The 228,155-nt window shown below is 51.8% G+C and carries 225 protein-coding genes, 2 tRNA genes, 1 other RNA gene, 12 pseudogenes and 1 other annotated feature (2 of these 241 cut by a window edge); of the genes and pseudogenes, 117 read left to right on the top strand and 123 right to left on the bottom strand.

Translation table 11 applies throughout. The annotated features are described in order from the left end of the window. On the bottom strand, nt 1-304 hold the beginning of the coding sequence (locus tag BM427_RS06180; protein WP_090120112.1) for a MarC family NAAT transporter. The gene continues 371 nt to the left of window position 1, outside the view; only the first 304 of its 675 coding nucleotides appear in the window; its start codon is at nt 302-304; its stop codon lies beyond the left edge, outside the window. Nucleotides 305-547: 243 nt separating this feature from the next. Here BM427_RS06180 and marR point away from each other — a divergent pair, with 243 nt between their 5' ends. From marR to marB, 3 genes are read left to right on the top strand one after another with little or no spacing between them, the layout of a single operon-like run. Then, nucleotides 548-982, top strand: a complete 435-nt coding sequence (gene marR / locus BM427_RS06175; protein ID WP_090120705.1) for a multiple antibiotic resistance transcriptional regulator MarR — start codon at nt 548-550, stop codon at nt 980-982. A 19-nt stretch (nt 983-1,001) separates the two neighbouring features. Continuing rightward, nucleotides 1,002-1,382, top strand: coding sequence for an MDR efflux pump AcrAB transcriptional activator MarA (gene marA, locus BM427_RS06170; RefSeq protein ID WP_139234382.1), 381 nt, complete (start codon nt 1,002-1,004; stop codon nt 1,380-1,382). A 34-nt stretch (nt 1,383-1,416) separates the two neighbouring features. Further along, nucleotides 1,417-1,632: a multiple antibiotic resistance protein MarB gene (gene marB / locus BM427_RS06165; RefSeq protein WP_090120108.1), complete on the top strand. Its 216-nt coding sequence runs from the start codon at nt 1,417-1,419 to the stop codon at nt 1,630-1,632. Nucleotides 1,633-1,705: 73 nt separating this feature from the next. Here the strand turns inward: marB and eamA are convergent, their stop codons facing one another. Then, the gene (gene eamA, locus BM427_RS06160) at nt 1,706-2,602 is read right to left on the bottom strand and encodes an O-acetylserine/cysteine exporter (protein WP_090120107.1); all 897 of its coding nucleotides are present in this window, start codon (nt 2,600-2,602) and stop codon (nt 1,706-1,708) included. A 193-nt stretch (nt 2,603-2,795) separates the two neighbouring features. On the opposite strand from eamA, the gene ydeE reads away from it, so the two are divergent. Next, nucleotides 2,796-3,983: an efflux MFS transporter YdeE gene (ydeE, locus tag BM427_RS06155; protein WP_090120703.1), complete on the top strand. Its 1,188-nt coding sequence runs from the start codon at nt 2,796-2,798 to the stop codon at nt 3,981-3,983. A 65-nt stretch (nt 3,984-4,048) separates the two neighbouring features. On the opposite strand, the gene BM427_RS06150 is transcribed toward ydeE, so the two are convergent. Then, nucleotides 4,049-5,152, bottom strand: a complete 1,104-nt coding sequence (locus tag BM427_RS06150; protein WP_090120105.1) for a cobalamin-independent methionine synthase II family protein — start codon at nt 5,150-5,152, stop codon at nt 4,049-4,051. Here BM427_RS06150 and BM427_RS06145 point away from each other — a divergent pair. Then, nucleotides 5,141-5,335: a hypothetical protein gene (locus tag BM427_RS06145; RefSeq protein ID WP_090120103.1), complete on the top strand. Its 195-nt coding sequence runs from the start codon at nt 5,141-5,143 to the stop codon at nt 5,333-5,335. The genes BM427_RS06150 and BM427_RS06145 overlap by 12 nt on opposite strands. 3 nt (nt 5,336-5,338) lie before the next feature. On the opposite strand, the gene BM427_RS06140 is transcribed toward BM427_RS06145, so the two are convergent. Continuing rightward, nucleotides 5,339-5,752, bottom strand: a complete 414-nt coding sequence (locus tag BM427_RS06140; RefSeq protein WP_090120102.1) for a rhodanese-like domain-containing protein — start codon at nt 5,750-5,752, stop codon at nt 5,339-5,341. Nucleotides 5,753-5,819: 67 nt separating this feature from the next. Between BM427_RS06140 and ftrA the strand changes: the two genes are divergently transcribed. Further along, complete coding sequence (gene ftrA, locus BM427_RS06135; protein WP_090120100.1) at nt 5,820-6,824, top strand: transcriptional regulator FtrA; 1,005 nt, start codon at nt 5,820-5,822, stop codon at nt 6,822-6,824. Nucleotides 6,825-6,929: 105 nt separating this feature from the next. Continuing rightward, nucleotides 6,930-7,025 carry a protein MgtS gene (mgtS, locus tag BM427_RS06130; RefSeq protein WP_090120099.1) on the top strand — a complete coding sequence of 32 codons (96 nt, stop codon included), beginning with the start codon at nt 6,930-6,932 and terminating at the stop codon, nt 7,023-7,025. Between the two features lie 679 nt (nt 7,026-7,704). Here the strand turns inward: mgtS and BM427_RS06125 are convergent. Beyond that, on the bottom strand, nt 7,705-7,923 hold the full coding sequence (locus BM427_RS06125) for a hypothetical protein (protein WP_090120097.1): 219 nt from the start codon (nt 7,921-7,923) through the stop codon (nt 7,705-7,707). Nucleotides 7,924-8,369: 446 nt separating this feature from the next. Further along, nucleotides 8,370-10,415, bottom strand: coding sequence for a peptidyl-dipeptidase Dcp (dcp, locus tag BM427_RS06120; protein ID WP_090120095.1), 2,046 nt, complete (start codon nt 10,413-10,415; stop codon nt 8,370-8,372). 186 nt (nt 10,416-10,601) lie between these two features. Between dcp and ydfG the strand changes: the two genes are divergently transcribed. Next, nucleotides 10,602-11,351: a bifunctional NADP-dependent 3-hydroxy acid dehydrogenase/3-hydroxypropionate dehydrogenase YdfG gene (ydfG, locus tag BM427_RS06115; RefSeq protein ID WP_090120093.1), complete on the top strand. Its 750-nt coding sequence runs from the start codon at nt 10,602-10,604 to the stop codon at nt 11,349-11,351. Nucleotides 11,352-11,440: 89 nt separating this feature from the next. Beyond that, nucleotides 11,441-12,127 (top strand): GntR family transcriptional regulator, encoded by a 687-nt coding sequence (locus tag BM427_RS06110; RefSeq protein ID WP_090120092.1) that lies wholly within the window; start codon nt 11,441-11,443, stop codon nt 12,125-12,127. Between the two features lie 78 nt (nt 12,128-12,205). Here the strand turns inward: BM427_RS06110 and BM427_RS06105 are convergent, their stop codons facing one another. After that, a complete protein-coding gene (locus BM427_RS06105) occupies nt 12,206-13,042 on the bottom strand; it encodes a DUF1796 family putative cysteine peptidase (RefSeq protein WP_090120090.1) in 837 nt (278 codons plus the stop codon). Nucleotides 13,043-13,736: 694 nt separating this feature from the next. Here BM427_RS06105 and ydfZ point away from each other — a divergent pair. Further along, the gene (gene ydfZ / locus BM427_RS06100; RefSeq protein ID WP_090120089.1) at nt 13,737-13,940 is read left to right on the top strand and encodes a putative selenium delivery protein YdfZ; all 204 of its coding nucleotides are present in this window, start codon (nt 13,737-13,739) and stop codon (nt 13,938-13,940) included. Between the two features lie 66 nt (nt 13,941-14,006). Here the strand turns inward: ydfZ and BM427_RS06095 are convergent, their stop codons facing one another. From BM427_RS06095 to BM427_RS06075, 5 genes are all read right to left on the bottom strand, one after another. Then, entirely contained in the window at nt 14,007-15,470 is a 1,464-nt protein-coding gene (locus tag BM427_RS06095) for a mannitol dehydrogenase family protein (RefSeq protein ID WP_090120088.1), read from the bottom strand. A 179-nt stretch (nt 15,471-15,649) separates the two neighbouring features. Further along, nucleotides 15,650-17,023, bottom strand: coding sequence for an MFS transporter (locus tag BM427_RS06090; protein WP_090120087.1), 1,374 nt, complete (start codon nt 17,021-17,023; stop codon nt 15,650-15,652). Nucleotides 17,024-17,080: 57 nt separating this feature from the next. After that, nucleotides 17,081-18,097 (bottom strand): Zn-dependent oxidoreductase, encoded by a 1,017-nt coding sequence (locus BM427_RS06085; RefSeq protein ID WP_090120085.1) that lies wholly within the window; start codon nt 18,095-18,097, stop codon nt 17,081-17,083. A 14-nt stretch (nt 18,098-18,111) separates the two neighbouring features. Beyond that, entirely contained in the window at nt 18,112-19,326 is a 1,215-nt protein-coding gene (gene manD / locus BM427_RS06080) for a D-mannonate dehydratase ManD (RefSeq protein ID WP_090120083.1), read from the bottom strand. Nucleotides 19,327-19,441: 115 nt separating this feature from the next. Continuing rightward, nucleotides 19,442-19,768: a YnfA family protein gene (locus BM427_RS06075; protein ID WP_090120081.1), complete on the bottom strand. Its 327-nt coding sequence runs from the start codon at nt 19,766-19,768 to the stop codon at nt 19,442-19,444. Between the two features lie 149 nt (nt 19,769-19,917). Here BM427_RS06075 and BM427_RS06070 point away from each other — a divergent pair, with 149 nt between their 5' ends. Together BM427_RS06070 and speG are read left to right on the top strand one after the other, a co-directional pair. Beyond that, nucleotides 19,918-20,256: a DUF1283 family protein gene (locus BM427_RS06070; RefSeq protein WP_090120079.1), complete on the top strand. Its 339-nt coding sequence runs from the start codon at nt 19,918-19,920 to the stop codon at nt 20,254-20,256. 51 nt (nt 20,257-20,307) lie between these two features. Continuing rightward, nucleotides 20,308-20,868 (top strand): spermidine N1-acetyltransferase, encoded by a 561-nt coding sequence (speG, locus tag BM427_RS06065; RefSeq protein ID WP_090120077.1) that lies wholly within the window; start codon nt 20,308-20,310, stop codon nt 20,866-20,868. An 18-nt stretch (nt 20,869-20,886) separates the two neighbouring features. Here speG and BM427_RS06060 read toward each other — a convergent pair whose 3' ends face one another. Beyond that, nucleotides 20,887-21,597: a YnfC family lipoprotein gene (locus BM427_RS06060; RefSeq protein WP_175539130.1), complete on the bottom strand. Its 711-nt coding sequence runs from the start codon at nt 21,595-21,597 to the stop codon at nt 20,887-20,889. Nucleotides 21,598-21,999: 402 nt separating this feature from the next. Between BM427_RS06060 and BM427_RS06055 the strand changes: the two genes are divergently transcribed. The 5 genes and pseudogenes from BM427_RS06055 to dmsD all read left to right on the top strand — a co-directional run bounded on the left by BM427_RS06055 (nt 22,000) and on the right by dmsD (nt 27,076). Beyond that, nucleotides 22,000-22,281, top strand: coding sequence for a DUF1161 domain-containing protein (locus BM427_RS06055; protein WP_090120075.1), 282 nt, complete (start codon nt 22,000-22,002; stop codon nt 22,279-22,281). Between the two features lie 154 nt (nt 22,282-22,435). Next, nucleotides 22,436-24,874, top strand: a pseudogene (gene ynfE, locus BM427_RS06050) (selenate/tellurate reductase subunit YnfE). A 10-nt stretch (nt 24,875-24,884) separates the two neighbouring features. Next, nucleotides 24,885-25,502 carry a DMSO/selenate family reductase complex B subunit gene (locus tag BM427_RS06045; protein ID WP_090120073.1) on the top strand — a complete coding sequence of 206 codons (618 nt, stop codon included), beginning with the start codon at nt 24,885-24,887 and terminating at the stop codon, nt 25,500-25,502. A 1-nt stretch (nt 25,503) separates the two neighbouring features. After that, complete coding sequence (locus BM427_RS06040; protein WP_090120071.1) at nt 25,504-26,361, top strand: dimethyl sulfoxide reductase anchor subunit family protein; 858 nt, start codon at nt 25,504-25,506, stop codon at nt 26,359-26,361. A 103-nt stretch (nt 26,362-26,464) separates the two neighbouring features. After that, nucleotides 26,465-27,076: a Tat proofreading chaperone DmsD gene (gene dmsD, locus BM427_RS06035; RefSeq protein WP_090120070.1), complete on the top strand. Its 612-nt coding sequence runs from the start codon at nt 26,465-26,467 to the stop codon at nt 27,074-27,076. Between the two features lie 142 nt (nt 27,077-27,218). Here dmsD and bioD read toward each other — a convergent pair whose 3' ends face one another. The 3 genes from bioD to ynfL all read right to left on the bottom strand — a co-directional run bounded on the left by bioD (nt 27,219) and on the right by ynfL (nt 30,286). Beyond that, nucleotides 27,219-27,914, bottom strand: a complete 696-nt coding sequence (gene bioD / locus BM427_RS06030; RefSeq protein WP_090120068.1) for a dethiobiotin synthase — start codon at nt 27,912-27,914, stop codon at nt 27,219-27,221. A gap of 125 nt (nt 27,915-28,039) precedes the next feature. Beyond that, a complete protein-coding gene (gene mlc, locus BM427_RS06025) occupies nt 28,040-29,260 on the bottom strand; it encodes a sugar metabolism global transcriptional regulator Mlc (RefSeq protein ID WP_090120067.1) in 1,221 nt (406 codons plus the stop codon). A gap of 129 nt (nt 29,261-29,389) precedes the next feature. Beyond that, entirely contained in the window at nt 29,390-30,286 is an 897-nt protein-coding gene (gene ynfL / locus BM427_RS06020) for a multidrug efflux transcriptional activator YnfL/SxtR(Kp) (protein ID WP_090120065.1), read from the bottom strand. 119 nt (nt 30,287-30,405) lie between these two features. Here ynfL and ynfM point away from each other — a divergent pair, with 119 nt between their 5' ends. Further along, nucleotides 30,406-31,656 (top strand): multidrug efflux MFS transporter YnfM/SxtP(Kp), encoded by a 1,251-nt coding sequence (ynfM, locus tag BM427_RS06015; RefSeq protein ID WP_090120064.1) that lies wholly within the window; start codon nt 30,406-30,408, stop codon nt 31,654-31,656. A 114-nt stretch (nt 31,657-31,770) separates the two neighbouring features. Here ynfM and BM427_RS26300 read toward each other — a convergent pair whose 3' ends face one another. Continuing rightward, nucleotides 31,771-31,863, bottom strand: coding sequence for a KPN_01571 family protein (locus tag BM427_RS26300; RefSeq protein ID WP_208809146.1), 93 nt, complete (start codon nt 31,861-31,863; stop codon nt 31,771-31,773). Between the two features lie 131 nt (nt 31,864-31,994). Here BM427_RS26300 and BM427_RS06010 point away from each other — a divergent pair, with 131 nt between their 5' ends. From BM427_RS06010 to BM427_RS05995, 4 genes are all read left to right on the top strand, one after another. After that, entirely contained in the window at nt 31,995-33,479 is a 1,485-nt protein-coding gene (locus tag BM427_RS06010) for a carboxypeptidase M32 (RefSeq protein WP_090120062.1), read from the top strand. A gap of 164 nt (nt 33,480-33,643) precedes the next feature. Beyond that, nucleotides 33,644-33,991, top strand: coding sequence for an acid resistance repetitive basic protein Asr (asr, locus tag BM427_RS25210; RefSeq protein WP_139234381.1), 348 nt, complete (start codon nt 33,644-33,646; stop codon nt 33,989-33,991). Nucleotides 33,992-34,085: 94 nt separating this feature from the next. Then, entirely contained in the window at nt 34,086-34,169 is an 84-nt protein-coding gene (gene ydgU, locus BM427_RS26560; RefSeq protein WP_090120058.1) for a small membrane protein YdgU, read from the top strand. Nucleotides 34,170-34,263: 94 nt separating this feature from the next. Beyond that, nucleotides 34,264-35,091, top strand: coding sequence for a trypsin-like serine peptidase (locus BM427_RS05995; RefSeq protein ID WP_090120056.1), 828 nt, complete (start codon nt 34,264-34,266; stop codon nt 35,089-35,091). Nucleotide 35,092: 1 nt separating this feature from the next. Here the strand turns inward: BM427_RS05995 and BM427_RS05990 are convergent, their stop codons facing one another. The 4 genes from BM427_RS05990 to BM427_RS05970 all read right to left on the bottom strand — a co-directional run bounded on the left by BM427_RS05990 (nt 35,093) and on the right by BM427_RS05970 (nt 39,747). Next, complete coding sequence (locus BM427_RS05990; RefSeq protein WP_090120053.1) at nt 35,093-37,255, bottom strand: bifunctional diguanylate cyclase/phosphodiesterase; 2,163 nt, start codon at nt 37,253-37,255, stop codon at nt 35,093-35,095. Between the two features lie 107 nt (nt 37,256-37,362). Beyond that, on the bottom strand, nt 37,363-37,692 hold the full coding sequence (gene mdtI / locus BM427_RS05985) for a multidrug/spermidine efflux SMR transporter subunit MdtI (protein ID WP_090120051.1): 330 nt from the start codon (nt 37,690-37,692) through the stop codon (nt 37,363-37,365). After that, on the bottom strand, nt 37,679-38,032 hold the full coding sequence (gene mdtJ / locus BM427_RS05980; RefSeq protein ID WP_090120701.1) for a multidrug/spermidine efflux SMR transporter subunit MdtJ: 354 nt from the start codon (nt 38,030-38,032) through the stop codon (nt 37,679-37,681). The genes mdtI and mdtJ overlap by 14 nt, the downstream gene beginning before the upstream one ends. 626 nt (nt 38,033-38,658) lie before the next feature. Continuing rightward, nucleotides 38,659-39,747: an AI-2E family transporter gene (locus BM427_RS05970; protein ID WP_090120048.1), complete on the bottom strand. Its 1,089-nt coding sequence runs from the start codon at nt 39,745-39,747 to the stop codon at nt 38,659-38,661. A 397-nt stretch (nt 39,748-40,144) separates the two neighbouring features. Between BM427_RS05970 and BM427_RS05965 the strand changes: the two genes are divergently transcribed. After that, on the top strand, nt 40,145-40,579 hold the full coding sequence (locus BM427_RS05965; protein WP_090120022.1) for a hypothetical protein: 435 nt from the start codon (nt 40,145-40,147) through the stop codon (nt 40,577-40,579). Here the strand turns inward: BM427_RS05965 and BM427_RS26450 are convergent. The 3 genes and pseudogenes from BM427_RS26450 to BM427_RS05955 form a co-directional block, all read right to left on the bottom strand. Then, nucleotides 40,576-40,925, bottom strand: a pseudogene (locus BM427_RS26450) (hypothetical protein); the annotation flags it as partial. The gene BM427_RS05965 and the pseudogene BM427_RS26450 overlap by 4 nt on opposite strands. Nucleotides 40,926-41,044: 119 nt before the next feature. Continuing rightward, a complete protein-coding gene (locus BM427_RS05960) occupies nt 41,045-41,542 on the bottom strand; it encodes a FidL-like protein (protein ID WP_090120020.1) in 498 nt (165 codons plus the stop codon). Continuing rightward, nucleotides 41,539-42,372: a transcriptional regulator gene (locus tag BM427_RS05955; protein WP_139234380.1), complete on the bottom strand. Its 834-nt coding sequence runs from the start codon at nt 42,370-42,372 to the stop codon at nt 41,539-41,541. The genes BM427_RS05960 and BM427_RS05955 overlap by 4 nt, the downstream gene beginning before the upstream one ends. Before the next feature lie 725 nt (nt 42,373-43,097). Between BM427_RS05955 and BM427_RS05950 the strand changes: the two genes are divergently transcribed. Beyond that, nucleotides 43,098-43,646, top strand: a complete 549-nt coding sequence (locus tag BM427_RS05950; RefSeq protein WP_090120018.1) for a hypothetical protein — start codon at nt 43,098-43,100, stop codon at nt 43,644-43,646. 60 nt (nt 43,647-43,706) lie between these two features. On the opposite strand, the gene smrA is transcribed toward BM427_RS05950, so the two are convergent. Next, entirely contained in the window at nt 43,707-44,267 is a 561-nt protein-coding gene (gene smrA, locus BM427_RS05945) for a DNA endonuclease SmrA (RefSeq protein ID WP_090120017.1), read from the bottom strand. Between the two features lie 528 nt (nt 44,268-44,795). Between smrA and ogt the strand changes: the two genes are divergently transcribed. The 3 genes from ogt to uspE all read left to right on the top strand — a co-directional run bounded on the left by ogt (nt 44,796) and on the right by uspE (nt 47,365). Beyond that, nucleotides 44,796-45,311 (top strand): methylated-DNA--[protein]-cysteine S-methyltransferase, encoded by a 516-nt coding sequence (gene ogt / locus BM427_RS05940; RefSeq protein WP_090120015.1) that lies wholly within the window; start codon nt 44,796-44,798, stop codon nt 45,309-45,311. Nucleotides 45,312-45,519: 208 nt separating this feature from the next. Then, entirely contained in the window at nt 45,520-46,272 is a 753-nt protein-coding gene (gene fnr, locus BM427_RS05935) for a fumarate/nitrate reduction transcriptional regulator Fnr (RefSeq protein WP_007374819.1), read from the top strand. 145 nt (nt 46,273-46,417) lie between these two features. Continuing rightward, nucleotides 46,418-47,365, top strand: a complete 948-nt coding sequence (gene uspE, locus BM427_RS05930; protein WP_090120014.1) for a universal stress protein UspE — start codon at nt 46,418-46,420, stop codon at nt 47,363-47,365. Between the two features lie 77 nt (nt 47,366-47,442). Here uspE and BM427_RS05925 read toward each other — a convergent pair whose 3' ends face one another. From BM427_RS05925 to pntA, 3 genes are all read right to left on the bottom strand, one after another. After that, on the bottom strand, nt 47,443-48,552 hold the full coding sequence (locus BM427_RS05925; protein ID WP_090120012.1) for a mechanosensitive ion channel family protein: 1,110 nt from the start codon (nt 48,550-48,552) through the stop codon (nt 47,443-47,445). A gap of 107 nt (nt 48,553-48,659) precedes the next feature. Then, on the bottom strand, nt 48,660-50,048 hold the full coding sequence (gene pntB, locus BM427_RS05920; RefSeq protein ID WP_090120010.1) for a Re/Si-specific NAD(P)(+) transhydrogenase subunit beta: 1,389 nt from the start codon (nt 50,046-50,048) through the stop codon (nt 48,660-48,662). A 10-nt stretch (nt 50,049-50,058) separates the two neighbouring features. Next, nucleotides 50,059-51,588, bottom strand: coding sequence for a Re/Si-specific NAD(P)(+) transhydrogenase subunit alpha (gene pntA, locus BM427_RS05915; protein ID WP_090120008.1), 1,530 nt, complete (start codon nt 51,586-51,588; stop codon nt 50,059-50,061). Nucleotides 51,589-52,097: 509 nt separating this feature from the next. Between pntA and ydgH the strand changes: the two genes are divergently transcribed. Further along, entirely contained in the window at nt 52,098-53,042 is a 945-nt protein-coding gene (gene ydgH, locus BM427_RS05905; protein WP_090120006.1) for a DUF1471 family protein YdgH, read from the top strand. Between the two features lie 194 nt (nt 53,043-53,236). Further along, nucleotides 53,237-54,619, top strand: coding sequence for an amino acid permease (locus tag BM427_RS05900; RefSeq protein WP_090120005.1), 1,383 nt, complete (start codon nt 53,237-53,239; stop codon nt 54,617-54,619). Here BM427_RS05900 and BM427_RS05895 read toward each other — a convergent pair. Further along, nucleotides 54,616-54,951 (bottom strand): GlpM family protein, encoded by a 336-nt coding sequence (locus BM427_RS05895; protein ID WP_090120003.1) that lies wholly within the window; start codon nt 54,949-54,951, stop codon nt 54,616-54,618. The genes BM427_RS05900 and BM427_RS05895 overlap by 4 nt on opposite strands. Before the next feature lie 127 nt (nt 54,952-55,078). On the opposite strand from BM427_RS05895, the gene rstA reads away from it, so the two are divergent. The 3 genes from rstA (at nt 55,079) to tus (ending at nt 58,121) form a co-directional block, all read left to right on the top strand. After that, a complete protein-coding gene (gene rstA / locus BM427_RS05890; protein WP_090120001.1) occupies nt 55,079-55,795 on the top strand; it encodes a two-component system response regulator RstA in 717 nt (238 codons plus the stop codon). Between the two features lie 21 nt (nt 55,796-55,816). Next, the gene (gene rstB, locus BM427_RS05885; RefSeq protein WP_090119999.1) at nt 55,817-57,112 is read left to right on the top strand and encodes a two-component system sensor histidine kinase RstB; all 1,296 of its coding nucleotides are present in this window, start codon (nt 55,817-55,819) and stop codon (nt 57,110-57,112) included. Nucleotides 57,113-57,191: 79 nt separating this feature from the next. Then, entirely contained in the window at nt 57,192-58,121 is a 930-nt protein-coding gene (gene tus / locus BM427_RS05880; protein WP_090119997.1) for a DNA replication terminus site-binding protein, read from the top strand. On the opposite strand, the gene fumC is transcribed toward tus, so the two are convergent. Beyond that, a complete protein-coding gene (fumC, locus tag BM427_RS05875; RefSeq protein WP_090119996.1) occupies nt 58,118-59,518 on the bottom strand; it encodes a class II fumarate hydratase in 1,401 nt (466 codons plus the stop codon). The genes tus and fumC overlap by 4 nt on opposite strands. Nucleotides 59,519-59,680: 162 nt before the next feature. Beyond that, nucleotides 59,681-61,327 carry a class I fumarate hydratase FumA gene (gene fumA, locus BM427_RS05870; protein WP_090119994.1) on the bottom strand — a complete coding sequence of 549 codons (1,647 nt, stop codon included), beginning with the start codon at nt 61,325-61,327 and terminating at the stop codon, nt 59,681-59,683. A gap of 198 nt (nt 61,328-61,525) precedes the next feature. Here fumA and manA point away from each other — a divergent pair, with 198 nt between their 5' ends. From manA to BM427_RS05855, 3 genes are all read left to right on the top strand, one after another. Next, nucleotides 61,526-62,704 (top strand): mannose-6-phosphate isomerase, encoded by a 1,179-nt coding sequence (gene manA, locus BM427_RS05865; RefSeq protein ID WP_090119992.1) that lies wholly within the window; start codon nt 61,526-61,528, stop codon nt 62,702-62,704. A gap of 101 nt (nt 62,705-62,805) precedes the next feature. After that, nucleotides 62,806-64,344: a YdgA family protein gene (locus BM427_RS05860; protein WP_090119990.1), complete on the top strand. Its 1,539-nt coding sequence runs from the start codon at nt 62,806-62,808 to the stop codon at nt 64,342-64,344. Between the two features lie 144 nt (nt 64,345-64,488). Beyond that, on the top strand, nt 64,489-64,755 hold the full coding sequence (locus BM427_RS05855) for a hypothetical protein (RefSeq protein ID WP_090119989.1): 267 nt from the start codon (nt 64,489-64,491) through the stop codon (nt 64,753-64,755). A gap of 63 nt (nt 64,756-64,818) precedes the next feature. Here the strand turns inward: BM427_RS05855 and BM427_RS05850 are convergent, their stop codons facing one another. Further along, a complete protein-coding gene (locus BM427_RS05850) occupies nt 64,819-65,067 on the bottom strand; it encodes a biofilm development regulator YmgB/AriR family protein (RefSeq protein WP_090119987.1) in 249 nt (82 codons plus the stop codon). A gap of 410 nt (nt 65,068-65,477) precedes the next feature. Between BM427_RS05850 and add the strand changes: the two genes are divergently transcribed. Next, nucleotides 65,478-66,479 (top strand): adenosine deaminase, encoded by a 1,002-nt coding sequence (add, locus tag BM427_RS05845; protein ID WP_090120699.1) that lies wholly within the window; start codon nt 65,478-65,480, stop codon nt 66,477-66,479. A gap of 36 nt (nt 66,480-66,515) precedes the next feature. Here add and BM427_RS05840 read toward each other — a convergent pair whose 3' ends face one another. Next, nucleotides 66,516-67,556 (bottom strand): oxidoreductase, encoded by a 1,041-nt coding sequence (locus BM427_RS05840; protein ID WP_090119986.1) that lies wholly within the window; start codon nt 67,554-67,556, stop codon nt 66,516-66,518. A gap of 205 nt (nt 67,557-67,761) precedes the next feature. Here BM427_RS05840 and blr point away from each other — a divergent pair, with 205 nt between their 5' ends. From blr to nth, 10 genes are all read left to right on the top strand, one after another. After that, nucleotides 67,762-67,899, top strand: a complete 138-nt coding sequence (gene blr / locus BM427_RS05835; protein WP_090119984.1) for a division septum protein Blr — start codon at nt 67,762-67,764, stop codon at nt 67,897-67,899. 265 nt (nt 67,900-68,164) lie between these two features. Continuing rightward, nucleotides 68,165-68,344 (top strand): HHA domain-containing protein, encoded by a 180-nt coding sequence (locus BM427_RS05830; RefSeq protein ID WP_244316616.1) that lies wholly within the window; start codon nt 68,165-68,167, stop codon nt 68,342-68,344. Nucleotides 68,345-68,431: 87 nt separating this feature from the next. Further along, on the top strand, nt 68,432-68,872 hold the full coding sequence (locus BM427_RS05825) for a DUF2569 domain-containing protein (RefSeq protein ID WP_090119983.1): 441 nt from the start codon (nt 68,432-68,434) through the stop codon (nt 68,870-68,872). Between the two features lie 77 nt (nt 68,873-68,949). Further along, nucleotides 68,950-69,531, top strand: coding sequence for an electron transport complex subunit RsxA (gene rsxA / locus BM427_RS05820; protein ID WP_090119981.1), 582 nt, complete (start codon nt 68,950-68,952; stop codon nt 69,529-69,531). After that, complete coding sequence (rsxB, locus tag BM427_RS05815; protein WP_090119979.1) at nt 69,531-70,109, top strand: electron transport complex subunit RsxB; 579 nt, start codon at nt 69,531-69,533, stop codon at nt 70,107-70,109. Before rsxA ends, rsxB begins: the two co-directional genes overlap by 1 nt. Continuing rightward, the gene (rsxC, locus tag BM427_RS05810) at nt 70,102-72,084 is read left to right on the top strand and encodes an electron transport complex subunit RsxC (protein ID WP_090119977.1); all 1,983 of its coding nucleotides are present in this window, start codon (nt 70,102-70,104) and stop codon (nt 72,082-72,084) included. Before rsxB ends, rsxC begins: the two co-directional genes overlap by 8 nt. Further along, the gene (rsxD, locus tag BM427_RS05805) at nt 72,085-73,137 is read left to right on the top strand and encodes an electron transport complex subunit RsxD (protein ID WP_090119975.1); all 1,053 of its coding nucleotides are present in this window, start codon (nt 72,085-72,087) and stop codon (nt 73,135-73,137) included. Between the two features lie 9 nt (nt 73,138-73,146). Then, nucleotides 73,147-73,767, top strand: a complete 621-nt coding sequence (gene rsxG, locus BM427_RS05800) for an electron transport complex subunit RsxG (protein ID WP_090119973.1) — start codon at nt 73,147-73,149, stop codon at nt 73,765-73,767. A 3-nt stretch (nt 73,768-73,770) separates the two neighbouring features. Beyond that, nucleotides 73,771-74,466: an electron transport complex subunit E gene (locus tag BM427_RS05795; RefSeq protein ID WP_090119971.1), complete on the top strand. Its 696-nt coding sequence runs from the start codon at nt 73,771-73,773 to the stop codon at nt 74,464-74,466. After that, a complete protein-coding gene (gene nth / locus BM427_RS05790; RefSeq protein ID WP_090119970.1) occupies nt 74,466-75,101 on the top strand; it encodes an endonuclease III in 636 nt (211 codons plus the stop codon). Before BM427_RS05795 ends, nth begins: the two co-directional genes overlap by 1 nt. 6 nt (nt 75,102-75,107) lie before the next feature. On the opposite strand, the gene BM427_RS05785 is transcribed toward nth, so the two are convergent. After that, nucleotides 75,108-75,533 (bottom strand): CopD family protein, encoded by a 426-nt coding sequence (locus BM427_RS05785; RefSeq protein ID WP_090119968.1) that lies wholly within the window; start codon nt 75,531-75,533, stop codon nt 75,108-75,110. A 743-nt stretch (nt 75,534-76,276) separates the two neighbouring features. Here BM427_RS05785 and dtpA point away from each other — a divergent pair. Together dtpA and gstA are read left to right on the top strand one after the other, a co-directional pair. Further along, on the top strand, nt 76,277-77,779 hold the full coding sequence (dtpA, locus tag BM427_RS05780) for a dipeptide/tripeptide permease DtpA (RefSeq protein ID WP_090119966.1): 1,503 nt from the start codon (nt 76,277-76,279) through the stop codon (nt 77,777-77,779). Between the two features lie 108 nt (nt 77,780-77,887). After that, nucleotides 77,888-78,493 carry a glutathione transferase GstA gene (gene gstA, locus BM427_RS05775; RefSeq protein ID WP_090119964.1) on the top strand — a complete coding sequence of 202 codons (606 nt, stop codon included), beginning with the start codon at nt 77,888-77,890 and terminating at the stop codon, nt 78,491-78,493. A gap of 96 nt (nt 78,494-78,589) precedes the next feature. Here gstA and pdxY read toward each other — a convergent pair whose 3' ends face one another. The 5 genes from pdxY to anmK form a co-directional block, all read right to left on the bottom strand. Next, on the bottom strand, nt 78,590-79,450 hold the full coding sequence (pdxY, locus tag BM427_RS05770) for a pyridoxal kinase PdxY (protein ID WP_090119963.1): 861 nt from the start codon (nt 79,448-79,450) through the stop codon (nt 78,590-78,592). Nucleotides 79,451-79,519: 69 nt separating this feature from the next. Further along, a complete protein-coding gene (gene tyrS / locus BM427_RS05765) occupies nt 79,520-80,794 on the bottom strand; it encodes a tyrosine--tRNA ligase (protein WP_090119961.1) in 1,275 nt (424 codons plus the stop codon). Between the two features lie 142 nt (nt 80,795-80,936). Then, nucleotides 80,937-81,593, bottom strand: a complete 657-nt coding sequence (pdxH, locus tag BM427_RS05760; RefSeq protein WP_090119959.1) for a pyridoxamine 5'-phosphate oxidase — start codon at nt 81,591-81,593, stop codon at nt 80,937-80,939. 57 nt (nt 81,594-81,650) lie between these two features. Continuing rightward, nucleotides 81,651-81,971, bottom strand: coding sequence for a C-type lysozyme inhibitor (mliC, locus tag BM427_RS05755; RefSeq protein WP_090119957.1), 321 nt, complete (start codon nt 81,969-81,971; stop codon nt 81,651-81,653). Between the two features lie 91 nt (nt 81,972-82,062). Further along, complete coding sequence (gene anmK, locus BM427_RS05750; protein ID WP_090119955.1) at nt 82,063-83,187, bottom strand: anhydro-N-acetylmuramic acid kinase; 1,125 nt, start codon at nt 83,185-83,187, stop codon at nt 82,063-82,065. A 284-nt stretch (nt 83,188-83,471) separates the two neighbouring features. Between anmK and slyB the strand changes: the two genes are divergently transcribed. Further along, on the top strand, nt 83,472-83,939 hold the full coding sequence (gene slyB / locus BM427_RS05745) for an outer membrane lipoprotein SlyB (RefSeq protein ID WP_090119954.1): 468 nt from the start codon (nt 83,472-83,474) through the stop codon (nt 83,937-83,939). A 73-nt stretch (nt 83,940-84,012) separates the two neighbouring features. Here the strand turns inward: slyB and slyA are convergent, their stop codons facing one another. The 4 genes from slyA to BM427_RS05720 all read right to left on the bottom strand — a co-directional run bounded on the left by slyA (nt 84,013) and on the right by BM427_RS05720 (nt 86,789). Then, nucleotides 84,013-84,453 carry a transcriptional regulator SlyA gene (slyA, locus tag BM427_RS05740; protein WP_090119952.1) on the bottom strand — a complete coding sequence of 147 codons (441 nt, stop codon included), beginning with the start codon at nt 84,451-84,453 and terminating at the stop codon, nt 84,013-84,015. Nucleotides 84,454-85,009: 556 nt separating this feature from the next. Beyond that, nucleotides 85,010-85,531 (bottom strand): superoxide dismutase [Cu-Zn] SodC, encoded by a 522-nt coding sequence (gene sodC / locus BM427_RS05730; RefSeq protein WP_090119950.1) that lies wholly within the window; start codon nt 85,529-85,531, stop codon nt 85,010-85,012. A 72-nt stretch (nt 85,532-85,603) separates the two neighbouring features. Beyond that, the gene (locus BM427_RS05725) at nt 85,604-86,500 is read right to left on the bottom strand and encodes an aldo/keto reductase (RefSeq protein WP_090120698.1); all 897 of its coding nucleotides are present in this window, start codon (nt 86,498-86,500) and stop codon (nt 85,604-85,606) included. Between the two features lie 49 nt (nt 86,501-86,549). Further along, nucleotides 86,550-86,789: a DUF1289 domain-containing protein gene (locus tag BM427_RS05720; protein ID WP_090119948.1), complete on the bottom strand. Its 240-nt coding sequence runs from the start codon at nt 86,787-86,789 to the stop codon at nt 86,550-86,552. A gap of 119 nt (nt 86,790-86,908) precedes the next feature. Here BM427_RS05720 and BM427_RS05715 point away from each other — a divergent pair, with 119 nt between their 5' ends. The 4 genes from BM427_RS05715 (at nt 86,909) to rnt (ending at nt 89,904) form a co-directional block, all read left to right on the top strand. Continuing rightward, a complete protein-coding gene (locus tag BM427_RS05715) occupies nt 86,909-87,505 on the top strand; it encodes a TetR/AcrR family transcriptional regulator (RefSeq protein ID WP_090119946.1) in 597 nt (198 codons plus the stop codon). Nucleotides 87,506-87,561: 56 nt separating this feature from the next. Then, a complete protein-coding gene (locus BM427_RS05710; protein WP_090119944.1) occupies nt 87,562-88,656 on the top strand; it encodes an alkene reductase in 1,095 nt (364 codons plus the stop codon). Nucleotides 88,657-88,751: 95 nt separating this feature from the next. Then, nucleotides 88,752-89,159, top strand: a complete 408-nt coding sequence (gene gloA / locus BM427_RS05705) for a lactoylglutathione lyase (protein WP_090119942.1) — start codon at nt 88,752-88,754, stop codon at nt 89,157-89,159. Between the two features lie 91 nt (nt 89,160-89,250). Beyond that, a complete protein-coding gene (gene rnt / locus BM427_RS05700; RefSeq protein ID WP_090119941.1) occupies nt 89,251-89,904 on the top strand; it encodes a ribonuclease T in 654 nt (217 codons plus the stop codon). Nucleotides 89,905-89,942: 38 nt separating this feature from the next. On the opposite strand, the gene BM427_RS05695 is transcribed toward rnt, so the two are convergent. After that, nucleotides 89,943-90,287: a Grx4 family monothiol glutaredoxin gene (locus BM427_RS05695; protein WP_090119939.1), complete on the bottom strand. Its 345-nt coding sequence runs from the start codon at nt 90,285-90,287 to the stop codon at nt 89,943-89,945. A 330-nt stretch (nt 90,288-90,617) separates the two neighbouring features. On the opposite strand from BM427_RS05695, the gene BM427_RS05690 reads away from it, so the two are divergent. Next, nucleotides 90,618-91,451 carry a C40 family peptidase gene (locus tag BM427_RS05690; protein ID WP_090120697.1) on the top strand — a complete coding sequence of 278 codons (834 nt, stop codon included), beginning with the start codon at nt 90,618-90,620 and terminating at the stop codon, nt 91,449-91,451. 123 nt (nt 91,452-91,574) lie between these two features. Then, nucleotides 91,575-92,156, top strand: a complete 582-nt coding sequence (gene sodB, locus BM427_RS05685; protein ID WP_090119938.1) for a superoxide dismutase [Fe] — start codon at nt 91,575-91,577, stop codon at nt 92,154-92,156. 48 nt (nt 92,157-92,204) lie between these two features. Here sodB and BM427_RS05680 read toward each other — a convergent pair whose 3' ends face one another. Beyond that, nucleotides 92,205-93,374 carry an MFS transporter gene (locus tag BM427_RS05680; protein WP_090119936.1) on the bottom strand — a complete coding sequence of 390 codons (1,170 nt, stop codon included), beginning with the start codon at nt 93,372-93,374 and terminating at the stop codon, nt 92,205-92,207. Nucleotides 93,375-93,538: 164 nt separating this feature from the next. After that, nucleotides 93,539-93,628, bottom strand: a complete 90-nt coding sequence (gene cydH / locus BM427_RS05675; protein WP_090119935.1) for a cytochrome bd-I oxidase subunit CydH — start codon at nt 93,626-93,628, stop codon at nt 93,539-93,541. Nucleotides 93,629-93,927: 299 nt separating this feature from the next. Here cydH and purR point away from each other — a divergent pair, with 299 nt between their 5' ends. Next, nucleotides 93,928-94,953: an HTH-type transcriptional repressor PurR gene (gene purR, locus BM427_RS05670; protein WP_090119933.1), complete on the top strand. Its 1,026-nt coding sequence runs from the start codon at nt 93,928-93,930 to the stop codon at nt 94,951-94,953. Between the two features lie 19 nt (nt 94,954-94,972). Here the strand turns inward: purR and punR are convergent, their stop codons facing one another. Beyond that, nucleotides 94,973-95,884 (bottom strand): DNA-binding transcriptional activator PunR, encoded by a 912-nt coding sequence (gene punR / locus BM427_RS05665; protein WP_090119931.1) that lies wholly within the window; start codon nt 95,882-95,884, stop codon nt 94,973-94,975. Between the two features lie 110 nt (nt 95,885-95,994). Between punR and punC the strand changes: the two genes are divergently transcribed. Together punC and cfa are read left to right on the top strand one after the other, a co-directional pair. Next, complete coding sequence (punC, locus tag BM427_RS05660) at nt 95,995-97,194, top strand: purine nucleoside transporter PunC (protein ID WP_090119929.1); 1,200 nt, start codon at nt 95,995-95,997, stop codon at nt 97,192-97,194. A 298-nt stretch (nt 97,195-97,492) separates the two neighbouring features. After that, nucleotides 97,493-98,641 (top strand): cyclopropane fatty acyl phospholipid synthase, encoded by a 1,149-nt coding sequence (cfa, locus tag BM427_RS05655; RefSeq protein WP_090119928.1) that lies wholly within the window; start codon nt 97,493-97,495, stop codon nt 98,639-98,641. Nucleotides 98,642-98,669: 28 nt separating this feature from the next. Here the strand turns inward: cfa and BM427_RS05650 are convergent, their stop codons facing one another. Continuing rightward, complete coding sequence (locus tag BM427_RS05650; RefSeq protein WP_090119926.1) at nt 98,670-99,305, bottom strand: riboflavin synthase subunit alpha; 636 nt, start codon at nt 99,303-99,305, stop codon at nt 98,670-98,672. Between the two features lie 312 nt (nt 99,306-99,617). Here BM427_RS05650 and mdtK point away from each other — a divergent pair, with 312 nt between their 5' ends. The 3 genes from mdtK to BM427_RS05635 all read left to right on the top strand — a co-directional run bounded on the left by mdtK (nt 99,618) and on the right by BM427_RS05635 (nt 101,306). Beyond that, complete coding sequence (gene mdtK / locus BM427_RS05645) at nt 99,618-100,991, top strand: MdtK family multidrug efflux MATE transporter (RefSeq protein WP_090119925.1); 1,374 nt, start codon at nt 99,618-99,620, stop codon at nt 100,989-100,991. Between the two features lie 151 nt (nt 100,992-101,142). Beyond that, nucleotides 101,143-101,219, top strand: a tRNA-Val gene (locus BM427_RS05640). 10 nt (nt 101,220-101,229) lie between these two features. Beyond that, a tRNA-Val gene (locus BM427_RS05635) sits at nt 101,230-101,306 on the top strand. 81 nt (nt 101,307-101,387) lie between these two features. On the opposite strand, the gene BM427_RS05630 is transcribed toward BM427_RS05635, so the two are convergent. The 4 genes from BM427_RS05630 to BM427_RS05615 all read right to left on the bottom strand — a co-directional run bounded on the left by BM427_RS05630 (nt 101,388) and on the right by BM427_RS05615 (nt 104,932). After that, nucleotides 101,388-102,443, bottom strand: coding sequence for an NAD(P)-dependent alcohol dehydrogenase (locus BM427_RS05630; protein ID WP_090119923.1), 1,056 nt, complete (start codon nt 102,441-102,443; stop codon nt 101,388-101,390). A 180-nt stretch (nt 102,444-102,623) separates the two neighbouring features. Continuing rightward, complete coding sequence (locus BM427_RS05625; RefSeq protein ID WP_090120695.1) at nt 102,624-103,346, bottom strand: amino acid ABC transporter ATP-binding protein; 723 nt, start codon at nt 103,344-103,346, stop codon at nt 102,624-102,626. Beyond that, a complete protein-coding gene (locus tag BM427_RS05620) occupies nt 103,333-104,097 on the bottom strand; it encodes an amino acid ABC transporter permease (RefSeq protein ID WP_090119921.1) in 765 nt (254 codons plus the stop codon). The genes BM427_RS05625 and BM427_RS05620 overlap by 14 nt, the downstream gene beginning before the upstream one ends. A gap of 67 nt (nt 104,098-104,164) precedes the next feature. Continuing rightward, the gene (locus BM427_RS05615; RefSeq protein WP_090119920.1) at nt 104,165-104,932 is read right to left on the bottom strand and encodes a basic amino acid ABC transporter substrate-binding protein; all 768 of its coding nucleotides are present in this window, start codon (nt 104,930-104,932) and stop codon (nt 104,165-104,167) included. Nucleotides 104,933-105,134: 202 nt separating this feature from the next. On the opposite strand from BM427_RS05615, the gene BM427_RS25205 reads away from it, so the two are divergent. The 4 genes and pseudogenes from BM427_RS25205 (at nt 105,135) to BM427_RS05600 (ending at nt 107,842) form a co-directional block, all read left to right on the top strand. Further along, complete coding sequence (locus tag BM427_RS25205; protein WP_217647353.1) at nt 105,135-105,377, top strand: hypothetical protein; 243 nt, start codon at nt 105,135-105,137, stop codon at nt 105,375-105,377. 295 nt (nt 105,378-105,672) lie between these two features. Beyond that, nucleotides 105,673-105,801: pseudogene (gene ynhH, locus BM427_RS26445) on the top strand (protein YnhH); the annotation flags it as partial. 83 nt (nt 105,802-105,884) lie between these two features. Beyond that, the gene (gene pykF, locus BM427_RS05605) at nt 105,885-107,297 is read left to right on the top strand and encodes a pyruvate kinase PykF (protein WP_090119916.1); all 1,413 of its coding nucleotides are present in this window, start codon (nt 105,885-105,887) and stop codon (nt 107,295-107,297) included. Nucleotides 107,298-107,605: 308 nt separating this feature from the next. Beyond that, nucleotides 107,606-107,842 (top strand): major outer membrane lipoprotein, encoded by a 237-nt coding sequence (locus BM427_RS05600; RefSeq protein WP_007374746.1) that lies wholly within the window; start codon nt 107,606-107,608, stop codon nt 107,840-107,842. Nucleotides 107,843-107,895: 53 nt separating this feature from the next. On the opposite strand, the gene ldtE is transcribed toward BM427_RS05600, so the two are convergent. The 7 genes from ldtE to sufA all read right to left on the bottom strand — a co-directional run bounded on the left by ldtE (nt 107,896) and on the right by sufA (nt 114,527). Continuing rightward, nucleotides 107,896-108,924 carry a L,D-transpeptidase LdtE gene (ldtE, locus tag BM427_RS05595; protein ID WP_090119913.1) on the bottom strand — a complete coding sequence of 343 codons (1,029 nt, stop codon included), beginning with the start codon at nt 108,922-108,924 and terminating at the stop codon, nt 107,896-107,898. A gap of 95 nt (nt 108,925-109,019) precedes the next feature. After that, nucleotides 109,020-109,436 (bottom strand): cysteine desulfuration protein SufE, encoded by a 417-nt coding sequence (gene sufE / locus BM427_RS05590; RefSeq protein ID WP_090119911.1) that lies wholly within the window; start codon nt 109,434-109,436, stop codon nt 109,020-109,022. A gap of 14 nt (nt 109,437-109,450) precedes the next feature. Then, nucleotides 109,451-110,671, bottom strand: coding sequence for a cysteine desulfurase SufS (gene sufS / locus BM427_RS05585; RefSeq protein WP_090119909.1), 1,221 nt, complete (start codon nt 110,669-110,671; stop codon nt 109,451-109,453). Beyond that, nucleotides 110,668-111,939 (bottom strand): Fe-S cluster assembly protein SufD, encoded by a 1,272-nt coding sequence (gene sufD / locus BM427_RS05580; RefSeq protein ID WP_090119907.1) that lies wholly within the window; start codon nt 111,937-111,939, stop codon nt 110,668-110,670. The genes sufS and sufD overlap by 4 nt, the downstream gene beginning before the upstream one ends. Then, the gene (sufC, locus tag BM427_RS05575) at nt 111,914-112,660 is read right to left on the bottom strand and encodes a Fe-S cluster assembly ATPase SufC (protein ID WP_090119905.1); all 747 of its coding nucleotides are present in this window, start codon (nt 112,658-112,660) and stop codon (nt 111,914-111,916) included. The genes sufD and sufC overlap by 26 nt, the downstream gene beginning before the upstream one ends. Before the next feature lie 17 nt (nt 112,661-112,677). Then, nucleotides 112,678-114,162 (bottom strand): Fe-S cluster assembly protein SufB, encoded by a 1,485-nt coding sequence (gene sufB / locus BM427_RS05570; RefSeq protein WP_090119903.1) that lies wholly within the window; start codon nt 114,160-114,162, stop codon nt 112,678-112,680. Nucleotides 114,163-114,170: 8 nt separating this feature from the next. Next, on the bottom strand, nt 114,171-114,527 hold the full coding sequence (gene sufA, locus BM427_RS05565) for a Fe-S cluster assembly scaffold SufA (RefSeq protein WP_090119901.1): 357 nt from the start codon (nt 114,525-114,527) through the stop codon (nt 114,171-114,173). A 543-nt stretch (nt 114,528-115,070) separates the two neighbouring features. Between sufA and BM427_RS05560 the strand changes: the two genes are divergently transcribed. Further along, the gene (locus tag BM427_RS05560) at nt 115,071-115,856 is read left to right on the top strand and encodes an alpha/beta fold hydrolase (protein WP_090119899.1); all 786 of its coding nucleotides are present in this window, start codon (nt 115,071-115,073) and stop codon (nt 115,854-115,856) included. A gap of 82 nt (nt 115,857-115,938) precedes the next feature. On the opposite strand, the pseudogene BM427_RS05555 reads toward BM427_RS05560, so the two are convergent. The 6 genes and pseudogenes from BM427_RS05555 to BM427_RS05535 all read right to left on the bottom strand — a co-directional run. Beyond that, nucleotides 115,939-116,386, bottom strand: a pseudogene (locus tag BM427_RS05555) (transposase); the annotation flags it as partial. A 112-nt stretch (nt 116,387-116,498) separates the two neighbouring features. Further along, nucleotides 116,499-117,200 (bottom strand): MFS transporter, encoded by a 702-nt coding sequence (locus BM427_RS05550; RefSeq protein WP_254779575.1) that lies wholly within the window; start codon nt 117,198-117,200, stop codon nt 116,499-116,501. Continuing rightward, on the bottom strand, nt 117,191-117,715 hold the full coding sequence (locus tag BM427_RS25665) for an MFS transporter (RefSeq protein WP_367888884.1): 525 nt from the start codon (nt 117,713-117,715) through the stop codon (nt 117,191-117,193). The genes BM427_RS05550 and BM427_RS25665 overlap by 10 nt, the downstream gene beginning before the upstream one ends. A gap of 77 nt (nt 117,716-117,792) precedes the next feature. Beyond that, entirely contained in the window at nt 117,793-118,356 is a 564-nt protein-coding gene (locus BM427_RS05545; protein WP_244316586.1) for a GNAT family N-acetyltransferase, read from the bottom strand. Then, nucleotides 118,353-118,772 (bottom strand): L-threonylcarbamoyladenylate synthase, encoded by a 420-nt coding sequence (locus tag BM427_RS05540; protein ID WP_090119896.1) that lies wholly within the window; start codon nt 118,770-118,772, stop codon nt 118,353-118,355. Before BM427_RS05540 ends, BM427_RS05545 begins: the two co-directional genes overlap by 4 nt. Then, a pseudogene (locus BM427_RS05535) lies at nt 118,757-119,865 on the bottom strand (IS3 family transposase). Before BM427_RS05535 ends, BM427_RS05540 begins: the two are co-directional and overlap by 16 nt. 975 nt (nt 119,866-120,840) lie before the next feature. On the opposite strand from BM427_RS05535, the gene BM427_RS05530 reads away from it, so the two are divergent. Beyond that, nucleotides 120,841-121,569: an EAL domain-containing protein gene (locus BM427_RS05530; protein ID WP_090119894.1), complete on the top strand. Its 729-nt coding sequence runs from the start codon at nt 120,841-120,843 to the stop codon at nt 121,567-121,569. Between the two features lie 2 nt (nt 121,570-121,571). On the opposite strand, the gene BM427_RS05525 is transcribed toward BM427_RS05530, so the two are convergent. From BM427_RS05525 to ydiJ, 4 genes are all read right to left on the bottom strand, one after another. After that, on the bottom strand, nt 121,572-121,922 hold the full coding sequence (locus BM427_RS05525; RefSeq protein WP_244316587.1) for a hypothetical protein: 351 nt from the start codon (nt 121,920-121,922) through the stop codon (nt 121,572-121,574). A gap of 67 nt (nt 121,923-121,989) precedes the next feature. Next, nucleotides 121,990-122,907, bottom strand: coding sequence for a kdo(2)-lipid IV(A) palmitoleoyltransferase (gene lpxP, locus BM427_RS05520; protein ID WP_090119890.1), 918 nt, complete (start codon nt 122,905-122,907; stop codon nt 121,990-121,992). A gap of 209 nt (nt 122,908-123,116) precedes the next feature. Beyond that, nucleotides 123,117-123,527, bottom strand: a complete 411-nt coding sequence (gene menI / locus BM427_RS05515) for a 1,4-dihydroxy-2-naphthoyl-CoA hydrolase (RefSeq protein ID WP_090119888.1) — start codon at nt 123,525-123,527, stop codon at nt 123,117-123,119. Continuing rightward, a complete protein-coding gene (gene ydiJ, locus BM427_RS05510; RefSeq protein WP_090119887.1) occupies nt 123,524-126,580 on the bottom strand; it encodes a D-2-hydroxyglutarate dehydrogenase YdiJ in 3,057 nt (1,018 codons plus the stop codon). The genes menI and ydiJ overlap by 4 nt, the downstream gene beginning before the upstream one ends. A gap of 208 nt (nt 126,581-126,788) precedes the next feature. Here ydiJ and ydiK point away from each other — a divergent pair, with 208 nt between their 5' ends. Next, the gene (gene ydiK, locus BM427_RS05505; protein ID WP_090119885.1) at nt 126,789-127,898 is read left to right on the top strand and encodes an AI-2E family transporter YdiK; all 1,110 of its coding nucleotides are present in this window, start codon (nt 126,789-126,791) and stop codon (nt 127,896-127,898) included. 192 nt (nt 127,899-128,090) lie between these two features. Next, an RNA gene (gene rprA, locus BM427_RS05500) (antisense sRNA RprA) lies at nt 128,091-128,198 on the top strand. A gap of 74 nt (nt 128,199-128,272) precedes the next feature. On the opposite strand, the gene BM427_RS05495 is transcribed toward rprA, so the two are convergent. From BM427_RS05495 to BM427_RS05480, 4 genes and pseudogenes are all read right to left on the bottom strand, one after another. Then, nucleotides 128,273-130,669: a glycoside hydrolase family 3 N-terminal domain-containing protein gene (locus BM427_RS05495; RefSeq protein WP_090119883.1), complete on the bottom strand. Its 2,397-nt coding sequence runs from the start codon at nt 130,667-130,669 to the stop codon at nt 128,273-128,275. Then, nucleotides 130,666-132,075, bottom strand: coding sequence for an MFS transporter (locus tag BM427_RS05490; protein WP_090119881.1), 1,410 nt, complete (start codon nt 132,073-132,075; stop codon nt 130,666-130,668). The genes BM427_RS05495 and BM427_RS05490 overlap by 4 nt, the downstream gene beginning before the upstream one ends. A gap of 308 nt (nt 132,076-132,383) precedes the next feature. Continuing rightward, nucleotides 132,384-132,527 (bottom strand): annotated as a pseudogene (locus BM427_RS05485) (DUF1367 family protein); the annotation flags it as partial. Between the two features lie 49 nt (nt 132,528-132,576). Further along, a pseudogene (locus BM427_RS05480) lies at nt 132,577-132,741 on the bottom strand (integrase core domain-containing protein); the annotation flags it as partial. 61 nt (nt 132,742-132,802) lie between these two features. Here BM427_RS05480 and BM427_RS05475 point away from each other — a divergent pair. Further along, a pseudogene (locus BM427_RS05475) lies at nt 132,803-132,934 on the top strand (DUF4060 family protein); the annotation flags it as partial. Nucleotides 132,935-133,052: 118 nt separating this feature from the next. Further along, nucleotides 133,053-133,232 carry a pyocin activator PrtN family protein gene (locus BM427_RS05470; protein WP_090119879.1) on the top strand — a complete coding sequence of 60 codons (180 nt, stop codon included), beginning with the start codon at nt 133,053-133,055 and terminating at the stop codon, nt 133,230-133,232. A 209-nt stretch (nt 133,233-133,441) separates the two neighbouring features. Here BM427_RS05470 and ppsA read toward each other — a convergent pair whose 3' ends face one another. Further along, a complete protein-coding gene (ppsA, locus tag BM427_RS05465; protein ID WP_090119878.1) occupies nt 133,442-135,820 on the bottom strand; it encodes a phosphoenolpyruvate synthase in 2,379 nt (792 codons plus the stop codon). A 329-nt stretch (nt 135,821-136,149) separates the two neighbouring features. Between ppsA and ppsR the strand changes: the two genes are divergently transcribed. Continuing rightward, on the top strand, nt 136,150-136,983 hold the full coding sequence (gene ppsR / locus BM427_RS05460) for a posphoenolpyruvate synthetase regulatory kinase/phosphorylase PpsR (RefSeq protein WP_090119876.1): 834 nt from the start codon (nt 136,150-136,152) through the stop codon (nt 136,981-136,983). A gap of 490 nt (nt 136,984-137,473) precedes the next feature. Continuing rightward, nucleotides 137,474-138,520, top strand: a complete 1,047-nt coding sequence (gene aroH / locus BM427_RS05455; RefSeq protein ID WP_090120692.1) for a 3-deoxy-7-phosphoheptulonate synthase AroH — start codon at nt 137,474-137,476, stop codon at nt 138,518-138,520. A gap of 177 nt (nt 138,521-138,697) precedes the next feature. Here the strand turns inward: aroH and selO are convergent, their stop codons facing one another. The 14 genes from selO to thrS all read right to left on the bottom strand — a co-directional run bounded on the left by selO (nt 138,698) and on the right by thrS (nt 151,316). Then, nucleotides 138,698-140,140: a protein adenylyltransferase SelO gene (selO, locus tag BM427_RS05450; RefSeq protein WP_090119874.1), complete on the bottom strand. Its 1,443-nt coding sequence runs from the start codon at nt 140,138-140,140 to the stop codon at nt 138,698-138,700. 61 nt (nt 140,141-140,201) lie between these two features. After that, nucleotides 140,202-140,915 carry an EAL domain-containing protein gene (locus tag BM427_RS05445; RefSeq protein ID WP_090119873.1) on the bottom strand — a complete coding sequence of 238 codons (714 nt, stop codon included), beginning with the start codon at nt 140,913-140,915 and terminating at the stop codon, nt 140,202-140,204. Between the two features lie 247 nt (nt 140,916-141,162). Beyond that, nucleotides 141,163-141,627, bottom strand: coding sequence for an NlpC/P60 family protein (locus BM427_RS05440; RefSeq protein WP_090119871.1), 465 nt, complete (start codon nt 141,625-141,627; stop codon nt 141,163-141,165). A 78-nt stretch (nt 141,628-141,705) separates the two neighbouring features. Then, on the bottom strand, nt 141,706-142,455 hold the full coding sequence (gene btuD / locus BM427_RS05435; RefSeq protein WP_090119869.1) for a vitamin B12 ABC transporter ATP-binding protein BtuD: 750 nt from the start codon (nt 142,453-142,455) through the stop codon (nt 141,706-141,708). Further along, the gene (locus BM427_RS05430; protein WP_090119867.1) at nt 142,455-143,006 is read right to left on the bottom strand and encodes a glutathione peroxidase; all 552 of its coding nucleotides are present in this window, start codon (nt 143,004-143,006) and stop codon (nt 142,455-142,457) included. Before BM427_RS05430 ends, btuD begins: the two co-directional genes overlap by 1 nt. A gap of 28 nt (nt 143,007-143,034) precedes the next feature. Continuing rightward, nucleotides 143,035-144,021: a vitamin B12 ABC transporter permease BtuC gene (gene btuC / locus BM427_RS05425; protein ID WP_090120691.1), complete on the bottom strand. Its 987-nt coding sequence runs from the start codon at nt 144,019-144,021 to the stop codon at nt 143,035-143,037. Nucleotides 144,022-144,120: 99 nt separating this feature from the next. Next, nucleotides 144,121-144,420, bottom strand: a complete 300-nt coding sequence (gene ihfA, locus BM427_RS05420; RefSeq protein ID WP_006820203.1) for an integration host factor subunit alpha — start codon at nt 144,418-144,420, stop codon at nt 144,121-144,123. A gap of 4 nt (nt 144,421-144,424) precedes the next feature. Beyond that, the gene (gene pheT / locus BM427_RS05415) at nt 144,425-146,812 is read right to left on the bottom strand and encodes a phenylalanine--tRNA ligase subunit beta (protein ID WP_090119865.1); all 2,388 of its coding nucleotides are present in this window, start codon (nt 146,810-146,812) and stop codon (nt 144,425-144,427) included. Nucleotides 146,813-146,826: 14 nt separating this feature from the next. After that, a complete protein-coding gene (gene pheS / locus BM427_RS05410; RefSeq protein WP_090119864.1) occupies nt 146,827-147,810 on the bottom strand; it encodes a phenylalanine--tRNA ligase subunit alpha in 984 nt (327 codons plus the stop codon). 92 nt (nt 147,811-147,902) lie between these two features. Beyond that, nucleotides 147,903-148,027 (bottom strand) — a sequence feature (Phe leader region). Next, nucleotides 147,978-148,022: a pheST operon leader peptide PheM gene (gene pheM, locus BM427_RS25660; protein ID WP_001386830.1), complete on the bottom strand. Its 45-nt coding sequence runs from the start codon at nt 148,020-148,022 to the stop codon at nt 147,978-147,980. It overlaps the preceding feature by 45 nt. 119 nt (nt 148,028-148,146) lie before the next feature. Beyond that, a complete protein-coding gene (rplT, locus tag BM427_RS05400; RefSeq protein WP_007760430.1) occupies nt 148,147-148,503 on the bottom strand; it encodes a 50S ribosomal protein L20 in 357 nt (118 codons plus the stop codon). Nucleotides 148,504-148,551: 48 nt separating this feature from the next. Then, nucleotides 148,552-148,749 (bottom strand): 50S ribosomal protein L35, encoded by a 198-nt coding sequence (rpmI, locus tag BM427_RS05395; protein WP_001124225.1) that lies wholly within the window; start codon nt 148,747-148,749, stop codon nt 148,552-148,554. 92 nt (nt 148,750-148,841) lie between these two features. Next, nucleotides 148,842-149,384: a translation initiation factor IF-3 gene (infC, locus tag BM427_RS05390; RefSeq protein WP_090119862.1), complete on the bottom strand. Its 543-nt coding sequence runs from the start codon at nt 149,382-149,384 to the stop codon at nt 148,842-148,844. A 3-nt stretch (nt 149,385-149,387) separates the two neighbouring features. Next, entirely contained in the window at nt 149,388-151,316 is a 1,929-nt protein-coding gene (gene thrS, locus BM427_RS05385) for a threonine--tRNA ligase (protein ID WP_090119861.1), read from the bottom strand. Between the two features lie 530 nt (nt 151,317-151,846). Between thrS and BM427_RS05380 the strand changes: the two genes are divergently transcribed. After that, entirely contained in the window at nt 151,847-152,989 is a 1,143-nt protein-coding gene (locus BM427_RS05380; RefSeq protein WP_090120690.1) for a glycosyltransferase family 9 protein, read from the top strand. A 560-nt stretch (nt 152,990-153,549) separates the two neighbouring features. On the opposite strand, the gene fumD is transcribed toward BM427_RS05380, so the two are convergent. Further along, a complete protein-coding gene (gene fumD / locus BM427_RS05375; RefSeq protein ID WP_090119859.1) occupies nt 153,550-153,762 on the bottom strand; it encodes a fumarate hydratase FumD in 213 nt (70 codons plus the stop codon). Nucleotides 153,763-153,965: 203 nt separating this feature from the next. Between fumD and BM427_RS05370 the strand changes: the two genes are divergently transcribed. Further along, on the top strand, nt 153,966-155,411 hold the full coding sequence (locus tag BM427_RS05370) for a flagellin N-terminal helical domain-containing protein (protein WP_090119857.1): 1,446 nt from the start codon (nt 153,966-153,968) through the stop codon (nt 155,409-155,411). A 176-nt stretch (nt 155,412-155,587) separates the two neighbouring features. Here the strand turns inward: BM427_RS05370 and BM427_RS05365 are convergent, their stop codons facing one another. Continuing rightward, nucleotides 155,588-155,803 carry a YdgH/BhsA/McbA family protein gene (locus tag BM427_RS05365; RefSeq protein ID WP_090120688.1) on the bottom strand — a complete coding sequence of 72 codons (216 nt, stop codon included), beginning with the start codon at nt 155,801-155,803 and terminating at the stop codon, nt 155,588-155,590. A gap of 254 nt (nt 155,804-156,057) precedes the next feature. Further along, nucleotides 156,058-156,813, bottom strand: a complete 756-nt coding sequence (locus BM427_RS05360) for a DUF481 domain-containing protein (protein ID WP_090120687.1) — start codon at nt 156,811-156,813, stop codon at nt 156,058-156,060. A 291-nt stretch (nt 156,814-157,104) separates the two neighbouring features. Between BM427_RS05360 and pfkB the strand changes: the two genes are divergently transcribed. The 3 genes from pfkB (at nt 157,105) to BM427_RS05345 (ending at nt 159,358) form a co-directional block, all read left to right on the top strand. Continuing rightward, the gene (gene pfkB / locus BM427_RS05355; protein ID WP_090119856.1) at nt 157,105-158,037 is read left to right on the top strand and encodes a 6-phosphofructokinase II; all 933 of its coding nucleotides are present in this window, start codon (nt 157,105-157,107) and stop codon (nt 158,035-158,037) included. Nucleotides 158,038-158,101: 64 nt separating this feature from the next. Next, the gene (gene ghoS / locus BM427_RS05350; protein ID WP_090119854.1) at nt 158,102-158,392 is read left to right on the top strand and encodes a type V toxin-antitoxin system endoribonuclease antitoxin GhoS; all 291 of its coding nucleotides are present in this window, start codon (nt 158,102-158,104) and stop codon (nt 158,390-158,392) included. A 105-nt stretch (nt 158,393-158,497) separates the two neighbouring features. Further along, on the top strand, nt 158,498-159,358 hold the full coding sequence (locus BM427_RS05345) for a fructosamine kinase family protein (RefSeq protein WP_090119852.1): 861 nt from the start codon (nt 158,498-158,500) through the stop codon (nt 159,356-159,358). 45 nt (nt 159,359-159,403) lie between these two features. On the opposite strand, the gene BM427_RS05340 is transcribed toward BM427_RS05345, so the two are convergent. Then, entirely contained in the window at nt 159,404-159,940 is a 537-nt protein-coding gene (locus BM427_RS05340; protein WP_090119851.1) for a YniB family protein, read from the bottom strand. Between the two features lie 146 nt (nt 159,941-160,086). On the opposite strand from BM427_RS05340, the gene hxpB reads away from it, so the two are divergent. The 4 genes from hxpB to BM427_RS05320 all read left to right on the top strand — a co-directional run bounded on the left by hxpB (nt 160,087) and on the right by BM427_RS05320 (nt 163,870). After that, a complete protein-coding gene (gene hxpB, locus BM427_RS05335; RefSeq protein ID WP_090119849.1) occupies nt 160,087-160,755 on the top strand; it encodes a hexitol phosphatase HxpB in 669 nt (222 codons plus the stop codon). 143 nt (nt 160,756-160,898) lie between these two features. After that, nucleotides 160,899-161,660, top strand: a complete 762-nt coding sequence (gene kduD, locus BM427_RS05330; RefSeq protein ID WP_090119847.1) for a 2-dehydro-3-deoxy-D-gluconate 5-dehydrogenase KduD — start codon at nt 160,899-160,901, stop codon at nt 161,658-161,660. A gap of 97 nt (nt 161,661-161,757) precedes the next feature. Then, nucleotides 161,758-162,348, top strand: a complete 591-nt coding sequence (locus BM427_RS05325) for a metal-dependent hydrolase (RefSeq protein ID WP_090119845.1) — start codon at nt 161,758-161,760, stop codon at nt 162,346-162,348. Between the two features lie 130 nt (nt 162,349-162,478). Continuing rightward, complete coding sequence (locus tag BM427_RS05320; protein ID WP_090119843.1) at nt 162,479-163,870, top strand: L-cystine transporter; 1,392 nt, start codon at nt 162,479-162,481, stop codon at nt 163,868-163,870. A gap of 277 nt (nt 163,871-164,147) precedes the next feature. Here the strand turns inward: BM427_RS05320 and cedA are convergent, their stop codons facing one another. Further along, nucleotides 164,148-164,405 carry a cell division activator CedA gene (gene cedA, locus BM427_RS05315; RefSeq protein ID WP_090119842.1) on the bottom strand — a complete coding sequence of 86 codons (258 nt, stop codon included), beginning with the start codon at nt 164,403-164,405 and terminating at the stop codon, nt 164,148-164,150. A gap of 260 nt (nt 164,406-164,665) precedes the next feature. On the opposite strand from cedA, the pseudogene BM427_RS05310 reads away from it, so the two are divergent. Then, nucleotides 164,666-165,085: pseudogene (locus BM427_RS05310) on the top strand (catalase); the annotation flags it as partial. Between the two features lie 155 nt (nt 165,086-165,240). Here BM427_RS05310 and osmE read toward each other — a convergent pair. Beyond that, the gene (gene osmE, locus BM427_RS05305) at nt 165,241-165,579 is read right to left on the bottom strand and encodes an osmotically-inducible lipoprotein OsmE (RefSeq protein ID WP_090119840.1); all 339 of its coding nucleotides are present in this window, start codon (nt 165,577-165,579) and stop codon (nt 165,241-165,243) included. A gap of 255 nt (nt 165,580-165,834) precedes the next feature. Here osmE and nadE point away from each other — a divergent pair, with 255 nt between their 5' ends. Both nadE and cho read left to right on the top strand, forming a co-directional pair. Beyond that, nucleotides 165,835-166,662, top strand: a complete 828-nt coding sequence (nadE, locus tag BM427_RS05300; RefSeq protein ID WP_090119838.1) for an NAD(+) synthase — start codon at nt 165,835-165,837, stop codon at nt 166,660-166,662. Between the two features lie 194 nt (nt 166,663-166,856). Continuing rightward, nucleotides 166,857-167,720: an excinuclease Cho gene (gene cho, locus BM427_RS05295; protein ID WP_090119837.1), complete on the top strand. Its 864-nt coding sequence runs from the start codon at nt 166,857-166,859 to the stop codon at nt 167,718-167,720. On the opposite strand, the gene ves is transcribed toward cho, so the two are convergent. The 7 genes from ves to BM427_RS05260 form a co-directional block, all read right to left on the bottom strand. Further along, nucleotides 167,717-168,274: an environmental stress-induced protein Ves gene (gene ves, locus BM427_RS05290; RefSeq protein WP_090119835.1), complete on the bottom strand. Its 558-nt coding sequence runs from the start codon at nt 168,272-168,274 to the stop codon at nt 167,717-167,719. The genes cho and ves overlap by 4 nt on opposite strands. Nucleotides 168,275-168,582: 308 nt before the next feature. Then, nucleotides 168,583-169,062, bottom strand: a complete 480-nt coding sequence (spy, locus tag BM427_RS05285; protein ID WP_090119833.1) for an ATP-independent periplasmic protein-refolding chaperone Spy — start codon at nt 169,060-169,062, stop codon at nt 168,583-168,585. A 313-nt stretch (nt 169,063-169,375) separates the two neighbouring features. Beyond that, entirely contained in the window at nt 169,376-170,341 is a 966-nt protein-coding gene (astE, locus tag BM427_RS05280) for a succinylglutamate desuccinylase (RefSeq protein WP_090119831.1), read from the bottom strand. A gap of 11 nt (nt 170,342-170,352) precedes the next feature. Beyond that, nucleotides 170,353-171,678 carry an N-succinylarginine dihydrolase gene (astB, locus tag BM427_RS05275; RefSeq protein ID WP_090119829.1) on the bottom strand — a complete coding sequence of 442 codons (1,326 nt, stop codon included), beginning with the start codon at nt 171,676-171,678 and terminating at the stop codon, nt 170,353-170,355. Further along, on the bottom strand, nt 171,675-173,153 hold the full coding sequence (gene astD, locus BM427_RS05270; RefSeq protein ID WP_090119828.1) for a succinylglutamate-semialdehyde dehydrogenase: 1,479 nt from the start codon (nt 173,151-173,153) through the stop codon (nt 171,675-171,677). Before astD ends, astB begins: the two co-directional genes overlap by 4 nt. Next, on the bottom strand, nt 173,150-174,184 hold the full coding sequence (gene astA, locus BM427_RS05265; RefSeq protein ID WP_090119825.1) for an arginine N-succinyltransferase: 1,035 nt from the start codon (nt 174,182-174,184) through the stop codon (nt 173,150-173,152). Before astA ends, astD begins: the two co-directional genes overlap by 4 nt. Continuing rightward, nucleotides 174,181-175,401: an aspartate aminotransferase family protein gene (locus BM427_RS05260; protein WP_090120686.1), complete on the bottom strand. Its 1,221-nt coding sequence runs from the start codon at nt 175,399-175,401 to the stop codon at nt 174,181-174,183. The genes astA and BM427_RS05260 overlap by 4 nt, the downstream gene beginning before the upstream one ends. A gap of 434 nt (nt 175,402-175,835) precedes the next feature. Between BM427_RS05260 and xthA the strand changes: the two genes are divergently transcribed. The 3 genes from xthA to BM427_RS05245 are packed head-to-tail and all read left to right on the top strand — an operon-like array spanning nt 175,836 to nt 177,910. Beyond that, nucleotides 175,836-176,642 carry an exodeoxyribonuclease III gene (xthA, locus tag BM427_RS05255; protein ID WP_090119824.1) on the top strand — a complete coding sequence of 269 codons (807 nt, stop codon included), beginning with the start codon at nt 175,836-175,838 and terminating at the stop codon, nt 176,640-176,642. Nucleotides 176,643-176,646: 4 nt separating this feature from the next. After that, nucleotides 176,647-177,516: a sulfurtransferase gene (locus tag BM427_RS05250; RefSeq protein WP_090119822.1), complete on the top strand. Its 870-nt coding sequence runs from the start codon at nt 176,647-176,649 to the stop codon at nt 177,514-177,516. Then, complete coding sequence (locus BM427_RS05245; RefSeq protein ID WP_090119820.1) at nt 177,494-177,910, top strand: pyrimidine (deoxy)nucleoside triphosphate diphosphatase; 417 nt, start codon at nt 177,494-177,496, stop codon at nt 177,908-177,910. Before BM427_RS05250 ends, BM427_RS05245 begins: the two co-directional genes overlap by 23 nt. On the opposite strand, the gene BM427_RS05240 is transcribed toward BM427_RS05245, so the two are convergent. Continuing rightward, nucleotides 177,876-178,169: a DUF1496 domain-containing protein gene (locus tag BM427_RS05240; RefSeq protein ID WP_090119818.1), complete on the bottom strand. Its 294-nt coding sequence runs from the start codon at nt 178,167-178,169 to the stop codon at nt 177,876-177,878. The two genes, BM427_RS05245 and BM427_RS05240, sit on opposite strands and share 35 nt — an antisense overlap. Nucleotides 178,170-178,403: 234 nt before the next feature. Here BM427_RS05240 and gdhA point away from each other — a divergent pair, with 234 nt between their 5' ends. Beyond that, nucleotides 178,404-179,747 carry an NADP-specific glutamate dehydrogenase gene (gdhA, locus tag BM427_RS05235; protein ID WP_090119817.1) on the top strand — a complete coding sequence of 448 codons (1,344 nt, stop codon included), beginning with the start codon at nt 178,404-178,406 and terminating at the stop codon, nt 179,745-179,747. A 75-nt stretch (nt 179,748-179,822) separates the two neighbouring features. On the opposite strand, the gene BM427_RS05230 is transcribed toward gdhA, so the two are convergent. After that, entirely contained in the window at nt 179,823-181,772 is a 1,950-nt protein-coding gene (locus BM427_RS05230; RefSeq protein ID WP_090119815.1) for a DNA topoisomerase III, read from the bottom strand. Nucleotides 181,773-181,775: 3 nt separating this feature from the next. After that, on the bottom strand, nt 181,776-182,819 hold the full coding sequence (gene selD / locus BM427_RS05225; RefSeq protein WP_090119813.1) for a selenide, water dikinase SelD: 1,044 nt from the start codon (nt 182,817-182,819) through the stop codon (nt 181,776-181,778). Nucleotides 182,820-183,098: 279 nt separating this feature from the next. Between selD and phoC the strand changes: the two genes are divergently transcribed. After that, on the top strand, nt 183,099-183,845 hold the full coding sequence (gene phoC, locus BM427_RS05215; RefSeq protein ID WP_090119811.1) for an acid phosphatase PhoC: 747 nt from the start codon (nt 183,099-183,101) through the stop codon (nt 183,843-183,845). A gap of 64 nt (nt 183,846-183,909) precedes the next feature. Here phoC and BM427_RS05210 read toward each other — a convergent pair whose 3' ends face one another. After that, nucleotides 183,910-184,461 carry an NAD(P)H nitroreductase gene (locus BM427_RS05210; RefSeq protein WP_090119810.1) on the bottom strand — a complete coding sequence of 184 codons (552 nt, stop codon included), beginning with the start codon at nt 184,459-184,461 and terminating at the stop codon, nt 183,910-183,912. A gap of 162 nt (nt 184,462-184,623) precedes the next feature. Between BM427_RS05210 and sppA the strand changes: the two genes are divergently transcribed. The 3 genes from sppA to pncA all read left to right on the top strand — a co-directional run bounded on the left by sppA (nt 184,624) and on the right by pncA (nt 188,207). Beyond that, nucleotides 184,624-186,477: a signal peptide peptidase SppA gene (gene sppA / locus BM427_RS05205; protein ID WP_090119808.1), complete on the top strand. Its 1,854-nt coding sequence runs from the start codon at nt 184,624-184,626 to the stop codon at nt 186,475-186,477. A gap of 61 nt (nt 186,478-186,538) precedes the next feature. Then, nucleotides 186,539-187,555, top strand: coding sequence for an asparaginase (gene ansA / locus BM427_RS05200; RefSeq protein WP_090119806.1), 1,017 nt, complete (start codon nt 186,539-186,541; stop codon nt 187,553-187,555). 10 nt (nt 187,556-187,565) lie between these two features. Beyond that, entirely contained in the window at nt 187,566-188,207 is a 642-nt protein-coding gene (gene pncA / locus BM427_RS05195; protein ID WP_090119804.1) for a bifunctional nicotinamidase/pyrazinamidase, read from the top strand. 88 nt (nt 188,208-188,295) lie between these two features. On the opposite strand, the gene BM427_RS05190 is transcribed toward pncA, so the two are convergent. Together BM427_RS05190 and msrB are read right to left on the bottom strand one after the other, a co-directional pair. Then, nucleotides 188,296-188,571, bottom strand: coding sequence for a YeaC family protein (locus tag BM427_RS05190; RefSeq protein ID WP_090119803.1), 276 nt, complete (start codon nt 188,569-188,571; stop codon nt 188,296-188,298). 38 nt (nt 188,572-188,609) lie between these two features. Beyond that, nucleotides 188,610-189,023 carry a peptide-methionine (R)-S-oxide reductase MsrB gene (gene msrB / locus BM427_RS05185; protein ID WP_090119801.1) on the bottom strand — a complete coding sequence of 138 codons (414 nt, stop codon included), beginning with the start codon at nt 189,021-189,023 and terminating at the stop codon, nt 188,610-188,612. 343 nt (nt 189,024-189,366) lie between these two features. Between msrB and gapA the strand changes: the two genes are divergently transcribed. Together gapA and BM427_RS05175 are read left to right on the top strand one after the other, a co-directional pair. Then, entirely contained in the window at nt 189,367-190,362 is a 996-nt protein-coding gene (gene gapA / locus BM427_RS05180) for a glyceraldehyde-3-phosphate dehydrogenase (protein WP_017456513.1), read from the top strand. A gap of 76 nt (nt 190,363-190,438) precedes the next feature. After that, entirely contained in the window at nt 190,439-191,323 is an 885-nt protein-coding gene (locus BM427_RS05175) for a D-hexose-6-phosphate mutarotase (RefSeq protein WP_090119799.1), read from the top strand. Nucleotides 191,324-191,367: 44 nt separating this feature from the next. Here BM427_RS05175 and BM427_RS05170 read toward each other — a convergent pair whose 3' ends face one another. Together BM427_RS05170 and BM427_RS05165 are read right to left on the bottom strand one after the other, a co-directional pair. After that, nucleotides 191,368-192,225, bottom strand: coding sequence for an aldo/keto reductase (locus BM427_RS05170; RefSeq protein WP_090119797.1), 858 nt, complete (start codon nt 192,223-192,225; stop codon nt 191,368-191,370). Nucleotides 192,226-192,316: 91 nt separating this feature from the next. After that, complete coding sequence (locus tag BM427_RS05165; protein ID WP_090119795.1) at nt 192,317-193,063, bottom strand: MipA/OmpV family protein; 747 nt, start codon at nt 193,061-193,063, stop codon at nt 192,317-192,319. 354 nt (nt 193,064-193,417) lie between these two features. Between BM427_RS05165 and BM427_RS05160 the strand changes: the two genes are divergently transcribed. From BM427_RS05160 to BM427_RS05120, 9 genes and pseudogenes are all read left to right on the top strand, one after another. Beyond that, nucleotides 193,418-194,554, top strand: coding sequence for a D-alanyl-lipoteichoic acid biosynthesis protein DltD (locus tag BM427_RS05160; RefSeq protein WP_090119794.1), 1,137 nt, complete (start codon nt 193,418-193,420; stop codon nt 194,552-194,554). Nucleotides 194,555-194,683: 129 nt separating this feature from the next. Next, nucleotides 194,684-195,802 carry an MBOAT family O-acyltransferase gene (locus tag BM427_RS05155; protein WP_090119792.1) on the top strand — a complete coding sequence of 373 codons (1,119 nt, stop codon included), beginning with the start codon at nt 194,684-194,686 and terminating at the stop codon, nt 195,800-195,802. Further along, complete coding sequence (locus BM427_RS05150; protein WP_090119791.1) at nt 195,799-197,232, top strand: AMP-binding protein; 1,434 nt, start codon at nt 195,799-195,801, stop codon at nt 197,230-197,232. Before BM427_RS05155 ends, BM427_RS05150 begins: the two co-directional genes overlap by 4 nt. A 17-nt stretch (nt 197,233-197,249) precedes the next feature. Further along, nucleotides 197,250-197,471, top strand: coding sequence for an acyl carrier protein (locus tag BM427_RS05145; protein ID WP_090119789.1), 222 nt, complete (start codon nt 197,250-197,252; stop codon nt 197,469-197,471). Between the two features lie 493 nt (nt 197,472-197,964). Then, complete coding sequence (gene yeaG, locus BM427_RS05140; RefSeq protein ID WP_090119787.1) at nt 197,965-199,899, top strand: protein kinase YeaG; 1,935 nt, start codon at nt 197,965-197,967, stop codon at nt 199,897-199,899. Between the two features lie 65 nt (nt 199,900-199,964). Continuing rightward, on the top strand, nt 199,965-201,248 hold the full coding sequence (locus BM427_RS05135) for a YeaH/YhbH family protein (protein WP_090119785.1): 1,284 nt from the start codon (nt 199,965-199,967) through the stop codon (nt 201,246-201,248). A 536-nt stretch (nt 201,249-201,784) separates the two neighbouring features. Next, nucleotides 201,785-202,459: a class I SAM-dependent methyltransferase gene (locus BM427_RS05130; protein ID WP_090119783.1), complete on the top strand. Its 675-nt coding sequence runs from the start codon at nt 201,785-201,787 to the stop codon at nt 202,457-202,459. A 128-nt stretch (nt 202,460-202,587) separates the two neighbouring features. After that, nucleotides 202,588-203,091, top strand: a complete 504-nt coding sequence (locus BM427_RS05125; protein WP_090119781.1) for a YbaK/prolyl-tRNA synthetase associated domain-containing protein — start codon at nt 202,588-202,590, stop codon at nt 203,089-203,091. A 114-nt stretch (nt 203,092-203,205) separates the two neighbouring features. Next, nucleotides 203,206-203,427 (top strand): annotated as a pseudogene (locus BM427_RS05120) (DUF441 family protein); the annotation flags it as partial. Here BM427_RS05120 and BM427_RS05115 read toward each other — a convergent pair. Together BM427_RS05115 and BM427_RS05110 are read right to left on the bottom strand one after the other, a co-directional pair. Further along, nucleotides 203,410-203,937 (bottom strand): annotated as a pseudogene (locus BM427_RS05115) (ABC transporter permease subunit); the annotation flags it as partial. The pseudogenes BM427_RS05120 and BM427_RS05115 sit on opposite strands and share 18 nt — an antisense overlap. A gap of 18 nt (nt 203,938-203,955) precedes the next feature. After that, nucleotides 203,956-204,741, bottom strand: a complete 786-nt coding sequence (locus BM427_RS05110) for an AraC family transcriptional regulator (RefSeq protein ID WP_090119779.1) — start codon at nt 204,739-204,741, stop codon at nt 203,956-203,958. A gap of 99 nt (nt 204,742-204,840) precedes the next feature. On the opposite strand from BM427_RS05110, the gene BM427_RS05105 reads away from it, so the two are divergent. Then, a complete protein-coding gene (locus tag BM427_RS05105) occupies nt 204,841-206,028 on the top strand; it encodes a CynX/NimT family MFS transporter (protein ID WP_090119778.1) in 1,188 nt (395 codons plus the stop codon). A gap of 41 nt (nt 206,029-206,069) precedes the next feature. On the opposite strand, the gene BM427_RS05100 is transcribed toward BM427_RS05105, so the two are convergent. Further along, nucleotides 206,070-206,777: a CTP synthase C-terminal region-related (seleno)protein gene (locus BM427_RS05100; protein ID WP_090119776.1), complete on the bottom strand. Its 708-nt coding sequence runs from the start codon at nt 206,775-206,777 to the stop codon at nt 206,070-206,072. 156 nt (nt 206,778-206,933) lie between these two features. On the opposite strand from BM427_RS05100, the gene BM427_RS05095 reads away from it, so the two are divergent. Next, on the top strand, nt 206,934-207,434 hold the full coding sequence (locus tag BM427_RS05095; protein ID WP_244316589.1) for a 2-thiouracil desulfurase family protein: 501 nt from the start codon (nt 206,934-206,936) through the stop codon (nt 207,432-207,434). Beyond that, on the top strand, nt 207,431-207,778 hold the full coding sequence (locus tag BM427_RS05090; RefSeq protein ID WP_090119772.1) for a DUF488 domain-containing protein: 348 nt from the start codon (nt 207,431-207,433) through the stop codon (nt 207,776-207,778). Before BM427_RS05095 ends, BM427_RS05090 begins: the two co-directional genes overlap by 4 nt. On the opposite strand, the gene BM427_RS05085 is transcribed toward BM427_RS05090, so the two are convergent. Together BM427_RS05085 and BM427_RS05080 are read right to left on the bottom strand one after the other, a co-directional pair. Next, nucleotides 207,775-208,080, bottom strand: coding sequence for a hypothetical protein (locus BM427_RS05085; protein ID WP_090119770.1), 306 nt, complete (start codon nt 208,078-208,080; stop codon nt 207,775-207,777). The two genes, BM427_RS05090 and BM427_RS05085, sit on opposite strands and share 4 nt — an antisense overlap. Before the next feature lie 75 nt (nt 208,081-208,155). Further along, nucleotides 208,156-208,401, bottom strand: coding sequence for a putative hemolysin (locus BM427_RS05080; RefSeq protein ID WP_090119769.1), 246 nt, complete (start codon nt 208,399-208,401; stop codon nt 208,156-208,158). A 599-nt stretch (nt 208,402-209,000) separates the two neighbouring features. Here BM427_RS05080 and BM427_RS05075 point away from each other — a divergent pair. Then, nucleotides 209,001-210,830 (top strand): sensor domain-containing diguanylate cyclase, encoded by a 1,830-nt coding sequence (locus tag BM427_RS05075; protein WP_090119767.1) that lies wholly within the window; start codon nt 209,001-209,003, stop codon nt 210,828-210,830. Between the two features lie 438 nt (nt 210,831-211,268). Here the strand turns inward: BM427_RS05075 and BM427_RS05070 are convergent, their stop codons facing one another. After that, nucleotides 211,269-211,523: a hypothetical protein gene (locus tag BM427_RS05070; protein WP_090119766.1), complete on the bottom strand. Its 255-nt coding sequence runs from the start codon at nt 211,521-211,523 to the stop codon at nt 211,269-211,271. A gap of 445 nt (nt 211,524-211,968) precedes the next feature. On the opposite strand from BM427_RS05070, the gene BM427_RS05065 reads away from it, so the two are divergent. Together BM427_RS05065 and BM427_RS05060 are read left to right on the top strand one after the other, a co-directional pair. Next, nucleotides 211,969-213,513: a methyl-accepting chemotaxis protein gene (locus BM427_RS05065; RefSeq protein ID WP_090119764.1), complete on the top strand. Its 1,545-nt coding sequence runs from the start codon at nt 211,969-211,971 to the stop codon at nt 213,511-213,513. Nucleotides 213,514-213,600: 87 nt separating this feature from the next. Then, the gene (locus BM427_RS05060; RefSeq protein WP_090119762.1) at nt 213,601-213,912 is read left to right on the top strand and encodes a PTS sugar transporter subunit IIB; all 312 of its coding nucleotides are present in this window, start codon (nt 213,601-213,603) and stop codon (nt 213,910-213,912) included. A gap of 59 nt (nt 213,913-213,971) precedes the next feature. Here the strand turns inward: BM427_RS05060 and leuE are convergent, their stop codons facing one another. Beyond that, a complete protein-coding gene (leuE, locus tag BM427_RS05055) occupies nt 213,972-214,610 on the bottom strand; it encodes a leucine efflux protein LeuE (protein ID WP_090119761.1) in 639 nt (212 codons plus the stop codon). A 390-nt stretch (nt 214,611-215,000) separates the two neighbouring features. Here leuE and BM427_RS05050 point away from each other — a divergent pair, with 390 nt between their 5' ends. Then, on the top strand, nt 215,001-215,240 hold the full coding sequence (locus tag BM427_RS05050; RefSeq protein ID WP_090119760.1) for a DinI family protein: 240 nt from the start codon (nt 215,001-215,003) through the stop codon (nt 215,238-215,240). Between the two features lie 160 nt (nt 215,241-215,400). On the opposite strand, the gene BM427_RS05045 is transcribed toward BM427_RS05050, so the two are convergent. The 6 genes from BM427_RS05045 to BM427_RS05020 are packed head-to-tail and all read right to left on the bottom strand — an operon-like array spanning nt 215,401 to nt 220,718. Continuing rightward, nucleotides 215,401-216,243 carry a VOC family protein gene (locus BM427_RS05045; protein ID WP_090119758.1) on the bottom strand — a complete coding sequence of 281 codons (843 nt, stop codon included), beginning with the start codon at nt 216,241-216,243 and terminating at the stop codon, nt 215,401-215,403. A 33-nt stretch (nt 216,244-216,276) separates the two neighbouring features. Continuing rightward, complete coding sequence (locus tag BM427_RS05040; protein WP_090119756.1) at nt 216,277-216,996, bottom strand: ABC transporter ATP-binding protein; 720 nt, start codon at nt 216,994-216,996, stop codon at nt 216,277-216,279. Beyond that, nucleotides 216,993-217,772 carry an ABC transporter ATP-binding protein gene (locus BM427_RS05035; RefSeq protein WP_090119755.1) on the bottom strand — a complete coding sequence of 260 codons (780 nt, stop codon included), beginning with the start codon at nt 217,770-217,772 and terminating at the stop codon, nt 216,993-216,995. Before BM427_RS05035 ends, BM427_RS05040 begins: the two co-directional genes overlap by 4 nt. After that, a complete protein-coding gene (locus BM427_RS05030; RefSeq protein ID WP_090119753.1) occupies nt 217,769-218,656 on the bottom strand; it encodes a branched-chain amino acid ABC transporter permease in 888 nt (295 codons plus the stop codon). Before BM427_RS05030 ends, BM427_RS05035 begins: the two co-directional genes overlap by 4 nt. After that, complete coding sequence (locus BM427_RS05025; RefSeq protein WP_090119751.1) at nt 218,649-219,542, bottom strand: branched-chain amino acid ABC transporter permease; 894 nt, start codon at nt 219,540-219,542, stop codon at nt 218,649-218,651. Before BM427_RS05025 ends, BM427_RS05030 begins: the two co-directional genes overlap by 8 nt. A gap of 48 nt (nt 219,543-219,590) precedes the next feature. Continuing rightward, nucleotides 219,591-220,718, bottom strand: coding sequence for an ABC transporter substrate-binding protein (locus BM427_RS05020; protein ID WP_090119749.1), 1,128 nt, complete (start codon nt 220,716-220,718; stop codon nt 219,591-219,593). A 547-nt stretch (nt 220,719-221,265) separates the two neighbouring features. On the opposite strand from BM427_RS05020, the gene BM427_RS05015 reads away from it, so the two are divergent. From BM427_RS05015 to BM427_RS04995, 5 genes are all read left to right on the top strand, one after another. After that, nucleotides 221,266-221,967, top strand: a complete 702-nt coding sequence (locus BM427_RS05015) for a GntR family transcriptional regulator (RefSeq protein WP_090119748.1) — start codon at nt 221,266-221,268, stop codon at nt 221,965-221,967. A 121-nt stretch (nt 221,968-222,088) separates the two neighbouring features. Continuing rightward, entirely contained in the window at nt 222,089-223,267 is a 1,179-nt protein-coding gene (locus BM427_RS05010; protein WP_090119746.1) for a M20 aminoacylase family protein, read from the top strand. A gap of 2 nt (nt 223,268-223,269) precedes the next feature. After that, nucleotides 223,270-224,073, top strand: coding sequence for a pyrroline-5-carboxylate reductase family protein (locus tag BM427_RS05005; protein ID WP_090119744.1), 804 nt, complete (start codon nt 223,270-223,272; stop codon nt 224,071-224,073). Between the two features lie 25 nt (nt 224,074-224,098). Next, the gene (locus tag BM427_RS05000; protein ID WP_090119742.1) at nt 224,099-224,482 is read left to right on the top strand and encodes a RidA family protein; all 384 of its coding nucleotides are present in this window, start codon (nt 224,099-224,101) and stop codon (nt 224,480-224,482) included. 365 nt (nt 224,483-224,847) lie between these two features. Further along, the gene (locus BM427_RS04995; RefSeq protein WP_244316590.1) at nt 224,848-225,780 is read left to right on the top strand and encodes an alpha/beta hydrolase; all 933 of its coding nucleotides are present in this window, start codon (nt 224,848-224,850) and stop codon (nt 225,778-225,780) included. Between the two features lie 163 nt (nt 225,781-225,943). Here the strand turns inward: BM427_RS04995 and BM427_RS04990 are convergent, their stop codons facing one another. Further along, entirely contained in the window at nt 225,944-227,122 is a 1,179-nt protein-coding gene (locus BM427_RS04990; RefSeq protein WP_090119738.1) for a CocE/NonD family hydrolase, read from the bottom strand. Nucleotides 227,123-227,450: 328 nt separating this feature from the next. Here BM427_RS04990 and BM427_RS04985 point away from each other — a divergent pair. Then, nucleotides 227,451-228,155: pseudogene (locus BM427_RS04985) on the top strand (IS3 family transposase) (its annotated part continues 99 nt past the right edge of the window); the annotation flags it as partial.

Raw genomic sequence — 228,155 nt, 5'->3', positions numbered from 1 at the left:
GCGATTCGTGTGATTTTTGCTGTGGGAACAGCATGCGAAAACCAATAAAGGCGACAATCAATCCACCGGCAATCCGCAAACCCGGAATCGAAATGCCGAAAGTGTTCATCACCAACTGCCCGGCATAATATGCCACCATCATAATGATGAAGACATACACAGACGCCATCAGCGCTTGTTGATTACGCTGGGCGCTGTTCATGTTGCCCGCTAGCCCTAAAAAGAGCGCGACGGTGGTTAACGGGTTCGCCAGCGGCAGTAACACCACCAGCCCCAGACCAATAGCTTTAAACAATTCAAGCATAATGCGCGACACTCCTTGTGTGGTCAAAGCTCAGGCAGTATAGCGCTAACACAACGGCAATGGGATGTGTGTGGGTTAGCAACAGCGCCTTAATGCTAACTAATTCAGTTGGTTACGTGGTGTAAAATTTTACCGATGTGAAACGTTTTAGCAAATAGTGGCATCCGAAATCCATTATGTTGACTTATATTTGCCTGAGCAATAATATCTGCCGTGATTAATCTACTTGCCGGGGCAACCATTGTGAAAAGCACGAATGATCTGTTTAACGATATCATTCCCTTAGGCCGCTTAATCTATATGGTTAACCAGAAAAAAGATCGTTTACTCAACGACTATTTGTCGCCGCTGGATATCACCGCCACCCAGTTTAAGGTGCTGTGTTCTATCCGCTGCCAAACCTGTATCACCCCGGTAGAACTAAAAAAAATTCTTTCCGTCGATCTCGGCGCCCTGACCCGCATGCTGGACAGACTGGTATGCAAAGGCTGGATCGTACGTAACCCGAATCCGAATGACAAACGCGGCGTGTTGGTTCAATTAACACCCGACGGCGCGGCGCTTTGTGAGCAATGTCATCAATTAGTAGGGAAAGATCTGCATCAGGAATTAACAAAAAACTTAACGGCAGAAGAAGTGGCAACCCTTGAGTCTTTGCTCAGGAAAATACTGCCGTAAAAAACAAAGAGGTATGACGATGTCCAGACGCAATACTGACGCTATCACCATTCATAGCATTTTGGACTGGATCGAGGATAACCTGGAATCGCCGCTGTCACTGGAAAAAGTGTCAGAACGTTCAGGTTACTCCAAGTGGCACCTGCAACGGATGTTTAAAAAAGAGACCGGTCATTCGCTCGGCCAATACATTCGAAGCCGCAAGTTGACGGAAATTGCGCAAAAGCTCAAGGAGAGCAACGAACCGATCCTGTATCTGGCAGAACGCTATGGGTTTGAGTCACAACAAACCCTGACCCGCACGTTCAAAAACTATTTTGACGTGCCGCCGCATAAATTCCGCGTGACAGATATACCTGCTGAATCAAGGTATCTCTACCCGCTAAACCAAGCTTGTTAATTATCGCCTGTTTTAAAGACGTATCGAGGAATGTATGAAACGTATTGCCTGTGCCGCCATCACGCTGATGGTTCTGTTTTCCGGCCAGAGTTATGCGGAACAACTTAATCATCCAGCATCGCAGGATCCCTGCGATGCGATGATTTTACCCGCCACCCAACAAACATCACCGTATGATTTTAACCATATGGGGGTGGGCAGTGACAAATCCGACGCATTAGGCGTGCCCTATTACAATCAGCACGGCTAATCGTTTTGCCCCGCACATTGCGGGGCTTTTTTCCCCTGCCTGATTAGCGTTTTTCCAGACAAACCGCAGTTTATTACCCGGCCTGCACCGCACGGCGCAGACGAAAACCAAAAACGTTGATATACAGACCGCCCATCACCAGCACCGCACCAGCCAGTTGCAGCGCCGATAAGGTTTCTTCCAACAAAATCGCCGCGCTTGCCATGCCGACAACGGGTACCAGCAGCGACAGCGGCGCGACACGCCAGGTTTCATAACGCCCCAGCAGCGAACCCCAGATGCCGTAGCCAATGATGGTCGCGACAAACGCCAGATAGACCAGCGACAGCAGCGTGGTGATATCAATGCTTATCAGACTTCGCAGCATCAGCGCCGGGCCGTCTAACACCAGCGAAGCAACCATAAAGGGCACAATCGGAATTAAAGCGCTCCACACCACCAGCGACATCACCGCTGGTCGCGAGCTGTGCTGCATGATTTTTTTGTTGAAGATATTGCCACAGGCCCAACTGAATGCGGCCGCTAGCGTCAGCACAAAACCCACCAGCGGAATGTGCTGACCATTAAGACTCGATTCGATCAACACCAGCACACCAAGTACCGCCAGCGAAATGCCGACCCGCTGTTTTGATTGCAGCCGCTCGCCAAATACACCTGCGCCAAGAATAATGGTGAAGAAGGCCTGGGCCTGTAATACCAGCGATGCCAGCCCGGCAGGCATGCCGAATTTGATCGCGCAAAACAGAAAAGCGAACTGACCGAAACTGATCGTCAACCCGTAAGCCAGCAACAGACGCAGCGGAATAGTGGGCCGCGAGACGAACAAAATTGCCGGGAATGCCACGAACACAAAGCGTAAACCTGCCAACATCAACGGCGGCATAGTATGCAAGCCAACTTTGATCACCACAAAATTCAGCCCCCAAGCCACAACCACCAGCATTGCCAGCAGTACATCTTTACGCGCCATTCTCAGCCCCTGTAGTTTCAACTTTTGTATCAAAATTTACGTTAACGCAAAAAATAGGCCAGTGACAGATCATTAAATTCGGTAGGTCAGTTTTGGCATTTGCCGCCACATCAACCGTTGTACATAGCGGTTTATGCATGTTATTGCTGTATACATCACAAAAAACTATAACAACCAGCATGTCGGGCAATACATGATCACACCACAAACACGCTCCACCGTCGCACTCCTGGCGTCCTCTCTGTTATTAACCATTGGCCGCGGCGCAACGCTGCCCTTTATGACCATCTACCTTAGTCGCCAGTACGGCATGGCCGTTGATCAGGTCGGTTATGCCATGTCCGTTGCGCTGACTATTGGTGTTGTCTTCAGCCTTGGTTTCGGCATGCTGGCGGATAAGTTCGATAAAAAACGCTATATGCTGTTGGCGATCGTCGCCTTTATCACCGGTTTTGCCGCGATCCCGCTGACGCATCACGCCGGGCTGGTGGTGCTCTTTTTCGCCCTGATCAACTGCGCTTATTCGGTCTTCTCCACGGTACTGAAAGCCTATTTTGCCGATACGCTCACGCCGACGGCGAAGGCGAAAGTCTTTTCGCTTAACTACTCCTTTCTTAACATCGGCTGGACCGTCGGCCCGCCGCTGGGCACGCTACTGGTGATGCAAAGCATTAATCTGCCGTTCTGGCTGGCGGCTGTCTGCGCGGCGTTCCCGCTGGTCTTTATCCAGTTTTTTGTCCGTCGCGTGGCCGTGGGGAGCGGCATGGAGCCAGCAGTTCCCTGGTCGCCGTCAGTCCTGCTGAAAGACAAAGCACTCGGCTGGTTTACCTTGTCAAACCTGCTTGCTTCCTTCGTTTGCGGCTCTTTCGCCTCCTGTCTTTCCCAGTACGTGATGGCCGTAGCGGACAGCGATTTTGCTGAAAAAGTGGTGGCCGTCGTGCTGCCAGTCAACGCTGCTATCGTGGTTTCGCTGCAATACGCTGTCGGGCGCAAACTGACCGCCACCAACCTGCGTCCGTTAATGGCGTTTGGCACACTTTGTTTCGTAGTGGGTCTGGTAGGTTTTATGCTCTCCGGCCACAATTTATGGTTGTGGGGACTCTCCGCCGCAGTATTTACGCTGGGCGAAGTGATTTATGCTCCAGGCGAATACCTGCTGATCGATAACATTGCGCCGCCGGGTATGAAGGCCACCTATTTTTCTGCCCAGGCACTGGGCTGGCTGGGTGCGGCAATGAACCCGCTGCTGACCGGGATCATTCTCACCACTCTGCCTGCCTGGTCGCTGTTTGTGATCCTGATCATCACTATTGGCATAGCATGGCTGATGCTGGTTAAAGGGATGCAGGTACAACAATGGGGTACGGTGCCAGCGCAATGAATGTCAGAACGTCTTTAGTGTCCGATGGCGACTTCGCCTTATCAGGCCTATAACGGTTTGCGTATTCACCATACTTGTTCAGCGATATGCGTCACCAGACGCACTTTGTCCCACTGCTGCTCTGGTGTTAGCGAGTTGCCCTCTTCGGTGGAAGCAAAACCGCACTGAGGGCTAAGGCAAATCTGGTTGATATCCACATATTTTGCCGCTTCCGCGATACGCGCTTTCACCCCTTCCGGGTGTTCCAGCTCGCCGTTTTTAGTAGTAATAAGCCCCAGCACCACCTGCTGTTTACCTGGACGAACAAAACGCAGCGGTGCAAAATCACCGGAACGATCGTTGTCATATTCGAGGAAGAAGGCATCGACATTGACGCTACCGAACAACACTTCTGCCACTGGCTCGTAACCACCTTCGGAAATCCAGGTCGAACGGAAATTACCACGACAGACATGTAGCCCGACGGTCAGATCCTCCGGCTTACCTTCCAGCGCTTTATTGAGTACGCGGGCATAAATGCGAGCCAGTTCATCCGGATCGTCACCGCGTTCGCGGATCTGGCGGCGCTGATCGTCAGAGCACAGATAGGCCCAGACGGTGTCATCCAGTTGCAGATAACGACAACCGGCAGCATAGAAGGCGTGAATGGCATCGCGCCAGGTGGTCGCCAGGTCGTCAAAATAGGCATCCAGTTGCGGATAAACGATCGCATCAATATCTTTACGACCGCCGCGGAAGTGCAGCACGCTCGGGCTGGGGATGGTCATCTTTGGCTGCGCGCTGCCACTGATGCTTTTCAGATAGCGGAAATCGTTCAGCATTGGGTGATCGCCAAAACGAAGTTTGCCGGTAACCCGCACGCCGTGGGCTTTGGTTTGCACGCCGTTAAACTGAATGCCTTTATCCGAATCGTAACGCTCAACCCCTTCCAGACCGTCGAAGAAATCAAAGTGCCACCAGGCGCGACGAAACTCCCCGTCTGTCACCACATGCAGGCCGCAGGCGCACTGCTCTTCAACCACATGCCGGATGGCGTCATCTTCGACACTGCGCAACTGCTGTGCGGTGATCTCGCCCTGCGCAAACTGCTGGCGGGCATTTTTGATAGCATCCGGTCGTAAGAAACTACCGACTACGTCTGCGCGAAAAGGGGGCTGATGTCGCTGCATGGTTATTCTCCTCTAACGCCGGAGCAGATGATTACCCGACGTGATAATTCATTATTTGAATTTTTAGCCTTCTGGATGGCTAAACATCCAAATAAAATCTCACACCGGGCAGAGTGCATCAACAGAGAAAATTTCACCATACATGAGGAATTTTCACGATGGCGTATTAAAGATGAAAAATGAGGACTAGAAATCCGCTTCGCTCTGGCCGCTGGCGAAGAGATAACCTTCATCTTCCCAGCCGGTGATCCCACCGATCATGATTTTGACCGGTAGCCCCAGTCGTGCCAGTTTCAGTGCCGCACGATCGGCACCGTTACAGTGCGGCCCGGCGCAATAGACCACAAATAGCGTCTCCGACGGCCATGCGGCCATGCGTTCAGCAGTCATCATGCTATGCGGCAGATGCAATGCGCCGGGAATGTGACGACGAGCGAATGCATCTGGGCTGCCGACCACATGCAGCAGGACAAAATCTTTGTCGTTATGGGTGATAGCGTCATGCACATCGGCGCAATCTGTTTCAACGCTTAGGCGGCGTAGAAAATGGCTGGCGGCTTGTTCAGGGGATGCGACCGGAAAATCAGTAACGTAGCTCATCGTGCTTTCTCCTTGTTTGTGTTAACAGTAATCTAACCAAAACAGGACAACTTCACTGCACCGTTCTATGCCAGATAACACCAGGATAATGACAACAGTACGACATTCCCCCGCAGCGCACCGTGTCGTTGCCCTCGCCTATGATGGGCTTTGCACCTTTGAGTTCGGCGTCGCGGTGGAGATCTTCGGTCTGCCACGCCCGGAAATGGGCGATAACTGGTACAGCTTCGCCGTTGCGGCAGTGGATGGCGGAGAGCTGCGGGCAACCGGCGGTATTCGCGTAATGGCCGAAGGCGGGCTGGAGCTACTGGCCGACGCGCAAACCATTGTCGTGCCCGGCTGGCGCGGCGAAGAGTTGCCCGTTCCAGCTGATTTGTGCGCTGCGATTCAGCAAGCCTGGCAGCGCGGTTGCCGCATTATCTCCATCTGTTCTGGGGTATTTGTGCTGGCGGCGGCTGGTCTGTTAAACGGGCGCAAAGCCACTACCCACTGGCGTTATGTCGACGGGTTGCGCGAGCGCTATCCGGCCATTATCGTGCTGGAGGATGCACTTTATTACGACGAAGGGAATGTGATGACGTCTGCTGGCAGCGCGGCGGGAATCGATCTCTGTCTGCATGTGGTACGTGAGGATTTTGGCCTTGACGCGGCGAATATGGTCGCCCGGCGGCTGGTGGTTCAGCCACACCGCGATGGTTCGCAGACGCAGCAGCTTATCCGCCCGGTAGCCCGCACGCGCGAAAGCCGACAACTGGGGCAGTTGTTTGATTTCCTCCACCAGCAGCTTGCTGAGAATCACACCCTGGTGTCACTGGCGCAGCGGGTTGGCATGAGCCCACGTACCTTTTTACGTCGCTTTAAGGAATCGACAGGCACCACGCCGGCGCGCTGGATTTTGCTGGCACGATTGCAGTACGCACAGGCATTGCTCGAACAAACACGCATGCGTATTGATCTGGTCGCCGGGCAGGCAGGATTTGGTAATGCTGCGTCGCTGCGCCACCATTTTCATCAGCAGTACGGCATGTCCCCCGCAATGTACCGGAAGAATTTTGCCAAAACGGCGAAATGACGAGCCATTCAAACTTTATTGAGATTCACCATGTTATTATTTCTCCATCGCGGCTAAATAATTAAGGTAAGAGAGGTACGTAGGTTAATTAGATGGAGGTTTAAAATGATGGCAAATATGCATGTCTTTGTGGCAGTACTGGGAGTAATTCTTTTTTCCGGGTTTCTTGCTGCTTATTTTAGTCACAAATGGGACGATTGATGAATAGCGATAATCCCCCACCGTGAAGGCCCCTTGCGTAAACGCGTGAGGGGCCTTTTTCTTTCATCATACAAAAAAAAACCGCCGTAATGGCGGTCAATGCTTGCATGGATAGTTTTGTCTTATTCTGTACGTTCACTCAACGGGATGGGTAAACGCTGTACTGACTAAGCTAGCAGTTAATGCCTCAATAAAGGTTAAACAAAGCTGAACTGGCGATAAAAAAGCACCGGCGAAACGTTTTATTGTTGAAAGTATTGAGGATATATCTTTCAGCGCAATCAGAGTGTGTTACCGTCAACTCTCCATTTAACAGACCGGAGGGGTTATCCCCAATCTCAAATTTCAGTGCCCGGTTTGCAACAACCACAAGTTTTTATTCACCACATTCTGCCCGGAACGACAACAGCCACATGGCGCAATTTGCTCAGTATGTGGAACAAGACTGACGGTCCGATCCTGTATATCCACGCCACGTCGCCGACGGTGGCCAAAACCGGTAATGTAAAAGGGCCTCATTGAGGCCCTTTTGATTTTTATGTTTTGAATACTGCGTGATAACCAGGTGGCTGCGGCTGCACAAACTATGCACATTTTATTTCCCGCTATTTGCACGAAACGCTAACGTTCAATTCTGGCAGAGACATGACGTAAAAAACCGCCCTCAGGCGGTCAGCAATTAGTAAAATTTCCGGATGGCCTGTTCGGTTTCCTGTTGGCTCACCAGATCGGAGAAACGGGCAACGAGGAAGGTTTCGCCATCCAGCTCCCAGGGTTCAATCGGGATTTCGAGAAACGAGCTCTTCTCATTTTTGAATGAGACCGATTTAGCATTGTCCTCCACGGTCACGTTTTCAACTTTACCACCGGCGCGTATTACCACTACATTTTTGGTCATGTCGGTTACCTCAGTTGCTCAAATTTAATTCGACATTAACACAGTCATTGTCTGAATGCCCGGGTTATGCCACAGAATGTTAACGCTCAAATCATGTCCTTTAATTTGGCTTAATGAACTGCATAACACCACGGTAGTAAATGTGAGATAGCCCACATTTTAACAACTGAGTAAGCTAAAAGCGGGAATGAACGCTGTAAAGCGAGAGGAAAGTAAAAAGCCAGAGGCCCGATGATACAGGCCTCTGGCAGAGGAGTTTACGGTGATGCCGGGTGCCTCCCGGTGAGTTCGCGCCAGACCACGAAACCCGCGATATCCCAAAAAGGTTTGCCTGGTTGCCCCTCCGCGCAGGGGGATTCATCACCATCTTTTACGGTATTTCTCACGAGCAAACAGGTCAATAACCCTGAGAGTTATGTAACTTTTTAAAGCATTTCCGCCCGTAATTAATCGCTTAACCCACGGTTTTTCAGCATCGGCTCGATTTGCGGATCATGGCCGCGCCATTGTCGATAAAGTTCCCGGAGATCGCTGCTGTTACCGCGCGACAAAATGGCTTCGCGGAAGCGTTGCCCATTCTCACGGGTTAAACCGCCCTGCTCCACAAACCACTGATAACCGTCATCGGCCAGCATCTGCGTCCATAAATAGGCATAGTAGCCAGCGGCATAACCGCCACCAAAAATATGCGCGAAGTAACTGCTGCGATAACGCGGCGGTACTGCCGCCAAATCGAGATGCTCCTTGCGAATCGCTTCACGCTCAAACTCATCGACATCATTCACCCCGGCGCCATCGGCCAGTGCATGCCAGTTCATGTCGAGCAGCGCCGCACTCAGTAATTCGGTCATGTCGTAGCCTTTATTGAACTGAGTGGCTTGCAGTATTTTCTCACGCAATGCCTCCGGCATCGGCTCGCCGCTCTGATGATGGCGGGCGTAGTGAGCGAAAACCTGCGGCTGGCTGGCCCAGTGCTCATTGATTTGCGAAGGGAACTCGACGAAATCGCGCGGCGTATTGGTGCCAGAAAGTGTGGCGTAACGCTGGCTGGCAAACAGCCCATGCAGTGTGTGGCCAAACTCATGAAACAGAGTAATCACGTCATCCCACGACAGCAACGCCGCCTGCCCGGTCGCCGGCTTCTGGTAGTTACAGACATTATAAATCACCGGCTGCGTGCCATTCAGCGTAGATTGTTCAACAAAATTACCCATCCATGCGCCGCCGCTTTTTGAGTCGCGGGCGTAGAAATCACCGTAAAAGAGAGCCAGACCGTAGCCGTCTGCATCGAAAATCTCCCACACGCGCACATCGGGATGATAAACAGGAATATCAAAACGCTCGGTGAACCGAATACCAAACAGCTCACTCGCCGCCCAGAACACCCCGTCCGTGAGCACAGAGTTGAGCGCGAAATAAGGTTTGATTTGCGATTCATCCAGCGCATATTTCGCCAGACGAACCTGCTCAGCATAGAACGCCCAATCCCAGGCCTGCGCGCTAAAGCCGCCTTGCCGGGTGTCAATCATCTGTTGAATGTCAGCCAGTTCCCGCTCGGCGCGTGCGCGGGCAGCAGGTGCAATATCACGCATGAATGTCAGTGCAGCCTGCGGAGTACCGGCCATCTGATCGGCGATTTTCCAGCTGGCAAAATCGTTAAAGCCAAGCAGTTTCGCCTGCCGCGCACGAAGTTGCACCAGACGCAGCACAATCGCGCGGGTATCATTGGCATCCCCTCGCTGTGTGCGCAGCCAACCGGCGGTAAACAGATTTTCACGGGTCTGGCGATCGCGCAGCGTAGCCAGCGCGGGTTGCTGTGTGGTATTGAGCAGCGTGAGCAGCCAGCGGTTTTTCAGCCCTTTCGCCTTCGCCGCTTCAGCGGCCGAGGCGATCTCTTCAGTACTTAAGCCATCGAGTTGATGAACATCGTCCACCACCAGCCCGCCCGTCTTATCTGCAGCCAGCAAACGTTGGTTAAACTGGCTGGTCAGCGCTGCCGCTTCGGTATTCAGCGCTTTCAACGTTGTTTTATCTTCTGCGTTCAACGTAGCGCCTGCGAGGACAAACTTCTGATACGTCGTTTCGACAAGGCGCAGCGACTCTGCATCCAGCCCGAGTGCCTCACGCTGGCGCCATAAATTTTCCACGCGGGCAAACAGCGCATCATCAAGATAAATATCGTTCGCCAGTTCCGCCAGCTCTGTGGAAAACGCCTCATCGAGCTGCTGTAAAAAATCATTAGTATGCGCGGAGGTCATGGCGAAAAAGACGCTGGTTACCTGATTCAGCAGGTGACCGCTCTGCTCTAGCGCCAGCAGCGTATTGTTAAAATCAGCGGCAGCCGGGTTCGCCGTAATGGCAGCGATTTCCGCGCGCTTTTGCCGCACGCCTTCGTCAAACGCCGGGCGGTAGTGTTCATCAGTAATCACATCAAACGGCGGGGCCTGGTACGGCAGCGGGCTTGCCGAGAAAAAGGGATTGGTAACCGACATGTTTCGCTCCTGAACATGGTGAATCTTCTCAGAGTAGGCATCCGCTGCGCGCATCGCAATCTTTCTCTCTCTGCTGCCGCACAAGCGGGCGTTTTTTGCCACACTGTAAGGCGGAAGACTTGTGTTACCGCAAACATGCGGTCATGCTAGCGTTCAACACCACAAAAAGCGTTGAGGAACAATGTGATGATTATTCTGGTTACCGGGGCAACGGCAGGTTTTGGCGAAGGCATCACACGCCGTTTTATTCAGAACGGTCACAAAGTGATCGCCACAGGCCGTCGTCAGGAACGTTTACAGGAACTGAAAGACGAACTGGGGGATAACCTTTACATCGCGCAGTTGGATGTGCGCAACCGTGCGGCTATTGACGAGTTAATGGCTTCTTTGCCAGCACAGTGGCGCGAAATTGATGTGCTGGTCAACAATGCCGGTCTGGCGCTGGGGCTTGAGCCTGCACATAAAGCCAGCGTTGATGACTGGGAAACGATGATCGATACCAATAACAAAGGTCTGGTTTACATGACGCGCGCGGTACTGCCTGGCATGGTGGAACGTAATCGCGGCCATATCATCAATATCGGTTCAACTGCGGGGAGCTGGCCATATGCGGGCGGCAACGTCTACGGAGCAAGCAAAGCGTTTGTGCGCCAGTTCAGCCTTAACCTGCGTACCGATCTGAGCGGTACTGCGGTTCGCGTGACCAATATCGAGCCAGGTCTGGTCGGTGGTACGGAGTTTTCGAACGTGCGCTTTAAAGGCGATGACGCCAAAGCGGGGAAAACCTACGAAAATACCACTGCGCTGACGCCGGAAGATGTAACCGAAGCTGTCTGGTGGGTGGCAACGCTTCCGAAACATGTGAACATCAACACCCTTGAGATGATGCCGGTAAGCCAGACATATGCGGGTTTAAACGTTCACCGTCCGGGTTAAATTTCCTACCCGGTCTGCGGGCCGGGTATGGGATGCACCGTAAATAAATGGTATGGTAGCCGGGTTACCCCTTTAAAAAGTAAGAGTGAATGGCCGCTGAAACGCAACTCAACCCTGTACAGCCTGTAAATCAACAAATTTACCGCATTCTACGGCGTGATATTGTGCATTGCCTGATACCACCGGGTACGCCGTTGTCGGAAAAAGAGGTGTCGGTGCGTTTCGACGTTTCTCGCCAGCCGGTGCGTGAAGCCTTTATTAAGCTGGCGGAAAACGGTCTGATTCAGATCCGCCCGCAGCGCGGCAGTTACGTTAACAAGATTTCCATGACGCAGGTCCGTAATGGTTGCTTCGTGCGTCAGGCGATCGAATGCGCCGTCGCCCGCCGCGCCGCCACGCTTATTGATGACAGCGCCTGCTACCTGCTTGAGCAAAACCTCAATCAACAGCGTACCGCCATCGAGCGCAAGCAGCTTACTGATTTCTTCGAGCTGGATGATAATTTCCACCAGAAGCTGGCGCTGATCGCAGATTGCCAGCTGGCGTGGGACACTATCGAAAACATCAAAGCTACCATCGACCGCGTACGCTATATGAGTCTTGACCACGTTTCGCCGCCGGAAATGCTACTGCGTCAGCACATGGATATCTTTACCGCGCTGGAAAAACGTGACCCTGATGAAGTCGACCACGCCATGAGTCTGCACTTGCAGGAGATCAGCGAATCAGTAAAAACCATTCGCCAGGAAAATCGCGACTGGTTCAGTGAGGATTAATCTCCTCACCATCACAGACATCTGGCGGTGAGCCACCCTCACAGGCAGTTCACCGCACCATACATCTTGAGTCAACGGTTAAACCGGCATGCCAGTGTTGGTAGCCACTGGCATCAGTTCACGACGGGATCCGCCTTTACTCAAGTTGTACCGATCAACGGTGTCAAACATCTCGGTAAAAAGAGCGTCATCTTTTCGCGCCCAGAACGTATCCTGATCATCTCCGCCCCAAATCTCATGGGTATGACAGACGAACTCCAATAAGCCGGAATGATGCGGCGTGAAATCGATACGCTTCGGTGTCTCCTGCGGGACGATATGCTGATAGAAAAGCATCACTTCACACTCGCAGCCTTTCGTGTTGTACAACGACAACAGCTCATTCAGATGTTCTCTTAACAGCGCAAGATCGGAATTCGCCGTGACGCGATGATGATAAAGAAAAACAAAATTTTTATTTCCTCGCCAGGCGAGTTGACGCTTAATGCGCCGTTTGAATGTCTGCTTATCAGCGGAAATGTCGAGGGGATCGTGGTGCGTGAATTCAAATCCCAGCATATGCCTTTCGCTGTATTGACCAACGCAATGCTTATAATAGGTGGAGCGTACAACAGAATGGTTGCCATCGGGAAAATGTTTCAGATATGCTTTGTCCAGTAAATTCTGGTAATTATCTTTTTCCATCTCAAGAATATATTCTATATTAGAACGCCCGGAGGAAAAAATAGAGCTGAACGATTTTCTGTTGTGCCGCCGAAGAATATCATCAGGCAGGCAATTTTCCCCCAGGGAAACCCAGTACACGTCCACATCACCACCATGCCGATATTTCCATTTTTTCCTCAGATGCGTAATTGTGCGTTTAAGCGACTTAAGATGATTTCTCACCAGTTGTTTGATGACTTCACTTTTCATTATGTCACCCCCAATCAGTATCGTTATAACAGTATTAAGATGAAGAAATAAGACACTTTTTCAACAAAAAAACACCCTAACATCAACAGGTTAAATTAAATCAATTTTATAAAAAACGTTCACAGCCCCCATCTATTTGTTAATAAACAGACGGTATTAATTAATAATTCCGATACGTAATAATTCCAGATGTATGTTTATTCAGTTGTTACTTTCGGCAAGTTCCGGACAGAATAGCCAGCGTAAATCAATCTATCTCCCTTCATTACTTGCCAACAAAAACCATGCTTCCTTTACTCTGTCGCCACTTCACTTTTATTTAAAAAATCGCCCTATTTTTTATTCAAAAAAACGGCGCAGAATTATACTGCTCTAAAAGCTCGAAACAATCACTAACACATCGTTACATAGTGTACGCGTTATCGCGCGGCGATTAGTAATCAGGAAAATCTTAAAAACCTTTTTTCATTAATGAATAAAAACAGTTCAGGAAAATAAACGCGTGTTATATATCTATATCCGGTTGAGTGAAGAGGGTTGTCATCGCGTGATATCAAAAATTTTTTCAGCAAAAAAGTGTGATGTTGATCAAAAACAAAAACTCGTCATCTCAGGAGCGTATTTATAAGGCGTCCGTAGTGGGGACATCTTCTGCCCCGTTTTGTTTTTTGGATATCAACAAGGAGAAACCACCATGATGACTTATGATCGTAATCGCAATGCGATTACCACCGGTAGCCGCGTAATGATTAACGGTACAGGCCGCACCGGCAAAATCATTGCCATTCACGCTGACGGACTGAACGCCGCGCAACTGCGCCGCAGTAAAACGGTAGAAGTGGAAGGTTGTGAAGGTAAATTCGAACCGGTTGAACTGATTCGGCTTGGTCTGCACTAAAGGGTAACGTACTCGAATAAAGGCAAAAAAAAAAGAATGCCGCCGGGGCGGCATTCTTCAAACGATTTACAGTGCTAAGGCGTATTCTGCCACAGTCGCTTTCGCCCCTTTCTCCAGCAGTGAACGATACGCCTTCTGTACCTGTGCCACAAAGGCCGCTTCCTTCGGCAGTTCGTTGCCAAAAATCGCCTCAATGCCCAGCAGTGCCTGCACGCGCGATTCGCCTTCCGCACTTGCGTTAACGGCTCCCTGGATCACCGTCAGCAGCGGATCGCACACTTCGATTGCCTGGCCGTGCTCATCAACACCGCCAACGTAACGCATCCAACCCGCCACGCCCAGAGCCAGCAGCACAAAGGAGTCCTGATGCGCTAAATGCCAGCGTACGGAATCGAGCATACGTTGCGGTAATTTCTGACTACCGTCCATCGCGATCTGCCAGGTACGGTGACGCAGCGCGGTGTTGCTGTAACGTGCGATCAGCAGATCGGCGTAACGCGCGAGGTCAACACCTTTTACTTTCAGCGTCGGTGCTTGCTCTTTCAGCATCAGCGCGTGTGCTGCGCGGCGATAGTTGTCGTCGTCCATACATTCATTGATATGCTGATAACCGGCCAAATACCCCAGATAAGCAAGGAAGGAGTGGCTGCCATTCAGCATACGCAGTTTCATCTCTTCAAACGGCACGACGTCGGCAACCAGTTCAGCGCCCGCTTTTTCCCATGACGGACGACCCGCGACAAAGTTATCTTCAATCACCCACTGGCGGAACGGTTCGCAGGCCACGCCTGCTGGATCGCGCACGCCGGTAAGTTGTTCGATTTTATCCAGCGTTTCAGCTGTTACTGCCGGAACAATACGGTCCACCATCGTCGACGGGAACGTCACGTTGGTCTCAATCCAGTCTGCCAGTTCCGCATTCACCTCACGGGCATATGCACACACCACATTGCAGGTAACATGGCCGTTTTCCGGCATGTTATCGCAGGACATCACACTGAATGCCGCCAGCCCTGCCGCTTTTCGACGCGCCAGCGCTTCCACCACCACGCCAACTGCGGATTTTGGCTGCTGCGGATTTTGCAGGTCGCCAGCGATTAACGGATGATCGAGCATCAGTTTTCCGGTCGCCGGTGAGTGGCAATACCCTTTTTCGGTGATGGTCAGAGAGACAATCGCCACTTGCGGCTCGCACATGGCGGCCAGCACGGTTTCCAGACCATCAGCTTGCGCGTGCAGTGCGCGTTTCACCACGCCGACCACCCGTGCGGTCCACGCGTCGGCAGACATTTCTGCCACGGTGTACAGATTACCCTGCTGTTTAAGGTCGGCAATTTGTTGCTCGCCGCCAATCAGATTGACCTCGCAGTAACCCCAGTCGCTGCCGTACTCTGCGGCCAGAATATCCGCATACACCGCCTGGTGAGCACGATGAAAAGCGCCAAACCCCAAATGCACAATGCGTGGAACCAGTTTGTTACGATCATAACCCGGTAACGTGGCTTTCGCCTTTAATAGTCTGTTTTCCATGGTGGGACTCATCTTATTAAGTGAAACAGTGGTTCAATAGATTACGGGCTGTCGCAAATCAGACTATGATTTACGACAGCATTTGCGGACTACACTAACTAGAATGGTAACCAAATGTGTCAAAATTACTTTGACTTCACCCTGGCTTAGCGAACGCTTCCGGTAATCAATAAGGGGTTTCAGATATAGTTACGGTTTCCCACCGTCTGTGCCGCAACACGCGGTTCAGCAGCGTCTTGCAGAATATTCAAATCGCGGTCGCGCACTTCCGGCATCAGCACTGCGGAGAGCAAACCAATCAGCGAGTAAGCCACCAGCATGACGACTATCGGCCACCAGGAGCCGGTCATATTGCAGAAGATCCCCGCCAGTACCGGCCCAAATCCGACAGCCACCAGCCCGCCCGCCTCTTTCGAAATGGCCATTCGCGTGAAGCGATTACGTGAGCCGAACATCTCCGCCATGGTGATATTTTCCAGCGCGAATAACCCGAGCACGGCAATGTTATGAATGACGATGATCGATAGCATAATCACGCCGGGGTTGTAGCTTTTATCGACAATGATTGCCATCATCGGATACGCGAGAATGATCGCCGAGATACACAAGCAGATATAGGGTAAACGGCGACCTACTTTGTCAGACAGCCAGCCCAGAAACGGAATGGTAAGAAAGCCAATAATTGAACTGATCATCAGAGCATCGGTCGGAATACGTTTCTCGAACAGCAGGGTTTGTACCAGATAACCCGCGAGAAAGGTCTGAATTATCCCCGAGTTACCGGCCTGACCAAAGCGCAAGCCGGTCGCCAGCCAGAACGTTTTGCTGCTGAACATCGCGCCCAGTCCCATTTCCGCACTTTGGCTTTTCGGCGCATGCGCGCCCTCGTGTGCTTTCTCGAAGACCGGGCTCTCTTTTAGGTTCAAACGCAACCAGATGGCAAAAATCATCACCACCACACTGGCGATAAACGGTACCCGCCAACCCCAGGAGAGTAGCGCTTCGCGATCCAGCGCGAAGAACATCACCGCCCAGATCGCCGTTGCGCTCAGTGTACCGCAGTTGGTGCCCATCGCTACCAGTGAAGAGATAATGCCGCGTTTCCCTTTCGGCGCATATTCCGCCAGCATGGTTCCGGCACCAGATATTTCCGCGCCAGCGCCAAGTCCCTGAATAATGCGCAGCGTTACCAGTAATACCGGCGCAAAAATGCCGATCTGCGCATAGGTCGGTAATACGCCAATCAACGTGGTACAAATGCCCATCATCGTTATGGTGATGAACAGCACTTTTTTGCGGCCTATGCGATCACCCATTTTACCGAAGATAAACGCGCCGATAATGCGCGCCACATAACCCGCTCCGTAGGTTCCCATCGCGAGAATCAGCGCCATCGCTGCCGATTGCTCCGGGAAGAAGATCTCATGAAAAACCAGCGCCGCGCCCAGCGAATAAAGCTGGAAATCCATAAATTCCAGCGCAGTACCGAGCCAGCCAGAAACGGCGGCTTTCACCAGATCAGAGGTCGTTCTTTCAGCGTTAACTTGCGTCATAATGGCTATCTCGAAAAAAGAAGTATGCGTACCACTCAACCGCATTTTTCGTTGTAATTAATTGAACGTTAATAAGACCTTACAGCAGTGCCGCTGATCTTTTTCAAACAGTTCAATCGCATCGGTGACATGTTGATAATCAAATTTATGCGTCACTAACTTTGTCGGATCGATCAAGGTGCGAGCCAGCCAGTCGATCACCACAGGGAATTTGCCCGCATTAAGACGCGAAGAGAAAATAGAGAGTTCTTTACCCGTGATGCCCTGCTGGATTATCTGGCTGGGTTCGCTGGAAAAGCCCATGATCACAATGCGCGCGGCCGGCGAGGCCAGTGCAATTGCCTCCTGTAGAATGGATGGATGACACGCCGCATCAACAATCAGTGTCGGTTTAATGCCTTTTTCTGCCAGCGCTTCCGCCAACGGCTGCTGGCTGTTGTTGATCACCCAATCCGCGCCATTGCGCTGCGCCATTGCCAGACGTTCTTCGATACGATCGGCAACAATCACCTGCTGCACGTTGTAGACATTTTTCAGTACTTGCAGCGTGGTTAATCCCATCGGACCTGCACCATAGATCAGCGCAATGTCTTTCTCCGTTGGATTCACCTGGCTTGTGACGTTAGCTGCGATGGTAAACGGCTCGATCATTACCGCATTCTCATCCGGGATTGCCGCCGGAACAGCCCAGGCATTACGTGCCGGAACAGTAGCGTATTCGCTAAAACCGCCGTCACGATGCACACCCAACACCACCAGTTCGTTGCAGACGTTCGGTTTGCCAACAGAGCACGGATAGCAGTGGCCGCAGCTGATCACCGGGTCAACAACCACGCGTTCGCCCACCCTTTCAGCAGAGACGTCTTTACCAACGGCATCGATCAGACCGTAGAGTTCATGACCGATAACGCGCGGATATTTGGCGAACGGATTGTGCCCGCGATAGATGTGGCTGTCGGAGCCGCAGATCCCGGCGAGTTTGACCTTAACGCGCACCTCGCCAGCGGCGGGTTGCGGCAACAGGCGTTCAGCGAGCGTCAATTGGTTGGGTTGTTCAATCACCACACTTTTCATTTTGCTTTCCTCTGTTACCAGTTCCACAACGTGCCATCTTCCAATCGCGCGACCGGTAGATACGCGGGATCGTAGGGATATTTCGCCGCCAGTTTTTCGTCAAAGCCGATGCCCAGACCGGGTTGTTCGCCGGGGTGCATATAACCTTGAGCAAAGCGCCAACTGTGTGGAAAAACCTCCAGCATCTGTTCGGAATAGCCCATATATTCCTGCACACCAAAGTTGGGCACCCACAGATCAAAATGGAGGGCTGCCGCATGACAAACAGGCGAAAGATCTGATGGACCGTGCGAACCAGTACGCACCTGATAGAGCGAGGCGAAATCCGCAATGCGACGCATACCCGTAATGCCACCGGCATGGGTGACAGTGGTGCGGATATAGTCAATCAGCTGTTCTTCAATCAGTTGCTTGCAATCCCAGATACTGTTGAACACTTCACCAACGGCGATGGGGGTAACGGTGTGTTGGCGGATCAACCGGAAGCAAGCCTGGTTTTCAGCCGGGGTGGGATCTTCCATCCAGAACAGGCGAAAGGGTTCGATGCTTTTGCCGAAACGCGCAGCTTCAATTGGCGTCAGACGGTGGTGCATGTCATGCAGCAAATGTTCGTTGAAACCAAATTTACTGCGCACAGCGTCAAACAGTTTCGGCGTGAAATCGAGGTATTTTTCCGTCGACCAGCACTGCTCTTCCGGCCACTGGCCTTTGGTGGCAGGTTCATACGCCAGACCTTTGCCTTTTGCCATGCCGTAGGTGGTTTTCATTCCCGGCACGCCGCATTGCACACGGATGGCTTTAAACCCCATCTCTTTGTGCCGCGCGTAATCTTCCAGTACTTCATTAATGGTGCGGCCGGTGGTATGGCAATAAACCATAACGCCTTCACGGGAAGCACCGCCGAGCAACTGGTAGAGCGGCATATTGGCGGCTTTGGCTTTAATATCCCACAGCGCCATATCGATGGCGGAAATAGCCGACATGGTCACCGGACCACGCCGCCAGTAAGCGCCTTTGTAGAAAAATTGCCAGATATCTTCAATGCGCTGCGCGTCGCGGCCAATAAGTTGCGGGCACAAATGATCTTTCAGGTAGGAAGCAACGGAGAGTTCTCGACCATTCAGCGTGGCATCACCAAGGCCGACGATCCCCTCTTCGGTGGTAATTTTTAATGTGACAAAGTTGCGGCCCGGGCAGGTCACAAAGATATCAGCAGCAGTGATTTTCATGCGGTTTTCCTTGCATCGACCTAACGTGATGCAGAAAATTTACGCAATCAACCTACTACCATACAAGTATAATGATCAAAAAGCGCGCTATCGGTCACAATATATTAACGTTCAGTTAAGCGCGCCCCCATCCTGCGACAATAATTAACATACCGCACATCGCCACGACGGCACCCAGCCAGTCATAAAGACTCAGCTTTACGCCATCCACCACGCGCAGCCAGATAAGCGCCGTGCAAACATACACGCCGCCGTAAGCCGCATAAACTCGCCCGCTGGCCGCCGGATGCAGCGTTAACAGCCAGACAAACAACGCTAACGCCAGTGCCGCAGGCATCAGCAGAAGCGGCGTCGCTCCCCGTTTTAACCATAGCCAGGGCAGGAAGCAACCAATGATTTCACACAGCGCGGTAGCAAAAAAAAGTAGCGTCGTTTTGAGCATTTTTGGCACTATTATTAAGGATTGGTTGACCCATCATACCCGATAATGTTCTGAGATTGGATGTAGCCCCGGTATACTGGCAGGCTTAGATCGCATAAAATAGAGAGATGTGGGCTACCCGTTTCTCCCTCAATTTAAGGATATCGCCAATGACAACTACGCTTAGCAAACGCCTGTGCCTGACCGCAATGCTGACGCTGGGTGCCATCATGTACACCACCTCCGCAATGGCAGAAACCAACCGTCTGGTTATTGAATCGGGCGACAACGCACAAACCCGTCAATCAGCGGCGATGGAAAAAGAGCAATGGAATGACACCCGAACTCTGCGTCATAAAGTGAATAAACGCGTTGAAAAAGAGTGGGACAAGGAAGACGTGGCGTTTGATGCAAAAGATAATTGCCAAAAAAGCAGCAACTTTAACGCATACTGGGAAGACAATACTCAGCGCTGCCTCGATCGTCGTACCGGTCGTCAAATTCAGTAATCCTCCCGGGCGCACACTGCGCCCGCTTTTCACTTTCAGAAAGGATCTCTCATGAGTGACGCGCACAACGTCCGCTTACTTCCCCTTGAGCGCGAGGATCTGCGCTTCGTCCACCAGCTTGATAACAATGCCAGCGTGATGCGCTACTGGTTTGAAGAGCCGTATGAGGCGTTTGTTGAGCTGTCGGATCTGTACGATAAACATATTCACGACCAGAGTGAGCGCCGCTTTGTCATTGAGTGTAATGATGAAAAGGCCGGGCTGGTCGAGCTTGTGGAAATCAACCATGTGCACCGCCGTGCGGAGTTTCAGATAATCATCTCCCCGGAATATCAGGGTAAAGGGCTGGCAACCAAAGCGGCCAGGCTTGCAATGGATTACGGTTTTACCGTGCTGAATCTGTATAAGCTCTATTTGATCGTCGATAAAGAGAATGAAAAAGCCATTCACATTTACCGCAAGTTGGGGTTCCAGGTAGAGGGCGAGTTAATTCATGAGTTCTTTATCAATGGCGAGTACCGCAACACTATCCGCATGTGTATTTTCCAGCAACAGTACCTGGAAAACCATAAACCCGGCGGTGTCACGCTGTTAAAACCCACCGCGCAGTAAGCGCGGCGGTTACCTGCATCAATAATAGGAGATGGTATTTTTGATGCTGTATTTGTGGGTGACCTGCGGGGAAGCGCTCAGATCGACAACCTCCAGCGTGCAGCTCAACGGATTGTCGTGCCTGTCGTAGTCACAGGTCTGCTTCACACTGCCGAGCGGTTTGTCATTCAGCGTGCTGAGCGATGTGTAATCGAGTTTTTTCCGTTTATCTTTCGAGGGCGTTGAGGCCACCGTCAGATGCTCGTCTTTCGAGGTCGTGGATTTGCCCAATGGGTAACCTTCCTCATCGTAACGGTATTTTACTTCCATCTCTTTCCCTGTCGCCAGCACGACAAAGCCGTTGTCATCGGTGTCCCACGTCACGCCTGCAGCCGGAAACTCAGCTAACTGGCATTTACCCTGCAGTCGCAGCCGCTTCTCTTTCGTTTTCGCATCAAGATAATAATTGGCATCCAGCACCAGCGCGATGCCACTGTTGTTCTCCAGATCGTGTAGTTCCAGCGTATCGAAACAGCCCTCTTTCGACATTGTTCCGCTGACGCGTTTTGTTACTTCGCCCTTCTCATTTAACAGCGTCTGGCTGAACGCCTTTACCGGCCCACGCAGCGGATCAAAATCGAATTCATTGGAGAAGCTCGCCATCTCTGGCGTAAACGATACCGGTCCCTTCGCGCCATCACATCCGGCGAGCAACGCCGCAACTGCGATGAGCAATAGCTGTTTTTTCAATGGGTTCACCACATGTTCTTCTGGATTGCGCCTATCTTAGCAAAATCCTTACATATTCGGGCAAGCCTTATTTTTCTTATGACCTAAAACCTGCCAGCGAATACGCGTCGTACACCAAATTTAATAGCCAGAACGGCCATAAAACTGCGATAGCAATATACGTGCCTGCCGACAACGCGGTGATAACACCCATCTCATCGTTTTAGTACCAGACTCGGGATGGAGCCATTTACCCGGTAACTCTCAACTCGCCACTGCGGCTGTTTATTCCCTTATATGTGCCGCCGCAGCTAACATTACTGCCACATCGGTGATCACATCATCTGATAATTCAGACATTTACCAGGGTCCGGGACGCAGAAACTGCTAAGCTTACTGCGGGCAAAACTGAAGGAGATGAAAATGCAATATTCACGTTGGTTATGTGCATTACTACTGGTAGGTGCAGTTCCTGCCTTTGCTGCGCCCGATTCATGCGAGCGGGTCAAGGCTGACATCCAGCAGCGCATCATTAATAACGGCGTCCCGGAATCGGGATTCAGCCTGACAATTGTGCCTAATGACCAGGCAGATCAGGCCGGTTCGCAAGTGGTGGGACACTGTGCGAATGATAACTACAAAATTCTTTACACCCGCAATAGCGGCGCTACCCCACAGAACGATCAGGGCGCCGGCACGCAATAAAACATAATTCCCCCTGGATATCAGGGGGATTATCCCATAGTTGATCGCGGTTAAAATTTACCTCCTCCCAAATGGGTACCATAACCACTTCATTAGCCTGCTTTTAATTTGAGCAGATAATTTCTTTTTATTATAAATAAGAATGGAGTGAGTTATGTCCGGCACTGAACATCAGGGGGGGATAAGTCGACGAACGTTGGTGAAATCCACTGCATTAGGCTCGCTTGCACTCGCGGCCGGTGCAATCTCCTTGCCTTTCGGCATGCGCTCAGCTGCTGCCGCTGTACAACAAGCCATGCAACCCGCGCCCGATAAAGTCGTCTGGGGTGCCTGCTCAGTAAACTGTGGTAGCCGATGCGCCCTGCGTTTACATGTGCGCGATGACGAAGTGTACTGGGTGGAAACCGATAATACTGGCGATGATATTTATGGTAACCACCAGGTCCGCGCCTGCCTGCGCGGACGGTCGATCCGCCGCCGCATCAACCATCCGGATCGTCTTAACTACCCGATGAAGCGTGTGGGCAAACGCGGCGAAGGCAAGTTCGCGCGCATTAGCTGGGACGAAGCCCTTGATACGATTGCCAACAGCCTGAAAAGCGTGGTGCAGAAATACGGTAATGAAGCTGTTTACATTAACTACTCTTCCGGCATCGTCGGCGGCAACATTACCCGCTCTTCACCATCTGCCTCGATCATTGCCCGACTGATGGCGATATACGGCGGTTTCCTTAACCAGTACGGCACTTACAGCACCGCACAAATCTCCTGTGCGATGCCTTATACCTACGGATCCAACGACGGTAACAGCACCTCGGATATCGAAAACACCAAACTGGTGGTAATGTTCGGCAACAACCCGGCGGAAACCCGCATGAGCGGCGGTGGTATCACTTACTTCCTTGAACAGGCGCGCGAACGCTCTAATGCACGGATGATTGTTATCGATCCTCGCTATACCGACACGGCTGCCGGACGTGAAGATGAGTGGGTACCGATTCGGCCGGGTACCGATGCCGCATTGGTTGCGGGCATGGCCTGGGTATTGATCAGCGAAAACCTCGTCGACCAGCCATTCCTCGATAAATATTGCGTCGGTTACGATGAGAAAACCCTGCCAGCCGATGCGCCTGCCAACAGCCACTATAAGGCGTATATTCTCGGTCAGGGCGATGATGGTATCGCCAAAACGCCACAGTGGGCGTCGCGCATTACCGGCATTCCGGCCGATAAGATTATTAAGCTGGCGCGGGAAATTGGCAGCGCCAAACCGGCCTATATTTGTCAGGGCTGGGGGCCGCAACGTCAGGCCAACGGCGAGTTGACTTCACGGGCCATCGCTATGCTGCCGATCCTCACCGGTAACGTAGGCATTAATGGCGGCAACAGCGGCGCGCGCGAATCTACTTACACCATTACCATCGAACGTATGCCGATGCCGGAAAACCCGGTGAAAACCGCGATCTCCTGTTTTACCTGGACGGATGCGATTGCCCGCGGGCCGGAAATGACGGCCAAACGCGACGGTGTGCGTGGCAAAGATAAACTCGATGTGCCGATCAAATTCATCTGGAACTACGCCGGTAATACCCTTACCAACCAGCACGGAGATATCAACCGAACCCACGATATCCTGCAGGACGAAAGCAAATGCGAAATGATCGTGGTCATTGAGAACTTTATGACCTCTTCGGCAATGTATGCCGACATTCTGCTGCCGGATCTGATGACCGTTGAACAGGAAGACATTATTCCGAACGACTACGCAGGAAATATGGGTTATTTGATCTTCCTGCAGCCGGTCACCGCGCCGAAATTCGAGCGCAAACCGATCTACTGGATTACCAGCGAAATCGCCCGTCGTCTGGGGGAGGATATCTACCAGAAGTTCACCGAAGGCCGTACCCAGCAAGAGTGGCTGAAGTATCTGTACGCCAAAATGGTCGCCAAAGATCCGCAACTGCCCTCCTATGAAGCGCTCAAAGCGATGGGGATTTATAAGCGCAAAGATCCGAACGGGCACTTTGTCGCCTACAAAAATTTCCGCGATGATCCGCTCGCTAACCCTCTGAAAACGCCCTCAGGCAAAATTGAAATCTACTCCAGCCAACTGGCTAAAATCGCCAACAACTGGGAGCTGGAAAAAGACGAAGTTATCAGCCCGCTGCCGATCTATGCCTCAACCTTTGAAGGCTGGGACGATCCGGCGCGGAAAACATTCCCGTTGCAACTGTTTGGGTTCCACTACAAAGCCCGTACGCACTCCAGCTACGGTAACATTGATGTGTTGAAAGAGGCCTGTCGTCAGGAAGTGTGGATCAACCCCATTGATGCCGAGCGTCGCGGTATCAAGCATGGTGATATGGTGCGCGTCTTTAACGAGCGTGGCGAAGTACGCATTGCCGCGAAAGTGACGCCGCGCATCATGCCGGGCGTCAGTGCGATGGGCCAGGGTGCCTGGCACTAGGCCAATATGGAAGGTGACCGTGTCGATCACGGCGGCTGCATGAATACGCTGACCACCCACCGCCCATCGCCGCTGGCGAAAGGCAATCCGCAGCACACCAATCTGGTCGACATTCAGAAGGTTTAAGGAGTAACCGATGACAATTCAGTATGGATTTTTTATCGATTCCAGCCGTTGCACCGGTTGCAAAACTTGCGAGCTGGCCTGCAAAGATTACAAAGACTTAACCCCGGATGTCAGCTTCCGCCGCGTGTATGAATACGCTGGCGGCAACTGGCAGGAAGATAATGGCATCTGGCAGCAAAATGTCTTTGCCTACTACCTTTCGATTTCCTGCAACCACTGTGAAGATCCGGCCTGCACCAAAGTGTGCCCAAGCGGCGCGATGCATAAGCGTGAAGATGGTTTTGTGGTGGTGGATGAAGATGTCTGCATCGGCTGCCGCTACTGTCATATGGCCTGCCCCTATGGTGCGCCACAATATAATGCCGCGAAGGGACACATGACCAAATGCGACGGCTGCCACGATCGTGTCGCTGAAGGGCAAAAGCCAATTTGCGTCGAATCCTGTCCGCTGCGCGCGTTGGATTTCGGCCCAATCGAGGAACTGCGTAAACAGCATGGTTCGCTTGCCGCCGTCGCCCCCTTTCCGGCGGCGCGCTTTACCCGGCCAAATATCGTGATCAAACCTAACGCCAATAGCCGCCCGACGGGTGATACCACCGGCTATCTGGCCAATCCTCAGGAGGTATGAGATGGGAAACGGATGGCATGAGTGGCCACTGGTACTGTTCACGGTACTGGGCCAGTGCGTGGCTGGCGGCCTGATTGTAAGCGGTATCGTCTGGATGAACGCCAACGACGATCGCATCGGACAAGTGCGCATTGTACGCAGCCAGGTTCTCCTCTGGGTGCTGATGGGGATTGGCTTTATCGCCTCTATGATGCACCTCGGTTCGCCGCTGCGCGCATTTAACTCGCTGAATCGCGTCGGTGCATCGGCGCTCAGTAATGAAATCGCTACCGGTTCTCTCTTCTTCGCTGTCGGTGGTTTCTGGTGGCTGGTAAGCTGGCTGGGGAAAATGCCCGCCGCCTTAAGCCGCATCTGGCTGGCGATCAGCATGTTGCTTGGCGTGCTGTTTGTCTGGACAATGACGCGGGTCTATCAAATCGACACCGTGCCGACCTGGAATAACATCTACACTACGGCAGCATTTTTCCTGACCATGCTGATGTGCGGCCCGCTGCTGGCCGCGCTGCTGCTGCGTCTGGCGGGTATCCGTTTTCGTGCCTCGCGTTTCGCCGCGATCAGTATTGCCGCGTTTATCGTCAGCATTGCCGTGGTGATGCTGCAAAGCCAACAACTGGGCGAGATCCATACTTCCGTCCAGCAAGCAGTCGCACTGGTGCCGGATTACGCTACGCTACAGGTGGTTCGCTTGCTGTTGGTTGCGCTCGGTCTGGGCTGCTGGCTCTGTCCGCTGGTGATGCGTAAACAACCGCAGGCGCTCAGCCTGCTGTCTGGCATTGTGCTGGTTGCCGCCGGGGAAGTGATCGGGCGCGGCTTGTTTTATGGGCTGCATATGACCGTGGGCGTCGCCGTTTCCGGTTGATGATATTTGCCGGAGGCTGCGCATTATTCGATCTGTGTGTGCCGCATGAAACATAGACTGGATAATAAACACAGCGCCATCCGGCAGTTTTTCAGGATCAAATATGACTGACCTAACCAGTGAAAATTTTATAATGACCGCCCGCGTTCTGGGCGCGCTATTTTACTATCCGCCGCAGAGTGAGCAGTGCCAGCCGCTGATTACAGCATTCACACAGGGCAACTGGGCAGAACAGTGGCCGCTCCCGCAAACCGACCTTGCCCCGCTGATGGCCGGGTTCACCGCGCCCTGTGATGAACCGCTGTTTGAAGCCTGGCAGCGCCTGTTTATTGGTCCGTGGGCGCTGCCTGCCCCGCCGTGGGGTTCCGTATGGCTGGATAAAGAGTCTGTGTTGTTTGGCGATTCCACGCTGGCGCTGCGCCAGTGGATGCGGGAAAACAATATCGCGTTCGACAGCCGACAAAACGAGCCGGAAGATCACTTCGGTGCACTGTTATTACTCGCGGCGTGGCTGGCAGAAGAAGGAAATAGCGTCGCCTGCGATCGGCTGCTGGCCTGGCATCTGCTGCCGTGGGCCGGGCGTTTTCTTACGGTATTTACCAATGAAGCGCAACACCCATTTTGGCACGCTGTCGGAAAACTGGCTCAATTGACGCTCGCGCAGTGGCAATCTCACTTACTGATCCCGGTCGCGCAAAAACCGCTGTTTCGTTAATCCTTTCCCGGTGTAACCCCGGGATTTTCATACTTTCTTTTCATTTATACGTGACAACGTCACTTTAATGCTGCGTTTTTAAGACAATGCTTTGCTTACGGTTCGCAACCGTGACGTGATCCAGAACCAGTTCCTTTGTTTTTCAGGCGAGGATGCGGTCGGCGACTAACATACCGGTCGCCATCTGCAAATTGATGTATTGTGCCAGATCGCGCTGCTCGGCGCGCGGCAGATAGGGTAACTCGCCCACCAGCGGCGCGGGCAGTTTCTTACTCAGCACATTAATAATCTCAGCGTAATGCGCCAGCCCCGGGTTGATACGGTTCGCCACCCAGCCAATCAGTGGCAGACCGTCGCTGGCAATCGCCTGCGCGGTCAACAAAGCGTGGTTAATGCAACCTTCCTGGATGCCCACCACCATCACCACCGCCATCTGTTCCTGTACCACCCACTCGGAGAGCGGACGCAAATCATTCATCAGGCTACGCCAGCCGCCGGTTCCTTCGACCACCACGTGATCGACCTTTTCGCACAGATTGGTCAGACCGTTGGAAAGCAGGCTGTAATTGATGGGACAGCTGTGCGCAACGCTACTTTCCTCTTCGCTCAAGGCAATAGGGTTTATCGCCTGGTAAGGTAAATCCAGCGAGGAAACGCTTTGCAGTACCAGCGCATCTTTGTTGCGCAACCCTTCCGGCGTCTCTTTACTTCCTTTAGCAACAGGTTTGTAACCTGCCACTGTTTTGCCGCTGGCAGCAAGCGCCTGAAGAAGCGCGCGGGATGCCACTGTCTTCCCGACAGAAGTGTCTGTACCCGTTACAAAGAAACGCTTAAGCATCTCGATTTCCACCGTTGTTCTACGAAAATATAAACCAGGAGAATAATTCAGTGGGGAAAGTCTAAGATAAGTATCATCGGCGCAGCTTGAGGTAGCGCAATTTTTGCGACAACAATGTAAAAATGTTACCCCTGCAACAAACGAATAAGTAAAGATCCGTTATACATCGCGTCTTTTACCAGCGCAGCACCTGCCATAGTGCCCTGATTAGTGAACTGGGTACTCTCAACGGAAATATGCTCGCTATATGCCGGTAACGCCTGCTGGCGGATGCAATCGGCAATAGCGGGAAAGAGAATGTCTGCCGCTTTACTCAGCGGCGAGCCAATCAGTATTTTTTGCGGATTGAACAAATTCACCATAATGGCAAGAATACGGCCAATATTAGCCCCGACGCCGCTGATGATATCTTTCGCCAGCAGATCGCCCTGCTGTGCCGCCTGACATAACCACTCCACCGTTAACGGCTTCTGATGCAGCATTGAACTCATCGACTGACTCATACGCAACTGCGCCAGTTCCAGCACGCTTTCAACGCTGGCAATGGTTTCAAGGCAGCCGTGGTTGCCGCAATAGCAGCGCTTACCGTAAGGATCCACTTGCGTGTGTCCAATCTCCACCAGACTGCTGCTGCCCGCATGCAGCAAACGTCCGTCGGTGATAACCCCGGCACCAACGTTGTGGTCGATCACCACCTGAATCACATCCCGTGCGCCGCGTGAAGCGCCGAATAGCGCTTCAGCCATAGTCCACGCGCTGATGTCGTGCTGCACGTAAACCGGCACGCCGGTGTGCTTCTCCAGCGTTTCACCCAATGGCATATCTTTCACTTCCGTGTAAAACGGCATGCGATGAACAATACCATTCTCGGTATCAATGATTCCCGGCAGCGTGATGGCAATCGAGGTCAGACGCTCCAGAAGGCTCTGATGGCGGGTAAAAAAGCTGTCGATAAGGTGAATAATGCGATCCAGCAGCGATATATCATCGACCAGTGACAGTTCTAGCCTATCTTCCACCACCAGCTTACTGCTGAGATCGCGCAGCGAGAGAACGATTTCTCCGCGGCTAATACGCAGCGAGAGATAGTGCCAGGCTTCGGTCTCTACCACCAACCCGACCGCCGGACGCCCGCGGCTGCCCGGCTCCTGAATCTCCGTTTCCTGCACCAGATGCGCTTCCAGCATTTCACGCACAATTTTGGTAATACTCGCCGGCGCGAGCTGCGCCAGACGCGATAAATCGATGCGCGAAACCGGGCCAAGCTGATCAATAAGGCGATAGACCGCCCCTGCGTTGGTCTGCTTAATCTGATCAATATGCCCAGGCTGACTATCAGCAACCACCTCTGACTCCCTTATTTTCGCGCTTCGAAATAAACGTTCAGCTATGGTGAAGCACTTCACCAGGCGCCGTCAAATTTTTACCCCGGCTTGTGAGTTACAGCACAGTTTGCAACGGTTTATGCGTAAAAATCAGCCGATTGCAGTGCGCAGAAGTTGCTGCTTAAAACGCGCAGCTGCCGTCCCTTGTTCATGGTGTTTTGCCCACACCAGCCACATTTCGGAAACCGCATCCGCCTCAACAATTGGCACCCAGCACATTTCATTGAGTTGTACCCGGTGAAATGACGCCGGGAGGATCGATACGCCCAGTCCAGCTGCGACCAACCCAATGATCGTCATCGCTTCGCCCACTTCCTGAGTTATGGTCGGTATTAACTGATAGCGCCGCATCAGCCCGAGGATCTCGTCATACAGACCCGTACCGACGTGCGGATCGAAAAAAACAAACGGCTCCTGCGCCAGTTCCTTCAGCGATACCGCCTTGCGTGCTGACAGCGGATGGTCACGGTGGATCATCGCCAGCAGCGGTTCACGCAAGATCACCTCCCATGTCAGCGTTTCAGGCAGCGGCGTATTGCGCATCAGCCCCAAATCCAGCGAGCCTTCATTCAGGGGAGCAATCTGCTCGCGGGTGTTGATCTCCCGCGTCTGAATATGTACATCCGGGTAGCGCTGGCGAAACGATGAGAGCGTGTCGGAGACCGCCTTAATAAACGGTGCCGAAGAGGTGAAGCCGATGCGCAATTCACCGGTTTCCCCCTGATGCAAACGAGCGGCGCGGGCGGCGGCTTCATCAACCAGGCTTAAAATCTGTCGGCTGTCGGCAAGAAACTGTTTGCCAGCGGGCGTCAGCGCGACGCTACGGTTGGTACGTGCCAGCAGGCGCGCGCCAACCTGCTGTTCGAGCACCTGGATCTGCTGGCTCAGCGGCGGTTGCGAGATATTGAGCCGCGCCGCTGCGTGACCAAAATGCAGCTCCTCGGCAACGGCGATAAAGTAACGCAGATGGCGCAGTTCGATATTCATATTTTAAAACTATTATTTGAGATTATTAATATATTAGACAGAATATTACGCCTTTCATACCCTTATGTCTGTGGTAAGCCCGTCGCCAGAATCACGGGTATGAAATGTAAGGATCTCTAGTGAGTCGTACAACAACCGTTGACACCGAGCCGGCAAGCATTGTCAACGAAATTCCTGTCGCGTTGCCGGGACAATTTATTAAACGTGGTACTCCCCAATTCATGCGTGTCACGCTGGCGCTCTTCTCCGCCGGGCTGGCAACCTTTGCCCTGCTCTATTGCGTGCAGCCGATTTTGCCGGTGTTGTCCCATGAATTTGGTGTCTCTCCTGCCAGCAGCAGTATTTCGCTGTCAATCTCCACCGCCATGCTGGCAATTGGCCTGCTGTTCACCGGCCCCTTGTCGGACGCCATCGGGCGCAAAAAAGTGATGGTTACCGCCTTGATGCTCGCGTCTTGCTGTACCCTACTGTCAACGATGATGACAAGCTGGCACGGTATTCTGCTAATGCGGGCGTTGGTTGGCCTGTCACTAAGCGGCGTGGCGGCAGTCGGGATGACGTATTTAAGCGAGGAGATCCATCCGAGCTTTGTCGCCTTCTCTATGGGGCTGTACATTAGCGGTAACTCGATTGGCGGTATGAGCGGACGTTTGCTTAGCGGCGTGTTTACCGACATCTTTAACTGGCGAATTGCAGTGGCGGTGATTGGCTGCTTTGCGCTGGCATCGGCGCTGATGTTCTGGAAAATCCTACCAGAATCGCGCCATTTTCGGCCCACTTCGCTGCGACCCAAAAACTTGCTGATCAACCTCCATTTGCACTTGCGCGATAAAGGGCTGCCGCTGCTGTTCCTTGAAGGTTTTTTGCTGATGGGATCGTTCGTTACGCTGTTTAACTACATTGGTTATCGCCTGATGCTATCTCCGTGGTCGCTGAGTCAGGCAGTCGTTGGCCTGCTGTCACTGGCCTATCTGACCGGCACCTGGAGCTCACCGCGCGCGGGGGAGATGACCAGCAAATATGGTCGCGGCCCGGTAATGATCGGATCTTCCACCATCATGCTGTTCGGCCTGCTACTGACACTTTTCTCTTCGCTGTGGCTGATTTTTCCGGGCATGCTGTTATTCACCGCGGGTTTCTTTGCCGCGCACTCAGTCGCCAGTAGCTGGATAGGCCCGCGCGCGAGGCGCGCAAAAGGCCAGGCCTCCTCACTCTATTTATTCAGCTATTATCTGGGCTCCAGCGTGGCCGGGACGTTGGGCGGGGTTTTCTGGCACAGTTATGGCTGGAATGGCGTAGGCGGTTTTATTGCGTTGATGCTGCTGATTGCCATTCTGGTGGGCAGCAGGCTCCACTCGCGTTTGCATTAATGCAACAACGGGGGGAGAGCCTCGCGTATTGAACTGCACCTTACTCAGTGAGATGTCCAACTTTTGAGGTTTCAGTTCAGTATGTGGGGCTTTTTTGCTCCGTGCGGATATGCGTTAAAAGAGGCCAAAAATCGAGCTTGCGCCAACCAGTTCACGCACTGCATCCAGTATTATCAGAGCAAGAATCATCCAAATAAAAGGATTCATGGTTGTCACTCTGCTGTCTCTACTATGAGTGTAAAAACCTATACTTCTTATTATGGTACAAACTGGCAAAATGAAAGCCAGACTACTGTTTAAGGTAGTTACAGAAAAACGCTAACGAAAACAGAGGCATTATGGACAAGCAGAACTACCAGCAACTCACCCGCACTTTCCAGCGCCTGTCGCGCTTCTCTCACCTCTCCGCCATCGCCAGCTGGGACATGTTCACTATGATGCCGCCTGGCGGTAGCGCCGCACGCGGCGAAGCGCTGGCTGAACTCAGCGTACTGCAACACCAGATTCTGACGGATAAGCGTGTCGGGCAGTGGTTAGAGGCGGCAAAGCAGGAGATGCTGGACGAGATTGAACAGGCTAACCTGCGCGAAATGACGCGTCACTACCAGCAGGCGGCGCTGCTCCCGGAAGCGCTGGTCGAAGCACAGTCGCTGGCAGGCAGCAAATGCGAGCACGCCTGGCGCACACAGCGTCCGGCGAATGACTGGGCGGGTTTTAGCGCTAACCTGAAAGAGGTAGTCAAGCTTGCCCGCGAAGAGGCCAGCTTACGCGCGGCAGTCAAAGGCTGTTCACCGTATGATGCGCTGCTCGACAAATTCGAACCAGACATGACCAGCGCCCGCCTGGATGAACTGTTTGGCGAGGTGAAAAGCTGGCTGCCGGATCTCCTGGACCGCGCGGTGGCGAAACAGGCGCAGCAAAGGCTGATTGCGCCACAGGGGCCGTTTCCGCAGGCTGTGCAGCGCGAACTGGGATTACAGGCAATGCAGGTACTGGGCTTCGATTTCAATGGCGGGCGTCTTGATGTCAGCGCACATCCCTTCTGCGGCGGAGTGCCGGAGGATGTGCGTATTACCACGCGCTACGACGAAAATGAACTGCTGAGCGCATTGTTCGGCGTGGTGCATGAAACCGGTCACGCCCGCTACGAACAGAACCTGCCGCGTGCCTGGGCCGGCCAGCCAATCGCACAAGCGCGATCGACAGCGATTCATGAATCGCAAAGTCTGTTCTTTGAAATGCAGCTTGGGCGCAGCGACGCGTTCCTGCATCGCCTTCAACCAGCGATTATCGAGCGCTTTGGTATGCAACCGGCCTTTGAAGAGGGCAACTTCATTGCCTGGAACCAGCGGGTGAAACCGGGTTATATTCGCGTTGATGCCGATGAAGTTAGTTATCCGGCACATGTGATCCTGCGTTACGAAATCGAACGCGCGTTGATCGATGGCGATATTGAAGTGGAGGATATTCCAGCGCTGTGGAATGAAAAAATGCAGATCTGGCTGGGGCTTTCCACCGAAGGCAATTACCGCAATGGCTGCATGCAGGATATTCACTGGACCGATGGCGGATTTGGTTACTTTCCCTCATACACACTGGGCGCGATGTACGCCGCGCAGCTCTTCCATGCGGCACGCGTGGCCCTGCCTACACTTGATGAGGCCATTGCACAAGGTGATTTTAGCGCCCTGTTCGACTGGCTGCGGCAGAATATCTGGCAGCACGGCAGCCGCTTCAGCACCTCGCAACTTATTGAAAATGCAACAGGAGAAGCGTTAAACGCCAATTATTTCCGCCAGCATTTGACCCGCCGTTATCTCTGACGGCGTCGCGCCGGAACCTCCGTTTCGGCGCGGTACATCCCGTTTGTACATTCCGTTACATGCCGATACCAATGACTCACGGAAACCTCGCATTTACAGGGATATAGTTCTTTCAACGGCCCCGCAGTGGGGTTGAATGATGAAACCAATTCGAGGATATCAGAATGAAAAAAGTATTAGCTCTGGTCGTTGCCGCTGCTATGGGTCTGTCTTCCGCTGCATTCGCTGCTGACACCGCTGCCACCACTCAGGCTCCGGCTGCTGCTCCGACTACTACCACCGCTGCACCGGCTGCACCTGCTGCTAAAGCTGCTCCGGCTAAAAAAATGAAAAAACATCACAAAAAAGCAACTAAACCGGCAGTAGAGCAGAAAGCTCAGGCTGCAAAAGTGAAAAAACATCACAAAAAAGCAGCTAAACCGGCAGTAGAACAGAAAGCACAGGCTGTTAAAAAACACAAAAAACACGTTAAACACACTGCAACTAAACCGGCTGCACAACCGGCTGCATAAGTAAACGTGTCTGATTCCGGCGTCCTTAGCGGTACGCTGTGACAAGTCGGCGCTGAGCCCTTCGGGTGAGGCGCCGTTTTTCTCTGGAGGGCATATGCTGCGACGTTATCGTTTTGAACTGATTCTGTTAATGCTGATTATTTGCGCGCTTATTGCCATCCGTTTTTATCTTTACTGATGTAGCACGCTGATTTTACTCCCACTTTCCTCGCGTCCCGTCTATATTTATCTGGGCTTACGTTAATAATCATAATTACCCACCAGAGTGTGATATGCGAAAAACTGTTGTGCTGATGCTGGGATCGCTGTTTGTGTTTTCCGCTGCTGGTCATGCCGACGATGGCGAGGATGACGCAGTTAATGCCCGCGATGTAAAAACGCTTTTTTTTGGTCATGATGATCGTGTCCCGGTCCCAACACCAGCCAAATCGCCGTGGGATGCTATTGGCCAACTGGAAACCGCCAGCGGTAATCTGTGTACTGCCACCCTTATCTCTCCGCACCTGGCGCTGACCGCCGGGCATTGCCTGCTGACGCCACCGAACGGGAAAGCAGACAAAGCTGTCGCGCTGCGTTTTGTTTCGCAAAAAGGGACCTGGCGCTATGAAATTCACGGTATTGAAGGCCGTGTCGACGCATCGCTCGGCCATCGTCTAAAACCCGATGGCGATGGCTGGATCGTTCCCTCTGCAGCCGCATCGTGGGATTTTGGCCTGATCGTCCTGCGTTATCCGCCGTCCGGCATTACACCGCTACCAATCTTTGTAGGCGATAAAAACGAACTGACGGCGGCGCTGAAAACGGCTAACCGGAAAGTAACGCAGGCAGGCTATCCAGAAGATCATCTGGATACGCTCTACAGCCACGAGGATTGTATAGTCACTGGTTGGGCGCAAAATAGCGTATTGTCGCATCAGTGCGATACCCTGCCCGGCGACAGCGGTTCACCGCTGATGCTTAAAACCGATGCAGGCTGGCAGTTGATTGCCGTACAAAGCTCGGCACCAGCGGCAAAAGATCGCTGGCGCGCCGATAACCGCGCCATCTCTGTAACCGGTTTTCGTGACAAGCTGGAAGCGCTGGCAAAAGAGAGCGAGTAATTTAGCCCAGCCGCTGTAAACGGAGTTGCAGGATATCGTGCAGCGGCATCGGTTTACTGAAGTAATATCCCTGAAGCTGGTCGCAACCAGCCTGCTTTAAGAGTTTCACTTGCTTTTCATTCTCCACGCCCTCCGCCACCACCAACATACCGAGCGCGCTGGCGATGCGGATAGTCCCGCTTACCAGCGCCGAAGCCTGCTCATCGTCGTCCACCATCCCGGCCAGTGATTTATCAATCTTAATGGTATCGAAATTAAAACGTCGCAGATAACCAATACTGGAGTAACCGGTACCAAAATCATCCAGTGCCACCGCTGTGCCCAGCGCTTTTAAGTTGTCGATGGCCGAACGGGCGCGTTCGGGATTTTCCAGCACGTAGGTTTCCGTCACTTCCAGTTGCAGGCGGTGCGCTGGAAAGCGGCAGGTCTCCAGCACGCCGGAGACTTTGTTCTCGAATTCCGGATCGCGAAACTGCGCTGGCGAAATATTGACCGATAATTTCAGATCCTCTAACGGCTGGAGATCGCTGCAAGCACGGCGCAAGACAAACTGTCCCAACGAGTAAATCAAACCGCTGGTCTCTGCAATCGGAATAAATTCATCTGGTTTTAATTCTCCGTCAGGACGGCGCGGCCAGCGTGCCAGTGCTTCGATCCCCACCATCATCTGGCTTCGGGCATCGACAATCGGTTGATACCAGACATCAAACTCCTCGCGCTCCAGTCCGTCGCGGATATCGCTTTCAATCAATAGTTGTCGCTCGCGAGCGCTGTTCAGCGCTGCATCATAATGCGTTAGCCTGTCTTTGCCGGTAATTTTCGAGTGATACATCGCAATATCCGCACGGCGAAACAACTCAGAACTGGAGCACTCCAGCAACGTTCCGCTGGCGATGCCAATGCTGGCACCAATATGGATGGTGCGTTTACCAATGCGCACGGGATGATTCAGGTATTGCAGGACGTTATTGGCAAACTCGGTGGCATTTTCCACCGACCACGGCCCACTCAGGGTCATGGCAAATTCGTCGCCCCCCATCCGCGCCAGCATACCATTAGTCGGCACTTTCTCGCGTAAGGTCTGGGCTATGGTGACAATGAGTCGGTCGCCAACATCGTGTCCGTAAATATCATTCACATCTTTAAAACCATCCAGGTCGATAAATACCACGCTTATCGTGTCCGGATCGCCCATCGCGCCCAGGTGTTCAATGTTTTCGATGAGCGCCCGGCGATTGGGTAACTGGCTGAGCCAGTCCGTCAGGGCGATTTTGCGCGCCAGACTTTCTCCGCGCGCCAGCTTGTACAGTCCGGCACTGCTCAGCACGATAAACACCAAGATCAAGCCGGACGCCAACATCGCAATCTGGAAAATATTTGATGCTGCTGCCCTGGAGGCTTCTGCACCCGGCAGACGCGGCGTCCAGCTCAGATAACCGAGCACCTCGCCTGCCGAGTCGCGCAGCGGAACGCTGTTTACGCTGGTATTCTTTGGCGACAGGCGTAAATCTTTAATCTGGAAGGTTTTGCCAAGATCGCTGAAGGTCTGTGCATCCATATGGCGGGTAATCACCAGATAGCGGCGAGTGCCGTCGTAAATCTCAAGACGACCAACCATCGGGCGCACCAGCCCGATGCTAATAAACGCCACGCCGTCCCGAGTCTGTGTAATCCCGGCGTAGACCTCTTTCCCGGACTGAAGAAGTTGGATATGATCGCGGATCAGCGCCCACAATCCACTACCAAAAAAAGTGAGATCGTGCTCCGTAAAAAGTTTGCTGCGAAACGCGCCCCATAGCACGTTAAATTGCTCATCCAGTACAAAGGTGCCGTCATACAGATTATTGATTTTATAACCAGCCCCCCAGGTATTGTACAGCCACTGAGTATCCAGATGCGGTCGATAAACTTCCCGCACCGCATCGTCCCAGACCCCATTATCAATCACCAGTGAGCGGATTCGGTTAACCGATGTCTGAATCGCGCCTTGTACCGAGAGCGCGGTGCGACGTTCATCAATTTCATTGGCTTTGCTGCTAATTAAATGCAACGAGAGATAAAGCAGTGCAACAACCGAGACGATTAATCCAATCCCCGCCATAAAGGTCATTACAAATAGCGTCCTTGCGCTGGGAATATTGCGCCAGCTAAACGGATTGAACATTCACCGCCCCCTGCAGGTGGCCTGAAAAAGTCACGTTGCGGTAGTTAATGAGTAAAGCGTAATACAGTTTGCAACATTCGCTGCCCGTAAACGCGGGCAGCTTCACATCATGCGAGTTTAATCAGCAGCATACCCATAATTAACAGCAGAAGACCAAACCAACCTTTACGGTTCAGGCTCTGGCCAAAGAGGATCCAGCCCGCCACCAGCGTAGCGACAATACCAAATCCGCCCCACACCGCATAGGCCACGGAAAGATCGATCCCTTCCACTGCCTGTGACAGCGCACTAAACGCCGCCAGCACCGCCAACAGCGAGCCGCTACCGTACAGTTTGCGACGAAAACCGTCAGAGAACTTCAGAAAGATATTCGCCGTGATCTCCAGCCCAATAGCTATCGCCAGCCAGAGACCGTGGATCCACTCAAACTGCGGCATTATTTCGCTCCTGACGCGGTTTACGCGTCCCGGATTTAATCAGCACAATGCCCAACACCAACGTTACCAGCCCGGTCACTTTTAATACCGAGAGTTGTTCATCAAAAAGAAATACGCTGAACAGAGTAATGAATAATACGCCAATACCTTCCCATAAAGCATACGCCACACCAAGAGCAATTTTTTTCACCGCAAACGCCAAAAAAATATACGACAGCGCAATCATTATCAGCATTAATATAAATCCGGACTGGCTATCATTGATACTAGCCCATTTCATTGACAATGTGCCGGTTATTTCAGCAATAATAGCGAAGACCAGTAATATCCAATAAATCATTTTCTCTCCTGCTTGGGAATAAATATCCTTGAGCGGTTTGCCGCAGCGCGGAAAACCGGAAAAAGCAATATCGGCCGGACGCAGCACGCCAGCACAGGCAGGAGTAAACTATAGCGCCGTGCGCCAGTATTGTTCACCCGCAAGCGGGCAGCAGGAGGATTGATGACGGGGAAAAACAGAATTTAAAATGCTGAACAGAATGTCCATATAATTACAATTATCCGCGAATTGCTTCTCATCGTGCGGATGAAAATTGTCCTCAGTCGTTAAACACCAATTATTTCTACCACAGACCACAATTTTACTCAAAAGTTTTTCAATTCTTTACTCTGCTGCGGGATTTATATTATTTTTACAACGCATAGTTTACCGTCTTATATTACGCGGTAAATAATTCGCACCAGCCGATAACAGCTCACGACGAGGAAATATATGTCGCGGGTAGTAATCGTTGCCATGCCACTGGCAGAACATAAAAGGCGGCCACAGCCGGTTACTGGAAAAGGTGCAGCATTATTATTGCCATGGGTGGAGCGACGCCCTTATCCAGGCGCTGGCAGACACTGCGGTGGTCACCCTGCTACGCTTTGCCAGCCCCATTACGTCACCTTTACCACGCAACGCCTTTATTGCGGAGGTGTTGGTGGGCTATTTTTTGCGGAGCTGACCCGCGCCTCCGCCAGCAAATTCCAGGAGGTGATAAACAGCGCGGCAATTGTGGGTCCAAGAACAAAACCATTAATGCCGAAGAGTTGCAGGCCGCCCAGCGTGGTCAGCAGGATCAAATAATCCGGCATGCGAGTATCTTTCCCTACCAGCAGCGGGCGCAGAAGATTATCGGCCAGGCCAACGACGATCACAAAGTAGAGCGTCAGCGCCGTTGCCGTGACAAACTCATCGGTTGAATAGAGAAAAATCACCGCCGGGATCCAGACAATCGCTGTTCCCACCGCCGGGATTAACGACAGGAATGCCATCATTGCCGCCCACAGCAGGCTGCCGTTGAAACCGGCAAACCAGAACCCGATGCCGCCCAGCGCACCCTGTACGATGGCGACCACCAGTGTCCCTTTTACCGTGGCGCGCGCCACACCGGCGAATTTCAAAAACAGGCGACGCTTAATGGTTGCCGTCAGCGGCACAACTTCGTAGATCCGGCGTACCAGCGTTGCACCATCTTTCAGCAGAAAGAACAGTAGATAGACCATCAAAAATAAGCTAACGGTAATACCCAACGTGCCTTTACCGATGATCACTGCGCTGCCAGCCAGATAACGTCCGATGCTCAGCGCCACACCGGAGAGTTTTTCCCGAATCGCATTCACCGAATCAAAATCATTGTCGCGCAGATAGCCCTTCGCCCACTCCGGCAGATGAGCAATACCGTTACTTAATAGTTGCGGGAGATCGGTCGCATTATTTTGCAGACGTTGGTACAGGCTGTTGATCTCCACGGCCAGTGAAGAGAGCACCATCATCATCGGAATAAATACAATCACGCAAATCAGCAACACGGTAATCACCGAGGCGATGCCGTTACGCCCGCGCAGCCATACCGAGAGTCGCATGCGCAGCGGATAGAAAATCAGCGCCAGAATGATCGCCCAGATAATGGCGGAATAATAGGGCTGGATCAGGCCGAAAAACGCCACGCTGACCAGAAATAATAAAATGATGAAAAAGAAGTGATTACTTTTAAGTGTTAGTGTTGACATCCGGGCCGTCCAATGGAGAAACAGCCACTAAGTGTAGTGTGTTACTCATTGATTGTAAAAACAATCCCTGCGCTGATGGCTGTTTAGCGGTAATACTCTTTTCCTCTCTCATCAACTGAACGCCAACAAAATTTACTTACTAAACGCGTATTTAAGAATGAGACGATAAATCAATGCCATATTGCCGCTTATGATGAGACGACCAAATTATGCCAGGCGACACCAGGAATAGTGCATCGGCTATCTGGCTAACTGGTCGGGAAAAATAAGTTGGTTAATATTGGCAACGCAGTAACGCATTGTCGGGTTGTTTTATCCGTTATCTGTCTGTTTTGGTGATAAACATAGAAACACCTTTAAATCAGAAGGTTATTATTTCACAAAGAGGAGATACTGTATGACTATTGTAATGCTCATGTCTACCGATGCCGATATTGTTAACACACAACTGAATGGCGCCTGGAACCCGGTCACGAACAGATATACGTGGGCTCAGGTCAATCCCATGAATTTAAATATTATCAACGGCGCGACTATTGTGGTTATTGCCCATGGTAATGGTACGGAAATTGGTAACGCGGCCCCTGGCGTTGTCGATATTAATGCCGAGACCTTTCTTGCACTGGTTCAAGGGAATATGGCACACAACGCCGTTCCGGCAAGAATTTATATTTCCTCTTGCGGTCCTGGCATCGCAGAGTTTGCCGCTAATGTTCGCATAGCCGCGCAGAATAATCAGATTTGGCACAACACGCGTATTTTTGGTCATAGCGATCCGGTATCCGGCGCGGTACCGCCCGCCAATGATATCCGCTGGACGCAGATTTTTTAATCTACCTCCGGTGCTGATGCCAGGCTGTGATTAACACAGCCTGGCATCAGCACCATGTAACTTGCGATTAAGTCAGAAAAGGCATGTACAGTCAGAGAAAGAAAGCGCTGACGTGGATAAAGCAACGTAACCGGTACTGGATACGGCTTGCCAGTCGGACAGAACTTCGCTCCGTGTTCCCTTTTGTAGATGCTGATGCAACTTTCAGCCAGTTGTCCCGCCAGGAATCTTCAAGGCACATTTTGATAGGGAGCACCGTTTCATTAACAGATGCTTGTCTGCTCACAGATACGGACAATGCCTCAGTGCCATGCGGCATCAGCGAGATAAGGGTGAAGCTATCAGCCCCGGCGTCATTCTCACGCAAATGGCTGCATCAGCGCTCCCCGAAGAGAGCGCTAACAGGAAACCTGGATATCCCTCCCGGCTTATATTTTATTTTGAAAATTAGCAATTTTCTGGTGCTCAATAACGCTGGCAGATAAACAAATAGGAAAGTGGCCCGCCAATGAGATAGGAGCCTTCATCCACTTTATCAACATCCAGTTGGAGATAAGAAGGATCTAATGTAATTTCCGCCAGCAATAGATTAAAAAACTCATTCGGCGTATTATCGATTGTTGAAGTAATAATTTCATCTATTTTATATTTATAAGTATCATCATCTAGCTTAGCACCATTAATAAATACAATTCGCCTGTTAAGAATAAAGGTATGCCCATCGACTTCCGCCTGTCCATTTAATAAAAGATAACCATCGCTCTTTGTTTCAAACCGCAAATCATGGGAGATAGCAAATTCAATGTTCTTTTCCGCACTACGGCTGAGATCATATCGGCTAAATGTTGAGCAGCGAAAAGGGAAGTCTTTGTTTTTATGGCTCAGAAAATAAATAACTGAAAAAATCACGATTAACAATGCTGTCAGCGTACAAACAAGCGCTATATTGGTGCTCCTTTTCATTCCACTCTCCAGTCCATATAATAAAAATTGTCGCATGAAATGATGTGTCCACTATTATTAAGCTTACATGCTGACAGAATGGTTCTACCATAATTTTTGGTCGTCAGTGACGTTATTTTACCGAAATAAACTCTACGTCCAGGAACGCAAGATTGATTATTTTCACTGAGGATTTGAAGTATTTGTTTATCCTGTGACTGGCGTTCAATAATATCCGCTCCCTGCAACAGTACCACCTCGCATCCGCCTGCCAGCTTTACGATGCTTGACGGAATACTCAGTTCTGCAGACTGCCTCACAGAGTAATACCAAACAGCACTTCCCATAAGGGCTAAGGCAACAACGGCAAACAAAATGTTCCGGGTAGCAGTGAATGAGTGCTGTACAATGTTATCAGTAGCTTTTGACGAAATTAATACTGCGCCATTTAACTGCTTATCAGCCAAGGGCACTGCTGATGTATCGTCGGCTAAGTCATCAGCCACAATGATGGGTGCGACATACTCTCGCTCTATTTTAATGTCTGCGTTGAGGCGTATCCCAATTTTAGGGATTGTGATGATGAGATTCTCACATCCAAACGCAGCAAGCGCCTTACGTAGGATACTAAGATACTGGTTCAGGTTACTGTTCGATCCGCGGAGACCATATTTATCCCATACTTCGGTCAGCAAAGTATCTCGCGACAGAATTTCGCCATTAGCGTTTAGCAATTGCTCAAAAAGTCGACCTGCTGAAATGCTGAGATTCAGTGATTCTTCGGTAGGAATGTGATTTAGCGTGCAGTCATGTGAATTGTATGTAATGGTTTCATCGATAGTGTAAATCATTAAGAAATCACCGATTTCATGCTAATATTTCCGACATTATAATTCAATTTATTTAAAGAAGCACTATACCTACGTAAGTCTGCAAGCAAAACGCACTTATGTAGCCATTTCACTTAACTACTACGTAATTATATTGATTTTCCATAGCATGATAAAAAGCTATTTGGGTAAGTTAAACAGTTCAGGCTTGAATCAGATTGCACCCATGGTTATCGCAAGATCCATCCAGACCTGCGCAATCTACCCCGCGCGCAAAGTTGATTTGCTTGATATCACCCAAAATCTCTTATGTTAACTCCGACTGGCGAGCATGATTTAGTACCGGTAAATACATTTCTGGCGCAGCCCATCTCCAACAAGTGGGCTTAAACTCATACAGTGCACGTCCCACAAACAAGGTGCAGTACTGAGTCGTCAAAAATATTCCAGTACAACCTGGGGCTGAGCATTATTCCCCACTAGTGATACTTCACTACCTCATCCTGTTCCGCCCACGAAAATAGTGTCAGTAAATATCGCAAACAGGCTTTCACCATGTTATTGATTTACCGATCGTCAAATAAAAAAGCTTTCAATATAGTTATACAGATGTGCTTTCTCTTTATTTAAGATGAAAAATACATAAATATTACTCTTATTAAGAGACAATAGTCATTATCATTATATTATTAAATAGCTTTCCTGATCTGAGAAAATATTATTCACTATAGAATGGAGCTACTGAGATGAGAGTCGTCGTATTTCAAGGACAATATGGTGTTTTTAAACGCGAAGATTTAGATCTTTCCATGCCAGCGGTGCAAACTTGTTTGGGGTTGTATGCCTTATCCGATCAGCACGATTACCTGCTATGCGCGCATTTCGACACGGGGCTGAGGCTGCAGCAGAATCTTGAAGATATACAGTGTGCACTGACACGGAAAGCGATCACTATGAAAAGTATGCACAGCGTGGTTTTTGGTGGCGACGGAAAGCAGAGTTATCTGCGCTGTTCTAAACCCAGCAGCGATATTGGCCATGCCATCGTTAATTTTATAAAAGCCCGTGGCGGTACCGCTGAATATTCATCCCAGTATTATTCCGGCATTATTCCCCAAACGTTTAACTTTTACTACAAACGACGTTATGGGATCACAGAAGGTGAAAACTGCAGAGATTTTATGGGCGCTCATCCGCAGGCCAGGAATATTGCCAGACAGCGGATAAAACTCACACCGAGAGAGTATTCACCAGCACAGGCAAAAATGACGGATATTAGCAATTTGTATTATTAAACCGTGGGCGCTATGCAGAAACCGACCAGTGGGAGGACATACAGACATCACGCCAGACCATCAGCGGCTACGTTTGGCGTGACGTTCCCAATTATCCAGTTTTGCCTGCTCCGACTTACGCAACGCCACGTAGCAGGCGCCGTTGCCACCGTGATGCGGCAGCGCCGCACAGAATGCCTGAACGTCATCAAACTCGGCTAACCAGCGCGCCAGATAACTGCGCACAATATTCGGATGCGAGCCGTCTTCCCGACCCTTGCCATGAATAATGAACACATTGCGCAAACCATCAAGCCGTGCCTGGTGCATAAAGCGGAACAGCATCTGACGACATTGCTCAACCGGCTGGCGTAGCAGATTAAGGCTTGCCTGCTGGCTGTATTTCCCCTGCCGTAGCTTATCCAGCACACCGTTCTGCAACCCTTCACGTTTAAACTCCAGTGGCGTACCGAGAGGGATAATGTCAAGAAAACCGGTGGTGAGAAAATTATCAAGCTGCAGGGTGTCGATACGCTGGCGCACGCGAGGATTAGGTGTTCGCTGCCAGTGTACATCCGCACGGCGCTTCAGGGGCTGAACGTCCTCCATGGCGTCAAGAAAAAGCGATTTATCAGGGTTCATCAGGCCGTCCTCAATCAACTTCTGCTTATGTACTATAACGGGCGTGCAGCGCCCTCACAATGGCCCGCCAGGATTTACCTTAAGTTTGACAAACAGTTGAGGTTTTCGCCTGTTTAATGGCAGTAAAATAACCATAATGAATTTGAGAGTATGAATTGAACTTAACGCAAATTATTATCACGACGCCGACCTGGATTTTAGTTAAATTATCGTGAAATCAATCACCATTTCATACTGGAAATATTTATAAGCACCGCTATAACTATATTTACCGCACACGGAGGATATTGCAGGAAATAACGAAAGGAAGCGTCATTGTGTGTACTGTAGAGCCTGACAGATGTCGGCAGGCTCTATTTTTTTATCATCGAGAATAGATGATATATGATCTATTAGTTAACGATATATTGTCTCTTTGTTATTCTGTTTCTCACCTGAATATGGCGGAATAAACGTACTTTCGGGGTATGGTGACACGGCAAGTCGTCTGCTAGGATTAGCACACTTTGCCACGGTTAAGGATGCCGAATGTTGACGCTACTTGAGGATAAAATATCCACCCCGCTTGGCCCACTATGGATAGTGTGTGACGAAAATTTTCATCTGCGCGCCGTAGAGTGGGAAGAGCACAGCGATCGCATGAATAAGCTGCTGGATATTCATTATCGCAGTGAAGGCTATCAACGCACTACCGCAACGAATCCTGGCGGATTGAGCCAGAAATTGCAGGACTACTTTGACGGCGATCTGGCTGTTATCGACATCCTCCCCACGGCGACCGCCGGTACCCCCTTCCAGCGTGAGGTATGGCAAGCGTTGCGCACGATCCCGTGCGGCCAGGTGGTGCATTATGGTCAGTTGGCGAAAACGCTGGGGCGCGCAACGGCCGCGCGAGCGGTGGGCGCCGCCAATGGTTCAAACCCGGTCAGTATTGTCGTACCCTGCCACCGTGTTATTGGCAGCAATGGCACTATGACTGGCTATGCAGGCGGCGTACAGCGCAAAGAGTGGCTGTTACGTCATGAAGGCTACCTGCTATTGTGAGAAAAAGCGCATAAAAAGCCTTTTTATTAGGAAGTCTTGCGATAAAAGCTTTAACGAAGTGAATGAATTTCAATAAGATGATGTCGATCCATCTCATTGAAGTTCGCCCGCCTGTTTTAATAATCGTGAATTGACGTTTTACCAGACTTACGTGCTCAAGAAAAAGATGTTAAAATTGACAAATATCAATTACGGCTTGAGCAGACCTATGATCCCGGAAAAGCGAATTATACGACGCATTCAGTCAGGCGGATGTGCAATCCATTGCCAGGATTGCAGTATTAGCCAGCTTTGTATCCCTTTTACGCTCAATGAGCACGAGCTGGATCAGCTCGACAACATCATTGAGCGTAAAAAGCCCATTCAGAAAGGTCAGACGCTGTTTAAAGCAGGGGATGAACTGAAATCGCTGTACGCAATCCGTTCCGGTACGATTAAGAGCTACACCATTACCGAACAGGGCGACGAGCAGATCACCGGCTTCCATCTGGCTGGCGATCTGGTCGGATTCGACGCGATTGGTACCGCTCATCATCCCAGCTTCGCGCAGGCGCTGGAAACCTCAATGGTTTGTGAAATCCCGTTTGAGACGCTGGACGATCTTTCCGGCAAAATGCCCAACTTGCGTCAGCAGATGATGCGTCTGATGAGTGGTGAAATCAAAGGCGATCAGGATATGATTCTGTTGCTGTCGAAGAAAAATGCTGAAGAGCGTCTGGCGGCTTTTATCTACAATCTCTCGCGTCGTTTTGCTCAGCGCGGCTTCTCACCGCGTGAATTCCGTCTGACCATGACCCGTGGCGATATTGGTAACTATCTGGGGCTGACGGTAGAAACCATTAGCCGCCTGCTCGGCCGCTTCCAGAAGAGCGGAATGCTGGCGGTGAAAGGTAAATATATCACCATTGAAAATAGCGATATGCTGGCGCAGCTGGCTGGCCACACGCGCAACGTCGCCTGAGTTTTTCCCCTGCCTTCAGATCCTTTGCCGGACTGTGTAATTTTTGTGATTTATTGATCTGGCAAAGGGTTTTCCCTGTTTCATTCAGTACTTATGGGTTATCTTTTATTTACAGACTGTGGTGACAGATGTAAGGAGACCCTGTATGGCTAAGTATCAAAACATGTTGGTCGCTATCGATCCTAACCAGGACGATCAGCCAGCATTACGGCGTGCTGTGTATTTGCATCAACGGATTGGTGGCCGTATTAAAGCCTTTTTGCCAATCTATGATTTCTCTTACGAAATGACCACCCTTCTGTCCCCCGATGAACGCACCGCTATGCGGCAAGGCGTAATCAGCCAGCGTACTGCGTGGATCCGTGAGCAGGCAAAATTTTATATTGATGCGGGCGTGCCGATTGAGATCAAAGTGGTCTGGCATAACCGCCCTTTCGAAGCCATCATCCAGGAAGTGATTTCTGGTGGCCATGATTTATTGCTGAAAATGACCCACCAGCATGATCGGCTGGAATCGGTTATTTTCACCCCAACGGACTGGCATCTGTTGCGCAAATGCCCTTGTCCGGTATGGATGGTCAAAGATCAGCCCTGGCCGGAAGGTGGTCGTGCCGTGGTGGCGGTCAATCTCGCCAGTGAAGAGCTATATCACAATTCACTGAACGAAAAGCTGGTCAAAGAGACGTTGCAGTTGGCCGAACAGGTCAACCATACCGAAGTGCATATTGTCGGTGCTTATCCGGTTACGCCAATCAATATCGCCATCGAACTGCCGGAATTTGATCCCAGCGTGTACAACGACGCTATACGTGGTCAACATCTGCTGGCAATGAAAGCGCTGCGGCAAAAATTCAGCATTGATGAGAAACTGACGCATGTTGAGAAAGGGTTACCGGAAGAGGTGATCCCGGATCTTGCCGAGCACTTACAGGCCGGGATTGTGGTGCTGGGTACTATAGGGCGCACCGGGATTTCTGCGGCGTTCCTCGGTAATACGGCCGAACAGGTGATCGATCATCTGCGCTGTGACCTGTTAGTTATCAAACCGGATGAATACCAAAGCCCGATCGAACTGGACGACGAAGACGATTAAAGGTAAACACGCGATAAAGTGAACCCCAATTGTTGGGGTATCAACCTTTCGGGGTTCACTTCAAGTAAAGCAGTTTTTTATACTACTGGTTCAACGCGCTGCTCAGTCGACGGGTTTTCTACCGCCAGCCCGCCTTTTACCACCACGCACGGCAGCGCCAGCGCGATCCCCTCTTCTGCCAGTTTTTCTATAATACGGATATTAATTTCCTGCTGAATATCCATGTACTTGTTGTAATCCGCCGTGTTGACGATATGCACGACTTCAACATTCAGCCGATCGGCGGCGAATCCCTGAAAATGCGCGCGGTCAAACTTCGTTTCACCCACGTCGGTAATGATGGTCCGCACCATCTCACTCACTTTCCGCAGTTTGTTCGGCGGCGTACTGACGTCCAGACCGAAGGTGAAAACGATACGTCGCGTCTGCATGCGCTTATAGTTATGCAGCGTTTGTTGCAGCAAAATCGCATTGCCGCAGACGATTTGCTCGCCACTCAGGCTACGGATACGCGTAGTTTTAAGGCCAATATGCTCAATGGTGCCTGCAACATCGTTAAACACCACGAAATCGCCAATTTCGAAGGGCTTATCAAAGCCAATGGAGAGCGAGGCAAAGACATCGCTTAGGATAGTCTGTACAGCAAGCGCAATCGCAATGCCGCCAACACCGAGGCTGGCAACCAGCGCGGTGATATTGACTCCCGCGTTCGCCAGAATCGATAGCAGCATGATGGCCCATAGCATCATGCGTAGCAACAGACCGGCAATCACCATGGTCACGGGATTTCGGCTTGCACCAGGCGTATACATCAAATGGCGCATCCACGACACCACGCCCTGATCAAGCCAAATGGCCATCTGAATTGCCAGTACTAAAAACCAGGCGTGTCCGAGGGTGTTAAACAGTCGGTCGGGGAGATCGATGAAACGCAGGCTAAAGAGTAACGCAGCAATAAAGAGCAGAAATTGACTGGTGCGGCTGAGCATATCGATCAGCACATGCTGCATTTTGCCGACTGCCTGTTGTTTCTCGCGCCGATTATGCGCCCCTTTCATCACCATCTTCAGTAAGCGCGTAAACAGCCAGTAAACCACCAACGTGACCACCACCACTGTCGCCAGGCTAGCCCAGAATGCGGGTGACATCAATAAAGATATAAAGTCAAAATGAGGTAAAAACGTCATCCTTCCTCCGTATAAACACATGAAGAAAGAAGTATAGTTGCTCTGCCCATTCGGGTTTCGGGCAAAAAAATACCGCTCCGAGGAGCGGTATATATAAGCGGTATAACTTACAGCGCTTTGAGGATTGCATCAACGCTAGCTTTGGCATCGCCAAACAGCATCTGCGTATTCTCTTTGAAGAATAGCGGGTTCTGTACGCCAGCATAGCCGGTGTTCATCGAACGTTTGAAGACAATGACGTTCTGCGCTTTCCATACTTCCAGCACCGGCATCCCGGCAATGGGACTCTTCGGATCGTCCTGCGCCGCCGGGTTAACGGTATCGTTAGCGCCGATCACCAGCACCGTATCGGTATCAGCGAAATCATCGTTGATCTCATCCATTTCCAGCACGATATCGTACGGCACTTTCGCTTCTGCCAGCAGCACGTTCATATGGCCCGGCAGACGCCCAGCGACCGGGTGAATACCAAAGCGCACTTTCACGCCGCGCGCACGCAGTTTTTCGGTGATTTCCGCCACCGGATACTGCGCCTGCGCCACCGCCATACCATAGCCCGGGGTGATGATCACTGAATGCGAATTTTTCAGTAGCTCGGCAGTCTCTTCTGCGTTAATTTCGCGATGCTCGCCTACTTCTTCATCACCACCGGATGAAGAACCGTCGGTACCAAAACCACCGGCAATCACGCTGATAAAGGAGCGGTTCATCGCCTTACACATAATGTAAGAGAGGATCGCACCCGACGAACCGACCAGCGCACCGGTCACTATCAGCAGGTCGTTGCTGAGCATAAAGCCCGCCGCCGCCGCCGCCCAACCGGAGTAGGAGTTCAGCATGGAAACCACCACCGGCATATCTGCACCGCCGATGGACGCCACCAGATGCCAGCCGAACACCAGCGCAATGATGGTCATCAGCAACAGTGCCAGAGCTTGCAGGCCAACGCTGTGGGTACGGACAAACACCAGCAACAGAACAAAAGAGACGATCAGCGCCGCAAGGTTCATTTTGTGACGATGCGGCAGCATCAGCGGTTTAGAAGAGATCTTGCCGCGCAGCTTGCCGAACGCCACGATGGAACCTGTAAAGGTCACCGCACCAATAAAGATACCGAGGAACACTTCGGTCAGGTGAATATTCAACAGCACCGGTTCCAGGCCCGCATCGTGGTACAGGTAGCTGTTAAAGCCGACCAACACCGCCGCCAGACCGACAAAGCTGTGTAGCACTGCTACCAGCTCCGGCATTTGGGTCATTTCTACTTTCTTCGCCAGGCGAATACCGATCGCGCCACCAATGATCATGGCCACCAGAATCCAGGCAACGTTGCCGGTGTCTGGGCCAAATATGGTGGCGATCAGCGCAATCGCCATCCCGGCGATACCGAAGTTATTGCCCTGCTGGGAGGTTTCGTGCTTAGAAAGCCCCGCCAGGCTGAAAATAAACAGGATCGCGGCAACAATGTATGCAGCAGTAACTAATCCTCCAGACATCTGTTACCCCTTAGTTCTTGCGGAACATTTTCAGCATGCGCTGAGTGACGGTGAAACCACCAAAAATATTAATGCTGGCAATCAGTACCGCAATAAAGCTTAAAAAGCTGACCCAGCCACCATGGCCGATCTGCAATAACGCGCCGACGACAATAATGCCGGAAATCGCGTTGGTTACCGACATTAGCGGCGTATGCAGCGCATGCGACACATTCCACACCACGTAGTAACCCACTACGCACGAAAGCGCGAAGACAGTAAAGTGGCCGAGGAACTCTTTCGGCGCGACATTCGCCAGCCAGCCAAACAAAATGATCGCCAGCGCCATCAGCGCATATTTACGCCACGGCGAGACCGGTTTGGCTTCTTCTTTCGGTGCTGCGGTTACTTTTGGGGTTGCCTGCGGCTGTGCTGAAACCTGAATCGGCGGTGCTGGCCAGGTGATTTCGCCGTCGCGAACTACGGTTACACCGCGCACCACGACATCATCAAAGTTGACCACTACGTTGCCGTCTTTTTCAACACACAGTAGTTTCAGCAAGTTCACCAGGTTGGTGCCGTAAAGTTGGGAGGACTGCGTCGGCAAGCGGCCTGGTAGATCGGTATAACCAATCACTTTCACGCCGTTGGCCGTGGTGCTGATTTCATTCGGCACGGTATATTCGCAGTTACCACCGTTTTGCGCCGCCAGATCGACAATTACGCTACCCGGCTTCATGGAATCGACCATCTCACGGGTGATCAGCTTCGGTGCCGGTTTACCAGGGATAAGCGCGGTGGTGACGATAATATCGACATCTTTCGCCTGCGCAGCAAACAGTTCCATCTCCGCCTTGATAAAGGCTTCGGACATCACTTTTGCGTAGCCGTCACCGCTGCCCGCTTCCTCTTCGAAATCGAGCTCAAGGAATTCGGCACCCATACTTTGCACCTGTTCCTTCACTTCCGGACGGGTGTCGAACGCACGGACAATCGCGCCAAGGCTATTTGCGGCGCCGATGGCGGCCAGGCCAGCGACGCCCGCGCCGATCACCATCACTTTTGCCGGCGGAACTTTCCCTGCCGCAGTGATCTGCCCGGTAAAGAAGCGCCCAAACTCATGCGCAGCTTCAACAATGGCACGATAACCTGCGATATTCGCCATTGAGCTGAGCGCATCCAGTGACTGCGCGCGCGAGATACGCGGCACGGAATCCATCGCCATCACAGTCACGTTGCGCGCCGCCAGCTTCTCCATCAGCACAAGGTTCTGCGCAGGCCAGATAAAGCTGACCAGCGTCGTGCCTGGATTGAGCAGCGCGATCTCTTCATCGTCCGGCGCGTTCACTTTCAGGATCACGTCGGAATGCCAGACGTTGCTGCTATCGACTATCGTTGCCCCTGCCAGAGTAAACGCATCGTCATCAAAACTTGCCAGCTTGCCCGCGCCGCTTTCAACCGCAACGCTGAAACCCAATTTAAGCAATTGCTCGACCGTTTTCGGTGTCGCCGCAACGCGGGTTTCATTGGCCAACCGTTCTTTAGGTACACCAATACGCATAGTTTTCCCTTCCATCGGATTTAGATGATGGTTTGTCAGTCGTCCCGAAGGCATTTACCTCTGTTTTCACAAAAGCCCCGGAGAATAAAACAGTAACAAACTTTCTATAACCTACTGAAAATAACGCCTGTGATCCACAACCGAAAAAGAGAAATTGTTCTTTTATCGGCGAATATGAAAGGTGAAGGGATTCTGGCAGGGTTATTTTCCTTAAATTCGCTATAACAGGCCGATATTCCGCTCAAGCGAAGCGGCAAAACACGATTAATCTCCAGCGAAGAGTCGCCATTTAACAATATATTAACGTTAAAAGTTGTATGCTATATCGATTTTGCTGGTCAAGCGTCTGTTTTTTCAACATATCACTAAAGGTTATCGTTTTTTGCCTCCTCATCACACAGTCAGTGAAAAATGACGCAGACAGTAGCGATGTTTAAATGCAATAATCACCGACGTTTTCCCAACAACAACACCAGTTTATGGTTTGCGCAAGGCGAAGGACTATTTTTATGAAGCTTAAGTACACCCTCCTGGCGTCAGCTCTTTTATCTGCCACAGTGATGACAGCGAACGCGGCCACGGAGTTAACACCGGAGCAGGCAGCGGCAGTAAAACCTTATGATCGCGTCGTCATTATCGGTCGTTTTAACGCCATTGGCGATGCCGTCAGCGCGGCATCCAAACGCGCGGATAAAGAAGGCGCAGCGGCATTTTATGTTGTAGATACCTCTGATGCGGGCAACAGCGGCAACCAACGCGCCACCGTCGATCTCTATAAAGCCGATGCTGCAAAAGCAGAACGTCCGGCCTTTCGCGTGATCAATGGCGTAACAGAATTACCGAAAGATGTCGCCATCGCGCTTGAACCATACGATACCGTCACCGTTCAGGGCTTCTACCGTACACAGCCGGAAGTTAACGACGCCATCACCAAAGCCGCCAAAGCAAAGGGCGCCGCATCTTTCTATATCGTTCGCCAGGTCGATGCGAACCAGGGCGGCAACCAGATGATTACCGCCTTTATCTATAAAGCCGACGCCAAAAAACGCGTTATTCAGAGCGCCGATGCTATTCCACGTGATTCCGATGCAGGTCGCGCTGCGCTGGCTAAAGGCGGTGAAGAAGCGAAGAAAGTGGAAATTCCTGGCGTTGCCAGCGATGCAACGCCAGGCGTCGGTATTGGCCGTTTCTTCGAAACGCAATCCACATCCGGCGGACGTTACAGTGTCACGCTGCCTGACGGCACCAAAGTCGAAGAGCTGAACAAAATCACGGCTGCACAGATGGTACCGTTCGACAGCATCAAGTTTACCGGCAACTACGGCAACATGACGGAAATCTCCTATCAGGTTGCTAAACGTGCCGCGCAGAAAGGCGCGAAGTATTACCACATCACGCGCCAGTGGTCAGAAAGCGGCAACAACATGACCATCAGCGCCGATCTCTACAAGTAAGCGCATTCCTGAATCAGGCGGCTTCGGCCGCTTTTTTTTCGTTTTTTCCTCGCTTTTTCGCAAAATTGCCATCGACAGCATTGCATGCCCTGACGACACTCCGTAAAATCCCGCGCCTCAGTGAGATCCACCATATTTATGCGCATCGGCAAAATAATTATTCTGGATTAGCCGCTTTTTTTGACAGGATAACAATGGAAAAAAAACTAGGCCTTGGCGCTTTAACTGCGCTGGTTTTGAGCTCCATGCTCGGCGCTGGCGTATTTAGCCTGCCACAGAATATGGCGCAAGTCGCCAGTCCGGCGGCGTTGATCATCGGCTGGGTGATCACCGGCGTGGGAATACTGCTGCTCGCCTTTGCGATGCTGATTTTGACGCGAATACGCCCGGATCTGGATGGTGGTATTTTTACGTACGCTCGCGAAGGGTTCGGCGAGCTGATCGGCTTCTGCTCGGCATGGGGATACTGGCTATGTGCGGTTATTGCTAATGTCTCTTATCTGGTGATTGTTTTTTCCGCGCTGAGTTTCTTTACCGATACTCCCGCGTTTCGTCTGTTTGGCGATGGAAATACCTGGCAATCGATCGTCGGCGCGTCGGCGTTGCTGTGGGTTGTGCACGCGCTGGTTCTGCGCGGCGTGCAGACAGCGGCAAGCATTAATCTTGCCGCTACGCTGGCGAAGCTGGTGCCGCTTGGATTGTTTGTCGTGCTGGCGGCGCTGGCATTTAATCTCGACAAGTTCCGTCTGGACTTCAGCGGTATCGCACTCGGCGTTCCTGTCTGGGAACAGGTAAAAAACACCATGCTGATCACCTTGTGGGTATTTATCGGTGTGGAAGGTGCCGTGGTAGTATCAGCAAGGGCGCGTAATAAACAGGATGTCGGTCGCGCCACCCTGCTGGCGGTACTGACAGCACTTACGGTCTATCTGCTGGTCACCCTGCTTTCTCTCGGTGTGATTCCACGTCCGGAACTGGCAGAAATGCGTAACCCATCAATGGCCGGGTTGATGGTCAAGCTACTTGGTAGCTGGGGCGAAGTGGTGATTGCCACCGGATTGATTATCTCCGTATGTGGCGCTTATCTGAGCTGGACCATTATGGCCGCTGAAGTTCCATTGCTGGCAGCGACACATAAAGCCTTCCCGCGTATTTTTGCGCGCCAGAATAAAAACAGCGCACCAGCCGCCTCGCTGTGGCTGACCAATAGCAGCGTGCAGGTCTGCCTGGTGCTGATCTGGCTTACCGGATCGGATTACAACACACTGCTGACCATTGCCTCAGAGATGATTCTGGTGCCCTACTTCCTCGTTGGCGCCTTCTTGCTGAGAATGGCCCGCCGCCCGCTACACCAGGCGGTTGCCATTGGTGCCTGCCTGTACGGGTTGTGGTTGCTGTACGCCTCCGGGCCGATGCACCTGCTGCTCTCCGTGGTGCTTTACGCGCCGGGTCTGTTGGTCTTTATGTATGCCCGTCACACGCACAAAATGACTGGCACGCTGAAACAGCGAGAAAAAGCGCTGATCAGCCTGCTGCTGATTGCTGCTGTTCCGGCAACCTGGATGCTGGTGCGTTAATGGGCACGGCTCCAGACAAAAATTAACAGCCAGGCGCTGAGGCACCAACACAATACTGCGCAGCCCAGCGCCGGCCAGACGCGCATCATACCGGTGAAATACCACAACGACAGCAGATAGACAAAATAGGGGATGATCGCCCACATACCGAACACAATGGTGGTGCGCAATGCTTCTACGCCGCGTTCGGTCGCCACGATATAGTGGGCGATCAACGCAAAAGTCGGGAACAGTGGGATTAGCCCGGCAATATAATAATTTTTTGTTTTTGCTAATACGCCGATCAACAGCACCACCAGCGCGCCAAGCATAGCTTTAAAAAACAGTCCCATAATTTTCCCTTTAATACTTTAATAACAAAGATCTACAGCATAATTGAGCATATAGCTTTCAGAAAAGAATAATGGCAGCTTACCGCAAGGCGGTGTATGTTTACGTTTTTATCTATAACACAGGCATATGAATAAGATCGTTTTTGTGGAAGACGACCCGGAAGTCGGCGCACTGATTGCGGCTTATCTGGGCAAGCACGATATGGATGTCATTGTCGAACCCCGCGGCGATCGCGCCGAAGAAGTGATCGCCCGTGAAAAACCGGAGCTGGTGCTGCTGGATATTATGCTGCCGGGTAAAGACGGTATGACGCTGTGCCGCGACCTGCGAAGCCAGTGGAATGGTCCGATAGTGTTGCTCACCTCGCTCGACAGTGATATGAACCATATTCTGTCGCTGGAAATGGGTGCCAACGACTACATACTCAAAACCACGCCACCTGCGGTTCTGCTGGCCCGGCTGCGGTTGCATTTGCGACAGCGCACGGGTGTTACCGCGGAGCCTGCGGCCCCGTCGCTGAAGCAGCATAAAGCCATCAGTTTCGGCACGTTGTCGATCGATCCAGTAAATCGCCAGGTGCTGCTGGCAGGCGAGCAGGTTTCGCTCTCGACGGCGGATTTTGAGCTACTGTGGGAACTGGCAACCCACGCCGGGCAGATCATGGACCGGGACGCACTGTTGAAAAACCTACGCGGTGTCAGTTATGACGGCATGGATCGCAGCGTCGATGTGGCGATCTCACGCCTCCGGAAAAAGCTGCTCGACAGCGCCACCGAACCTTATCGTATCAAAACCGTCCGTAACAAAGGCTACCTGTTCGCGCCGCACGCGTGGGACAACTGAAGCTCTTAACCAGGTATCACGATGAAAAAACTGTTCGTCCAGTTTTACCTTTTGCTGTTCGTCTGTTTTCTGGTCATGACGATGCTGGTGGGTCTGGTTTATAAATTTACCGCCGAGCGCGCAGGACGTCAGTCGCTGGACGACCTGATGAAAAGCTCCCTCTATTTAATGCGTAGCGAGCTGCGCGAAATTCCGCCGCATCAATGGGCTAAGACACTGAAAGAGCTGGATCTAAATTTGTCATTCAATCTGCGCATTGAACCGATGAATAAATTCACGCTTAAGGAACCTGCCGCTCAACGGCTGCGCGAAGGTGATATTGTGGCGCTGGATTCTGAATACACCTTTATTCAGCGCATTCCCCGCAGCCATTATGTGCTGGCTGTCGGCCCGGTACCCTATCTCTTTTTCCTGCATGAGACGCGGCTACTGGATATGTCGCTGATGGCGCTGATTGGCATCTCACTCGCCTTTCCGGTGTTTATCTGGATGCGCCCGCACTGGCAGGACATGCTGCGGCTGGAATCTGCCGCACAGCGTTTTGGTGATGGCCATCTGGAGGAACGTATTCATTTCGACAGTAATTCAAGCTTTGAGCGGCTCGGTATCGCCTTTAATCAGATGGCTGATAACATCAATGCGTTGATCACCAGTAAAAAACATTTGATTGACGGTATCGCCCACGAGCTACGCACACCGCTGGTCAGGCTGCGCTACAGGCTGGAGATGAGCGATAATCTAAGTGAAACCGAGCATGCGGCGCTGAACCGTGATATCGAGCAACTGGAAGCATTAATTGAAGAGCTGTTGACCTTTGCAAGGCTCGATCGCCCGCAAACTGAGCTGAAACTCACCACCCCGGATCTGCCTGCCTGGTTTCACAGCTACATGGATGATGCCCGCAGTATGAACCCGAAACATACATTGTTGCTGACCACCACGCCGGGCGAAGAATACGGTGCGCTCGATATGCGCTTGATGGAACGCGTGCTGGATAATCTGGTAAATAATGCTCTACGTTACAGCCAGCAAACCGTGAGGGTCACCTTACAGCGCCAGGGCTCGCAGGCCAGCATGACTGTGGAAGATGATGGTCCGGGTATTGCGCCCGAAGAGCGCCAGCGCGTGTTCGAGCCTTTTGTCCGCCTCGATCCCAGCCGCGATCGCGCAACCGGCGGCTGCGGCCTGGGGCTGGCTATTGTACATTCGATAGCTCTGGCTTTCGGCGGTGAAGTAAGCTGCTCGCAAAGCGAATTGGGCGGTGCGCAATTTACTTTTAGCTGGCCCATCTACCACCACATTTCACTACCATCCTGAACCGCAGCGGCGCACTGGCCGAATGTCGGCACCTATGCTATAAATTAAATAGCATGTTGTAACTAATAGAGGAATCAGGATGGCGGCGCTGGATCTTATCGAACGTCTGAACACCACTTTTCGGCAGCTTGAACATGAACTCGGCGCATTGAAAGCTACGCTGGCGGAGTGCCGTCTGATGGCCGGGCGCGTCTTCACCTTGCCGGAAATTGCCAAAGGCGCAGAGCATAATCCGCTGCCGACGATTCATGTCAAACAACATATTGGCCGACGCGCGGCAGAGTTGGCGCTCAACCACTACACGCATCTGTTCATTCAGCAGCAGTCGGAGAACCGCAGCAGCAAAGCCGCGGTGCGGTTACCGGGGGTAATGTGTTATCGAACCAATGAGGCGACTCGTCAGGCACTGGAACAGCGCATCGGCACAATCAATTCGTTGAAAGTGGCCTTTGAACAGATTGTCACCGTCGAATCAGGGCTGGAGCCCGCTGCACGTTTTGAGTGGGTCCATCGTCATTTACCGGGTCTGATCACCCTTAATGCCTACCGCACGCTAACGTTGGTACATTCCCCCGCTACCATCCGTTTCGGCTGGGCCAATAAACACATCATCAAAAACCTCACGCGAGATGAGGTGCTGACGCAACTGGAGAGAAGTCTGAAATCACCGCGCGCTGTTTCAGCCTTCACTCGGGAGCAGTGGCTGGCGAGAGTCGAACAGGAGTACAACGATATTGCCGCACTGCCAAAGCAGGCTCGGCTGAAAATTAAACGCCCGGTGAAGGTACAACCGATTGCGCGCATCTGGTATTCCGGTTCGCAAAAGCAGGTGCAATACGCTTGCCCGACACCGATGATTGCACTGATTTCAGAGGAAAACGGTGGGACAGTACCGGATATCGGCGAACTGCTGGATTACAACGCCGATAATATACAGCACCGTTTCAAACCGCAGGCGCAGCCGCTGACGCTGTTGATCCCGCGGCTGCACCTTTATCTGGCAAGTTAGGCCTGTTTCATGCTGCCGACCATCGACTCCGGGCGAACCCAACTATCAAACTCGGCCTCTGTCAGGTAACCGAGCGCCAGCGCCGAGGCTTTCAGCGTCAGCCCTTCTTTATGGGCTTTTTTGGCAATTTCTGCCGCTTTGTCGTAACCGATATGCATGTTCAGGGCTGTCACCAACATTAACGATTCATTGAGCAACTGGTCGATACGCGCACGATTGGGCTCAATGCCCACCGCGCAATGCTTGTTGAAGCTCGCCATTCCATCGGCCAATAAACGCACCGATTGCAGGAAGTTATGGATAACCAGTGGACGAAACACATTCAGTTCGAAATTGCCGGACGCACCGCCAATGTTGATCGCCACGTCATTGCCCAGCACCTGGCTGCACAGCATGGTCATCGCTTCGCACTGCGTCGGGTTAACTTTGCCCGGCATGATCGAGCTACCTGGCTCGTTCTCCGGAATGGCGATTTCGCCAATACCGCAGCGCGGACCGGAAGCCAGCCAGCGCACATCATTGGCGATTTTCATCAGCGATGCAGCCAGCCCTTTTAACGCGCCATGAGCATGCACCAGCGCATCACAGGTGGCCAATGCCTCGAACTTATTGGGCGCAGTGATAAACGGTTGTTGCGTGAAACTCGCCAGCTCTTTCGCCACACGCTCTGCATATTCCGGGTGCGTATTCAGCCCCGTTCCTACCGCAGTGCCGCCCAGCGCCAGCTCGCTTAAGTGCGGCAGACTTAATTCGATATGCTTCAGGTTGTGTTCCAGCATCGCGACCCAACCTGAGATCTCCTGACCAAGCGTCAGCGGCGTTGCATCTTGTAAGTGGGTGCGACCGATTTTCACTATGTCAGCGAAAGCGCAAGATTTCTCCGCAAGCGTGTCTTTCAGAACCCGCAATTGTGGCAGCAGGTGTTCGCGTACGCCAATCACCGCCGCGACATGCATAGCGGTAGGGAACACGTCGTTGGAGCTTTGGCTTTTATTTACATCGTCATTAGGGTGGATTTTGCGATCCATTCCGCGCACGCCGCCGAGGATCTCGCTGCCGCGATTCGCCAGAACCTCGTTCATATTCATGTTGCTCTGTGTGCCGGAACCGGTCTGCCAGATGGCGAGCGGAAACTCATCGGGATGTTTCCCCGCCAGCACTTCATCTGCCGCAGCGATAATCGCGCGAGCCTTCTCTTCAGGCAACAGCCCCAGATCCTGGTTCACCTTCGCCGCTGCACGCTTGGTCAGCGCCAGCGCTTGGATCAGCGAGACCGGCATTTTCTCGGTGGAAATGCGGAAATGCTCCAGCGACCGCTGGGTTTGCGCTCCCCACAGTTTATCGGCCGGAACCTCGATGGCGCCCATCGAATCTTTCTCACTGCGATGCGTTGTCATTACTTTCTCCTTGGCTACAAAGTGGTGTTGAGTGCTGACATTGCTCACCTGCAAACAAGTAAAAGTATTGATGCTATTTATGATGTTGTTTACTGCTTTGTGCTCAGACAGGTCTGCAGGGTAATCCCGGAAATGAAAAACCGCCCCACTGGGCGGTCTGAGTCATTTCACACAGCGGGCGCACTGGCCGGACTGGATCTGCTGGAAGAAGTCATTGCCTTTGTCATCGACAAGGATAAAGGCCGGGAAATCTTCCACTTCAATCTTCCAGATAGCCTCCATTCCCAGCTCCGGATAAGCCACGCACTCCAGGTGCTTGATGCTGTTCTGCGCGAGAATCGCCGCCGGGCCGCCGATGCTGCCAAGGTAAAAACCGCCATGTTTATGGCAGGCATCCGTCACTTGCTGGCTGCGGTTTCCTTTTGCCAGCATGACCATGCTGCCGCCCTGTGACTGTAACTGATCGACGTAGGAATCCATCCGCCCAGCGGTGGTTGGGCCGAGGGAGCCAGATGCGTAACCTTCTGGTGTTTTCGCCGGGCCAGCGTAATAAATCGGGTGATTTTTCACGTACTCCGGCAGATGCTCGCCGCTGTCCATCAGTTCTTTCAGTTTCGCATGCGCAATATCGCGAGCGACAATGATCGTGCCGCTGAGCGACAGACGCGTGGAGACCGGGTACTGCGACAACTGCGCCAGAATCTCTTTCATCGGACGATTGAGATCCACTTTCACCGCCTCGCCCTCGCCCGCCTGGCGCAGCGCTTCGGGAATGTATTTACCGGGGTTCTGCTCCAGCCGCTCCAGCCAGATCCCTTCACGGTTGATCTTGCCTTTGATGTTACGATCGGCCGAACAGGAAACCCCCATACCCACCGGACAAGACGCGCCGTGGCGCGGCAGACGGATCACGCGAATATCATGGGCAAAGTATTTACCACCAAACTGGGCGCCCAGACCAAGATTCTGCGCTTCCACCAACAATTCCTGCTCCAGTTGTACATCGCGGAATGCCTGGCCGTGCTCATTACCTTCCGTCGGCAGCGCGTCGTAATATTTGGTTGATGCCAGTTTAACCGTTTTCAGCGTCGCTTCCGCCGATGTACCGCCAATTACGAATGCAATGTGGTAAGGCGGACACGCTGCCGTACCAAGGGTGCGCATCTTCTCGACAAGGTAATTTTTCAGCTTCGCCGGGGTGATCAGCGCTTTGGTTTCCTGGTAAAGATAGGTTTTGTTGGCCGAACCGCCCCCCTTGGCAATGCACAGGAATTTATATTCATCGCCATCCACACTGTAGAGGTCTATCTGCGCTGGCAGATTAGTGCCGGTGTTAACCTCTTTGTACATATCCAGCGGCGCATTCTGCGAGTAGCGCAGGTTATCGTTAATAAACGTGTTATAGACGCCACGGGCCAGCGCAGCTTCATCGCCGCCGCCGGTCCATACACGCTGCCCTTTTTTACCCATGATAATGGCCGTGCCAGTATCCTGGCAGGTCGGCAGAATGCCGCGCGATGCGATCTCGGAGTTGCGCAGGAATTGCAGCGCCACATATTTGTCGTTTTCGCTGGCTTCGGGATCGTCAAGGATATCGGCAACTTGCTGCTGGTGCGCCGGGCGCAGTAAAAATGCAGCATCGTGGAAAGCATGTTGCGCCAGTAGTGTCAGCGCCTGCGGGTCAACTTTGAGGATTTGTTGGCCGTCAAACTCGGCAACAGAAACATAGTCACGGCTTAGCAGGTAGTATTCGGTCTCGTCCTTTCCGAGCGGGAAAGGATCTTGATAGCAAAAGGGTTTATTCGACATTGTTCTCTCACTTACGGCACGATCTGGTTATTGTTCAGGCAGCCATTCCCTCTGCCCGTGTTAAAGCGAGTCACCATATCCTACACATTTTTTTAACAAAAACTGAGACTAATACGACTTTTTATCGGCGCAGGTTACTTCTGCCGGGTTTGTTGCTTTAATGACGCCAATATTTCATTACTCAGAAAGGGCTTGATAATGCAAAAACTCATCAACTCAGTGCAAAACTACGCCTGGGGAAGTAAAACTGCGTTAACGGATCTCTACGGTGTGGCAAATCCGCAAAACCTGCCGATGGCAGAGTTGTGGATGGGGGCGCACCCGAAGAGCAGCTCAAAAGTGCAGGACACCAGCGGTCAGACCCGCACGTTGCGTGACGTAATCGAGCAGGACAAAAACCGCCTGCTCGGTCAGGCTGTGGCAGAGCGTTTCGGCGAACTACCGTTTTTATTTAAGGTGCTGTGTGCCGACCAGCCACTGTCGATTCAGGTTCATCCCAACAAGAAAAACTCAGAAATCGGCTTTGCCAAAGAGAACGCCGCTGGCATTCCGCTGAACGCCGCAGAACGTAACTACAAAGATCCGAATCATAAGCCGGAACTGGTGTTCGCCCTTACGCCGTTCCTGGCCATGAATGCCTTTCGCGAGTTCTCCGACATTGTCTCGCTGCTGCAACCGGTCGCTGGTGCGCATGCGGCTATCGCCCACTTCTTACAAGCACCAGGCGCGGAGAGATTGAGCGAGCTGTTTGCCGCTCTGCTCAACATGCAGGGTGACGAAAAATCCCGCGCGCTGGCGGTGCTGAAATCCGTACTGGAAGAAAAACAGGGCGAGCCGTGGCAGACGATCCGCACAATTGCTGAATTCTACCCCGATGACAGCGGCCTCTTTTCTCCACTGCTGCTCAACGTGGTAAAACTGAATCCAGGCGAAGCGATGTTTCTGTTCGCCGAAACGCCGCATGCCTATCTGCAAGGTGTAGCGCTGGAAGTGATGGCAAACTCTGATAATGTTCTGCGCGCTGGATTAACGCCGAAATACATCGATATTCCTGAACTGGTGGCGAATGTCAAATTCACACCGAAACCTGCCGCCACGCTCCTCACCGAGCCGGTGCGTCAGGGCGCGGAGCTGGATTTTCCGATCCCGGTTGATGATTTTGCGTTCTCGCTTCACGATCTCTCCGCCGCTGAAACCACGCTGGCACAGCAAAGTGCGGCGATTGTTTTTTGCGTGGAAGGCGAAGCGGTTCTCAGTGAAGGCAGCGACCGTCTGGTACTGAAACCCGGCGAGTCGGCATTCATTGCTGCCGATGAGTCGCCAGTGTCTGTTCGTGGCACCGGGAGAGTGGCGCGCGTATTCAATAAAAGCAACTAAGTTACTGAACTTTTTAATAAGGGTTGCTAAGCTTGCTGTAACCTATTTCGACAGTCCAGGCGGCCTTCACCGCCTGGTTTCATTTTTTATGGATAAACACTATGAAAAAAACGTTGGTTGCCGCAGGGATTATTGTTGCACTGGGTGTCGTCTGGACCGGCGGTTCCTGGTACACAGGAAAACAGCTCGAAAGCCGTCTGACGGAGATAGTGAACAATGCCAATGCGCAGATTAAGCACAATGCGCCGGAGGCCAACGTTGAGGTCTCCGCGCAGGATTATCAGCGCGGCCTCTTCTCCAGCCATTTTACGCTGCATATCAAGCCAGTTGAAGGTACCACCAATACCTGGCTGAAACCCGGCCAGGATATTGTTCTGCAAGAAACTGTCGATCACGGCCCTTTCCCGCTGGCGCAGCTTAAGTCGTTCAGCCTGATGCCTGCGATGGCCTCAGTACATACGCAACTGGTTAATAACGATGTCACCAAAGCGCTGTTCGACATCGCCAAAGGGGAATCGCCATTCTATGCCGACACCCGCATTGGCTACAGCGGTGATACGCGCAGCGATATCACTCTGCGCCCACTCAGCTCTGAAAAAGAGGGCGAGAAAGTCGCTTTCAGCGGCGGCCAGTTCCGTTTCAGCGTGGATAAAGATGGCAACGCGCTCACCCTGAGCGGAGAGGCACAGAGCGGGCTGGTCGATGCGGTGAATGAGTACGGGCAGCGCGTGCAACTGTCGTTTAATCAACTGAAAACCGACGGCAAAAGCGAAATCGCGGCTTTTGATGAGCGAACCGGCAGTCAGAAACTGTCACTCGATAAACTCTCTATTTCGGTGGAAAACAAAGAGCTGGCCGTGCTGGAAGGTATGAGCTTAACGGCCAAATCCGACGTGGCTGATGACAAGAAAAACATCAATAGCCAGCTTGATTACACCCTCAATAGCCTGAAAGTTCAGGGTCAGGATCTGGGCAACGGTAATCTGACGCTAAAAGTGGGTCAGATCGACGGTCAGGCGTGGCATCAGTTCAGCGAGCAGTACAATGCACAAACGCGCGCGCTGATGGCGCAGCCGGGAGTGGTGCAGAATCCGGAACTCTACCAGCAAAAAGCGACAGAAGCTTTCCTCAATGCAGTACCGCTGCTGCTGAAGGGTGAACCGGTTATCACCGTTGCGCCGTTAAGCTGGAAAAATGCCAAAGGCGAAGCCACCTTCAATCTCTCGCTGTTTCTGAAAGATCCTTCCACCGCAACAGGCGCGCCGCAAACACTCGCCGACGAAGTTGATCGTACGGTGAAATCGCTGGATGGCAAACTGGTGATCCCGGTGGACATGGCCACCGAACTGATGACTCAGATAGCGAAACTGGAAGGTTATCAGCAGGACGAAGCTGCAAAACTGGCTAACCAGCAAGTTAAAGGACTGGCGGCGATGGGCCAGATGTTCCGTATTACCACGCTTGAGAACAACAATATTCTCACCAGCCTGCAATATGCGAACGGACAGGTGACACTGAATGGCGAAAAAATGCCGCTTGAAGAGTTTGTCGGTATGTTTGGTCTCCCGTCGCTTCAGCCCGGTCAGCAGGACAATGCGGTTCCACCGGTGCCGGAAGTACCGGCAGCGCCGCAGCAGTAATGTTAACCCCTCTGCGGAGGGGTTAATTTTTTGCCGGGCAGCAACACACCTTTCCGCATCGATGTGTGCAATTCATACAACGCAGTGATATATATACGTAGTATATTTCAATTCCCTCCCATACCGCTGATTTTGTGAGGCTGGATGCGTAAAAAGGCGTATGAAGATCTTGTCGATACGGTGCTGAAAGATGCCGTTATGGCATTGCTGGCGTCAGAAAGTAATATCTCTTTCTCTGCGCTTGTGCGGCAACTCCAGCAGCACCTGCAGGAAACGAGTGATAATGGGCGACGCAACGCGCTTCGTGCAGCCATCCGTGCCATCTACCACTACCAGAGCAACAATACGCACTGTGCCAACCCGTTTCCCTTAACCGGATTTTCAGCGCAAAATAATCTGTCCAGACATTAACTCTGCAGACAAAAAAAAGCCTCCGCGGTAGGCGAAGGCGAATCGAGGACACAACTTTTTTAATTACATATCGTCGGGCGTTTTCTGCACGACCAGCTCTAATGCATTGCGATAGATATCCTGTCTGACCACATCATCTTCTGTTTCCAGCAGCCCGATCAGCGCCAGAATCAGATGCTTATTACTGACCTCTACATTCTTTAACCGCAGGTTATGCATAATATCGTGGATTATTTTCTTTTCCGCTTCATAAATATGCGCATCTGTTCCGAAATACGCATTAAGTTGCTCTTCTGTGGTTGTCGTCTGCATAGTGATCCTGAATAAAAAAAGAGAGCCCGGTCTCCACGGTATGGCGGGAGGGTTCTGATTCGACAATAAAAAATAGTCATGCTTTTTCACCTGCGCAACTTATTACATAACAATTTTTTATCTATTTGTCTGGCGACAATTTTTTACTGACGTACATTCCTCCCGCCAGCATTTGAAACCCGTTTCGCTTAGGGAGCCCGCGCTTCGGCGTCCGAAACCAGAGAAATGAGATACGTGCTACCCTTTCTGCAGGTATTCAGGCAACAGGTCGGATGGGGAAAACATAAAATCGGGTAGTTATTCGCCGCATAGCCTTTTCATTCAGGGATTCATAAATTTAGCTTTATTTTTAATGGCTTATTTGACTGTGGTATAATGGTATGCACTTTAGCAAAAATAAGAGTGCGACCATGATAGATCCCAACCAGCCACTGACTGACATCCATCGCCATCTTGACGGCAATATCCGCGCCCAAACTATTCTGGATCTTGGCCGCCAATATAATTTACCTCTGCCCGCGCAAACGCTCGATGCGCTGCGTCCGCATGTGCAGGTCACCTCGAACGAACCCGATCTGGTCAGTTTTCTCGCGAAACTCGACTGGGGTGTTAAGATGCTGGCTTCGCTGGATGCCTGCCACCGGGTGGCGTACGAAAATATGCAGGATGCTGCCCTTAACGGCCTGCATTATGTCGAACTGCGTTTCTCGCCAGGCTATATGGCCATGACACACAACCTGCCGGTTGCTGGCGTGGTAGAAGCAGTGATTGCCGGCATACGTGAAGGGAGTCACGACTTCAATGTCCAGGCACAGCTAATCGGTATTATGAGCCGCACCTTTGGTGAAGCCGCCTGTTTGCAGGAACTGGAAGCTTTACTGGCACATCGCGACGGGATCACCGCACTGGATCTGGCGGGCGATGAGTTAGGCTTCCCTGGCAGCCTGTTTCTGCCGCACTTTAACCGCGCGCGGGATGCGGGCTGGCGTATTACCGTGCATGCAGGCGAAGCGGCCGGACCGGAGAGTATCTGGCAGGCGATTCGCGAACTGGGTGCCGTACGTATCGGCCACGGTGTCAAAGCGATCGACGATGCGGCGCTAATGGATTTCCTTGCTGAGCAACGTATCGGCATCGAATCCTGTCTGACGTCGAATATTCAGACCAGTACCGTACCTTCGCTCGATCGCCATCCACTCAAGACCTTCCTCGAACATGGCATTCTTGCCAGTATCAACACTGACGATCCGGCCGTGCAGGGCGTGGAGATTGGTCATGAATATCAGGTAGCGGCACCCGCAGCTGGACTGAGCCGTGAACAGATTCGCCAGGCACAAATCAACGGTCTGGAGATGGCGTTTCTCAGTGAACAAGAGAAAGAGGCATTACGGGAGAGAGTGGCAAACGCCTAAAAAAACCGCTCACGCAACGACGTGAGCGGTCAGTTATCAGGTCAGGCTAAGGGTAGCGCGATGTTTTGCGGACTCAATTCCCAGTTCGATTAACTCCATAATCTGGATGGCCTGGCTGGCCGGAACCGGGTTTGCACCGACGCCATTAAGCGCATCTCGAATCGCAGCGTAATAGGCCGGGTAGTTGCCTGGTACGGTAAGCCAGCTCTCTTCCTTACGTTCTTCGCCTTCTACGCGTGTCAACACGCCGTCGCGCATATCGTAGCCCCAGTCAGCCTGCGGCAACCGCGCGCCATTTTTCAGGCACTCTTCCTGCGGATCCAGACCATATTTCACATAGCTGCCACGGCTGCCGTGCACAATGTAGCGTGCCGATTCCGCAGCCGCCAGCAGCGTACCATGCAGTACCACGCGACGTTGCGGGTAAGTCAGTACGGCATGGAAGTAGTCTGTTGATTGTGCGCCCGGACGCAATTGCGCCAGATCGACCATCAGCGAGACCGGCAGACCGAATAAATTAACCGCCTGATCGAGCAAATGCGGACCTAAATCGTACCAGATTCCGCTGCCTGGCCCGCCCTGCTCACGCCAGCGGTTGCGTACCTGCGGACGAAAACGGTCAAAATGGGATTCAAAATAGGTCACCTCACCCAGCGCACCGTCCGCCAGTAGCGCTTTTAAGGTCAGAAAATCACTGTCCCAGCGCCGATTATGGAAAACAGACAATACGCGTCCCAGACTACGCGCCAGCGCATCCAGTTCGCGAGCTTGTGACAGTGTCACTGTGAAAGGTTTATCCACAACGACATGTTTACCGGCTTCCAGCGCCGCTTTGGCCAGCGGGAAATGGGTATCGTTGGGTGTCGGGATCACGATCAAATCGATTTGCGGATCATTGAACAGATGTTTCGGCTCAGAGACAATCGGCACGACAGGCCAATCGGCTTTGACTTTTGATTCATTACTGCTGGAAATAGCCACCAGTTCCATTCCTGACGTCCCGGCAATCAGCGGCGCATGGAACGTTTTACTGGCATAACCATAACCGACTAAGCCAACACGGATCTTATCACTCATATTGTGCCCCTCCTTTTAGAGTACTAATTTGACAACATCTGCCGGATGGCAACAACCGCTTCCTCCATTCATAAATTTCCTTAACGATTTAGTACTATTACACCTGGTTTCCGGTTGGAAAATCTGCTTAAATCGACAATCAGTGCTTTTCCTGGACATTATGGCGTTTTTTTATACATGGATTAACATCAGGAGTTGTAGAAGCATGGCCGGAATAATCAATCGGATCATTGAACTAATGGGATGGGTGGTGCTCGGAGTATCGGCCGTTCTTTTGATTTTCGCCAGCCATATAGATAATTATCATCCCCCAGAACAGAGTATTGTGACGCAAAAAAAATAATAACGAAAACTGCTGGTAAAAAGGATAAATGCTTATTACCAGCAGTAGCGAGGATCGTTCTTACCCGCCAACGCTCTGGCACTTGCTTTCATTCAACCTTTTTCATTCGGAAATGAAAACTCTTAATTTAAGAGTAGCGCTATTTACGTTGTGATAATGACGTTTATTGTTCGCAAGTATTAGCCCTATTTGATGTACGCCTCTTTTCAGTATATGGATAACCCCTGACATGGCCATTCAGGATTATTTTTAAAAATTCCGCAAAATCAGTTCGCCTGAACCTCTGATAAAATTGATTGATCACCTTAACTACACGCTTATCGACACCGTCGAAATCATCAACATGTACCGCGCCGCAGCTCACCACCGTGCTGAACTGGTCTCTGGCAGCCGCTTGTTTAACATTGAATGCGTTCCCCGCTCTGTCTGGCGCTACGCGCAATGACGCCTCTGGTATTTGGCGTGCAATGCTTTATACTCGTCGCCCGGCGAAATAATTGCATTACATTAAAGCGTTAACAGAGGAATAGATATGACGACAACGCCTGCAGAACGAATCGGAGGCTGGTTACTTGGCCCTCTGGCCTGGTTGCTGCTTACGTTATTAAGTACCTCTCTGGCATTAATGCTCTATGCTACCGCGCTATTAACGCCGCAGACGGTTGCTGCGCTCGGCGCACAAACGCTGAGAGAAAATGTTCTATGGTTCGTTTCATTCGCCTTCGCTATCGCCATCTGGTATTACACATTTTGGCTGGTGATCGCCTTTTTCAAGCGCCGTCGCGGCGTACCCAAACACTATATAATCTGGTCGTTAATTTGCGTCCTGCTGTCGCTGAAAGCGTTCGCTTTCTCCCCCGTTTCCGACGCTTTGGCAGTGCGACAACTGCTGTTCCCGCTGCTTGCCGCTGCGCTGATGGTGCCTTACTTCAAGCGTTCTCAACGCGTGAAGAAGACCTTCGTTAATCCGTAATAACCTTACAGTTATCCTGTTGTCGCCCGGTGCTGTTTGGCCGATAATAGGCGGCTTTTTTATTTTCAGGCCAAATAATGACAGATTATCTGCTGCTATTTATCGGGACGGTGCTGGTCAATAACTTCGTACTGGTGAAGTTTCTTGGCTTGTGTCCGTTTATGGGCGTTTCCAAAAAACTGGAAAGCGCCATGGGCATGGGTCTGGCGACCACCTTTGTGATGACGCTGGCGTCGGTGTGCGCCTGGATTATCGATACCTGGGTTCTGATTCCGCTGGATTTAGTCTATCTGCGCACGCTGGCGTTTATCCTGATTATCGCGGTTGTCGTGCAGTTCACCGAAATGGTGGTGCGCAAAACCAGCCCGGCGCTCTATCGCCTGCTGGGGATCTTCCTGCCGTTGATCACCACCAACTGCGCGGTGCTGGGCGTTGCACTGCTGAATATCAACCTTGGTCATAACTTCATGCAATCGGCGTTATATGGCTTTGCCGCCGCCGTTGGCTTCTCTATGGTGATGGTGCTGTTCGCTGCGATCCGCGAGCGTCTGGTGGTTGCCGATGTGCCCGCGCCCTTCCGCGGGAATGCGATTGCGTTAATCACTGCGGGCTTAATGTCTCTGGCCTTTATGGGCTTTAGTGGTCTGGTAAAACTGTAATGAGTGCAATTTCAATCGCCGTTGCAGCCCTGAGCGTGCTTGGGCTACTGTTCGGTCTCATTCTCGGTTATGCCTCCCGCCGCTTTGCGGTTGAGGACGACCCGGTCGTTGAACGTATTGATGCGTTGCTGCCACAAAGTCAGTGCGGTCAGTGTGGTTATCCCGGTTGCCGCCCTTATGCGGAAGCTGTGGGCATCAACGGCGAAAAAATTAACCGCTGTGCGCCGGGTGGTGAAGCGGTAATGTTGAAAATCGCCACGCTGCTGAATGTCGATCCACAACCGATTGACGGCGATGCCAGCACACAGGAGCCGGTACGGATGCTGGCGGTTATCGATGAAAACAACTGCATTGGTTGCACCAAATGCATCCAGGCCTGTCCGGTCGACGCCATCCTTGGCGCTACGCGCGCCATGCATACAGTGATGAGCGATCTGTGTACCGGTTGTAACCTTTGTGTGGATCCGTGCCCAACGCAGTGCATTGAATTGCGCCCTGTGGAAACGACCACCACGAGCTGGAAATGGGATTTAGAAACCATTCCGGTTCGTATTATTCCTGTGGAACACCATGTTTAAGTTATTTTCCGCTTTCCGAAAAGAGAAACTGTGGGATTTTCACGGTGGCATTCATCCGCCGGAGATGAAAACGCAGTCTAACGGCACACCACTGCGCCAGTTACCGCTGGCGCAACGCTTTGTCATACCGCTGAAACAACATATTGGTGCGGAAGGCGAGCTGTGCGTCAGCATCGGTGATACGGTGCTTCGCGGCCAGCCGCTGACACGCGGTCGTGGACGGATGCTGCCAGTACATGCCCCGACGTCGGGTACCGTTATCGCTATTGCTCCCCACGCCACTGCTCACCCTTCTGCGTTGCCTGAGATGAGCGTCATTATTGAAGCAGATGGTGAAGATCGCTGGATCGAACGTAACGGCTGGAATGACTACCGCTCGCACAGTATTGATGCGTTGCTCGAGCGCATTCATCAGTATGGCGTCGCGGGATTAGGCGGCGCAGGCTTTCCGACCGCTGCCAAACTGTATGGCTGCGGCAGTAAAATTGAAACGCTGATCATCAATGCCGCCGAATGCGAGCCGTATATTACCGCTGACGACCGCCTGATGCAGGATTGTGCCGCGCAGATTATTGAAGGCGTGCGTATTCTGGCGCACATTCTTAAACCGCGCCAGATCCTCATCGGGATTGAAGATAATAAACCCCAGGCAATTTCGATGATGCGTGCGGTGCTGGCCGACAGCCATGATATTCAGTTACGCGTTATTCCAACCAAATATCCGTCTGGCGGCGCAAAACAGTTAACGCAGATCCTGACGGGCAAACAAGTGCCGCACGGTGGTCGTTCTTCAGATATCGGTATTCTGATGCAAAACGTCGGTACGGCCTATGCCGTGAAACGCGCAGTGATTGACGGCGAGCCCCTGACCGAACGTGTCGTCACGCTAACTGGCGAAGCCGTCACCCATCCAGGCAACGTCTGGGCACGTCTGGGTACGCCAGTACGTCATCTGCTTGAGCATGCGGGTTTCTGTCCCTCCAGCGAACAACTTGTCATTATGGGCGGCCCGCTGATGGGTTTTACCCTGCCGTGGCTGGATGTTCCGGTGGTCAAAATAACCAATTGTCTGCTAGTGCCATCTGCCAGTGAAATGGGGAAACCGCAGGAAGAAGAGAAAGGCTGTATTCGCTGTAGCGCCTGTGCCGATGCCTGCCCGGCAGATTTACTACCGCAGCAGCTTTACTGGTTCAGCAAAGGCCAGCAACACGATAAAGCCACCGCGCATAATCTTTCCGACTGTATCGAATGCGGTGCCTGCGCCTGGGTATGCCCCAGCAATATTCCGCTGGTGCAATATTTCCGCAAGGAGAAAGCAGAAATTAATGCTATTGCCCAGGAAGAGAAACGTACGATCGAAGCCAAAGCGCGCTTTGAGGCACGTCAGGCTCGTCTTGAGCGCGATAAAATTGCCCGCCAGCAGCGCCACAAACAGGCAGCAGTTCAGCCAGGCGCTCAGGATCAACAGGCTATCGACGCGGCGCTTGCCCGCGTACGGGAAAAACAAGCTACCGCAACACAACCAGTAGTGATTCAGGCTGGTGCTGAGCCGGATAACCGTGATGCCATCGCCGCTCGCGCAACGCGCAAAGCGCAGATGCGCACACGCCAGGCAGAAAAAGCACTGCTCGCAGAAGCAAATGCGGCAAGCGGTGAAACGGACGATCCACGCAAAGCTGCCGTCGAGGCGGCAATTGCCCGTGCGAAAGCACGCAAAGCAGTGCAGGCTGAATCTCCGGTTACTGAACAATCGCCGGAGCCGGCGACCGTCGATCCGCGTAAAGCTGCCGTTGAGGCGGCAATTGCCCGTGCGAAAGCGCGCAAAGCAGAACAAATGCAGACGCAGGCAGCGGTAAATGAAACATCACCGGTTCCGCAGGCCGCCAATGATGATCCCCGCAAAGCGGCGGTCGCCGCCGCCATCGCCCGTGTTCAGGCTAAAAAAGCCGTGCAGCAAGCTGTTAACGAGGATTAAATGGTTTTCCGAATCGCAAGTTCCCCCTATACCCATAACCAGCGTCAGACTTCTCGCATTATGCTGCTGGTGACGCTTGCCACCGTGCCAGGCATTGCCGCTCAACTGTGGTTTTTCGGTTGGGGAACGCTGATACAGATCATTCTCGCGATTGTCAGTGCCCTCACAGCGGAAGCGCTGGTATTGTCGCTGCGGAAACAAAACGTGGCGGTGATTCTGGCGGATAACTCGGCGCTGTTAACCGGTTTGCTGCTGGCGATCAGTATTCCCCCTTTCGCGCCGTGGTGGATGGTGGTGCTGGGTACGGTGTTCGCCGTCATTATCGCCAAACAGATATATGGCGGGCTTGGTCACAACCCATTTAACCCGGCGATGATCGGTTACGTGGTACTGCTGATCTCCTTCCCGGTGCAAATGACCAGTTGGCTGCCGCCATACGAAATCGCCCATACCGTGCCGGGCTTTATGGATGCGGTTCAGGTGATCTTCATTGGGCATACCGCAACGGGTGCCACCATGGAAACCCTGCGTATTGGCATTGATGGCGTCAGCCAGGCTACGCCGCTGGATACCTTTAAAACGTCACTGCATGCTGGTCACAGTGTCGAGCAGATCCTGCAATACCCGATCTACAGCGGTGTGCTGGCGGGCGCAGGCTGGCAGTGGGTTAACCTCGGCTATCTGGTTGGTGGGCTGTTCCTGCTGTGGCAAAAGACCATTCGCTGGCATATTCCGCTGAGCTTCCTGCTCTCGCTTGCAGTGTGTTCCACACTTGGTTGGATCTTTTCCCCGCAATCGCTGGCTGCACCGCAACTGCATTTGCTCTCCGGCGCAACCATGCTGGGGGCATTCTTTATTCTGACCGATCCGGTAACCGCCTCCACAACCAACAAAGGGCGGCTTATTTTTGGCGCGCTTGCGGGTTTGCTGGTGTGGCTGATCCGCAGTTTTGGCGGCTATCCTGACGGCGTCGCCTTTGCCGTGCTGCTGGCTAACATCACCGTACCGTTGATTGACTACTACACGCGTCCTCGCGTGTACGGGCATCGTTGAGGAGTCGCCATGCTAAAGACAATGCGTAAACATGGCGTGACACTAGCGCTATTCGCAGCAGGTTCTACCGGCCTGACGGCGGCCATTAATCAAATGACTAAAACCACGATAACCGAACAGGCCGCGCAGCAACAAAAAGCGCTGTTTGATCAGGTGATCCCCGGCGACAGCTATAATAATGCGCTGCAACAGAGCTGTTATCTGGTGAGCGATCCGGCGTTAGGTAAAGGCAAGCATCATCTGTGGATTGCCAAAAAAGATGAGCAGCCAGTGGCAGCAGTGATTGAAGCCACAGCACCTGACGGCTACTCAGGGGCGATTCAGTTGTTGGTCGGTGCCAACTTCTCTGGCTCCGTGTTGGGCGTACGCGTGACTGAGCACCATGAAACGCCAGGGCTGGGCGATAAAATCGAACTGCGTATTTCCAACTGGATCACGCATTTTTCCGGGAAGAAAATTGACAGTGCCAGCGACCCGCATTTTGCGGTAAAAAAAGATGGTGGCGATTTCGATCAATTCACTGGAGCCACCATTACCCCGCGCGCCGTGGTCAATGCGGTTAAACGCGCGGGCCTGTATGCAACGACGCTGCCTGAGCAGCTTTCCCGTTTACCGGGTTGTGGAGAGTAAACGATGAGCGAAGTAAAAGAGGTTATCGTCCAGGGGCTGTGGAAAAACAACTCCGCGCTGGTGCAGTTGCTCGGGATGTGCCCACTGCTGGCGGTAACCTCCACGGCGACTAACGCGCTGGGTCTGGGGCTGGCTACCACACTGGTTCTGACGTTGACCAACTTCTTTATTTCGTTGTTGCGCCGCTGGACGCCCGCAGAGATCCGTATTCCTGTTTACGTGATGATTATCGCGTCCGTGGTCAGTGCGGTACAGATGCTGATTAATGCTTATGCTTTTGGGCTGTACCAGTCTTTGGGGATCTTTATTCCTCTGATCGTCACCAACTGTATCGTAGTCGGACGCGCTGAAGCTTTTGCAGCAAAAAAAGGCCCTGCGTTATCGGCGTTGGATGGTTTTTCCATCGGCATGGGAGCAACCTGTGCGATGTTTGTTCTCGGCTCGCTGCGTGAAATCCTTGGCAACGGCACCCTGTTTGACGGCGCAGATGGCCTGCTCGGCAACTGGGCAAAAGTCCTGCGTATAGAAGTATTTCATACCGATTCACCGTTTTTGCTGGCGATGCTGCCGCCGGGCGCATTTATCGGTCTGGGCATGATGCTGGCAGTGAAATATCTTATCGATCAAAAAATGAAAAAGCGCCGGGAAGCCACTGCCGCTGTTAGTAACGCAGCACACTCGTCGCCCGGGAAGGCATAATGAATAAAACAAAACGGCTGGAAATATTAACCCGTTTACGGGAAAACAACCCTCACCCGACCACCGAACTCAATTTCAGTTCGCCATTTGAACTATTGATCGCCGTGCTGCTTTCCGCCCAGGCGACCGACGTCAGTGTCAATAAAGCCACCGCGCTGCTCTACCCGGTTGCCAATACACCCGCCGCGATGCTGGCGTTGGGCGTAGAGGGCGTAAAGCAATACATCAAAACCATTGGCCTGTTTAACAGCAAAGCGGAAAACGTGATTAAAACCTGCCGTATTTTGCTGGAAAAACATGGTGGCGAAGTGCCGGAAGATCGCGCTGCGCTGGAAGCGCTGCCGGGCGTCGGGCGTAAAACCGCCAATGTGGTGCTTAACACCGCCTTTGGCTGGCCAACAATTGCCGTTGATACACACATCTTCCGCGTCTCCAACCGCACCCATTTTGCGCCGGGTAAGAACGTTGAGGAAGTGGAAGAGAAACTGCTGAAAGTGGTGCCAGCAGAGTTTAAAGTCGATTGCCATCACTGGTTGATCCTGCATGGGCGATACACCTGCATCGCCCGTAAGCCGCGCTGCGGCTCCTGCATTATCGAAGATCTCTGCGAGTACGGCGACAAAACCGAACACTGATCGCCGTCAGAACGGCCGGAATACCGCCAGCAGAATAATCACCGCCACCACGACAATAATTAGCGTGGTGGCATTGCGCACGGTGCCAGCCCCTTTCATCACTTCACCTGCCGCCATCCGGCGTATCGTTGCCGAGAGAAAACCATGCAGCCCGGAAAGCGCGATCACGCCCACGATCTTCACGACCAGCCAGAGATGCGGAAACTGACCGTGAGCGATAACCATGATCACCCCGGCAATCCACAGCAGCAGCATCGCGGGGGTGACAACTTTACGGCTCCATCGGCGTACAGCCAGCAACAACCCAGCCGTTGAGGTCTTATCGCTTTGCAGCGCGCTCCAACTGGCAACCACTGCCATTACCAACATGCCGCCAATCCAGACGATGGCGGAGACAATATGTAACGCATTGAGCCACGGATGAAAATTCATTATTTGACTCCAGTAGAAAGGGACAGTCAGCAGTCTGCCAGCAGCGCAGCGGGTTGTCATGAACAATGCGCGGCATGACGTTAAAAAGGCCATGGTTATCGCCCTTTTACCCTGTGCGGAAGTAATGCAAATTGGCGAAACTTGCTGATTTGCGGCAGATAACTGATGTGACATTACTCACATCTCTACACATCACCATAAAGACGAATTAATGTGCGAAAAATGACGAATTGAACACATAATAGTCCGCTTATTCGTATTGATTAAGACTTATCATTTTTTTAGAAGAAAAAAATACAACTGAAGTGTGATTATACTGACATTGCTAATATGATGTTAAAAAAAGGTTTACCGCTGAAAATTGCAAGTCGGAGCGCAGAGTCCACTTACTCATTATCAAGACATATAACCATTAATTATTAATAAACCAGTCCAATACACTACCTTATAAGCAAAATAGCAGAATATATAGCTAACGATACAATCTCACCCTATAATTGCAGTGGAAAAATCCATCTTTATTACATTGGTAAAATTTAACTCTGAATAACAAACACAACTACCGAGTAATGTAATGGTGGAGATCTATGTAACAGAATATGTCAAAGGTATTGCCTGAAAAGCCAGGATAGTGAACATTACCCGCCGTTTCCCCCTCCCAATATAACTATAAGCGTGGTGAATTCTGGTTATTACGCGCTGAACACCCCCCGTTAGTATGGGATGTAAAAAAAGAGGTATATGTGTCAACTGCAAACAAACCAACCGAAAACGTTAGCCTGAACGCTTTTAAACAACCCAAAGCGTTTTATCTGATTTTCTCGATCGAATTATGGGAACGTTTTGGTTACTACGGCCTGCAAGGGATCATGGCCGTTTACCTGGTAAAACAGCTAGGTATGTCCGAAGCGGACTCGATTACGCTGTTCTCTTCCTTTAGCGCACTGGTCTATGGCCTGGTCGCTATTGGCGGCTGGCTGGGCGATAAAGTCCTCGGCACTAAACGTGTGATTATGCTGGGCGCGATTGTGCTGGCGATCGGCTATGCGCTGGTGGCATGGTCTGGTCATGACGCCGGGATCGTCTATATGGGTATGGCGGCTATTGCCGTCGGCAACGGGCTGTTCAAAGCCAACCCGTCTTCCCTGCTCTCTACCTGTTATGCCAAAGATGATCCGCGTCTGGACGGTGCATTTACTATGTACTACATGTCCGTTAACGTTGGTTCCTTCTTCTCTATGCTGGCAACCCCGTGGCTTGCCGCGAAGTTCGGCTGGAGCACGGCATTTGGTCTGAGCGTTGTCGGTCTGCTGATCACCATCGTTAACTTCGCCTTCTGCAAACGGTGGGTGAAAACCTACGGTTCAAAACCGGACTTCGCACCGGTGCGCATGGGTTACCTGCTGGCGACCATCGTCGGTGTCGTCGTGCTGATTGCCATCGCGACCTGGCTACTCCACAACCAGGGAATTGCCCGTATGGTTCTTGGTGTTGTTGCGCTGGGCATTATTTGCATCTTCGCGAAAGAGACGTTCGCTCTACAAGGCGCTGCGCGTCGCAAAATGATTGTGGCCTTCATTCTGATGCTCCAGGCGATCGTTTTCTTCGTTCTGTACAGCCAGATGCCGACCTCCCTAAACTTCTTTGCGATTCGCAACGTTGAACACACACTGTTCGGCATTGCGTTTGAGCCGGAACAGTACCAGGCGCTGAACCCGTTCTGGATCATTATTGGTAGCCCGATTCTGGCAGCCATCTACAACAAAATGGGCGATACGCTGCCGATGCCGCATAAATTTGCCATCGGTATGGTGCTGTGCTCGGGCGCATTCCTGGTGCTGCCGCTGGGTACTAAATTTGCCTCCGATGCCGGTATCGTCTCCGTGAACTGGCTGATTGCAAGCTACGCCCTGCAAAGTATCGGTGAGCTGATGATCTCCGGGCTGGGCCTGGCGATGGTTGCGCAGCTGGTACCGCAACGTCTGATGGGCTTCATCATGGGTAGCTGGTTCCTGACGACCGCCGGTGCGAACATCATCGCAGGTTACGTCGCTAACCGGATGGCGATCCCGGAAAATGTGACTGACCCACTGATGTCACTGGACATCTACGGTACTGTCTTCCTGCAAATTGGTATCGCCACAGCCGTGATTGCTGTGCTGATGATCCTGGCTGCACCGAAGCTGAACCGCATGACGCAAAGCAAAGACAACGTGCGCGAAGCGTCAGAAACCGCAGCAGCGTAAACGCTGCGGGGAACACGAAATATTTAGCCGTTAACGTAAGTTAGCGGCTTTTTTTTTATTTTGCGGCGTAATAACCTAATGCCCGGAATTAACTATAAGGAAAGCATAATGAAACTGTTTTACAAACCTGGCGCCTGCTCGCTTGCATCGCACATTGCCCTACGTGAAGCCGATAAAGAGGTGACGTTGGTAAGCGTCGACCTGATGAAAAAGCGCCTGGAAAATGGCGAGGACTTTTTTGCCATTAATCCGAAAGGCCAGATCCCTGCGCTTCAGCTTGATGACGCCACACTGGTGACGGAAGGTGTGGCAATCATGCAGTATGTTGCTGACAGCGCGCCGGACAGTCAGCTTCTGGCACCGGTCGGCACCATGCCACGCTACAAGACGCTGGAGTGGCTGAACTTTGTCGCTACTGAGCTGCATAAAGGCTTCACGCCGCTTTTCCGCCCGGATACACCGGAAGAGTACAAACCGACGGTTCGCGCACTGCTGGAAAAAAAGCTGCAATACGTGAATGAATCCCTGGCGAACAGTGAGTGGATCAGCGGCGATCATTTCACCATTGCTGATGGCTACCTGTTTACGGTATTGCGCTGGGCGCGCGCAGTGAAACTGAACATGGAAGGCCTGAGCCATATCGATGCTTATATGTCGCGCGTTGCCGCACGTCCGGCGGTTGCGGCAGCGATGGCAGCGGAAGGTATTCAGTAAGCATTGATGGCCCCACAGTGCGTTTTGCGTTTACGGGCGGCATGTATGTCACTATGTAACCAGTAAAGAAAAGGCGGGAAAATCCCGCCTTTTTTATTACAACAAGGTTGCGCTGAACAGATGTTCCGGTTTTGCGATCCTGTCCTGCGCTGCCACCACTTGCAGCTCGTACTCCTGCATACCCTGCGTGGTCAGCATAATTTCATACACCGCAGCCGTTACATGCTCCAGTGCCTCACGTACCGACGCGCCCTGTAGCAGCTTCACAAGTAACAGCCCGCTGGTGACATCGCCGACGCCAACTGGCTGGCGCGCGCCGAAATCGACCAGCGGACGGCTGATATGCCAGGCTTCCTGCGGCGTCACCAGCAGCATCTCGAAACGATCCGCACTCAGACCGGCGCGCGCAAGATGTTTCACCAGCACAATCTGCGGCCCTTTGGCGATCAGTTCACGCGCAGCAGCAACCGCTTCCTGCACGCTATTCACTGCATGTTCGCAAAGGATCTCCAGCTCAATCAGATTAGGCGCAATGATATCGCTGGCCGGTAATGCGTGGCACAGATGAAATTCAGCGACGCCTGGTGCAACGATGCACCCTTTTTCGGGATGTCCCATCACCGGATCGCAGAAGTATTTCGCCTGCGGATTGGCGGCTTTTACCTGACGCACGATACCGAGAATATGTTCACCCTGTTCCGCTGACCCGAGGTAGCCGCTCAGTACCGCGTCACAGCGCTGTAGCTGATCAATAGCGGCGATACCCTGCACAACCTCAGTCAAATGTGCGGGCGGCATGACGCTGCCTGTCCATTTACCGTACTGGGTATGGTTAGAAAACTGCACCGTATTCAGCGGCCAGACATTGGCGCCAAGACGGCGCATCGGAAATTCAGCCGCACTGTTCCCCGCATGCCCAAAGACCACATGCGATTGAATGGCGAGGATGTTCTTCATTTTTGTTGCCTTGCAATGTCGGGGCGAAAAAGAAGGGAGTGATTTCTCACTCCCGGGATATGATGTGAATTATTTCCAGCAAATCAGACAGTAATTTTTCTTACCGCGACGCAGCAGCGTGTAGCGACCAAAAAGGCGATCGCTGTCGATGAAAGTATATTCCGGCTCGGACTGTTTTTCACCGTTGATGGTAACCGCATTGGAAGCAATGGTTTTACGCGCCTGGCCACGGGACGGTTGCAGTTCGGAGTCGACCAGCGCCTGCATCAGATCTGCGCCTTTTTCCATCTCAACCATCGGCACGCCATCCTGCGCCAACTGTTCGAAATCCGCTTCGCTCAGATCGCTCAGCGTGCCGTTAAACAGGCTTTCAGTGATGCGTTTTGCGGCAACCAGCCCCTCTTCGCCATGCACCAGACGCGTGACCTGCTCGGCCAGAACATACTGCGCGCGCGGCGCTTTACCGCTGTTTTTGTCTTCTTCTTCCAACGCGTTAATTTCGTCGATGCCCATAAAGGTGAAGAATTTCAGGAAGCGATAAACATCCGCATCGGCGGTGTTGATCCAGAACTGGTAGAACTTGTATGGACTGGTTTTCTTCGGATCCAGCCAGACCGCGCCGCCTTCGGTTTTACCGAATTTTGTGCCGTCAGCTTTGGTGATCAGTGGAACTGTCAGGCCAAATACCTGATTCTGGTGCAGGCGACGGGTCAGGTCGATACCGGAAGTGATGTTGCCCCATTGATCGGAACCGCCGATCTGCAATACCACGCCGTGCAACTTATTCAGGCAAGCGAAGTCGTAACCCTGTAACAGGTTATAGGAGAACTCGGTAAAGGAGATGCCCACATCATCACGGTTCAAACGCTGTTTCACCGCTTCTTTGTTAATCATCTGGTTAACAGAGAAGTGCTTGCCGATATCGCGCAAGAAGGTCAGCACATTCATGTTGCCGAACCAGTCATAGTTGTTCGCCGCAATTGCCGAGTTGTCACCGCAATTGAAATCGAGGAACGGCGCTACCTGCCGGCGTATTTTATCCACCCACTCCTGCACGGTGTCTTCGGTGTTCAGTTTGCGCTCGGTCGCTTTAAAGCTCGGATCGCCAATCAACCCTGTCGCACCGCCTACCAGCGCAACCGGCTTGTGACCCGCCTGCTGGAAGCGTTTCAGGCATAACAATGGAACGAGATGCCCCAAATGCAAGCTATCTGCGGTGGGATCGAAGCCGCAATAAAGCGCGATTGGCCCCTGCGCCAGTCGTTCTGCTAACGCTTCTTCATCCGTTACCTGAGCCACCAGGCCCCGCTCTTGCAATTGTTTAATCAAGTTACTGCTTGCCATCAAATTCTCCATGTATAAAACGGTACTGCACCTTTGCCGGTACACGACTTTTCGCCAGATGCGAAAGGATACTTCAGGGGGGCAGATAGCATAAAGCGCCGGAACACGGAGTGCCAGCGCTTAACGCAACATTTTTCAGGGATTACGGAGCGAGACGATCAATTTTCCATGCGTTATTTTCACGCTGGTACAAAAAACGATCGTGCAGGCGGTTAGCGCCACCCTGCCAGAACTCCATCTGTTCAATGCTGACGCGAAAACCGCCCCAGAAGCTAGGCAATGGTATTTCGCCCTGCTGGAACTTTTGCTTCAGTTCAAGAAATTTGCTTTCGAGGATCCCGCGTGCGGAGATACGGCTGGATTGTTTAGAAACCCAGGCACCGATTTGGCTGTCGCGCGGGCGGCTGTGAAAGTACTTCACCACTTCCAGCGTCGATAAGCGTTCCGCTTTACCGGTTACCATCACCTGACGTTCCAACATATGCCACGGAAACAGCAGGCTAATCGCCGGGTTATGCTCAATATGGTGCGCTTTACGACTGCCCAGGTTGGTATAAAACACCAGCCCTTTTTCATCATAATGCTTGAGCAGGACAATGCGCTGATAAGGCTGGCCGTTCTCATCCACCGTTGCTACCACCATGGCAGTCGGATCGGCGAGCTGAGCGTCACAGGCTTGCCCTAACCAGCGTTCAAAGAGTTTGAGCGGCTCTGCTGGCAGGTCGTTGCGGCGCAGACCGCCTTTAGTGTATTCACGGCGCAGATGCGCGATTTGCTGCAATTGATCGTTATCAGACATGGCGTTAGCAAAAAATAATCCTCAGGGAAGGCTATTATGCGCCCCCCTGTGAAAATCTCAACGCTCTGGAATTAACTGACAGTTATGCAGCACGATACGGTCACGTTTATAGACCGTCGCGCCATTACCTTTCGACCAGAAAACATAAACGCCATCGGTATAGCGCACGCCGGATGCCGATAACCCCTGTTGCAACGTCAGTAGTTTGTCATCCCAGACGAAACTGGCCTGCTGGCGAGTGTTGTTAATTTTCACAGTCAGGGGTTTTTCATCACACTGGTAAACCAGCGTATCGGTATGCATTCGTTCAACAAACTGGTTGTAATAACTACACCCAGCAAGCAGTGCGGGCAGGCAGGCGATCAGCAGTTTTTTCATTGGGTATCCCCGGACAGTCCTGGTCAAAGAGGGCGAAGTGCCCTCTTTAAATCAGCTCAGTCTAGCGATGTAACACCAAAGTAAAATCCGGTTAACTCTGATTCTGGCGTGGATTAGCCGGAAAGATGGCACCAAGTACCGTCGAAGCAGAAGCGCCGGTCACCGACGGCAGATTGCCTGGTAATCCGGCGAGCGTTCGCCATGCCAGCCAGGCAAACGCCAGCGCTTCCATATCATCGCCGCTGATCCCTGCATCATCAGTAGTGGAAACTTCGATACCCGGCAGCAACGCCCCCAGGCGCGCCATCACCAATGGATTGCGACTGCCGCCACCGCACACCAGCAGGCGTTCACAACCGCCGCTCAGCAATACCTGTTCGGAAATGGTCACGGCCGTCAGCTCCGTCAGCGTTGCCTGGACATCGCTGGCGTTAATACCTGGGAAATGGACCAGATGGCGTTCAAGCCAGCCGTAGTTGAAATATTCCCGCCCGGTGCTTTTGGGTGGCGTTGCAGCAAAGTAAGGATCGCTGAGCATATTTTGCAACAACGGTATTACCACTTTCCCTTCGCTTGCCCACAGCGCGTCTTTGTCATACGGCTTGCCCTTTTGCCGCCAGATCCAGGCATCCATCAGCATATTACCCGGCCCGGTATCATAGCCTCTGACCGGCTGGCCGGGGATTAACAGCGACAGGTTGGCAATGCCGCCAATATTGAGCACCATCCGTCGTTCAACCGGATGCGCCAGCAGTGCATGGTGAAAAGCAGGAACCAGCGGCGCACCCTGTCCGCCCAGCGCCATATCACGCCGACGAAAATCGCCAACCACCGTTACGCCAGTACGGGCGGCAATCTGATTGTTATCGCCAATTTGTAGCGTATGCGGCGCAATGCCCGTTGGCTCATGCCAGACCGTTTGTCCATGGCAGCCAATCGCCACGATATCTTCTGGGTGCAGATGCTCGCGATCCATCAACGCCAGAACAGCATCAGCGAACAGTTTCCCTAGTTGCGTATCCAGCCGTCCCAGTTGCGAAAGTGTGAGCGGCTGCCCCTGGCAAATCGCGAGGATCGCCTCTTTCAGCGGCAGTGGAATAGGAAACGTCAGGCTTGACTGCTGCGCGACCATGTTCTCATCGATGGCCGCCAGCACAACATCCACACCGTCCAGGCTCGTTCCGGACATCACCCCAATGTAGCGACCCGATTTCATGCGCCTTCCTTAATTTGCGGAACTCAGAAGTCACACTCCACCATAAAGCAACTATTAACGCTATCGACTACAAATACTTTTTAACAATCCTGCCGTTTTACACTAAGTGAAATCCCATCAGGCTGCGTTTATAATCGCTTCGTTTAAAGCTGGTTAAACAGAGACAGGGTATTATTTTTGCCAGGATTAGGCAGAAGATACGACCTGGCATTGCAAAAATGCCATATAATTTAACCATGACGGATGCTCATAAGAGCGTTTCATGGTGAACAGGAGATTCATAAATGATGTTACGTGCACTGGCAGTTTCGCTGATTGGTTTAACGTTGGCTGGTTGTGTCAACAACGATACGCTTTCCGGTGATGTTTACTCTGCCTCCGAAGCCAAACAAGTGCAAAATGTCACTTACGGTACTATTGTTAATGTCCGTCAGGTACAAATTCAGGGCGGCGATAACAACAATGTTATCGGTGCGATTGGCGGCGCGGTGCTGGGTGGCCTCCTCGGTAATACCGTGGGCGGCGGCACAGGTCGTTCTCTGGCTACCGCAGCAGGTGCGGTTGCAGGCGGCGTAGCGGGTCAGTCCGTTCAGGGTGCGATGAACAAAACTCAGGGCGTTGAGCTGGAAATTCGTAAAGATGACGGTAACACCATCATGGTGGTGCAGAAACAGGGCAATACCCATTTCTCTGCGGGTCAACGCGTCGTGATGGCCAGCAATGGCCGCCAGGTCACTGTTTCTCCGCGCTAAGCAGAGGCCGCTGGGTGCTGTTGAGACCACTTTCAGACATAAAAAAGCCTTGCGATTGCAAGGCTTTTTCAATTCAATCCCGCGACTGGAGCTCAAGTATGTTTTGCTCCAGCCTGTTAATCATCTTGATTAACAGATCCAGTTCTTCCGCAGAAATCCCGGAAAGAATTTCACCCCGGGTTTTGCGAATCACAGTCTCCATTTCATCGATAATCGGTGCTGCTTTTTCCGTCAATTTGATCCGTTTTGCCCGGCGATCATTGGCGCATGTCTGCCGAGAAATCAGGCCTTTTTCCTCCAGTTGGTCAAGCGTTCGCACCAGCGAAGGTTGCTCTATGCCAATCGCTTTAGCCAATTGAATTTGCGACTGTTCGGGCGGCAACTGATGAATATTATGCAGCGTTACCCAATGAGTCTGCGTTAATTCCAGAGGTTTCAGGCGATGGTCAATTAAAGCACGCCATACGCGCACTAAACGTGCCAGATCAGAACCTAATGGCGATTCCAATTTCATCTCCTTATAATTAGCTTGCTAATTTATTATACTCATTTTAAAATAGTTTGCAGTATTTGTATTGGTAAAACAAATGTATTGCTGCCCCGATCAAGTAGTTTGCGAGGTCGCTCCCAGCTCTGACGTGACACCTTAATCGGTTTTTCTTATCGTTAAGCCTGCTTTGCTATGTATTGGGCTGTAAAGCCCCCATACACATGGGTGAGATTCGAGCTCTTTGGATTTACCCATACAAAACCTGATTTGCGGCGCATCAGTCTGTTTTAAGCCCTTGTTTAAAGTCGTGATACCGGGTTTTCTGCGGCGGCTTGTCGCCCATCGCCTGTTGCATGACGATGTAGCGCTTATGCATTGTGTTACTGCGCGATGTGATGAGTGAGCGTGGCGCCCAGCAACGGACGCTGTCGCCACGCTGGCGGAGTGACAACAATATTTTGTCACGTTGGGAAACACCATCAACCTGCGGCCCGCGAACTGAGGTCAGTTATCTGGTGCCTTTACTGTCCGTTTTCCCAACTGGCACAAGCGCCGCCCGAAGGCATTAGTACCGAGCGAATCACTTAATGACACCGCAGGCATAACGCGCCCCGCCACCGCCCAGCGGTTTGGGTTGATCGGACATATTATCGCCGCCGACATGAATCATCAGTGCCTTGTCTCTCACGTCATCCAGCTTTTTAAGCCGCGGCGCGATCACCGGATCAGTCGCTTTACCGTCGTTATTAACCACCAGCACCGGTAGATCGCCTAAATGTCCGACGCCCTCCGGCCCTTCATGTTTACCCGTATGTTGCGGATCAAGGTGACCGCCTGCGGCCTCTGCGGCTGAGGCCTTGCCCTCTTTCATGGCGGGTTCACAACTGCCTTTGGCGTGGACGTGAAAGCCGTGCTCGCCGGGCGGCAAGGCTTTCAAATCCGGTGCAAATTCCAACCCTTTGTCCGTTTCACTGATTTTCACCTTGCCAATCGACTGCCCAATGCCCTGGGCAGTGACGAGATGCATCTCGACGTCTTCACTGGCAGCCTGCGCTCCTGCACAGGCCAACAGTGCCAGCATTGCCAGACTTAAACGCTTCATATGACCTCCTTTGATATACGTTAACCCTGTCAGTTTAAACCAGGATGAACGATTTCACCGGGAGGTCCGTGCTTAAGGAACGTCGTAGCCCAGCGCCGCTTTGCGGATGCGGAACCACTGCTGGCGAGTCATCTGCAACTCCAGCGCGCCAAGCGCCGATTTAACGCGTTCAATTTTGCCGGAACCGATAATCGGCAGCGGCGACGATGGCAGACGCATGACCCAAGCGTAAACCACCTGTTCGATAGTTTCCGCATTCAACTCGCGTGCAACATTTGTCAGCTCATCGCGCAACGGTTGAAAAGCAGGATCATTAAACAAACGACCGCCGCCGAGGCACGACCAGGCCATCGGGCGAATGCGCAGTTGTTGCAGTTGATCCAGCGTGCCATCAAGGAGCAGCGGTTGATGTACCGGGGAGATCTCCACCTGGTTGGTTGCCAGCGTAAACGGTAACCGTGATTGCAACAGTGAGAATTGCGCCGGGGTGAAGTTGGAAACGCCAAAGTTGCATACTTTACCGCTCTGGTGCAGATGCAGGAATGCCTCCGCCACTTCATCAGCATCCATCAGCGGATCGGGACGATGAATCAGCAGTAGGTCGAGATAATCGATAGCCAGATTGCTCAGCGACTGTTCCGCACTTTTGATGATATGGTCACGATCTGTGATATAATGCCCAAGCAGATTTTCCGCTTTCGCGGTGGTCGCAATACCGCATTTAGTGACGATCTCCATCCGTTCACGCAAATGCGGAGCGAGTTTCAACGCGTCGCCAAACGCAGCTTCACACTGATAGCCGCCATAAATATCGGCATGATCGACCGTTGAGATGCCGAGATCGAGATGCGCCTCAATAAAACTCACCAACTGGTGCGGGGAGATGTTCCACTCCATCAAACGCCAGTACCCCATCACAAAACGAGAAAACTCCGGGCCTTGCGGCGCAAGAGCAATACGTTGAACCATCTTGGTATCCTCAAAGGTCATTTTCCTGTGAGTATACGCATTTTCAGGGTCAAAAAAGTGAAGGTTGCTGAGGTTCTTCCGGGGGAAGGGTTTTGTTTGCGCGCATTTTGCGCAGCCAGCGCTGATGGCACAAGCGAAGCACATTTTGTTTTTGTCCGTCGCTCATATTTTGCCAGTTGAAACGCTCATCGCGGCTACGCATGCAGCCACGGCAAAAGCCCCGCTCATCTGACTGGCAGATACCACGACACGGACTCTGGACGGGAAAAAACTCCAGTTGTTCAGGCACTGTCATCTCCGTTAATGCATGCACTCTCTCTATTGAAGACTGCTCATTGATAACGCGCAAGCCCTAAAGCGCATTCATTGCCACTTGCAATAGACCAATTGGTCTAGTAGAGTGCCGCAATGAGCAGAAATAGCGAACACGACACGCGCGAACACTTACTGGCTACCGGCGAGCAACTTTGCATGCATCGCGGGTTCACCGGTATGGGCCTTAGCGAATTATTGAAAACAGCAGAAGTGCCAAAAGGCTCTTTCTACCACTATTTTCGCTCAAAAGAGGCGTTTGGCGTGGCGTTACTTGAACGTCACTATGCGGGTTACCACCAGCGGTTGGTTACCCATTTCGCCAGCGGGCCGGGAAATTATCGTGACAGGCTACTGGCATACTATCAGGAGACGCTGAACCAGTTTTGCCAGCAGGGTATTATCAGCGGTTGCCTGACAGTGAAACTCTCTGCGGAAGTGTGCGATCTGTCGGAAGATATGCGCGCCGCGATGGACAAAGGCGCAAGCGGCGTTATCGCCCTGCTTGCACAAGCGCTGGAAAAAGGGTGTGGAGAGCATAGCCTCACTCTTTCCGGCGATGCGCTGACGCAAGCGCAGGTGCTGTATGCCTTATGGCTGGGTGCCAATTTGCAGGCCAAGATTTCTCGCAGTGCCCTGCCACTGGAAAGTGCGCTAGCGCATGCGAAAACTATTATCGCTATGCCTGGGTAATATCAGGCTTTTTTATTTCACATTTTACTAGTCGACCGGTCTATTCAGGAGTTGTTATGTCCAGCAAACTATTCACGCCGCTGAAAGTGGGTGCAATTACCGTTCCAAACCGTGTTTTTATGGCTCCGCTGACGCGTCTGCGCAGCATTGAGCCGGGCGATATCCCGACGCCGCTGATGGCGGAATATTACCGTCAACGCGCCAGCTCTGGCCTGATCATCAGCGAAGCCACGCAAATCTCTGCGCAGGCGAAAGGTTACGCGGGCGCGCCTGGCCTGCACAGTGCCGAACAGGTCGCTGCATGGCAGAAAATTACCGATGCTGTACATCGTGAAAACGGCCGTATTGCGGTTCAGTTGTGGCACACAGGTCGCATATCACACAACAGCCTGCAACCGGGCGGCGCAGCACCTGTCGCGCCTTCAGCTATCAACGCGGGAACCCGGACTTCACTGCGTGATGCCAATGGCAACGCCACCCGCGAAGATACCTCTATGCCGCGCGCACTAGAGACCACGGAAATCCCGGGCATCGTTAACGATTTTCGCCAGGCTGTTGCTAATGCGCGTGAAGCGGGCTTTGACCTGGTCGAACTGCACTCTGCCCACGGCTACCTGCTGCATCAGTTCTTGTCACCATCATCCAACCATCGTACCGATCAGTACGGCGGTAGCGTGGAAAACCGCGCCCGCCTGGTGCTGGAAGTGGTCGATGCCGTGAGCAAAGAGTGGGGTGCAGATCGCATTGGGATTCGCGTTTCGCCGATTGGCACGTTCCAGAATGTGGATAATGGCCCGAACGAAGAGGCGGATGCGCTGTATCTGATAGAAGAACTGGGTAAACGAGGGATTGCTTACCTGCATATGTCCGAGCCGGACTGGGCGGGCGGCGAACCTTACACCGATGCGTTCCGTGAAAAAGTGCGTGCACGCTTCCAGGGTCCGATCATCGGCGCGGGTGCTTACAGCGTCGAGAAAGCGGAAGGGCTGATCGAGAAAGGTTTGATCGATGCAGTAGCATTTGGTCGCGCTTATATCGCTAACCCGGATCTGGTCAAACGTCTGCAACTAAAAACGGAACTGAACCCGCAGCGCCCGGAAAGTTTCTACGGCGGTGGCGCAGAAGGCTATACCGACTACCCGTCTCTGTAATCCTCTGCTTGTTCATTGATAGCGGCGGGTTTCCGCCGCTATACTAAAATGATGTTTCTAACTGGAACGTTAATTCATTTATAAAAGAGGACATCATGCGCTTACTTCACACTATGCTTCGTGTTGGCAACCTGCAACGCTCCATCGACTTCTACACCAACGTGCTGGGCATGAAGTTACTGCGTACCAGTGAAAATCCGGAATATAAATACTCGCTGGCCTTTGTGGGTTACGGCCCGGAAACTGAAGAGGCAGTCATCGAGCTGACTTATAACTGGGGCGTCGAAAGCTATGAACTGGGCACCGCCTATGGTCACATCGCGCTGAGCGTGGAAAATGCAGCTGAATCTTGCGAAGCGATCCGCAAAAACGGCGGTAACGTAACCCGTGAAGCGGGTCCGGTTAAAGGCGGTACCACCGTCATCGCCTTTGTTGAAGATCCGGACGGTTATAAAATCGAACTGATCGAAGAGAAGCATGCCGGTCACGGCCTGGGTAATTGATCCCTTCGGGCGCATTATGCGCCCGCTGTTTTACATCCCTTCGCAAAATTTGCCATAATGCGCTGCCATTTTCCCGTATCAAGAGATCCTGATGTCCGATAACGCTCAACTTACTGGTCTGTGCGACCGTTTTCGCGGTTTTTATCCTGTCGTGATTGATGTTGAAACTGCCGGCTTTAATGCCAAAACCGACGCACTGCTGGAAGTCGCCGCCATTACGCTGAAAATGGATGAACAAGGCTGGCTAATGCCTGACAGCACCCTACATTTCCACGTTGAGCCTTTCGAAGGCGCGAATCTGCAACCAGAGGCGCTGGCCTTTAATGGTATTGATCCCTCGAATCCGTTACGTGGTGCGGTAAGCGAACATGATGCGTTGCACGCCATTTTCAAAATGGTGCGTAAAGGCATTAAAGATCAAAACTGCAACCGTGCGATTATGGTGGCACATAATGCCACCTTCGATCACAGCTTTATGATGGCCGCAGCCGAACGTGCTTCACTGAAGCGAAATCCTTTCCATCCGTTTGTCACCTTTGATACCGCATCGCTGAGCGGGCTGGCGCTGGGGCAAACCGTGCTGTCAAAAGCCTGTGCCGCTGCGGGTATTGCCTTTGATGCCTCGCAGGCACATTCGGCACTGTATGATACAGAGCAAACGGCCCTTCTATTTTGCGAAATCGTGAACCGCTGGAAGCGTCTGGGCGGATGGCCATTGCCGCTCACCGATGATTCGCAGGCGTAAAAAAAGCGACCCGAGGTCGCTTTTTTATTGGCGGAAACTTATTCCGCAGCTGGCTCGTCTTTATGTTTCGCCGCCGCGTCTTTAATCAGCGATTGCAGTTCGCCACGCTGATACATCTCAATGATGATATCGCAGCCGCCGACCAGTTCGCCTTCAACCCACAGCTGCGGGAAGGTTGGCCAGTTAGCGTATTTCGGCAGTTCTGCACGAATGTCCGGGTTTTGCAGGATATCTACATATGCGAAACGCTCGCCACAGGCAGAGAGCGCCTGTACAGCCTGGGCGGAGAAACCGCAACTCGGCAGCTTCGGGGAGCCTTTCATATACAGCAGAATCGGGTTTTCAGCAATTTGACGCTGGATCTTCTCAAGGGTTGTGCTCATTGTCTTACTTCCTTCAACTTCTTCTACGGCTGAGATCTGACATTGTAACGGTTCAGACAAGTAACGGAAAATAACATTTTATTCACCGTTCATTATTTTATCGTCTGTCACGTAAAGTTGCCTTAAAAATATGACTTAACCCGACTTACCTTGCTCAACTCTTAACCGCCATAGAAACGTTTTGCTGCTTTTTTTTGCGCTTGCTAACGAAACGAAGCTATAGATGCAAAAACAGTATTAACTTTTGTGCTTTTTATGGATTAGAATCGACGGGTTTTGAAAAACCATACGCAGGCATATTATATGCTTGCCTTAAAAGGGGATTGCCCAGTGGCGCGGATACCAAAAGCTTCGATCACGCTCTGTGCTTTGCTGTTCACCACGCTTTCTTTCACGCCATTGGCTAACGCCTCTGAACAGGCGCGAGCATCGGCCGTGCAAAAATCGCATCTGGCGAAAGCATCCGAACGTAAGAAAAAAACCACATCACAAAAAACCTCAAAGAAAAGCAGTCGCAGTACGGCAGAAAAACACACCAGTAAAAAAAGACCTGAAAACAAGAAGTCACCGGCTAAGAAAAAAGTTTCCACCAGCAGTAAAGCCAGTCAGATTACCTCGCGTCGTAACAAAACCAGCCAGTTAAAAACTACAGAAGTCGCCTGGGTGGAGAAATGCAGCACGCCTCGCAAAGGCCATAAGCCTCATTGTGTCAAAGTCAAAAAAACCACAACCATTGCTGAAGCACATAAAGTGCGTATCCAGAAAGCCCAGAAAACGGCGATGTCAAAACTGATGAACCAGATTGGTAAACCTTACCGCTGGGGCGGCACCTCGCCGAATACCGGTTTTGATTGTAGTGGTCTGGTCTATTACGCCTATAAGGATTTGGTGAAATTCCGCATTCCGCGCACCGCAAACGAAATGTATCACCTGCGCGATGCTTCGCCGGTGAATGTGGCGGAGCTGGAAAGCGGTGACCTGGTTTTCTTCCGCACCCAAGGGCGCGGTACCGCCGATCACGTTGGCGTATACGTCGGCAACGGCAAGTTTATTCAGTCTCCGCGTAGCGGCCAGGATATTCAGGTCACCTCCCTTAGCGAAGACTACTGGCAGCGCCATTACGTCGGCGCTCGCCGCGTCGTTACACCGAAAACCATTCGTTAATCCCATCGCCTGTCGTCAATGCGACAGGCGATGTTCTCTTTTTCCTGTCCCCGCGATTTGTTACTCTAAGACTCACACTCAGTAGGGTTATTGTGTGTGTCAAAATAACGAAGGAGAGTAGCAATGTCGTTCGAATTACCTGCACTACCGTATGCAAAAGACGCCCTGATGCCGCATATCTCAGCCGAAACGCTGGAGTATCACTATGGTAAGCACCATCAGACTTATGTCACTAACCTCAACAACCTGATCAAAGGCACCGCCTTTGAAGGTAAAACACTGGAAGAGATCATTAAGCATAGCGAAGGTGGCGTGTTCAATAATGCCGCTCAGGTCTGGAACCACACCTTTTATTGGAATTGCCTGGCTCCGAACGCTGGCGGTGAGCCGACTGACGAACTGGCTGCCGAGATTGCCAAAGCATTTGGTAGCTTTGCGGAGTTCAAAGCGCAGTTTACCGATGCCGCAGTGAAAAACTTTGGTTCAGGCTGGACATGGCTGGTGAAAAAAGCGGATGGCGGGTTGGCTATTGTCTCAACGTCCAATGCGGGAACCCCGCTGACGACAAATGCAACACCGCTGCTGACCGTCGATGTCTGGGAACATGCTTATTACATTGACTACCGTAACGCCCGTCCGAACTACCTTGAACATTTCTGGGCGCTGGTCAACTGGACCTTCGTGGCGAAGAATTTCGCCGCATAAAACATTCACCACATAAAAACAAAGGAGGGGCATCTGCCCCTCCTCTTTTTACTCGACCGCCGCACAGGCTCGTTCTGCCCGGGAACGTCCGGAAAACAGAACCACCAACAGACCAAGCCCCGCAATAATCGCCCCCATCACCGGCACAAAACCATATCCCAGCCCGGCAGAGATCACCGCGCCGCCTGCAGCCGCACCGAGCGCGTTACCGAGGTTAAAGGCACCAATGTTAACTGAAGAAGAGAGCCCCGGCGCTTCATGTGCAACGCGCATGACACGCATTTGCAGAGGTGGAACCACGGCAAAAGTTGCTGCGCCCCAGACCACCATACTGATAGCCGCGCCTACTTCGCTGCGGGCCAGGAACGGAATAGCCAGCATGATGGCAATCAGCAGGATAAGAAAGCCTTTCAGCGTACCGGTTACCGAACGATCGGCTAGTTTTCCACCAAAATAGTTACCCATCGAGAAACCGACGCCAATCAGAACCAACATACCCGTAACAAATACTGGCGTAGCATCAGTAATGGTACGCAGCACCGGCGAAATATAGGTATAAAGCGTGAACATCGCGCCCGCGCCGAGCACCGTCGTCAGCAATGCCGAGAGCACCTGTGGACGAACCAGCACGGACAACTCTTTACGTACATCCGGGCGTTCGCCTGTTCCGCCACCAGGTAGTGAAAAGTAGAGACTCAGCATAGCAATCAGTCCCAGCACAGCGGTCGCCATAAATGACATACGCCAGCCGATGGTTTCCCCCAACCAGGTTGCGGCAGGCACGCCGCCAATATTGGCGATGGTCAGCCCCATAAACATAGTCGCGACGGCGCTGGCTTGTTTCTCTTTTGCCACCACGCTTGCCGCAACAACCGACCCCAGGCCAAAGAAGGCACCATGGTTGAGGCTGGTGACGATGCGCGCCAGCATTAAGGTGGTGTAGTCCGGCGCGATTGCTGACAGCACATTGCCCAGGGTAAAGATCGCCATAAGGAAAATCAGCGCGTTACGTCTGCCACGATGCGACAGTAGCAGCGTCATTAACGGCGCCCCCACCATCACACCAATTGCGTATGCGCTAATCAGCATCCCCGCAGCCGGAATGGAAACATCGACACCACGGGCAATAACAGGCAGCAACCCCATCGGGGAGAACTCCGTTGTACCTATCCCAAAGGCGCCAATCGCCAGGGCAAGCAAAGGGAAATTTATTTTCATCGTTTGACTCCGAAAAAGCCGTGTCGGTTGGAGACACTGTCGCAGAAGTCAAAAGTATGACAGCAATCACAAAAAACAGAAGTTAGCGGAATGACAAAAGATTATTGCAGAAGTGATAACAATGGCGGGGAAAGCCGAGGGAGAAGGCTCTCCCTCGTGCCAGATCAATGCAGCGCAGCGGTCAGCCCACCGCAAACAATCAGGCTCAGAACAATGACGGTAGTGACCAAAGAATACTTCAGATCGGTGCTCATCAATTTTTCTCCATTTTCATTTCCCCACAAAAAGTGAGTTTGCGCATTTTTGCACAAGTAATCATAAAAATCTTGCAGGAATTAGGGGGAGATATGTTTTAGCTCTTCCCCTTTTGCTCAAGATGAGACAAAATTCGACGCTAAATTTATTAGCGTACCGGCCATTGACTCCCCTCCTGACGTTCAGTGCCTTTTTCCCGGCGTACCGCACTCACTTTGCTGGAGTTCAGGGTGATGGCAGGCAAACGTTTACCTTAAGTATTATCAGGAGCTTATGATATGGTCTGGAGTGATTTCTGATGGCAACGATTAAAGATGTCGCGAAACGAGCAAACGTTTCCACTACAACCGTATCACATGTAATTAACAAAACGCGTTTTGTCGCTGAAGAGACCCGCAACGCCGTATGGGCGGCGATCAAAGAGTTACATTACTCTCCCAGTGCTGTGGCGCGCAGCCTGAAGGTTAATCACACCAAATCGATCGGTTTGCTGGCCACCAGTAGCGAAGCCGCCTATTTTGCCGAGATCATCGAAGCCGTAGAGAAAAAATGCTTCCAGAAAGGCTACACCTTGATCCTCGGCAACGCCTGGAACAGCCTTGAGAAACAGCGCGCCTACCTGTCGATGATGGCGCAAAAACGTGTCGATGGCCTGCTGGTGATGTGCTCCGAATATCCGGAATCGCTGCTGAGCATGCTGGAAGAGTACCGTAATATCCCAATGGTAGTGATGGACTGGGGCGAGTCAAAAGCCGATTTTACCGACTCGGTCATTGATAACGCGTTTGAAGGCGGCTATATGGCCGGACGCTATCTGATCGAGCGCGGACATCGCGATATTGGCGTCATTCCTGGCCCGCTGGAGCGCAACACAGGCGCAGGCCGCCTTGCCGGTTTTATGAAGGCGATGGAAGAAGCGATCATCACCGTGCCGGAAAACTGGATCGTACAGGGCGACTTTGAGCCGGAATCGGGTTACCGGGCGATGCAGCAAATCATTAACCAGTCCCACCGCCCTACTGCCGTGTTCTGCGGGGGCGATATTATGGCAATGGGCGCGCTCTGTGCGGCAGATGAGATGGGGCTGCGCGTTCCTCAGGACATTTCGTTGATCGGGTATGACAATGTGCGCAATTCTCGCTACTTTACGCCCGCGCTGACCACCATCCATCAGCCGAAAGATTCTCTGGGCGAAACGGCGTTTACCATGTTGCTCGATCGTATCGTCAACAAACGCGAAGAGTCGCAATCCATTGAAGTCCATCCACGTCTGATCGAACGTCGTTCTGTCGCGGACGGCCCGTTCCGCGACTATCGCCGTTAATCCCGCCCTGCGGGAGCCGCTACTCTGGCTCCCGCAACCATTCGCTGTTCAGCGTCTCACTGTCCCCCAGATACTCCAGCAGCCAGTTCAACGCCGGTGATGCGTCATTTTGTTGCCATGTCAGGCAGCAGGCCGCGTCAGGAAAAGGATTCTCCAGTTGCAGCGCCACCCAGTCGCCGCTGTCCAGCCGTGGACGGGCAAAATGCGCCGGCACCATCCCCACACACAGACCAGCAGAAAGACAGGCTTCTGAAGCGGACCAGTCCGGCACGATAACCCGCTTCTGGTTATCCAGCAGCCAGGTAATACGCTTAGGCAGCGAGCGCGACGTATCTTCCTGGATCAACGAAGGCCAGTTGCGCAACGTCTCATCGCTTAGCGGGCCGGGCATTGATGCCAACGGATGGCGGCTGGAGACCACACATTTCCAGCTCAACATGCCCATATCACGAAATGCATACCGCCCACCGACCGGGATCGCCTGAGTCGCGCCAATCGCCACCTCAACGCGGCCATCTGCCAGCGCATCCCAGACACCGTTAAACACTTCCTGGTAAACCTGTAACTCGACATCGTTAAAATGTCGGTAGAAATCGACGATCAATTGCCGTGTTCGTGCCGGTTTCACAATGTTATCCACGGCAATCGCCAGTTGGCCACGCCAGCCATTGGCAATCTGTTGACACTGCTGGCGGGTGATCTGCATTTTTTTGATAACAGATCGCCCCTCTTTTAAAAACCAGCTTCCGGCGGGTGTTAACTCCACATCGCGATGGCGGCGTTCAAATAACGGAACCGCCAGCCACTCTTCGAGTTGGCGCACCGTATAGCTCACCGCTGAAGGGACACGGTGCAGCTCCTGAGCGGCTCCGCTGAAACTGCCGTTACGCGCAACAGCATCAACCACTTCCAGTGAATATTCTGACCACATAATCTGCCTGCAAAAATTTTGAAATCACTGCGCAAATATTAGCGTTTCACAAGCCGGAAAGCACTCCTTACACTCGACAGCCCTGAAGAAGCAACAAGATGAGAACTCGAATGCAACCTGGAAAAGGATTTTTAGTCTGGCTCGCAGGATTAAGCGTGCTGGGCTTTTTAGCCACTGACATGTACCTACCCGCGTTTAGTGCAATACAACAAGATTTGCAGACCTCTCCGGCCATCGTCAGCGCTACGCTCAGTTTGTTCCTGGCAGGCTTTGCGGTTGCGCAACTGGTGTGGGGTCCCTTGTCGGATCGATATGGCCGCAGACCCATTCTGTTAAGCGGGCTGGCTATTTTCGCGCTTGGGTGTCTGGGAACATTATGGGTACGGGACGCCAGCCTGTTACTGGTGCTGCGTTTCGTACAGGCGATCGGCGTTTGCGCCGCTACGGTTAGCTGGCAGGCGCTGGTCACTGACAACTATCCGACACACCGCGTTAATCGTATCTTCGCAACCATTATGCCGTTGGTGGGCCTGACGCCCGCACTGGCCCCCCTGCTGGGTGCCTGGATGCTGGCACACTTCTCCTGGCAGGCGATTTTTGCCACGTTGCTGGCAATAACTCTGGTGCTGATGGTGCCTGCCTGGCGGTTGAAAACGCCCACATGGTCTGCTGCACAGCATGAACAGCCGCTGACCTTTTTCGATCTGCTGCGCAATAAAGCGTATCGCGGCAATGTCATCATCTACGCCGCCTGCTCGGCCAGTTTTTTTGCCTGGCTAACCGGTTCGCCGTTTATTTTGCACAAGATGGGTTATGGTCCGTCCGCGATTGGCCTGAGTTACGTACCGCAGACCATTGCTTTCCTGATTGGCGGTTATGGTTGCCGCGCTGCACTGCAAAAATGGCAGGGCTCATGCCTACTTCCGTGGCTGCTGAGCGCCTTTGGGCTAAGCGTGATTGCCACCTGGATCGTAGGTTTACTGCCTCAGGCATCACTGACTGCACTGCTGATCCCGTTCTGTTTTATGGCAATGGCCAACGGTGCAATCTATCCTGTTGTGGTGGCACAGGCATTACGCCCGTTCCCCCAGGCAACTGGCCGCGCAGCCGCGCTGCAAAATACATTGCAACTTGGGTTGTGTTTCCTGGCAAGCCTGGTGGTTTCAGGGCTGATCGCCACACCGCTGTTCACCACCACTAGCGTGATGGTGGCGATGGTGCTGTTGGTCGCGTTCGGCTATCGTCAGCAATGCCAGCATGATACCGAAGCAGCAGACGATGAGGCTGTCCCCTCCTCTTCACACGGATGATTGCCTTAGCGACTATCAATAGCGCAGTGATTAGTTTGCTAACAGCTTTAAGTTGAATCACCTAATATTGAGGCCTATACTAATTTTCGGTTTTTAATAAATACGATAAATATTATGTAGTAACGGGCACCGGATTGTGCCCGTTGTTCCAGGGACGGCCTTTCGGCAAGGGTGATCTCCCTTCCTCTGTTCTACGTCGGATATCAGCCTCACGGCTCAAACCGTGAGATTTCTCACAAACCCGAAAAAGCGACTACGCTGTTTGAAGGTTCGGATCACTGCGAGTGATGGAGAAGTTATGAGTTCATCGTGTATAGAAGAAGTTGGCGTACGGGATGATAATTGGTTCCGTATAGCAAACGAATTACTGAACCGCGCAGGTATCCGCGTTAACGGTCCTGCTGCTTCAGATATCCAGGTGAAAAACCCGGATTTTTTTAAACGCGTTTTACAGGAAGGTTCGCTCGGACTAGGCGAAAGTTATATGGACGGTTGGTGGGAATGCGATCGTCTGGATATATTCTTTACCAAAGTGCTGCGCGCCGGACTGGAAAAACAACTGCCTCACCATTTCAGAGACACACTCCGCATTGCCGGAGCAAGATTATTTAATCTGCAAAGTAAAAAACGGGCATGGATTGTCGGTAAAGAACATTACGACCTTGGTAATGATCTGTTTACCCGCATGCTGGACCCGCAGATGCAATACTCTTGCGCCTACTGGAAAGACGCAGAAAATCTCGACGACGCACAACGGGCAAAATTAACGCTTATCGGTGAAAAACTGAAGCTGAAACCTGGTATGCGCGTGCTGGATATCGGCTGCGGCTGGGGCGGGCTGGCACAATTTATGGCACAGAATTACGGTGTCAGCGTGGTCGGCGTAACGATCTCGGCGGAACAACAAAAAATGGCGCAACAGCGTTGTGAAGGACTGGATGTCGATATTCGCCTGCAGGACTATCGCGATCTGAATGAGCAGTTTGACCGTATTGTCTCCGTCGGAATGTTTGAACACGTGGGGCCGAAAAATTATGCGACCTATTTCAGCGTGGTGGATCGCAACCTTAAATCGGACGGGATTTTCCTGCTGCACACTATCGGTTCAAAACGCACCGACCTCAACGTTGACCCCTGGATCAACCGCTATATCTTCCCGAATGGTTGTCTGCCTTCCGTACGTCAGATTGCCAACGCCAGCGAATCGCATTTCGTGATGGAAGACTGGCACAACTTCGGTGCCGATTACGATCGCACGCTGATGGCATGGTATGAACGTTTTCTTGCCGCATGGCCGTTAATTGCCGACAACTACTCTGAACGCTTCAAACGGATGTTCAGCTACTATCTCAACGCCTGTGCAGGCGCTTTCCGCGCGCGTGATATTCAGCTGTGGCAGGTCGTCTTCAGCCGCGGTATAGAACACGGCCTGCGCGTTCCGCGTTAACAAAAACCCCGGTTTTCCGGGGTTTTCTTTATTCTTCGCTGCTGATAACAGCGGCATCTTTTGCCGCCAGCACGCGCTCAACGGTATCGACCACGGCCTGCGTTTGCGGATCGATCTCAATATTGACGCGGTGACCCAGTTTTTTCGCGCCAAGGGTGGTGCGTTGCAGCGTCTCCGGGATTAGATGCACGCAGAAACGGCTGCTTGTCACTTCACCAACCGTCAGGCTTATACCGTCGATACCAATAAATCCTTTGTATAGGATATATTTCATTAATACCGGATCCTGCACTTTAAACCAGATCTGGCGGTTATTCTCGGAAGTGAGAATTTTAACGATTTCAGCGGTAGTCATAATATGGCCGGACATTAAATGGCCGCCAATTTCATCGCTGAATTTTGCTGCGCGCTCAACGTTTACCCTATCACCAATATTGAGCTCACCGAGATTGGTAATGCGCAGTGTCTCTTTCATCAGATCGAAACTAATATGGTTACCATTAATGGCCGTCACGGTCAGACAGCAGCCATTGTTAGCAATGGAAGCACCCGTCTCAACACCCTCCAGCATCGTTTCAGGAAGTTCAACAACGTGAGTGCGGAAATTCGGTTTATCCTCAATCGAAACCAGTTTTGCCGTACCCTGTACAATACCCGTAAACATACTTACCACTCCTGTTCCATTCCTACGGCTCAGCCGTGTTCTTTACGCACAATAACAGGTGAAAATAGCCCATGCCAGTCTCATTCACCCCGCCGCTGCTTTTCCCGCCAGGCTGGTGATAAGATAAGCGTCCCGCTCCCGGCACGGTAATAATTTTGCTTTATGACCAACATGGAAAAAAGAGGCCGTAGCAGGTAAGATTTGTACACATGTCGCATTTTTCACACTGCGGCATTCTTGTTAGCACAAGGAAAATGCCTTCCTGATAAGTCGTTCCATTCTTTCTTATAACAACAATATAAAGGTGTTCACGTGCAGAAGTATGTAGCAGAAGCGCGTCAGTTACTGGCTCTTGCCGTGCCAGTTATTTTCGCACAGGTGGCCCAGACCTCTATGGGCTTCGTTGATACGGTGATGGCAGGTGGCTATAGCGCCACGGACATGGCTGCCGTCGCCATTGGTACCTCAATCTGGCTACCGGCGATCCTGTTTGGACACGGCTTGCTGCTGGCGCTCACGCCAGTAATTGCGCAACTTAACGGCTCCGGACGCCGTGATCGCATCGCGCATCAAATCGGCCAGGGATTCTGGCTGGCAGGCGCCGTCTCCATTCTGGTGATGATAGTGCTGTGGAATGCAGGCCATATCATTCGTGCGATGAACAATATCGACCCGGCGTTAGCCAATAAAGCCGTGGGTTACCTACGCGCGCTGCTGTGGGGCGTGCCCGGTTATCTCTTCTTCCAGGTGCTGCGCAACCAATGCGAAGGGCTTGCCCGTACCAAGCCCGGCATGGTGATGGGATTTCTCGGCCTGCTGGTGAATATCCCGGTGAATTACATCTTTATCTACGGCCATTTTGGTATGCCTGAACTGGGCGGTATCGGTTGCGGCGTAGCCACCGCCTCGGTGTACTGGGTGATGTTTATCTGTATGCGCGTGTGGGTGAAACGCACCCGCGTCATGCGCGATATTCAGCAGAGCCAGCGTTTTGCGAAACCGGATATAGACGTACTAAAGCGTCTGACGCAACTCGGCATGCCGATTGCGCTGGCGCTGTTTTTTGAAGTCACGCTGTTTGCGGTGGTCGCGTTGCTGGTGTCACCGCTGGGTATTGTTGATGTCGCCGGGCACCAGATTGCCCTCAACTTTAGTTCGCTGATGTTCGTGCTACCGATGTCGCTTGGCGCTGCTGTGACAATTCGCGTCGGTTTCCGTCTGGGCCAGGGATCAACCATTGATGCGCAAATCGCGGCGCGTACAGGGTTGATGGTCGGCATCTGCATGGCGGTAGTCACGGCGATTTTCACCGTGCTGCTGCGCGAGCAAATTGCCTTGTTGTATAACGATAATCCGCAAGTCGTGGCGCTGGCGTCGCACCTGATGTTGCTGGCGGCGATTTATCAGATTTCCGATTCAATCCAGGTCATTGGCAGCGGCGTGCTGCGCGGCTATAAGGATACACGATCCATCTTCTTTATCACGTTTACCGCTTACTGGGTGCTGGGGCTTCCTTCCGGCTACATCCTGGCGCTGACCGATTTAGTGGTGCCGAGAATGGGTCCAGCCGGTTTCTGGATGGGCTTTATCATCGGTCTGACTTCTGCGGCAATTTTAATGATGCTGCGAATGCGCTTCCTGCAACGTCAGACTTCTGCACGGATTTTGCAGCGCGCTGCGCATTAGCAGGCCAGTAGCCGCCGGATGGCGGCTACTTTCCCGGCGTTTTGGTTAGTTGTTCCGCAATCGCGTGAATTCAGGAATAAATTTGCCATTTTCCCCTTGCCACATCCCCAGGCTGCCGCTAATATTCGTCCCCGTTGTCAACCACAACATTGCGTTCATAGCTCAGTTGGTTAGAGCACCACCTTGACATGGTGGGGGTCGTTGGTTCGAGTCCAATTGAACGCACCATTCTATCAGTGCGTCCGTAGCTCAGTTGGTTAGAGCACCACCTTGACATGGTGGGGGTCGATGGTTCGAGTCCATTCGGACGCACCATTCTTAAATTTTCCTTTTACTTCCCGTTTTATCGCTGCATTACGCAGCAGACCGCAAACGCGGCCTGCACGTGTTTTACGTTTACGCACTCAGCGTTTTCATATCGATAACAAAACGGTACTTCACATCGCTTTTCAGCAGACGTTCAAAGGCGTGGTTGATCTCATCCATGCGAATCAGCTCAGAATCGGCCGTAATGTTATGTTCACCGCAGAAATCGAGCATTTCCTGAGTTTCTGCAATACCACCGATCGCAGAGCCGGAAACTGAACGGCGCCCAATCAGCAGCGGAATAGTATTAATGGTCGGTTCGAGCTCGCCCAGCAGCCCAACAAACACCAGCGTGCCATCCAGCGTCAGAGTTGACAGATAAGGATTGATATCGTGGGTGTAAGGCACGGTATCGATGATCAACTCAAACTCCCCTTGTACCGCTTCCATCTGTTTTTCGTCTGTAGAGAGCACCACATGGTGCGCACCAAGACGACGGGCATCTGTCTCTTTGCCCGATGATCGGGTAAACAGCGTCACTTCCGCACCCAGCGCATGGGCCAGTTTCAGCGCCATGTGCCCCAGCCCGCCAAGGCCGATCACCGCCACTTTACTGCCTTTTTTCACTCCCCAACGGCGCAGTGGTGACCAGGTGGTGATCCCGGCGCACAGCAGCGGTGCGACTGCTTGCGCATTGAGGTTGTCCGGGATGCGCAACACAAAATCTTGCGAGCAGACGATCAATTGCGAATAGCCACCAAACGTAGGGCGGTGATCGTGCCGGTCAATGCCGTTATAGGTCTGAACGCACCCTTCTTCGCAATATTGTTCAAGCCCCTGTTTGCAGGGGTTACATTCACGACAGGAATCGACCATACAGCCAACGCCAACTAAATCGCCGGGTTTAAATTTGCTGACACTCGCACCCGCAGACACAACGCGACCAATAATTTCGTGACCCGGCACGATGGGATACTGGCTGAACCCCCAATCGTTACGGGCCTGGTGAAGATCGGAATGGCAAACGCCACAATAAAGAATATCAATCACCACATCATCTGCCCGCGGGTCGCGACGCTCAAAGTGGAAAGGCGCCAGCGGGGCTTTATCTGACTGTGCGGCATAGCCGAGGACTTTCATCGTCATGGTTGTTCTCCGTTTATTCTTCAGACTTGATACAAAGTGATAGCATCCGATTGTGATCCTGTTGTTGCTCCCACACCGTCGTTTAAGTATGGCGCGTTGCAGTATCCACCGCCGTCCGATTGCACGCTTTGCACTTTCTGTCATCGGAAAACAAAAAAGCCCTCCGTAGAGAGCTTGATGTCAAAGAACTTTACTGAGGAATTCGGCGGTCCGGGGATGAGTAGGGGCGGTGAAAATCTGCTGCGGTGGGCCCTCTTCCTGGATCACGCCCTGATCGATGAATATCACCCGATCCGCCACTTCACGGGCAAAGCCCATTTCATGAGTGACGATGACCATCGTCATCCCTTCCATTGCCAGCGTTTTCATCACCTGCAATACATCACCCACCAGCTCCGGATCGAGCGCCGATGTCGGTTCATCAAACAGCATAATTGATGGATTCATCGCCAGTGCGCGGGCAATAGCCACGCGCTGCTGTTGCCCGCCTGAAAGACTCGCCGGCCAGGCATCACGTTTGTCACTCAACCCGACTTTCGCCAGCAGGTTTTCCGCCAGGACGACGGCCTCAGCGCGTTTCATGCCCTTCAGGTTCACAGGTGCCATTGTCAGATTATCCAGCACCGTCATATGCGGGAACAAATTGAAACGCTGGAAAACCATGCCGACACTTTCGCGCAGCTTGTTGATATCGGTTTTCGGATTGTGGATCGCAAAGCCATTAACCTCAACGGCACCTTCACTCACCGACTCCAGCCCGTTCATACAGCGCAGAAAGGTACTTTTCCCCGAACCGGACGGCCCAATCACACACACCACTTCTTTTGGCTTGATATCGCAACTGATGCCTCGCAAAACAGGGTTTTCGCCAAAATGTTTATGCAGGTTTTTAATGTGAATCACTTTTGCCAAACCTCTTTTCCAGTCGGTTAACCAGTTGCGCAAGTAGGAAGGTGATCGCCCAGTAGACCAGTGAAATGGTCAGGTAGGGTTCCCAGTAGGTGGCATACGCACCAGAAACTGTGCGGGCAGCATAGGCCAGATCCGCAAGACCAATCGCCGAAGCCAGTGATGAATCTTTAACAATAGCAATGGCGTTATTACCCAACGGTGGCAGAATGCGACGGAACGCCTGCGGCAAGATCACTTTACGCATCGTCTTCCACCACGGCATACCCAGCGCACGTGAGGCCTCCATCTGCCCCCGATCGATAGACTGAATACCCGCGCGGAAGATCTCCGACACATAGGCACCGGCATTGAGCGTAATGGCGACGATGCAGGAGAGAAACGCACCATAGTCGGAGCGCAACCCTCGCGCCAGGTCACTGCTCATGATCCCGCTGGTCACCAGAATGCCGTCACGCGGGTTGATGAACAGCGGCACCAGCGCAAAATGCACGACCATAATCTGCACAAACAGCGGCGTACCGCGAATAGCGCTGACATAAAAACGCACCGGAAATTGTACCAGATAGCGCAACAGATATTTCCATGGCCCGTGTTCGGCCTGCGCCATGCGGCCAAGGCCGAGCGTGAGCCCCCAAAACGTGCCTAAAATAACGCAGATAATCGTGCATTTGATGGTCATCCAGGCACCTTCCGTAAACAACGGCGCGTACTCCTGGATTATTTCCCAACGGAATCCCGACATAAGTCATTCCTGAAAAAATGACGGCTACCGGAATGTTCACGGTAGCCGGAATAAAAAAAGCGAAGTGTTATTGTGCAGGTAATTCAGGCTCGTGGTCGTCAAACCAGGTTTTATAAATTTTGGCGTAGGTACCGTCAGCCACAATTTTCTTCAGGCCGCTGTTAATTTTCGCCTGCAATTCGGTATTCCCTTTCGCCACCGCAATACCAAAATATTGACGTTCAAACTTCGCGTCTGGTACCAATTTGAACTGTTTTTCCGGGTGCTGTTTGATGTAATACTTCACCACGCCAACATCGCCCACAGCCGCGCTGACACCACCTTCGAACAACTCTTGCAGCATCAGCGGCGTATTATCAAAACGTTTAATCGCTGTGCTGTTTTTCCCCAACACGTCTGAAACAACGATATCGCCGGTACTGGAGTTTACAACGCCGACTTTCTCATCTTTCAACGATACCAGCGAGGTCACTTTTGAGTTAGCCGGAACCACGATCGACTGCTCCGCTGGAAAGTAAGGTGCGGAAAAATCAACCATCTGCTTGCGTTTGTCAGTAATGGTAATGCCGGAAATAATGATGTCGCGATCGCCCGAACCCAGCGTAGCGAAGATCCCTTCCCATGGTGTGTTGATCAGCTTGATATTAAAATCCTCGGCTTTAGCGATGGCTTTAATGATATCGATATCAAAGCCTTCTAACTGCTTCTGGCTGTTTTCAAACTCAAACGGACGATATGTTCCCCCTGCGCCCACCACGTAAGTTTGCTGAGCAGCAAACGCGCTGCTCGCCAGCGCAGCAAAAAGACAACCTGCCTGTATCCACTTCCTGAACATACATACCACCTTTTTATGCAAATAATATGCATAAAAATACATATAAGCCGCTATGTGCGCAATCTTTATCGTATACAATCAATACCCTGTCATTGGGGTATGCTACAACCAGCGATTCGACGTTCGGAAAAAACCTGTTCCAGCGTTCAAACAAAACACCGGAGTGTTGCGCAATGCATTATATTGTGCGTGGTAGCGCTTTTTGCGCTTGAGCTGGCCGATGCGGCGGATCAACAAACACGGCCGGGTTTTCATGCGCAAACCAATCTGCATGTCGACAGCAAAGCAAAAGAAGGGGTTCGCTCCCGACCCGGTGATCGATGGCGAGCAGGCAAGCGGCGTGGTGACAACTTTAGATGGCGGGAGACCGGGATCAAGCAGTCATATCCTCGCTTCCAGCAGCCCATTTTTGCACGAGCAGGCATTAGGTATCCTGAATCGCTAAATAACCTCACTAAAACGTTACAGCGTACACACTTAACGTGTTTCTCTTGTAGATATTTTATGCGTTCAAATTTGTGATCCCCGGGCGCAGATTAGCCCTGCTTTTATCCGTTTGGCAGTAAAAGTGCAATTTCGGCGGTAAATCTGCGGATTTTATTTTTGTGTGAACTTAACACGTTGATAACACTTCGTTGTGAAACTGCACAGATGATTTTTGAAACGCCGTTTTCATTTTCCTTTTCGCTGAAAATTGGCGTATAATAGCCGCCTATTCACATTTGAATGGTTTCAGCTGATTGAACTGTAAAACGCCAAACTTAAATCATACCTTTCCCTGTTGGGCTGAAACTCAGGCACACATTACTCTGCACGCTTTTTTGATGTCACCTATCCTTAGGCAGTGGCATCGCTCTTTTCGTAACACATGTTTGACTCCGGGGCCGTTGTGCGTCAGCCGGAGCGTGAATTCCCAATCCTTCTCAACTCAAACTTAAAGACCAGAACTGTCATGAAAAAGACCAAAATTGTTTGCACCATCGGTCCGAAAACCGAATCCGAAGAGATGTTGGCGAAAATGCTGGACGCGGGCATGAACGTCATGCGTTTAAACTTCTCTCACGGTGACTATACTGAACACGGCCAGCGCATCAAAAACCTGCGCAACGTATTGAGCAAAACCGGTAAAACAGCGGCAATTCTGCTGGACACCAAGGGCCCGGAAATCCGCACTATTAAGCTGGAAGGCGGTAATGACGTCTCCCTCAAAGCGGGTCAAACCTTCACCTTTACCACTGACAAATCCGTGGTCGGTAACACCGAAACGGTTGCTGTGACCTATGAAGGTTTCGCCAATGACCTGAGCGTCGGCAACACCGTTCTGGTGGATGATGGCCTGATCGGCATGGAAGTGACTGCAATCGAAGGTAACAAGGTTGTCTGTAAGGTTCTGAACAACGGAGACCTGGGTGAAAACAAAGGCGTTAACCTGCCGGGCGTTTCCATCGCTCTGCCGGCGCTGGCTGAAAAAGATAAGCAGGACCTGATCTTTGGCTGCGAGCAAGGCGTTGATTTCGTTGCAGCATCTTTCATCCGTAAGCGTTCTGATGTTGTTGAAATCCGCGAGCATCTTAAAGCGCACGGTGGCGAAAACATCCAGATCATCTCCAAAATCGAAAACCAGGAAGGCCTGAACAACTTCGACGAAATCCTCGAAGCATCTGACGGTATCATGGTTGCTCGTGGCGACCTGGGCGTTGAAATCCCGGTTGAAGAAGTGATCTTCGCGCAGAAGATGATGATCGAGAAATGTATCCGTGCACGTAAAGTGGTTATCACTGCGACCCAGATGCTCGACTCAATGATCAAAAACCCGCGTCCGACTCGTGCGGAAGCAGGTGACGTAGCGAACGCTATCCTGGACGGTACTGATGCAGTGATGCTGTCCGGTGAATCTGCGAAAGGTAAATACCCGCTGGAAGCCGTTGGCATCATGGCGACCATCTGTGAACGTACCGACCGCGTAATGACCAGCCGTCTGGACTACAACAACGACAGCCGCAAGCTGCGCATCACCGAAGCAGTTTGCCGGGGTGCTGTTGAAACCGCAGAAAAACTGGAAGCACCGCTGATTGTGGTAGCGACTCAGGGCGGTAAATCCGCACGCGCTGTGCGTAAATACTTCCCGGATGCGACCATCCTGGCGCTGACAACTAACGAACTCACTGCTCGTCAGCTGGTGCTGAGTAAAGGCGTTGTCGCACAACTGGTGAAAGAGATCTCCTCTACCGACGATTTCTACCGTCTGGGCAAAGAAGTGGCGCTGCAAAGCGGCCTGGCCTGCAAAGGCGACGTCGTGGTTATGGTTTCTGGCGCGCTGGTTCCGAGCGGCACCACAAACACCGCCTCTGTCCACGTTCTGTAATAATAACCAGAAAATTTAGACTGATTAAAAAAGCGCCCTCGTGGCGCTTTTTTATATTCTCGTCTCCAGCTTGAATAAAAAATCAAATCGGATTTCACTATTTAAGCAGCACATTACCTAAGATGAATCCGATGGAAGCCTGCTGTTTTAACACACGTTTTTTAACCTTTTATTCAAAGTCGGTGCTTCTTTGAGCGAACGATCAAATTTAAGGGTATTCCCATCAAAAAAATATTCTCAACCTAAAAAAGTTTGTGTAATACTTGTAACGCTACATGGAGATTAACTCAATCTAGAGGGTATTAATAATGAATCGTACTAAACTGGTACTGGGCGCGGTAATCCTGGGTTCTACTCTGCTGGCTGGTTGCTCCAGCAATGCTAAAATCGATCAGCTGTCTTCTGACGTTCAGACTCTGAACGCTAAAGTTGACCAGCTGAGCAACGACGTGAACGCAATCCGTTCCGACGTTCAGGCTGCTAAAGATGACGCAGCTCGCGCTAACCAGCGTCTGGACAACCAGGCTCACTCTTACCGTAAGTAAGAGTTCCTGTAATGAAATGGCGCACAATGTGCGCCATTTTTTTTGCCCGCGATTTACCCCTGCCCCTTCTCCTGGTGCGTTACCGTTTCTGCCGTTTCCGCATTCATGGCTGCCGCTTTCGTGCTGTTTTGCACCGATAGCACGCTTTCAGGGCTTGCTGCCTGCTTTGCAGCAGGGATTATCACCGGATAACCCGCACGACGGTACAGCGCTTTATCAATCGCAGCTTTATCGCCGCCCGACCGGGTAATAAATGACGCCAGCGTCGGAGAGAGCGTTATCGGCAGCGTCTGGGTATTCTCTTCCACCGTCTGCGACAACGGGCGATGCACCTCAATATAATGCCTGCCATTCGGCTCAACCGCATACTTCACCGGTTCGTTGATAATAGTCACCCTGGTTCCCGTCGAGACCTGGGCAAACAGCGCAGCGATATCAGGCGCGTTCATCCGCATACAGCCGGAACTGACGCGCAGCCCGACGCTGTCCTGCGCATTGGTGCCATGAATAAGATATTCACCGTGACCTATCCCCAAACGCAGCGCAAATCGTCCCAGCGGGTTACTGGGTCCGGCAGGTATTACTGGCGGCAATTCAATACCATTCGCCTGTGAACGTGCACGGATGCCCGCTGTAGGTGTCCAGGTTGGGTTAGGTATTTTCTGGCTGACCTTCGTCACAGACACTGGTGTTTCCAGGCCCTGCTGACCAATACCAATAGGATAAACCTGAACGCTATTTTTTCCGGGGGGGAAGTAATAAAGCCGTAGCTCCGCAAGATTGACCACAATTCCCTCCCGCGGTGTATCGGGGAGCAACATTTGCGAAGGAATAGTGACCACCGTTCCGGGCTTCGGTACTGGCGCAATAGTGTCATTAGCTTCAATAATAAGCATTGCGGCGGTATCAAAGTGACGGGCAATGGTTTGCAGGTTTTTATCCCCTGCCTGAACGGTGTAAGTCTGGTTTTGACCGATGATACGGCTCCCGTTTCCCGGCAGGGTATATTCTGCCGCATGAGCCACCGAAAGAGCGCTAATAGCGCCAAAAAGACAGAGAGTTATCAAAGACACGCGTTTCATTGTCGTTCCTGTATTCACTGGCAAAACGCCGGAAAGCTGAAAACCAGCGAGGCAAAAAACGCCTCGCATAACAGAATGAAAGCTTTTCTTTGAGTTTAGCTAATGTTAGCAGCTTTGGAGCGGATTCCACGGATCATTGCTTCCAGCCCCTGCGAACGTGAAGGCGTGAGATGTTGTGTCAACGAGAGTTTTTCGAACCATGGACGAACATCAAACGCAACGATGTCCTGTGGCGTCATCTGCTGGTACAGCGCAAAAACGATGGCAATAAGCCCTTTAACAATCGCGGCATCGCTGTCGCCAGCCAGCTCAATCACGCCATCGTCATTACAATGCATCACAATCCAGGCCTGGCTTTGACATCCCTGGATAATGTTTTGTGGGTTATGATCCCCGGGGCTCAGCGCCGGCAACCGCTGTCCCAACTCGATAATATAAAGGTACTTCTCTTCCCAGTTGGCACAGCGGGCGAAATTGCGCAGCAATTTCTCTTTATCGGGTAATGCGGCCATTCTCGCCTCTTTAGTTAGCCCAGTAACTGATGAATACGCTTCAGGCCAGCCACCAGACGATCCACTTCTTCTTGCGTATTGTACATGACCAGCGAAGCACGACACATGGCAGGCACGTTGTAAAACGCCATCAGTGGCATCGCGCAGTGATGCCCGGTACGAACGGCAATACCATAATTATCGAGGAAACTACCTACATCGTAAGCATGATGTTTACCAAGGTTGAAGGCAATTACCCCCTGACGCTGCGCCGGGCCATAGAGCGTTAAATCCGGCACCTCCGCCAGCGCCGCCAGCGCATAACGCATCAATGTCTGTTCATACTCGCCAATCGCCTTCAGGCCCAATGCGGTGACATAATCGATCGCCGCGCCCAGCCCGATAATCCCCCCCGTATTCGGCGTCCCGGCTTCAAACCGCCACGGCGCTTTCGCGTAGGTAGTGCCTTCCGTCAGGCTGACGGTGGCAATCATGGAACCGCCGCCTTCCCACGGCGGCATAGCCTGCAAAATCTCCTCTTTGACGTACAGTACGCCAATGCCGGTCGGGCCATACAATTTATGCCCCGAGAAAACATAGAAATCACAGTCCAGCGCCTGCACGTCTACCGGGTGATGCATCACCGCCTGCGCGCCGTCCACCAGCACTTTCACGCCGTGCCGATGCGCCAGCGCAATCATCTCCGCAACCGGGTTTTCCGTTCCCAGAACGTTAGAAACGTGGGTGATCGCCAGCAGCCGCGTGTGTTCGTCCAGCAGTGTTGGCAGCACCTCTAATTGCAGGGTGCCATTCTGATTAATCGGGATCACACGCAAGTGCGCGCCCACACGCTCGCACAGCATCTGCCACGGCACGATGTTCGCATGATGCTCCATTGCGCTGACGATGATGTTGTCGCCAGCACACACCTGGCTATTGCCCCAGCTATTGGCGACCAGGTTGATTCCTTCCGTCGTACCGCGCACAAATACCAGCTCTTCCGGCAGACGGGCATTAAGAAACGCCGCCGCCTTCTCACGCACCTGTTCCATACGCTGCGTCGCTTCCGCACTGAGGGTATGGATCCCACGATGCACGGCAGCGTAACCGTGGCGATAAAACGCCGCTTCGGCATCAATGACCTGATTCGGTTTTTGCGCGCTGGCAGCGCTGTCGAGATACGCCAGCGGCGATCCATTCACTTCACGCAGCAGCACCGGAAAATCGGCGCGTACCGCGTTCACGGGAAAACTCATACTACGCCCCCTGCCAGACGCTGGCTGATACGCGCCAGTACCTGTTGTTTCAACGCTACGTCGCGAATCACTTCCGTCAGTTCAGCGGCAAAAGCATGGATGATCATTTTCTGCGCCGCCTGCTGGTTAATACCGCGCGAGCGCAGATAAAACATCTGCTCATCATCAATACGCCCAATTGTTGCACCGTGGCTGCACTTCACATCGTCAGCATAAATTTCCAGTTGCGGTTTGGTATCCACTTCCGCCAGACGTCCTAATAGCAGATTATTGTTGGTCATCTGACCATCGGTTTTAATCGCGTGTTGCGCAACATTGATTAAACCGTTGAACACCGCCCGACCTTTATCGCTGACAATAGTTTTATGTAACTGGCGGCTGTTACAGTAGCCTTTGTTGTGCTCAAGCCAGGTGCGGGTGTCGCACACTTCTGATTTCACCGGCATCGCCAGGCTGTTGATATTAACCTGCGTGTTTTCACCATTCAGTTGCGTACTGGTGTTATGACGCAGCACCATGCCGCCAAGCAGGAAGCTATGACTGTCAGCCGCCGCATCGGCTCCCAGCAGAAGATCGTTATGCGAAAAGTGGTAACTTTGCGGATTTTCAAACGCCAGCTTCACATGGTGCAAATGTGCATTCGCCGCCACATTCATCGTAAGACGCGAACCGGTAAAATGTGGCTGTTCGCTGAGGCTGACATAATGCTCATAGATTGTCGCTTCGGCGCCCTGCTCCAGTTCGAGATGATGGCGATAGTGCGCAGTGTTCATCTCCTCGCCCGCCAATCCCTGGGTAATATGCATGAGCAGCAAGGGTTTAGCCGGGCGTTGATTGCGCGCGACCTGAATCCAGGTCACGTTCTGCGTCAGACTTTCGGTCAGATGCAGGAACATCTCCGGCTGCACCGGCGCGGGCAGAGCATGGCGTGCGTCGCTGAAAGTCACATCAAAACCGGAACCGACCGTCTCATCGCTTAATTCTGCGTTGAACTGCCCATCGACAAACACCAGCCTGATGGCATCCACCGGCAACGCCAGAGCGTCACGCTGAGCGGTGTTTACAGGGGCGCACACGCTAACAAACCGGTTGTTCAGCAATCCCTCAAGCGGGGTGTATTTCCAGTTCTCCTGTTTGCGCGTCGGCAGACCTAAGCGCAACATTTGTTGCAAATGTTGTTGCGCCACTTCCGAACGCGATCCGCCCAGGGTTTCGAACAGGTGATGCCACTGTTGCAGCGCGTTACTGCTGTTCGGTAAGCCAGCCATAGCCCTGCTCCTCCAGTTGCTTAACCAGCGTGAAATCGCCGGATTTCACGATGCGCCCCTGATACAACACATGCACAAAGTCGGGTTTGATGTAATCGAGAATACGCTGATAGTGCGTGACGATAATAAAAGCCCGTTTCTCATCGCGCAGGGCATTCACCCCTTCAGCAACGATTTTCAGCGCATCAATATCCAGCCCGGAGTCGGTTTCATCAAGTATGCAGAGATCAGGTTCCAGCACTGCCATTTGCAGAATGTCGTTGCGCTTCTTCTCACCGCCAGAGAAACCGACGTTCACCGAACGAGTCAACAGATCTTCCGGCATCTTCAGCAGTTTGATTTTATCTTCCATTAGATCCTGGAAATCGAAGCGATCAAGCTCTTCCTTGCCGCGATATTTCCGCACCGCATTCAGCGCTGTCTGTAAAAAGAACTGGTTGCTGACGCCAGGTATTTCTACCGGATACTGGAAGGCCATAAAGATGCCTTCCCCGGCGCGATCTTCCGGCGACAGTTCCAGCAAATCTTTGCCTTTAAATTCCACATTGCCACCAACGACCTCATAATCTTCACGTCCGGCAAGGGTTGCAGAAAGCGTACTTTTCCCGGAACCGTTCGGCCCCATGATGGCATGCACTTCGCCTGGACGAACGTTCAGACTCAAGCCGCGGAGTATTGCTTTGCCTTCAACGCTTACTTGCAAATCTTTGATACTTAACATTTATTATCCTTTAATTCTTAACCGACGCTGTGTTCAAGGCTGATAGCCAGCAGTTTTTGCGCTTCAACGGCAAATTCCAGCGGCAACTCGGAGAAGACGTCTTTACAGAAACCATTAACAATCATCGAGATAGCATCATCCTCGCTGATACCGCGTTGCAAGCAATAGAACAGTTGATCTTCTCCAATGCGCGAGGTTGTGGCTTCGTGTTCAAGCTGGGCGCTGTTATTACGACATTCAACATATGGGAAAGTATGCGCGCCGCAGTCCGGGCCTATCAGCATCGAGTCACACTGAGTAAAGTTACGGGCATTCGTTGCCGTCGGCATGATTTTCACCAGCCCTCGATAGCTATTCTGGCTATGTCCGGCCGAGATCCCTTTCGAAATAATGGTCGATTTGGTGTTCTTGCCAATGTGGATCATCTTGGTGCCAGTGTCAGCCTGCTGATGCCCGCTGGTCAGCGCCACGGAGAAAAACTCGCCAATGGAGTTGTCACCACGCAGAATGCAGCTCGGATATTTCCACGTAATGGCCGAACCGGTTTCTGATTGCGTCCACGACATCTTGCTGTTTTCGCCTTCGCACAGCGCACGCTTAGTGACGAAGTTAAGAATACCGCCCGTATTGTTGTCGCCCGGGAACCAGTTCTGCACGGTGGAGTATTTCACTTCGGCATCTTTGTGGATGATCACTTCCACCACCGCCGCGTGAAGCTGGTAACTGTCGCGCACCGGCGCGGAGCAACCTTCGATATAGCTGACATAACTGCCTTCATCGGCCACCAGAATAGTGCGTTCGAACTGGCCAGTTTTCTCCGCATTGATGCGGAAATAGGTGGACAGCTCCATCGGGCAACGCACGCCTTTCGGGATATAAATGAACGTGCCATCGGAGGCGACTGCCGCATTCAGCGCAGCAAAGAAGTTGTCATTCGATGGCACCACGGTACCGAGGTACTTTTTCACCAGTTCAGGATGATCGTGGATAGCCTCACCGAACGAGCAGAAAATAATGCCCTTCTCCGACAGTTTCTCGCGGTAAGTGGTGGCGACGGAAACTGAGTCGAAAATGGCGTCCACCGCCACTTCCTTGCCTTCACGCACCGGTACGCCCAGTTGGTTAAACGCGGCTTCCACTTCATCAGTCAGATACGCATTCGCGCCCGTCTGTTGCACAGCACCTGGCTGCGAGACGCATGTGTCATCGCAATTACCGCAGGACGGTGCCGAATAGTAGCTGTAATCCTGATAGTTCAGCTTGTCGTAGTGCGCTTTCAGCCAATGCGGCTCTTCCATTTCAAGCCAGGCACGAAAAGCACTCAGGCGGAACTCCAGCATCCACTCAGGCTCGTTACGTTTCGCCGAGATCGCCCGCACGACATCTTCATTGATGCCTTTAGCCAGCTCATCAGTGGTTAATTGCGTAAAGAACCCCTCTTTATAATTGAGGTTACCGGTCCAGATTTTGACATCGTCAGTTGCTTCAGTATTACGAGACATAGTACCGCCTATACCCCAAAGCTTTCGCCACAGCCGCATTCATGCTGGGCTTTCGGGTTATGAAATTTGAAGATCTGATTTAACCCTTCACGCACGTAATCCACTTCTGTGCCATCAATAAAGGGCATTGCCTGAAGCGGAACGTAAAGGCGCGCGCCTGCAGATTCGTACAGTAAATCGTCGGCATTCGGCTCCGTCACGGTATCCAGCACATAACCAAAGCCCGCACAGCCAGTCTGCTTAATGCCGAGCCGTACACCCAGAACACCGGCCTGTTTATTGGCCAGCGTACGAATATGTTCAGCAGCGGCAGGCGTCATAGTCAGCCCGCGCCACGCAAAATCTTCCGGATTAAATGATTCCATCGCGTTACCTCAACTCACCAGATTCGAAGGGCATATTGTTATGTTAGTGATAATTATTCTCACTTCAACCTCTTTCCCGCAGGGTTATTCCGCCAGTCCCCCCTTTTTCAACGGTTGCTATAAGCATAGTCTCTGCAGGAAGGCTTTACAGATAAGTGAAAAATTGTTTAATAGATTGATAAATAATGAATTTAAAACAACCAGCCGCGGATATCCGGCGAAAAAGATAAGATGTATAGGCAATACCTATTTTTGAGATAGGATCGAAAAAAACATCGCCTCAAAGACATAGCGTGTTATCAAAAAACAGACGCGCACGCTCGACTTGCGCCCATTTCCTCTTCACCAATCGCGATTAAATCCACAGTGATTTGAACAGAGATCGCCATGGAAAAGAGGGGGATATTTGCGACAACACACTGACCACGACTTAAGACGCTTATTTGCAATTAAGATTTTCTCACCCAACGCAGCGGAAATATCTGCTGTAAGATATCGCCGGGTTTACATCCAGGCTATGCCCTGAAAACAAGGAGAAAGTTGATGAAGGCAATGATGTCCTATTTAGATACCGGCTCGGGATTTCCCGTTTTACTCGGCCACAGTTATCTGTTCGATAAATCAATGTGGGCACCGCAGATTGAGGCTCTGGCTAAACAGTTTCGCGTGATAGCGCCGGATTTATGGGGCCACGGTGATTCTCCCAATCTGCCAGCATCAACAACATCACTGGCAGATCTGGCCGCCGATCATCTGGCTCTAATGGATGCCTTACAGATTGAGGAGTTCGCGGTAGTGGGATTGTCCGTTGGCGGCATGTGGGGAGCCGAACTGGCTGCCGCTGCGCCACAGCGGGTAAAAGCGTTAATGTTGTTTGATACCTTTATTGGCGATGAAACCTGTGAGGCACGCGAACGTTACTTTGGCATGCTCAACGCCATTGAGACAACTGGCTTCATTCCGCCTGCCATGCTGGATTACATTATCGGGCAATTTTATTCTCAACATGCCACACCTGCAGATGTCCAGCGGCTTAGCACATATCTCTCTTCACTCACGGCAGAACAACTGCGTGGCAGTATCGTGCCGCTGGGTAAACAGATTTTCGGTCGCCCGGACAGGCTTTCAGTGCTGAATACCATTCGCTGTCCGGCACACGTTGCGACTGGTGAACTGGATCGGCCGAGGCCGCCGGTCGAAGGTCGCCTGATGGCTGAAAAGCTGAGCTGCGATTTTACGCAGATCCCGAATGCTGCGCATATCAGCAGCCGCGAAAATCCTGTGCTGGTGCTGCGCTTGATTGAGGATTTCCTCTCCAGGCATTTATAACACTGCAAAGGCCCGTTTAAACCGGACACTTCACCATTAAGACATAGGCATAGGCCTATGTTTAAGGAGTGTCCTGTGCAAAGATACGTTGGTAACCATAGCAAACCCGCACCGCAGCAATCTCACTTATCCTCTGGGTCAGGGCTCTGTCATCACGGCATCTGCGATAGTTGTACGCCAGATAATTCTGCATCATCAGACGGCAACTACCACGCAGACCAATACGATATGCTTCCAGCAGGTAATCCACCGACTCCCGTTTCTGGAGGGGCCTCAGAACTTTTTTGAATGACATTCTGGAGCAGCACTTCCTTATCCAGACTGAGGTCTGCCACCAGACGAAGGAGCCGCTGGTTTTCATCTTCCAGTTGCCGCAGACGACGCAGTTCTGTCACGTTCATACCGCCAAACTTTTCTCTCCGTTACAAAAAGTGGCTTCAGAAAAGCCCATCTTTTGCACACTTTCTCCACCCGCGTGCCGGTTTCAGCGCAAACGCGGTCTGTTCTTCGGTATAGCGGGTTTTTTTAATGACGGACTGGCCTCTTTGTTCGATGCAAGAAAGACCGGATACTTCTGTTTAGACTGGCTCTGTTTACAGGGGAGAGCAACTGACACGTTGAATAAATTGAGTACGAATAGTCCTATCCAAGATCAGATCCTGCATGGTGTTCAGGGGCTTCAAGCTTGAATTGGCGCACCTGTGGCAGGGCAAGAATAAAGGCTGAAAACATCAAACCTGGTGTGGCGATAAATATCGCCTCGCGCGGTGAACGCGCTTCAGCCAAATAACCGTTGACCAAAGCACCTAAAAGAATAGTAATGCAGAATAAAACGCGCAGAGAGGCAATAACTTTACCAAGTAGAGGTGAAGGGATAACTATTTGATTGATAGAAACATTAATGACATTGAAAATAGTCTGACCTATTCCAAAGAAAAAGAAAGCTATACTTATAGCAAAGACAGCCCATTCAACCGACTGTAACAGGATCAGGATTATCCCCCACAAAACAGTTATTCCCACCCCAAATAACAGCGACTTACCATAGCCAAGTTTTTTAATTATAGAGGGTATCAGTGATGATCCCGCCAATACACCAATGGCACCAGGGATGAAAACCAGACTAACCATAAAAGGAGGTATTTTGAGTTGATTGATTGTGTAAAAGATAAATATCGTGTAGATCAATGCGTAGCAAAAATTCCATATCGCACCACTCAATGTAATAACCCTTAACAAAGGCGTTTTAAAAACAAATTGATAACCTATATAAACATCGCTTAATTTACCGTTCCTTTTTTCTCTATCTATTGCATTTTTGATTTTTGCTTTTTTTAATGACAATAAAAAAGTGATGACAGAAGGAATAAAATAACATTGAAAAACAGAGCGTCCGCGACAGAGAATATTTTTATAATGCAACCTGCTATAACAGGGTCCAGCAATTCAGAAAGTGAATTTGCGCTCGCCAATTTAGCATTGCACTGGATAATTTCAGAGGATTCAAACAGCCCAGAGGTCAACTTACGATATGAAATATCAAAAAAAATAGTTTTCCACTCCCTAAGAAAAACACAGACAAAAAATAAAGATAAAAAACTTAATTGAGAAAAAAATGTAATGAAAATAAAAATTAATATCGGCGCACGAAAAATCTCGCTGGCAATCATAATTTTGAGCGAATTATGGCGATCGACAAAAATTCCTGAAAAAATACCCAGCAGAATGGGTGCCATCTGCTCTGAAAAAACCAGGCATCCCATTTGAACGGGTGTTACATGCAATTGCGTTATAGCGAAAATTGGTAAAGAAAAAAGTGATATTTCGGTACCTAACTGGATGAAAATTAGAGAGAACAACAAATTATTGAATATTCAATTTTCCCATAGTGATAAATTTTCTTTCATCTCGCCCTCTATTAACCATAGTTATTAACTCATGTATTCAACGTCCATTCATTAGCAAAAACTCTATAATGAAACTCATCACTTGTAGATCCTTTGAAAAAATCCGCCTCTTTCAACTCGTTAATTTTTTTAAGTTTCAAAGATTCTACTAAACCAATTGATGCCAGATTGCGGGTGTCTATCAATGCGTCGACATGAGATAAATTATAGTTATTAAATAAAAAATCTATCAACATACGTACGCACTGTTTTGCTATCCCCTTTTTTTGATATTGACTAAAAACATGATAAGCGATATACGCCCATCCTTGATCAACCATAATGGTCGCCTGGACATATCCCAGATAGGCGCCGCTATTACGATTTATAATGACCCAATTCAGCCATATTTCACTCTGTTCTGAAGAGAGACGTTGAGATATTCTCTCATAACGTGCTACCAATTCATCAAGGCTTACCGGCGGGTGGGACGGTATAAACTTATAATCATTATCATTACATAGCCCTGCATACATTTCGTGCGCATGCGACTTATCCAATGGTTCTAGAAGAAATAAATCTGACACTATAGGTTCAATTAATTTAGAATTCACCGTGCAAACTCCATAAAACCTAACATCAAGGCTGTGAATAGAGATTTAATGACAGTACTATCATTACCCCCTAACATGGAGTAAGTTAAATACCCATCATTTTTGTTTATGGAATCAAAAACTGCCACGTCAATGTTCACAGACAGCCTACCCTTGATGAAAAATACATACCGCTTCCCCTTAGAAAAAATATTAGTCAAGATTCCGTCACTCAATCGAATCTTATTTCCTTCCTTAAAATTTTGTAGCCAAGTAGTTTCATTTCTGGATATCAAACGTTCACCCAAAAGTAAAAAATCAACATCTTCATTATGCCTAAAAAAATTTATTGAATCCTCAGTATTATCAATTATGGGTTCACCACCACCATTAAGAGAGGTATTTGTAGTCCCTCCGGTTTTTAGTACCACTGCCAATGAGGACCTCCGGCCAGTTTTTGCCTTGCACAGATAACGGGCGGAATATTACCCAGTGAGCTATGGGGGCGTTCCTTGTTATATTCTGTGCGCCAGTTTTCTGTTAGTGCGCGCACTTCAGATAACGTTCTGAACAGATACATATCGAGTATTTCTTGTTCGCAGCGTTTTGTTAAATCGTTGAATAAATCCGTTCTGCATTGGCCTGCCTGGCTGAATAAAATCGAGTATCACACCGTGCAACTCTGCCCATTCGGCTAAAGCAGCGGCTGTAAGTTCTGGCCCATTATCGCTGCGTATAAATGCCGGATAGCCTCTTTCAGCACTTAACCGCTCCAGGATGCGCACAACGCGCTGAGCTGGTATATTCAAATCAACCTCGATTGCCAGCGCTTCCCGATTAAAATCATCGACGACGTTAAATAACCTGAAGCGCCGCCCGTCGATCAAGGCATCACTCATAAAATCAACTGACCAGCAGGGGTTCATTTTATGCGGAATAACCAACGGTTGTGGATACCTGTCAGGTAAACGTTTTTTCCCTTTGCGCCGAAAATTGAGTTTTAACAATCGATAGATCCGGTAAACACGTGTTGCATTCCACTGTAACCCTGCCTGCCGTAATTTATTGAACATAAGTCCAAAACCATAGACCGGATACTGATGCGCCTGGTTTTGCAGTGCCCCGACCACGGGCAGATCCCGTGCCGTGTTCGGGGAATAGTACAACAGGCTTCGACTGATACCAATAATCCGGCACCCGCGTCGTTCACTGGCCTGATGTTCCTTCATAACGTAACGCACCAGCTCACGCTTCTCAGGCACCGTTAAAGTTTTTTGAAACAACATCCTTAAGAATTTCATGATCTAAACTGAGGGATGCATACATTTGCTTTAACCGGCGATTTTCCTCTTCCAGCCCTTTCATTCGTTTGATATCAGAGGATTCCATGCCGCCATATTTGGCTTTCCAGTTGTAATAGCTGGCTTCCGACACACCGTTTTCCAGACACACATCCTTCTCATGCCGACCCCCTTCAACCTCTTTCAGAACCCGCAGGATCTGAGTTTCAGTGAAACACGCTTTCTTCATGATGAGCCTCCTTTGGTTGTATTTTAACCAGAGAACTCTATCAAGCAGTAAGACTAAATTCAGGGGGGACTACATCATGACGGGTTGAAAGGCAGTCGCTGAGAGAACATCAATGTTCGCTGTCAGCTATAAATTCACGGTGTCCGTTTTAGCGGGGGCAACTCCAACCCCTCCGTGATACTCCACTCCCCGCCGACGGAGAGTGGAGATCGCACAAGCTCACCACCTGACTTCAAAGTGACTTTTGCTACGCCCACAGTGCACGGAAGGTACTTTTGAGATATAGCAATAGCGTATAAAAATACCGCGATCTGATTTTGTTATTTTCGGAACTCATTACACTCGTCCTTTGCAGACGAAATTCATCAATTACAAATTTGAAAGGATTTTATTACTGCATTCTGAGCATATTTATCCTTTTAAGGCGTTGCCTCTCATGGGTACATAAAAACAGGAATGATATTGCCATGAAACGATATTTCATTTTTTAATACCCGACTTTCTTATGCCGATATGCATATTAAAAATACAAGTTTACGCAGATCATTCATGATTAAAAAAAGATCAAAAAAAGAGAACAACGAATAACTCTGTGTGAGGCTATGGCAGGGAATCTGCAGACTGAAAAGGGGGATATGCGCAAAAGTCTACACCTTTGGCAAATCCCGCTATAGGCGATGAGTGCGTATGAATTTGTGTTGAGTTCACTTTTCCCGTAGAAAAACAAGGTGATAAATAAGACAAAACACAAATTATTAGTTGATAAACCTGACACAATAAAAATATCTAAAAAAAAAGACCATCATTAGTTATAGATTTAAGCGATCATTTTAATAATAGTAATAGATACAAACTATCGAAAAGAAAGGATCGATCATTCAAAACAATTTTCAAACTTTATGATTAATTGTGTAAAATCGAAAATTATATAGTGGTTAGACCTGTTCTTATGAGTAGGGAGCTGAATCAGGGATAATGAATATAAAAACACTGGAAATTGCGGACAAAAAACTTAGCGTTAGCGCAGAGTTCAACCCCGTTATGCACCTTTCTGGAAAAACTATTTTCCGCTATGAAGTTCTTGCCAAAATTTATAATGCCAGCGATCGTTGGCTTCCAGTTGAACAATCCTTCGATATTCTTGAGATTAAAGCAATTAGCGATTTTTTGTTTGAAACTGTCTGCGAACTGCTGAAAAAGAAAGAAGGTATCACGGTATCATTCAAACTCCCCGTTCAGTTAATGAATGATATGGCGTACCTCGCCAGCCTTTACCAACGGTGCGGACATCATCATGTATCGCCACAACGCATTGAGATTGAGATTGGCAAGTGGCTGACTGCTACACAACAGATGCATCATCACGCGTTTTTACAGCAGGCGAGAACCTATGGTTTTATGCTCTCGTTAGAGGATTTTAGCACCCAGAATGAATCTGCCGACAGCCTGCAACTGTTTCGCTTTGACACAATTAAACTCGCGCGAACGCTTATTCACGGCATTGCCACAAGCCCGGCGAAATTATCAACACTTCACAATTTAATCGACAAGGTGATCCCGGCTGGTACGCATGTAATTTGCGAGGGCGTGGAACGTTCATCCGACCTTGCGCTGCTCAGCCGCTACAGTCATATCGGCATCGAAGGTTACATGTTCTCACGCCCGTTAACCTTCAGTCAGTTGCGACTGCTGGAAGGCTTTTAACCTTACTGCCCTGTATCCTTACGCGTACAGATGATGGCTTTATCATCCGTGTGTTTGCTGTCCGAAAGGAAGAAGGCCTTTTTGCCACTGGAGATCTGCGTGATGATGTTGATTGCCACCCAATTGGTCTCGCTGTTCTTATCCTGGCTGTCGGTATAAATCAGCGAGCGGCCAGTATAATCGTCAGAGATATCGAACGGCTTCTCTTGCGGATTGGTATAGTGATGGCTGTTGACAGTAAGTCCGTCAGGCTCAACAACAGCGGTGTATTCATCGCAGGAGAGGTTGATTCCGGCGGCGAACGAACATACGGAAAAGAGGGTGAAATAGCTGACCACAATAAACCTGAGCATAAGCATCCCGTGTCAATTTTAACGTCATGCAATACAACGCCCGAAATTAGGGCGCTGAAAAAAGCGATCAATTATAGAGCGAAGGCTCACCGAGGGGACGGGTTTTGAAACGGCGATGGATCCATAGATACTGTTCCGGCGCGCGCAGAATTTCGCGCTCAATCACTTTATTCATATAGCTGGCCGCCGCAAACTCATCCATGCATGGATAATCATTTAACGCAGGACCAATATGCAATGAATAACCGGAACCATCGGTTTTGCGCACCATCGTTACCGTCAACATTTTAGCACCCGACAGACGCGAAAGCACAAACGTGCCGTTGGTGGTGGCGGCATTTTTCACCGAGAAGAACGGCGCGAAAGTGCTTCCCTTCCGACCATAGTCCTGATCCGGCGCAAACCAGACGGCTTCCCCTTGTTTTAATGCATTCACCAGCTCTTTCAGGTTGCGGCGATCGATCATATTTTTATTTGAACGCATACGCCCGCGCGTCTGTACCCACTCCATCAGCGGGTTGTTGTGCGGGCGATAGGTTGCCATCATCGGCTGACACAATCCCATCACACGGCCGCCCAGTTCCAGCGACATGAAATGTACTCCGACAACCATCACGCCCCGTTCATTGGCCTGCGCGGCCAGTAGATTCTGGTAACCTTCGACATCAAACCAGCGGCGCACGCGTTTATCCGACCAGAACCATGCCATGCCGGTTTCGATTAATCCCATGCCAAGCGACATGAAGTTTTTGGCGATCAACGCATCTCGCAGCGCTTCGCTCATAACCGGAAAGCAGAGTTCAAGATTACGGCGCGCAATGCGTTCGCGACGCTTCAGAAAACGGCGGGAGAGATGTCCAAGCCCTGAACCAAGGCGAACCAGAACGGGATAAGGTAGTTGAACGAGCAGCCTGAGTAGAGCCAGACCGATCCAGGTCACCCAGTAGCGCGGGTGTAAGAATCCGAGTTTAAACGATACCATCATTGTTACCTTAAAGCCTAAATTCAGTAGCGCTTAAGGAGGCAATGAATCACTTCATTAAGTCATTACGCGTTACAGCTATTCGCCGCGGCAAAAGTCACCGAAACGATACATCCTGTGTCGCGCACTATAGCACGAGACGTCAAAAAGAGATGATGGGAATGATGAAGAAAAGATGAATATTTTCGGCGGATTACCTCCGCCGAAACGTGTCAGACAATTGCTGTGGTCAGGCGGGATGAGCAACAAAGCCGCGACTGTTCATCAAACAGTTCGATTTGCCAGACCTGATGGCGTCCACCCGTATACAGCGCGCGACAAACACCGCGAACCCGGCCGCTTCGCACCGAACGTAAGTGGTTCGCATTCACCTCCAGCCCCACCACATTTTGATCCCCTTCGGTGCATAAATAGCCAGCCACCGAGCCAAGCGTCTCCGCCAGCACGACAGACGCACCGCCGTGCAGCAGGCCAAATGGCTGACGCGTACGGTCATCCACCGGCATGGAAGCTTCCAGTGCATCATCCGTGATGCGCTCAAAACGAATATCCAGCAGGCCAACCATATTGCCGTCGCCCATGGCATTGAGCGCTTCCAGCGTGACCGCACGTTTCCAGATCATCCCAGTATCTCCAGCAAAGCCTGTAGTGGATGACGCACGCCGCTACCCTCAATGCGCTTCACCTGGCTACGACAGGAGTAGCCAGTCGCCAGACAGCGGTTACGCGGCAGACGCTGTATCGCCTGGTGCCAGGACAGTTCATAAATGCCCAGCGAAGTGGCATGGTTCTTCACTTCGTGGCCGTAAGTACCTGCCATGCCGCAGCAACCCACGCTGACATTTTGCAGTTTCGCGCCGAAACGAGCGAAGATCGTCGCCCACTGCCCTGTCGCGCCCGGCAATGCCGTCACTTCTGTACAATGGCCGAACAGATACCACGGTTCGCCGCTCATCGCGCGGGGCTCGACATGCCCCAGCGCCGCAGGCAGCCACTCATGCACCAACTGAACATGAAAATCACCACGCTTATCGCCCAGCGCCAGTTTGTACTCGTCGCGATAGCACAACACCAGCGCCGGATCGACACCTACCATCGGCATCCCCAGTTGCGCCACGCGATTGAGGAAATCGGCGGTCTTCTGCGCGGTCCTGGCAAAACGGTTGAGGAACCCTTTAATGTGTTGCGCCTTGCCGTTTGGCGAGAAAGGTAACACCACCGGCTCGAAACCGAGTTTCTCCACCAGGCGCACAAAGTCAGCGACAACCTGCGCATCGTAATAACTGGTAAACGGATCCTGTACCACCAGCACCGCTTTCGCTTTCTGGGCAGAGTTGAGCTTTTCAAGCTGCTCCAGCGTCATATTCGCCGTGCGGTGACCCACCATCTGGCGCTGCAGGGAGGGCACCGACAGCAGCGGTAAATCGACCATGCCAATATGTTTGGCCGACAGCGAACGCACCCACGGCTGGCTCATAAAGAAGTTAAATGTCTTCGGCGCACGCGCCATCAGCGGCGCATAACTTTCCACCGTAGCGACCAGGTGATCGCGCACCGGACGCAGATAACGGCTGTGATAGAGTTGCAGGAAGCGCGAACGGAATTCCGGCACATCGATTTTAATGGGGCACTGCGTGGAGCAAGCTTTGCAGGCCAGACAGCCGGACATCGCCTCTTTTACCTCGTGCGAGAAGTCATACTCCCCACGTCGTGCATGCCAGCTGTTGCGGGTGCGCTCAATCAATGTACGCAGGCTGGCGCGTTTTTCCGGCAGCTCTTTTTCCAGCTTCAGCGGATCAACGCCACGATCCGCCAGCAAGCGCAGCCATTCGCGCACCAGCGTCGCGCGCCCTTTCGGGGAGTGAATTCGGTTAGCGGAAATCTTCATTGACGGGCACATCGGGCTTTTCACATCAAAGTTAAAGCACAGACCGTTGCCGTTACACTCCATCGCCCCGCGCCATGAGGTACGTACTGCGATGGGAATTTGTCGATCCAGGGTGCCGCGTTTGACGTCATCCACCTGTTTCATTGGCGCATCAACGCCCTCCGGCGGACAAATTTTACCGGGGTTCAGGCGATTCTCAGGATCGAATGCCGCTTTGATTTTGCGCAGCTCGCCATAGAGCTGAGCGCCGAAAAAGGCAGGGCTGTACTCGGCGCGGAACCCTTTCCCGTGCTCTCCCCACAGCAGACCGCCATATTTCGCCGTCAGTGCCACCACCTCATCAGAGATGGATTTCATCAATACTTCCTGCTGCGGATCGCACATATCCAGTGCCGGACGCACGTGCAGCACACCAGCATCCACATGACCGAACATGCCGTAGCTCAGGCCGTGGCTGTCCAGCAGCGCACGGAACTCAACGATATAATCCGCCAGATGTTCCGGCGGTACGCAGGTATCTTCAGCAAACGGGATCGGTTTCGCCGCTCCTTTCGCGTTGCCCAGCAGACCGACCGCTTTTTTACGCATCGCATAAATACGCTCAATCCCGGCCAGATCCTCGCAAAGCTGCCAACCAATGACCCCACCATCACCGTTGGCCATCAGCGTATCGAGCCGCTGGCACAGCGCCGCAACTTGCCCCTCAATCAATTCCTGATCGTCACCGGCGAACTCAACAATATTCAGGCCGAGCAGCGTTTTGTCTGGCACATCGGTAATCAGTTCTTTCACTGAATGCCAGACGATATCTTCACGCGCCAGGTTCAGTACTTTCGAATCCACGGTTTCAACCGACATCGCGCGCGCTTCCACCATAAACGGCGCATTGCGCAAGGCGGAATCAAACGAGTCATATTTTATGTTCACCAGGCGACGCACTTTCGGTAGCCGGGTGATGTCGAGCCGCGCTTCGGTGATAAACGCCAACGTCCCTTCAGACCCGGTTAACACGCGGGTGAGATCAAACTCCGTCATCTCATCATTAAAGACGTGACGCAGGTCGTAGCCGGTAAGGAAACGGTTCAGTTTCGGAAATTTATCGAGGATCAACTCGCGGTTGTCGCGACAGCGCTCAAGTACGGTTTTGTAGACGCGACCAATCGCTGTGTTGGCCTTGCCCAGCGTTTCCGCCAGCGCCACCGGCATTGCCTGCGTATCGAGAATATCACCGCCCAGCAGCACCGCGCGCACGCCCAACACGTGATCGGAGGTTTTACCGTACACCAGTGACCCCTGACCGGAAGCATCGGTGTTGATCATTCCGCCAAGCGTCGCGCGGTTACTGGTGGAGAGCTCCGGTGCGAAAAAGAAACCGTAAGGTTTCAGAAATTGGTTAAGCTGATCCTTAATGACGCCCGCTTCAACGCGCACCCAGCCCTCTTCCGGGTTGATTTCTATAATGCGGTTCATATAGCGGGACATATCGACAATAATGCCCTGGTTCAGCGCCTGGCCATTGGTGCCTGTGCCGCCTCCGCGCGGCGTAAACACCAACGTGCGGAAGCGCTCTTCCGCCGCCAGACGGGTAATCAGTGCAACATCAGATGTTGAACGGGGGAAAACGACTGCATCGGGTAATAACTGGTAAATACTGTTGTCCGTCGCCATTGTCAGCCTGTCGGCATAATTTGTGGCGGTATCACCTGTAAAACCTTGCTGCTCCAGTGCTTGCAAAAAATTCAGCACCAGCTGAACAACGCCGGGTGCCTGGGAAATCTGTGGGATCATTATGCTTGACCCTGCCTGATGGTAAGTGTTGTGAATAGTTAATCGTTTGCTTTAAGCATGCATCGTTGTATCACATTTTTTTCTTATACGCCCAGAGAATTGCAGGAACAATCGGGCTGGGCAAACGCGCTGAAATCATTAATCATTATCACGGGCCTCTTCCTGCAATGCCCACTCTTCAGCAACTTAATTAAGGTGTGTAAACCATATGGTTGATCTACGTCAGTCCAGGGATGTGCCGCAAGTCATGCTGTCGGTACTGTTTTTAGCAATCATGATTATTGCCTGTTTATGGATTGTTCAGCCCTTTATCCTCGGTTTTGCCTGGGCGGGAACCGTCGTGATAGCCACCTGGCCGTTGCTGTTACGTCTGCAGCGGCTGCTGTTTGGCCGCCGCTCGCTGGCGGTGCTGGTGATGATGTTGCTATTAATCCTGCTGTTTATTGTTCCCGTTGCCCTGCTGGTGAACAGTCTGGTGGAGTCCGGCGGCCCGGTTATTCATTCCATTACCAGTGGTTCGATGTCGCCACCCGATCTGGCATGGCTGCACAGCATTCCGCTCGTCGGTGAAAAACTCTATAGCGGCTGGCATAACCTGCTGGACATGGGCGGCAGCGCCATCATGGCGAAACTGCGACCTTACGTTGGCACAACCACCACGTGGTTTGTCGGCCAGGCCGCGCACATTGGACGCTTTATGCTGCACTCTGGCCTGATGCTGTTATTCAGCGCACTGCTCTACTGGCGAGGCGAGCAGGTTGCGCAGGGAATTCGTCATTTCGCCATTCGTCTGGCGGCCAGGCGTGGTGATGCGGCGGTATTGCTCGCCGGTCAGGCCATCCGCGCAGTGGCGCTGGGTGTGGTAGTAACCGCGCTGGTGCAGGCGGTTCTGGGAGGTATTGGGCTGGCCATCTCCGGCGTCCCTTACGCTACGCTGCTCACCGTCGTGATGCTAATGACCTGTCTTATCCAGATTGGACCATTGCTGGTGCTGGTTCCGGCGATAATCTGGCTTTACTGGAGCGGCGATTCCACCTGGGGCACCGTGCTACTGGTCTGGAGCTGCGTGGTCGCCACGCTGGATAATTTTATTCGCCCGGTGCTTATTCGTATGGGCGCAGACTTACCGCTGATTTTGATCCTCTCCGGCGTCATCGGCGGGCTGATCGCATTTGGTATGATCGGTCTGTTTATTGGCCCGGTACTGCTGGCCGTCTCATGGCGTCTTTTCTCCGCATGGGTAAATGAAGTACCCGAACCCACTGCGCGCTCAGAAGATGTATTGGATGACGAGCAAAATTCACAAGCCTCTTCCTGAAAATAGCCTTAAGGCGGGGTAGCCCGCCTTAAGTAATCATTAAGCCATACTTATCATTTAAGATAATAAAAGCTAACCAGCTCCCTCGGTAGCCCGCAGAATGCGGCATCTTCAGCATATATTCTTCAAGACAATTAAACTAATGAGACGAATCTGATCGACTCAAAAAAAGCGCATGCCTACTATAAGTCCACGGTTATAAATCAACATCTTGGTTTATAAGCATGGAAATCCCCTGAGTGAAACAACGAATTGCTGTGTGTAGTCTTTGCCCATCTCCCACGATGGGCTTTTTTTTCTCCTCAAAGACATCACTTCGCATTACCCGTCACCGCGCTCGTCGTACCATTATCAAGCACAGCGCCTTTATGGGGTCAGTCTACAGATGGGCTGTTTTCCTGGCGGCTGATTTCGCAGCGACTCATCATCCTCCATGCGACTGGGAGCACCCGCGTTTCGCCGGTAACATTCACCGTTGCTGTCGAGCGTATATCGCCCGATGATGCGCCAGCCCGCAATTCAAACTCACCCGGCTCGACGATACGCTTGCCGTCGCGCCGCGTGAAATTGAGCATATCTACGGGTAGTGTAAAGGTCAGCGTTGCTGTTTCTCCTGGCGAAAGATCCACACGCTGGAACGCTTTTAGCTCCTGTACCGGTCGCACCATCGACGCCACTTTGTCGCGCACGTAGATCTGCACAACGTCGCTGCCGCGGCGTTCGCCAACGTTGGTGACCCGAAGCTGTAATACGATCTCGCCATCAATAGCCACTTCCTGCGTCAGCAAGACCAGAGGCGCGTAATCGAACTTCGTCCAGCTCAGTCCGTAGCCGAACGGGTAGCGGGAACCAAAATGGAAGGCGAACGGCGTCCCGCCGCTTTTTAGTTTATGGTTGTAATAATAGGGCATCGCGCCCGCGCTTTTCGGCACGCTTACTACCAGCCGTCCCTGTGGTTCCGCGTAGCCGGTCAGCACATCGGCAATTGCGTAGCCGCCTTCCTGGCCCGGCGCCCATGCTATTAGCCAGGCAGCGACACGCGTTTCCAGCCCTTGCAGGTTGTAAGGACGCCCGCCTGTCATTACCACCACCACAGGTTTCCCGGTATTCACCAGCGCATCCAGCAATTGCTGTTGCACGCCGGGCAACGACAAGCTGTCCGTGTCGGAGCCCTCACCCACCGTGCCGCTCTGGAATAGCCCGGCGAGATCGCCCACGCAGGCAATCACCACATCGCTCTCCTGCGCCGCACGCACCGCCTGCGGAATCAGGCTTTGATCCATGGAAACCGGCGATTGCTGCATCGGTTTGCCGGAAGCATCACCCGGGAAGACCGGCGCTCCCGCCATGCGTTTTTCTATGATATGACAACCTTTCGCATAGCGAACATTGCCCTCGCCAAGCGACTGTCGCAAGGCCGCCAGCGGCGTAGTGACCTGCGAGATCTCTTCCAGCATATCGCTGATAATCAAATGTACCGGGAAGCTGTAACCACTGAGCAGGGCCAGCGGATCGTCCGCTGTCGGGCCAACCACCGCCACTTTTGGCGCGCCGCGCAGCGGCAGAATACCGTTGTTTTCCAGCAAGGTCAGCGAACGCGTTGCCACGTCACGCGCGGCCTGCCGCGCCGCATCAGACTGCAACACGATGCGATGCTCATCCGTATAGGGATGTTCGAACAAACCAAGGCGGAATTTAACCCCCAGCACGCGGGCAACGATTTCATCGATCTTCGCCATCGGAATCAGCCCGCGCTCAACCGCCTCCGCCAGATGACGGGCGCAGTCATCTTTCGGCAATTCAATATCCAGCCCGGCATTAAAGGCTAATGCTGCCGATTCTGCCGCATCATGACTGACACCGTGATGCTGATGAAGCAGACTAACGCCGCCATAATCAGCAACGATAATGCCGTCAAATCCCCACTCTTCGCGCAGCAGTGTGGTCAGCAGGAAATGATCGCTGTGCCCGGGTTGATTATCGATGTCGTGATAAGCGGGCATCACCGAACCGGCCTTCGCCAGTTTGACCGCCATTTCAAAGGGCAATAAAAAGGTATCGTTCAGTTCGCAAAAACCTAAATGTACTGGCGCATGGTTGCGCGCGCCTTCGCTGAAAGAGTGACCAACATAGTGTTTGAGCGTCGCCAGAATATCACCCTGCTCTCCCTGCAACCCTTCAACATAAGCACAAGCCATCACGCCCACCAGCCAGGGATCTTCACCAAACGTCTCCTCAGTTCGGCCCCAGCGTACATCGCGCGAAACATCCAGCACCGGTGCCAGCCCCTGCCTGCAACCGGTACTACGCGCTTCCTCGCCGATTTGCTGTGCGGCACGTTTGATCAGCGCTGGATCCCAGGTCGAACCATAGTTGAGTGATGAAGGAAATAGCGTGGCGTCTTTGCATAATAAGCCCACCAGACACTCTTCATGAAACAGCGCCGGAATCCCCAACCGTGTATCCTCTACCAGGTTTTTTTGCAGCCGGTTAGCGGCCCTGACTCCGCTTTGCGCATCAACGATATGTGTACCGAGCGGCCGGGTTATCTGCCCGATGCCGTGCGTTAATCGTTCAGCCAACGCCGCCTGGGTGCTGACGCCGGCAAATTCGTCGCTCAGATCGCTGCGTTCTCGGTGGTTGCCATCTTCTGACAACACCAGCCACAACGCATGCATCTGGGCAAATTTCTCTTCCGGTGTCATCCGGGCAAGCAGATCGGCCACGCGTTCGGAAACCGGGCGGGAAGAATCATGATAAATTGCGCTCATCGGGTCACTCCTGTGTTACTGAATTCCGTGGAAGTTTGAGATGTTGTCACCGAATTTCTGGCGTCGCGTTTGCGGATCAATTCACTGGCAATGGTGTCAGTCACCTGGCTATTCAGTTTGTAGCGGGTAAGTAACAGCACCATGCTAATAAACAACAAACACGGGATCAGCGTAAATAACGCATTGATGGTGGTCAGAACGCTGGCCGTTTGCTGCACCTGATTCGGTACATAATCCACTGCGCCCAGTACCCAGCCAACAACGGCACCGCCAAGCGCAAGACCGAACTTGATGGCAAACAGCGCCGTCGAGAACACCAGGCCATCAAGGCGTCGTCCGCTGCGGTGCTCTTCGTAATCCACCACATCGGAAAACATGGTCCACTGTAGCGGCGTAGTGAGATTCTGAATAAAGCTGAAAACAATGTTAAGGCCGAATATAAGCCACACTTGCGTTGGCGGAACGATAAATATCAGTGCGGCAAACGCCACAAAGACAATGATGGTCCATTGATAGGCACGTACGCGATCAAATTTTCCTAGCAAACGAGCAGAGAATAATGCGCCAAGCAGCGCTGCAATCATGCCGGAAACAATAAAGGTAAAGACCATTTCCGGGCGCTGTAAAACATATTTGACGTAATACATGGTAGCCGAACCACGCGTCACCACGGCGGTAAGCAGCAAAATATTAAACAGAAAAACAATCCGCCACTGGCTATTTTTCGCCACTAATTTGAGATCGCTGAACAGTGATCCTGAGCTGTCATTATGCGGCGTATAACGCTCACGGGTCATAAAGAAGCAGCCGAAGAACAGCAAAATACCCAGCACACCCATCATACTCATCGCGTAAAAATAGCCCTTCTGGTCGTTACCGTTACCGAGTTGTGCTACCAGTGGTAACGCAATCACCGTCACGATCAATCCGCCGATAAATGACAGACAAAAACGCCACGATTGCAGGGAATGGCGTTCCTGCGGGTCCATTGTTAACGCGCCGGGCATTGCACAGTACGGTACATTTATCGCGGAGTAGATAAAACTCAGGATCGCATAGGTCACGCAGGCATAGATGATTTTTGCCGTTGGGCCCGCGTCCGGCACATAGAAAGTGATGATGCAACTGACACCAAACGGAATTGCAAACCACAGCAACCACGGACGGAAACGTCCATGACGGGTTTGCGTGCGATCGACCAGTGCACCAATACAGGGATCGGCAAACGCATCAATTACACGCACCAGCAAAAACATTGTGCCCATAATCGCGGCGGGTAAACCAAAAACATCGGTATAGAAATAAGCGAGAAACAGTGTGGCCGTTTGCCAGACCAGTGCGCTGGCCATATCGCCGAGGCCATAACCTATTTTATCTTTGGTACTGAGAACAGAGGACAGGGTCATTTTTATCAGCCTTGTGAGGTGAAAATAGATATTTCAACCTGACGCGAATATGGTTTCGCGCCGCTCACTACAGGCTAAAGTATTAGAAGAAGTGTGCCCGCAGACAATTGTAATAATTACCAGGCTTTTTACGTTTTTTAGCAATTGTGATCGCCGACGAGTTCATGGCGAAAATAAAAAAAACCGACATTGTGTCGGCATCCGCATAACAAAGAACAGAATAAAACATTAACTAATCATTAAGTTATAACTATGACTGATTATTTAATCAGTATTTTGGGGCGTTTTTTTCAATTCAGGTTAATATTGCGATGAAAAGCCGGCTTGCGTACCCGCTTGATGTTGGCTGACATCACCCCGCCGAGCTTACATTTTGAATGCAGAAAATCGCTGGTCTCAGGCGTTTCCGGGATCACAATTCCTGAATGATTGATAAGTTGTAACTGCGCCATAATGTCCCTATCTGGCGCATAAGTGTCCCCCCAAGTTTAAGTACAATAGTCAGTTAGTAATGTCGGTTTGTTTACCGTCATATTTCCCGGTTCCCCAGCCTGCGGCAAATTCAGCAGGTGTCAGATAATTCAGCGATAAATGAGGCCGACACTCATTACACTCCTGACGCCACTCACTAATAATCTTCCTCGCATGAAAAATATTGCTGAACCACTACATGTGGCAATCACCTTGGATATCGCAGTCTGGGATCGTATTAAGAGCACAGCATGTGGTTGAAGGCATGAAAATTACCGTTGAAGTGGTCAACCGCCCGGCAAGCTATGTTGCGACGGCACTGACAGGAAGGTGCCGTATACGATCACTTGTAAGCCGTGAAATAAACTCAGAGCGGGAAGAAGTATGAAAATCAGGACAAAAGACTATGAGGGCCACTACTTCCGGGAAGTGGTTAATATGAGACATGGAGCCACTGCCGTGGCCTGAGTATGGTGTGAGGTGGATATGAATACGATTTTTTATTAATGGCTGAATTTGAAACAGCATCAATACCTCTTGCCGATGTATGCGAAAAATACTTTGGCATGAAGTTAGCAACTGCTGATAAAAAAGCTGCTTTGGAGCAATTACCTTCCCCAACGTTACAGGCTGGCGAAAGCCAGAAGGTACCGAGGATGATTCATATTCAGGATCTTGCCAATTGAATAGAGAAATAGAGGGCGGCAGGAAGAGAACTTTTTAAACAAATGAACAGCTAGTGACATGTCGGGCCTCGCCCGGCTTTTTCATAATATTTGATATCATTCCTTCATGGTTTACCACAGCCCGGCACCCCATTATTACCCCTTGTAGACATAATGAAATGGTAAATAAGGAACCCTCCGACATTGTGTCGGGGGGTTCCTTCAGTGCATTATTTTTTCAGTTCAGCAAGCGAGAGCCACGTCTGCACCACGGTGTCCGGATTCAGCGACAGACTGTCGATACCTTCGTCCATCAGCCAGGCAGCGAAATCTTCGTGATCCGACGGCCCCTGGCCACAGATACCGACATATTTGCCTTCTTTTTTCGCCGCGCGGATCGCCATCGACAGCAGAGCTTTCACCGCCTCATTGCGTTCATCAAACAGTTCTGAAACCACGCCGGAGTCGCGATCGAGGCCCAACGTAAGCTGCGTCATATCGTTGGAACCAATCGAGAAGCCATCAAAGTGCTCAAGGAACTGCTCCGCCAGCAATGCATTGGACGGGATTTCGCACATCATAATGATCTTCAGACCATTCTCTCCGCGTTTCAGCCCCTGCCGTGCAAGTTCATCAACCACGGCTTTCGCCTGCTCTACGGTACGAACGAACGGGATCATGATCTCAACGTTTGTCAGCCCCATCTCGTTGCGTACGCGTTTTACCGCCTCGCATTCGAGCGCGAAGCAGTCGCGGAAACTGTCGGACACATAACGACCCGCGCCACGGAAACCGAGCATAGGGTTCTCTTCTTCCGGCTCATAACGCTCACCGCCGACCAGATTGGCGTATTCGTTCGATTTAAAATCCGACAAACGCACAATCACGCGTTTCGGCCAGAACGCCGCGCCCAACGTGGCAATCCCTTCCGTAAGACGACCGACGTAAAACTCAACCGGCGAGTCAAAGCCTTTCATCATCTCGCGAATTTCGCTTTGCAGTTTCGCGTCCTGGTCATCAAATTCCAGCAGCGCGCGTGGGTGGACGCCAATCATGCGGTTAATGATAAATTCCAGGCGCGCCAACCCGACGCCCTCATTCGGCAAACAGGCGAAATCAAAAGCGCGATCAGGGTTCCCGACGTTCATCATAATCTTCAGCGGCAAATCCGGCATGGTATCGACGCTGGAGCTTTTCACGCTGAAATCGAGCAGATCGGCATACACATAGCCAGTGTCGCCTTCAGCACAGGAGACGGTCACTTTTTCGCCGGTCTTGATTCGTTCAGTTGCATCACCGCAACCTACTACTGCGGGGATCCCCAATTCACGGGCAATAATCGCCGCATGGCAGGTTCGACCACCACGGTTGGTGACAATCGCAGCCGCCTTCTTCATGATCGGTTCCCAGTCGGGGTCGGTCATATCGGTGACCAGCACATCACCCGCTTCAATCAGGTTCATTTCGCTGATGTCATGGATCACTTTGACCGTACCCGCACCGATACGCTGACCAATTGCACGACCTTCAGAGATGATTCGCCCTTGTGCATGCAGCGTGTAGCGCTCCATCACTTGCCCGCGAGATCGTACCGTTTCCGGACGTGCCTGCACGATGAATAACTTGCCAGTATGGCCGTCTTTCGCCCATTCAATATCCATCGGACGGCCATAGTGTTTTTCAATTTGCACCGCCTGTTTGGCCAGCGCCTGCACATCGGCATCGCTCAGCGAGAAGCGATCGCGATCGGCCTGCGGCACATCTTCAATCTGTACCTGTTTGCCGTGCTCCTGCGTTGGCGCATAAATCATACGGATCTTTTTCGAGCCCATAGTGCGGCGCACAATCGCCGGCCGGCCTGCAGCCAGCGTCGGTTTATGCACGTAGAACTCATCCGGGTTGACTGCGCCCTGCACCACCATTTCACCCAGCCCCCACGCAGAGGTGATAAATACCACCTGGTCGAAACCAGATTCGGTGTCAATAGAGAACATCACACCGGAAGCGCCGATGTCCGAACGCACCATACGCTGTACGCCAGCAGAAAGCGCCACGCCGCGATGGTCATAACCCTGATGAACGCGGTAAGAGATAGCCCGGTCATTAAACAGCGAAGCAAAGACATGTTTAACGGCCACCAGCACGGCGTCATAGCCCTGAACATTGAGGAATGTTTCTTGCTGACCGGCGAAAGAGGCATCCGGCATATCTTCCGCCGTAGCTGAGGAGCGTACGGCAAACGAGGCCTGCGCGTCATCTTCCGACAGTTTTGCATACGCATCTTGAACCGCTTTTTCCAGCGCCGGCTGGAAAGGCGTATCGACAATCCACTGGCGGATCTGTGCGCCAGCTTTCGCCAGCTCAGAGACATCGTCAATATCCGTGTTATCCAGCAGCGCATAAATACGTTGATTTAAGCCGCTCTGTTCAAGGAACTGGTTAAACGCATCGGCGGTGGTCGCAAACCCATTCGGCACGGAAACACCCACGCCTGACAGGTTAGTAATCATTTCACCAAGGGAGGCATTTTTGCCCCCAACTCTGTCTACATCATTCATGCCGAGTTGGTCATACCAAAGCACCAGCGGAGACGAGCCATTGTTGGACATCGAAACAATCCTTTTGTGGTATATGAATGGGTAAAATCTCAGACTGCGTATTAATCCTGGCATAATTAATTCGCCGGAAAAAACGGTGAATCGTGTAAGCAATTCCAGATTATGGTTTTTCGGACAGATTCCCACCAATAAATCACGCAGCGGGAATATCTCTTTTTAGAATATCCTTATTTTTCATACGTCATCAAAAAAAGTGAACTCTATAGTTCATAAAAAATAAAAATACCATTTCATTTTAAAATGAGAAAAAGTAGATACGCACAGTGAGGATTTTAATTTATGCTTTCACAGAATTACGTATGAAAGTCAGGATGAGTTAAATGGACAGTTCTGTTGATCGCCATGTGTTTTATATTTCTGATGGAACCGCTATCACCGCTGAAGTATTGGGCCACGCGGTGATGTCACAATTCCCGGTTGCCGTCAGCAGCATTACCTTGCCTTTCGTGGAAAACGAGAGCCGCGCACGCGCCGTCAAAGATCAGATTGATGCTCTCTATCAGCAAACGGGTAGCCGTCCATTAGTTTTTTATTCTATTGTGATGCCCGAAATTCGCTCTATTATTTTGCAAAGCGAAGGATTTTGTCAGGACATTGTTCAAGCGCTGGTTGCCCCATTACAGCAGGAATTAAAGCTCGATCCCACCCCCATTGCGCATCGCACACACGGGCTTAATCCGGGCAATTTAACTAAATATGATGCGCGAATTGCCGCAATTGATTACACACTGGCACATGATGACGGTATTTCGTTGCGCAACCTCGATCAGGCTCAGGTGATTTTACTGGGTGTATCGCGCTGTGGAAAAACCCCAACCAGCCTCTATCTGGCGATGCAATTTGGTATTCGCGCAGCGAATTATCCTTTTATCGCCGATGATATGGATAACCTTGTACTTCCGGCCGCGTTAAAACCATTGCAACATAAATTATTTGGTCTGACCATTAACCCGGAGCGTCTTGCTGCGATTCGTGAAGAGCGGCGGGAGAACAGTCGGTACGCTTCTTTGCGACAGTGCCGCATGGAAGTGGCGGAAGTGGAAGCGCTTTACCGCAAGAATCAGATTCCCTGCCTGAACAGTACCAACTACTCAGTTGAAGAGATTGCAACCAAAATGCTCGACATTATGGGACTGAACCGCCGCATGTATTAATTGCGCGCGGAAAGGCACTGTGTATGTCCCAAAAGCCGGCGGCATGCAGACAGAAAGGTGTATTTGCGGCCATATCACAATAAGTGACACGAGATAAATGTCACTTATATATATTAACAACGCGAGGGTATTGCAGTTTCATGGGTTGCCAGTAGAGAAATAACAGAAGCGAAGAGAGGCAAAGGAACCCTGGGCCAGCGCCCCTCGCGTCTGATCGTGTTCAATTTAAAATAATGGATATCTGATACGACAGACGTACTCTCTATGGAAGACAAATAACAGCAATGCGTGCTCAAAATATGCTCACTCACAGAGTATCATTTGCATTGTCGTACTAACGAGCTAGTACATTGATGCGTGATACGCTATGATACTTGCAACTGAAGTAATGCGCTTTATGGCCATACTTGAAATAAGCCGCGATTGGTTTATGGTGTGCGCATCACTTCCGGCATTCCAGCCGCTGAAGCACCTAATTTTGAGACGTTTGATGAACAAAACCGATGAACTTCGCACTGCGCGCATCGACAGCCTGTTGACACCGGCTGAACTGGCGCAGCGTTATCCCGTTAAACCTGATGTCGCCGAACATGTTGTTGCATCGCGGCGGCGAATAGAAAAAATCCTCAATGGCGAAGATCGCCGCTTACTGGTGATTATTGGCCCCTGCTCTATCCACGATCTTGATGCAGCGGTAGATTACGCGCGTCGCTTGCAGACGCTGCGTGAGAAGCATCACGCCCAGCTCGAGATCGTGATGCGCACCTATTTTGAAAAACCGCGCACAGTTGTTGGCTGGAAGGGGCTAATCTCCGATCCGGACCTGAATGGCAGCTATCGAGTTAATCATGGTCTCGAACTGGCGCGCAAGTTGCTGCTCCAGGTCAACGAACTGGGCGTGCCGACAGCGACTGAATTTCTCGACATGGTGACAGGGCAATTTATAGCCGATCTGATTAGCTGGGGCGCGATTGGCGCGCGCACGACGGAAAGCCAGATCCACCGTGAAATGGCATCGGCGCTCTCCTGCCCGGTCGGTTTTAAAAACGGCACCGATGGCAATACACGCATCGCGGTGGATGCGATCCGCGCTTCCCGCGCCAGCCATATGTTCCTCTCACCGGATAAATCCGGGCAGATGACCATCTATCAAACCAGCGGCAATCCCTACGGGCATATCATTATGCGCGGCGGTAAAACGCCAAACTATTTCGCCGAAGATATCGCCAATGCGTGCGATACACTGAGCGAGTTTGATCTACCGGAATACCTGGTGGTGGATTTCAGCCACGGCAACTGCCAGAAACAACATCGACGTCAACTCGACGTCTGTGACAATGTTTGTTCGCAGATCCGTAACGGTTCGACTGCTATCGCTGGCGTGATGGTAGAAAGTTTCCTGCAGGAAGGCACGCAGAAAATTGTCAGCGGCCAGCCGCTGGTTTACGGGCAATCCATTACCGATCCTTGCCTGGGCTGGGACGACAGTAAATTCCTGCTGGAAAAACTGGCGGCCGCAGTCGCAACCCGCCTCTGATCGCATCCCGCCGCCAGGCGGCGGGATCCTCTTCCCCTTCTTTATCTGGAGGGAAGTCGCGAAATGTTACAGAACACACTTGCTACTGACCAATATTATTAATAATTATTATCATTTGCGATAATGCACTACACTGAACATTTGATCGGCACGCTGATTCCAACAAAATGAGCAGGTTCAACTCGAACAACTGACCTCCAGTCGCTTTCCCCAGTCCGGTGGGCGGCTGACATAATCATCGTTACGATCGCGGAACGGCTGGCGTAGCGCTTCATGTAGATGCGTCAGTTCACTGGTGTCGCCTTTCTCAGCTGCATCAATCGCCCGCTGTGCCAGCCAGTTGCGCAATACCAGTGCCGGATTCACACCGGACATCTGCTGTTGCCGCTGCGCATCGTCAACCTGCTCCTGTTGCAGACGTACCCGGTACAGCGCAAACCAACTGTCAAATGCCGCACGATCGATAAATTCATCACGCAGCGGCGAAAAGGCACTCTGCTGCTCCGTCTGGCTGAGCAAGCGGAAGGTACGCGTATAATCACTCCCTTCCCGCTCCATCAGTGAAAACAGTTTCGTCAGAAGCTGGTTATCGCCCTGCTGTTGCGTGCGAAAACCTAGCTTACCGCGCATCAGCACGCCATATTCCGTCAATAGCAGATGTTGATAATCATCCAGCGCACTGTTCAGTGCCTCAATGTCAATAAATGGCGATAGCGACTGTGCCAACCGTTGCAGGTTCCACAAAGCCACTGCGGGTTGATTATCGAAGCGATAACGCCCCTGGTAATCCGAGTGGTTACAGACAAATGACGGCTGATAATCGTCGAGGAAGCCAAAGGGGCCGTAATCAATGGTCAGTCCGAGAATCGACATGTTGTCGGTATTCATCACGCCATGCGCAAAACCGACCGCCTGCCAGCGGGCAATCAGCATAGCTGTACGCCGGACAATATCGTGGAACCACAGCACGTACTTATCGGATTCATTCTGCAAATGCGACCAATGATGGCGGATGGCAAAGTCAGCCAGTTGACGTACTTTTTGCGGTTCGCGGCGATAATAAAAATGCTCGAAATGTCCGAAACGAAGATGGCTTTCAGCGATGCGCATCAGCATGGCGCCCTGCTCGCGGCGTTCACGCATGACCGGCGTATCGCTGGTAACGATGCTCAGTGCGCGGGTCGTCGGAATGCCAAGGTAGTACATCGCCTCTGATGCCAGACTTTCACGGATGGTCGAACGCAAAACTGCACGTCCGTCGCCCATGCGCGAATAAGGTGTCAGCCCAGCGCCTTTCAGATGCCAGTCGCGGGTCGTGCCATCCGGCAATTGTTGTTCACCAAGCAGGATCCCGCGCCCGTCGCCCAGTTGCCCGGCCCAGACACCAAACTGATGCCCGCTGTAGACTTGCGCCAACGGCGACATGCCCGGCAGCAATGCTTCGCCGCCCCAGACACCGGCACCCGATTCGGGATGAAAAAGCGCATCCTCCACACCCAGCTCCTGCGCCAGTGGCGCGTTATGCCAGATCAGACGGGCATTGTGCAGCGGTGTAGAAGATAATGTAGTGTAAAATTCTGGCAGTTCATCACGCCAGCGGGTAGTAAAAGACAGGGTCATGGTTCCTCCTGCCTTTAGTGTAGTGCTAACCATCAGGTTTAAACACCGGCGAAAAGCAGGGCTATGAATGAATTAGGGAGGTGATCTGTGCAGCGGTGACCGGTGGCCATAAAGCCCCTTGCATTGCGCTGAAGTGGAAAGGTTCCACCCGCCTCAGGGCCGATTCGTCATCAATACCCGCAATCATCATTGACTGACAATAGGGACTTACCTGTGAAACGATCGCACGCATAAAAGGTTCAAATGAAGGAGAGGCTAACCGTTGTTGAACAAAATTTTTATCTAACGCGACCCGTTTAAATAGCCCGTCAAAAATGGCTTTAGTCGATGCTGTTCCCACACCAAAATTAGCCAGTACCAGCGGATATTGTTTCGCCAATAGAGCCAGAGAAGGATCCTCTTTTCCTTTATTGAAATTGGGGAAATTCTCATTTATGGTAAATTCCAGAAAAGGAAATTTAGCCACGCTGGCAGCCAGTGCCTCGTCGGTAAGTAAGGCTTCAGCAATAACCGGGGAAATATTAATCCAGGCGATTAATTGATGTTGTAATAAAAAGAGCTGGCAGGCCTCTATCAGCGCCAGTTGCTCCGTAAATAGTTGCAGCGTTTCACCGGCCATCAGGCGCGGGGAAATCAGCTCTGCCGGGGCGCGGACGTTACTGTCTCTCCCTACAAAGTTAACGATAACTTCCAGCCCCTGAAGCGTTCCGTTACTTTTTCTTGCTGGTTGTAATAAAAGCTCGGGCCGATATGTATCATCAAGCAAAATCATCATTGTGCCAGTCCCGCGTTGTGGGTGATATCCGGCATGGCTAAACACAAGTAGATGAATTCAAGGCGTAATGATTTTAGTGAGGCTAACTTCATTTTTATCCCGTTTTATATTTGGCTTCTCCTTTATTAGGCTGCTCACTAATAGTTTTTTCGCCAGATTCAACGTCCACTTATGATAATTAATATTATAAAATATAATTAGTGGAAACATCCTGGTTTAATGAATTTTTACCACGGCTAAGCTGCGTTTAAATGCGTCGCGCCTGCCAGAAATTTTTCCGCCAATAGACGTTATCCAGTGAAGAACGCATCACGCCGCGACTGGTGGAAGCATGAATAAATTCATTGTCAGTATCATAAATTCCAACATGTAACCCGCTTTCGCCGGAGCCGGTTTTGAAGAACACCAGATCGCCAGGTAATAAATCATCTTTGTCGATTTTCGTGCCGATCTCAGCCTGCTGGCGCGTTTCACGCGGTAGCTGAAGCGCAAATTTGTCGCGAAAAGTCATCATCACAAACCCGGAACAATCGACACCTGAACGTGTCACGCCACCGTAGCGATACGGTGTACCTCGCCACTCACGAAGTTGATCGTTCAGACCCGCGATCACCGTGATCGAATCTGACAACCTTGGGTTAGGTGGCGGAGCTCGATGAGAACTACATCCTGCAAGGAACAGCGCAGCCACCAGAAGAAACCAGATACGCATTCTGGATCTCGCCTCGTACTTTATTTTTATCGGAATAATTTACAGTGTGAATCAGTTGCGTGGCAAGTCACCTTTTCGTCACGTCGCCGGGATCAGCACACGATGCCCATCTACGTCGAAACGGCGAAAAGCCATACCGTAAGCTTCCGCCAGATGAGCAGGCGTCAGCACCTCTTCTTGTTTGCCGCTACCCAGTAACCTACCGGCGCTCATTAACCATACCTGCTGCGCATGGCGCAGTGTATGGTTGAGGTCATGGCTGCTCATCACGACAGTCACTCCACCGCTTACCAACTCCGATATAAGCTTGTCCAGCGCAGCCTGCTGCGCCACATCAAGACTATTCATTGGCTCATCCAGCAACAGCAACTGCCCTGAGGGATTCACCGCCGGGTGGATCTGTAAAATTACCGCAGCCAACCTCACCCGCTGCCATTCACCACCGGAAAGTTGATTGACTCTACGGCTAAGCTTGTCACCCAGCCCAAGCTGGGCGGCAATTTGCCCCAGGCAGCGGGTTTGCGCAGTATCGCGCTGATGCAACAGCAAATAGTGCCAGACTGGCATGGCAAAGGGCGGCGTCTGCTGCTGGGCAAGGTAAGCGCGATGTTGTGCCAGCGCCAGAGAAGGCCATTGTTCCAACGAGCGGTTGTTCAATAACACCTCGCCCTGCCCGTCAGATAAACCAGCAAGTCGGGAGAGTAGCGTACTTTTCCCGGCACCATTTGGTCCGACCAGATGCAAAATCTCCGCCCGATCAACCGATGCCGTAATCGGCCCCAGCCTGCCTGATTCTCCCACATCTTGCAGTTGCAACAGCGCTGGCATTATTTCACCAGAGCCAGTTTAACAGCCTGTTGCAAAGACGGATCTTCCGGGGTCATATCCGGCGAGAAACGCTGGATCACAAGGCCGTCGCGTCCAATGAGGAATTTTTCGAAATTCCATAGAATATCACCCGGCTCTTTCGGCGCACGGCCTTTACTCTCCATACGCGCATAGAAACCGCTTCCTTCTGGTGTTACAGCGGATGGCGCGGCAGCGATCAATTTTTTATACAGCGGATGACGCGCGTCACCATTCACTTCAATTTTGCTGAACATCGGGAACGTCACGCCGTAAGTGGTGCTGCAAAAAGTTTTGATCTCCTCTTCCGAACCCGGCTCCTGGCCAAGGAACTGATTGCAGGGGAATCCCAGCACCGTGAAGCCTTCATCGCTGAGCGTTTTTTGCAGGTTTTCCAGTTGTTCATATTGCGGCGTCAGGCCGCATTTAGATGCCACATTGACGATCAGCAACACTTTGCCGCGATAAGCTTCCAGTGTGGTCTGTTCACCATCAATAGTCGTGACTTCAGTATTCAGAATATCCTGTTGCATAGCGTACCCTTCGTTGATGTTATGAATTTCAGGCTTCGCGCCCGACCTTTAATAATAACCAGATAAACACGGGCGCGCCCAGCGTCGCCGTGACAACGCCGATAGGTAACTCAGCGGCCCTGAGCGTCAACCGGGCAACAATATCGGCTAACAACAACGCCACTGCCCCCGCCAGCGCGCAAGCAGGAAGCAATACCCGGTGATCGGTCAGCCCGCAGAGACGTAAAATATGCGGGATCACCAGGCCAATAAAACCAATAGCTCCCGCCAACGCAACGCTGACGCCTACCATCCAGCCCGTCGCCACCACCAGCAAATTTCGCCACAGCCACAGCGTCAGCCCTAACTGCCGCGCGGATATCTCCCCCAGAGCCAGAACGTTCAGCGGTTTTGATTGAAAACAGACCCAGATCATCGCCGGTAACAACGCCACCATCAGCCAGCTTTGTTGCCAGTCAACCCCACCAAAACCGCCCATCATCCAGTACATAAGCTGGCGTAAATCGAAGGAGGTAGAAAAGTAAACCGCCCACGTCATTAACGCGGTACAGATAATGCCCAGCGCAACACCAGCAAGCAGCAGGCGGCTAGTGGTGAGATGATCCCGGGCGAAACGTAGCAAAATAAGTGTCACGCTCAGCGCTCCGGCAATAGCACTCACGCCCAGCATCCAGCCAGGTAACATACCACCGCCCAGCAGTATAGCGGCAATCAGCCCGACGCCCGCGCCACTTGAGACTCCCAGCAATCCTGGCTCCGCCAGCGGATTTTCAAAAAGTGCCTGCATCACTGCGCCGCAAAGCGCCAGCGCGGCACCCACCAGCACCACAGCCAACGTGCGGGGAAGACGAATTTGCCAGACAAAGAGCTGACCATCAGGAGTAAACCAGCCGCCAGGAGCGATCCATTTCTCGCCCGCGCAGAGGCTAATAAACACAGAGAATAATAAAAGCAGCAATAATCCGCCAAGCCAGAGGCGATTTCGTTGCTGTTGGAAATGAGCGTATGCCAGCATGTTAACCATTTTACCGTCAGTCAGGTGACTGATTTTATGATTGATGCCGGACGCTGAAAAGAAAAAAGGCCGCAGGGCGGCCTTTTTAGTTAGTTCATATCATTCAGCTTTGGGCGAAGCGTTTTCAACACGGCTCTTTAACTTCTGACCGGGTCTGAAGGTCACCACGCGCCGGGCTGTAATGGGAATATCTTCGCCCGTTTTCGGGTTACGCCCCGGACGTTGATTTTTGTCACGCAAATCAAAATTGCCAAAGCCGGACAGTTTTACCTGCTCACCGTTTTCCAGAGCACGACGGATCTCTTCGAAAAACAGCTCTACCAGCTCTTTTGCGTCCCGCTTGCTAAGCCCGAGCTTATCAAACAGATATTCTGACATTTCAGCTTTTGTAAGCGCCATAGGTTCAATCCCTCAATGAGGCCTGGAATCGCTCTTTTAATGCCTCTACACATCTGGCAACGGTAGCGGCAATCTCCTCTTCTTCGAGTGTACGGTTGGTATCCTGAAGGATCAGGCTAATGGCAAGGCTCTTATACCCCTCCGCTACGCCCTTACCGCGGTACACGTCAAATAAGTTTACGCCAACTACCTGATTTACGCCAACTTTCTTACACTCGGCCAAAACATCTGCTGCATGCACATTTTCAGCCACAACAACCGCGATATCACGACGGTTCGCCGGGAAGCGTGAAATATCCTGAGCTTGAGGAACCACGCGGTCTGCGAGCGCATTCCACTCCAGCTCAAACACCAAAGTGCGACCATTCAGATCAAGCTTACGTTCCAGTTCCGGATGCATAACACCAATAAAACCAATACGTTTATCTTTCAGATAAATCGCCGCAGATTGTCCCGGATGGAGTGCCGGATTTGTTTCTGCGCGAAATTCAATGGCGGATAATTTGCCCGTCAGCTCCAGAACGGATTCCAGATCGCCTTTCAGGTCGAAGAAATCCACGCTACCTTTCGCCAGATCCCAATGTTCTTCATAACGGTTGCCACAAATGGCACCAGCCAGCATGACATCCTGACGAATACCAAGATTTGCCTGGGTATCAGGAACAAAGCGCAGACCCGTTTCAAAAATACGTACTCGGCTCTGCTGGCGGTTCTGGTTATAAACAATAGTACTCAACAAACCAGTCCACAGCGACAGACGCATTGCCGACATTTCGCTGGAGATGGGACTTGGCAGAATCAGCGCTTCTTCGCCAGGATGGATCAGTTGCTGCAATTTCGGATCAACGAAACTGTAGGTGATCACTTCCTGGTAGCCTTTGTCATTGAGCATGGTTTTCACACGCTTCAGCGACAGATCCGCTTCACGGTGTTCGCCCATGACCAAACCGGCTTGAACCGGCGCATCCGGAATGTTGTTGTAGCCGTAAATACGTGCCACTTCTTCCACCAGATCTTCTTCGATTTCCATATCGAAACGCCAGCTTGGCGCGACAGCCAGCCATTCATCCTGGCCCTCAGTGACTTCGCAACCAAGGCGCTTCAGGATATCACTGACCTGCTCATCGGCAATATGATGACCAATCAGGCGATCCAGCTTGCTGCGACGCAGACGAATGGTCGCACGTTTCGGCAGAGTAGCGTCGTTCGTGACATCAATGATCGGACCCGCTTCACCGCCGCAGATATCCAGCAACAGGCGAGTTGCGCGCTCCATGGCTTTGTATTGCAGTTGTGGGTCAACACCGCGCTCATAACGATGTGAAGCATCAGTGTGCAGCCCATGACGTCGTGCACGACCGGTAATAGAGAGTGGATTGAAGAAAGCGCATTCAAGCAGTACGTTCTGGGTTTCGCTGTTCACACCAGAGTGTTCACCGCCAAAGATGCCGCCCATCGCCAGCGCTTTGTTATGGTCAGCAATGACCAGCGTATCCGCATTGAGTTTCGCTTCGCTACCGTCCAACAGCACCAGGGATTCGCCCTCTTGTGCCATGCGCACTACGATGCCGCCGTCCAGGCGATCGCGGTCAAACGCATGCATCGGCTGGCCCAGTTCCAGCAGAACGTAGTTGGTCACGTCCACGACCGCATCGATTGAACGAATACCGCAGCGACGCAGCTTCTCTTTCATCCACAGCGGAGTTGGCGCTTTAACATTGATCCCCTTCACTACTCGCCCGAGGTAGCGCGGGCAGGCATCTGCAGCTTCCACTGTGATCGGCAGCGTGTCGATAATTGTCGCACTGACCGGGGAGATTTCCGGTGCAATGAGCGGGGACTGATTCAGTACCGCCACATCGCGCGCGACACCAATGATCCCTAAGCAATCCGCACGGTTCGGCGTGACGCTGATCTCAATGGTATTATCATCAAGTTTCAGGTATTCACGGATATCGGTGCCAATCGGTGCATCTGTCGGCAATTCGATAATACCGTTGTGATCGTCAGAAATACCCAGCTCAGAGAAGGAACACAGCATACCTTCCGACGGTTCACCGCGTAGTTTCGCCGCTTTTATTTTGAAGTCACCAGGCAGCACCGCCCCGACTGTCGCCACGGCGACTTTCAGGCCCATACGGCAATTTGGCGCGCCACAAACGATGTCCAGCAGGCGATCGCCGCCAACATTTACTTTCGTCACGCGCAGTTTGTCTGCGTTCGGGTGCTGAGCGCACTCCATTACTTCACCGACCACAACACCATGAAACGCCCCGGCAACCGGTTCTATGCCGTCCACTTCCAGCCCAGCCATGGTGATTTGTTCTGACAGCGTTTCACTGTCAATAGCTGGATTGACCCATTCGCGTAACCACAGTTCACTGAATTTCATTGTCTTGCCTGCCTTTATTTAAACTGTTTGAGGAAACGCAGATCGTTTTCGAAGAATGCGCGCAAATCGGTAACGCCGTAGCGCAGCATGGTCAGACGCTCCATCCCCATGCCAAATGCGAAGCCGGAGTAAACTTCCGGATCAATTCCAACATTACGCAGTACGTTTGGATGCACCATGCCGCAGCCCAACACTTCCAGCCATTTACCGTTTTTGCCCATCACATCGACTTCTGCAGACGGTTCAGTGAACGGGAAGTAAGACGGGCGGAAACGAATTTGCAGATCTTCTTCAAAGAAGTTAAGCAGGAAGTCGTGCAGGGTACCTTTCAGGTTAGTAAAGCTGATGTTTTTATCTACGATCAGCCCTTCCATCTGATGGAACATTGGGGTATGCGTTTGGTCATAATCGTTACGGTAAACGCGTCCAGGGGCGATGATGCGAATTGGCGGCTGCTGATTTTCCATGGTACGAATCTGCACACCGGAGGTCTGGGTACGTAGCAAACGCGTCGTATCAAACCAGAAAGTATCGTGATCCGCACGTGCCGGGTGATGACCCGGAATATTCAGCGCGTCAAAATTATGGTAATCGTCTTCGATTTCCGGGCCGGTAGCGACGGTAAAGCCCAGTTTACCGAAGAAACTCTCAATACGATCGATCGTACGGGTTACCGGGTGTAATCCCCCATTCTCCACGCGACGACCCGGCAGGGAGACATCGATGGTTTCGGCAGCCAGACGTTCATTCAGCGCAGCATTTTCCAGATCCGATTTACGGGCATTCAGCGCTTGCTGAACTTGCTCTTTTGCTTCGTTGATCACTGCCCCGGCAGCCGGGCGCTCTTCTGGCGGCAGCTCACGCAGGGTGGTCATCTGAAGGGTCAGGTGCCCTTTTTTGCCCAGGTATTCGACGCGGACATTGTCCAGAGCGGCGACATCTGAAGCATCGTTAATGGCTGCCTTCGCACTGGCAACCAGCTCTGCGAGATGTGACATGATTTTCCTCGTTATGTGGCGATATTCATTCGTCGCACTTATGTACACTAAATCATTCAAGTTTCAGCGAGGCAGCTTGAAGGATGACGTGTATAAAAAAAGCCTCCACCAGGGAGGCTTTTAGGCGCTGTTTTCCGTTTCTTCTTTCACGCGCTAGCCTCCCGGATTCAGGTGCTAAAGTAAAAAAAGAAGCGGAAAATAGCAGCATTCATGCTTGCGTTACCTTAACAGGGTAAGTGACGATGATGGACTATTGAAAACGCACCACTGCAAAATGTCAATGTATTGATAACTTTAAAGCAAAAGAGGGAGCCAGGCTCCCTCTCTTAAACTGGCTTATGCCAGAGCTGCTTTCGCTTTTTCAACCAGTGCAGAGAATGCCACTTTGTCGAATACGGCGATGTCAGCCAGGATCTTACGGTCGATTTCAACAGAGGCTTTTTTCAGGCCGTTGATGAATTTGCTGTAAGAGATACCGTTCTGACGTGCTGCTGCGTTGATACGTGCGATCCACAGTTGACGGAACTGACGCTTTTTCTGACGACGGTCACGATAAGCGTACTGACCAGCTTTGATAACAGCCTGGAAGGCAACACGGTAAACGCGTGAACGCGCGCCGTAGTAACCTTTAGCTTGTTTCAAAATTTTCTTATGACGTGCACGTGCCATCACACCACGTTTTACGCGAGCCATATGCTCTCTCCTGTATCTATATTCTTAAAAAAGTTAAAGGTTAACGACTTATGCGTACGGCAGGCACGCGATTACCAGACCCAGATCGCCTTTAGAAACCATGGCTTTCGGGCGCAGGTGACGTTTACGCTTAGTAGCTTTTTTGGTCAGAATATGACGCAGGTTAGCGTGCTTGTGCTTAAAACCACCTTTACCGGTTTTTTTGAAGCGCTTAGCAGCACCGCGTACGGTCTTAATTTTCGGCATTTTTTAACTTCCACTTCGCATTGTTAATAAACGAAACAAAGGCGAACCAAACCCGTGAGTCTGAGGCCCACAGGTTTAATTACTTGATGGCCTTACTGTTTCTTCTTCGGAGCAAGCACCATAATCATCTGGCGGCCTTCGATCTTCGTTGGGAAAGATTCGACAACTGCCAGTTCATTCAGATCGTCTTTCACGCGATTAAGCACTTCCATGCCGATCTGTTGGTGAGCCATTTCACGACCGCGGAAACGCAGTGTGATTTTGGCCTTATCGCCCTCTTCGAGAAAGCGAATCAGGCTGCGGAGTTTTACCTGATAGTCGCCTTCATCTGTACCAGGCCGGAATTTAATTTCCTTAACCTGGATAACTTTTTGCTTCTTCTTCTGTTCCTTAGAAGATTTGCTCTTTTCATAGAGGAACTTGCCGTAATCCATTATACGGCAAACGGGCGGCTCGGCGTTAGGGCTAATTTCAACTAAATCACCCCCGGCTTCTTCAGCTTTTTCCAGAGCTTCTCTCAGACTCACAATACCAAGCTGCTCGCCTTCCAGACCTGTTAAGCGAACTTCCGTGGCGCGAATTTCGCCGTTGATACGATTGGGACGCGCCGTTTGAACTCGTTTTCCGCCTTTAATACTTTATTCCTCCAATTGTTTAAGACTGCGGCTGCGAATCTCTTGCTGCAGCTGCTCGATAACATCATTTACGTCCAGGCTCCCCAGGTCTTTACCACGGCGGGTGCGCACGGCAACTTTGCCGGCTTCAACCTCTTTGTCACCGCAAACCAGCATATAAGGGACACGACGTAAAGTGTGCTCGCGGATTTTAAAGCCTATCTTCTCGTTTCTCAAGTCTGCTTTTACACGAATGCCCGCATTTTGTAGTTTACGCGTCAATTCATTAACGTATTCAGACTGTGAATCGGTGATATTCATGACCACTACCTGCACCGGCGCCAGCCAGGTTGGGAAGAAGCCAGCGAACTCTTCAGTCAGGATGCCGATAAAGCGCTCCAGAGAACCAAGAATCGCGCGGTGAATCATCACCGGAACCTGACGTTCGTTGCTTTCGCCTACATATGAAGCATTCAGACGAGCTGGCAGAGAGAAATCTAGCTGTACTGTTCCGCACTGCCATGCACGATCGAGGCAGTCATATAAGGTAAATTCAATTTTCGGACCGTAGAATGCGCCTTCACCCAGTTGGAACTCAAACGGGATATTGTTCTCTTCCAGCGCAACCGCCAGATCCGCCTCAGCACGATCCCACATCTCATCGCTACCGATACGTTTTTCCGGGCGAGTAGAGAGTTTGACGACGATTTTCTCAAAACCGAAGGTGCTATACATATCGTAGACTAAACGAATACATGCGTTCACTTCATCACGCACCTGCTCTTCCGTACAGAAGATATGGGCGTCATCCTGAGTGAAGCCACGTACGCGCATCAACCCGTGCAGCGCACCCGAAGGCTCATTGCGATGGCAGCTACCGAACTCAGCCATACGCAACGGCAGATCGCGGTATGATTTTAAGCCCTGGTTGAAAATCTGTACGTGACCCGGGCAGTTCATCGGCTTGATACAATATTCACGGTTCTCGGAAGACGTCGTAAACATCGCATCTTTGTAGTTGTCCCAGTGGCCAGTTTTTTCCCACAACACACGGTCCATCATGAATGGGCCCTTCACTTCCTGATACTGGTATTCTTTTAGCTTAGAGCGAACAAATGTTTCCAGTTCGCGGAAGATAGTCCACCCATCATTATGCCAGAAAACCATACCCGGCGCCTCTTCCTGCATATGATACAGATCGAGTTGCTTACCGATTTTACGGTGATCGCGTTTTGCCGCTTCTTCCAGGCGTTGCAGATAGGCATTCAGCGCTTTTTTATCTGCCCACGCGGTGCCGTAGATACGCTGCAACATCTTGTTGTTGCTGTCGCCGCGCCAGTAAGCCCCTGCTGTTTTCATCAGTTTGAAGTGATGGCAGAAACGCATGTTAGGTACATGCGGCCCACGGCACATGTCGATGTATTCTTGATGATGATACAAGCCCGGTTTGTCATCATGAGCAATGTTCTCATCAAGGATGGAAACTTTGTAGTTTTCTCCGCGTTTGACAAAGGTCTCGCGCGCTTCCTGCCAGCTCACCTTTTTCTTGATGACGTCATAGTTGGTTTCGGCGAGCTCATGCATACGCTTTTCAAGCGCATCGATGTCTTCCTGTGTCAGGGTGTGGTCAAGATCAACGTCATAATAGAAGCCGTTATCAATAACCGGGCCAATCGCCATTTTGGTATTCGGCCACAATTGCTTGATCGCATGGCCTAACAAGTGTGCACAGGAGTGACGGATAATTTCCAGACCATCGTCATCTTTAGCGGTGATGATGGCGAGATTGGCGTCACTGCTGATAATATCAGAAGCATCAACCAGTTCACCATTAACGCGGCCAGCGATGCAGGCTTTCGCCAGTCCTGGACCGATATCCAGCGCAACATCCATAGGGCTTATGGCGTGGTCGTAATGGCGTTGACTGCCATCAGGAAGAGTAATTACAGGCATTTCATTTCCTTATTTGCAGTGGTGCCCCACACGAAAGAGCACATACAAAATTAAATAATTTATTTATATCAGCATGTTAAGGATGTTTATTTGCTTCACTCTGCAAACTGCGCACACCAGGTTGTACGAAAACCTGACTGTGCCCATCCCCACCTGTTGATAACGCCCAACAATAGTACACGGCATTGCGGCGACATAAAAGCGTGAACAGAATCATATTCCTGCACACAGCGCAAGGATGAGTCTGGTGATGCCCTCATGGCACACGAACAACAATAAATTCGCCTTCAATGAAGGCTCCCACAATACGGCAATTATACAAGTCAGCCGTTTTATATGAGCTATCGGAAAAACACAGCGAATTCACATTTTATCTATCATCTCTTCAATTTCCCATGATATAATCAAAGGAAAAATATCAACCATCTTACTGGAATAACTAAAAATTTTGGATGAATGATTTTTACCGTCCTGCGCCCTCGTTAGAAAAAATAGCAGGAATGTTTATTGTGAACAAAGAAAAGGTAGTAATGATGCAACAAAAAGCAACAGAGATGCCTGTTGGAAAATTTAAAAAAATAAGAGCCCTCAACAGGCGACGTAATTACTTTATAAAAAAAATACGTATGCTGCTACGCGTTTATATCGCGAAAATGCTATGGGACATCCCGGCCCGAAGCGAACTGGATTTAACCTCAGCGAGAAAAGTTCTGTTAATACGCAACGAAGGGGCAATTGGCGATGTCGTCGTCGATTCCGCACTGGTTAAATGTCTGCACAAATCAGGATATATCGTTGATTTTCTGCTGACAAAATCAAACAGTCAGGTCATGCGCTATAACCCCTACATTCGCCATATCTACGAGGCGGAAAATGTCACGTCCTCCAGCTATCGCCAAAAATTCACCCATAATGTCCCCCGTTCTGTTATTACTGAGTTAGCTAATAATAAATATGATATTGTTATTGATCCGACACTGTTGGGTATCCCGGTACATCGACTGTTGTTGTTAAGACAAATAAAAGCCAAAGCTGTGTTAGGATTTAATAAATGGCCCTCGATAAACCATTATACAAAATCCTTTGATTTTGATTGCGCAAACTGGCATGTCAGTAAAACCTTTTCTCTCATCGCAGACTATCTACAGTTAGATAAAAAACAACTGGGAACTTATGACCTGCATATCCCAGAGGATATTTATGCTGAAACGCAACAATTTCTGGAAGACATCGAAGGCCGTAAGATTCTCATTAATATCTTTGCCAGTAATAAGGATCGATGTTTATCCCAGACGCAACTCGCGGAAATTATTGAACAGTTGCAGTCCACCTATCCTGCGGTAAATATTATTCTGCTCGATCACCGCAAAGAGATCCACCTGCCCCTTCCAGACAGAGTCGTCGTAAATCCCTTTAAAACCCTGCATCATGCGATGGCTCTTATTGCGCAAGTCGATCTGATTATCTCGCCTGATACCTCGATCGTGCATATAGCTGCAGCCTGGCAGAAACCACTCATTGCTATCTACAAAGATGTACGCCTCAACAATCAGCTTTGGGCGCCGGGATATGAAGAAGCAAGGCAGATCATCATAAAACATGGAAAGGTACATCAAAAACAGGATATTGCCAGTTTAATCATGGCGGAAATTGATCCTGTCCGCTTGCGGTAAAACATTTCCTGCGTGAATTGTCAGTCACAGCAACTGACAATTCATCAAGTTAGCTCCCGATACAACCCATCGAGTTGTCACAACAGCAGTACCCGTCCACTACAGTTTCGGCCTGCCACAGAAAAAAACATACAAAACGAAATTTTCGAGATATAACAGCAAATGGGTGTTTTTTTATTCACCCCAGCGTGGCAGATCTGAACGTCTGAAAACAGAATATTAATAAACGGCAGTGATGATTGTTATTGAAAAAATGCTTAAAAATTAATCGCATGGAATACGTTTAATCTGATTTTTAGTGGCCAACTTGACACAACACTCCCACTGGCAGTCTAGTTGGCTTCCCATTAACATCTAACTTAATGATAAAGCATGGCAATTGTTTATACGGTTATCATTATCGCGCTCCTTGCGATCATTATTTTTTCTTTTTATAAACACCGCAGCATAAAATCAGCAAGAAGTTTACCGGATCGTCATAAAAAACGGCGCTGACTGCTTTGAAGGATGGACTCGCACTCACACAAGGCACGCGCAAGCGTGCCTTTCTGCATTATTTATCAGGATTGATATCCCAGCGCGTGGATCACTGTTTCCATTGCTTCCTGCGTTAACGCAGAACGCGTGACTCGCTTATTTGCCAGCATCGTTCTGACCACGCCGGCAATGACAATATGCTTTGGTTCTTGCCCCAGATCGCGCATCTCGAGGACCACCTTTCCCACCACCCGGCACATCTCCTCGTATAACGCCTCATCTTTAGAATTCCCCATTGCTCCTCCGGTTGTTGTGGTTTTGCCTGCCTTAACTGGCATCAGAATAGGGATAAACCGCCTCTTTGTAACCCCTACAGATAACTTCCTTCACTTTCAAGCAGATGCTCACATATTGAACCGACTGATAAATTTACCTTAAAGTTACGTGCCTCTACTGCCGATGAATGATTCATTAGAAACGCGAATGAATTAGCTCAGCGATGCAGACGATTAACTACAATGAAATGGTCGGTCTTAATCTGTCCTCCCGCCAGAAAACGACATCAGCATTACAGGAATCAATTGCGCGGTTATCATCAGGATTGCGCATCAACGGTGCGAAAGACGATGCTGCAGGCCAGGCGATTGTTAACCGTATGCGCGCCAATGTTAACTCAGATACTGTGATTTCACGCGGACTTGACGATGCCATAAGTATGGCGCAAGCCGCCGAGGGTAACCTGAGTACCGTCAATGAATTGTTGATCCGTGCGAAAGGCCTGGCCATTCAGGCTGGTAACAGTACGTTGTCGGTAAGTGACCGGGAAAGTTTGCATGCTGAATATCAAGAAATCCTTGATAATATTCAGTACATTTCAGAAAGCACAGAAATTTTTGGGCGCTACCCGCTGGCCACTGATGCTCCGGATCTGCCACCAGAATTAATCGGTAAGGTTCCGCCATTGGACACAAAATTTCCCATTGCGGGAATGAATTACACATTCAGCTCGGGAATTATCTCGCTGGCATATATTCCCGCAGGGGCGAAGGATATCACCCTCACCATTGATTCATTGGGGCTTGATGATGACATTCAGCTCTTGACGAGAGATGGCAAGCACCTTGCCGGTACGCCGATTACCGGTACCGATCCGGATTACACCTGGAAAAGCCGCGGAATTACCGACCCGGCAAAAGCGACCAGTCGCGTTTTAACCGAGGCCAACGGCTTTGAGGCAGGTGCAACCTATGATGATTCCTTATTGATAGAAGGGGGTACTAACTGGGTGCTGGATGGCAGTGCAACGCTTAATTACAACGGCATGATCATCCGCTACAGCGGTGATGGCGATCGCTACGAACCGGGCAGCGCCTACAACGACGGCAGTAATGGTTCCAACCGGCTGGAACGTATCAAAATAGATAATGTTACGCAAGATTTGGTAGTGATGATTGTCGGTAGCGGCTCGTTTACCAGTAACCTGAGCTGGGGCGCGCTACCCACGCCTAAAATCACTCCCACCGAACCGCCAAAGCAGAGTTTTCCCTGGGAGGTGGTCACCAGTGCAAATTTTAATGAAGAGATTGGTGCCGTGACTATGCCAACCACCCCAGCAGATCTGAAATCACTGGAGTTACTGAATACCGATCTTCGCTCGATGGTGACCGCAGGCGATGCGATGGGAACACTTGATAGCGCCCAGGAGAAAGTCAGTCGCTACCGTTCTCAATACGGTGCGTTTATCAATCGCTTTGAATCGTCAAAATCGGTACTGGCGCAACAAAATGTGGCCACTCAGGCGGCAAAAAGCCGTATCGAAGACGCGGATTATGCACTGGAAACCAGCAAGATGGTAAAAGCACAAATATTACAACAGGGGCAGGATGCCGTACTCAAAGTGGCAAACCAATCGGCAGAAAATATTTTGTCTTTGCTGCGGAGTTAAAGAGATAATCTATTTATCAGCCGAGTTACCAATGGCAGTTTTTTTAAAAAAACACCATCACTTTTCGTCAATGTTCGATAACATACACGGCGCTAACTTTACATTACGATATAAATACGAAAACCGGTACAACACTCTCCGGTTTTTCAAAGTTAATGAATTAACCAAGAATCTACTTAATTCCATTCACCGGCAACCAGGGTATGCGCATCAAATGCCTGATCGTTGGTCCCGTGAGTAGATTGCGCAACTGGCATCATATTGGAGCCCGCTTCGATGTTAGTGATATTCGTGTTGCTCTGACTGGCTGAAGTGGCAGGCTGAGCCGCGAAGACGCCAAAGGAAAGTGCAGAAAGCACCATGGCAACTGCGGCAGTTTTGATTGTTTTCATAATTGAGTTCTCTTTCTGTAATACGCACATTATTTGCTGAGCCATTTTCTTTGGCTATAATGATATTGTAGATCTGCATCACATTATTGCCAGCAAATTTATTTGTCCATTCGTGTCAAATAAATTGAATATGTGTCCAGTCAATTAATTATGAAGACAATGTGAAGAGAAAAATTACTTAAATGAAATTCAATATAAAACACGGAGAAATAGCATAAACAAAAACAGTGGGCCGGAATTTCCGGCCCTGCGTGTTACATCTTATAACCCAACGTTACCGTCGTTCTGCGATCGGTATGATCTGGCGCAGTTGAAGGCGGCTGGGAGTTCCAGGTCAGGTTGTAGCCCATCTTCAATGCAAAATGGGCGTTAATGGCCACTTCCAGCGCTGTTTCTGAGTTCACCGTGGTGTCGTCCGCGCCAAACACAGACACACCCTGAGTGAATTTAGTGGTATCGGTTATTTGCCAGGTATAAGTACCTGACGCATAAGCCAGCGCGGTGGTTTTGGTGTTGTCATCGGTGTACTTGTCGTAACGAACACCAGGACCGAATTCAAAGCGGAGGCTATGAACCGGACCATTCAGGAACTGACGACCATAACCAGCAGTAAATATATCGCGATCCTGATAACCGTTATAGCGATCGGTCAACCAACTGGCCTGGCCAAAAATATAGTCATAATCCGTCATGTTATAACGGCTACGACCACCAACGGCATATTTCTCAGACGAACGAACATCGTTCGATGAAGTATTACTGGCGTTGCCCCACAGAGACCATGCAGTGGTATTGCCGTACCAGGTCAGGGTGGAATCGGCAGTCAAAGAGGAGCTCTTTGTGTTGCCGGCCTGTCCCAGGTAGCCACCGTTCACGCTACCTTCAAACGGGTGTTTCGCGGTGGATGGGTCATCCATGACAGTAAAAACGGTATCATTTGCGGCGGCATTCATTGCCGCAAATACGCCCACGGCCAGCGCAAACGCGGGTACTGTCTTCAAAAGCTTCATTTTTTTAGAGTCCGAACAGCAAAAAAAAGAGACCATCACGGTCCTGGAAACTTTCATCAGGATCAACGGCTAACGTTCCAAAGAAAGGTAACAAATTATAAAAAGGCCGCTTAAACATATCAATGAAATCTTATTGGAATTTTTGAATAAGAGAGATCTCAAAAACAACAAATGGTTATTAACCCTCTAAACCAATTTAATCAATACCATATTTAAATCAGGCTGTTATTTACTTTCCCTTCGCTTGATTCAGTGCCAGGCTTACTGTAACCGAAGAAAAAGGAGGTCATCATGGTCGCGATTTATACTTTGACGCTGGCACCTTCACTGGACAGCGCAACATTAACCCCGCAGATTTATCCAGAAGGAAAACTGCGCTGCACTACACCTGTTTTTGAGCCTGGCGGTGGCGGCATTAATGTCGCAAGAGCCATTACCCATCTTGGCGGTAAAGCCACAGCGATTTTTCCGGCTGGTGGAGCAACCGGCGAACACCTAACTGCGCTGTTAGCGGATGAAAACGTGCCCACCATCAGTGTCAACGCCAAAGACTGGACACGGCAGAACCTGCATGTTCACGTTGAATCCAACAACGAGCAGTACCGCTTTGTCATGCCTGGCGCTAGCCTCAGTGAAGATGAGTTTCGCCAACTCGAAGAAAAAGTGCTCACCATTGAGCCTGGCGCGTTACTGGTAGTGAGCGGCAGTCTGCCGCCAGGCATTACCGTCGGGAAACTGACGCAACTCATTAAAAGCGCACAGCAGCATGGCCTACGCTGCATCGTTGACAGTTCCGGCGAAGCCCTTAGCGCTGCACTGTCTATCGGCAACATCGAACTGGTCAAACCGAATCAGAAAGAACTGAGTGCACTGGTAGGCCGTGAGTTAACCCAGCCGGATGATGTGCGCAAAGCAGCACAGGAGATTGTTGATAGCGGTAAAGCGCTACGCGTCGTCGTATCCCTGGGGCCGCAGGGCGCGCTGGCCGTCGATTCGAGCCAATGCGTGCAGATCGTGCCACCGCCGATAAAGAGTCAGAGCACTGTAGGCGCTGGCGACAGTATGGTGGGTGCAATGACGCTAAAACTGGCGCACGATGCTCCGCTGGACGATATGGTCCGTTATGGTGTTGCCGCTGGGAGCGCTGCCACGATTAATCATGGTACTCGCCTGTGCGCGCTAGCCGACACGCAACAGATCTACGACTATTTGCGTAATGCCTGATAATCGACAAATAGCGCCTGACGACTATGCTAAAAAAACCTTCAGGATTACAACGAGGTGACATATGAGCAGCGACAGTATCCAGCGCTACGTAGTCGTGGTGAAATTTCATGAGAAAAGTCTGGCCGAAATCAACGAACTTAATAACTACTTTACACGTGCGGGTTTTCTGCTCACGATGACTGATGAAGATGACAATGTTCACGATCTGGGCACCAACACTTTTGGGCTCATCAGTGCGCTTAACGAACAGGAAGTGCTTGAACTCGCCCATGGATTAGCCGCCGCCGCGGTGGCTGAAGAGGCCGACATCACTGTCAGCACCTGGGAGGCGTGGCAGCAAAAAGAGCATTAAGTGCCATGGCGCACCACCCGTCCCGCAGGTGTGCGTTACGTCGTATATTTTCACAGCTTTAGTGCGCTAACCTTATGATCTGGCTGATTACATGGGAGAGACATCATGTGGCAAGCGATAAGTGGTCTGTTACGCGAACAACTGGGAAGTGGCGAGATCGAGCAGCGGGATGAGCTGCCAGGCGGCGAAATCCATGCTGCATGGCATGTCCGTTACGCAGGTCGTGAACTTTTCGTTAAATGCGATGAACGTGAACTGTTGCCTATTTTTACCGCCGAAGCCGATCAGCTCGCACTGTTGGCGCGCAGCAATACGGTAAAAGTGCCGACTGTGTGGGCAGTGGGCAGCGATCGCGACTACAGCTTTCTGGTCATGGAATATCTCCCAACCCGCCCACTGGATGCGCACAACGCGTTTCTACTCGGTCAGCAACTGGCGCGCCTGCATCAGTGGAGCGATCAACCGCAGTTTGGCCTCGATTTTGATAACGACCTTTCCACCACGCCACAGCCCAATGCCTGGCAGCGCCGCTGGTCAACGTTTTTTGCCGAACAGCGTATTGGCTGGCAGTTGGAGATGGCGGCGGAAAAAGGTATGGAGTTCGGCAATATCGACGCCATTGTCGAGCATGTTCAGCAGCGCCTGAGCTCCCACCAGCCACAGCCGTCATTGCTGCATGGCGATCTATGGTCCGATAACTGTGCGCTGGGGCCAGACGGTCCTTATATTTACGATCCGGCCTGTTACTGGGGCGATCGGGAGTGCGATCTGGCGATGCTGCCATTGCATCCGGACCAGCCGCCGCAAATTTATGACGGCTACCAGTCAGTCTCGCCATTGCCCCTTGATTTCCCCGAACGTCAGCCGATCTACCAGCTTTATACGCTCTTCAACCGGGCCATTCTTTTTGGGGGCGAACATCTGCTGAACGCGCAGAAAGCGCTTGATCGCGTACTGGCAGCGTAGAACAGACAGGCCCGGCAACGTTATTGCGTTCGGGCCTGTTACTGCTTACAGAAAGCCCAGCAATGAAAAGAAGAAGTATCCCGCGATAATCATAATCACCGGCAGCACATACAGTGGGAAAATTTGCAGCAGAATGGTGTGGTGCGGCACGACAATGCGCGCTTCGATCTGCTCGCGAGACAACCCTTCCGGCCCTTTGGCTTGCTCAAGAATTATCTGATTTTCCACCCCTTCACGCAGAAAACGCGCCTGACGGCTCATGCGCGCGCCGGAGGCCTGCAACGCCAGACCAACAAAGATAAGCACGTAGATAAACCAGAACACAATGTTCAGACTATGGTGGAAGTCGGGCGTCGGCGAGTTATACCAGAAGAGGTTAAGAAAAGGCGTATTAAAACGCATCATATCAATCATTACATGGGCAAAATCCAGCATCACTGCGCTAATGCCTGGCTGTTTTTCACTGTGGTCATACATAAATTTGAGCACAGAAATGACTGTCGATATTACGGTCGGAATAAAAATCACCCAACCCAGAACGCGTTTCAGAATGGCGATGCGTCCAGCTTGTTGATACGTCATGGATTCCCCTTGTGAGTGACGCACTGTTTTCGCCTTAGTCTACCTGCTGATAATCATTTTCGCCTGATCTTTAAAGTCGGTATGATGAACGTTTAACCACATTTACCGTTTATTCCCCGGCGACATGCCATAAAAAGAGAGGTTTTATGACAGTTTCTCGTCAAATTCATGCTGCCATTTTTGATATGGATGGATTACTTATCGACTCCGAGCCACTCTGGGATCGCGCCGAACTGGAGGTTGTGGCAAGCCTTGGCGTGGATATTAGCCGACGCCACGAATTGCCTGACACGCTCGGCCTGCGCATCGATATGGTGGTGGAACTCTGGTACGCACAGCAACCGTGGGACGGCCCGGATCGCAAAGAAGTGACCGAGCGCATTATTCAGCGCGCAATTTCACTGGTTGAAGAGAAACGCCCGCTACTGCCTGGCGTGCATGACGCCATTGCATTGTGTAAAGCCAACGGCCTTCTGGTCGGACTGGCCTCCGCATCGCCGTTACATATGCTGGAAAAAGTGCTGGCGATGTTTGAACTGCGCGACAGCTTTGATGCGCTGGCCTCGGCGGAAAAGTTGCCCTACAGCAAACCGCACCCGCAAGTGTATCTGGATTGTGCCGCAAAGTTGGGCGTAGATCCGCTGGCCTGCGTGGCACTGGAAGATTCAGTCAATGGCATGATTGCCAGCAAAGCAGCGCGGATGCGTTCGATTGTGGTACCGGATGAAGAACATCGCGCTGATCCTCGTTATGTGCTGGCTAACGCCAGGCTCACCAGCCTCGAACAGCTCACCACTACCCATATTTTCGGCTAATCCTGCCAGGGTAGCTGCTTTTGCTGCCCTTCGTTTTTTGAAACATCATTTCATTTTTATTTGTATTTTCCTTATCCACCTCTTATTCTGATCCTCAAGCGCTGATGCCCTGTCACAACAATAATAATTACGCCGGAGAGAACATGATACTGGATGCCTTTAAGCTTGCAGGTAGAGTGGCCATTGTAACCGGGTGCGATACCGGTCTGGGTCAGGGAATGACATTAGGACTGGCGGAGGCGGGCTGCGATATTGTCGGCGTGGGCCGAAAAATTCCACACGACACTGCCGAACGCGTAAAGGCTCTCGGGCGTCGTTTTGTTTCTGTGCAGGCGGATCTGCGACACCAGCATGGGCTGGATGATATTGTTAATCAGACAGTGGATCAGATGGGTCGGGTGGATATTCTGGTGAATAACGCTGGTGCCATTCGACGTTGCGACGCGCTTGATTTCAGCGAGCAAGACTGGGATGACGTCATGAATCTGAATTTGAAGACGGTCTTTTTTTTGTCGCAGGCCGTCGCCCGGCAATTTATCGCACAGGATAACGGCGGCAAAATTATTAATATTGCCTCGATGCTCTCTTTCCAGGGCGGCATCCGCGTACCCTCTTATACCGCGTCGAAAAGCGGCGTGATGGGGGTGACCCGCCTACTGGCCAACGAGTGGGCGCCGCACCAGATTAATGTCAACGCTATCGCACCAGGTTATATGGCGACCAATAACACCCAGCAACTGCGAGAAGACGCCGACCGCAGTAAGGAGATCCTCGATCGCATTCCCGCCGGGCGTTGGGGCGAGCCCGAAGATTTAAAAGGCGCGACAGTGTTTCTTGCTTCACAGGCATCCGATTACATTAATGGCTTCACCCTCGCCGTCGATGGTGGCTGGTTGGCGCGATAATCTCAAAGGATTGTGACAAAGAGTTACAACGTCACCTCTTCCGCCTACTGTATAAACATCCTATACTGTATACATCAACAGTTTAGCGAGTTTGATCATGACGGCGGAAGGACATCTGCTTTTTTCCATTGCCTGCGCGGTGTTTGCCAAAAATGCCGAATTAACACCCATTCTTGCCCAGGGTGACTGGTGGCATATTGTTCCGTCGGCCATTCTTACATGCCTGTTACCGGATATCGATCACCCGAAATCCTTCCTCGGCCAGCGTCTGAAGTGGATATCGAAGCCAGTGGCGCGAGTCTTCGGCCATAGGGGATTTACGCACAGCCTGCTGGCAGTTTTTCTCTCGCTCGCGTTGTTTACGCTAAAAGTCCCCGAGAGCTGGATTGTCCCTGCGGATGCATTGCAGGGAATGGTGGTGGGCTATTTGAGTCACATTCTTGCAGATATGCTGACGCCCGCCGGTGTACCGCTACTATGGCCTTGTCGCTGGCGCTTTCGCCTGCCGATTCTCGCCCCGCAAAAAGGCAACCAGTTGGAACGCGTATTATGTATGGTGCTTTTCACCTGGGCGGTGTGGATGCCGCAATCGTTGCCCGAAAACGGTGCAATTCGCTGGTCATCACAGATGATAAACTCAATGCAAAATCAGTTTAATCACTTTATTCATCCACAATCTGGCCATTAAACCCGCAATTCTGCTACCTTTGGCATAAAACATTCCATTTGGATATAAAGCCACCCTGGCACTTCTGCTAACCTTGCGCCACTGGATTAACCTGCAAGGTTAACCGAATAATGAAATCAGGAGAACGGGGATGAATCTTCCATTAATCGCGAACGTCGTTGTGTTCGTGGCATTGCTGTTTTTGCTGGCGCAGGCGCGCCACAAACAGTGGAGCCTGGCCAAAAAAGTGCTGGTCGGCTTAGGACTTGGCGTAGTCTTCGGCCTGGCACTACAGGCTATCTATGGTGCTGACAGCCCGGTACTGAAAACCTCTATTCAATGGTTTAACGTGGTTGGAAACGGCTATGTCCAGTTGCTGCAAATGATCGTGATGCCGCTGGTATTCGCCTCTATTTTAAGTGCCGTCGCGCGCCTGCATAACGCCTCCCAGTTGGGTAAAATTAGCTTCTTAACCATCGGCACGCTGCTGTTTACGACGCTGATTGCTGCGCTGGTTGGGGTGCTGGTGACTAACCTGTTTGGCCTGACTGCCGAAGGTCTGGTACAGGGAACCGCAGAAACAGCGCGTCTGAATGCCATCCAGAACAATTATGTTGGTAAAGTGGCCGATCTGACTGTACCGCAACTGCTGCTCTCTTTCGTGCCAAAAAATCCGTTTGCCGATCTGACCGGTGCGAACCCGACCTCGATCATCAGCATCGTGATTTTTGCTGCTTTTCTCGGCGTCGCTGCGCTGAAATTGTTGAAAGATGACGCGCCGAAAGGGCAGCGAGTGCTGACCGCTATCGACACGCTGCAAAGCTGGGTGATGAAACTGGTGCGTCTGGTGATGCAGCTTACGCCGTACGGCGTCCTGGCGCTGATGACTAAAGTCGTAGCGGGCTCCAACATTCAGGATATCATCAAGCTAGGCAGCTTTGTTATCGCCTCCTATCTGGGCCTCGGCATTATGTTTGTCGTGCACGGCTTGCTGCTGGGCATTAACGGCGTCAGCCCACTGAAATTTTTCCGCAAGGTGTGGCCGGTGCTGACCTTTGCTTTCACCAGCCGTTCCAGCGCCGCGTCAATTCCGCTGAACGTGGAGGCGCAAACCCGACGTCTGGGCGTACCGGAATCGATTGCCAGCTTCTCGGCCTCTTTCGGCGCAACGATTGGTCAGAATGGCTGTGCAGGCCTCTACCCGGCAATGCTGGCCGTCATGGTGGCGCCTACTGTCGGCATTAACCCGCTGGATCCCGTGTGGATTGCCACACTGGTAGGGATTGTTACCGTCAGCTCCGCCGGTGTCGCGGGTGTCGGCGGTGGCGCGACATTTGCCGCTCTGATTGTACTGCCAGCTATGGGCCTGCCGGTTACGCTGGTGGCGCTGCTCATCTCTGTTGAACCGTTAATTGATATGGGTCGTACCGCGCTGAACGTGAGCGGCTCCATGACCGCCGGGACGCTGACCAGCCAGTGGCTGAAGCAGACCGACAAAGTCATTCTGGAGAGCGAAGACAACGCCGAACTGGCGCATCGTTAAGGCAAAGACGACAAGGCGGGGAATATCCCCGCCTTTTTTATATCTCACCGATTGTTGCTATTCAGTGCAACAATCAACGTTTTTGCCAGCACATGATGTGAAAGGGTTTTGCCCAAAAATCAGTTCCCGCCCCGTCACGACATTGGTCTGACACGCTTTGGCAAAACGTCCTATTGCCTCCCGCTTGTGACATCGCCTGCGCTGCCAGCAGTACATTCGATCCGTAACAGTTTGCTGATTATACTGTCGCCGCGCTCAGCCAGCCGTAGCGCCAGCATTACTCTTCGTCGAGTTCGTCCTGCTGACGCATCTGCATTGCCCAGCGCTGGGCCGCTTCCGGGACGCTGAAAACCGGTGAACGGTGAAAATTTTCACCCATCAGCACAAAAGCGACATATTTACCGCGCAGCAGCCAGACATCACGAAATCCGTCCACTTTTTCGGCATGATCGGGCGGAGCGGGTTCAACCCGCGGGACATAGCTGATAACGACTCGGTTTTGTTGGCGAAGAGGTTTCATAAGCGATGCATTCACTAAAGACAAAATCTACAGACATGAAAGACCTATCATAGCCGATTGTTACCCTACCCGTCGCCTCTGGCATACTTTTCTCAGCTTTTTCATCGAACCGCTATATGCCAGGCTGCCGCGCAGCAGCAGGATAATGTTCTATCGTTAGAGGGGTTTTGCCATAACAACGACCATTTTTCCGCAATGAAAACAGGAGACGAGTTCAATGTCGCAACAGCTCCCAATATGCCCCGGTACATGAGGCTAACAAGCCCCGCCCGGAGTTGGATCCCATTGCGCCAGAAGATAATTCTAACCGTCCTTCCTCAGCCTACTGCGACTGGCGAACAGCCAACCGCGCCAGGTACGTGGCCCCATACTGTTGGAAGATTTCATTCTGCGTCAGAAGATTACCCATTTTGACCATGAGCGCATTCCGGAACGGATCGTGCACGTGTGTGGTTCAGCGGAGCACGGCTATTTTCAGCCCTATTGCAACCTGAGCGACATAACTGAAGCCGATTGTCTCTCCGATCCGGAGAAAATCACGCCGGTTTTTGTTCGCTTCTCCATGGTTCAGGGCGGTGCCGGATCGCGGCATCCCGCGCTGCTATCGCCCCCTGGAAGGGGTCGGCATCCATACCTTTCGGCTGATTAACGTCGGAGGTAAAGCGACCCTTGTACGCACTAAGTGGAAACCGCTATGCCGAGGGTCTGTGAAAGTTCCATTTAACATTTAAAAAGGGTGCCATGATGTGCATGGCACCCTTTTTACACGAGATACTGACCAGGCCAACGGATCCTTAAACGATCAGCATTAGCCATCAGGCCGATTTTTTATGCTCAGGCAAAAAATAAATTACTGCTTAGTCTGCGGGTCTGTGTCGTATTCTGAGCACGTTTGATAACCGGAATTCATCACGTGACCTGTTTCATCAAGTGCCACAAAATACGTTTCGGTTTTACCATTACGTTGACCCAGAATATAGGTCTGGCAGGTACCGCGCGCGTGAATCATGGTGACTTCAGAAGAAGGACGACCTGCAACCTGCATCACCTGCTGGCGGCTCATGCCTTTTTTCACATCTTTCACCACTGGCTGCGTAACCTGATCTTTTGCGCGATCATAGGCAGTACACCCTGCCAGCATGGTCAGTACAGCGGCGGTGCCCAGAATTCCTGCGATGTTTTTATTCATATTCCATCCTCTTTAGTATCCGCTTGTGTATCAGCGTGTTATCTAAGTCTGGAATAGAAAAGTGCATTTTTCAACTATGGGCTGCCGATGGCATATCTTTCGGAGGAATCTAATAAAAGTGGCATAAGCTGCTAAAACGCAGCAAATTGCACCACTCAAATCTGTGATCCTTGTCGTTTTACCGCCAAGGGGTTAATTTGGTTCTATATTAACTATTTGCAACCTGCCAGGCAGGATGACATAACGGAGGGATAAATGACTCTGCAACAAGAGATTATTCAGGCGCTGGGTGTGAAGCCGGGCATCAACGCCGAAGAAGAAGTTCGCCGCAGCGTAGATTTTCTGAAAACCTATCTGAAGACGTTTCCCTTTATTAAATCGCTGGTACTTGGCATCAGCGGCGGCCAGGATTCCACGCTAACTGGCAAAATCAGCCAGTTGGCTATCAGCGAGCTGCGCGCGGAAACCGGTGATGAAGCGTATCAGTTTATCGCGGTACGTCTGCCTTACGGCGCGCAGGCAGACGAGCAAGATTGCCAGGATGCCATCGGCTTTATCCAGCCGGATCGCGTATTGACCGTGAATATCAAAGGCGCGGTGCTGGCGAGCGAACAGGCACTGCGCGATGCAGGCATCGAGCTGAGCGATTTTGTTCGCGGCAACGAGAAAGCCCGCGAACGTATGAAAGCGCAGTACAGCATCGCGGGCATGACCAAAGGCGTTGTGGTCGGCACCGATCATGCTGCTGAAGCGGTAACCGGCTTCTTCACCAAATATGGCGATGGCGGCACTGACATCAATCCGATTTTCCGTCTGAATAAACGTCAGGGGAAACAACTGCTGGCGTATCTGGGCTGCCCGGAACATCTCTACAAGAAAGCGCCAACGGCGGATCTTGAAGACGATCGTCCGTCGCTGCCTGATGAAGCTGCACTGGGCGTCACTTACGAAAATATCGATGATTATCTGGAAGGCAAAACGCTGGATGCCAGTATCGCCAAAATCATCGAAGGCTGGTATCTGAAAACCGAACACAAACGCCGCCCGCCGATCACCGTTTTCGATGACTTCTGGAAAAAATAATTCCTGAAATTCATCATGGTCTTATCAGGCCCGTCCGTCGGGCCTGATAAGCCTCTCGCCCTCGGCATCCCATCCCTCTCTCCCTGAGGTTGTCACGGCGCTCCCGGCCAGCCCACATTATTACCTGCTTGCCTCTTTTTTAGCCTGCCGTTAGTTGTTATACTGTATGGGTAAACAGTATCAGGAGTTTCTGAGTGGCAAGGCGTCAATCCGCCCCGCGTCTTGAGTTTGACGCAGCGGCAATTTATGAATACCCCGAACATTTGCGCCAGTGGCTGAAGGCCATGCCAAAGCATCCTGGCGTCTATATTTTTCATGGCGAAAGCGAAGCGATGCCGCTGTATATCGGCAAAAGCGTCAATATCCGTAGCCGGGTGCTGTCGCATTTGCGCACCCCAGATGAAGCCTCGATGCTCCGCCAGTCCAGGCGCATCAGCTGGATCTGCACCGCCGGAGAGTTGGGCGCGTTGCTACTGGAAGCACGGCTAATCAAAGAGCAGCAGCCGCTGTTTAATAAACGTCTGCGCCGCAATCGCCAGCTCTGCTCACTGCTGCTGGGCGGCGAGAAACCGCAGGTGGTGTATGCGCGCGAAGTGGATTTTTCCGCCACGCCAGAACTCCATGGGTTATTCGCCAACCGCCGCGCCGCGTTACAAGCACTGCAATCCATCGCCGATGACGAAAAACTCTGCTACGGTCTGCTGGGGATGGAGCCGATCACACGCGACCGTCCTTGCTTTCGCTCAGCGCTGCAACGCTGTGCCGGAGCATGCTGCGGCAGAGAACCTCGCGAAGCGCACGATGCGCGTTTCGCGGCGGCGATGGCGCGCATGAAGCTGGTGTGCTGGCCCTGGCAAGGGCCGGTCGGATTGAAAGAGAGTTTCGGCGCGATGGTGCAATACCACATCATTCACAACTGGCTATGGCTGGGCTCGGTTAACTCCCTGGGCGAGGCCACTGCGCTGCTGCGTACGCCAGCCGGGTTCGACCATGATGGTTACAAAATACTCTGCAAGCCGCTGCTCAGCGGCGAGCATGAAATCATCGAGCTGAGTTAATGCCCTGGCAGCCAACTGATCTCACTGAACAGCAACTGCCCTTCTGTCTTCAACAACCGCAGCGTGTGCCGCCCTTCCTGCCAGCAAGCGCCCTGATCGGCGGTTAACAATTTATCCCCAAGTTGCCACGCGCCACTAAGAATAAACACCACGCCGCCGCGCGCGCCGAAAGTAGTAAATGTGCGATCGGCAATGCGCACTTTTGCCTGACAACGGTCGCGACGCGTCAGGATATTGAAATCCATCGACATTTTCCCCTCCGACAATTCTACTTTTACCGACTGTTCACCGGCAAAGGCAAAGGGCTGATGATGTTTCAGGGTATGGCGGAAAGCACTACCGCCATCCAGCGTCACTTCTCCACCTTCCAGCAGGGTTATCACTCTGTCAACTCCGGGGAACTGCGGAAACTCACCATTACTTGCCAGTGAAGCGATACTGGCGCGCCAATTAAAATCGCGGGTGGCGGGCGGAACACAGCAAATCTCCCGGGTCTCGCCCGCGCCATTACGCCAGAGGTTCACTGGCATTTTGCGAATATCAAAAAATTCCATCATCACTCCTGAAGGGCACGGTCATAAGATCCGCGCCGCTGCTTCAGCAGGCAGCATAGCAGCTTGTTATTGCTTATTGTCGTTGTCGGATTATCGGCAGCAGCAACAATTTGCCTTAGGCCACAACGTAACCAGACATGTAAAAAAATATAAATTTAAGATAAGTAACACACCCTGGAAAAAGGGGCTTCACGAGAATACCGCGCTACGGGCGGCTGGCAAGAGGGAGGAAAAGAAAAACCGCCGGTTCTGCTCATCACGTACTACATGCAATAAGCAAAACCGGCGGTCTTGATAGGAGTGCTGAATTACTCAGCAGGTGCAGGAGGCATTTTACCTTCTCGTGCCGGATGTTCTGTCAGACGCTTCTCAAAATTCGCATTGAACTGCTTTTTCTGTTCCGGTGTCAGGATGTTGTAAATTTTGTTCTGCGTTTCCATGTGTCTCAGCATGCCAGCTTTATGCTGCTCTTCCATTTTCGCGATCTGTGCTTCCGCTTTCGCTTTGTCGAAGCTGTCGCTGGTGATGATGTCATGCATTGCACGCATCTCTTCAACCCGCGAATGTTTCATCTCATCACGCTGGCTTTTCATAATTTCGCGGATCTGCTGTTTCTGTGCATCGGTCAGGTTCAGGTCTCTGAACATCCTATCGTATGGACCTTTACCATTGTGGTGCATCATTGGTTTACCATCGGCAGGTGCAGCCGTTGTATCATCGGCGTGTGCGAGGCCAGCAGCGCCGAAAGCCAGGGTAGAGGCAACAAACAGGGCCGTCAATTTACGCATAATTTTATTCCTTATTTCGGTTTTACTTACGGCGATAGCCGTGTTGACGCTATTTACTTTACTGCCTTTATCGTCAATTAATCAGAGCGACAGTAAAACAATGAAAGTGTAAATACCCTTTTTACGTGAAATATGAGGAAAATAAGGAAAAACAGTGGAGAGTTGAGAGTAAAATAATCAATACATTGATTAATAATGAATTTTTATAAGTATACGGTCATAGCGATTAATAATAAATCCATTAACCAGGATTTTCCCGTAATTTATTTAAAAAGGTACTAAAAATAAGCCCTGCGGTAACAGGGCTGATGCATTAGTTTATTTTTTCTAACATCAATCCAGCGCGCAAACCGACAGCGACACCAGGATTCGGGAATAACACATACTCCTCCTCATGCTGTACAACGTAGCGTTCACCGCGATCTTCCGCCAGCAGCGTCCCGGCGCGGAACGGTGTAAAGTTCAGTGTTTCTGCTGACATATATAGTTTGAACGCCTCACTGTGTCGCGTCAGTTGCTGTACAACCCTATAGCGAACCGGTACGTTCAGCATATCCGGCGCAGGTTCACCCGCCAGCAGCGCTACCAACGCCCAGGCGGTACGCTGAAACTGGCTGAGATCATTCTCGCCAAACGGCAGCGCTTTGCCCAGCTCCAGCGTACAGGACAACGCCTCAAATTGCGCACAGGTGAAGTGGGTAAACGTGCCACCCGGCGCCTGATGGAAGACCAGCGCTTCCAGCCCTGCCGAACCAAGCCACTCCAGAAACAACTCATCCCACGGCTGCACGCGCTGTGGCAGCACGCCGAAACGCACATGATACGACCCACGGATCGCTGTATGCAGATCGAGGTGCCAACGTTCCTCATCACCACCGGCAAAAAAGTGGGTGACCGCGCGTTCGAGCTGCGCGGCACGCACCGTTTCATCGCTGGGTGGGAGTTGCTGCCAGCGTCCACCAAACATGCGGTTCAAATCGCTATGCAGAAAACGCTTGCCTTCCCTAAGCGCCTGCGGGTTACCCAGGATGACCAAAAGCCGCCAGGTAAGCGGCTGCGTGCCGGAAAAAAGATTTTTCAGCAGAATGTCCAGCATCTCCACCGGCGCGGTTTCATTGCCGTGAATGGCGCAGGAGAGTACCAGCGAGCGCCCGGTAGGGTGCGACGGCACCAGCTCAATGATCCCTTGCTCGTGCCACAGCCAGTGAATACCACCCGACTCCCCTGACATTTTACGCGGGATGTCACCCGATAACGTGCTGGCAAGAAAGTCCTCCATACAACCTCCGGTTAACGCTGGAAGGGATAAACAGAACCGAGGTCCAGCAGCTGCGTGAGACTGTCCAGAGCTTCCCGTCCTTCCCGCAACAATTGCGGATCGGCAAGATCTTCCTGTGTCAGACAGTCACGATAGTAGCGATCAACCCAATCATTGAGCGTGGTAAACAAGGTATCATTCATCATCACAGCCGGATTTACTGCCTGCAGCTCCGCCCCGGTCAACACCACCCGTAAGCGCAGACATGCCGGGCCGCCACCGTTTGCCATACTCTCACGCAGATCAAACACCTTCAGTTCACCAATCGGATTATCCTGCACCAGCAACTGGTTCAGATAACGCCAGACGCCTTCATGCTCCTGAGACTCCTGCGGCAACACCAGTACCATACGACCATCTTCATAGCTCAGCAGTTGGCTGTTGAACAGATACGTCGACACCGCATCGGCAACCGATGCTGCCTGCTGTGGCACTTCTATCGCCGTAAAGCCCGGCACGCGACGGCGTAACTCCGCCAGCAGCTGCGCTTGATCGGCAAAGGCGTGCTCATGGCAAAACAGCAACTGCCGATTAGAAACGGCAATAACATCATTATGGAACACGCCCTGATCGATGACCTGGGGATTTTGCCTGGCGTACAATACCTGCGAAGGGCGAACCTGGTTAAGACGCGCCACCGCCTGGCTGGCTTCCAACGTCTGACGAGCAGGATAGCGTGTCGGTGCAAGCATGCTGCCCTCTTCCCGTCCATAGACAAAAAGCTGCACACCCGGATCGCCATAATCGCCGCCAAAGCGGTTGTGGTTAGCAGCACCTTCATCGCCCAGCATTGCCACTTGTGGTAGTGCCGAATGCACACTGAATGTCTTTTCATCGCGGAAAATCGCCCGCAGCAGCGCTTCGGTGGTCGGTGCTTCAACCGCGCGATGAAATTTATTGTTGAGATTCGCCACCGTCAGATGAACTTTGCCATCCACGGAGTCAGCCGAGGGGCAAACCGTGGCGGCATTGGCAACCCACATCGCCGATGCCGAGCTGGCAGAAGAGAGGAGCTGTGGTGCCTGGGCGGCGGCTTTTTCGACCACTTGTTCATCGCTGCCGCTAAATCCTAACTGGCGCAACACCGGCACATTCGGGCGTTCATGCGGTGGGATCACTGCCTGCGGAAAACCGGCATCGGCCAGCGCCTTCATTTTCAGGAGCCCCTGCTTCGCCGCCAGCTTAGGGTTGGAGACCTGGAAACGGTGCCGCGTTGATGCCTCATTGCCGAATGACAACCCGGCATAGTGGTGTGTCAGGCCGACCAGTCCATCAAAGTTCACTTCACGCGCTTTCATGGTTGTTCCTCGCGGGAAAAATCGAGACCCGGACTGAGTGTTTGCGGCAGGGTCAGATCGGCGGATTCAAGGCTTGCCATTGGCCATGCGCAGTAATCTGCCGCATACCAGGCACTGGCACGATGATTTCCGGAAGCACCCACACCGCCGAATGGTGCGGTGCTGGCCGCGCCCGTCAGCGGTTTGTTCCAGTTAACAATTCCGGCACGTGCTTCCAGCAACAGCCGATCAAACTTCTCGCGCTGCGGGGAGATCAGCCCGCAGGAGAGCCCGTAACGAGTATTGTTCGCCAGCGCGATCGCTTCATCGAAATGGTCATAGCGCCAGACGCACAGCAGCGGGCCAAACACCTCTTCATCCGGAACGTCGGCAACACTGGTCATCTCAATGATACCCGGCGTCAGCAGTGAAGTTCCTTCTTCCAGCAGACGTGGGGCCAGCAAGGTTTTGCCGCCGCGTGCTTCATGCGCCTGCCATGCATGTAACACATGCTGCGCGGCCTGAGCGGAGATCAAACCGCCGAGGAACGGCTGCGGTTCTGCATTCCATGCCTGTGGCGTGAGACGTGCGCTCACCTCTACAAACCGCGTAAGGAAAGCATCGCCCTCTGGCGACCGTTTCACCAGCAAACGTCGCGCACAGGTGCAGCGCTGACCGGCGGTAATAAAAGCGGACTGTATCGCCAGATGCACGGCGGCATCAATATCCTGAGGATCATCGATGATCAGCGGGTTATTGCCGCCCATTTCCAGCGCGAGGATCTTCTCAGGCTGACCAGCCAACTGGCGATGCAATTGATAACCGGTATTGGCGCTACCGGTAAATAGCAAACCGTCCAGCCCCGGCAGCGCACTCAGCGCTTGCCCGGTTTCGCGTCCTCCCTGCACTAAATTGAGCACACCGGCGGGCAGACCGGCCTGCTCCCACAGTTTAACCACCGCTTCGCCGCACCACGGCGTCAATTCACTCGGTTTAAACAGCAGTGTATTACCCGCCAGTAGCGCCGGAATAATATGGCCGTTTGGTAAATGACCGGGAAAATTATATGGTCCGAAAACAGCGAGAACGCCATGCGGACGATGGCGAAGCGTTGCCGCACCGTCGGCCATTTCCGTGTGCTGTTCGCCGGTTCGCGTGTGATACGCTTTCACCGAAATGCTGGCTTTATTGATCATGGCCACCACTTCGGTCGCCGCTTCCCAGCGCGGTTTCCCGGTTTCGCGGGCAATAATTTCCGTCAACGCAGTTTTATTGGCTTCCAGCAGGCTGGCAAATTTTTCCACCACAGCCTGACGCACAGCAAAAGGTTCGCGCGCCCATGCCGGAAAAGCATTACGTGCAGCCCGATAAGCCGCTTCTACCTGTGCGGCGCTGGCATCAAAACCGTGCCATAGCGCTTCATGACTTACCGGATTACTTTTCACCCGGCGCTCACCTTTACCGCTTACCCAGTCGCCATTGATCCATAAACTCATTGTGATTTCTCCTCGGCACAAAGGCGCACCAGCCGCACGCTATCGCCTGGCTGACATTTCAGCGCATCCAGTTCCGCGGCGCTTAACAGCAGCCGCTCAGTGTTGGGATCTGCTTTGATAAGCATGGCTCTAAATTGCTCGTATTGATCATTCGCTACCATGCAGGCTGGCCACTCTCCCGGCGCACGCTGCCCTTGCGCCACGATAACCAGCCGACTTTTGCGGATCGCCCGCACCCGGTCAACATCGCACTCCAGCGTCGGCCCGCCATCAAAAATGTCGACATAATTGCGGTAGCGAAAGCCCTCTTTTTCCAGCACCGCGCGTGCAGGCGCGGTCTGCGGATGCACTTCGCCAATGACCGCCTGCGCCTCGTCAGAGAGAAAGTGAGTATAGATAGGATGCTTGGGCATCAATTCGGCGATAAACGCTTTCTGCCCGGTACCGCACAGATAATCAGCACGGCTGAATTCCATCGAGAAGAAGCGTTTTCCAAGGCTCTCCCAGAACGGCGAGTAGCCATGCTCGTCGATGACACCGCGCATCTCCGCCACCACTTTTTCGTTAAAGCGATCGCGAAAGGCCGCCATAAACAGAAAGCGCGACTTCGAAAGCAGATAGCCGTTGCCCTCTTTGCGCCAGGCAGGATCGAGAAACAGCGTACATAGCTCACTGCTACCGGTATGATCGTTACTGAGAAATAACGTCGGCCGTGCGTTGTAGACATTCAACGCTTTCGAGGCGTGAACCTGAGTCCCAACGCGGTAGTTATACCAGGGTTCGTTGAGCCCCACCGCCACTTCGATGGCGCAGATCCCGGCCACTTCACCGCTTTGCGTCTCCTCCAGCACAAAAACATAACCCTGTTCCCCCTTCGGTAACTCCCCTTGCCACGTTCTGCGGGCACGTTCAATACGCGCCGCGAGCGTCGTTTCATCGGCAGGTAACGATGTCAGCCCGCCGCCGGTTTTCCCGGCCAGCTTCATCAGCGCCGGTAGATCGCTTGCCGCGACAGGACGGATCACCATCATGATATGTTCTCCGCCAGGAATTTTTCACAGGCGCGGGTAAAACGCGCAAGCCCGGTACGCACCTCTTCTTCGCTGATATTCAGCGCCGGAGCAAAACGCACCACGTTGCCACCGGCAATCAGCACCATCACCCCTTCCACTGCCGCCAGTTGAGAAATCTGTTTCGCTTTTCCGGCATGTTCCGCCAGCAGTTGGCAGCCAATCAACAGCCCCAGACCGCGAATGTCACTGAACAGAGGATGACATTCGTTGAATGCCGTCAGTTGCTCAACAAACCACTGGTGGCGCTGTTTGACACCGTCCAGTGTTTCCGGCGTATTGACGATATCCAGCACGGCGCCAGCAACTGCACCCGCCAGCGGATTACCGCCGTAGGTCGTGCCATGCATACCCACATTCATGACCTTGCCAAAGGTCTCGGTAGTCAGCATCGCGCCAATCGGGAAACCGCCACCCAGCGCTTTCGCTGTGGTCAGCACATCCGGCGTCACGCCATAATGCATATAGGCATACAGTTCGCCGGTACGGCCGACGCCGGTCTGCACTTCATCAAAAATCAATACCGCGTTGTAACGAGTACACAGCTCACGCAGTCCCTGTAAAAAGGCCTGACTGGCCGGTACCACACCACCTTCACCTTGCATTGGCTCAACAATGACTGCGCAGGTGTCGTCATTGATCAATGTGCTGGCGGAAGCCAGATCGTTGTAAACCGCATGCTGAATCTGCGGTGGCAGTGGTGCAAAATCCTGCGAGTAGGCCGGTTGCCCACCTGCACTAACGGTAAACAGCGTACGGCCGTGGAAAGCATTTTTGAAAGCCACAATGCCGCTTTTCTGCGGACCGAAAGTGTCGTGGGCATATTTACGTGCCAGTTTCAGCGCCGCTTCATTCGCCTCCGCGCCGGAGTTACAGAAGAAAGCACGCTCGGCAAACGTAGCATCCAGCAACCGTTTCGCCAGCTTCAGTACCGGCTCATTGGTATAGCCGTTGCCGGTATGCCAGAACTTCGCCGCCTGCTCGCTCAGTGTCTTGCACAAGGCTGGATGGGCGTGGCCCAGCGCGTTAACAGCAATACCCCCGGCAAAATCGATGTACTCGTTGCCCTGTTGATCCCATAAACGCGAACCTTCCCCGCGGACCGGAATAAAAGGCGCTGGCGCGTAGACAGGCAACATCCATTGATCAAAATTTTCACGCGTAATTGATGTAGACATAGCAACCTCACCCGGTAAATAAAAAGTTGAACAAATGTTAATGAATATGAACATTTTCGCTGTAAATGTAGATTGCACAGTTCGTGCCAGCCAGCGATAAAAATGCATAAACGTTCTTGACTAATGAAATATCAGCGACTTACGACCCATCGCTATTCATATAAATTGCATAAAAAGTGAATAATTCTATGGCCAGGCGAGGTGATGGGCGACCGGGGCCGCGGGTTTATGCAATAAGAATATTTAATTATAGAACTGTGATCATCAGCGAAATTAATTTTAGTACCCTGCCTCATTTCGGCGCATCGCGCACCAAATCGGGGCGACTGGCGCGTTTTTTGCGCATTGGCGACAGCAATATCAATAAGTGGCGGTGGTTAAATGTGAATTCTGCTAACATCTGTGCATCTTTTTACTGCTAAGTGGCGGCGACTATGAAATTTGTCTCTTTTAATATCAACGGCCTGCGTGCCCGGCCTCATCAACTGGAAGCGCTTGTCGAGCAGCATCAGCCGGACGTGATCGGTCTGCAGGAGACAAAAGTCCATGACGATATGTTTCCACTCGAAGAGGTGGCGCGCCTGGGTTACAACGTCTTTTATCACGGGCAAAAAGGTCACTACGGCGTTGCGTTGTTGACCAAAGATACGCCGGTTTCCGTACGTCGTGGCTTTCCCAACGACGGCGTAGAGGCGCAGCGTCGCATTATCATGGCGGAAATTCCGTCGCCTCTCGGCAATATCACCGTGATTAATGGCTACTTTCCGCAGGGCGAAAGCCGCGACCACCCGCTTAAATTCCCGGCAAAAGAGAAGTTCTATCAGGATCTGCAAACCTTCCTCGAAACCGAGCTGAAAAAAGAGAACCCGGTACTGATTATGGGCGATATGAATATCAGCCCGACGGATCTGGACATCGGCATCGGCGAAGAGAACCGCAAGCGTTGGCTGCGCACTGGTAAATGCTCGTTCCTGCCGGAAGAGCGTGAATGGATGGAGCGCCTGAAGGGCTGGGGTCTGGTGGATACTTATCGCGAAGCAAACCCGCAAACCAACGATCGCTTCTCCTGGTTTGATTACCGCTCCAAAGGTTTTGATGATAATCGCGGCCTGCGTATCGATCTGCTTCTGGCAAGCCAGCCGCTGGCCGAGCGCTGCATCGAAACGGGGATTGATTATGACATTCGCAGCATGGAAAAACCGTCCGATCACGCGCCGGTATGGGCCAGATTTAAGGTCTGATGCCATGACGTCTGGCAACCCGTGGGTTACCGCGCAGTGGCTGGACGATTTACTGCGCCGCAATCCACCCGCCGAAACATGGCGGCTACTGGAAGTAGGCTATAACGCCGAACAAACCTATCGCGCTGGCCACATTCCCGGCGCGTATTACGTTGACACCCAGCTTTTTGAAAGCCTGCCGCTGTGGAATGTCGTGCCGCCCGACATGCTGCGCACCATGCTGTCTCGTTACGGTTTACACAGTGATATGACCGTCATTCTCTATGGCCGCGGCAACTACGCTGCCGAGCGGCTGGCGCAAATACTGCTGTACACTGGCATCAACGATATCCGTCTGCTAAATGGCGGATGGCTGAGCTGGCAACGCGCAGAGCTGCGGCAAACGATCGATCTGCCCCCCGCCATCACCCCTCAGGATTTCGGCGCACCGCTCCCTTCACAGCCACACTTTTTGCTTAACATGACGCAAACCCGACAACGGATGGCACAGCCAGAAACCGTGCTGGTTAGCGTGCGCAGTTGGGATGAGTTCAGCGGCAGTACCAGTGGTTATGACTATATTTCCACCGCTGGCGATATTCCAGGAGCACGCTGGGGACACGCTGGCGGCAACAGCCAGTTTATTGCTGATTACCATCATCCGGACGGTACTGTGCGTTCCCCGCAAGAAATTGCCGCACTATGGCAGCAGCAAAACATCACTGCCGATAAACAGGTGATTTTTTACTGTGGCACGGGCTGGCGTGCATCGCTGGCATTTTTGCTTGCCCGGGCACTCGGCTGGCCGAAGATCGCCGTGTATGATGGCGGTTGGTTCGAGTGGAGCCAGCGGCAGAAAATGGAGCAGACGGATGACAAACCTGAAAACAGTTGAGGTGGTCGCGGCGATCATCGAACTCGATGGCAAAATTTTGCTGGCGCAGCGCCCGCCGCATGCCGATCAAGCCGGGCTATGGGAATTTGCTGGCGGCAAGGTGGAAGCCGGGGAAACGCAGCCGCAGGCCTTAACGCGTGAACTGCGCGAGGAACTGGGCATTGACGCCCTGCCGGCTCGCTATGTCGCAAGCCACCAGCGGGAAGTATCCGGACGGATGATTCATCTACATGCATGGCATGTTGTTGCCTTTCACGGCGAGCCAACCCGCCATTATCACAGCGCTTTGTTGTGGTGCAAACCCGCAGATGCCCTAAAACAGAGGCTGGCACCAGCGGATATCCCGCTGCTGGAAGCATTTATGGCTTCACGCGACGCCAAACCAGCGGATTAGTGGAAATCGCGCGTTCATCGCGCTGGCACTGTAATAGCACACCTTCGGCTTTCACCACCGCGCCTTCACTGTAATTCTGATTACCATACACGCAGCATTGAATACACGGCTGCGTAGTTTGTGTCTGCCCGCCGGCGCTAAAGACTTCCGGAGGGACATTCACTTCAATTCCCGGTGAGGGTGAGGGTAAACGTTCGGCGAGCGCGCTGCCCGCCGCTGCTACCAGTAACGCTGCTGCTATCCACGATAAACGGGCCATAACTCTTCCTTTCAGATTGATGCCACGTATTACTATAACGGATCTCTTTCCCCCAACTTTAGTTTTCCCTGTTATCGTTTTTCATTATGACATTACATACATTATTAATTTGCCTGCCATGAGATATTTTCCCTTTCGGTATACGCTCTTATGAATGTTATAGTCCGAAAGCGCCCATTTTTTGCGCACTACAACCACAACAACCCCACCTAAAAATAAGAGACACTTATATCTATGGATCAGACACTCTCTCTTGAATCCTTTCTCGGTTATGTTCAACAGCGCGATCCTCACCAGCCGGAGTTCGCTCAGGCTGTGCGCGAAGTGATGACGACCCTCTGGCCGTTTCTTGACGCTAACCCGCGCTATCGCGAGCTGTCCCTACTGGAACGGTTGGTTGAACCGGAACGCGTGATCCAGTTTCGCGTGGCCTGGGTGGATGACCGCAACCAGGTTCAGGTCAACCGCGCATGGCGCGTACAGTTCAGCTCCACCATTGGTCCCTACAAAGGCGGGATGCGTTTTCACCCGTCGGTCAATCTGTCGATTTTGAAATTCCTCGGTTTTGAGCAAACCTTTAAAAATGCGCTGACCACCCTGCCAATGGGCGGTGGTAAAGGCGGTAGCGACTTCGATCCGAAAGGTAAAAGCGACGGCGAGGTGATGCGTTTTTGCCAGGCGTTGATTGCCGAATTGTACCGCCATCTTGGCGCGGATACCGACGTTCCGGCAGGCGATATCGGCGTCGGCGCGCGTGAAGTCGGCTTTATGGCCGGGATGATGAAAAAACTCGCCAACAACACTGCCTGCGTCTTCACCGGTAAAGGGTTATCATTTGGTGGCAGTTTGATCCGCCCGGAAGCCACCGGCTATGGCCTGGTTTATTTCACCGAGGCGATGCTTAAACGCCACAGTCTTGGTTTTGAAGGGATGCGCGTGGCGGTTTCCGGTTCCGGCAATGTGGCGCAGTATGCCATTGAAAAAGCAATGTCCCTGGGCGCGCGCGTGATCACGGCTTCTGATTCCAGCGGCACTGTCGTTGATGAAGCCGGTTTTACGGCGGAAAAACTGGCCCGTCTGTGTGAAATCAAAGCCAGTCGCGATGGCCGGATCGCCGACTATGCGCTGGAGTTTGGCCTGCATTATCTGCAGGGCCAGCAACCGTGGTCCGTACCCGTGGATATCGCTCTGCCGTGCGCCACGCAGAATGAGCTGGATATGGATGCCGCGCGAGTACTGATTGCTAACGGCGTGAAAGCGGTGGCCGAAGGGGCAAATATGCCCACCACCATTGCGGCAACCGAACTGTTCCTTGAAGCAGACGTGCTGTTCGCGCCAGGTAAAGCCGCCAACGCGGGCGGTGTAGCCACATCCGGACTGGAGATGGCGCAGAATGCGGCGCGGTTAAACTGGAAGGCGGAAAAAGTGGATGCCCGTCTGCACCACATCATGCTTGATATTCATCAGGCCTGCGTCCAATACGGCGGTGAAGGTAAACAGACGCACTATGTGCGCGGCGCCAACATCGCCGGTTTTGTGAAAGTCGCCGATGCGATGCTGGCGCAGGGTGTGATTTAATCAGGGCGCGAAGTTCAGTGAAGCGCCATCAGGCATTTCAGGGTGGCAACATACAGACCTTATCCGCCCTCAGATCTATGAAACAACGACGTCGCCGCCCGCCTCTGCTGATGGCGGGCGTTTTTTACTCCGTCCTTTGGCAAACGTTTTTTTCTTCTCGCTGCCCGGCGCAACCAGTCCGCGGAACTGACGTACCGGCGTATTACGCGCCTGGTGGATCAGTTCATGCAGTGTGCTGACCAGCGGCTGCATGAAGTCCTGATAACGGCACTCTTTTTCGCTGATTTTCGTCAGCACCGACTCCCAGTGCGCCGTCATATCCGGTCTGGCCGCCATCTCCGGCAATGAATGGATCAGCGCCCGGCCCGGTTCTGTGGCGTGAATGTAGCGCCCTTTTTTAACCAGAAAACTACGTTTAAACAGCAGTTCGATAATTCCGGCGCGTGTCGCTTCCGTCCCCAGTCCATCGGTGGCACGCAGGATCTTTTTCAACTCTTTATCCTGCACAAAGCGGGCGATACCGGTCATCGCCGACAACAATGTCGCGTCGGTAAAGTGGCGTGGCGGCTGTGTTTGACGGGCCACCACTTCGCCCTTCTCGCACAGCAGCTCATCACCCTTCGCCACCACGGGCAGCGGAGTGCCATCGTTCTCCTCATCGCGCTCTTTCGAACCCAACAGCGTTCGCCAGCCCGCTTCCGCCAGGAAACGCGCTTTGGCGATAAACTTGCCGTTGGCGATATCCAGATCGATCTGGCATTTCCGGAACACAGCATCCGGACAGAACTGCATCAGATACTGGCGAGCAATCAGGTTATAAACCCTGGATTCGTTATCGCTGAGATTCACTTTCGACGCCCGCGCAGTCGGAATAATAGCGTGGTGCGCATCGACCTTTTTGTCATCCCAACAGCGGTTGCGCGTATCCGGGTTGACCACTGGCTGCGGCAGCAGATCCGGCGCATGTACGCCAATTGCATTCATCACGGCATGGCGCCCGGCAAAGTGCTCTTCAGGCAGATAACGGCAATCTGAACGCGGATAAGTAATCAGTTTATGGGTTTCGTACAGCTTCTGGCAGATATCCAGCACGTTTTGCGCACTGAGACCGTAGCGTTTCGCCGCATCAATCTGCAATGACGAAAGCGAAAACGGTAGCGGCGCAAGCTCCGATTCGCGCTTATCGTTATACGCCGTAACCAGCGCCGGCTGGCCGGCGATGCGGCTGACCACATGTTCCGCCAGCGGGCGATGCAGCAGACGCCCTTCCTCATCCTGATACGGCTCGCAAGCATCACTCGGCTGCCACAGGGCGGTAAAGCGCTCCCCGCCAGGCGTGACGATATGCGCTTTCACCTCAAAGAAATCTTTCGCCACGAAGTTTTCGATCTCTTCGTCGCGGCGCACCACCAGCCCGAGCACTGGCGTCTGTACGCGGCCGACCGAGAGCACGCCCTGATAACCAGCATTGCGCCCCAGCAGCGTATAGGCACGGGTCATGTTGATACCGTATAGCCAGTCGGCGCGGGCGCGGGCCAGCGCCGAGACGCACAGCGGAATAAACTCACTGTTGGCGCGCAGGCGTTCGATCGCACGCTCCACCGCCTGCGGGTTGAGATCGTTAATCAGGCAACGTTGCACATGTTGACGTTTTTCCGGTGCCAGTTGCAGGTAGTCGATCACCTCGTCGACCAGCAACTGCCCTTCGCGATCCGGGTCACCGGCGTGCACCACCTGTTCGGCATTCGCCAACAGGCGTTTAATGACATTGATCTGTTTCAGCACCGACGGGCGCGGTTGCAGCTGCCATTTTTCTGGCACAATCGGCAAATCTGCCAAATTCCAGCGGGCGTAGCGGTTGTCGTAGGCATCCGGTTGCGCCTGCTCCAGCAGGTGACCGATACACCAGGTCACCACCTGACCATTACCGCACTCAATATAGCCATCGCCTTTGCGATGCGGTTTGGGTAGCACATCGGCAATGGCGCGGGCCAGACTGGGTTTTTCGGCAATAAATAACCGCATGAATTAACGTATCTCGATCATTGGACGACCGCCGCGAGCACTGACCAGCTCGCCAATGGCGCTCAGGTCAATGCCATACTCTGCAGCCGTGGCTTTTACTTCGTTTTCTGCTTCCGGCGACACAGCAAGCAGCAGGCCACCGGATGTTTGCGGATCGCACAACAGATCGCGCACAGACGGAGACATTTCGCCCATCAGATGACCATAGCTGGCGAAATTACGCTGCGTACCACCGGGCACGGCGCCTTTGGCAATATACTCTTCGACACCTGGCAGTTTCGGCACAGCCTGATAATTCACCTGTGCCTGGACGCCAGCACCCTGGCACATCTCGCTCAAATGTCCAAGCAGACCAAAGCCGGTAACATCGGTCATCGCTTGCACGCCCTCTATATTCGCAAAGGCTGCACCTGCAATATTCATCCGGCACATCACTTCTGTTGCCAGCCCCACATGCTCCGGCCTGAGCAGGGATTTTTTCTCGGCGGTGGTTAATACGCCAATGCCCAGCGGTTTAGTAAGGAACAGTTTGCAACCAGCCTGTGCAGTACTGTTTTTCTTCACTCGTTCTGTCGGCACTACGCCGGTAACGGCAAGACCAAAAATCGGCTCCGGCGCATCGATAGAGTGGCCACCTGCCAACGCAATACCCGCCTCCCGGCAGGCAAAACGCCCTCCGTCGATCACTTCACGGGCAATTTCCGGCGGCAGTTTATCGAGTGGCCAGCCGAGGATGGCAATCGCCATGATCGGTTTTCCCCCCATCGCGAAGACATCGCTGATGGCGTTGGTTGCCGCAATGCGGCCAAAATCGAACGGGTTATCGACGATAGGCATGAAAAAATCGGTGGTACTGATAATGCAAGTGCCGTTACCGAGATCGTAAACCGCGGCGTCGTCGCGCGTTTCATTACCGACCAGCAGATTGGGGTCGAGAAACTTCGCCTGCTCGCTGTGCAGAATGGTATCCAGCACTTTGGGGGAAATTTTACAACCGCAACCGGCTCCGTGGCTGTATTGCGTTAAACGAATGGCTTGCTCGCTCATGGACATCTCCTGTCATTGCAATCCCGCTATGGTAGCGCTCAAACGACATGGTGGTAAGTCTGCGTGTCTGAATTCACGCGCTATTGCTCATTAAGCGAACGAATAACACTATTTCGCTGCTGAGTATGTCGCCACATAACATCACTGAACTCAATACATCGGCCATTTTGCGATGCAGAGCAATTTTTTAAGCCGTGAGTTTATTTATTACTGTTATATGACAGAAATATTACTTATCTTTTCACCTGAGGATGTCATTGATAATTAAAGGAATCGAAAATGAAAAGACGTTTAGTTACCCTCTGCATTGCCAGTTTATTCTCTGTTAATACCTTTGCGCTTGTCCCTGCGGGCAACGATGCCACCACCAAACCAGACCTCTATTACCTGAAAAATACGCAGGCGATTGACAGCCTGGCGCTGCTGCCGCCACCGCCGGAAGTGGGCAGCATTGCCTTTCTCAACGATCAGGCGATGTATGAACAAGGCCGCCTGCTGCGCAACACTGAACGCGGCAAACAGGCGGCGGTTGACGCCAACCTGAGCAGCGGCGGCGTCGCCAACGCCTTCTCGACGGCATTCGGTTCAGCAATTACTGAAAAAGATTCCCCGCAATTACATAAGCTCCTGACCAATATGATTGAGGATGCGGGCGATCTGGCGACGCGCGGTGCCAAACAGAAGTACATGCGCATCCGCCCGTTTGCCCTCTATGGTGTGCCGACTTGTAATACCAAAGAGCAAGATGAATTGTCGAAAAACGGCTCTTATCCTTCTGGACACACCTCAATTGGCTGGGCAACCGCATTGGTGCTCGCAGAAATTAACCCGCAGCGTCAGGATCAGATCCTCAAACGCGGATACGAACTGGGGCAAAGCCGGGTGATCTGCGGCTACCACTGGCAAAGTGATGTTGATGCCGCGCGGATCGTCGGGTCTGCCATTGTTGCCACGCTGCACACCAGCCCGGCATTCCAGCAGCAATTGCAGAAAGCCAAAGAGGAGTTTGGCGCGAAGAATAAGTAACGAATTAATAAAGCAGGGCGGATGGCGCTAACGCTTATCCGGCCTGCGAAAAGAGATGCGGTGATTAAAAATGCGTTACGAACGGAGTCATATCCGGAACAGCAACGGTGGTGGAGGCTTTCAGTTGCGGTGTACCGAGATACAGAAATCCGACGATTTTGTCCTGCTCGCGGCAGGCGAACGCCTCGCGTACCTGCGGGCTGTCAGTGAGCGGGCCGGTACGCCAGATACCATTGAACCCCTGCGCCAGCGCCGCCATCTGCATCGCCATCACTGCGCAGCCAGCAGAAAGCAGTTGTTCCCACTGCGGCACTTTATGATCCATTTCACATTTAGCAACCACAGTGATAATCAGCGGCGCGCGTAGCGGCGAAGTGCGCGCTTTCTCAATACCCTTCTCATCCTGGCCCGCCGCAATCGCGCCCTGCTCCAGCACCTTACCTAAACGTTCGCGCCCTTCGCCGTCGATAACGAAAAAGTGCCACGGTTGCAGCGTACCGTGATCGGGCGCGCGCATACCGGCACGCAGAATGTTATCCAGTTGTTCACCGGCTGGTGCCGGTTCCGCCAGGCGTGACGCGCTACGACGGTTGACGAGTAGTTCGAGTGCATCCATTAGTTAAACTCCTGTATTGAAATTTTTTCTTAAAATTAACACGGACGTAGAATTTGTTACAGCACCGCAGCCGATTCCTGCTGACAAGAGGCTGCGGGGTAATTAGGATAACCACACTTCGCCGCCCGGGCAGCGGTGGCCTAAACAAACCAGGGAGAATACATGCGAACACTTTGGCGTTTTATTGCCGGTTTTTTTCGATGGAGCTGGCGATTGCTGAATCTTATCCGCAATCTGGTGTTGAACTTGTTCTTTATCCTGCTGGTCCTGGTGGGTGTCGGGATCTGGATGCAGGTAAGCGACAGCAAAACCGAGCACAGCAATCGCGGCGCATTACTGCTGGATATCACTGGCGTGGTGGTTGATAAAACGTCAACCAGCGGACGTCTGGGCGCATTGGGCCGGCAGCTCTTTGGCGCCAGTTCCGATCGCCTGCAGGAGAATTCGCTGTTCGATATCGTTGAGACCATTCGCCAGGCGCAGCACGATCGCAATATCACCGGTATTGTGATGGATCTAAAAAACTTCGCCGGAGCCGATCAACCATCAATGCAGTATATCGGTAAAGCGCTGCGCGAATTCCGTGACAGCGGTAAACCGGTTTACGCGATTGGTGATAACTACAGCCAGGGCCAGTATTACCTTGCCAGCTTCGCCAATAAGATCTGGCTGTCGCCGCAGGGCGTAGTGGATCTGCACGGTTTCGCCACCAATGGCCTCTACTACAAGACGCTGCTGGATAAACTGAAAGTCACCACGCACGTGTTCCGCGTCGGCACGTACAAATCTGCTGTTGAACCGTTTATTCGTGACGATATGTCTCCTGCCGCACGCGAAGCGGACGGCCGCTGGATCAACCAGCTGTGGCAAAACTACCTTAATACAGTCGCAGCAAACCGCCAGATCACGGCACAGCAGGTCTTCCCTGGCGCGCAGGCTATGCTGGACGGTCTGCGCAAAGTCGATGGTGACACGGCAAAATACGCGCTCGACAACAAGCTGGTGGATGAGCTGGGTTCCGCTACCGACGCCGAAAAAGCGATGACCAAACAGTTTGGCTGGAGCAGTGAAGATAAAGACTTCCGCGCCGTCAGCATGTATGACTATCAGACGAAGAAACCGAGCGATGCTGGCGGTACCATCGCTGTGATCTTCGCTAACGGGGCTATCATGGATGGCGAAGAAACGGCGGGGAATGTCGGTGGCGACACCACGGCCGCACAGATCCGCGATGCGCGTCTTGATCCAAAAGTGAAAGCGATCGTCCTGCGGGTAAACAGCCCTGGCGGCAGCGTCAGCGCCTCTGAAATCATCCGTTCTGAACTGGCGGCAGCAAAAGCGGCCGGAAAACCCGTGGTGGTATCCATGGGTGGCATGGCTGCCTCCGGCGGCTACTGGATCTCGACTCCGGCAAATTACATCATCGCTAATGCCAGCACACTGACCGGCTCGATTGGTATTTTTGGCGTGATCAATACACTGGAAAACAGCCTCGATACCATCGGTGTGCATACCGACGGTGTCGCCACGTCGCCTCTGGCGGATGTCAGTATGACCAAAGCGCTGCCTGACGAAGTTCAGCAGATGATGCAACTGAGCATTGATAACGGCTACAAGCGCTTTATCACGCTGGTCGCCCAGTCACGCAACAGCACGCCTGAGCAGATCGATAAGATTGCACAGGGCCATGTCTGGACCGGTCAGGATGCGAAAAACAACGGTCTGGTTGATGCGCTGGGCGATTTCGACGATGCGCTGGCGAAAGCCGCAGAACTGGCGAAACTCAAGCAGTGGCATGTGGATTACTACGAAGAAGAACCAGGCTTCTTTGATCGGATAATGGACAGCATGACTGGCTCCGTCCGTGCGATGCTGCCGCAAGCGTTGCAGGCTTACCTGCCTGCGCCGCTGGCCAGCGCTGCGCAGGAAGTAAAAGCCGAAACAGACAAACTGGCGGTGTTTAACGATCCACAAAATCGTTACGCACTCTGTCTGAACTGCGCCAATATCCGCTAAACTCAGCTCACACGTCCCCTCTACCGGAGGGGATTTTTTTAGATGCGGCAAGAACGAAACCATGCAAAAGAAATCTATTTACGTTGCCTACACCGGCGGCACCATCGGTATGCAACGCTCAGAACACGGTTATGTGCCGGTCTCTGGCCACCTACAACGTCAACTGGCGCTGATGCCGGAGTTCCATCGTCCGGAAATGCCGGATTTCACCATTCACGAATATGCCCCGTTGATGGATTCTTCCGATATGACGCCGGAAGACTGGCAGCATATTGCTGACGATGTAAAAGCGCATTACGACAAGTACGACGGTTTTGTCATTCTGCACGGTACCGATACCATGGCGTACACTGCCTCAGCACTGTCGTTTATGCTTGAAAATCTTGGTAAACCAGTCATTGTGACAGGGTCACAAATCCCCCTCGCCGAACTTCGTTCCGACGGGCAAATTAATCTGCTGAACGCGCTGTATGTGGCGGCAAATTTCCCGATTAACGAAGTGACGCTGTTCTTCAACAATCGTCTCTACCGCGGCAACCGCACCACCAAAGCACATGCGGACGGTTTTGATGCTTTCGCTTCGCCGAATCTGCCGCCTCTGCTGGAAGCCGGTATTCACATTCGTCGCCTCAATACGCCACCCGCACCGCATACGGTGGGAGAGTTGATCGTACATCCTATTATCCCGCAGCCGATTGGCGTAGTGACGATTTATCCGGGGATCTCCGCCGATGTGGTGCGTAACTTCCTGCTTCAGCCGGTAAAAGCATTGATTCTGCGTTCCTATGGTGTGGGAAATGCGCCGCAAAACGGCGAGTTCCTGAAAGCTTTGCAGGATGCCAGCGCGCGCGGCATCGTAGTGGTTAACCTGACACAGTGCATGTCCGGCAAGGTCAATATGGGCGGATACGCTACCGGTAATGCTCTCGCCCACGCCGGAGTGATTGGCGGCGCGGATATGACCGTCGAAGCCACACTGACCAAACTGCACTACCTGCTGAGCCAACAGCTTGATGCGGACGCTATACGTACCGCCATGATGCAAAATCTGCGCGGTGAACTGACACCGGATGAGTGAGGAAGTTTGTATGACGCAACGTGCTCTACTGTTGGTCGATATCCAGAATGATTTTTGCGCTGGCGGTGCCCTGGCCGTGGCCGAAGGCGACAGCACGGTGGATATCGCCAATACCTTGATCGACTGGTGCAAATCACGCGGCGATGCGGTACTGGCAAGCCAGGACTGGCACCCCGCTAATCACGGCAGCTTTGCCAGCCAGCACGGGGTTGCGCCATTCAGTACCGGCGAGCTGGACGGCTTAGCGCAAACATTCTGGCCGGATCACTGCGTGCAGAACAGTGAGGGCGCGGCGCTGCACCCGCTGCTGGATCAGCAGGCAATTGATGAAGTGTTCCGCAAAGGTGAAGATCCGAAGATCGACAGTTACAGCGCGTTTTTCGATAACGATCATCGTAAAGCTACGGCGCTGCACGGCTGGCTGCAACAGCACGGTATTCGCGAATTAATCGTGATGGGGCTGGCTACCGACTACTGCGTCAAATTCAGCGTGCTGGATGCGTTGCGGCTGGGCTACGACGTCAGCGTGATCACCGATGGCTGCCGGGGCGTCAATATCCAGCCGCAAGACAGTACGCAGGCATTTATGGAGATGGCGGTAGAAGGCGCCACGCTCTATACAGTGGCGGACTGGCAGGAAACACACGCCTGAGGCATAGCCGGACGGCAGCTATTACCTGTCCGGCTTACGGTTTTACAGGCCAGATAAGGCAAAGCAGCCCTCCGGCATCGTGCGCCGCTTATGACTTAAACGTCGCTATCGGCTTCGGCGCAATGCCGAAATCCTCTTTCAACTGCTGCTTACTTTTCATCACCATTTGCCCATTGGTGTCGATGGTCATGTGCTGCGCCTGCGTATTGTTGCGCGCCTGCCATAACATCACCAGTTGCAGGCTGTTCTCTTTTTGCTCCGACGTCAACGCCACGCCGTCTGGCCACTTGCCTAATTCAACAGCCGTCGCCAGTCGCTGGTAGATCTCCGGCGTCATACTGTTAACAATTTGTTCGAGATCCATATTAGTTATCTCCGTGGAATAATAGCTGAATCGATTTTTCAACCAAGAGTCTGGGTACCGTCTTCATCATCCGTGAAACTCAGCGAGGCGGAGTTCACGCAATAACGCTCCCCGGTCGGCTGTGGGCCATCCGGGAAGACATGGCCCAGGTGCGCATCACATTTCCCGCAGCGAATTTCTATGCGCTGCATGCCGTGGGAATAGTCATTGATGTAGCGGATCGCGTCTTCGCTCACTGGTTCGAAAAAACTCGGCCAGCCACAGCCAGAATCATACTTCGTTTGGGAGTTGAACAACGCAGCATCGCACACCAGGCAATGGTAAACGCCATCACGTTTGTTATGCAGCAGATGACCGGTGAAAGGGGGTTCGGTGCCGTGATTTTGCGTCACATAAAACTGCATTTCAGTCAGATTTTTTTTCAGGTCGTCTTCGGAGGAATTCTTCGGCATATGCTCACATCTCGCGGTAAAAGTAAGACCATTTTTTCCAACGATTCTAACAAAACATTAACACTAGAGTCCTAACTTTTGTTCTAAACTTAGCAGTTGCGATAAAGCAGCCAGGTAATTGTGACAGGTTTCACATTTTTATCCTGTCTGCCCTTTAAAATCCCACGCGGCGCCTCCATGTGGGGAGGATGCTCAAAGGAAGAGTGAGGCGAGTCAGTCGAACAAAGGTTATGCGGAGGATTGATTTGTCGCAATGATTGACACGATTCCGCTTGACGCTGCGTACGGTTTTTGTAATTTTACAGCCAACCTTTTATTCACTAACAAATAGCTGGTGGAATATATGACTATCAAAGTAGGTATCAACGGTTTTGGCCGTATCGGTCGCATTGTTTTCCGTGCTGCTCAGGAACGTTCTGACATCGAAATCGTTGGTATCAACGATCTGTTGGACGCTGAATACATGGCGTACATGCTGAAATATGACTCCACTCACGGCCGTTTCAACGGTACCGTAGAAGTAAAAGACGGCCATCTGGTTGTTAACGGTAAAACCATCCGTGTTACTGCTGAGAAAGATCCGGCTAACCTGAAATGGAACGAAATCGGCGTTGACGTTGTTGCTGAAGCTACCGGTATCTTCCTGACCGATGAAACTGCTCGTAAGCACATCACTGCTGGCGCGAAAAAAGTGGTTCTGACTGGTCCGTCTAAAGACAACACTCCGATGTTTGTTCGTGGTGCGAACTTTGACAAATATGCTGGCCAGGACATCGTTTCTAACGCATCCTGCACCACTAACTGCCTGGCTCCGCTGGCTAAAGTTATCAATGACAACTTCGGTATCATCGAAGGTCTGATGACTACTGTTCACGCAACCACCGCAACTCAGAAAACCGTTGACGGCCCGTCTCATAAAGACTGGCGCGGCGGCCGTGGCGCATCCCAGAACATCATCCCGTCCTCTACCGGTGCAGCTAAAGCTGTAGGTAAAGTACTGCCGGAACTGAACGGCAAACTGACTGGTATGGCGTTCCGCGTTCCGACTCCGAACGTATCTGTTGTTGACCTGACCGTTCGTCTGGAAAAAGCAGCCTCTTACGAAGAAATCAAGAAAGCCATCAAAGCCGCTTCTGAAGGCCCGATGAAAGGCGTTCTGGGTTACACCGAAGATGACGTTGTATCTACCGATTTCAACGGTGAAGTTTGCACTTCCGTGTTCGATGCTAAAGCAGGTATCGCACTGAACGACAACTTCGTGAAACTGGTTTCTTGGTACGACAATGAAACCGGCTACTCTAACAAAGTTCTGGACCTGATCGCTCACATCTCCAAATAAGTTGAGATGAGAACATGATCTGAAAGAGCGACTTCGGTCGCTCTTTTTTTTGTTTTCAAGACAGAGGATTGCGTTAATGATTACAAAAATTTTTGCACTTCCGGTACTCGAAAAAATTACCCCAACGCTTACCCGCCGTAAAATGGACGAACTGGATGTGTTAGTCGTTGAACATCCGCAGGTTAAAGCTGCCTTTACCTTACAGGGTGCACATCTGCTCTCCTGGAAACCGCAAAGCGAGCAGGAGGTTTTGTGGCTGAGCGACAACACCCCGTTTAAAGATGGCATCGCAATCCGTGGCGGTATTCCGGTGTGCTGGCCCTGGTTTGGTCCCGCAAAACAGGAAGGACTGCCTGCACATGGTTTTGCACGCAATCTGCCGTGGACGCTGAAAGCGCATAATGAAGATGCAAACGGAGTGGTGCTGACTTTTGAACTGCAAAGCAGCGGTGCCTCGCGCAAATTCTGGCCGCACGATTTTACCCTGTATGCACGTTATAAACTTGGCGCAACCTGTGAAATTGAGCTGGAAGCCCACGGGGAGTTTGAAACTACCTCAGCCCTGCACACCTACTTCAACGTTGGTGATATCGCCGCGGTGAAAGTGAGCGGCCTGGGCGATCGCTTTATCGATAAAGTGAATGACGCAAAAGAAGATGTGCTGGCCGATGGCGTACAGACCTTCCCGGATCGTACCGATCGCGTCTATCTGAACGCTGAAGGTTGCAGCATAATTCATGATGCCGCGCTGAACCGTGCGATTGAAGTGACCCATAGCCATAACGCCAACGTGGTGGCCTGGAACCCGGGTCCGGCGCTCTCCGTCAGCATGGCCGACATGCCAGACGATGGTTATAAAACCTTTGTCTGCGTGGAATCGGTCAATGCGACCGTCGTGCAAAAAGCGACCGCCGAAAAACCGTCCCGCCTTGCACAGAACATCCGCGTGATTAAACGCTGATCCGCTGCCTACCCTCTCCCACAGGAGAGGGTTAAAACGCCTTATTACACAACATCGAGCGGCGTTTTACGTTTGGGTGCCGGGAACGCGTTATCGAGTCGCACCAAATCATCCGCACTGAGTACGATTTTCAATGCTGCCGCATTTTCCTCGACGTGCGCTACGCTCGCCGCTTTGGGAATTGCCATCACTCCCTTATGGCTGATGACCCAGGCCAGCAGAATTTGCGCCGCGCTGGCGTGATGTGCATGGGCGAGATCCTGCACCACACGACTTTCCAGTAAACCCTCTCGCAGACGTCCGGCCTGCGCCAGCGGGCAATACGCCATGACAGGCATCGCCTGTCGCTGGCACCAGGGCAGTAAATCGAATTCAATGCCACGGGAGCCAAGGTGGTACAGCACCTGATCGGTAGCACAAGTCTTACCGCCGCTGATGCGGGAAAGTTCCTGCATATCGCTGTAATCGAGGTTGGAGACGCCCCAGCGGCGGATTTTGCCCTGCTGCATCAACGTTTCCATCACCTCGACCGTTTCGCCAAGAGAGTAGTTGCCGCGCCAGTGCAGCAGATAGAGATCGAGTGCGTCGGTTTTCAGGCGACGTAAGCTCGCTTCACAGGCTGCGATCGCTTTTTTGCCGGCAGCATTCCACGGATAGACTTTTGAAACCAGAAACACCTTATCGCGCAAACCGCCCTGTAATGCTTCGCCGACAACCTCTTCAGCACCACCTTCCGCGTACATTTCAGCGGTATCAATCAGCGTCAGCCCTAGATCAATGCCTGCCCGGAGCGCATCCACTTCTTTTGGCCGCGTACGTGAATTTTCGCCCATATACCAGGTGCCCTGGCCGATCGAGAGTAGCGTTGCGTTACCGGTAAAAACGATATTTTTCTCTGCCATTTTCTCCCCCAGCGATAAATGCACCACCGTAAAACAAAACAGGGCCAAAGGCCCTGTTTAGATGCACAGATTACGCTATTCAAATGCACAATCAGAAGCGGTAGGTCACGCCCGTAAATAACAAGCCAGTCCAGGATTTATCAACCATTGGACTATCTTTAATTTCATTCGACAAATGGGTATAGCGGCTACTGCCGTAGATGCTCCAGCTATCGGTCAGGCGGTAACTGACGCTCAGCTCAAGATACGGGTTCCAACTGCTGCCCGGATCGTAGCTGTTTAAACCGCTACGACGCGCCTCAGAATCCGAGACGCCATAATAGTACGCGTTCTGGTTATCGCTATTCCACTCAACGCCAATCCCCGGCGTCACCGTCAGACCGCCGTTGTGGTAAGCGTACAACCACGCGGCATCCCAGGTCATACCGTTGCTGTTATCCAGCACATCGCCAGCCAGCGTGGTGCGCAGAAAACCATACGGCGTGTTATGGATATACGACAGCCCCGCCATCATGGTCGCCTTACGGAGATCTAACTGGCGTAACTGATTGTTATTACTGTCTTTTGGTTTAAACCGAAACGGCGAGTAATAGGCTGTAATCGACAGTTTATCCGCATCATCATTCCACAGATAGTAGCCGCCACCGAGGCCACGAAACCAGAAATCATCGCCTTCATAGGTGATCACCGGAACAGGCAGTACATCCCTGTCATACTGTTTGTACGGCATTTCCACGACGCCGACACCAGCACCCAGGGAAAAGGTATTTTCTGCATTCGCCGCAAAGGCGGAACCAGCAGTCAGCACACCCAGTGCCAGGAGTTCGAGTTTGGTCACAGTCCTTTCTTTCCTGTAGTCAAATAATTGGCGCTAGAAGTTTATAACTGCTCACGACATTCTGCCCAAAATCTTTACCAGAACATTACAAAAAAGGCGCTAATTGTTCATAGCGCCTCACCTGGCGTATCCTGTGCGGCCAAATGCAGCCGCGCCCTGCTCAACAAAACTGCGGTGTGCCGTTTCTGAAATGACTGCTGATAAATGACGCGCTGTACATACTGTTACACGGCAATACTCATCATTCTCCTGCGGCTGGTATATAGTGTCGCGGAAACAAAGTTCCCTTTAACTGTGACGTTAAAAAAACAACAATTTTGAAACATAAGAACATCATGTAATTTCACGTTTATAATGAAAATCCAAAATACTTTTTGCCTACATTTCCTGATGGCACTTCTTGCCGTCCTGTTCCTTTGTATTCATCCGCTGATGAGTAGTTATGCACCGCCGCTTAAATTCCAACCGCTGATTGAATCTATGGAGGGAACGACAAAAGAGCAGGCGGAAAAAATAGCGACTATTTCCCATGCTTTACAGGGTAATGCGATTTTTTTCATTGGTGCATCGGAAGTGGCCACCTCCGAGGATGAACCTTACGCTGTATATAATTATCTGAATAATGATTTACATCGTAATGTAGTTGCCTTTGGCGACAGTTTTGATGACAGCATCACCCATTTTCTTCTGCTGTCACGCTTTAAAGATTCTCTTAACGCAAACAGCAAAGTGGTTTTACTGCTGGCCCCCGACAGTTTTTATTCTGCTGGTGTGCCTCCCACTATTTTTGCTAACAATTTTCCGGCTCCGGTGTTTAATCCATTAATGCAGGATGAACAGACACGCCCATTTTTGGTCAATTACTTACGCAAAATAGATAAAACACAAACCAGCCATTTAACATTTGAACAAATGAAAATCTCTGGCTGGGACCTGGACAATATCTGGCAAGAAGTGAGTTATGAATTTGCCCGGTTCTGCACGCTGATAAAAAACGACTGGCTGGCGATGCTGCACATTGTCCCTTCACCAGCTCGGCCATGGCCGGTACAACCTGCCGTTGCGATCACGCCGGACTGGGATCGCGAACTGGCGCATGCCCGCAAACTTAACGAGGCGCGTCAGGAAAGTGCCGATACCTTGTGGATGGATAAAACGGTCTATGAGCCGGGAGAAAAACCGGAAGTGTGGGACGACTCACCCGTTGAACCCGAACAAATGAAAGCGTTTCGCGCCATGATCAAGTTACTGAAAGAGCGCCACGTGCAGGTGGTGGTTATTATCGATGCAATTAACCGGCGCGCTGTGCAAAACCCTGAACTCGTCCAACCTGCGGTAACTCAGACGACGGCTATCCTGAAAGAAAATCAGATCCCGTATCTTGATATGTATTCAATGCCCTACCAGAACGGCTGGAACTGGGATCGCCTGCATCCTACCGATCTCGCATGGATCCCCATGGACCGCTTTATCATTGAGAGTTTTAAATGATGAAATACGCTATTCGCCTGTTTTTCCTTTACCTCTTACTGGCGGTCACCATTATCGCGTGGTCCTCTGTTGATGAAAGCATGAATTTAAAAGTGCACTTTGAATATCAAAAGTTCTGAGGAATGAATGATGTACAGCTCCGGAACCTTTTTCTTCGTTCTCTTTTCTTCGGCGCTGCTGTTTGCGCTGGTTAACCGTGTGCTGCGTTATCGGTTAACTTATTTGTCCGCTTTTTCCGTGCTGGCGGCATTCGGCTGGGGATATATATTTCAGGGCGATTACATTGTCCCGGTTGCGGTTTTCCTCAGTTTTTATATTCTCGTGACCCTAAAAGAAAAAGGCTGGTTAAAAACCTGGCAAGCGGTAAGTTTAACTCTGCTGCCCTTGTTCGCGGTGAAATTACATTTAAATAATCACTGGGGAATGATTGGCTTATCTTTTATGACCTTCCGCGCCATTGATGTCCTGCTCTACCGTAACAAAAAAGATGGCACCAACATTTTGCATTACTTCTGTTACCTGTTTATGCCGTTTATTATTCTGGCCGGCCCGATGTATCGCTGGCGAACATGGATCACCGATATTAATAAACCGGTATTTACGTTGACACGTGAGCAATTTCTCATTGCTGCGGAACTCATCTTTACCGGCATTATCCAAAAATTTTTATTTGCTATGCTGATTGATACTCTGATCATTCAGCCCTGGAGCCATCGTCCATTTACCTTAAGTGTTGGCATTGTTATGTCGCTGGCTTATAGTGCCTACCTCTATTTTGATTTTGCCGGTTACAGCAATATGGCGATCGGTGCCGCACGCTTGTTTGGTCTTAACATTCCGGCGAATTTCAATATGCCCATTCTGGCGAAAAACCCACAGGATTTCTGGCGCCGTTTCCATATAAGCCTCTCCGAGTGGTTGCGCGATGTGGTCTTCATGCCGATTTATATGAACTTAATGAAGCTCGACTTTTTCCGTCAAAACAAGACGCTGGCGCAGAATATCGGTATTTTCTGCACGCTGTTTTGTATGGGGGCATGGAACGGGCTCGAACGGCACTATGTCATTAGCGGCGCGTTGTTTGGCGCCATTTCAGTTGCACACAATATGTTGCAATGGTCAGCAAAGCGCAACCCGGCACTGAACCGTTGGTTGCAATATCCCGTGATGCTCTTTTTGGGACGCCTGCTAACGCTCGCAAGCGCTGCGGTATCCCTTTACATTTTTAGCGGAATGTCCCCCCTATGAATCTTCAATCTGATCTCCAGGCGCTCCAGGATTTCCTGCGTGCAGCATTACTCGATCCCGCCCGCCCGCATCAGTTAGCGATCAGCGGCAGCGACGAAACATTAACCTGGCAACAACTCTCTGTAGCGGTAACAGAGTGGTTACAGCGCTATCAGCAATGCCAACCCAAAGCAGAAACGCCGGTGGTGTTATATGGCCACCAGCAGGCGGAATTCGCTGTGGCAATCTATAGCTGTCTGCTCCATAACATTCCCTATATTCCGGTGGACTGCATCTATCCTCAGGAAAGAATGAAGGAGATTTGCCACCTCGCCAGCGCGCCGTACTACTACGACGTAGCGGCCCGGCAGTTTGTGCCAACCGGTGAAAGCGGCCAGTCGCTGGCGGAGCCGGATCTCGCCTATATCATGTTTACTTCTGGTAGTACCGGTAAACCAAAGGGCGTGCAGATTGGGCGTGAAAGCGTGTGGCATTTTATGCAATGGGTAAGCAAGGATTTCGCTTTGCCGCAAGTGCCAGTGCTGATGAACCACGCCCTGTTCAGTTTCGATCTCTCGTTGATTCCATTGCTGGCGAATCTGGCAACTGGCGGCCACATTGTGCTGAATGCCAAAGAGGCTATCGCGGAGGAAGACTGGCTCACCAGGCTGAAAAATAATGCTGTCTCGGTCTGGGTTTCCACGCCCTCTTTTGCCTACCAGAAATTGCTCTCGCCGCAGTTCAATAGCGACTTTTTACCTACCCTCGACGTGTTTATCTTTATCGGCGAGGTGCTTAACAAAGCGCTGGTTAAACAGCTGCGTCGCCGTTTTCCGCACGCCAGGATCCTCAACTCTTATGGTCCGACCGAAGCGACTATCGCCACCACTGTGGTTGAAATTACCGATGAGATAATGAACCGCGAGAACAACCTGCTGCCGATCGGCACCATGATGCCGGAATCCAGAATGGAGATTACTGCCGAGGGTGAGCTGATAATTTGGGGCAAAAACGTGATGCGCGGCTATCTCGGCCTGCCGCAGGAAAACGCAGAAAAATTACTGCGTCGGGAAGGCGAAGCCTGGCGCGGCTATAAAACCGGCGATCTCGGCTATGAAGATGGCCTTCTTTACTGTCAGGGACGCAATGACAGCCAGATCAAACTCAACGGCTACCGCATTGAAATCAATGAGATTGAAAACCGCCTGCTGGCGATGTCCGGCATTCGCGAGGCGGTAGTGCTGCCATTGATGAAAACGGGCGGCGGTGTACTGCGTATCGCGGCATTCTGCGTAACGAAACTGGCACCTGACGCTATCAAACATTCGCTTTCACAGGTGGTACCCTCATACATGGTACCGTCGCAAATCATTATCCAGGACGCTTTGCCGTTGAATCCTAACGGTAAAATCGACCGTAAACTGCTGGACAGCCACGCTCGCAGCAACTGATTACACAGGAAAAGACAATGGAACAAGAAATTCTCGCGCTGTTTGAAAAGATTCTGTCCCGCAAAGTGGGCTTTCATGATGAGCTGATCGAGTCCGATATTCTCGACTCCATTCTCGCGGTAGATATGGTTCTGGAAGTACAGGATATTTACGGCTGTATGATCCCACCGACGGAAGTCGCCAGCGTGCTGAAAACGCCCGCCGATTTAGCGCGCTACGTTGAAGAGCACCGCAGTTGATCGCACAGACGATATGGCATTCAAAGGCTCCTGGCGTTATCGCCCGGAGCTTTTTTTCGTCTTAACAACGAAAGAACCGCACTCTGTCATCATCGTTTAACACATCTCACGTAGTTAATATTGTCGCTCATCTTTGTACTGCGACGAAGTGACCATGACGGCGTCACTTTTTCTATACTTGCGATTCCGCACATCCTGTAAAAATTTACCAACATTCGCCCAGTGCGGAATGTTGGAACTTTTCAACAAAAAACCCAATTAAATACATTAAAAAATCCGAAAAAACAGGATAAGACGGGAATTTAATCCAAAATATGATTAAAAAACGTCCTCCAGGCCTCTGAATCTTCGCCAGCGATAACTTGATCAAAGACAGATACACGCTCATAACAGATAGGACGGAGCATATTTTTTATCCCGTTGGTTTGCGACGCTAAAAGTGGAAAAACTGATAGCTGTACTGTTCCCACAGATTACGAAAGGACGGCATGCCATGAATATATTCGATCACTACCGCCAGCGTTATGAAGCTGCCAAGGACGAAGAGTTCACTCTGCAGGAGTTTCTTGCCATCTGTAAGCAAGATCGCAGTGCCTATGCTAACGCAGCAGAAAGACTGCTGATGGCCATAGGGGAACCTGTGATGGTAGACACCGCCCTGGAGCCACGGCTTTCCCGTCTCTTTTCGAACCGGGTCATTGGACGTTACCCGGCGTTTGAAGAATTCTATGGCATGGAAGAGGCAATAGAACAGATTGTCTCCTACCTCAAACATGCCGCTCAGGGTCTTGAAGAGAAGAAACAGATTCTCTATTTACTCGGTCCGGTGGGCGGCGGGAAATCGTCGCTGGCTGAACGGCTGAAATCCTTAATGCAGCGGGTGCCGATTTACGTGCTGAGTGCCAATGGCGAACGCAGCCCGGTAAACGACCACCCTTTGTGCCTGTTTAACCCGCAGGAAGATGCGCAGATCCTTGAGAAAGAGTACAACGTTCCGCGTCGCTATCTCGGCACCATTATGTCGCCGTGGGCAGCCAAACGTCTGCACGAATTCGGCGGCGACATCAGCAAATTCCGCGTGGTCAAAGTGTGGCCATCGGTTCTGGAACAGATCGCTATCGCCAAAACCGAACCGGGAGATGAAAACAACCAGGACATCTCCGCGCTGGTGGGTAAAGTGGATATCCGCAAGCTGGAAAACCACGCGCAAAACGATCCAGATGCTTACGGTTATTCCGGTGCGCTGTGCCGGGCAAACCAGGGGATCATGGAGTTCGTCGAAATGTTTAAAGCGCCGATCAAGGTGCTGCACCCACTGTTGACGGCCACGCAGGAGGGGAACTATAACGGTACGGAGGGTATCTCCGCCCTGCCATTTAACGGCATTATCCTCGCCCACTCGAACGAATCGGAATGGGTGCAGTTCCGTAACAACAAAAACAATGAAGCGTTTCTTGACCGTGTCTACATCGTCAAAGTGCCTTATTGCCTGCGCATCTCGGAAGAGATGAAAATTTACGAAAAACTGCTCAATCACAGTGAGCTGTCCCATGCGCCATGCGCGCCGGGTACACTGGAAACACTGGCGCGTTTCTCGATTCTGTCACGTCTGAAAGAGCCGGAAAACTCGAGCATCTACTCGAAAATGCGGGTCTACGATGGTGAAAGCCTGAAAGATACCGATCCGAAAGCTAAATCATACCAGGAGTACCGCGATTATGCCGGTGTTGATGAAGGCATGAACGGTCTGTCGACGCGTTTCGCCTTTAAAATCCTCTCCCGCGTGTTTAACTTCGATCATGTGGAAGTGGCGGCTAACCCGGTACATCTGTTCTACGTGCTGGAACAGCAAATTGAGCGCGAACAGTTCCCGCAAGAGCTTGCAGAACGTTATCTGGAATTCCTGAAAGGCTATCTGATCCCGAAATACGCCGAGTTTATCGGCAAAGAGATCCAGACAGCGTACCTGGAATCCTACTCCGAATACGGGCAGAACATTTTCGACCGTTATGTCACTTATGCGGATTTCTGGATCCAGGATCAGGAGTATCGGGACCCGGATACCGGCCAGTTGTTTGACCGTGAATCCCTGAACGCAGAACTGGAAAAAATCGAGAAACCGGCCGGGATCAGCAACCCGAAAGATTTCCGTAACGAAATCGTCAATTTTGTGCTGCGTGCCCGTGCCAACAATAACGGCCGCAACCCGAACTGGACCAGTTACGAAAAACTGCGTACGGTCATCGAGAAGAAAATGTTCTCGAACACCGAAGAGCTTTTACCGGTCATTTCGTTTAATGCCAAAACCTCAACCGACGAGCAGAAAAAGCATGACGACTTTGTCGATCGTATGATGGAAAAAGGCTACACCCGCAAGCAGGTTCGACTGCTCTGCGAATGGTATCTGCGTGTTCGTAAATCATCATAACAACAATCGGGCCGCGCCCTGCGCGCGGTCCGTTGCAAAGTTGGCATACGCAGCGGGAGGCACTAATGACCTGGTTCATTGACCGACGTCTGAACGGCAAAAACAAAAGCACGGTTAACCGCCAGCGATTTTTGCGCCGTTATAAAGCACAAATAAAACAGTCAATTTCCGAAGCAATTAACAAACGCTCGGTGACTGACGTGGAGAACGGCGAGTCTGTCTCCATCCCAACGGAAGATATCAGCGAACCGATGTTTCATCAGGGGCGCGGTGGCTTACGTCATCGCGTGCATCCAGGAAATGATCATTTTGTGCAAAACGACCGTATCGAACGCCCGCAAGGCGGCGGTGGCGGTACCGGTAGCGGCCAGGGCGAAGCCAGCCCTGACGGCGAAGGCCAGGATGAATTCGTTTTCCAGATCTCCAAAGATGAGTACCTCGATCTGTTATTTGAGGACCTGGCGCTACCAAACCTGAAACAAAACCAGCAACGGCAGCTTAATGAGTTTAAAACGCACCGCGCTGGCTTCACTTCCAACGGTGTACCGGCAAATATCAGCGTCGTGCGATCGCTGCAAAATTCGCTTGCCCGCCGAACCGCGATGACTGCTGGTAAACGCCGTGAATTGCGTGAACTGGAAAGCTGTCTCGAAACGGTAGAGAAAAGCGAACCGGCGCAGTTACTTGAAGAGGAGCGTTTACGTAAAGAGATTGCGGAACTGCGTGCAAAAATCGAGCGTGTACCGTTTATCGACACCTTTGATCTACGCTACAAAAACTACGAAAAACGCCCGGAACCTTCCAGTCAGGCAGTAATGTTTTGCCTGATGGATGTCTCCGGCTCAATGGATCAGGCTACCAAAGATATGGCCAAACGTTTTTACATTCTGCTCTATCTCTTCCTGAGCCGAACCTATAAAAACGTGGAAGTGGTCTATATCCGCCATCATACGCAGGCAAAAGAAGTGGACGAACATGAATTCTTCTACTCGCAGGAAACGGGCGGTACTATTGTTTCCAGCGCCCTGAAACTGATGGATGAAGTGGTAAAGGAGCGTTACGATCCGGCGCAGTGGAATATCTATGCCGCGCAGGCCTCCGATGGCGATAACTGGGCGGACGACTCACCGCTGTGTCACGAAATCCTGGCGAAAAAAATTCTGCCAGTGGTACGTTACTACAGCTACATTGAGATCACCCGACGGGCGCACCAAACGCTGTGGCGCGAGTATGAACATCTGCAAACAATGTTCGATAACTTCGCCATCCAACATATCCGCGATCAGGAAGATATTTACCCGGTATTCCGGGAACTGTTTCATAAACAAACGACAACATCAGGGAATTAATATATAAATCAGCCAGTTAATTTTATTTCTCTGGCTGATTTTCTTCATTTTATGCACGCATAAATATCAAATTAGTTCAAAAAGTTAATCCTGGTTTTGCGGAGTACATTTTCTGATGGTTACAGCCATACCGTGTCTGGGTATGGAGGTTCAACGTCTCTCGTGCCGACCAAATAATCCTAGAGAAACCAAACCATGGTGGTTGGTTTGTATGCCTGCGACTCTCCGAAGGTAAAACCTTAACTGATTCTACTTATTAGCGCCGTTAAAAATGGGGGGATTACAGATTCAATATTATTCGTAGTTAAACAGCATTAAAATCCACTATTGGGGGAATACTTCTTTGTGGTTTTAATTGCATTTCTTAAGCATCTGATTGTCCCACTCCACCGCTTGCGCAGAGCTAATCCACGAATTGCCCTACAAAAATGCGGCTATTTCCCCCCTTGTGAGCAAAGAAATGTGGCACATTTTACGCACGACTAATCGTGGCGTTCTCTTTCGTCGCGAAAGACAAATTGACAGGACCCCTACGCATGATCGACCTCGAGGACTTAAAAGTATTTGTACAAGATCCTGAAATAAAAGGGATGATTGATACCGTCTGGAATAATCTGGGTGAAGCTTTCGTGCAAACGCAGGCCATCCTGCCTGCTGAAAAAGCGATGCCGCGCCGGGAACTCTCTTTTCACGACCACGTTAAACTGCTCGGTTATCTTTGCTGGTTGGTGAATAATGCAAACGCCGCTGGCGACATTATTGAAATCGGCGTCTGGAAGGGCAAATCAAGCGCGTTAATGAATGCGCTTTGTCAGGGCAAACGCCGCATTATCAGTATCGACCCGATGGAATTGACGAACCAGCCTCTGGAGCTGGGTTTCTACCACGAGCATATTTTCCCGGAAGTTACGCTGATACGTGGTTATTCACAGCACAGTATTGAACGGGTAATGGCGCTGGAGCCGAAAACCATTCTGCTGCATATTGACGGTGGTCACCTGAAAGAGCACGTTCTTACGGATTTTCTGCTGTATGCACCAACCGTGGTCAGCGGCGGATTTATCGTGTTCGATGATTATCGTGACTTCATCTACTCTCCGGAAGTCGGACCCGCAGTTGACCTGCTGCGCGCAGGCGGCTTCTTTAACGGATTCGACGTTATTGGTAGCGTTCCGGGCTTTGAAAACAGCTACCTTCTGCAAAAGAAATAAACAGTACACACAAAGCGTTGTTTGTAGTGCTTGTATTTTTTCGCCGCCTTTCGGGCGGCTTTTTTTATTCTCATCGCCTCCCGAGTGGATTATGCTGCCACTCTCACTGTTTGTTATCGAGAGAGAACATGTCTGAAATTGCCAACCGCGACGTCCATCAATATCTGTTGACCCTGCTTGAACAGCAACAAGCGCGTTTTCACGTGGTCGAACACGACGCCGTCGGCAAATGCGAGGCGGTCAGTGAAATTCGTGGCACCGCTCTGGGCCAGGGTGCTAAGGCGTTGGTTTGCAAAATTAAAGGTAACGGCGTGAAAAAGCATGTTCTGGCAATCCTGGCCGCCGACCTGCAAGCCGATCTCAGCCGTCTGGCGCATCATTTTGGTGGTCAGAAAGCCTCACTGGCGAGCCCGCTGGAAGTGGAGCATCTCACCGCCTGCGTCTTCGGCGCTATTCCGCCGTTTAGTTTTCATCCGGATCTGCACCTGGTGGCCGACCCGGTACTGTTTCAGCGCTTTGACGATATCGCCTTCAATGCCGGTCTGCTGGAAAAATCAGTGATTATGGATACCCAGGATTATCTGCGCATTGCGCAGCCGGAAATTGTCGATTTCCGCCGTCTGTCCGCATAATGGGCCGCTTACCACTCCGAGCGTTCCAGTATTAACCGCTGATCACCAGCACAACGGCCAGTGTCGTAAACAGTGCGATAAGAATATAGAAATCTGATCGCATGATTGCAGGTCATTGCCAGCGGTTCACTGCCGCCATCCAGCCTGTTGCACTCCTTCGTCAACGGGAAGTCGCTGGCCGCCATTGCAGTGGGCATATTTGTCTGCTGGCTCGGTGGGCGCGGCGTGGCATTGTTGCTGGTCGGCACCGTGCTGGGCGTGGCTCTGTGCCGGGGTGCTCCGGTCGGGCCACTGATTGCTGCCGGGCTGGTGTCGCTGCTAATGGGCTGGCAATGAATAACGCCGCTGGTGGCGTTTGACGGCATACTCCAGCGTACTGCACAGCAGGTAGTAGACCGCACCGGTAAAAATAAACAGCGCCGCAGGGTAGACCTGTACCCGGTTATTCACCTGCCCGGCCACGGTGGTCAGTTCCGGCACATTGCCGATAAACGCCAGCAAGGTGTCCTTCAACAGTGCGACCAGTAACCCCAGATACGAGGGGAGCGCGTTGCGTAACACCTGTGGCAGCAGTACCAGCCGCAGGGTTTGCACACTGCTAAATCCGCCGCTCAACGCCGCGTCGTACTGGCCGTCTGGCAACGCGCCCTGCGATGCCAGCGTCGAAAACCACAACCAGAAAATGACGAAGATCAGCGGAATACCGCGAATCAATTCCGCCCACATAAACAGTGCCCTGCGCGGCCAGCCGTGAAAACACCATGCGCAACAGATCAAGACTACGCCGCCGGGAAAGCCCAGTACCGACGCGCCCAAAGTCATCAGCAGCGAGAGCAATACCCCTCCTGTAGAGAGCAGAAAATATTACTCGGTGCCAAGTGCGGCCAGATAACGCCCAGGCGTCTGACCAAGCCCTTTTTTGAACATAGTAATAAATGCGGTGGTTGAGTCGTACCCCAGCGTCTGGGCGGCTTGCTGTACGGACTGGCCGCTAATCAGCAGCTGCAGGGCAAGGATCAATTGCATCTGATGCCGCCAACGGCGAAAACTGAGGCCCGTCTCCCGGACCACTAGCCGTGCCAGGTTACGCTCGCTCATGGCGAACACCTGCGCCCACTGCACCAGCGTTTGTCGTTCAGCCGGGCTGGCCTCCATATGATTGATCATCTGGCGGATCTTCGGATGCGCGGAAACAGGAAGCTGCAACTGCATCTGCGGTTGAGCCGGCAATTCATCAAACAGCACTTGCACTAGCCGCTGCGTAGCTGGCTGGCGTTGCTGTGATGGCGTTCTTGCCGCAAGTGCCATAATCAGCTCGCGCACCAGCGGCGAGATCTTCAGAGTACAGCAATGCTCTGGCATCACCACTGACCAGGGTTCGATAAATAAAAAGCAGAGCTGCGCGTTGGGTGTTGCGTGATTGCTGTGCGACACCATCCCTGGCAGCCACATAGCATGGTGCGGCGGCACCATCCAGCGCGCATGTTCAACTTCGCAGGTGATAGCGCCTTTCAGCGCCAGAATCAGTTGCCCCTTGCGGTGATAATGCGCGGAAATGCGCTGCTCTTCTGCCGCAACGGTGACACGAAAAGCCACCGCCGCTTCCTGCTGACTATCGGGATCGTAGCCGCCCAGTCCGAGTCCGTGCATTAAATTGTCCGAATTTAGCGATAAACTGTCATTTTAGCTGGATTAAAAGCGAAGAAAAAACCGCTATCGTAACGCTCTGTTGTTTATCAAGAGAATCCAATGACCACTCGCCTTTCTCCCCGTAGGCAGCAAAAAGTGCTGCTGATTGCCGGTATCCTGATGATTGCGACCACGTTACGCGTCACGTTTACCGGCGCGGCACCGTTGCTCGATGCCATTCGTGCAGAATATGGTTTAAGTACCGCACAAACCGGCATGCTTACCACGCTGCCGCTATTGGCATTTGCGCTGATCTCTCCGCTGGCAGCCAGTATCGCCCGCCGTTTGGGTATGGAAAGCAGCCTGTTTGCCGCTATGGTGCTGATTTGTCTTGGCATCGCCATCCGATCCCTGCCATCCTCCACACTGCTGTTTGTTGGCACGGCGGTGATGGGTTGTGGTATCGCACTCGGCAATGTGCTGTTGCCGGGTATGCTGAAGCGTGACTTCGCCGGGCATGTAGCGAAACTGACCGGTGCCTACTCCCTGACGATGGGCGCGTCTGCAGCGCTCGGCTCCGCGTTGGTGGTCCCGCTGGCGCAGAGCGGTGCGGGCTGGCACGGAGCATTGCTGATGCTGATGGTGTTTCCGCTGCTCGCGCTGCTGCTGTGGCTGCCTCATCTGCGTCGTGGTGTACCGGCGCAGATCAGCACTTCCAGTGCGCTACACAGCCGGGGGATCTGGCGCTCGGCACTGGCCTGGCAGGTCACGTTGTTCCTCGGCATTAACTCGCTGATTTATTACATCATTATTGGCTGGCTGCCGTCGATTTTGCTGGCTCAGGGTTTTAGTGAAGCACAGGCCGGTTCCCTGCATGGCATTTTGCAACTGGCGACTGCTGCGCCGGGTTTACTGGTGCCGGTTTTCCTGCACCGGCTGAAAGATCAGCGCGGCATCGCCGCTCTGGTGGCCGTTTTGTGCGCGGTGGGTTCGCTGGGATTGTGGTTGCTGCCGACACATGCCGTGCTGTGGACGGTTATTTTTGGTTTTGGCTCCGGCGCAACGATGATCCTCGGTCTCACTTTTATCGGCCTACGCGCCAGTTCCGCACATCAGGCGGCATCCCTCTCCGGTATGGCACAGTCGGTCGGTTACCTGTTGGCAGCCTGCGGCCCGCCGTTGATGGGGAAAATTCACGACACCAGCGGCGACTGGCACCTTCCATTGCTGGCATGTACTGTGCTGGCGGTAATGATGGCAATGTGCGGCGCGTTTGCAGGCCGCCATCGGGAAATTATTGCCCGCTAGACAACACGCCATCCGGCCGGATACCGGATGGCGTGTGAGGCTTATTCGCAAGCAGCGCGCAGCATCGCCTGCACCAGCGGGGAGGGTCGTCCAGCCAGCGCGGCGCGTTCATGCTGGAAAAGCGTGGCGACAAAGAACGGGTGCGTCACCAGTTCCACCGCGCGGATTTCACCCTCTTCATCCCAACCAGTCACGCGCAGATCGCCGTTCTCCAGTTCGCGGGCAAACTCTGCCGAAACGCCAAAGCTGCAACGGTAAGCCTCTTCCACCACATCACGACCATACGCGCGAGAAATCAGCGTATTCGGTCGCAGCTCGATGGTACCGGTTTGATCCACCAGCGCACAGGTCAGCGCGGAGATCACCATGCGCCCTTCGTTTTCCGTTTCGGCATGTGCTGCGTCGCTCCAGCCCAGCACATTACGGGCATATTCGATCACCGCATGCTGGAAACCGCCGCAGGTACCGAGGAACGGCACGGCATTTTCTCGCGCATACTGAATGGCGATAAACGCACCACGGGCATTTTTATAGGGGCTTCCCGGCACTACCCAGATGGCATCGTAACCGACGAGATCTTCGGCACTGTTAATTTCGCTGGTCGGTAACCAGTCGTAATCAGCGGTAATTTCCAGTACGGCAGCGGCGTCATCAATCGCCAGCGGAATCGCCTGATGCGCAACAATGTCATGGCTGTAATCGCCAACCAGTGCGATACGCAGTGTTTTTTTCGGAGGGATGTGATGCATGAATGTGTCCTTATGCCGGGGCAAATAACGAATAACATAAGGAACATCACCTTAGCTGTCTTTTACAGGAATCACAACACCTTAAAATTGAGATCATGTATCACGTTAAAGAATGAAATAATCTCTCGCGCAAGAACAAATTATCAGGAGCCACCCGTGCAGCAAATCCGCATCCTCGTCAGCGCCTGCCTGTTGGGTTTTAAAGTGCGCTACAATGGCCGCGAAAAAGCGGCAATACAGGACACGCTACAGCGCTGGCAGCAGGAAAACCGTTTGGTAATTCACTGCCCGGAGCTGGCTGCCGGATTACCGGTTCCGCGCCCGCCCGCAGAAATTGTGGCTGGCGACGGGGCCGACGTGATGCGCGATCGCGCGCGGATCCTTGAGGATAACGGTCAGGATGTCACCGCGCATTATCAACTGGCCGCCTGGCTGGCACTGAGCGCTGCGCAGCAGGCCGGATGCCGCGCTGCTCTGTTAACAGACGGTAGCCCGACCTGCGGTAGCCAGCATATCTACAATGGGACTTTCAGCGGCATGCAGAAGCCGGGTATGGGTGTCGCCGCCGCACTGCTGGAGCAGCATGGAATTCGCGTTTTTTCCGAGCAACAATTACCGGCACTGATTGCCTGGGTTAAAGAGAGGGAGAAGCAATGATCCACTGTAAACGTGTTTATGACGCCGCCAGCGAGGACGATGGTTACCGGGTGCTGGTCGACAGGCTCTGGCCGCGCGGCGTAAAAAAAGCCGATCTGCATTTTGATGAATGGAACAAAACGCTGGCACCCTCGACGGGGCTGCGCAAAGCCTTTCACGGGGAGGTGCTCGATTTCGCCAGCTTCAGCGAAGCCTACCGCCAGGAGCTGGATGCGCAAAAAACGGCAGGTGTACAGCTTGCGCAACGGGGTAAAAAGGACACCGTTACGCTGTTATACGCGGCGAAAAACGAGGCGCAAAATCATGCCATTGTGCTGGCTGAATGGCTACGCTCGTTGGCTTAGTCGATAACCCGTTCGCGTAGATCCTGCGGTTCGCTGTCAGGTTGCAGCGGCATCAGATGTTCAGCCCGTATAAAAGCGAAGCCCTGCTGACCATCGAAAGCGGTGACATTTCCGGTGACCAGCCACAGCGCACGGCCAGCGTTACGTGGCATCTCCGTGATTACGCCATTAACAGGGTTTAAAAAACGTTCTCCCGGCTGGCACAATCCGAACAGTTCAACGGCTTTACCAATATTGCAGCGACCATTGACAGTCTGGGCACCAATGACTAAAGCCTGGCTGCCCGCTCGTAGCTGAAACATACTTCTCTGACACTCTCGTAACAGTAAACTGAGATTAATCCGAAAAAGAAGTTTACCCTGGGCTACCCACTACTGTCACGAACCGGATTGCTGATGATCGCGACGCCATAGCGCCCATTCATCGATCACCTCTCCGTTCGGCAATTTACACTCGGTGCGCACACCCTGCGGACTCTGAACCGGCACCCGTTGCCCCCCCTTTTGCTGGCAGTACATCGCCGCCGGATTGGCTTTACCGATCTGCGGCGGCAGAGGTGCATCGGGTTTCGGTGCAGAGCAAGCGGTCACGAAAAGCGGCAAAACCCATAAAACATAGCGCATTATTTTTTTCCTTAGGTACAGGCGAAATCACTATTCAGCATAGCCTCAAGCTGGGGCTATCTCCATGATTTCTTCATTATTACTGCACTTTTGGTCATTATAGTGAGTCTCGTTCTCACCCATGACCAGAGAACATCATTCCGTAATCAATGAGTTTTTGCCCCGTCTTCATCAACGGGGCTTTTTTTTATTTTCCCTGCGATTTTCCGCTGCACCGCACCGTGATATATCAAATACCCTGTTTTCATGATTTAATGCCGCGCAATGCGAACGAAGTAAGGTATCCGATAAAAAATAAAGCAAAAAACTTTACTCGTCTCGATAACGTGTATTTACCCACATGGATAGCTTGAGAAAAATCTGATTTTCTTCTATCTCTTATACCATTCATTTCTGGCGAATATAGCCGGTGAAGGAGTTTTCGTGAGAAAGACAACCATCATTATGCTGATTGTGGCAATTGTCGTCGTGGTCGGAACGCAATTGGGCTGGTGGTAATTCCAGACACATTGCTATTTCAGCGCAGAACTCAACCAAACGAATGATGGCGTCATCTGAACAGATTTCTACGGTCTCATTTATTTGGGCAGGAGCTCGCTATGTTCACTGGTCTGAAAAAAAGCGAAAGCAAACGGTTAGCCACTCTGGAGCTGCTGAGCAAGGAGGATAAATCCCGCGATGCGGCACTGGCCGAGTTTGCTCTTCTGGCTTGCGAAGTTATGGGGGTTGAAGGCTGCTTTATCACGACATTTGATGACGTTTTTCAATATATCAAATATGTTAAAAATATACCGATTGATCACGTAAAAATACGTATTGAACAGACCATGTGCCAATATTCTTTGCACAGCGGCCAGATGGTAATAAGTTCTGATACGCGTCTTGATGGTCGATTTAATCATCAGCCGCTGGTAAAAAGCGGCCATATTCTTTTTTATGCCTCAGCGCCAATGATAAATAAAGATGGCGTGATCATGGGTACGCTGTGTGCGAGTCACCCCGAAACCTACGTGCCCACATCCAGCCAGGTTGCCAGCTTTTTACGCGTCGCCACTCTCGCCGCCGCGTATCTTGAATCCTTCTATACCGTCGGATTGGTTGATGCACTGACCGGCCTGCCTAACCGCCAGTTTCTGATGAAAGAGATGGAGCGGCTGAGACATGAAAAAGTGAGCACCCCTTATGGGCTGGTGATTTTTGATTGCATCGAAATGCCGCGCGCTTACGAACTCTCTCGCTATCTTGGCCTGGAAGCGCTGGAGAAACTATTGCGCAGCTTCGGCTCATTGCTACGTTTGCGCCTGAAACTGAAGGAAGAAGTCACGCTTTACGCCTTTACCACCGCGCGTTATGCCGTGCTGGTGGATATTGATTATGCGCTGACGCTGGCAAAACGGGCAGAACGTTTACCCTGTACGCAGGCGAAAGTGGCTGGTGATATCGACATCAACCTGACGCTGCATACGGGCTACGTTAAATTTCTCCCGCAGGAAGATAATGTGCAGGAAGTGGTGCGCCAGGGCATTAGCGCCCTGCATGAGTCGATTCGCCAGGATATTCCGGCGTTGCTGTTTAACCCGATCCTCGACCACAAACGCAATAAAGACTTTAAGCTGCTGCACGATCTCAGTGAAGCCATCAAATCCCCGGATCAGTTGTATATGGTCTATCAGCCGAAGATTTCGCTGTGCTCCGGTAAAACCGAAGGTGTCGAAGCCTTACTGCGCTGGAAACACCCGCAGTTGGGGAATATCTCCCCGGCCGTTATTGTGGAGCTGGCGGAAAAAACCACACTGATGAGCAGTATTACCCAATGGGTGATTAAGACGGTGATCGCACAGTTAAAAAGCTGGAAACTGCAGGGCATTATGCTGCCAGTGTCGATTAACGTTACGGTGAGTGATTTCTCGCGTCCGGGATTTGCCGACCAGTTAGAACGTAACGTGCTCGCTGCGGGTCTTTATACCTCCGATCTGCGTATCGAGTGTCTGGAGACGGAAAAAGTGCTTGAAAGCGATCCGGCGCTGGCGGAACTGGACCGACTGAAACTATTGGGTTTTACCATCCTGCTTGATGATTTCGGCACCGGTTACAGCAATATCAGTTACTTACGCCGAATTCCGATCGACGTTATCAAGCTCGACCGCTCGCTGGTCAGCCAGGTGACCAGCGACACCGGCAGCCGAATTATCGCCCGTAACGTGATTATGATGCTCAAGGAGTTGCAGTACGTGGTGCTGGCCGAGGGGATTGAGGATCTCGAAACTGCTCGCATTCTGGAAGAGTATGGCTGCGATGTCGCACAGGGATATCTCTTTTCACGCCCGCTGTCACCCGATGAGATCCCGGACTGGCTGGCCGACAGTAAACCCTTTCGTTTGCTGACGAAAATCCACACTGCCGAGAATCACCATCAGTACGATGCATAACGCGCAGGTTATTTATCCGGTCAGTTGTAGCAAATGTAGTAAGCAGAAGGCGGAAAAACCTGCTGGAGAGAGGGTGCAAATCTTCAAACTGCGGACAAACATTAAGACAGATTAATGAATCGGGCTGCCACAGCGTCACATTCGCGGCAACAGAGATCTGTTAAACGGAGCACAGCGCCGATGATCATCAAATTTATTAATCTTCCCACAGAAAAATTTGCGTTAGCTCTGAATCCAGTAACCGGTTATAAAGTGCGCAAGTGACGGATATACGCTTTAACAATCTCAAAAAAACATTCGCCGGCAGTTTTGGTGTCGAAACTGCCGCTTTTTATTGCCCTTCCCCAACGTCAACCAGCACATGAAAATAGGTACTCTTTCTCTCTGCAATTAATTCGCTGGAATCAGGATATATCGCATAAGAAACAGTTGATTAATTCAGTGCGTACGCAAAAGCATGCTAATAGCATCGTGTTCAGACAATCCATAGCCTTTCACACAGACCTCCATCGCTTCATTCTGTGTCTGATTAAGCAGCGTCTCATTACCGTTGGTGTGCAGGTTTCCAGAAACGATATCTCCCATCTCAACATCATACTTTCCCAGCAACTCTGCGATAGCGAACTCACCTTTATCATCGCGAATCACAAGAAAGCCAATGCGGTGTTCGTGGTGGACAACAGTACCTTTCATAAGAACAATCCTTTCGCAGTAAGAGAGTTTCAGCGTAGCTGAATCCAGGCCGACAGGAAACGATCTGGCGCGTGTTTGGCACCTCTCAGTACAGCATAGCAACAGGTTTATGATCCCGGCCACAACTCTTATTGGTGGACGTTAGTTTCAGTGGAAACATTCCCCCTTGCAGCTTCCACAATAATAAAAACATCTACATTATATGTGGTTAAACTGGTATCTAAATATACACTTAATTTACTGCTGTGCGCTTTTCAGCTCCTTAAGTGAAACTTATTTTTCATCTCTTAAAAAAGATGATGGCTTAAGTGAAATTATTTTATGCATTATTTTGCCAATACGTAAGCAGCAGAAAAATATGAAGCACACAGCACCCATGCAGTAAATAGACATAAGAAATGTAACATATTTCAGGCTCGTACCCCTTTTCCTGAGAAGGCTCACTATGCGTAACAATGAACCCGTCACACAGCAAGAATACGTTTTCGATAATGATGCCACGTTAATGTCAACGACTGACCCACAAAGCCATATTAATTATGCTAACGACGCGTTTATTCAGGTCAGTGGTTTTTCGCTTGAAGAACTAAAAGGCGAACCTCATAACCTGGTTCGCCATCCCGATATGCCAAAAGAGGCTTTCGCGGATATGTGGAGCACACTGAAACAGGGGGAACCGTGGACGGCGCTGGTAAAAAACCGCCGCCGTAATGGCGATCACTACTGGGTACGCGCTAACGCCATTCCGGTAGTGCGTGAAGGCAGGATCAAGGGTTATATGTCAGTACGTACGCGCCCCGCAGCGGAAGAAATCGCGGCGGCAGAGACGCTGTACCGTGAGTTTCGCAACGGACAAAGCAAAGGCCGACGTTTTCATAAGGGATTAATTATTCGCACCGGTTGGATGGCGTGGCGCTCGCTGTTCGTCACCCTTTCCCTGCGCTGGCGATTACGCTCGGCACTGATTTTCGCGCTGTTATTCAGCCTGACGGCCGCCTGGTTGCATGGATTGACGCCCGGGCAAATGGCGAGTTTCTCGGGTTTCATGACGCTACTGCTGTTGATAATCGATATCTGGCTTGAGCAGCAAATCGTTCGCCCGGTTGAACATCTGCGGCGTCAGGCATTGCAGGTTGCCAGCGGCGAAATACATCAGGTGGAACAACTCAACCGCGTAGATGAAGTGGGAGTGACGCTACGCGCCATCAATCAGCTCGGCCTGATGTTTCGCTGGCTGGTTAACGACGTCAGCGGCCAGGCGGTGACCGTGCTGAAAGCATCAGACGCGATACGGGCAGGAAATGATTCTTTAAGCCGTCAGACTGAACAGGCGGCAGCAAATGTGCAGCAAACGGCCGCCACCATGAACGAAATGACGGCGACGGTAAGAAGTAACCGCGAGACGGCAGCGGAAGTCACCGCCCTTTCACAAGGAACACAGAGCGCGGCGCAGCAAGGTGGACAGGTCATGAACCAGATGATCGAGATGATGTCGGCGATTGCGGACAGTTCGCGGCAAATTGCCAGCATCACCAGCATTATCGACAGTATTGCCTTTCAGACTAATATCCTGGCACTGAACGCCGCGGTAGAAGCTGCACGCGCGGGGGAACAAGGCAAAGGTTTTGCGGTGGTGGCCGGCGAAGTGAGAAACCTGGCAAGCCGCAGCGCCAGCGCGGCCAGCGAAATCAAAGCGTTGATCGAAACCAGTGTGACGAACGTCGATTCCGGTAGTGTGCTGGCCGATAACGCAGGAAAGACGATGAAAGAGATTGTTAGCCAGGTACAGAACGTCACCGCGCTGATTGCACACATCACCGCAGCCACTGCCGAACAGGCGACTGCGCTTGGCGAAATAAGTTTGGCCGTGGAAGATCTGGACAGGATCACCCACCAGAATGCCGAGCGTGTGCAAGAAGGCGCTGAAGCCTCCGGGCGCATGAATCAGCAGGCTATTCGTTTAGCAGAAGCTATTTCGGTGTTTCAGTAACGATATTTCGTCATAAACCTGGAGATTGCGCTCATTTTCTCACCACTGGCGGACATAGTGTGGGGATTCTTCCTGGAGGACAGAACCATGAAAAAGTTACTTATATGTTGTCTTTTCGGCAATACCGCCAATGCACTGGCGAAACGGATGCAAAAGGCAGCCCACGAACATAACTATCCCATGCTGATTAGTGCGGTCGGTATGGATAATTTTGCCAGCGTTGCTCCCGCCTTTGACTGTTTTCTGGTCGCGCCGCACATCCAGTACAAACTCGATGAAATTAAAGCCGCCGTGGGTGATGCGCCTGTCGCGATTATTGAAAGCTATCCTTTCGCGTCAATGGATGGTGAAAAAGTGCTGGAGTTTGTCATGGCGAAAATGCCCGTGCTGACAGAATAAACGCTAAAAAGCCACGTTTGCTGACGTGGCTTTTATTTCTCTATCTTTAGGTTATATCTTCAGGATTGTAACGTTGCCAGACGGGCAGCGAAGCCGACAAAAATTAAACCAATCAGCGAATTTCCCAGACGGGTTAAGCGTTTTTTTGTCTTCACCCATTGTGTCACATACGAACCTGTCACAATCAGGAAGCTGAAATAGCAGAAGCTGATAATCTCCAGCGTGCTGGCGAGAATAAAAAATGACACGCCGGGCCGGGCATAATGGATGTCGATAAATTGCACAAAGAACGAAACATAAAACAGAATCGCTTTCGGGTTAGTCAGGCTTAGCACCAACGAGCGTTTTAAAATATCGCCTTTGGGCGCATTGTCATCGTTTTGCGGCTGCGCTGGCTGGACAAAGGTACTGTAGAGCATTTTCCCGCCAAGCCACAGCAAATAAATCGCGCCGAGATAACGCACGATATTGAACAATACCGGTGTTGTTTTAATCAGCGTGGCGACACCGGCGTACGCGAGAAACATCAGCACAGCATCACCAATAAAAACACCTGCCGCAGCGGTATAACCGTTGCGTAATCCACCCGCGATACTGGTTTTCAGCACAAAAAAGGTGTTCGGCCCGGGCACCAGAATGATAAAAATCGCGCCGATAAAATAGGTCCAGTAACTGATAACGCCAAATTCCGCAAACACACTCACTTCCTTAGAGCTCACGCTACAACCACAATAAAATTCGTGACATATGCTACAAGGGGAGCCGCAGAAACGAAAGCGTTACGGTTATTTCAGCCAAAAGACGCACGCAGCGGGGTGGCTTCCTGTGGGCGATAAACCTGGTGAAGGTCGTTAAATACCACTCGGGAACATATTCAGAAAGCATCAGTCGGGAAAAATAGTCACCCCTGAACCACCTGGCATCCGAGGGTCTTTCACCCATGTCGTGGAGAAATAGCACGAAATAACCTATCGATATCGCGCAAAATACCTACTGCCCTTCCCCTTTCACTTTCACTTTCAATGTTGATTACTGTTTTTTTATACAGTATAAATACTGCGTTATTAATTCACACACAGGAATGGTTAATGTTCGTTGAACTGGTCTATGACAAACGCAATGTTGAAGGGCTTCCCGGTGCCAGGGAAATCATCCTCGATGAACTTACCCGGCGTGTTCACCGTCTGTTTCCTGATGCCGATGTCCGGGTAAAACCCATGCAGGCCAACGGTCTGAACAGTGATGCCAGTAAAAACGACAGGGAAAAGCTGAACCGGATGCTCGAGGAAATGTTTGAAGAAGCGGATATGTGGCTGGTGGCGGAGTAAGGCCGCGCCGCCGTGGATTACACCCTCTGAAATTTGTGCCGAAATCTGCCGGCTGCCAGAAAGTGCAGCCGGGTTGGAAATGTTATGCCTGAAGTACACAAGAGAAGCCGCCAGCAAAGGTTCCCTTTGCGTGCTGGCACCTCTCCCTGGACGCTCCCTTCTACGCTTTTTCCTCAAAACGCATCGCCAGCCACTGCGCCTGCTGCTGCATCACCAACACCTGATGGCCCTGCTCACGCCACTGGATATCGCCCTGGTTAAAGCAGTTTCTGAGCCGCTCCAGTGACGCCACCTGAAAACAGAGCGCCACCATTTTCGCCGGTGCCTGCGCAGCGACAGTCGGTAGCGCGAACTCCTGGCTTGCCTGTTGATGCGTGATAATACGCAGGCAGCAGGTTCCTGAATCAAGCACATAGCCACCGTTGTCCTCTACGCGGGCCTCCGTACTGAATAACTGGCGATACAGCGCCAGTGTCTGTTCAGGCTGAGGCGAGGCAATAACGAACGCGGACAGCGCCTGCACGCCATTAGGGTGTACTTGCCAGGCGGGTTGCCAAACGGCTTGCGGCGTCTGATGTTCGCAGAAAAAACTGAAACCGTATGTCACGGCGCTGGCGCGGATCCGCGAGATACAGAACCGGGCTTCAGCCTGACTGCCGTCCGGCAGTATCACCGGGCGGAAGAAGCGGGTTGGCGGTTCTCCATCGAGTTGGCATTGCTGGAGATGCTGCCATACCGCATGCGCATCCCCGGTTTTCCAGACCAGTCCGGCAAGGCCTGGAGCAACGTTCCATAAACCTCGCGAGTCTGCCTGCCTGGCTGGCTCATAACCTAAAAGTTCCAGATAGTTATCAGCAAATATGGCCAGATGGTTGCTGGAGCCCATCGAATGGTGTCCCCGCGTACTGAGCTGAAATCCCATCCGCTGGAACAGACATTGCGCCTGATCCAGTTCTTCATCGACATTAATCACCGCGTGATCGATAACCGGGGTAATCGGCATGGCGTATTCCTTCTGTTCTTTTTATTGATCCTGTCAGGCGGCACGACCGCCAAAATAGAGCTCGCGCATACGGGGGTCGTCCAGCAGATCCCGCGCACTCCCCTCCATCGCCACTTTCCCCAGCGCCAGCACATAAGCCCGGTCAGAAATGTGCAGTGCCTCCATGGCATTCTGCTCGACCATCAAAATGGTCACTTTCTCCTGGCGGCGAATGGTTTGTATGGCGCTAAACACTTCCGTCAGCATTTTCGGCGACAGCCCGGCAGACGGTTCATCAAGCAGCAGTACGGCGGGTTCGGGCATCAGTGCGCGGGCCAGCGCGAGAATTTGTCTCTCGCCGCCGGAAAGCGCGGACGCGGGTGATTGCCACTTTTTATGTAACACCGGATAATGTTCCGCCAGTTGCGCCATCCGCTGCTTACGCTGGCCGGGCGGTAAAAACTGCCCTCCGGTTTGCAGATTTTCTGCCACAGTCAGATTGTTGAAGACGTTGTCCAGTTGTGGGACAAAACCGAGTGCGCATTCACGGATTTTCCGGTGCACCGGAATTTTTGCCGTTTCCCGGCCATCGATTTCAACCCGTCCTGTGCGCGGGGAGACAAAACCAGCAATCGATTTCAGCAAGGTGGATTTGCCGCAGCCATTTGGCCCCAGTAGTGTCACGATTTCCGCCTGCTCAACGTGCAATGAAATACCATGCAGAATATCAATCCCCGGGGTATAACCGGCGACCACGTTTTCGAGGGTAATCATACGGCCTCCTGCAATGTTGTGGTGCTGTGCCCAAGGTAGGCTTCCAGCACCTGCTGGTTCTGCGCCAGTTCGTCCGGGCGGCAACTGGCGACAATCTGCCCGCGATCCAGCACAATGCAGCGCTGGCACAAGGTGTTGATAAAGTGCATATCGTGTTCAATGACCAAAAGTGAAATACCCTGACGACTCAGGTTGACCAACGTTTCTACCAGCTCCTGGCGTAATTTCGGATGCACACCGGCCATGGGTTCATCCAGCATCAGAAGCGTCGGTTTGCCCATCAGTGCACAAGCAATGCCCAGTAATTTTTTCTGTCCGCCGGAAAGCGCCGCAGCAGGTAGATCTTTAACTTTGGTTAGCAATAAGATATCCAGCAATTCGCTGGCGCGGGCTCTGTCTTCCTGTTCAGCTTTACGCCCGGAGGACAGGCCCAGCAGACCGTTGAATAACCCGTGATGACGAGTACCCGCCGTCATCACAACTTCCATAACGCTCATCTTTTCCGGCATAACGGGGAGCTGGAAGGTACGCGCAATGCCCGCCTGGATGATCCGGTGGCTTGGCTGACAAGCAATGGAGCGACCATCAAATGTGATGCTGCCGCCATCTGGTCGGGTAAACCCGGAAATGGTGTTGAGCAGCGTGCTTTTACCGGAACCATTCGGCCCCAGCAGACCAAGAATTTCGCCCTTTTCCAGCGTAAATGACACGGATGTCAGTACCTGGTTGCCACCAAAGGCTTTGCTGACATCAGCCACTTCAAGCAAACGGCTCATGATAAAGTCCTTAATTTTTCCGGTAACAGGCCCCCCGGCCGGGTGAGCAGACACAGTAATAGAGCCAGACCAACCAACCCCAGGCGCAGAGCGCCAGTCAGATCTGAACTGATATGGAAATAGTCTTTTGCGAAGGGGATAAAGTTATACAGCGCTTCCACCAGCAACACGCCCAACAGCACACCGCGCACATTGCCAATACCGCCGATCATCACCATGCTCCAGATAAGAAAGGTTTCCGAAGAGAGCAAATAATCCGGGCTGACATAGTCGGTGTACCAGGCCAGTAACATGCCGGCCAGACAGCACATCACCGCGCTACTCATTAACGCGCGGCATTTCAGCCACGGCAGCGCATAGCCCATGCAGATCGCTAATTGAGGTTGCTCACGCATCAGCCGCAGCGCCCGGCCAAACCGGCTGGCACCGATCCGCAGGCTGACGAGCGTGGCGACGATAACGCTGAGCAGAATAATGACCGCGAAGATACGCGTATCAGTGACCGTATCGCCAGTTGACCAGGGCGCGGACAGCCCGCCAATCCCCTGCGCGCCGCCCGTCAGACGGTCTTCATTGACGACCGCAATACGGATGATTTCAGCCAGCGCCAGCGTGGCAATGCCCCAGTAATCAGCCGTGAGCTGACGGCCCAGCAACGTCATTAACGCGCTGATAACAAGGGCACACAGTAATCCGGCCGGGATCACCAGCCACAGCGGTAACCCCAAATTGCTTCCCAGACCGATGGCATAAGCGCCAGTGCCGACAAACACGATATGACCGAAATTCAGTAAACCGGCGTAACCTGCCTGTAAATTCAGAGCAAGCGCAACAATGGCATATATCCCGGCAAGGCAAAGGATATGCAGTAAAAACTCAGACACGGCGAACCTCCCGGTTAAACAGGCCATAAGGACGCAGTAACAGCGCCAGCAGCAGAATCACAAAAGATGAGGCATTCACCCAGGTCACCGGGATAAACAATAAGTCGCCGCCGAACAGCCAGCTCCAGTCGATGTTGGTAACGAGGGTTTCGGTTGCCGCGATAAGGAGCGCGCCAAAAATGGCGCCCATTGGGTTTCCCAGCCCGCCGAGAATGGCGGCAGCGAGTACCGGCAACATCAGATCATTGCCCTGGTTAACCCATGCGCTGGCGTTCATCGCCAGCATGCTGCCGCCCACGGCGGCCAGCATTCCGGCCACCAGATTGACGGTGTGGATAATGGCGCTGGCATTTAACCCGGAGGCTGCTGCCAGATCCCGGTTACTGGCCAGCGCACGGATAGCGCGGCCTTGTGGCGTGCGAAACAGCAGCAGACTGAACATCACTACCAGAGAAATCGTGACGCCAAGACTCCAGAGCTCGTCGGAGGAGATGCGGGTGTCACCAACTTGCACGAGTGCGCCAACTGGCAGGGAATAATTCACCGGGGCCGATCCTTCAACCCCGAGAACCAGAGCAATCAGCACCATCGATACCGCCAACGAGCCAATCATGGCGTTAGCGGTGCCGCTTTTCAGCAGCGGCTGGTACACCCAGTGATGCAACATCATGGACAGCATGCCGCAGACCATTGCCGAAAACACGATTGCCAGAGACAACGGCATGCCAAGATGAAGCCCGGCAGCGGTAATAAATGAACCGACCATGGCATATTGCATATGGGCGATGTTGGCGAACCGTACCAGCCCGTATACCAGGCTTAATCCCAGCGCGACCAGCGACAAATCCGCAGTGCGAATCAATGTATCAATCAAAAACTGCAGCATGGTTTTTCCCCGATGATGTAGCGTGAACTGGCAAGATAAAGCGACTCGTTACCGGGGAACCGGTACGCCATTAAACGCTTTCACTTTCAGGTATGGCTGGGACTGACGCTGGTTATCGGCATCCAGATTTAATGTTCCGGTAATGCCCGTAAAGCCAGGCGCAACAGTTTTCATTGCCGCGATCATGGCTGCCGGATCGGCACTGTGCGCTTTATCAATCGCTGCCGCTGCCAGCATCACGCTATCCCAGGCATAGCTGCCGTACACGGAGCGAGGCTTCTCATGGAATTTTTTCTGGTACAGATCAGCATAATTTGCGCCGTTGCCGCTCGCCGCTTTCTGGTCAATACCCGCGACTTCCATACCAACCTGCCCGTTGGTGTACTGCGCCGGGGAACCTTCAATGGCCATAGTTAAATACATGCCATACCAGGGCGTTTTATTCAGCCCCAATTCCCAGGCCTCACGGTTCAGCACAATCGCATCCTGTCCGTAGCTGGTATAAACATAGGCTTGTGGATGGGCGCGGGAGATTTGCTCCAGCTCGCGGCGATAAGAAGGCTGACCGCTGGTATAGAGCACTTTGGCGACCACTTTGCCACCCGCTTTTTCAAACGCTTTGGTGAACTGCTCCGCCATACCCTGACCATAAGCTCCATCCGGGGCGATAAAGGCTACTTTGCTGTAACCGAGCTGACGTACATCTTCTGCCGAGAAGCTCGCGGAAAGGGAATCCAGGCCAATAACGCTCCAGGAGGTCGCGCCGATTTTGCGGATATCAGTGCTGGTGCCGGAAATATTGATGTGCAGCAGATTGTTCTTCACCAGATATTGCCCAACCGGAATAGTGACGCTGGAGGAAAAACTGCCCACCACTAAAGGTACATGGTTAACCTGCGTTAACTTACGTACGGCGTTCAGGCCTGTTACCGGGCTTTCGGCGGAATCTTCCACGATCACATGTAATGGTTGACCATTAACGCCGCCATGGGCATTTACCTGTTCAACCGCCAGTTCAATACCACGACGTTGATCTTCACCAATGCTGGCGCTGGTGCCGGTTAAAGGCAAAATTGCACCAATGTTTACATCGGCCTGCGCGGTGTGCGCCAGACCTAACAACGTCATACCTGCCAGTGTTGACAAAGTCATGCCCTGCCCAAAACAATTTTTCATGTTGGTTCTCCGGTTTGCTGTGACCGGCTTCTGAGGCCGGTGTTTTGTCGCCTGCGCAAACATGCACAAGCCTGCCTGGTAATGCCGAATAAGCGCGCACTAAAGTGAATATATAAGTGCATACACTTGTGTATTAAGCAAAAACGATGCCAGGCAGCCAGGATGTCTCAGACAGCATCTGCTTATTTCCGGTGAGGTAAATGCAAATTCCCGAATAAATACAAGGGAATCGAAAATAATAAAAATCACATAGTGAAACTTTCATTTTCCTTTATCTTCGTGGTTTACAAAAAGATTTACATGCAAAAGTGAATACACTTTGAGTCTTTTTGGTGCAGTGTTGCCATAAAATGGTGCGAGAAAACTTCACGACGATGAATAATATAAAAAAACATTATAAATCAGTACCTTTTAAATAAAATTAAAGTGTATTCACTTTTGTGTTGAGTTGTTTTTTTTGCTGTGCTATCAATAAAAATATTACGTGAAATCACCTGTACAGCATTTTTATTTTCGTGCTGGGTATGCGGTAAATTAAGGGGATAATGTGGTTACTATTAAAAAGAAATCCCGTAGCGCTGACAGCGTGGAAAAGGTCTACGAGAAAGTGAAAGGTCTGGCGATTGATTACCACTTTCGTCCCGGCGAACGGGTGAATGAAGTGGAGCTTGCGGCACAGTTGGGCGTCTCGCGTACCCCGGTACGGGAAGCGCTGAACCGTCTGGCAAAAGACGGCTTTATGAACTTTGTACCCAACCGGGGGTTTTACTCTCGTGACCTGACGCCGGAAGGTGTCCGAGAGCTGTATGAAGTGCGAATGGTGATAGAGCAATCAACCTTTCGCTTCGCCTGCCTGCGGGCAACAGATGAAGAGATCGCTGCAACCACGGCGATCTGGGAGGAAGTGAGCCAGCATCGCCCGGCGCAAACCGAACAGGACTGGGCGAAGATAGCGGAAATCGATGAGCGTTTTCACATGGAAATAGCCCGTATTTCTCATAACAGTCGGCTCTATGAAATGCTCGATAGCCTAAATTCGCTAAGCCGTTTTTTCCGGCGTATCGATCTCGAAACGCCTGTACGCAGGAACAATGCCTATGACGAGCATGTCGAAATCATCGCGGCATTACGTCAGCGGGATATAGAAAAAGGCGTGGTGCTGATTGAGCAACATATTTCATTGAGTGCCGGGCACGCGGTTGAAGTGACAAAAGAAGGGCTCGCCAGAATCTATTTTGGTAAACCCTGAACCGATCTTTTCGTTAAGATCAAAACGATAATTTAAGCGGCTACCAGAGGGCATTATGCGTTCCGGTAATCCATTCACAGCGCCATGCTGCGGCATTGCGCCGGGAAAATGCAGAGGAAATATGCCCCAAATTCCCGAAGAGATTATTCAACAGGCGATTATCTGGCGACGTGAGATCCACGCGCGACCAGAAATTGGCTTACAAGAGTTTCATACTTCCGCAAAAATCAGCAGCCTGCTGCGCGAATATGATCTTGAAGTGCATACCGGCATTGCGGGTACGGGCGTGATTGGTGTTCTTCGCCATGGCGATGGTCCGGCTATAGCCCTTCGCGCTGATATTGATGCATTACCCATCCAGGAAAACAATGTCGTTGCCTGGTGCTCAGCATCGCCCGGCACGATGCACGCCTGTGGACATGACGGGCATACCGCCATTCTGCTGGGTGCAGCACGCTATCTCAGCCAGACCAGAGCATTTAACGGTACGGTGTACTTTATTTTTCAGCCTGCGGAAGAGAACGCTGGCGGCGGGCGTTTGATGGTGGAAGAAGGGATCTTGACGCGTTTTCCCGTTTCTGCGGTTTATGCGCTGCATAACTGGCCGGGGTTGCCTGTAGGGGAAGTGGCCGTTAGCGCAGGTCCAATGATGGCTTCGCAGGACAATTTTTTTATTACGCTGACTGGCGTCGGATGCCATGCGGCAATGCCGGAAAAAGGTGCCGACCCGGTGCTGGCCGGTGCACACCTGATTACCGCGTTGCAAACGATCACCACACGTCGCCTCTCTCCTCTGGACAGCGCTGTGATCAGCGTGACGCAACTGCAGGCCGGAGAAGCAATAAATGTCGTTCCGCAGACAATGCTATTGTCCGGCACACTGCGTTGCCTGAGCCAGGCCGCCAGAGTGCGTTGCCAGACCCTGATGGCGGAGTATGTCGAACAGATCACCGGGCCGTTTGGCGTCAGTGGCAGCATTCGCTGGGAATACGGGTATCCGGTCACTGTCAACCACGCGCCGCAAGCGACAATTCTGGCAGATGCCGCGCGCCAGGTCCCCGGGATCACGCAGGTCCATACGCAGTTATCGCCATCAATGGCGGCAGAAGATTTCGCCTATTTTCTGGAGGCCTGTCCGGGCGCTTATCTGTGGCTGGGGGCCGATGGCCCAACGCCAGGCGCGGCATTACATAACCCACATTACGATTTTAATGACCAACTTATCGCGCCTGGCATCGGTCTTTGGGTATCGCTGGTGGAAAGGTCATTGAGCCCTGTTTCTGTTACTGCCGAGGATTAACTATGAGCCATATCCACTTTATTGGTGCCGGTCAAATGACCGAAGCGATTCTGCGCGCCGCCTTAAAACGCGGCGCATTAAAACCGGATGAGGTCAGCTTATCGGATATTGATCCCGCACGAATTGAAACGCTGAAAGCGCGCTACCAGTTGAGCAATACACAAGATCTGCCCGACGCGCTGGCTGCAGCGGATCACATCGTGATGGGAATACGTCCGCAGGATGATATTGCGGGTGTCGCACAACTGATTAAGCAGCATGCAGCGCCACAGGCGTCGGTCATATCTATTATTGCAGGCGTAACGCTGGCACAGCTGTCTTTGATGCTGGGCGAGACGCGCCCGATTACGCGCATCATCCCGAATACCCTGACGGATACCGGGCTGGGCTACAGCGGCGTGGCGTTTAATGCTTATGTCAACAGTGCGTCCGTTATGCCATTTCTTGAAAGTTTCGGCAAGGTGATGGTGCTGGAGGAACGGCTGATTGACGTCTTCACCGGGTTTGCTGTCGCTGGCGTCAACTATGTCTATTACTTTGTCGAAGCGCTGGCTGACGCCGGTGTTCTTGCCGGATTAACCCGTACTCAGTCAACGCAAGTGGTGTGGGAAAACCTGGTCGGCGCGGTTGAAATGCTTAAGTTATCCGGACGCCATCCACGCCAACTGATGGATATTAATAACTCTCCGGCGGGTGTCGGCATTAATGGTTTATACGAGCTGAATAAAAGTGATTTCGCCGCTGGACTGCAAAGCAGCGTTCTGGCTGCGGTACGTCGTACAACGGAGCTTTCCGGTCAAAAATAACGCTACTTTTTAACAAGGTTGGTCTATGTCAGCAATTTCAACTTCGCAGGCACCTGCCGCTATTGGGCCTTATGTTCAGGGAGTAGATTTAGGCTTCCTGGTGTTCACTTCCGGGCAGATCCCGCTAAACCCTGCGACGGGTGAGATGGCGGCGGGTATCGAGCAGCAAACCCGGCAGTCGCTGGAAAATGTACAGGCCATTATCGAAGCAAGTGGTCTGCAGGTGGCGGATATTGTTAAAACAACAATTTTTGTCAAAGATCTCAATCATTTTTCGCAGGTGAACGCGGTGTATGAAGCCTTTTTCCGCGAACATCACGCCGCTTTTCCGGCACGTTCCTGCGTGGAAGTGGCACGCCTGCCAAAAGATGCCGGTGTGGAAATTGAGGCAATGGCAATACGCCGCTAATTATATCAGCACAAGCTTTAAGGGCAGATTGCCTTGTATGGGCATGTCTGTTTTCACTGCCGTGGTCTGCCCTGATCTTACCCACTGACCTCCCCCTGTAAAAAGTGCGTGGAACTAAAACAGGCGTGCTTACGCGAACAGAAGGCGTTGTTGAACTCTACGTGAGATAATTGAACAGAATTCGGTGACATTTTGGCTTTACAATTCTTAATATCAGGACAATATGGCAGGTATATTATGTGTTCATAGGATAAATTAACAGCCGATGGGTTATTAAGGGAAAACAATGTTGAATGTCTCTATTTAGTCTATGCGTTTAAAACGTTAAAATGATGCAGTCTGTGTTTTTCATAAAAATAGTTTATATGGCTCATTTTATTATGCATAAAAATACATATGAAACCTTTCTGCAGGCGCAGGGCCCGCAAGGCTCTCTCCAGGGCATCCTACTTAGCCCATACCCGAATCCAAAAAATGTCATTCTGATTATTCCAGGTTCCGGACCAACTGACCGGGACGGTAATAATCCTCTTGGCGTTAATGCTTCAACTTATCGGCTTCTTGCGGAAAATATGGCGTTAAACGACATCGCAACGTTGCGAGTAGATAAGCGTGGAATGTTTGCCAGTTCAGCGGCGGTAACGGACACAAACGCAGTGACAATCAATGATTATGTTGAGGATGTTCGTTCCTGGATAACGGTATTGAAACAACATCTGGAAAGTCCCTGTATCTGGCTTCTCGGGCACAGTGAAGGGGGGATCGTGGCATTGGCCGCAGCGGAGGAACGTGATGTATATGGTTTAATTGTGGTTGCAACACCCTCGAGTCCTTTGGGGGAAGTGTTAAGGTATCAGTTTAAGGCCAATCAGGAAAATGCAATCCTGCTGGACGATGCTCTCTTCGTTATCAATGAGTTAGAGCATAACAGGCGAACCAATGTTCAGAATATGCACCCCGCTCTGCAAAGGATATTTCATCCAGCTGTTCAGGGATTTCTTATGGATATTTTTTCCTTTAACCCAAGTCATCTAATAGCCCGTATTACGAAACCAGTATTGATATTACAGGGGCAACGCGTTCTGCAGGTAACGGAAAATGATGCCCGAAAGCTTAAGTCAGCGAATCCAAAATCAACCCTTGTCCTTTTGCCGGATGTAAACCACGTTCTTAAAGAGGTTCATTCAGCCGACAGATGTGAGAATAATTCAGCTTATACAAACGCATCTCTACCACTGGCCCCAGGGGTAGTTGACGCCATTACTGAATTTATGACTCATAACGCATTGCGTCATTAACGTTATTTAACCAGGTTGTTCCTTACTTCCTGAACTCGAATGTATAACATGCGTTTCCGTACCTGGCAGTTAGCGGATAGTACAGAGAAAAACATATCCGCTCTGCTCAAGGAAGAAGCCTAATATCATACAAGCGGCAGGGCCACGGTTGCATAAGCTTATTTCAGTGCACTTTCTCTGAGGCGTAATTATTGTTGATAGCGTAAAGTGTGCATTTAGCTGCGCCTTTCCGTTGTTCCTTTGTACAGATACTAAGTGCTGTTGCGGCCGCTTCCTGACTATTTCTGGCCCAATATGCAGCTCCCCAGTCCCCGTCCGGATCGGTAGCAAATGCTTTTTCATATCGCTGCGTTGTTTCATACTCGGAAAAAGCTTTTTTTCCGGCAGCATTCAGGGCTGGCGGCTCAATTAGATTTACGACAGGAAGCTTGATTATCTCCTGAAAGGGCTGATGGTTCTGCTCAAGAAAAGTGGCAACGGTATTCCACCAGAAACTCTCCGGCGCTGAATCCATAAAAACATGTCCATCCTTCCCGTAAGGAGGCATGACGATGAACCGGGCCGGGCTTGTATTCTGCTGATAGGCATTAAACATTTCTCTGCCTGTATCCGGGGGAAACGACTTATCATTTTCTGCGTAAAGCCACAGTGAAGGGAGCTTCGCTGTTTTTCCGTATTGTTCATACGTTTTCATCAGGCCTGTCTTATCACAGAGGGATTTGCCGTCGATAGCCCCTCTGCCGCCATCAAAATTGATAACCGCCTTAACGCCTTGTGGATTTGTTGCGCCTGTTGCGATTACAGCAAATCCACCGGCCGACATACCAACCAGCATCGCGTTGTCAACAGACGCCCATGAGTTCCGGCGCACAGCGTCAAGCGCCGCAACCATATTTTGGACGTCCTGTTCTCCGGCCTGAAGATGAAAGGGCTGGGTGCATGAGTGTCCTGTATATTCTGCAGCGCCACTGGACTGACCATATCCCTGCCGGAGGACAACCACAGCAGCATATCCGTGGCGTGCAAATGCGATTGCCGTTGAGGAGTACCGGTTTGGGTTAAGCGTCCAGCGATCAAACTCAGCCGTACCGGTCGTTCCATTGGTGATTAACACAATCGGCAAAGGTTTCTTGCTAACCGGCCGTGTGACAAAAGCATCAAGTATTGCAGGCTGACCATTATTTAAAGTGACGGACAGCGTCAGTGGTTCCCTGATCAGCCCGCTTATCTGTTGGTATTCAGCCGTGTCCGTTAAAGATGCTGTGTGCCCCGGTAAACTTATGATGAAGACGGGCAATGACAAAAAGAAAGATGCTGAGTAGGTTATAAAACGGCTGAACATCAGAAAATATCCTTAATTGGCCTGAAGATATACCGCTTTGCAGTTGCATACTGACAGGTAAAAAAGCTAACGCTGGCAGCGCCCCCTGTATTAATAACTAAAAATTCTTAATCCTCCAGGTGAGATGGAGAACATTAACGTAAGCAAATATTTATGGTTAACCTCGACGAGTAGAAAGCAGGTGTAAATGAGATTTCCGCACATAATCGTGCAACAGCTATCTGACCGGAGGAGCGTTAGCCTCCTGATCTTATTGCTCTCGCCTGCATTGATCTTACCCACCATTAGTGGACACGCGACTAAGTGAGTAGACTCTCAACCAGAGGTGATTACTCATGACAAAACCAGCAAAACGGTCCGTAAACAGTACACACCTAAATTCCGCGATGCAGCCCTGAAACTCGCTGAACGCATCGGTGTCGCCGCTGCCGCCCGTGAACTCAGTCTGTATGAGTCGCAACTCTACGCCTGGCGCAGCAAGCTAAAGAATGCCCATTCTTCTTCCGAACGAGAGCAGGAAATGTCTGTTGAAATCGCCCGCCTTAAGCGACAACTGGCTGAACGGGATGAAGAACTAGCCATTCTCCAGAAGGCCGCGACATACTTCACGAAGCGCCTGAAATGAAGCTTGTCTTCATCGAAAAGCATCAGGCTGAGTTCATCGTCAAAACCATGTGTCGTGTGCTTCGGGTTGCCCGAAGCGGCTGGTATGCCTGGCTCAAGCGTCACCATCAACCCGGCCCTCACCAGAAGTTCCGGCTCACCTGTGATATGTGATACTGCTGTCGGTCAGGCATTCACTGAGACAAAGCAGCGTTATGGTGCGCCTCGTCTCGCCGAAGAACTGCCTGAATACAATATCAAAACCATCGCCGACAGCCTGCGCCGTCAGGGACTGCGGGCGAAAGCCACCCGGAAGTTCAGCCCGGTCAGTTACCGTGAGCACGGCTTGCCTGTGTCAGAGAACCTGCTAAAACAGGATTTTTACGCCAGCGGCCCGAACCAGAAGTGGGCAGGAGACATTACGTACCTT

It is taken from the genome of Kosakonia arachidis (assembly GCF_900116535.1).
GTDB lineage: Bacteria > Pseudomonadota > Gammaproteobacteria > Enterobacterales > Enterobacteriaceae > Kosakonia > Kosakonia arachidis.
The sequence above is the reverse complement of the archived record's forward strand: the minus strand, read 5'-3'. Positions and strand labels throughout refer to the sequence as shown.

Bases quoted from the DNA above. Each gene is read 5' to 3' on its own strand.
- msrB (WP_090119801.1), bottom strand. From the start codon at position 189,023: ATGCCGAAGAATTCCTCCGAAGACGACCTGAAAAAAAATCTGACTGAA.
- BM427_RS06045 (WP_090120073.1), top strand. From the start codon at position 24,885: ATGACAATTCAGTATGGATTTTTTATCGATTCCAGCCGTTGCACCGGT.
- rstA (WP_090120001.1), top strand. From the start codon at position 55,079: ATGAATAAGATCGTTTTTGTGGAAGACGACCCGGAAGTCGGCGCACTG.
- BM427_RS05615 (WP_090119920.1), bottom strand. From the start codon at position 104,932: ATGTTCAGGAAGTGGATACAGGCAGGTTGTCTTTTTGCTGCGCTGGCG.
- slyA (WP_090119952.1), bottom strand. From the start codon at position 84,453: ATGAAATTGGAATCGCCATTAGGTTCTGATCTGGCACGTTTAGTGCGC.
- BM427_RS05100 (WP_090119776.1), bottom strand. From the start codon at position 206,777: ATGCATCACATCCCTCCGAAAAAAACACTGCGTATCGCACTGGTTGGC.
- BM427_RS06075 (WP_090120081.1), bottom strand. From the start codon at position 19,768: ATGCTCAAAACGACGCTACTTTTTTTTGCTACCGCGCTGTGTGAAATC.
- lpxP (WP_090119890.1), bottom strand. From the start codon at position 122,907: ATGATGGTATCGTTTAAACTCGGATTCTTACACCCGCGCTACTGGGTG.
- rstB (WP_090119999.1), top strand. From the start codon at position 55,817: ATGAAAAAACTGTTCGTCCAGTTTTACCTTTTGCTGTTCGTCTGTTTT.
- sufB (WP_090119903.1), bottom strand. From the start codon at position 114,162: ATGTCTCGTAATACTGAAGCAACTGACGATGTCAAAATCTGGACCGGT.
- BM427_RS06090 (WP_090120087.1), bottom strand. From the start codon at position 17,023: ATGACGCAAGTTAACGCTGAAAGAACGACCTCTGATCTGGTGAAAGCC.
- BM427_RS05145 (WP_090119789.1), top strand. From the start codon at position 197,250: ATGGAACAAGAAATTCTCGCGCTGTTTGAAAAGATTCTGTCCCGCAAA.
- osmE (WP_090119840.1), bottom strand. From the start codon at position 165,579: ATGAATAAAAACATCGCAGGAATTCTGGGCACCGCCGCTGTACTGACC.
- BM427_RS05160 (WP_090119794.1), top strand. From the start codon at position 193,418: ATGAAAATCCAAAATACTTTTTGCCTACATTTCCTGATGGCACTTCTT.
- BM427_RS05925 (WP_090120012.1), bottom strand. From the start codon at position 48,552: ATGACGTTTTTACCTCATTTTGACTTTATATCTTTATTGATGTCACCC.
- BM427_RS05060 (WP_090119762.1), top strand. From the start codon at position 213,601: ATGAAAAAGTTACTTATATGTTGTCTTTTCGGCAATACCGCCAATGCA.
- BM427_RS05370 (WP_090119857.1), top strand. From the start codon at position 153,966: ATGCAGACGATTAACTACAATGAAATGGTCGGTCTTAATCTGTCCTCC.
- pykF (WP_090119916.1), top strand. From the start codon at position 105,885: ATGAAAAAGACCAAAATTGTTTGCACCATCGGTCCGAAAACCGAATCC.
- BM427_RS05025 (WP_090119751.1), bottom strand. From the start codon at position 219,542: ATGCTGCAGTTTTTGATTGATACATTGATTCGCACTGCGGATTTGTCG.
- BM427_RS05175 (WP_090119799.1), top strand. From the start codon at position 190,439: ATGATTACAAAAATTTTTGCACTTCCGGTACTCGAAAAAATTACCCCA.
- BM427_RS06010 (WP_090120062.1), top strand. From the start codon at position 31,995: ATGGACAAGCAGAACTACCAGCAACTCACCCGCACTTTCCAGCGCCTG.
- sodC (WP_090119950.1), bottom strand. From the start codon at position 85,531: ATGAAGCGTTTAAGTCTGGCAATGCTGGCACTGTTGGCCTGTGCAGGA.
- nth (WP_090119970.1), top strand. From the start codon at position 74,466: ATGAATAAAACAAAACGGCTGGAAATATTAACCCGTTTACGGGAAAAC.
- BM427_RS06105 (WP_090120090.1), bottom strand. From the start codon at position 13,042: ATGAAAAGTGAAGTCATCAAACAACTGGTGAGAAATCATCTTAAGTCG.
- mliC (WP_090119957.1), bottom strand. From the start codon at position 81,971: ATGAAAAAACTGCTGATCGCCTGCCTGCCCGCACTGCTTGCTGGGTGT.
- BM427_RS05020 (WP_090119749.1), bottom strand. From the start codon at position 220,718: ATGAAAAATTGTTTTGGGCAGGGCATGACTTTGTCAACACTGGCAGGT.
- marB (WP_090120108.1), top strand. From the start codon at position 1,417: ATGAAACGTATTGCCTGTGCCGCCATCACGCTGATGGTTCTGTTTTCC.
- selO (WP_090119874.1), bottom strand. From the start codon at position 140,140: ATGACCCTGTCTTTTACTACCCGCTGGCGTGATGAACTGCCAGAATTT.
- BM427_RS05960 (WP_090120020.1), bottom strand. From the start codon at position 41,542: ATGAAAAGGAGCACCAATATAGCGCTTGTTTGTACGCTGACAGCATTG.
- thrS (WP_090119861.1), bottom strand. From the start codon at position 151,316: ATGCCTGTAATTACTCTTCCTGATGGCAGTCAACGCCATTACGACCAC.
- ansA (WP_090119806.1), top strand. From the start codon at position 186,539: ATGCAAAAGAAATCTATTTACGTTGCCTACACCGGCGGCACCATCGGT.
- phoC (WP_090119811.1), top strand. From the start codon at position 183,099: ATGAAAAGACGTTTAGTTACCCTCTGCATTGCCAGTTTATTCTCTGTT.
- tus (WP_090119997.1), top strand. From the start codon at position 57,192: ATGGCGGCGCTGGATCTTATCGAACGTCTGAACACCACTTTTCGGCAG.
- uspE (WP_090120014.1), top strand. From the start codon at position 46,418: ATGGCTAAGTATCAAAACATGTTGGTCGCTATCGATCCTAACCAGGAC.
- BM427_RS05065 (WP_090119764.1), top strand. From the start codon at position 211,969: ATGCGTAACAATGAACCCGTCACACAGCAAGAATACGTTTTCGATAAT.
- hxpB (WP_090119849.1), top strand. From the start codon at position 160,087: ATGACAGTTTCTCGTCAAATTCATGCTGCCATTTTTGATATGGATGGA.
- BM427_RS05105 (WP_090119778.1), top strand. From the start codon at position 204,841: ATGACCACTCGCCTTTCTCCCCGTAGGCAGCAAAAAGTGCTGCTGATT.
- ppsR (WP_090119876.1), top strand. From the start codon at position 136,150: ATGGACAGTTCTGTTGATCGCCATGTGTTTTATATTTCTGATGGAACC.
- BM427_RS05440 (WP_090119871.1), bottom strand. From the start codon at position 141,627: ATGCGTATCTGGTTTCTTCTGGTGGCTGCGCTGTTCCTTGCAGGATGT.
- blr (WP_090119984.1), top strand. From the start codon at position 67,762: ATGGCCGGAATAATCAATCGGATCATTGAACTAATGGGATGGGTGGTG.
- ogt (WP_090120015.1), top strand. From the start codon at position 44,796: ATGTTGACGCTACTTGAGGATAAAATATCCACCCCGCTTGGCCCACTA.
- mdtI (WP_090120051.1), bottom strand. From the start codon at position 37,692: ATGCCGCAGTTTGAGTGGATCCACGGTCTCTGGCTGGCGATAGCTATT.
- rplT (WP_007760430.1), bottom strand. From the start codon at position 148,503: ATGGCTCGCGTAAAACGTGGTGTGATGGCACGTGCACGTCATAAGAAA.
- BM427_RS05725 (WP_090120698.1), bottom strand. From the start codon at position 86,500: ATGGTTCAACGTATTGCTCTTGCGCCGCAAGGCCCGGAGTTTTCTCGT.
- pncA (WP_090119804.1), top strand. From the start codon at position 187,566: ATGACGCAACGTGCTCTACTGTTGGTCGATATCCAGAATGATTTTTGC.
- ftrA (WP_090120100.1), top strand. From the start codon at position 5,820: ATGCCAGATAACACCAGGATAATGACAACAGTACGACATTCCCCCGCA.
- pdxY (WP_090119963.1), bottom strand. From the start codon at position 79,450: ATGAAGAACATCCTCGCCATTCAATCGCATGTGGTCTTTGGGCATGCG.
- pntB (WP_090120010.1), bottom strand. From the start codon at position 50,048: ATGTCTGGAGGATTAGTTACTGCTGCATACATTGTTGCCGCGATCCTG.
- BM427_RS05530 (WP_090119894.1), top strand. From the start codon at position 120,841: ATGAATATAAAAACACTGGAAATTGCGGACAAAAAACTTAGCGTTAGC.
- spy (WP_090119833.1), bottom strand. From the start codon at position 169,062: ATGCGTAAATTGACGGCCCTGTTTGTTGCCTCTACCCTGGCTTTCGGC.
- manA (WP_090119992.1), top strand. From the start codon at position 61,526: ATGCAAAAACTCATCAACTCAGTGCAAAACTACGCCTGGGGAAGTAAA.
- BM427_RS05155 (WP_090119792.1), top strand. From the start codon at position 194,684: ATGTACAGCTCCGGAACCTTTTTCTTCGTTCTCTTTTCTTCGGCGCTG.
- xthA (WP_090119824.1), top strand. From the start codon at position 175,836: ATGAAATTTGTCTCTTTTAATATCAACGGCCTGCGTGCCCGGCCTCAT.
- BM427_RS05795 (WP_090119971.1), top strand. From the start codon at position 73,771: ATGAGCGAAGTAAAAGAGGTTATCGTCCAGGGGCTGTGGAAAAACAAC.
- BM427_RS05230 (WP_090119815.1), bottom strand. From the start codon at position 181,772: ATGCGGTTATTTATTGCCGAAAAACCCAGTCTGGCCCGCGCCATTGCC.
- BM427_RS04990 (WP_090119738.1), bottom strand. From the start codon at position 227,122: ATGTTCAGCCGTTTTATAACCTACTCAGCATCTTTCTTTTTGTCATTG.
- BM427_RS06125 (WP_090120097.1), bottom strand. From the start codon at position 7,923: ATGACCAAAAATGTAGTGGTAATACGCGCCGGTGGTAAAGTTGAAAAC.
- BM427_RS05855 (WP_090119989.1), top strand. From the start codon at position 64,489: ATGCGTAAAAAGGCGTATGAAGATCTTGTCGATACGGTGCTGAAAGAT.
- marA (WP_139234382.1), top strand. From the start codon at position 1,002: ATGTCCAGACGCAATACTGACGCTATCACCATTCATAGCATTTTGGAC.
- cydH (WP_090119935.1), bottom strand. From the start codon at position 93,628: ATGAGCACCGATCTGAAGTATTCTTTGGTCACTACCGTCATTGTTCTG.
- sufD (WP_090119907.1), bottom strand. From the start codon at position 111,939: ATGGCTGGCTTACCGAACAGCAGTAACGCGCTGCAACAGTGGCATCAC.
- BM427_RS05360 (WP_090120687.1), bottom strand. From the start codon at position 156,813: ATGAAGCTTTTGAAGACAGTACCCGCGTTTGCGCTGGCCGTGGGCGTA.
- rsxB (WP_090119979.1), top strand. From the start codon at position 69,531: ATGAGTGCAATTTCAATCGCCGTTGCAGCCCTGAGCGTGCTTGGGCTA.
- sodB (WP_090119938.1), top strand. From the start codon at position 91,575: ATGTCGTTCGAATTACCTGCACTACCGTATGCAAAAGACGCCCTGATG.
- BM427_RS05680 (WP_090119936.1), bottom strand. From the start codon at position 93,374: ATGAAAATAAATTTCCCTTTGCTTGCCCTGGCGATTGGCGCCTTTGGG.
- ppsA (WP_090119878.1), bottom strand. From the start codon at position 135,820: ATGTCCAACAATGGCTCGTCTCCGCTGGTGCTTTGGTATGACCAACTC.
- BM427_RS05990 (WP_090120053.1), bottom strand. From the start codon at position 37,255: ATGTTCAATCCGTTTAGCTGGCGCAATATTCCCAGCGCAAGGACGCTA.
- dmsD (WP_090120070.1), top strand. From the start codon at position 26,465: ATGACTGACCTAACCAGTGAAAATTTTATAATGACCGCCCGCGTTCTG.
- menI (WP_090119888.1), bottom strand. From the start codon at position 123,527: ATGATCTGGAAACGTGCGGTCACGCTGGAAGCGCTCAATGCCATGGGC.
- dcp (WP_090120095.1), bottom strand. From the start codon at position 10,415: ATGTCGGTTACCAATCCCTTTTTCTCGGCAAGCCCGCTGCCGTACCAG.
- gstA (WP_090119964.1), top strand. From the start codon at position 77,888: ATGAAACTGTTTTACAAACCTGGCGCCTGCTCGCTTGCATCGCACATT.
- rsxA (WP_090119981.1), top strand. From the start codon at position 68,950: ATGACAGATTATCTGCTGCTATTTATCGGGACGGTGCTGGTCAATAAC.
- BM427_RS05010 (WP_090119746.1), top strand. From the start codon at position 222,089: ATGCCCCAAATTCCCGAAGAGATTATTCAACAGGCGATTATCTGGCGA.
- ydgU (WP_090120058.1), top strand. From the start codon at position 34,086: ATGCTGCGACGTTATCGTTTTGAACTGATTCTGTTAATGCTGATTATT.
- gapA (WP_017456513.1), top strand. From the start codon at position 189,367: ATGACTATCAAAGTAGGTATCAACGGTTTTGGCCGTATCGGTCGCATT.
- pheS (WP_090119864.1), bottom strand. From the start codon at position 147,810: ATGTCACATCTCGCAGAGCTGGTTGCCAGTGCGAAGGCAGCCATTAAC.
- fnr (WP_007374819.1), top strand. From the start codon at position 45,520: ATGATCCCGGAAAAGCGAATTATACGACGCATTCAGTCAGGCGGATGT.
- BM427_RS05345 (WP_090119852.1), top strand. From the start codon at position 158,498: ATGTGGCAAGCGATAAGTGGTCTGTTACGCGAACAACTGGGAAGTGGC.
- BM427_RS05470 (WP_090119879.1), top strand. From the start codon at position 133,053: ATGGCTGAATTTGAAACAGCATCAATACCTCTTGCCGATGTATGCGAA.
- BM427_RS05695 (WP_090119939.1), bottom strand. From the start codon at position 90,287: ATGAGCACAACCCTTGAGAAGATCCAGCGTCAAATTGCTGAAAACCCG.
- ghoS (WP_090119854.1), top strand. From the start codon at position 158,102: ATGAGCAGCGACAGTATCCAGCGCTACGTAGTCGTGGTGAAATTTCAT.
- ihfA (WP_006820203.1), bottom strand. From the start codon at position 144,420: ATGGCGCTTACAAAAGCTGAAATGTCAGAATATCTGTTTGATAAGCTC.
- purR (WP_090119933.1), top strand. From the start codon at position 93,928: ATGGCAACGATTAAAGATGTCGCGAAACGAGCAAACGTTTCCACTACA.
- BM427_RS05445 (WP_090119873.1), bottom strand. From the start codon at position 140,915: ATGATGATTTTGCTTGATGATACATATCGGCCCGAGCTTTTATTACAA.
- BM427_RS05045 (WP_090119758.1), bottom strand. From the start codon at position 216,243: ATGCCGATTACCCCGGTTATCGATCACGCGGTGATTAATGTCGATGAA.
- BM427_RS05245 (WP_090119820.1), top strand. From the start codon at position 177,494: ATGACAAACCTGAAAACAGTTGAGGTGGTCGCGGCGATCATCGAACTC.
- BM427_RS05135 (WP_090119785.1), top strand. From the start codon at position 199,965: ATGACCTGGTTCATTGACCGACGTCTGAACGGCAAAAACAAAAGCACG.
- BM427_RS04995 (WP_244316590.1), top strand. From the start codon at position 224,848: ATGGCTCATTTTATTATGCATAAAAATACATATGAAACCTTTCTGCAG.
- BM427_RS05070 (WP_090119766.1), bottom strand. From the start codon at position 211,523: ATGAAAGGTACTGTTGTCCACCACGAACACCGCATTGGCTTTCTTGTG.
- astA (WP_090119825.1), bottom strand. From the start codon at position 174,184: ATGATGGTGATCCGTCCTGTCGCGGCAAGCGATCTACCGGCGCTGATG.
- BM427_RS05365 (WP_090120688.1), bottom strand. From the start codon at position 155,803: ATGAAAACAATCAAAACTGCCGCAGTTGCCATGGTGCTTTCTGCACTT.
- rsxG (WP_090119973.1), top strand. From the start codon at position 73,147: ATGCTAAAGACAATGCGTAAACATGGCGTGACACTAGCGCTATTCGCA.
- BM427_RS05075 (WP_090119767.1), top strand. From the start codon at position 209,001: ATGTTCACTGGTCTGAAAAAAAGCGAAAGCAAACGGTTAGCCACTCTG.
- ydiK (WP_090119885.1), top strand. From the start codon at position 126,789: ATGGTTGATCTACGTCAGTCCAGGGATGTGCCGCAAGTCATGCTGTCG.
- tyrS (WP_090119961.1), bottom strand. From the start codon at position 80,794: ATGGCAAGCAGTAACTTGATTAAACAATTGCAAGAGCGGGGCCTGGTG.
- astD (WP_090119828.1), bottom strand. From the start codon at position 173,153: ATGAGTTTATGGATCAATGGCGACTGGGTAAGCGGTAAAGGTGAGCGC.
- BM427_RS05860 (WP_090119990.1), top strand. From the start codon at position 62,806: ATGAAAAAAACGTTGGTTGCCGCAGGGATTATTGTTGCACTGGGTGTC.
- BM427_RS05650 (WP_090119926.1), bottom strand. From the start codon at position 99,305: ATGTTTACGGGTATTGTACAGGGTACGGCAAAACTGGTTTCGATTGAG.
- BM427_RS05320 (WP_090119843.1), top strand. From the start codon at position 162,479: ATGAATCTTCCATTAATCGCGAACGTCGTTGTGTTCGTGGCATTGCTG.
- BM427_RS05620 (WP_090119921.1), bottom strand. From the start codon at position 104,097: ATGTCGGGATTCCGTTGGGAAATAATCCAGGAGTACGCGCCGTTGTTT.
- BM427_RS05965 (WP_090120022.1), top strand. From the start codon at position 40,145: ATGACTATTGTAATGCTCATGTCTACCGATGCCGATATTGTTAACACA.
- sufE (WP_090119911.1), bottom strand. From the start codon at position 109,436: ATGGCCGCATTACCCGATAAAGAGAAATTGCTGCGCAATTTCGCCCGC.
- cfa (WP_090119928.1), top strand. From the start codon at position 97,493: ATGAGTTCATCGTGTATAGAAGAAGTTGGCGTACGGGATGATAATTGG.
- BM427_RS05900 (WP_090120005.1), top strand. From the start codon at position 53,237: ATGGAAAAAAAACTAGGCCTTGGCGCTTTAACTGCGCTGGTTTTGAGC.
- BM427_RS05035 (WP_090119755.1), bottom strand. From the start codon at position 217,772: ATGAGCCGTTTGCTTGAAGTGGCTGATGTCAGCAAAGCCTTTGGTGGC.
- aroH (WP_090120692.1), top strand. From the start codon at position 137,474: ATGAACAAAACCGATGAACTTCGCACTGCGCGCATCGACAGCCTGTTG.
- BM427_RS05190 (WP_090119803.1), bottom strand. From the start codon at position 188,571: ATGGATCTCGAACAAATTGTTAACAGTATGACGCCGGAGATCTACCAG.
- asr (WP_139234381.1), top strand. From the start codon at position 33,644: ATGAAAAAAGTATTAGCTCTGGTCGTTGCCGCTGCTATGGGTCTGTCT.
- fumA (WP_090119994.1), bottom strand. From the start codon at position 61,327: ATGTCGAATAAACCCTTTTGCTATCAAGATCCTTTCCCGCTCGGAAAG.
- BM427_RS05085 (WP_090119770.1), bottom strand. From the start codon at position 208,080: ATGTTTCAGCTACGAGCGGGCAGCCAGGCTTTAGTCATTGGTGCCCAG.
- ldtE (WP_090119913.1), bottom strand. From the start codon at position 108,924: ATGAAACGCGTGTCTTTGATAACTCTCTGTCTTTTTGGCGCTATTAGC.
- BM427_RS05560 (WP_090119899.1), top strand. From the start codon at position 115,071: ATGAAGGCAATGATGTCCTATTTAGATACCGGCTCGGGATTTCCCGTT.
- sppA (WP_090119808.1), top strand. From the start codon at position 184,624: ATGCGAACACTTTGGCGTTTTATTGCCGGTTTTTTTCGATGGAGCTGG.
- kduD (WP_090119847.1), top strand. From the start codon at position 160,899: ATGATACTGGATGCCTTTAAGCTTGCAGGTAGAGTGGCCATTGTAACC.
- BM427_RS05125 (WP_090119781.1), top strand. From the start codon at position 202,588: ATGTCTGAAATTGCCAACCGCGACGTCCATCAATATCTGTTGACCCTG.
- BM427_RS05005 (WP_090119744.1), top strand. From the start codon at position 223,270: ATGAGCCATATCCACTTTATTGGTGCCGGTCAAATGACCGAAGCGATT.
- BM427_RS05340 (WP_090119851.1), bottom strand. From the start codon at position 159,940: ATGACGTATCAACAAGCTGGACGCATCGCCATTCTGAAACGCGTTCTG.
- BM427_RS06040 (WP_090120071.1), top strand. From the start codon at position 25,504: ATGGGAAACGGATGGCATGAGTGGCCACTGGTACTGTTCACGGTACTG.
- BM427_RS06145 (WP_090120103.1), top strand. From the start codon at position 5,141: ATGTCGCTGCATGGTTATTCTCCTCTAACGCCGGAGCAGATGATTACC.
- slyB (WP_090119954.1), top strand. From the start codon at position 83,472: ATGATGTTACGTGCACTGGCAGTTTCGCTGATTGGTTTAACGTTGGCT.
- BM427_RS05250 (WP_090119822.1), top strand. From the start codon at position 176,647: ATGACGTCTGGCAACCCGTGGGTTACCGCGCAGTGGCTGGACGATTTA.
- astE (WP_090119831.1), bottom strand. From the start codon at position 170,341: ATGGAGGACTTTCTTGCCAGCACGTTATCGGGTGACATCCCGCGTAAA.
- BM427_RS06110 (WP_090120092.1), top strand. From the start codon at position 11,441: ATGGCCGCTGAAACGCAACTCAACCCTGTACAGCCTGTAAATCAACAA.
- ves (WP_090119835.1), bottom strand. From the start codon at position 168,274: ATGGAATTTTTTGATATTCGCAAAATGCCAGTGAACCTCTGGCGTAAT.
- BM427_RS05150 (WP_090119791.1), top strand. From the start codon at position 195,799: ATGAATCTTCAATCTGATCTCCAGGCGCTCCAGGATTTCCTGCGTGCA.
- BM427_RS06085 (WP_090120085.1), bottom strand. From the start codon at position 18,097: ATGAAAAGTGTGGTGATTGAACAACCCAACCAATTGACGCTCGCTGAA.
- mdtJ (WP_090120701.1), bottom strand. From the start codon at position 38,032: ATGATTTATTGGATATTACTGGTCTTCGCTATTATTGCTGAAATAACC.
- pfkB (WP_090119856.1), top strand. From the start codon at position 157,105: ATGGTCGCGATTTATACTTTGACGCTGGCACCTTCACTGGACAGCGCA.
- fumC (WP_090119996.1), bottom strand. From the start codon at position 59,518: ATGACAACGCATCGCAGTGAGAAAGATTCGATGGGCGCCATCGAGGTT.
- ydeE (WP_090120703.1), top strand. From the start codon at position 2,796: ATGATCACACCACAAACACGCTCCACCGTCGCACTCCTGGCGTCCTCT.
- BM427_RS05050 (WP_090119760.1), top strand. From the start codon at position 215,001: ATGTTCGTTGAACTGGTCTATGACAAACGCAATGTTGAAGGGCTTCCC.
- rsxD (WP_090119975.1), top strand. From the start codon at position 72,085: ATGGTTTTCCGAATCGCAAGTTCCCCCTATACCCATAACCAGCGTCAG.
- punR (WP_090119931.1), bottom strand. From the start codon at position 95,884: ATGTGGTCAGAATATTCACTGGAAGTGGTTGATGCTGTTGCGCGTAAC.
- BM427_RS05525 (WP_244316587.1), bottom strand. From the start codon at position 121,922: ATGCTCAGGTTTATTGTGGTCAGCTATTTCACCCTCTTTTCCGTATGT.
- selD (WP_090119813.1), bottom strand. From the start codon at position 182,819: ATGAGCGAGCAAGCCATTCGTTTAACGCAATACAGCCACGGAGCCGGT.
- BM427_RS06055 (WP_090120075.1), top strand. From the start codon at position 22,000: ATGCAATATTCACGTTGGTTATGTGCATTACTACTGGTAGGTGCAGTT.
- BM427_RS05995 (WP_090120056.1), top strand. From the start codon at position 34,264: ATGCGAAAAACTGTTGTGCTGATGCTGGGATCGCTGTTTGTGTTTTCC.
- ydfZ (WP_090120089.1), top strand. From the start codon at position 13,737: ATGATGACTTATGATCGTAATCGCAATGCGATTACCACCGGTAGCCGC.
- BM427_RS05630 (WP_090119923.1), bottom strand. From the start codon at position 102,443: ATGACGATGAAAGTCCTCGGCTATGCCGCACAGTCAGATAAAGCCCCG.
- sufC (WP_090119905.1), bottom strand. From the start codon at position 112,660: ATGTTAAGTATCAAAGATTTGCAAGTAAGCGTTGAAGGCAAAGCAATA.
- ydfG (WP_090120093.1), top strand. From the start codon at position 10,602: ATGATTATTCTGGTTACCGGGGCAACGGCAGGTTTTGGCGAAGGCATC.
- ydgH (WP_090120006.1), top strand. From the start codon at position 52,098: ATGAAGCTTAAGTACACCCTCCTGGCGTCAGCTCTTTTATCTGCCACA.
- fumD (WP_090119859.1), bottom strand. From the start codon at position 153,762: ATGGGGAATTCTAAAGATGAGGCGTTATACGAGGAGATGTGCCGGGTG.
- gdhA (WP_090119817.1), top strand. From the start codon at position 178,404: ATGGATCAGACACTCTCTCTTGAATCCTTTCTCGGTTATGTTCAACAG.
- BM427_RS05380 (WP_090120690.1), top strand. From the start codon at position 151,847: ATGATGCAACAAAAAGCAACAGAGATGCCTGTTGGAAAATTTAAAAAA.
- punC (WP_090119929.1), top strand. From the start codon at position 95,995: ATGCAACCTGGAAAAGGATTTTTAGTCTGGCTCGCAGGATTAAGCGTG.
- sufS (WP_090119909.1), bottom strand. From the start codon at position 110,671: ATGAGTTTTCCCGTGAACGCGGTACGCGCCGATTTTCCGGTGCTGCTG.
- mgtS (WP_090120099.1), top strand. From the start codon at position 6,930: ATGATGGCAAATATGCATGTCTTTGTGGCAGTACTGGGAGTAATTCTT.
- BM427_RS05430 (WP_090119867.1), bottom strand. From the start codon at position 143,006: ATGCAACAGGATATTCTGAATACTGAAGTCACGACTATTGATGGTGAA.
- BM427_RS06140 (WP_090120102.1), bottom strand. From the start codon at position 5,752: ATGAGCTACGTTACTGATTTTCCGGTCGCATCCCCTGAACAAGCCGCC.
- BM427_RS05210 (WP_090119810.1), bottom strand. From the start codon at position 184,461: ATGGATGCACTCGAACTACTCGTCAACCGTCGTAGCGCGTCACGCCTG.
- BM427_RS05825 (WP_090119983.1), top strand. From the start codon at position 68,432: ATGACGACAACGCCTGCAGAACGAATCGGAGGCTGGTTACTTGGCCCT.
- bioD (WP_090120068.1), bottom strand. From the start codon at position 27,914: ATGCTTAAGCGTTTCTTTGTAACGGGTACAGACACTTCTGTCGGGAAG.
- BM427_RS05240 (WP_090119818.1), bottom strand. From the start codon at position 178,169: ATGGCCCGTTTATCGTGGATAGCAGCAGCGTTACTGGTAGCAGCGGCG.
- BM427_RS05040 (WP_090119756.1), bottom strand. From the start codon at position 216,996: ATGATTACCCTCGAAAACGTGGTCGCCGGTTATACCCCGGGGATTGAT.
- astB (WP_090119829.1), bottom strand. From the start codon at position 171,678: ATGAAAGCGCGTGAAGTGAACTTTGATGGACTGGTCGGCCTGACACAC.
- BM427_RS05260 (WP_090120686.1), bottom strand. From the start codon at position 175,401: ATGTCTACATCAATTACGCGTGAAAATTTTGATCAATGGATGTTGCCT.
- BM427_RS05080 (WP_090119769.1), bottom strand. From the start codon at position 208,401: ATGCGCTATGTTTTATGGGTTTTGCCGCTTTTCGTGACCGCTTGCTCT.
- BM427_RS06095 (WP_090120088.1), bottom strand. From the start codon at position 15,470: ATGGAAAACAGACTATTAAAGGCGAAAGCCACGTTACCGGGTTATGAT.
- BM427_RS05495 (WP_090119883.1), bottom strand. From the start codon at position 130,669: ATGAGCGCAATTTATCATGATTCTTCCCGCCCGGTTTCCGAACGCGTG.
- manD (WP_090120083.1), bottom strand. From the start codon at position 19,326: ATGAAAATCACTGCTGCTGATATCTTTGTGACCTGCCCGGGCCGCAAC.
- btuC (WP_090120691.1), bottom strand. From the start codon at position 144,021: ATGCTGGCATACGCTCATTTCCAACAGCAACGAAATCGCCTCTGGCTT.
- BM427_RS05490 (WP_090119881.1), bottom strand. From the start codon at position 132,075: ATGACCCTGTCCTCTGTTCTCAGTACCAAAGATAAAATAGGTTATGGC.
- yeaG (WP_090119787.1), top strand. From the start codon at position 197,965: ATGAATATATTCGATCACTACCGCCAGCGTTATGAAGCTGCCAAGGAC.
- BM427_RS05090 (WP_090119772.1), top strand. From the start codon at position 207,431: ATGATCCACTGTAAACGTGTTTATGACGCCGCCAGCGAGGACGATGGT.
- BM427_RS05850 (WP_090119987.1), bottom strand. From the start codon at position 65,067: ATGCAGACGACAACCACAGAAGAGCAACTTAATGCGTATTTCGGAACA.
- BM427_RS05955 (WP_139234380.1), bottom strand. From the start codon at position 42,372: ATGATTTACACTATCGATGAAACCATTACATACAATTCACATGACTGC.
- sufA (WP_090119901.1), bottom strand. From the start codon at position 114,527: ATGGAATCATTTAATCCGGAAGATTTTGCGTGGCGCGGGCTGACTATG.
- BM427_RS05970 (WP_090120048.1), bottom strand. From the start codon at position 39,747: ATGTCAACACTAACACTTAAAAGTAATCACTTCTTTTTCATCATTTTA.
- BM427_RS05000 (WP_090119742.1), top strand. From the start codon at position 224,099: ATGTCAGCAATTTCAACTTCGCAGGCACCTGCCGCTATTGGGCCTTAT.
- rsxC (WP_090119977.1), top strand. From the start codon at position 70,102: ATGTTTAAGTTATTTTCCGCTTTCCGAAAAGAGAAACTGTGGGATTTT.
- BM427_RS05110 (WP_090119779.1), bottom strand. From the start codon at position 204,741: ATGCACGGACTCGGACTGGGCGGCTACGATCCCGATAGTCAGCAGGAA.
- nadE (WP_090119838.1), top strand. From the start codon at position 165,835: ATGACTCTGCAACAAGAGATTATTCAGGCGCTGGGTGTGAAGCCGGGC.
- ydiJ (WP_090119887.1), bottom strand. From the start codon at position 126,580: ATGATCCCACAGATTTCCCAGGCACCCGGCGTTGTTCAGCTGGTGCTG.
- BM427_RS05715 (WP_090119946.1), top strand. From the start codon at position 86,909: ATGAGCAGAAATAGCGAACACGACACGCGCGAACACTTACTGGCTACC.
- pdxH (WP_090119959.1), bottom strand. From the start codon at position 81,593: ATGTCTGATAACGATCAATTGCAGCAAATCGCGCATCTGCGCCGTGAA.
- pheT (WP_090119865.1), bottom strand. From the start codon at position 146,812: ATGAAATTCAGTGAACTGTGGTTACGCGAATGGGTCAATCCAGCTATT.
- BM427_RS05325 (WP_090119845.1), top strand. From the start codon at position 161,758: ATGACGGCGGAAGGACATCTGCTTTTTTCCATTGCCTGCGCGGTGTTT.
- BM427_RS26300 (WP_208809146.1), bottom strand. From the start codon at position 31,863: ATGAATCCTTTTATTTGGATGATTCTTGCTCTGATAATACTGGATGCA.
- BM427_RS05130 (WP_090119783.1), top strand. From the start codon at position 201,785: ATGATCGACCTCGAGGACTTAAAAGTATTTGTACAAGATCCTGAAATA.
- gloA (WP_090119942.1), top strand. From the start codon at position 88,752: ATGCGCTTACTTCACACTATGCTTCGTGTTGGCAACCTGCAACGCTCC.
- add (WP_090120699.1), top strand. From the start codon at position 65,478: ATGATAGATCCCAACCAGCCACTGACTGACATCCATCGCCATCTTGAC.
- BM427_RS05785 (WP_090119968.1), bottom strand. From the start codon at position 75,533: ATGAATTTTCATCCGTGGCTCAATGCGTTACATATTGTCTCCGCCATC.
- rnt (WP_090119941.1), top strand. From the start codon at position 89,251: ATGTCCGATAACGCTCAACTTACTGGTCTGTGCGACCGTTTTCGCGGT.
- smrA (WP_090120017.1), bottom strand. From the start codon at position 44,267: ATGAACCCTGATAAATCGCTTTTTCTTGACGCCATGGAGGACGTTCAG.
- pntA (WP_090120008.1), bottom strand. From the start codon at position 51,588: ATGCGTATTGGTGTACCTAAAGAACGGTTGGCCAATGAAACCCGCGTT.
- BM427_RS05840 (WP_090119986.1), bottom strand. From the start codon at position 67,556: ATGAGTGATAAGATCCGTGTTGGCTTAGTCGGTTATGGTTATGCCAGT.
- speG (WP_090120077.1), top strand. From the start codon at position 20,308: ATGAGTGACGCGCACAACGTCCGCTTACTTCCCCTTGAGCGCGAGGAT.
- BM427_RS06070 (WP_090120079.1), top strand. From the start codon at position 19,918: ATGACAACTACGCTTAGCAAACGCCTGTGCCTGACCGCAATGCTGACG.
- anmK (WP_090119955.1), bottom strand. From the start codon at position 83,187: ATGAAATCGGGTCGCTACATTGGGGTGATGTCCGGAACGAGCCTGGAC.
- eamA (WP_090120107.1), bottom strand. From the start codon at position 2,602: ATGGCGCGTAAAGATGTACTGCTGGCAATGCTGGTGGTTGTGGCTTGG.
- BM427_RS05710 (WP_090119944.1), top strand. From the start codon at position 87,562: ATGTCCAGCAAACTATTCACGCCGCTGAAAGTGGGTGCAATTACCGTT.
- btuD (WP_090119869.1), bottom strand. From the start codon at position 142,455: ATGCCAGCGCTGTTGCAACTGCAAGATGTGGGAGAATCAGGCAGGCTG.
- ynfL (WP_090120065.1), bottom strand. From the start codon at position 30,286: ATGAATATCGAACTGCGCCATCTGCGTTACTTTATCGCCGTTGCCGAG.
- BM427_RS06150 (WP_090120105.1), bottom strand. From the start codon at position 5,152: ATGCAGCGACATCAGCCCCCTTTTCGCGCAGACGTAGTCGGTAGTTTC.
- BM427_RS05600 (WP_007374746.1), top strand. From the start codon at position 107,606: ATGAATCGTACTAAACTGGTACTGGGCGCGGTAATCCTGGGTTCTACT.
- BM427_RS05950 (WP_090120018.1), top strand. From the start codon at position 43,098: ATGAGAGTCGTCGTATTTCAAGGACAATATGGTGTTTTTAAACGCGAA.
- BM427_RS05895 (WP_090120003.1), bottom strand. From the start codon at position 54,951: ATGGGACTGTTTTTTAAAGCTATGCTTGGCGCGCTGGTGGTGCTGTTG.
- rpmI (WP_001124225.1), bottom strand. From the start codon at position 148,749: ATGCCGAAAATTAAGACCGTACGCGGTGCTGCTAAGCGCTTCAAAAAA.
- BM427_RS05170 (WP_090119797.1), bottom strand. From the start codon at position 192,225: ATGGCAGAGAAAAATATCGTTTTTACCGGTAACGCAACGCTACTCTCG.